This window comes from Stenotrophomonas sp. YJH_SMC_131 (genome assembly GCF_059367975.1).
Map to the genome: position 1 here is coordinate 173014 of NZ_JCAFRJ010000001.1, position 224805 is coordinate 397818.

Here is a 224805-nt window from a genome sequence, read left to right on the forward strand (position 1 = left end):
GCAGGATGCCCTGCGCAGCGGCACGCTGTTCGAACGCTGGAAGGCCAAGCAGCCCGACCCGGATGCGGTGGAACCGCAGTGGGGCGTGACCGACCCGGAGGCCACCGTGACCGGCGAGCAGAAGGACCTGCGCATCAACCTGGTCGCCACCACCCGCATCGACAGTGACGTGTTCAAGCAGCGCCTGCGCCTGCTGGCCGGCAGCCACTGGGAACTGCGCGATGTGCGTTGAGGCACCCGCCCGCCGGGCATGGCCCGGCGCTACCGTGCCCGTGTCGTGATCGAACCGGTGCCGATGACCATGCTCTGGTAGACGCCACCCTTGGTTGGCGCTCCAAAAAAACTGCCAACCAAGGTTGGCAACTACCGACGAACCGCCGGGCATGGCCCGGCGTTTCCCTATCGCTACCAGCCGCCACCGAGCGCGCGGTACAGCTCCACCCGCGCGATCGCGGCGGCGGCCTGGCTGTTGGCCAGCGCGGCCTGGTTGTCCAGCGCGATGCGCTGGGTGGTCAGCACGTCCAGCATGTCGACCACGCCGGCCTGGTACTGCCGGCGCGCCGCCCCCAGTGCCGTCTCGCTCTCATCCACCGCCACGTGCAGCTGCACCGTGCGCTGCTGCTCGGCACTGTAGCCGTCCATGGCGTCGTCCACCTCATGCCAGGCCTGCAACACGGTACGGCGGAACTGCAGGGCCGACTGTTGCTGCTGCAGCCTGCTCAGCGCGAGGTTCGCCTTCAGCCGCCCGCCCTGGAAGATCGGCAGGCTGATCGACGGCCCGATGCTGAAACGGTGCGCGTTCCAGCCATCCAGGTCATCCAGCTGCTTGGCCTGGAAGCCTGCGTCACCATTCAAGGTGATGCGCGGCAGGAAACTCGCCTTGGCCACGCCGATGCCGGCCGTTGCCGCATGCAGTGCCGCCTCGGCACGACGGATGTCCGGGCGACGCTCGGCCAGTTCACTCGGCAGACCCACCGCCACCGCTGGCAACGCCGGCCAGTCACGGCGTGCATCCTGCAGCTGCGCGTCCAGTGCCTGCGGCGGCTGTGCCAGCAGGAACGCCAGCGCATTGCGCAGCTGCGATTCGCGATGCCGCAGCGGCGCGATGCGCGCCTGCAGCGAAGCCACCTGCGCGGCCGCGCTGGACACCTGCAGCGTGCTGGCCACGCCCTGCCGCTGGCGCGCCTCGGTCAGCCGTTTGATGTCATGCGCGATGCTGAGGTTGTCCTCGGTGATCGCCAGCAGCTGCCGCGTCGCACGCAGCTGCAGGTAATCACGCGCGGTTTCCGCCAGCAGCGCGATGCGCACGGCGTGTGCATCCTCCTCGGCCATCTGCACGCGCGCGTCGGCCGCTTCCACCTGGCGCCGCACGCGGCCCCACAGGTCCAGTTCCCAGCCCAGGCCGATACCGGCCTGGAACAGCCCGTAGTCATCACGGCCGCCGTTGCCGGACGGATCATTCAGGCCCACCTCGCTGTTGCGTGCACGCACGCCACTGGTGCTCGCGCTGACGCTGGGCAGGCGATCGGCGGCGGTGATGCCGCGCGCGGTGCGGCTCTGCTGCACGCGGTTGGCGGCCAGCTGCAGGTCCAGGTTGGCCGCCAGCACCTGGTGGGCCAGCTGCCCCAGCAGCGGATCGTCGAAGCCGGCCCACCAGGCCGCGTCCTGATCGATGGCGTTGCCGGCGACAGCCCCACCCTGCCAGTGGCCGGGCAGTTCCGCCTGCGGGCGTACGAAGTCCGGGCCCATCGCGCAGGCAGCCAGGGCCGTGCACAGGCTGGCCGCAACGAAGGTGCGGAAAACGGTAATGGCGCTCATGCGCCCTCCCCGCGCTTGTGGCCCGGTCCGTGCTGCATGCTCTGCGCACGCGCGCGGCTGCCCAGGTCAACGCTGGCTTCCACCGACATGCCGGCACGCAGCTGGTCCAGCAGCGGCTGGCCCGGCTCCAGCACGATCTTCACCGGAATGCGCTGCACCACCTTGGTGAAGTTGCCGGTGGCGTTCTCTGGTGCGACTGCAGCAAAGGTGACGCCGGTGGCTGGTGCAATGCTGTCGATGTGCCCGCGCAGCGGCGTGCCCGGGAATACGTCCACCTTCAGTTCGACCTGCTGGCCGGCCTGCATGCGGGTCATCTGCGTTTCCTGGAAGTTGGCGACCACGAAGGCGCGCTTCAGCGGGACCACCGCAGCCACCGGCGTACCCGGGGTCAGGTAGGCACCGACGCGCACTGCGCGGCGACCGACCATGCCATCGATCGGCGCGCGCAGCACGGTGTGCGACAGATCCAGTTCGGCGCGTGCCTGTGCCGCTTCTGCACGCTGCACCGCCGCCTGTGCAGCCTGCACGCCCGCGCTGAGGATGTCGGTGCGCTGGCGTGCGGTCGACAGTGCGGCCTGGCCCTGCTGCAGATGCGCACTGGCCACGGCCTGCTTCGACTGCGCCTGCTGCGCGTTCTGCACGGTACCGGCGCCATCACGGGCCAGTTCGCGGTAACGCTGCTGGTCGGCACTGGCCAGGGTCAGTTCGGAACGGCTGACATCGACGCTGGCCCTGGCCTGCGCGATCAGCGAGTCCTGCTGGGCCAGTGCGGCCTGCGCATTGGCCAGCTGCGCACGGGCATTGGCAAGGTCGGCACGCGCAGCCTGCAGTGCCACCTGGTAGTCGCGGTCGTCGATGCGGGCAAGCACGTCACCGGCCTTCACCGACTGGTTGTCCTCTACCTCCACGGCACTGACGAAGCCGGCAATCTTCGGCGCTACCAGGGTGTAGTCGGCCACCACGTACGCATTGTTGGTGGTCTGGTGACCGCCATCGCGCAGCAGCAGCCACGCGCCGATGGCCAGGGCCAGCACGCCCAGGCCCAGGCCGGTGTTGAGAGGGGTTCGATTGATCGTCATGAGGGGTTCCTGCGAAAGGTTCAGGCCACGGCGCGTGGCGGATGGATGCGGGTGGGCATCCAGGCAATGAGGGGAATGAAGGCCAACGCCACCAGTGCGACCACCCAGTACAGGTCGGCCGAAGTCAGCGCCTGTACCTGTGCATGCAGGCGCGCGCCCAGCTGCGGGCCATCGGCCAGCCACGGTTGCTCGCCAAGGCGGTCGACCAGCACGGTGGAATGGAAATGACGGCGGCCCTGGGCGATGGCATCCAGTACGCCACCGGCGAGCACCGCAGCGAAGCCCTTGACCGTGTTGAACCAGGCCGAGGCAAACGGGCCATCCTGTGGCGCCAGGCCGCTGGTGGCCAGCATCAGCAGCGGCAGCACCGCCATCGGCTGGGCAAACACCTGCAGCAGCTGCACCCACAGGAAGTTGTCGCGGATCCAGGCCACGTCCAGGTGCGAGCCCAGCCAGCAGGCCAGTGCCAGCATCGCCAGGCCGGTGGCCTGCACCCAGCGGCAGTCCACCGCGCGGATGTTCAACAGGGCCGCCACCAGCGGCAGCGCGATCACCTGTGGCAGTGCCACCCACAGCAGCATCGGTGCGGTCTGCAGCGGCCGGTAGCCCTGCACGCTGGCCAGGAAGCCGGACGGGATCGAGATCACCGCCAGCAGCACGAACAGCACGCCACCCAGCGTGACCAGCGAGTAGCTGAGATTGCGATTGGCCAACAACTGCAGCTTGAAGAACGGCAGCGGGTGGAACCATTCGTTGATCATGAACAGCACCATCAGGCCGGCACCGCCACCGATCATCAGCGTGATCATCGGCGAATCGAACCAGTTCAGCCGCGGGCCCTGCACCAGGCCCAGCACCAGCAGCACCAGCGCCGGCAGGCCGAGCAGCAGCCCAACGCCATCGAACTGGGCGAAGCGTTCCAGCCGCAGCGGGTCCTGTGGCAGGCCCCAGCCGACCATCGCCATGGCGGCCAGGCAGTACGGCACGATCTGCCAGAACGCCCAGTGCCAGCCCACCTGCTCGACCCAGAACGCGGCCAGCGGCGTGCCCATGCTCGGGCCGAACGTCGCCGTCAACGCGTAGCCGGCCAGGCCGTACAGCTTGATGCCAGGCGGCAGGAAGCGCAGCGCCACGCTCATCAGCAACGGCGGCAGTGCACCGCCGCACAGGCCCTGCAATGCACGCAGCAGCAGGAACACCTGCAGGTTCGGGGCGAGCGGGCACAGCACGCCCAGCACCATGAAGCCACCGATCATCGCCAGCGCGAAACGGCGCAGCGAGAAGGTGGCGGCACACCACGGCGCGAAGGCCATCGCGCTGACCGACATCGCGCTGTAGAGGGCGACGATCCAGCTGCCGTCGTCGACGCTGAAACCCATCGCGCCACGGATGTCGGCCAGCGCGACCTTGGTGATGTTCTCGTTGAAGCCGGACACCAGCACCGCCAGCAGCACGCCACACAGGCCGACCAGAATGCGGCGATCGAGCCCGGGGGCGGCGGCAGGACGGGGCGCTGCGGCGGCCGGGACAGCGGCGGCCGGCGCACTCATCGCCAGGCGCCGATCCGTGCAGTGCACGGCATGTTGAGGGTCATTGGAATGCGCTCAGTGAAACTCCGGGGAGCGCAGTCTAGGGAGCCGGTACCCTGTGAAAAATGGCGTCGCCGGCATCCCAGGCGTGCGTCCAGCGCACGCCTGCGGGTCTCAGCGGTGGGCGTCCTCGACGCGCTCGCACATGGTCTTGATCGAACGGCGAAGCCACTGGTGCGCGGCATCGTTGTCCAGCCGCGGATGCCAGGCCTGCACGATGGCCGCGGTACGCACCGGGATCGGCAGCGGGAACAGGCGCAGCGGCAGGCGCATGCTGACGATCCGCTCCAGCATCACGCTTGGCATCTGCGGCAGGATCAGGTCTGATTCGGCCGCCGCGAAGATCGCACCGTGGAAGGTCGGGCTGATCAGCGCCACGCGGCGCTGCAGGCCGAGCGTGGCCAGGTCATCATCGATCGGCCCACGCGGCAGGCCACGGCGCGACACCGCGATGTGGTCACACGCGGCAAAGCGCTCTGCACTGATCTCCTCGTCGAACAGTGGGTGGTCCTCGCGCGCGGCGCCCATGAACGAGGTACTGAACAGGTTCTGCACCTTGGTATCGGGCGCATGCTTGCCGGCGGTGCTGATGTACAGGTCGATCCGGCCCTGCGCCATCGCATCATCGTCGGTATCGCCCTCGGGTACGAAGCGCAGCACCGCGCGCGGTGCCTGCTGGCGGAAGATCTCGCGCAGGCGACCGCCAAATCCACCGATGAAGACATCATTGGCGCGCACGCTGAAGGTTCGCTCGAGCACGCGCATGTCCACTTCACGACCGGCGTTGAAGACGCGGTGGGCCTGCTCGATCACATCGCGGACCTGCTCGCGCAGCTGCAGCGCGCGGGGCGTGGGCGCCAGACCGCGGCCGGCACGCACCAGCACCGGGTCACCCAGCGCAGTGCGGATCCGGCCCAGGGTGCGGCTCATCGCCGGCGCGCTCAGGTTCATCCGGCGCGCGGCGGCGGCCACGCTGCATTCGTCAATCAGCACGTCCAGTGCCAGCAACAGGTTCAGGTCCGGCAGGGGCATGACAGTCTCCAGTAAATCAGATGACTCTACGGCACTTGCAACCACCATGGATTGCGTTCGACGCATTCATTGACTGCCGCGCACGGCATGGGTGCGCGCGGTGACATCGGCGACCATCCCCGTCCTGCCAAGGAGACATCCATGTTCACTACCCTGCTGGTCGCCCTGGATGGAGGCCCCCAGCACGCACGCGTGCTGGACCTGGCCGCCGCCATCGCCGGCCCCCACAGCCGCCTGCACCTGCTGTGCGTGCTCGACCCCGAATTCGCGCTGGCGGCCGATGCCAGCGAAGCCGATCGCACCGAGTATCCGGAAGCCGCCCGCCAGCGCTCCCGCGCCGAGGCAGTATTGGCCGAAGCCCTGGCCGAACTGCGCGAGCGCGGCGTCGATGCCATCGCGCAGATCCCCTCCGGCGATCCCGGCGAAGTCATCAGCGAGCAGGCCCGGCGCCTGGAGTGCGACCTGATCGTCATCGGCCATCGCCACCTGTCCCGGCTGGAACGCCTGTTCGAACCCTCGATCGGGCAATGGACCATCGACCACGCGCCCTGTCCGGTGCTGGTGGAAACCCGCGACCCACAGCCCTAGCTGCCATGGCCTCCCGTTCCCCGTTGTTTCCCACCCGGGTCAACTACCGCGCCTTCGGTCGACAGTTCGGTCGGGGCGAACAGGCGCTGCTGGGCGCGATACGGCAGTTGCGCGACCCCGATCTGCAGGCCGATGGCCTTGCCCAGCTGAGCGGACTCGGGCTTGGCCAGGAGGGCTGCGACGCCTTCATCGGCCTGCTGCCGCTGCTGGCCACCCCCGCCGCTCCGATCGATCTGCTGCCGGCCGGCTCTCCCTTCATTGCCGCCAGTGAACTGGACCTGCTGGTCTGCCTGCTGCGCATCGCACAATGGCGGCATGCGCGGCCCCGCGAAGACGACACGCTGGCACCGTTGCGCCGGCAGCTGGCGCGCTGTGCAATGGCCGTGCAGGCGGCACGCCTGCCGTTGCGGCAGCGCTCATTGTCCCCGGTCGGGCTGAGGCTGCTCGAACCGACCGGCTGGTTGCGGCAGCGATAAGCCGTCGCGCCCCCCGTGTGATCGCATGCAGAGAGCTGCTCAGCAGTCCATCGTTCCGTGCGTGCTGCCCTCGTCATCCAGCACGTGCGCATGCAGGATCACCTGGTTGCGGCCAGCCCGCTTGGCGGCATACAGGCCGGCATCGGCGTCTGCCAGCAACTGATCGGCACTGGCCAGAGCCGGCGGATGCAGGTAACCCACGCCGATGCTGATACTGACCGATCCTTCCGGCAACGGCAGCGCTTCCACCGCCTGGCGCAGGCGCTCGGCCAGCGCCAGAACGCCCGACAGCGCGCTTCCGGGCACGATCACCGCAAATTCCTCGCCGCCATAACGTGCGACGCTGTCACCGGCGCGACCGGCGCTCGCCTTCAGTACCGCTGCCACGGCCTGCAGGCAGCGGTCGCCGGCGGGATGGCCGTGGCGGTCGTTGAAGGCCTTGAAATGATCGATATCCAACAGCAGCAGGCCCAGCTCGGTGCCACTGCGCCGTGCGCGATTCCACTCGGCCAGCAGCAGCGCGTCGAACTCGCGCCGGTTGGCCACGCCTGTCAGGCCATCCTGGCGCGCCAGCTGGTCCAGCGAGGCCTGCCGTTCCATCAGGTCCACCTGCAGCAGGATGCTGCGCAGGCCGAACCCCAGCGTCGCCACCACGAAACCGCTCACGGCCAGGGGCCGGGCATGGTCGACCACCAGGGTGCCCACCACCAGCAGCAGCAGCGGCAGGATCATCGGGCCCGCCGCCTGCACCGTGCGCGCCATCCGCGGATGCGGCGTCAGGACCCGCGCCGGTGCCTGGCTGAGTGCGAGCAGCGCCAGCAGCAGGAACGGCAGATCGATCAGCAGATCGGCATAGGCACCGAACGCATCACCGGAGGTGTAGTGGTTGATGTAATACGCCACCAACAGGTAGGTCGCCGCATACATCGCCAGCGCGCGGAAAAAGGTACGCCGCTCGGGAACGTCGCCGGCCAGCCAGCGCACCACCGCGAACACGGCGATGCACAGGTTCTGGATATCGAACATGCGTTGCATGTTGGACAACGCGTGGTCGTCGATGTCAACGCGGGCGGCGAACGACTGCGCGTGCACGAAGAACAGCACGCCCAGCAGCGCCGCCATGGCCGCATCGATCAGGCTGATGCTGACCCGTTCCCGGCGCGCCCTGGCCAGGATGAACACCAGGGGCACACCGTAGAGCACGTAAAGGAACAGGCTTGCGCGCGGGGTGAAATCGGCACGCCCGGCGCCCAGGGCGTCGATCATGTTGAACGCCATGCCGCCGGCCCACAGCAGCAGCGCCAATGCCGTGGCGCGCCACCCCAGTGCCGCGCGGTCGCGGCGGGCCCGCCACAGGCAGGCGGCCGCCGCCAGCAACGGGGCACCGGTCAGGAAAACGAAGGAGCCTACCCCGGCCGGACCAGGCCACAAGGCCAGCACCAGGCCATGGCACAGCACATACAGCAGCGCCAGCACTACCGGCATGCATCCCCCGATCCGCAAGGCCGTCTACGCGCACGATAGCGCGGGGCGACGCCACGAGGGTGTGATCCATCGCTGAAAAAGGGGACGGAGGGGATTAAGTCGTTTGCGGCACAGCGGCAAATGCGACTTAATCCCCTCCGTCCCCTTTTTCCCGGGGGCTCAGCCCTGCAGGGCGCGGGCGTGGTGGGCGATGTGCTCGCCGATGAAGCTGCCAATGAAGTAGTAGCTGTGGTCGTAGCCGGGCTGCAGGCGCAGGGTCAGCGGATGGCCGGCAGCGGCGCAGGCCTCCTGCAGGCGCTGCGGCTGCAGCTGGGTCTGCAGGAACTCGTCCGCCTCGCCCTGGTCGATCAGCAACGGCAGGCGCTCGCTGGCCGCGGCAATCAATGCGCAGGCGTCCCATTGCGCCCAGTCGGCCGGGTTGTCGCCAAGGTAGGCGTGGAAGGCCTTCTGCCCCCACGGAACATGGCTGGGCGCGACGATCGGCGAGAACGCCGACACGCTGCGGTAGCGCCCCGGATTGCGCAGCGCGATCACCAGCGCACCGTGGCCGCCCATCGAGTGCCCGCTGATGGCGCGTGCGCCGGTCGCCGGGAACTCCGCTTCGATCAGCGCCGGCAACTCGTGCACTACATAGTCATGCATGCGGAAGTGCTTCGCCCAGGGCGCACGGGTGGCGTTGAGGTAGAACCCTGCGCCCTTGCCCAGGTCGTAGCCTTCGGCATCGGCCACGTCATCACCGCGCGGGCTGGTATCAGGCGCGACAATGATCACGCCGTGTTCGGCCGCATAGCGCTGCGCGCCCGCCTTGGTGATGAAATTCTGCTCGGTGCAGGTCAGCCCGCTCAGCCAGTACAGCACCGGCAGCGTCTGCGTTTCCGCCTGCGGCGGCAGGTACACGGCGAACTGCATGTCGCAGCCCAGCGTGGTCGAATGATGGCGGTAGACGTCCTGCCAGCCGCCGAAACAGGCGCGGTGTTCAATGCGTTCCATGGTGCTCTCCTGCGCGGCGCGTCAGCGCACGCGTGCTTCTGGTAGATGCCGACCTTGGTCGGCTTATCCACGCCCGGCGTGGACGCCTTGGTTGATCAGTTCATCCAGCTGTGCCAGCAGGCGCAGCAACGATTCGACGCCAGGCTGGCCGTCCAGGTTGCGGTACGCCGCCACCGCCACGTCGCTGCGCGGTGGCCACTGGCCGTCGGCGCGGGCTTCGTGCAGGCGCGGCAGGAATACCTGTGCCAGCCAGTGCTCGAACGGCATTTCATCAATGCCGAAGGGCGAGTCCACCGCGCGCGGTGGACCCACGTCGCCCTCGACCCAGCCCAGCGCGCGCAGCGCCTGCTCGATCGGGTCGACCAGGGCCGCGCGTGGATCCTCCGCACGCGGCCTGCGCAGGGCGTCGAACCAGCCCACGCCGCGGCTCAGTAGTGGACCACCGAACGGATCGACTTGCCTTCATGCATCAGGTCGAAGGCGTCGTTGATCTTGTCCAGGTCCATGGTGTGGGTGACGAACGGGGCCAGTTCGATATCGCCCTTCATCGCATCCTCGACCATGCCCGGCAGCTGGCTGCGGCCCTTCACGCCACCGAAGGCGGTGCCCATCCACTTGCGGCCGGTCACCAGCTGGAACGGACGGGTGGAGATCTCCTGGCCCGAACCGGCCACGCCGATCACCACGCTCTGGCCCCAGCCACGGTGCGCGCATTCCAGCGCCGCGCGCATCACGTTGACGTTGCCGATGCACTCGAAGCTGTGGTCCACGCCCCAGGTCGTCATCTCGACGATGACCTGCTGGATCGGCTTATCGAAATCCTTCGGGTTGATGCAGTCGGTGGCGCCGAATTCGCGCGCCAGTTCGAACTTGGACGGATTGGTGTCCACCGCGATGATGCGACCGGCCTTGGCCTGGCGCGCGCCCTGGATCACCGCCAGGCCGATGCCGCCGAGGCCGAACACCGCCACGCTGTCGCCTTCCTGCACCTTGGCGGTGTTGTGCACCGCGCCGATGCCGGTGGTGACGCCGCAGCCGAGCAGGCAGACGTGTTCCGGGTTTGCTTCCGGATTGATCTTCGCCAGCGACACTTCGGCCACCACGGTGTACTCGCTGAAGGTCGAGCAACCCATGTAGTGGTACAGCGGCTCACCGTTGTAGCTGAAGCGGCTGGTGCCATCGGGCATCACGCCCTTGCCCTGGGTCGCGCGCACGGCCACGCACAGGTTGGTCTTGCCGCTCTTGCAGAACAGGCACTCGCCGCACTCGGCGGTGTACAGCGGAATCACGTGGTCGCCCGGCTTGACGCTGGTCACGCCCTCGCCCACTTCAACCACGATGCCGGCGCCTTCATGGCCCAGCACCACCGGGAACAGGCCTTCCGGATCATCGCCGGACAGCGTGAACGCATCGGTGTGGCAGACACCGGTGTGGGTGATCTTCACCAGCACTTCGCCCTTCTTCGGCGGGGCGACGTCGATCTCGACGATCTGCAGCGGCTGGCCGGGACCAAAGGCGACGGCGGCACGGGACTTCATGATGGACTCTCCAGAGACAGGCAATGACAGGATGGGCGGCGCCATGTTGCGCCGTCGTTTATTTCAGGTATGAACGGATCAACGCGCTCATGTCGCGCACGCGTTCAGCGCGTTGTTCATCGGAGGCGGCGGGTTGCCCGAACTCCTCGCGCAGATGGGCCTCCATCACCTCGGACATCAGGCCGTTGACCGCGCCACGGATGGCGGCAATCTGCTGCAGCACCGGCCCGCAGTCGGCGCCAGCTTCCAGCGCGCGGTCCAGCGCATCGCACTGGCCACGGATGCGGCGCACGCGGGCCAGGACCTTCTTCTTCTCTTCGGGGGAGTGCGGCATGATCAGGCCACCTCGAAACTATACTGGGGGATAGTATACACGGGCAACCATCCCGCTCAATCGTGCCGGTTCAATCGAACAAGCCCTCACCCGCCAGCCGCGCCAGCTCATCCACCACATAGCGCACCTTCGGCCGCAGGTGCCGGGTCGGTGGCCACAGCGCATGGATGTCGATATGCCGTTGCATGTGCGCATCCAGCACCGAGTGCAGCGCGCCGGATTCCAGATGTCGGCGTACCAGTGAAATGGGCATCTGGCAGATGCCCAGTCCTGCGATGGCCGCATCGATCACTGCGTCACCATCGTTGAGCTGGTAGGCCGCGTTCGGGATGAACGTTCCCTCGGCGTCATCACTGCCAATCCGCCACGCCACCGGTTGCCCATGGCGGAAGCCGACGATGCTGCGATGCTGCGCCAGTTCCTCCACGGTCGCTGGCACGCCATGCGCCTGCAGGTACTCCGGCGATGCGCAGGTGACCAGGCGCTGGCGACCCAGCCGGCGCGCGACCAGGTGCTCGGCCTGGTGCAACCCGCCGAAGCGGATCAGCAGGTCGATGCCCTCTTCGACTGGATCAACGAAGTGATCGGTGAAGGTCATCGTCAGTTGCAGGTCCGGGTACTGCCGGCACAGGCGCAGCAGCACGGGCAGCACCACCAGCCGCCCGAACGAGGACGGCATGTCGATGCGCAGCCGTCCGCTGGGCAGGCCGGCCGACCCCAGGCAGGCCTCGGCGGCGGAGATTTCTTCCAGCGCCGCCGCACACGATGCGTAGTACGCCTCGCCATCGGTGGTCAGCGCGATGCGCCGCGTGGTGCGGTGGAACAGGCGCACGCCCAGCCGCGCTTCCAGCCGGGCGATGGCCTTGCCCACTGCCGAGCGCGAGATGCCCAGCGCGTCGGCAGCCTCGGTGAAGCTGCCTGAGCGGGCCGTGGTAACGAAGGTCACCAGGCCATTCAACGATTCCAGCGGCAGCATCTATCACGCTCCATTGGGGACAAATAGTCCCGCGCCCGGGGAGATCGAAGCGCTTTATGCGTCCGCATGTCAACTCCATCCTGTGTGCATCGCGCCGCTGGCGCCTTCCCCCACACCCAGATGACCGACATGATCGCCGCCCTGTTCCGCCCCTTCGATCTGGCAGGCACCGCCCTGCGCAACCGCATCGCGATGGCCCCGATGACCCGCGCCCGCAACCCCGGTGCGGTCGCCAACGAACTCACCGCGCAGTACTACCGGCAGCGCGCCAGCGCCGGCCTGATCATCAGTGAAGGCACCCCGGTCTCGCCGCAGGGCCAGGGCTACATCGACGTCCCGGGTATCTGGTCGGCCGAGCAGGTGGCCGGGTGGAAGCTCGTCACCGAGGCGGTGCATGCCGCACAGGGCACGATCTTCGCCCAGCTCTGGCACGTCGGCCGCATGTCGCATTCCTCGCTGCAGCCCGACGGTGGGCAACCGGTCAGCGCCGGTACCCGCCCGGTGGCCAGCGCACCGAAGAACACCTCGTTCGTGTACCTGGACGATGGCAGCCGCGGCCACGCCGATCCCACCCCGGCACGTGCACTGGAGACCGCAGAGATCCCCGGCATCGTCGACGACTTCGTGCGCGGCGCAGAGAACGCCATCGCCGCCGGATTCGACGGCATCGAACTGCATGCCGCCAACGGCTACCTGTTCGAACAGTTCCTCAACCCGGTCATCAACCAGCGCGAAGATCACTACGGCGGCTCGCTGCCCAACCGCGCGCGCTTGATCCTGGACACCGTCGATGCGATGGCCCAGCGCATCGGTGCGCAGCGCATCGGCGTGCGCCTGGCACCGAACAATCTCACCTTCGACATGCCGTTCTACCCCGACAACGAGGCCACCTATCTGTACCTGGCCGAGGAACTGGGCAAGCGCGGCCTGGCCTATGTGCATCTCAACGACAACCAGCAGGCGGGCCAGTCGGTGCTGGGCGAGGCCTTCCTGCAGCAGTTCAAGCAGGCCTACGGTGGCACCGTGATCCTGGCCGGCGGCATGACCCGCGAACGCGCCCTGCAGCTGGTCGAGGCCGGCACCATCGACCTTGCCGCGTTCGGCCAGCCGTTCATCGCCAACCCGGATCTGGTCGAACGCCTGCAGCGCAACATCGCGTTGGCCACGCCCGACCGCAGCACCTATTACGGGGGCGGCGAGGCGGGCTATCTCGATTACCCGGCCGCAGGCTGATCCCGCACGGGGCCCGCACGGGGTCGGATCCCCTTCCAACGGAAAGGGCTCTGCCCCCTGTTCGGCGAACAAGGAGTCAGAGCCACGCTGCGCCCGGATCCGACCCCAGCCCTCAGGCGTCCTCGCGCACGTAGGCGAACGACTCGTCCAACCGCTCGAAGCCGATCACTTCAGCGACGATGGCCTGTGCCTCGTCTTCGCTGAAATTCCCTTCTTCAATATCGTCAACGCGGGCGAACAGCCGCTGCAATGCCGCGTACTGGTCGCCGCGCAGGAAGGAATGGTGAGTCTGCAGCCAGCGCTGCAGATTCCCGGCCAGCTCGCCGTGCGACAGCAGTGTGTACGGCCGCTGGTAGTCGGCAACCGCTTCGACCATCTTGCGGAACACGAAATCCTGGTAGCTGGCGGCCAGCACGTCGGCACGGTCGTCGTCATGCCACACCATCACCACCGGCGGTTCGCTGAAACCGGGCGCGTTGCTCCAGAAACAGTAACTGTCACCCGCGCCGGTCCGCGCAAAGGGCAGCAACTGCAGGTCAGTGCGCAGGGGATTGTAATGATCCTCCGCGGTCAGCTCCTGCCACGCCTCGAGCAGTTCATCGTGTTCCAACGGCTCATAGTCCTGGGCGTACAGCAGCACCGGCGGTTCTGCCTGCAGCGCCGGGAATACCACCTCGGACCATTCCGGATGGGGAGCACCCCAGCTCAACCGACCCGCTGCATGCAACTGCTTGAACAGGGGCGGGAAGGTCTGGCCGGTGGCCTGTTCGATGCCGGATAGCGCGCTCATGGATGTCCTTGTCGATCGAGACCGCCCAGCTTGCCCGAATCCGCGCAGGAGATGAACCGGCAGCACCACGCGGCAGGACTAGACTGCGACCACCGGATGCCGCCCATCGCTACCATGAACGCCACTGCCCACAGCTTCATCGTCAACATGGACGTGCCCGACCTGGCCGCCGCCGAAGACTTCTACATCCGGGCCTTCGGCCTGCGCATCGGCCGCCGTCTCGGCCCGGGCGCCGTGGAGCTGCTCGGTGGGCCAACGCCGCTCTACCTGCTGCACAACGAGGCCGGCAGCGCCGCCACGGAAGACGGCGACGTGCGCGACTACGAGCGTCATTGGACGCCGCTGCACCTGGACTGGGTGGTGGATGACATTGAAGCCGCGCTGGCACGTGCAGTTGCGGCCAGGGCGACACTCGAGCAGTCCGTGCGCGAGCGTCGCTGGGGACGCATCGCCGTACTGGCCGATCCGTTCGGGCATGGCTTCTGCCTGATCCAGTTCAGTGGCGAAGGCTACGATGCGCTGGTTGAATGACCGGCGCGCCGTTCACCACGGCAACGGCACTGCTTCGCCGTTGGCGCGCTCGCCGTAGTACAGCGAAGGCAGCAGCCGCGACAGGAAACTGAACTCCGTATAGCAGTGCCTGAGCAGGCCCAGGCCGACCGCGTCGCTGGCATCGCGACGCGGATCGGCGCTGTCCAGGCCGAGCACGAAGCGGCTGCGCAGCACGCAGCCAAACGGCGTATCGCGCGCCACATGCAGCATCTGCCCATCGCAGGGATCGCCCTGTACATCCAGACGCACGTGATCACCGAAGCCGATGCGCGCGGCGATCACCGCCGATACATGGCCTGCATCCTGTGCCGCCTGCAGGCGTTCGGGCACCAGCAAGGTGCGCGGGTCATGGAACTTCAGGCGCGCCGCCACCGGCGGAATGTCAGCGAGCGATTCCACCGCATGGATGCTGGCGCCGTGGTAGCTGCGCCCGCGCTGCCAGGCCGCGTCCCAGCCGCGATGCTCGACATGATCGACCGGATGCCACCAGCGGATGTGCTGGGTGGTCTCGAAGAAGGTGAACCACCAGTCCAGCATGCGGCCCTTGCAGCCGTGCAGATCGGTGCGCACCGCCACCAGCAGCGTGCCGTCTTCGCGGCGCTGGATGCCGGTTTCCAGATGCATCGGCGCCGGGTCCAGCAGATCGTGGTGGTCCAGCCAGGGGCGAGCGTTCACAGCGGTATCCATGGGGGTCTCCTACGGGTTGGGAGACCCGAAAATACGGAAACGCTTTCCGTTTCGCAATTAACCGGATGCGGTAAGATGGGCGCAATGAACAGCACCACCCTGCCCGCGCCCACATCACCGACCCGCCGCCGTGGCCGCCCTGCGCGACCGGAAGCCGAAGTCCGCCACGCGGTGCTGCAGGCGACGCTGGAGCTGCTGCTGGCACAGGGTTACGAGGCCACCACCATTGAAGCGGTGGCGGCGCACGCCGGGGTGGCGAAGAAGACCGTGTACCGCCATGCCAGCAACCGCGAGGAGCTGGTCGGGTTGGCGGTGCGTGAGTGGACCGACGGCTTCGCGCCACAGCTGCAGCGTGATGCGCGCAATGCCCAAGAGGTCGTGCCGTTGCTGCAGGACATCCTGCACGCGGTGTGCACGCAGGCGCTATCGGCGCAGGCGGTGCAGGTGTTCCGCCTGCTGGCCACCGATTTCCCCGGCAAGGACGCGCTGCTGCAGGCCTACCTCGACAACGGCATCGAACGCGGCCGTGCGCTGCTGGCCGACTGGCTGGCACGTCAGCAGCAGCGTGGACTGCTGCGCGAGGGAGATTCCGCATGCATGGCGCGGCTGATCCTGGCGATGGCCGTGGCCGAGCCGCTGCGCGAACGCGTGATCGGCGTGGTGGCCGAGGATGCGCCGGTGGAGATGCATCTGCGTGAGTGCGTGGCGTTGTTGGCGCCGGTGTTGCAAGGGCCGTAGCGTGGTGCCATCCACGCATGGCGTGGATCTACCGGCCGATGTCGATTCGTTGATCGGCAACGCCCTGCCCCGGCAGGTGCCGACCGTTGGTTGGCAATGGCCTGCCCCGGTGGGTGCCGACCGTTGGTCGGCACCACGTCATCCATCGCAACTCACTCGCGCAACATATCCACGAACGCACGCAACGCGCCCGGCATCTGCCGCTGCTTCGGGTAGTACAGCGCGAAGCCGGCAAACGGCTCGCTCCAGTCTTCCAGCACCGCCACCATCTGCCCCGATTCGATGTACGGCCTTGCCGTGTCTTCCAGCACGTACGCCAGGCCGATGCCATCCAGAACGGCGCGCACGATCGTGCCCTGCTCGCACAGGGTCAACCGCCCGGGCACGTCGATCTCCAGCGCCTGCCCATCGCGCTCGAACTGCCACTTGTACAGGTGCCCACTGGCGAAGCGGAAGCGGATGCATTCGTGCGCGGCCAGGTCGCGCGGATGCTGCGGTGCCGGCCGACGCCGCAGGTAGTCCGGCGAGCCGACGATCAGCCCGCGCAGTGGCGGCCCCATCGGCACCGCCACCATGTCCTCCGGCACGAACTCATGCAGGCGCACGCCGGCGTCGTAGCCCTCGGCGACGATGTCGACCAGGCCGTCATTTTCGGTCAGCTCCACCCGCACGTCGGGATGGGCGTGCAGGAAGCGCGCCAGCCTCGGCCCCAACTGGGTCGGTACCGCCGCGCGGGTGGCGTTGATGCGCAGCAGGCCGGCCGGGGCTGCGCGGAAGTGGTTCATTTCTTCCAGTGCGTCGTGCACCTGCCCCAACGCCGGCTGCAGGCGCTCCAGCAGGCGCTGCCCGGCCTCGGTCAGGGCCACGCTGCGGGTGGTGCGATGGAACAGGCCCACCCCCAACCGTTCCTCCAGCGCGCGGATCGCGTAGCTCACCGCCGAGGTCGACAGCGCCAGCTCGGCGCCGGCACGGCGGAAGCTGCGGTGGCGGGCGACCGCGGCGAACGCGGCCAGGTGGGAGAGGTTGTCAGTGGCCACGATTGTGCAGTTTCACTTGATGAATCATGCCGATATCCGCGCTTCTTGCTGCTGGTTGCGGGGCGTATTGTAAAACGCCTTTCGATAAACCCTGCCAAGGATTCCCCATGTCCCTCGCCCGTGGTTACGCCGCCCATTCCCATACCGACCCGCTGGTCCCGTACGAGTTCGAACGCCGCGCGGTCGGCCCGGACGACGTGCGCATCGAGATCCTCTACAGCGGCATCTGCCATTCCGACCTGCACCAGGCCCGCGATGACTGGGGTGGCTCGATCTACCCGATGGTGCCGGGCCACGAGATCATCGGCCGGGTGACCGAAGTCGGCAGCAACGTCACCCGCTTCAAGGTCGGCGACCACGCCGGCGTCGGCTGCATGGTCGACTCGTGCCGCCACTGCGACGCCTGTGAGCACGATCTGGAGCAATATTGCGCCGAAGGCGCGACCTGGACCTACAACGGCCGTGAACGCGAAACCGGCGCGCCGACCTACGGCGGCTATTCCGACCACGTGGTGGTCGAGCAGCGCTTCGTGGTGAAGGTGTCCGACACCCTCGACCTGAAGGCGGCCGCCCCGCTGCTGTGCGCCGGCATCACCACCTGGTCGCCGCTACGCCACTGGAAGGTCGGCCCGGGGCAGAAGGTGGGCGTGATCGGTCTCGGTGGCCTTGGCCACATGGGCGTGAAGTTCGCCAAGGCACTGGGCGCGCACGTCGTGATGATCACCACCACGCCGGAAAAGGGTGCCGATGCCAAGCGCCTGGGCGCCGATGAGGTACTGGTCTCGCGCGATGCCGCGCAGATGAAGGCGCACGCCGGCAGCTTCGACTTCCTGCTCAACACCATCCCGGTCGGCCATGACACCAACCCGTACATGGGCCTGCTCAAGCGCGAGGCCACCATGTGCCTGGTCGGCGTGCTGACCGAACTGGACCCGCCGCTGACCGGCGGCAGCGTGATCTTCGGCCGCAAGCACCTGACCGGCTCGGCAATCGGCGGCATGGCCGAAACCCAGGAAATGATGGACTTCTGTGCCGAGCACGGCATCGTCAGCGACGTCGAGATCATCGACATCAAGAACGTCAACGAAGCCTGGGAACGCATGGCGAAGAACGATGTGCGCTACCGCTTCGTGATCGACATGGCGACGATGCAGAACGCCGCCTGATCCAGGGCAGATGCGAAAAAGAAAAACCCCGGCAATGCCGGGGTTTTTCTTCTGGTAGTGCCGGCCGCTGGCCGGCAACCCCATACATCTGCCGGCCAGCGGCCGGCACTACCGCAATCCACTCAGTACGCGAACTCGCGGAACACCGGATCGACGTCGCCGTGCCAGCGGCCATGGAACAGCGCCAGCTTGCGCTCGGCCGGGGTCAGGCCGGATTCGACGATCTCCTGCAGCACGTCCAGGAACTTGCTCTCGTCCTGGCCGTCGGCATTGCGCGCCGCACGGCGCCTGAGGCCTTCGACGGAAATCTTCACCGCTTCGCGGGCCAGGTCGCGCACCGTGCCATTGCGGAACGGCAGGTTCATCGCATGCTTCGGCACGCCGTCGCGCAGTGCATGGCGCTCGGCCAAGGTGAAATCGCGTACCAGGTCCCAGGCGGCATCCAGTGCGGTGTCGTCATACAACAGGCCCACCCAGAATGCCGGCAGCGCACACAGGCGGCTCCACGGGCCACCATCGGCACCGCGCATTTCCAGGTACTTCTTCAGGCGCACTTCCGGGAACGCGGTGGTCATGTGGTCCGACCAGTCGCGCAGCGTCGGCAGCACACCCGGCAGCACCGGCAGCCTGGCCTGCATGAAATCGCGGAAGCTCTGCCCGCTGGCGTCGTGGTAGATGCCATCGCGGTAGGAGAAATACATCGGCACGTCGAGCAGGTAGTCGACATAGCGCTCGTAACCAAAACCATCCTCGAACACGAAGTCGAGCATGCCGGTGCGGTCGGCGTCGGTGTCGGTCCAGATGTGCGAGCGGTAGCTCAGGTAACCGTTCGGCTTGCCTTCGGTGAACGGCGAATCGGCGAACAGCGCGGTGGCGATCGGCTGCAGCGCCAGCGACACGCGGAACTTCTTCACCATGTCCGCTTCGGTGGCGTAGTCCAGGTTCACCTGCACCGTGCAGGTGCGGGTCATCATGTCCAGGCCCAGCGAACCGACCTTGGGCATGTACGAGCGCATGATCTTGTAGCGCCCCTTCGGCATCCAGGGCATTTCATCGCGCTTCCACTTCGGCTGGAAGCCCATGCCGAGGAAACCCAGCTGCAGTTCGCCGGCCACCTGTGCCACTTCGTTGAGGTGGGTGCCGGTCTCCACGCAGGTCTGGTGGATGGTCTCCAGCGCCGCGCCGGACAGTTCCAGCTGTCCAGCCGGTTCCAGCGTCACCGAGGCACCGTCGCGCAGCAGCGCGATCGTGTTGCCGTTTTCCTGCACCGGCTCCCAGCCGAAGCGGACCAGGCCGTTGAGCAACGCTTCGATGCCGCGCTCGCCCTCGAAGGTCGGCGGGCGCAGGTCATCCAGGCGGAACCCGAACTTCTCGTGCTCGGTGCCGATGCGCCACTGCGCGCGGGGCTTCTCGCCGGAGGCGATCACCTCCACCAGCTGCGAGCGGTCGGTAATGGGGGTATCGGCGACGTGGCTGGGGCTCGACAAGGGGAAGGCTCGCTGGACGGTGGCGGGGGATGTGGGGCTCGCGGCCTTCCATCGCAAGGGCGCACTATAGCGTGGCACCCCGTTGCGTCATGCGACGGTGACGGGTTTCAGCATCCTACCGACGCCCTCTTGACCCTCGTACACTTGGCGTCATGAACCGTCATTCGCGACACCCCGAACTGCACCGCTCCGAGCGCGTCGGCTGGTTGCGTGCCGCCGTGCTGGGGGCCAACGATGGCATCGTCTCGGTGGCCGGCCTGGTGGTCGGCGTGGCGGCCAGCGGCGCCTCCGCCACCACTATCCTTGCCACCGGCGTGGCCGGCACCGTGGCCGGCGCGATGTCGATGGCCGCCGGCGAGTATGTGTCGGTGCAGACCCAGGCCGACACCGAAGCGGCCGACCTGGCAATGGAAAAGCGCGAGCTGCGCGAAGACCCGCACAGCGAACTGGAGGAGCTGGCCGCGATCTACCGCCACCGCGGCCTGGAGCCTGCATTGGCCCGGCAGGTGGCCGAACAGCTTACCGCCCACGATGCACTGGGTGCCCACGCCCGCGATGAGCTGGGCATCACTGACACCCTGCGCGCGCGCCCGCTGCAGGCGGCGCTGGCCTCGGCCGGTGCGTTCACCTGCGGTGCGGCGCTGCCGGTGCTGACCGCCCTGCTCGCGCCGACCGACAAGGTTGCGTTGATGACCACGGCCAGCACCCTGCTCGGCCTGTGCCTGACCGGCGCAGTGGCGGCCCAGGCCGGGGGCGCACCGCCTGTACGCGGCGCGGTCCGGGTGATGTTCTGGGGCGCGCTGGCGATGGCTGCGGCGGCCGGCGTCGGTCGCCTGTTCGGTGCCCAGGTGTCATGACCGGCATGCTGCCAGCGGCCACTGCGTTGCTGGCCGAGATGGCCAGCCTGGCCGGCTGCGGGCGCGCCGAGGGCTATGCCTGCATCACCGCACGCCGCGAGCATGGCGCCAGCTCGGTGGAGGTTCCGCAACCGCAGTTCGCGATCCTGCTGGAAGGCCGCAAGCAGGTACGTACCGCACACCAGTCGCTGACGTTCGTTCCCGGCGACATCCTGCTGCTGACCCAGCGGTGCCGCATCGACGTGGTCAACACCCCCGATCCCTGCAGCGGCCGCTACCTCAGTGCCATCGTGCCGCTCTGCACCGAAGTGCTGGCGGCGGCGCGTACGCTCTGGAATGAAGAGCTTCCCGCCCCCGGCCAGGCGATGGCGCGACTGCCGTTGATCGACCATGGCGCGGTGCTGCGCCAGTGGCGGCAATCGCTGCAGGACGGCCGTTACAGCGACGCGCGGCTGGCCCTGGCCTCGCTGGTGCTGACCCTGTGCCGACAGGGCCACGGCAACCTGCTGCTGCCGCAGGCGCCGAGCCTGGGCGAACAGATCCGCGACCGCATCGCCGCCGAACCGGCTCGCGACTGGCAATCGCGTGATGTGGAAGCGCAGTTCGCGCTGAGCGGCGCGACCCTGCGCCGTCGCCTGGCGGCCGAGGACACCAGCCTGCGCCAGCTGCTCACCGAGGCCCGGCTGGCACATGGCATGCAGCTGCTCTACACCACCGACCTGCCGTTGAAGACCGTGGCCGCGCGCGCGGGCTACCGGTCTGCGGCCAGTTTCAGCAAGCGCTTCGCCGAGCAGTACGGGCTGGCTCCCACAGATATTTGAGGGGGTTCGGCAGGGCTGCTCCCTGCACCCGCTACGAGCCAGGGCAACGGCCGAAGCGACAGCAACAGCAACAGCGGCTATCCGTGGGAGGGCGGGGCGATGTGGGTGGGCAGGACACGCCGTAAACCCATCCATGGGGGCTCGATGGCGCCATCCATGGCGCCAACGGTCCTGCCCACCCACACCGCCCCACCTCTGACAGATCTTCGCGGCTGTTGGTAGGTGTCGACCTTGGTCGACACATCTGTCAGATATCGAATGAAACTGTGGGGTCAGATCCGTTTTCCTGCGGAAAACGGATCTGACCCCGCGAGCTGACAGATCGCGGAAAACTGTCGAAGGCGGGGTGGGTCCGGTTGCGGGAGTGTCCGCGGCATGGATGCCGCGGCCAAGCCCCCATGGGTGAGGGCGCTTTGCTTGCGAAGCACTGCTTCGCAAGCGACCGAACGCCCAGCCGCCAGCGACTGGGCCGGACCGCGGAGCGGGGTTTACGACGTCTCCCGCAACCGGACCCACCCCGCCATCCCAGATAGCCCGCTGTCGCTGTTGCTGTTGCTTCGGCCGTTGCCGTTGCCTCTGCGGGTGCAGGGCGCAGCCCTGCAGCCCCCCCTTCCCTGAGCATTCCGCGCAGTGGTTTGAGCGCCGTGCACACGCCGGCCACGGCACGCTGGGCACAACGGAACCGCCCGTCATCCACCGAGAACCGCCATGATCCTGCGTCCCCTGCCGCTGCGCGGCGCCCTGCTGCTGGCCCTGTCGTCCCTGCCGCTGGCTGCACTGGCCGAAGCCACCTCGCCCGCTCCCACCCAGCAGGTGCCCGGCGTCTACCACCAGCGCGTTGGTGCGCTGCAGGTCACCGCCCTGTTCGACGGCGTGGTCGCGCTGGGCCGGCAGGAAGTGGTCGACGTGCCGCCGACACTGGTCAGCCGCCTGTTGGAAGGCCGCTACGTACCGGAAGACAAGAAGGGCCTGCAGACCGCGATCAACGCCTTCCTGGTGCGCCAGGGCAACCACCTGACCCTGGTCGATACCGGCACCGCGCAGTGCTTCGGCCCCGGCCTGGGCCAGGTGCTGGGCAACCTGCGCGCCTCCGGCGTGGACCCGGCCGAGGTGGACGAGGTGCTGCTGACCCACGCCCACCCGGACCATCTGTGCGGCGTGCTCGACGCGCAGGGCAAGCCGGCCTACCCGAATGCCACGGTGTGGCTGTCCAAGGCCGATGCCGATTACTGGCTCAGCCCGGCCAGCGAGGCCACGGCGCCGAAGGGCGTGCGCTTCGCCTTCCCGCTGGCACGCAACGCGGTCGCGCCCTACCAGGCCAGCGGCCACCTGCGCACGTTCAGCCCCGGCGATGCCCTGCCCGGTGGCGCGGTGGCGATGGACACCCACGGCCATACCCCCGGCCATGTCTCCTACCGGTTCGACAGCCAGGGCCAGTCACTGCTGGTGTGGGGTGATGTGCTGCACTTCCATGCGGTGCAGTTCGCGCACCCGGAAGCGGCATTCGAGGCCGATTCGGACCGCAAGGCGGCCATCGCCAGCCGTCGCGGGCTGCTGCAGCAGGCCACCGCCAACGGTTGGTGGGTGGCCGGTGCGCACCTGCCGTTCCCGGGCCTGGGCCATGTGCGTGGCGAGGGCCAGACCTATGCGTGGGTGCCGGCGGAGTATTCGCCGTTGTGAGGGTGTGCCGACCAAGGTCGGCACCCACCCGATCAGGTAGCGGCCGGCTGCCCGGTAGCGCCCGGCTGCCAGCCGGGCGACCGTAAATGCCTTATTCCAGCCCCAGCCAGCCGCCGATCACGCCGCGGGCTTCGTCCACGCCGGTACGGTCTTCGCCGGAGAACACCTGCACGCTGACGCTGTCACCGTAAGCCGATTGCAGCTCCTTGCGCACCTTCTGCAGGGACTGCATCTGCTGGCTGCGGCTGAGCTTGTCGGCCTTGGTCAGCAACGCGTGCGCCGGCAGGCCACGCTGCACGGCATAGGACAGCATCTGCCGGTCGTAGTCCTTCAGGGGGTGGCGGATGTCCATCACCACCACCAGGCCCTTGAGGGCCTCGCGGGTGCGGAAGTACTTGTCAATGAAGGCCTGCCAGTGCGCCTGCAGGTCCAGCGGCACCTTGGCGTAGCCGTAACCGGGCAGGTCGACCAGATGCGCTTCCGGGGTGACCTGGAAGAACACCAACTGCTGGGTGCGGCCGGGGGTCTTGGAGACACGGGCCAGGGCGTTCTGGCGGGTCAGCGCGTTGAGCGCACTGGACTTGCCGGCGTTGGAGCGGCCGGCGAAGGCCACTTCAGCCCCTTCGTCGGGCGGCAGCTGCCGCACGTTGTGGGCCGAAAGGTGGTAACGGGCGCGTTCGATGAGCAATGACATGTGCCTAGGATCGCATGTTGCGGCGCCGCGCGCCCGTGCCGGCGGCCGCTGCGGCCATTTTGCTGCACTGCTGCGTTGACCGTGCGCGGAAACGCCGTTGATAATCCGGGCGATGCCGGCGGCCACCGTCCGGCCCGGTCCATACGGAGCTTCAGCATGCGCCACGCTCGCGTTCTTGCCGTATCCGCCCTTGCCACTGCTGTAGTCGTTGCCGCTGCTGCGTTCGCGCAGACCACGCTGACCCCGCTGCCCGACAACGGGCCGATCAATACCGCCTCGCTGGAGGTGGACTTCAGCAAGACCCACTGGGGCGATGCCAAGGCCGGCCAGACCAAGGCGACGGCCTGCGCGGCCTGCCATGGTGCCGACGGCAACTCCACGGTGGAGATGTACCCGTCCATTGCCGGCCAGAGCGAGCGCTACGTGGCCCAGCAGATGGCCCTGATCGCCAACGGCCAGCGCAGTTCCGGCGCGGCGGTGGCGATGGTGCCGTTCGTGCAGAACCTCACCCCGCAGGACATGCGCGATATCGGCGCCTACTTCGCCACGCAGAAGGCCAACGCCGGCATCGCCGATGACACGGCAGTGACCGATGGCCCCTACAAGGGCATGAAGTTCTACGAGATCGGCCAGCAGCTGTACCGCGGCGGCGATGCCAAGCGCGGCCTGCCGGCCTGCATGGCCTGCCACGGCCCCAGCGGTGCCGGCAATCCCGGCCCGGCCTATCCGCACCTCGGTGGGCAGCACGCCAGCTATGTCGCGCGCCGCCTGCAGGAGTACCAGGCCGGCCAGACCAACGAGACCGACAAGGCGCACTTCCAGATCATGGCCACGGTCGCGCAGAAGCTCAGCGAGCAGGAGGTGCAGGCGCTGTCGAGCTACCTGCAGGGCCTGCACAACAAGGCCGACGATGTGGCCGCTGCGGCCACGCCGACGCAACCGGCTGCCGCCCCCTGACCACCACTGGTCGGCCCGGGCCGCGACGCCGGCCCACGGCTGCGGTATGTTTCCTTCACGCCGGCGACCGCGCCGGCGTTGCTTTTTTCAACGGAGATGCGTGTCGATGAGGTTGATTTCCCGCCTGCTGTTGTCCGTGCTGGTGCTGCTGCCGCTGGCAGCCTGCGCCGCCACCCCCGCCAATGCCCCGCTGGTCGAGGGCAAAGACTACGAGCGCATCGCCCAGCCAGGCCCGTTCCAGCCGCTGGCCGGCAAGATCGAAGTGGTCGAGGTCTTCGGCTATACCTGCCCGCACTGCGCCCATTTCGAACCGCAGCTGGAAGCCTGGGCGGCCAAGCTGCCGGCCGACGTGCGTTTCACCCCGGTGCCGGCGGCCTTCGGTGGCGCCTGGGATGCCTGGGCACTGGCCTACTACGCCGCCGACGAAGTCGGCGTGGCCAAGCGCAGCCACGCTGCCGTGTTCAAGGCCCTGCACGAGCAGGGATCGCTGCCGATGCAGAACGTCTCGGCCGATGAGCTCGCCACGTTCTACAAGGCCTACGGCGTGACCCCGGACCGCTACCTCCAGGCGCTGCGCGGCGATGCCGTGCAGAAGAAGGTCGAGGCCGCGCGCGCGTTCGCCCAGCGCACCAAGATCCCGGGCACCCCGGCCATCATCATCAACGGCCAGTACCTGGTGCGCGGCGACAGCTTCGACGACCAGCTGCGCATCGCCTCGGCGCTGATCGCGCAGGCCCGCGCCGCCCGCGGCCGCTGAACCAACGCCCACCCTCGACACGGCGCTGTCGCCGCCGCATGTCATCATTTCCCCCTGGCTGGCGCCTGGCGCCGGCCCCCACCTTTCCAGATGCTGGAGACGTTTCCATGAAGATCCGTTACGCCCTCGCCCTCGCAGCGCTGCTGCCGATCCTGGCTGCCTGCAAGGCTGATGACGGCAGCACCAACACCACCGCGGCCCCGGCCGCACCGGCAGCCGCCCCGGCCACCGCCGAACCGGCCGCTGCGCCGGCCACGGGCAGCGAAGGCACCGCTCCGGCTGCCGCCGAAGGCGAAAAGGCCCCGGTCGAAGCCGCCCCCGCCGCGGCGCCGGCCCCGACCACCGCCGCGCTGACCGGCCCGGCCCCGGTGGAAGGCGCCGATTACCAGGTGATCCCGAACGGCCAGCCGTTCCAGCCGGCTGCCGGCAAGATCGAAGTGACCGAGATCTTCGGCTACGTCTGCCCGGCCTGCGCCGCATTCCAGCCGCTGGTCGGCCCGTGGAAGGCCGGCCTGCCCAGCGACGTGAACTTCGTCTACGTGCCGGCCATGTTCGGCGGCACCTGGGATGACTACGCCCGTGCCTTCTACGCCGCGCAGACCCTGGGCGTGCAGGAAAAGACCCACGAAGCGCTGTACGCCGCCATCCACTCGCAGAAGACCCTGAAGGGCGAGCGCGGCCGTGACTCGGTGGAAGACATCGCCAAGTTCTACGCCGCCTATGGCGTGGATCCGAAGCAGTTCGCCGCCACCATGGGCAGCTTCGCGGTGAACGCCAAGACCAACTCGGCCAAGCAGTTCGCCCAGCGCAGCCAGATCAGCGGCACCCCGTCGATCATCGTCAACGGCAAGTACCTGGTGAAGGGCAAGAGCTTCCCGGACATGCTGCGCATCGCCGACCACCTGATCGCCCGCGAACGCGGTGCGGCCCAGGCTCACTGATCCAAGAGAAGCATTTCCCGGCCGTGAATTCCCCCCGTACACGGACCCTGCGCTTGCTGACGGCCAACATCCAGGCCGGCTCAAGTACCCGCCGCTACAGCGACTATGTGACCCGCAGCTGGTCACATGCGCTGCCGGCGGGGCGCAAGCGCAGCAGCCTGGACGCGATCGCCACCCTGGCGCGCGACCATGACATCGTCGGCCTGCAGGAGGCCGACCCGGGCAGCCTGCGCTCGGGCTTCACCAACCAGACCCACTACCTGGCCCAGCGCGCCGGCTTCAACTACTGGAGCCACCAGCCGAACCGGCGCATGGGCGGCGTGGCATCCAGTGCCAATGGCCTGCTGAGCAAGCTGGAACCGGTGGAAGTGCAGGACCATGCCCTGCCCGGCCGCATCGGCGGGCGCGGCGTGCTGCTGGCCAAGTTCGGCGATGGTACCGATGGCCTGGCGGTGGCGGTGGCGCATCTGTCATTGGGCGCGGGCTCGCGGATGTCGCAGCTGGGCTTCATCGCCGAGCTGCTGTCCGACCACCCCAACGCGGTGCTGATGGGCGACTTCAACTGCCTGGCCGAACGCCCGGAAATGCAGGTGCTGTACCAGAAGACCCGGCTGCAGCCCCCGGGCTGCATCGTGCCGACCTTCCCCAGCTGGCGCCCCGACCGCGCCATCGACCACATCCTGGTCAGCAGTGGCCTGCAGACTCGTACCGTGGAAGCCGTACCAGCCGCGTTCTCCGATCACCTCGCCCTGGCGATGCAGATCGACGTCCCGGCCGACGCCCTGCGCTGACCCGCCGTTACGGTAGGTGCGGACCGTTGGTCCGCACGCTCTGCGCCGGGCGCCGCCCGGCGCTCCCCTAAATCGGGGCATAAACGACTTAATCCCCTCCGTCCCCTTTTTTTCAGGCGGTGACGGGTGCCTTCAGGCGCCGCGCGGTCATCGTGCTGCCCACCGAGGCCAGCACCGTGCAGCCGATCGCCAGCCACTGCAGCCCATGCAGGTGCTCGTGCAGCAGCAGCATCGCCCACAGCGCGGCCACCGCCGGTTCCATGCTGATCAGGATGCCGAAGGTCTCCTTCGGCAGGCGCTTGAGCGCCATCATCTCCAGTGACATCGGGATCGCGCTGGACACCAGCGCCACCAGCAGCCCGGCGGCCAGGATCTTCGGGTCGAGCAGCGCGGCACCGGCATGCACCACGCCCACCGGCACCACCACCAGGGATGCCGCCAGCAGCCCCAGCGACACCGAATGCCCGGCATGCAGGTGGCCGGCACGCTTGCCGAACACGATGTACAGGCCCCAGCACGCCGCAGCCCCCATCGCATACAGCACGCCAGCGGGATCCAGCGCCGGACCACCGCCGATCGGCAGCAGCAACAGCAGCCCCACCGCCGCACAGCCCACCCAGAGGAAATCGATCGGCCGTCGCGACGACAGCATGGCCACCGTCAGCGGCCCGGTGAATTCGATGGCCACCGCGATGCCGAAGGGAATGGTGCGCAGGGCCATGTAGAACAGCAGGTTCATCAGGCCCAGGGTGAGGCCGTAGCGCAGGATGGTGATCGCATCCGGGCGGCTGGTCTTCCAGCGCCACGGCCGCCAGAACAGCAGCAACAACAGCGCCGAGAAGCCCACGCGCAGCGCGCTGGTGCCCTGCGCGCCGATCAGCGGGAACAGGTGTTTTGCGTAGGAGGTGCCGATGGCCAGCGAGGTGACCGAGCCGAGCACCGCCAGCGCCGGCAACATCGGCGCGAGTCGTGAGGTCTGCATGGGCAAAGTCTATTGCGCCAGCGCCGAGCACTTGGCTCAATTGGCGGCCCGTTCGTGCAACTTCTGCTCGCCATGGCCACCGCCCCCGTGCTCGACAGCTTCGACCGCGCCATCCTCGACCTGCTGCAGCGGGACAACACCCTGCCGCAGCGCGAAATCGCCGAGGCCGTGCACCTGTCCACGCCGGCCGTGCAGCGCCGCATCAAGCGCCTGCAGGACAGCGGCGTGATCGCGGCCAATGTGGCGGTGATCGCCGCCGCCCAGGTCGGGCGGCCACTGACCATCATCGTCGAAGTGCGCGTGGTCAGCGAGCAACGTGATCACGTGGCGCCGTTCAAGCGCCGCGTGCAGGACGACCCGGCGGTGCAGCAGTGCTACGCGATCACCGGCGATGGCGATTTCCTGCTGCTGCTTTCGGCGGCGTCGATGGAAGAGTACGAGGCCATTACCGAGCGGTTGTTCGGCGGCGATGACAACATCGAACGCTTCAGAACGTCGGTGGCACTGGGGACGTTGAAGCGGAGTTTCGAAGTGCCGCTGCTGCCAGGCCTGTAGAGTCGAGCCATGCTCGACTGCCTCCTGATCGCAACGCAACAGCAGTCGAGCATGGCTCGACTCTACACTTTGAAACCATGAGTACACCGCCCTCCCCCGCCCGTCGCCTGCGCCGCTGGTTGCTGCGCGGCCTGTGGCTGGCCATCGCCCTCATTGCCGCGATGGCGCTGTGGAACAGCCCATGGGCCGCTGCGCCGAAGCTGCTGTGGACACTCTCTCGTATGCCGCCGGCCACGCAACTGGCGGTGCCGGTGGACGGCGTGCGGCCACGCCAGATCGCCGACACCTTCGGCGCACCACGTGGCCGTGACCGCTCCCACGCCGGCATCGACATCTTCGCCAAGCGCGGCACCGCGGTGCGCAGCGTCACTGCCGGCGTCATCGCGGACGTCAGCGAGCGCGGCCTCGGTGGCCGCCAGGTCTGGGTGATCGGGCCCGGGCGCGAACGTTACTACTACGCCCATCTGGACGACTGGGCCGAGGGCCTGGCGCGCGGCCAGGTGGTCCAGGCCGGCGACCTGCTCGGGCATGTAGGCGACAGCGGCAATGCCAAGGGCACGCCGCCCCACCTGCACTGGGGCATCTACGGCGCCGATGGCGCGCGCGATCCGCTGCCGCTGCTGCGCTGAACCCCATGCGCTGCGTCGCGGCCCGCGTGAGTGCCTACCTCGTTCATGATTTGTAAATAGGAATAGTTCGTATTACCATTTCTTTCGTTTCCGGTGGTGCCAGGACGGCCTGCCCGCCCGTTTCCCACCCGTAGCGCCTCGCCTTCTGGATGCCGGCCGAGCGCGCGTGCTCGTCCAGGACCCCCATGACCTGTTCCGCCTTCCGTATCCCGCAGCCGCAGCGGCTGTCCGTTGCCGTACTCGTTGCACTCTGCGCCCTGGCCCCGGCCGCCTTCGCCGACACCGCCGCCGACCCGACCACGCTGGACAAGGTCGTGGTCAAGGGCGAACGCGCCGAAGGCTATTCGGTGCGCCGCACCTCGGCCGGTACCCGCTTCGACCTGGCACCGCGCGAGATCCCGCAGTCGGTCAGCATCATCAGCCACCAGCGCATCGAAGATCAGAAGCTCGACGACATCATCGACGTGCTGGCCAACACCACCGGCGTGACCAGCACCCAGTCCGACAGCGAGCGCACCGAGTTCTACGCGCGTGGGTTCTACATCGATGCCTACCAGTTCGACGGCCTGCCGACGCAGATGGTGCAGAACTGGAGCTACGGTGACTCCGGCCTGGATCTGGCGCTGTACGACCGCGTGGAAGTGGTGCGCGGCGCCACCGGCCTGCTCAGCGGCGCCGGCAACCCGTCCGCTTCGGTGAACCTGATCCGCAAGCATGCCGACAGCGCCGAGCTGACCGGCAGCGTGTCGGTGAACGTCGGCAGCTGGGGCCGCACCCGCACCACGGTGGATGTGGGCAGCGCGCTCAACGCCAGCGGCAGCGTGCGCGGTCGCGTGATCGGCAGCTACCTGGATACCGACGGCCAGATGGACCGCTACAACCAGCGCAAGACGCTGGGCTACGCCGTCATCGATGCCGACCTGACCCCGGACACCCAGCTGAGCGTGGGCTACGACTACCAGCAGAAGCGCGCCAATGGTGCGACCTGGGGCGGCTTCCCGATGTGGTACGCCGATGGCAGCCCGACCAACTACCCGACCTCGTTCAATCCGTCGCCGGACTGGACCTACTGGGACACCACCAGCAAGCGCGCGTTTGCCACCCTGCAGCACGCCTTCAGCAACGGCTGGAAGTTCAGGATCGGCGCCACCCACGACCGCACCAACGCCGACGACAAGCTGTTCTATCCGTCCTACACCGCGTTCGACAAGGCCACCGGCACCGGCGTCACGCCGATGGCCGGCTTCTACAACACCGAGCGCAAGGTCGATGGCATCGATGGCTACATCGACGGCCCGTTCCAGCTGTTCGGCCGCGAGCACCAGTTCATGGCCGGCCTGAGCTACAACAAGCGCGAATTCGCCAACTACGGTGACTTCCAGATGGGTGGCCCCGGCACCGGCTGGAATCCCTTCAGCTCCTATCTCGACTGGACCGGCAACATCGCCCAGCCGAACTGGAACCCGCTGGCGCTGGCCAGCCAGGGCACCATCACCCAAAAGGCCGGCTATGCCGCCACCCGTCTGTCGCTGGCTGATCCGCTGAAGCTGATCCTCGGTGCGCGCTACACCAACTGGAAGAGCGAAGGCGAGAACGACGACCGCGAACACAAGGTGACCACCCCGTACGCCGGCCTGGTGTATGACATCAACGATACCTACTCCGCGTACGCCAGCTACACCGAGATCTTCCAGCCGCAGACCGCACGTGACCGCAACGACCGTTATCTCGACCCGGTCGACGGCAAGAGCTACGAGGTGGGCGTCAAGGGTGCCTGGTTCGATAACCGGCTGAACGCCTCGCTGGCGGTGTTCCGCATCGAGCAGGACAACGTCGCCCAGGTCACCAGCGAGCCGATCATCGGCCGTCCGGGTGAGTTCGCCTCGATCGCCGCACGCGGCACCGTCAGCCGTGGCTTCGAATTCGAAGTGAACGGCGAACTGGCACCGGGCTGGAACGCGACCTTCGGTGCTTCGCGCTATGTGGCCAAGGACATCAACGGTGCCGACATCAACACCAACCTGCCGCAGACCGCATTGAAGCTGTTCACCAGCTACACCCCGCAGTCGCTGCAGGCACTGACCGTCGGTGGCGGTGCCAACTGGCAGAACCGCATCTATTACGCCGCGCCGGTGGTGGGTCGCTTCGAGCAGGAAGGTTACGCACTGGTCAGCGCCTTCGTGCGTTACCGCATCTCGCCGGAGTTCAGCGTGCAGGCCAACCTCAACAACCTGCTGGACAAGAAGTACTACTCGCAGATCACCGGCTACGGTGCGTACGGCGATGGCCGCAATGGCTCGCTGACGTTCACCTGGGCGTTCTGATCAGACGCGGGGTTCGCACGCCCCGCACCTGTAGAGCCGAGCCCATGCTCGGCTCAGAGAATCAGCCGAGCGCGGGCTCGGCTCTACACCCGCAAGGCAGCGCCGGAACTGACCGGCGCTGCCACCGTCACATCAGAAGCGCAGGTCCGCGCGCAGGTACCAGTAACGGCCACGCGGGATGTCGTAGGTCGAAGCGTCGTAGCCGTTCAACGAGCACGACAGGCAGATCGGCGGATCCTTGTCGAACACGTTGTTCAGGCCGGCGGTCAGCTGCAACCCCTTCATCCAGTCGATCTTGTAGCCCACCTGCATGTCGTGGAAGGTGGTGGCCGACAGCGTGTTGGTGCCCGCAGCCTGGTTGCTGCACACCGGGAAGGCCGCCGCATCGCCGCAGTTCTCGGTCAGCTCGGAGATGTGGCGCACCGTCCAGTTGGCGCTCCAGCGATCCATCGTCCAGCCGAGGCTGGCATTGCTGGTCCACTCCGGGATCGAGCTGTCGGCCACTTCCACGCCCGGCTTCTGCGGCTGCTTCTGCCCGGCCGCGCCAGTGGCCTCGTAACGGCCGACGAAGGTGTTCTTCCACCCCAGCTTGAACTGGCCGATGGAGGTCTGCGGCAGCGTCCAGAACAGATCCACGTCCCAACCGTCGGTCTTGATCGAACCCAGGTTGGTCAGGCGGTTGTTGAAGCTGCTGACCGCACCGGTGCTGGCACGGGTGATGCCGTTGCAGTAGATCGGGTCCAGTGTATCCACGCACAGGTCCAGCTGGGTCTGCGCGTTGATGGCCTGGATCGCACCATCGATGGCATGGCGGTAGAAAGTGACTTCCACATCGAAGCGCTCCGACCACGAGGCGTTGTTGCCGAACCACGGGCTCCACACGAAGCCCGCGCTGAAGCTGCGCGAGCGTTCCGGGTCCAGCTCGCGGTTGCCGCCGGTGGTCACCGAGATCTGCGAGTTGGCCTGCTGGAAGCCGGCCGGGACGCCCAGTGCAGCACAGTTGGCCGCGCTGCCACGCGGCGGCGTGCCGCCCAGGCCCACCGAGCACGGATCGAACAGCTGCAGGTCGGCACGTGCGGCAGAGCCGTACAGCTCACCGATGGACGGTGCGCGGAAACCCTCGGCGTACGTGGTGCGCAGCACGAAGTCATCGGTCACCTGCCAGCGCAGGCCGTACTTGGGCGTGAACTCGCCGCCGAAGGTGGAGTAGTCCGAATAGCGGCCGGCCAGGCTCAGGTCCAGCTTCTTGCCGAACGAGGAGTCGGCGAAGATCGGCACGCTCAACTCCAGGTAGGCCTCGTTGACGTCGTAGGAACCGGAGGTCGGTTGCGACGGCACACCGTTGTAGTGGCCGATCACCGTCAGCGGATCGGGCTGGTAGGCGCCCTTGTACTTGCGGTACTCGAAGCCGGTGGCGAAGGACACCGGACCGGCCGGCAGCGAGAACAGCTCGCTGGACAGGTTGGCGGTGAACAGGCTCAGTTCGTTCTGGCTGCGGTCGCGCACCACCGGCTGGATCCACTTCAGCATGTCCGGGGTGATCGAACCGGCGCCACCGAAGATGTTCAACGGCACGCAGCCAGGCGTGGCCGCGCACACCGCGGGATCGCCCAGCGCCATGTTCACCTTGTAGATGTCATAGCTGCCGTAGTTGGTCTGCTCGGCCTTGTTCTTGCTGTACATGCCGTTGACGTCCCAGTACCAGCTGCGGTCGGCGGCATGGAAGTCACCGACCAGGCCGGTGGCGAAGTAGGTGGTGTCCACTTTCTGCTTGAACACGCGCGCACCGCCCTCCACCGGGCGACGACCGATCAGGCTCATGTTGTCGCCGGAGACGAGATCGAAGCCGAACGGGTTGTACGGGTTCAGGCGCGAGACCACGATGTTGTCGGCCAACGGATTGCCGGTGGCGCCATCGGGGCCGAAGAACAGCGGCTCGGGGCCGGCCTGGTTGGTCGACTCGCGGCGGTTGCCCAGCGCCTTGATGTACCACTGCACGTTGTCGGTGATGTCAAAGCGGAACTGGCCGAACAGGCCTTTGCGCTCCGACGGCGTAAGCACCATGTTGTATTCGGCGAAGTTGAAGCGGTCGGCGGTGGTGAAGCAGTGATAGTCATCCGTGCGGCTGCAGCCGGCACTGCCGTCGTACCGCGGATTGCTCACGCCGATATTGGGCACGATGTTCTGCACCGCACCGGTGTTCGGGTCGGTGAACATGAAACGGCCCTGCGGAATACCACCGCTGCCGAACGCCAGGCCGGTACCGGGAATGGGGAAGCGCGACTGCTCGCGATCCTTGGCGAATACCGGGTCCTGCTTGGTCCAGCTGGCGCCCAGGAACAGGCTGAAGCGATCGCCACTCTTGCCCCAGGCCAGATCCACGCCCTTCTGCGTGCCGTCGCCCTTGCTGTACTCGCCGTAGTTCAGCGTCACCTGCCCACCATCGAAATCGCGGCGGGTGATGATGTTGACCACGCCGGCGATGGCATCGGAGCCGTACAGCGACGAAGCACCGTCCTCCAGCACCTCGATGCGCTCGACGATGGCCAGCGGAATGGTGTTGAGGTCGGTGGCCGAGCCCACACCGGACGCCGACGATTCATTGACCCAGCGGATGCCGTCGACCAGCACCAGCACGCGCTTGGCACCCAGGTGGCGCAGATCGACCTGCGCCGAGCCGGCACCCACGCCACTGCCATCGGGCGGGAAACCGAAGTTGCCGGACGAGTTGAACTTGGCGTTGAGCGCAGAGCCGGAACCGGTGAGCTGCTGCAGCACTTCGCCGATCGAGGTCAGGCCGGTGCGTTCGATGTCGCCACGGGTCAGGGTCTGGATCGGGACCTGGCCCTCTACTTCAGCGCGCTTGATGCGGGTACCGGTGACTTCCACCGCGTCGAGGTTGGTGGTGGATTGTGCAGCGGCACCCAGGGGTGCCAAGGCCATCACGCACAGCGTGACGGCAACCGCCAACGGGCGGTGGTGCAGGTGCTTCATTCGCTCTCTCTCCAAAGGAATGTCGGGACATGGACTGCCGCGCTCCCCCCTGCATGGCGGCAGCGTCTCCTTTGTAAACAAGCGGTAAAAATCACGGCGTGATGATCGACACTCTTTCACGCGGAATTGACGCAATTGACAGCCATTTACGTCAGATGAGGACCGTTTAGAACCGGACGGTACTGTTCACCGCCCTCCACTTTGATGCCGGCTGCGTCAGCGCGCGCCGAGATCCGCCACAACTCATCAAGGGGACTTGTCGGTGCAGGCGCTAGTGACCGGGCGCGTCGACGCGCAGCCCATGCTGGCTCACGGCCAGCAGCACGCGTGCCATGTCTTCGTAGTCGGTGTCGTCGGCGGTCGCCAGGTGCACCCAGGGGCCATGCTGCTGCGGCATCTGCTGCGCCTGCACCAGGTGCCGCTGCAACGCGACAGCGTCGAGCGGCTGGCCATTCCAGAACATCGCCCCCGCCGCGTCGACGCGCAGGTGGATCGGCTGGGGTGAGGACGCCGGCCAGGGTGGGCACGAGGTGCGCTGCTGGAGCGCCAGGAGGCCGGTCGCCTGCGCCATCGGCAGCGCGGTGATCACCAGCGCCAGCAACACCAGCAACACATCCACCAGCGGTGCCAGATTGGGGGCGGCCATCAGTGAGGCCGCGTGCTGTGTCCCGTATCGCATGCCACGTTCCCTCGCAGGAAGAGCGGCCTGCCGATGGCAGGCCGCCCGTTGCCGGACTCACCGCACGAAACTCACCGCACGAAGGCAATGCGCTCCATGCCAGTGGCTTCGGCCGCAGCCAATATCCGCGCCATGCCTTCGTACTCGGCCGCCGGATCGGTGGCGATGCGCAGCTCCGGCAGGTTGCCGGCATGCTCGCCGGCCTGCGCCTGCAGGCGCCCCTGCAGATCGCCGATCGCCATCGGCTGGCCATCCCAGCTCAGCTGGTTCGACGCATCCAGTCGCAGCTCGATCGGCGGCGGCGGTTCGGGGCGATCGATCGTGCGATCGGTGGCCTGTGGCAACTGCACGGGAATCGGCCGGGCCACGATCGGCGCGGTTACGATGAAGATGATCAACAGCACCAGCATCACATCCACCAGTGGCGTGACATTGATGTCCGCCAGCGGGCCGCTTCTTCCTGCGCTACTGAACGCCATGTGCCGCTCCCTGCAGCCGGGCCGTTCGCCCAAGGCCGACGTTACGACGCCTGCGCCCGCCTGCGGCAGGGGCCTGTGCGGAGTCATTCAGCTATCGTTGCCCACGCATTGCGTGCACGCAATGCGAAACTGAATTCAGCCACTGCCCGCTATGCTGCATGCCATGACCCGACGCTCTTCGACCGCCCTGTCCCTGCTGCCCTTGGCCACCACGCTGCTGATCGGCTGCGCCAATGCCCAGTCCCTCGATGCCCAGAACGCGCAGTTGAAAGCCGCGATCGCGGCCGCCGAACGCGGCCAGTTCGATCCTGGCCAGGCCGCTGCGCTCAGCCGCCATCCGGCGTATGGCTGGCTGGAGTACGCCAACCTGCGCCGCAACATCGACACCGTCGATACCGCGCAGGCACAGGCCTTCCTCAAGCGCTATGAGGGCCAGGCCGTGGCCAGCACGTTCCGCAGCGTGTGGCTGCCCTCGCTCGCCCGCCGCCAGGACTGGCCGACCCTGCTGGCCAACTGGGCGCCCACCGACAACGCCGGCCTGCGCTGTGCGCAGCTGACCGCGCGCCAGGTGACCGGCAAGGCCGATCCGCAGTGGATCAGCGAAGCACAGGAGCTGTGGCGCAAGAACGGCAAGCCGCTGCCGGACAGCTGCGATGCGGTGTTCACCGTGCTGCAGGCACAAGGCGGCCTGAGCGACGCCCTGCGCTGGGAACGGATCGATGCTGCCGCCGACGCGCAGCAGCCCGCCGTGATGCGCAGCGCGGCCCGCGGCCTGCCTGCCACTGACCTGGCACTGGCCAACACTTACGCCGCCTTCGTCGACAAGCCCAACGCCAGCGCCCTGAACTGGCCCCGCAACGAGCGCAGCCGGCGCATCGCCACCGATGGCCTGGCCAAGCTGGCCAAGGCCGACCCGGCCGCCACCGAACAGCAGCTGCCGCAGTACGCGCAGGCACTGGGGCTGAGTGCCGCCCAGCAGGGCCAGGTGCTGTACCAGATCGCGCTGTGGACGGTGGCGTCCTACCTGCCCGATTCGGCACGCCGCCTCAACGCGGTGCCGGAGTCGGCCTATGACGAACGCCTGCACGAGTGGCGCGTGCGCGAAGCGATGTCCCGCGGCGACTGGACCGCGGCGCTGACCGCCATCCGCAAGATGGGCAGCAAGCAGCGCAGCGACCCGCGCTGGCGCTACTTCGAAGGCCGCATGCTGGAGAAGACCGGCCAGGCCCAGCAGGCGCAGCCGCTGTTCCGCGAGGCCGCGCGTGCATCGACCTTCCACGGCTTCCTCGCCGCCGACAAGCTGCAGCAGGGCTACACGCTGTGCCCGTGGCAGCCCAACGACAGCGCGCAGGCTCAGGCGGTGATCGCGCGCGACCCGGCCATCCAGCGCGCAATGGCGTTGTACCAGATCGATCGCGCTGGCTGGGCCGTGGCCGAATGGAACAGTGCACTGTCGCGCTTCGATGACACCCAGCGTCGCCTCGCCGTGCGCGTGGCGCAGGACAACGGCTGGTTCGACCGCGCCGTGTTCGCGCTCGGCAAGCAGCCGCAGGAGCAGCGCCTGTACGACCTGCGCTTCCCGCTGCACCACGACGCCACCATCCGCCGCGAATCGGCACGCAACGCAATCGACCCGGCCTGGGTGGCGGCGGAGATCCGCGCCGAGAGCACCTTCACCCCGCGTGCGCGCTCGCCTGCCAACGCCATGGGCCTGATGCAGGTGCTGCCAGCCACCGGTGCCGGCGTGGCCAAGTCGATCGGCCTGACCGGCTACGGCGGCGCCGACAGCCTGTACGACCCGGACACCAACATCGCCATCGGCACCGCCTACCTGCGCCAGTTGATGAACAAGTACGACGGCCTGCCCTACGTGACCATCGCCGCGTACAACGCCGGCCCGACCCCGACCGCACGCTGGCAGAGCCAGCGCCCGGGCTTTGATCCGGACCTGTGGATCGAGACCATCAGCTACAAGGAAACCCGCGAGTACGTGGCCCGCGTGCTGGCCTTCAGCGTGATCTACGACTGGCGCCTCAATGGTGATGCGCTGCCGCTGAGCGATCGCCTGATGGGCCGCCTGGTGGACAAGCGCAAGCGCTTCAGCTGCGCCGCCAACGCCGACCAGGGCGGCGATTGATCGCAACACAGTACTGCCGGCCGCTGGCCGGCATTCCCCGGCATCCACTCGCTGGGGAGGGAAACGATGAGCCTGCTGGCCTGGATCGGGCTGGACGCTGTATCGGTAGTGCCGGCCGCTGGCCGGCAGCTTCGGGGTGACTGCGGTTGCCGGCCAGCGGCCGGCACTACCGGTGCGTCTGCGCCGGGCATGCGATGATTCCAGCCATGAAGATCTATCTTGTCGGCGGCGCCGTGCGTGACCGCCTGCTGCAGCGACCTGCCGGCGACCATGACTGGGTGGTGGTCGGCGCCACGCCCGCGCAGATGGAAGCGCAGGGCTTCACCGCCGTCGGCCGCGATTTCCCGGTGTTCCTGCACCCGAAGACCGCTGAGGAATACGCGCTGGCGCGCACCGAGCGCAAATCCGGCCGTGGCTACCGCGGCTTCGTGGTCGATGCCGACCCGGCAGTGACGCTGGAAGAAGACCTGCAGCGCCGCGACTTCACCATCAACGCGATTGCCTGCGACGAAGACACCGGCACGCTGGTCGATCCCTACGGCGGTGTGCGCGATATCGAGCAACGCGTGCTGCGCCATGTCGGCCCCGCGTTCGTGGAAGATCCATTGCGCGTGCTGCGCGCGGCGCGCTTCATGGCGCGCTTCGCACCACTGGGCTTCACCGTCGCCGAAGAGACCATGGCGCTGATGCGCGAGGTCGCCGCCAGCGGCGAGCTGGACGCGCTGGTGCCCGAGCGCGTCTGGCAGGAGCTGCGCAAGGCGCTGGTCAGTGAACGGCCCTCCGCCTTCCTGCGCACGCTGCACGATGCGCAGGCACTGGGCCCGATCCTGCCCGAGCTGGAAGCGCTGTATGGCGTGCCGCAACGTGCTGAGTTCCACCCCGAGGTCGATACCGGCATCCATCAGGAAATGGTCAGCGACACCGCCGCGAAACTGGCGCCGGGCGATGACCTGGTCGGCTTTGCCGCGCTTACCCATGACCTGGGCAAGGGCCTGACCCCGCCGGAGGAGTGGCCGCGCCACATCATGCACGAGCAGCGCGGCATCAAGCCCTTGAAGGCACTGTGTGCGCGGTTGAAGATTCCCGCCGAACACCAGCAGCTGGCCGAAGCGGTGTGTCGCGAGCACTTGAACGTGCACCGCATCGACGAACTGCGCGATGCCACCGTGCTGGAACTGCTGGGCCGCTGTGATGCGCTGCGCCGGCCGGAACGCGTGGCCCGCATCGCACTGTGCTGCGAGGCCGACAAGCGCGGCCGGCTCGGCTTCGAGGACGCCGACTACCCCCAGGGCGAAACGCTCAAGCGCCTGCACCAAGCGGCGCTGTCAGTGCAGGCGCGGGATCTGGATACCACGCATCTGAAGGGCCCGGCCATCGGCGAAGCGCTGGCCAAGGCGCGGGTGAAAGCCATCGCCGCCGCCCGCTGATCCGCAACCGCCGTGGCGGCCGCGCACCGACTCCCATGGGTAGTGCCGGCCGCTGGCCGGCACCCCTATATCACTGGCTTCAGTGCGCCATCCCACGGGTAATCGCCGCCGCACGCTGCTTCAGCTGGGCCACGGCATCGGGAATCATCTCCATGCCCACGTCCAGGCCCGGGTTCAGCACCAGGCCGACGCCGTCGCCGATACCGGCCAGCAGCGCGTGCACCGCGATCGGCATGGCATGGGCAAACTGCGGCAGCTGCTCGTGCCACAAGCCAGCGCGCTCGGGCGCGGTGAACACCGCGAACATCGGCTCGCCGCTCTCGCTGGTCAGCACCAGCGGCGAGATGCTCTCGTCCCAGGCGCCATCCTCACCAATGGCCTTGTCCAGCAGCACGAACGCCGTCGAGGTCAGCAGGCCGTCGAGGAACTGCGCTGCGGTCAGCGTGCCGTCCTGGGCCTGCAGCAGGCGCACCTCGAGGTCGTTGAGGGGTTCGAACGGGGTGTCGTGGTCCATGGTCGGTTCCGGTACGTGGTTGCAGGGCAGACTTTAACAGGCCCGGTCCTCAACCGATGTATCCGTGCCGCCACATCCAACCGGCCACCGCCAGCGCGGCGACCCCCACCAGCATCAACGGCAGGCCGAAGCGGTGCCGCCACGGGATCGGCACCCCGCCCAGCTGCTGGTCCATGGTCTCGGTATCGAGCACCCAGCCGTGCTCGCACCGGGTGCAGGCCAGCTCGTAGCGGCGCTGGTAGGTGAAGCCGAACAGCAGGTCGATGCGCGCCATCTTGTAGCGCAGCTGCGGGGCGAACTCGGTTTCCGTCTGGCAGCGCAGGCAGTGGTGCGCTTCGGTGGGGCCGACGATCAGCACCCGTTCCTGTTGGCCGATCAGGATCATGTCCGGTTGACCTGGCAGGCGGGCTGGGCCAGCAGCCAGGCCTGGGCGGCGGCCACAGTGGCCGCGTCACCCTCGACGCGTTGGTCGGGTTCGATCTTCAGGCCATCGCCACGATCATTGCGGTCCCGCATCACGCTGGTGGTCAGCAGCAGGCGACTGCCATCGGCAAGCGTGTGCACGACATTGCCGGTGGAGACGCCCGCGGTCGGCTGGCCGAAACTCCGCGCCTGCGGGCGGCCACGCCACGCCAGCACCGAGGCCTCGCCCGAACTGCCGGTGCGGGGCCCGAACAGCACCGCCACCGGTGCGCCAGGCTGCCGCACTACATGGCCGGACTGGCCGAAGTCCAGCAGCGGCCTGCCCGCCAGCTGCACCGCAGTCGCCGTCAACGTCCAGCGCTGCGGCCCTTGCGCGGTTTCGAACGCGCCGACGTCCTCATTGTTCACCACCGAGGTGCGCAGCAGCGGTGCCATGCCCAGCAGCATCGGCCACATGGAGCCGCCACCGTTGTCCCGCAGGTCGACGATCCAGCCACAGCGCGCGCCGTCGTCCTTGCTGCGGATGACCTGCTGCCACCGCGCGGCACGCTGGATGTCCTGGCGGAATTTTTCCTGCGGCGTCGCGCCCGGCGAGGAGGCATAGCCCTCGATGACCACCCAGCCGATGCGCGCATCCACCGCATCAGCGGCCTTGGCCCGGTCCACGGCGGCGGCACCGGCCTGCTGCGCACGCGCGAGGGATTCGCGCTGACGCTGGGTCGTGGTCCACGCACCATGGTGGCCGGTGCTGAGCGCAATGGCTTCGCGCAGAACGGCCAGCCGTTGCGCGGGATCCCCCTGCGCCGATTGCAGGCGGATGCGGATGGCGGGCCAGTCCACCCGGTCGCGATACAGCGCCTGGCGTTCAAGCAGGTTGAGGATCTCAGCCTGGGCCTCCGGCGAGGGCATCTCGACCGCGCCTGGCGTATCGGCCATGGCGCCGGTCGCCAGCAACACGAGCATCAGCGCGCCGATGCGACGCACTCCCTTGCGAACCTGCATGCGACGCTTCCTTGTCGTTGAATCAGGACCGCAGCATAACCGGGGCATGATCGCTTGCGCCACGCGCGAACTGTCGTATCCGGCCCGGTCGCGGGTTGCAGCAAGGCGGCTTGCGTGCGGTCACCACATTGCAACTTTGCCCATGCCATCGCGGCGCACAACGCGCCAAGGTGGCCCCGTCGGCGCTTCCTGCGCTGACCGGGATTGGCGTCCTGAATCAAACATCGAAGCGATCGATTTGCCGCATCAACGGCAATCGCGACAATGCACCGGCTTGCCCATGGTGGGCGGTGCGTGGGGATCCTCGTGATCCGTCGGCTTTTTCGCTTTGATTTTGACCGGCACGCCAACCCGCACCGCCCGCCACCTTGCGCTTCGCAGGTGGCCTTGCCTCGTGAGGTTGCCGCCATGAACACGCCCTACCCCGCCTATCCACGCCTGCAGGCACTGCTCGGCGCTGCACTGCCCGGCCTGCAGTTGTCCAACGCCGCAGCCGAAGCGTTGGAAGATGCGCTCACCGAAGTCGACGAACAGGCGCCGCCCTCCGCATTCTTCGCGCGGCTGCGCGGCATCGCTCACAGCCACGCGGCCGACGGCCAGGCGTGGCGCGAACGGCAACTCAGCGAGGCGCGCGGCCGGCACCTGGCCGAGGCGACGCGCTGCCTGGCGGCGGTGTCTGCGTGTGGGGGCATCTTGTTGGCGGCGCAGTCGGCACGCGAGATGGATGATGCGCAGGCGCAGTGTCCGCCGCAGGTGGAGGAAGGCCTGCTGCATGCGGTGGTGGTGCTGGCCGATCATGCCGGGGCGCTGGTGGAACCGGATGCGTGCGCACCGCTGCTGTAGAGCCGAGCCTATGCTCAGCTGCGCGGAGGTCATGGCGCCGGTGGGATTCGTGCCGACCAAGGTCGGCACCTACCAGAGCAGTGTCATGGCGCCGGTGGGATTCGTGCCGACCAAGGTCGGCACCTACCTGAGCAACGTCATGGCGCCGGTGGGATTCGTGCCGACCAAGGTCGGCACCTACCAGAGCAGCGTCATGGCGCCGGTGGGATTCGTGCCGACCAAGGTCGGCACCTACCAGAGCAGCGTCATGGCGCCGGCGGGATTCGTGCCGACCAAGATCGGCACCTACCTGAGCAACGTCATGGCGCCGGTGGGATTCGTGCCGACCAAGGTCGGCACCTACCAGAGCGGGTCGGACATCTGCACCGGGCGCTACCAGTCCGCGCGCAGGCCGATGTTGCCTTCGATGATGCGGCGCTTCTCGTTGCGGTCGCCGCCCAGTTCGCGCGTGTAGTCGGCCACGGCATAGGCGCTGATCGTTCGGTTGAAACGCCCGACCACACCCACGCCGGCTTCCAGCGCGCGTGAGCGCTGCGAATTGATGATCACGTCGTCGTCGAAACGGATGCGGTCTTCACCAGAACGGCCATGCCAGTAATTGAGCTTGAAATACGGCTGCCAGCCGTTGTCGGCCAACTGGTAATCGCCCGCCAAGCGCAGGCCGATGCGGCCGGTCCAGGCGTTGTCGTTGTCGAAGCGCACGCTCGATACTTCATCGCGACGGTCATCCAGCGAAGTGCGCTGCCAGATCACCTGCACCTGCGGTTCCAGCCACCATGCGGACTGCCCGAAGTGCAGCAGCGGCTTGCCCGCCTCCACCGACACGCTGGTACCGTCGCCGCTCAGGCCGATGCCGAGCCCACGCGAGGAACGCACGCGGCCGTCGTAGCGGCTCTGCATCGCCACGGCGTCGATGTAACCCCCACTGCTGTCGGTGAAGGTCCAGTACAGGCCCACGTGCTTGTCATCCAGGCGGTTCTGGCCTACCTGCACGTTCTCCCAGCCCAGTGCCAGACCCGTGGTCTTGCCCTGCGCGCGGGTGCGGCCAACGAATACGCCGATCTGGTTGCGGTGGTTGTCAGACGCCGCAGCCCACACGTCGAGACCGGCCTGCAGGCCCATCACATCGCCATCGAAGCCCGGCTGCGCATCACCCTTCCAGTGGATCTCGCTGCCCTGCCCCACCAACCGGCCCCAGGCGGTGCGGAATATGCCCTGGTTGTACAGCAGGCGCTGTTCGCCCTGCCGCTCGTGGAAGGTACCGAGGCTGGCCAGCGAGGTCTCGCGCAGCAGCGGTGGCACCACGGCGTAGGCGGCGGTCTCCACGCGGTACAGCGGCACCACCGCGCCTTCGGCCGGGCGTGCACCCGGCGTTGGTGGGGTGCCGGTACCGGGCAACGCACCGCCGGCCACCGGCACGTCCGGCACCGCCGGGTCGCTGGGCGGCGCCACCGGCGCCGGTTCCGGTGGCGGCGGTGGCGGCGCGGCCTCGCCGGCGGTCAGGTTCGGATCGGTAGCGCCTTCAGGCGGCGGCGGCGGTGCCGGGGTGATCGCCGGCGGCGGTGCGACCGGCGGCGTCAGGGGCGGTGGCGTGGCAGTGCCGCCGCCGTTGGGTGCCGGCGTTGGTCCGGTCACCAGCGTCGATCGCAGGTACCAGTTCTCGCTGGTGCCGGCGCTGACACCACCCTTGAACAGGAAGTACTCGTAGGCACCGGCTGCAACCGGTGCGAACAGCGAGAACGCGCCCGGCGCAGTGCGGCCACCATTCAAGGCCTGCACCACCAGGATGCCATCGGCCAGCGTGGCGGCGCCGCTGCCGCCGGCATTGAGCACGCCGATGCCGGTGGTACCGGTGGCGGTTCCGCCATCGATCACCAGGCGGTCGCTGCTGGAATTGTCCGCACCCAGCACGGTACGCAGGTACAGGCCACCGCCGTCACCACGGTAGTTGCCACGCACGGTGAACACGTCGCCTGCGCCGGTGCCGGTCAGGTCGATGCGCCCGGCATTGGCCATCTCCACCAGTGCACCATTGTTGAACGGACGGACTGCATGGCCGCCACTGCCCGCGTAGACGGTGCTGGTGTCGTCCACGGTGAGCGTGCCGGTGCCGGTTCCGCTGTCGCCCAGCACCAGGTCGCCATCAAAGGTCAGCTCGGTGCTGTTGGCCAGGCTGATCGCCTCCCAGTTCTGGAAGCGGCCCACGCCGGCAGTCTTGACGTTGTGGAAGTTGAGCTGGTCGATGCCACCGCCACCGTCGAACAGCGGCACCGCCCCCAGGTTGCCCTGGTTGAGGTTGCCGAGGTTGGCGACGTCGTTGTCCGGCCCCATGTCGATCGCGCCGTAGACGATGCCGCCGCCATTCCAGTTGAAGGTGTCGTTGCCGGTACTGAGCAGTACCTGCCCGCGCACGGTGCCGTCGGTGATGGTCACGCTGTCGTTGCCGCCGCTGACGCTGATGTTGCCGCCGATGTAGGCGGTACCCGAGATGATGATGGTGTCGGTGTCGAAGCCGGTCACCACGTTGCCGTCCACGGTGCCGCCGGACTGGTCCCACAGGTTCTTGTCCAGCTTCATGTTGACCCGGCCGATGCGGCCAGCGGTCATCCACGCCTGGTCACCATCCTCGAACGCACCGATGATGCGGCCACCGCTCATGCGGAAGGTATCGATGTTGTCGCCCTGCTGCAGCGCGCCGACCGTGCCGCCACTCATGACGAAATCATCGCGGCCACTGCCCTGCGCCACCACGCCGGTGACGGTGCCGCCGGTGACGGTCATCTGGTCATCGCCACTGCCCTGGTCGACGCTGTCGATCGTACCGTTGTCCAGCAGCAGCGCATCATTGCCATCGCCCTGCAGCACACTGCCGCTGATGCTGCCAGCCTGCATGTCCAGGCGATCATTGCCGGCACCGAACTGCACGCCGGTGCGCCCGCTGATCGTTCCGCGGTTGACCAGCACGCTGTCGCCGGCGCCGACGAACTGCAGGGCGGTGTTGTTGCCGGTGCTGATGCTGCCCGAGTTCTCGACGCGGCTGCCGCCACCGAGCTGGACCGCCACGCCGCCCACCGAACTGATCGTGCCCAGGTTGGACAACAGGTGCCCACCGGCCCCGACAAGCGAAATCGCGCTGCTGCCACCGCTTTGCTGCAGCTGCGCCGTGCTGGCGACAGTGACGGTGATGCCGGCGGCGGCATTGGCGGTGACGGGAACGGTCTGCGGGTTCGGCGCGTTGGCATCGCAGGTGACCGTCTGGCCGGCGAGGGGGGCGGCGCTGTCACAGCCGGCCCAGGCAACGCTGGCGGTCAACAGCATGACGGACGGAACAGCCAGGGCCTGCAGTACGGAGACAGTGAGGCGGCGCGGACGCACGGCGCGCGGGACGGCACGGGACATACAGCACTCCTGGACAGGGGATCAGGAACTGCGGATATGCGGTACTGCGAGCGAAGTCTGCGCCATGGTGAACGGTTTCGACAGGTGAATTTGCGTGCCGATCATCACAGTTCAGATGCGAACCTGATCGGGCATCACCCCACCTCTACGTGCCTGAAATCGTTCATCTTTGCGGGGTCATGCCCATGCCTGGATGAGGTGGCCTCCCGGGTTGGGTCAGAGCCCTCCTGCGGAAAGGGATCCGACCCGGAGCCGTCAGATCTTCAGATAGATCTTCCGCCGGTCCAGCCACCACGCCACGCCCCACCACAGCGCGACGAACGCCAGCGCCTGCAGCATCGACGCCAGCTCGAGCGCGTGCGGCATCGCGGCGGCCAGTTGCTGCCAGATCCAGCCCCACGCGCCGGTCGCCATCAGCGCCACCGACATCACCGACGCGCCAAGATATGCGGTAATTGCGTTGACCCCGAAACGGCGGCCCAGCGGCGGCCATCGCTTCTGGTCGATCAACACGTGGCCCAGCCACAGCGCCAGCGCGGCCAGGCCGCCGGTCCACAGCACATAGCTGGGCGTCCACAGCTGCTTGTTCAACGGCAGCACCGTGGCCAGCAGCAGCCCCAGCACGGCGGTTGCCACACCCAGGCCAGCCAATGCCGCCGCACGACCGTTGCGCAGCAGGCCACCGGCAATCAGGCCGAGCACGGTACTGGCCAGCGCACCCAGCGTGCTCAGCAATCCTTCCGGGTCATGGCCCAGTCCGGTATCGGCGTGCCACTGGTAGATCCACGGTGCGAACAGCGTGGTGTCCAGGCGGCTGGCCGGGTTGGTCCATGGCGCCAGATCACCGATGCCCAGCAGCAGCACGGTGTAGCCCACCAGCAGCGTGACCAGCACGCCAGCCTGCACGCGCGGCCGCGCATACACCGCCAGAACACCCACCAACGCTGCGCATACCGCAATCCGCTGCAGCACGCCCCAGATGCGGAAGTGATGGGTATGCAGCGCCCACCAGATCAACAGGTGCAGCAACGCGCCGGCGAGCAGGATGCGCAGTGCACGCTCCAGCACCCCGCGCGCCAATGCTGGCCGTGCAGCGGCATCCAGCGCGCGCGGTGCCACGCTGAAGGCCATCGACATACCCACCAGGAACAGGAAGAACGGGAACACCAGGTCGGTGGGCGTGCAGCCATGCCATTCCGAGTGACGCAGCGGCGCGAACACCGCACTCCAGTCGCCCGGATTGTTGACCAGCAGCATCGCCGCCACGGTGATGCCGCGCAGGGCATCGATCGAGCCCAGACGGCGTGGCGGCGTACTGTTCATCAGGCGGCCTCGTACTGTCCGGCAATCCAGGTACCACGCACCTGCAGGGCGTCATCCAGCAGCACCAGGTCGGCCTGGTAGCCCTCGGCGATGTGGCCAAGGCGGTCGTCGACGTTGAGGAACTGCGCCGGATAGGTCGACGCCATGCGCGCCGCTTCGGCCAGCGGTTGGCCGAGCAGCTGCACGGTATTGCGCACGGCGGTGGCCATGTCCAGCGCCGAGCCGGCCAACGAACCGGCGGCATTGCGCACCACGCCATCGATGGCGGTGATGGTTTCGCCATACAGCACGTAGCTGGGATCGTCGGCTCCAACCGGCGGCATCGCATCGGTCACCAGCAGCAGGCGACCGCGCGGCTTGGCCGCCAACGCCACGCGCAGGCTGGCCGGGTGCACATGCACGCCATCGACGATGATGCCGATCCAGCTGTCGCGGTCTTCCAGCGCAGCGCCCACCGCGCCGGGCTCACGCCCTTGCAGCGGCGACATTGCGTTGTACAGATGGGTGAAGCCGCGCACGCCGGCATCCAGGCCGGCGCGGATCTCTTCGTAGGTGCCTGCAGTGTGCCCAGCAGCGACGATCACGCCACGCTCGACCAGCGCACGGATGGTCTCCAGCGGCACGCGCTCCGGCGCCAGCGTCAGCAGGGTCACGCCGTTATCCAGCGACGCGGCCAATGCGATCTCTTCTTCATCCGGCACGCGGAACTTGCTGGCATCGTGCGTACCCTTGCGTGCCGGCGCGATGTACGGGCCTTCCAGGTGGATGCCGATCACGCCCGGCACGCCCTGCGTGATGGCCTCGCGCATCGCACCGATGGCTTCGCGCATTACCGCCACGTCATCGCTGATCAGCGTCGGCAGCATCGCGGTGGTACCGAAGCGGCGGTGCGCCTGCGCGATGGTGCGCAGTGCCGCCACGTCCGGCGTGTTGTTGAACAGCGCGCCGCCGCCGCCATTGACCTGCACATCGATGAAGCCGGGCAGCAGCCAGCCGCCCCCCAGGTCCACCTGCTCGGCCGCGTGGCCCAGCTGCGGTGCTGCGTCGGGCAGCAGCGCGCTGATGCGACCGTCCTCGATCACCACCGCCAGGTCGTCGCGGAACTCATCGCCGGCCAGGATGCGGGCATTGCGCAGCACCGTCACCATCACACCGTCTCCGTAACCTTGTTCAGATGCGGCGGCAGGTCCGGGTTGAAGCCACGGCGTAGCGCCAGCGCATTGATGGCGCGATAGAAGCTCTGCACGGTCAATAGCGGTGCGCACAGCGGATGCGGTGCGGCCGCCACCGGCAGGTTGCCGCCAGCACCGGCCAACCATACCTGCGCGCCGCGTGCGGTGAACTCATCGACCACCGCACGGGTACCGGCGCCGGTTTCGTCCGGCTGGGCGAAGGCCAGCACCGGGAAACCACGATCAACCAGCGCCATCGGGCCGTGCTTCACTTCAGCCGAGCTGTAGGCTTCGGCGTGCAGGCTGCAGGTTTCCTTGAACTTCAGCGCCGCTTCCTGCGCCGCACCCAGGCCCAGGCCGCGGCCGAGCACGAACAGGTTGGTGGCCTCGACCAGGCCCTCGGTCACCGCGCTCCAGTCGCACTGCCAGGCTTCACGCATCGCGTCCGGCAGCAGGTCCAGCGCCGCACGCAGGCTGCTGTCCTGCTTCCAGTACGCGGCCAGCTGCAGCAATGCGGCCAGCGAGGCGAGGTAGCTCTTGGTCGCTGCAACGCTCTTCTCGGGGCCGGCATGCAGCGGGATGACCGTGTCGGCCAGCTGCGCCAGCGGTGAATCCTCGACGTTGACCAGCGCGATCACGCGCGCGCCGGCGGCCTTGGCCGCCTCGGCGTTGCGCAGCAGGTCCGGGCTCTTGCCCGACTGCGAAATGACGATGAACAGTGCGCCGCGCAGCTGCAATGGTGCGGCGTAGACCGAGCCCACCGATGGCGAGGCCGACGCGACCACCAGCCCCAGCTGGGTTTCCAGCAGGTACTTGCCATAGGTGGCGGCATGGTCGGAGCTGCCGCGTGCACAGGTAACCACGAACGGCGGCGGCGCGGCACGCAGGCTGGCGGCCAGGGTTTCCAGGGTGGCGTGGTTGCGCGAGAACTGGCGCGCGACCACGTCGGCCGCTTCAGCGGCCTCGGCGAACATCAGGGTAGCGGTGGGGTCTGACAGCGACATGGCAGGCTCAGGCAGGATCGGAAGGAAGGGGGCGTGCGCCGGCCGGGCGCATCGGCGCGGTCGAACCGCGCACCACCAGCTGCGGCACGAAGCCCTGGTTGTGCAGCGGTGCCGGCGCATCGTCGTAGGCGTCGCTGCGCAGCTGCGCGATCAGCAGGCGCGCGGCATGGCGGGCGATGTCTTCGGTGGCCTGCTTGGCGGTGGTCAGCGGCGGCCACGACTGGCGCGAGAACGGGCTGTCCTCGAAACCGGCAATGGACAGGTCGTAGGGCACGTTCATGCCGGCCGACTTGGCGGCAGCCAGCACGCCGGCAGCGATTTCGTCGTTGGAACCGAAGATGGCGGTAGGCGGTTCGCGCAGCGCCAGCAGGCGGCGCGCGCCACGGAAACCGTCGTCGAAGGTGTAGTCGCCCTGCACCACCAGGTGCTTGTCCACGGTCATGCCGTAGTCCTTCAGCGCGGCCTCATAACCGGCATAGCGTTCGCCCGAGGAGCGGTGCGAGCTGCCGCCCCAGAGGAAGCCGATGCGCTGGTGCCCCAGCTGGATCAGGTGTTCGGTGATCTCGTAGGCGGCCTCGCGGTCGTCGACAAACACGCAGGCACCGTCGGCCGGATCTTCGGTGGCTGCAATGATGCGCACCAGCTTGATGCCACGCGCGGTCAGCGCCTGGATCAGGTCGCGGCGCTCGGACATCGGTGCGGTCAGCACCAGCCCGGCCAGGCGCGAACGCTGCACCCAGTCAGCCAGTTCATCGGCCAGCAGCGGCGAACTGGAATCGCAGGGATGGATCTGCAGGCCGAACCCGGTCTCGCGGCAGGCGGCGAGCACGCCGTTCTGCACGCCGATGATGTGGTACGGGTTCGGGTTGTCGTAGACCAGCCCGATCACGAAGGTGGTGCCGCTGCGCAGGTTGCGCGCGGACGGATCGGGTTCGTAATCGAGCTCGGCGATGGCACGCAGCACCCGCGCGCGGGTGGCCTGCATCACCGAGGGCTCGTTGTTGATCACCCGCGATACCGTCTTCAGCGAGACCTTGGCCTTTTCGGCAACGTCCTTGATGGTCGCTCTGCGCATCGGTTTTTCCTGGGGTTGGCTGCCGTCCATCATCGCCGATCAGCTCCGGTCCTGCGGCAGGCCCACGCGGTGGCCCACCACCGAATAGAACAGGATGTACAGGTAGCAGGGCACCATCAGCAGCACGAAGGTCAGCTGGAAATCGATGTGCTGCTTGAGCAGGGCGAACAGCTGCGGAATGATCGCGCCACCGGCGATGCCCATCACCAGCAGGGCCGAACCGGTTTCGGTGAAGCGCCCCAGGCCGCGGATGGCCAGCGGGAAGATGGCCGGCCACATCATGGCGTTGGCAAAGCCCAGCAGGGCCACGAAGGCCACCGACACATAGCCGTGCGTTGCCCACGCGCCCAGGCAGAACACCACGCCCAGCACCGCCGAAATGGTCAGGTAGCGCGACTGCGACACCACCCGCGGAATCACCAGCAGGCCGACCACGTAACCGACCAGCATCGCGCCCAGGGTGAAGGCGGTGAACATCTTGGTCTCGTCCAGCGGCAGGTTGAAGCCATGGCCGTAGGTGCCGATGGCATCACCGGCCATCACTTCCACGCCCACGTACACGAACAGGCACAGCACGCCCAGCCACAGGTGCGGGAACTGGAAGATGCTGCGGCGCTCGACCGCACCGGCGGCCACCGGCGTAGCGTTGGCTTCGGACGATTTGATTTCCGGCAGCGGCGAGAACAGGATCGCCACCGACAACACCACCAGCAGCGCCGCCATGGCCAGGTACGGGGCATGGATCTTGGCGGCGAACTGGTTCAGCAGCACGGCTTTGGTCGCGGCATCGGCCGCCTGCACCTGCACGTCCAGATCGCCAATGCCATGCAGCACCACCGTGCCGATCAGGATCGGCGCCAGGATGCCGGCGATCTTGTTGCAGATGCCCATCAACGCGATGCGCCGCGCCGCCGTTTCGATCGGCCCAAGGATCGAGATGTACGGGTTGATGGCCGTCTGCAGCAGGGCCAGGCCGCTGCCGATCACGAACAGGCCGCCCAGTGCGCCGGGGTACCAGCGCTGGGTGGCGAATTCGCCGAACAATGCCGCGCCACCGGCCATCACCAGCAGGCTCAGGCTCAGGCCCTTCTTCATGCCGGTACGGCGCAGGATCCACGACGAGGGCAGCGCCAGGAAGAAGTAGGACAGGTAGAACACCATCAGCACCAGGAAGGCGCCGACCTCGCTGAGCTCGAAGGCGAGCTTGACGAAGGTGATCAACGGGCCGTTGAGCCAGGTGAAGAAGCCGATCAGGAAGAACAACACGCCGACGATGGCGATGGAGGTGGCCACGTTCGGGCGCGCGCTTGCAGCGGGGACGGCGGACATCAGGAGGGCTCCTGCGGCGACAGCCGCAGAACGCGGCGTCGGAGAGTGGCTGGGAACAACGTTGTCACATTCTTTCGGTGGACAACGGCGGTTTGTCAACTTCCATGCACGCCCCTTCAACCTCGTGCTGCACTGCGCAAGTCGATTGCGGTGCTCCGCGCTGAATGCGCGCCAGACCTAGAGCCCCATGCAGCAACGGTTCCCACGTGAAACCCGCACTCACGCCATGTAAACGTTTACTGCCTGTCGCATTCGTTGCGGCGCAGCAACGAAAGTGTCACGAACTCGTTGACATCGTTGTCAGGGCGGTTACAGACTCCGCCCCAATCGCTGCCCCCGATCCCGGGGCCGGCCCCACCTGCAGCAGGAGCCCGCGTGACCGCCAGCCACCCCGCCCCGTCGCATGTCCTGTCCCGCGTCGCGCCCTCGTTCCTGGCCGCGGACGTCGGTGGCACCCATGTGCGCGTGGCCCGGGTCCAGGCCAGCGGTGACACCGCCCATCCGGTGCAGGTGCTGGAATACCGCAAGTACCGCAACGCCGACCATGCCGGCCTCAGCGCGATCCTGTCCGACTTCCTCGGCGAAGGCCCGCGGCCCACGCATTGCGTGGTTGCCAGCGCCGGCTACGCCCGCGAGGACGGCACGGTGATCACCGCCAACCTGCCGTGGCCACTGTCGGCGCGCCAGGTGGAGGCCGACGTCGGCCTGCAGCGGGTCTACATCGTCAACGACTTCGAAGCGGTGGCCTATGCCGCTGCGCAGGTGGACGCCAGCGGGGTGCTGCACCTGTGCGGGCCGGACACCGGCACGCGTGGCCCGACCCTGGTGGTCGGCCCCGGCACCGGCCTCGGCGCCGCGCTGTGGATCCCCACTGCGCATGGTCCGGTGGTCCTGCCGACCGAAGCCGGCCAGCCGACCCTGGCGGCCAGCACCGAACTGGAAATGGCCATCGTCCGCCACATGCAGCGCGACCGCGCCCACGTGTCGATCGAACATGCGATCTCCGGCCCCGGCCTGATGAACCTGTACCGCGCGGTCTGCGCGCTGCAGGGGCAGGCGCCGACCCTGGCCAGCCCCGATGCGGTCACCGCCGCCGCCATGGCCGACACCGATGCGCATGCGCGCCAGGCGCTGGATGTGTTCTGCGGCCTGCTCGGCAGCACCATCGGCGACATGGCCCTGTTCTATGGTGCCCACGGTGGCGTCTACCTGGCCGGCGGCATCCTGCCGCAGATCCGCGAATACCTGCACGCCAGCACCTTCGTCGAACGCTACCTGCAGAAGGGGCCGATGGGCGAAGCACTGGCACGCATCCCGGTGAAGGTCGTCGAACACGGCCAGCTGGGCGTGGTCGGCGCTGCCAGCTGGTACCTGCAGCAGCAGTCGGCCGCCTGACACCGCAACAGGCTTCAACGCAATCGCAGCACGCAGTACGTGGCACGCCAACGCACGGGACTTCGCCGCCGCCCCGCGCATGTCATCGCAACCGTTATCGAACACCGCCGCCGGCATCCAATCGAGTGATGAGGAGAGACATCATGAATACCCGCAAGACCCTGCTTTCGGCCGCCATCGTCAGCTGCATCGCCTTCAGTGCGCACGCGCAGCAGGCTGCCCCGACCGCCACCGACCTGGACACCGTGACCGTTACCGGCATCCGTGGTTCGATGGAAAAATCGCTGGACACCAAGCGCGAAGCCAATGCGCGCGTGGAAGTGGTCACCGCCGAGGACGTGGGCAAGCTGCCGGCGCACAACGTCGCCGACACCCTGCAGCGCCTGCCGGGCGTCAACATCAGCTCGTCCAGCGCCGATGAAGGCGGTTTCGACGAAGCCGACCGTGTCAGCCTGCGCGGCACCAGCCCGAGCCTGACCCAGACCCTGATCAACGGCCACACCGTCGGTTCGGCCGACTGGTTCGTGCTCAGCCAGGGCAACAACGTCGGCCGCAGCGTCAGCTACTCGCTGCTGCCGTCCGAACTGGTCAGCTCGGTGGAAGTGAACAAGTCCTCGCAGGCCAAGCTGCAGGACGGCGGCACCACCGGTACCGTCAACATCATCACCCGCAAGCCACTGGAATTCTCCAAGCCGTTCACCGCGGAAGGCTCGATCGGCCTGGTGCGCTCGGACCAGGCCAAGTCGAACGACCCGCAATATTCGGCGCTGTTCAACTACAAGAACGACGAAGGCACCTTCGGCGTGATGGTGCAGGGCTTCAGCCAGAAGCGCGAACTGCGCCGTGAAGCGCAGGAAATCCCGGGTGGCTTCTTCAAGATCGGCGCAAACGATCCGGTCGCCAGGACCAATCCGGACCTGATCGGCGTCAACGTTCCGGGCCTGCTGGGTTCGACCCTGTTCGAACAGACCCGCGAGCGCAAGGGCGGCCTGGTCTCGCTGCAGTTCAAGCCGAGCGACAGCCTCACCCTCGGCCTCAATGGTTTCAGCTCCGAGCTGAAGGCGAACAACTACAACCGCAACTTCATGATGTTCGGCAACAGCTTCGCCAAGTCGCAGGCGCCGGATCCGGGCTATGTGGTCAAGGACGGCGTGCTGACCAACGCCAACTACAAGGGCGTGCCCGGCACCGACTATGCGGTGTACGACATGATCTACCGCGAGTCGAAGGCCAAGTCGAGCTATGTCACCTTCGATGCCGACTGGCAGATCAGCGACAGCCTGACCGCCAAGTTCCAGGCCGGCAGCACCAAGGGTACCGGCGAGACGCCGCGCCAGTACATCGCCGAGGTCACCCTGGCCAACGGCGGCGGCGCCAGCTGGGCTACCCACGGCAATGGCTCGCCGATCGACTGGAACGTCGGCGGCGACATCTCGCCCAACGGCGTGACCAGCTTCGGCACCTGGGGCAACCAGCAGGTCACCGCTGAAGACAAGGAGAAGTGGGCCACGCTCGATTTCAACCAGTACTTCAACGATGGCGGCGTGCTGAGCTCGATCGACTTCGGCCTGCGTTTCGCCGACCACAAGCGCGAAGCGCTGTCGCCGGAAGGTGCAACCCCGGGTGACATCTGGAGCGCGCTGAAGAACGGCGCGACGGCCAACTATCCCAGCGGCTTTGCCGGTGACATCGGCGGCACCTTCCCGCGCAACCTCTGGTACTTCACCCCGGGCGCGCTGAAGGACGCGGTGACCAACAACTCCACTTGGCTGGCCGGCAATGATGGCCCGACCGGTCGCCACAACTATGGCGCCGAGTGGAAGGTGAAGGAAAAGAACTTCGCCGGCTACGTGCAGGCCAACTTCCGCGGCGACTGGTGGAGCGGCAACGTCGGCCTGCGCTACGTCAACATCAAGCAGGACATCGACACCTACAACGCCGTCAGCAAGGCCGCCGATGCCGATGTCAGCAGCCTGTTCGGCATGTGGGAGCGCCTGGCCTTCCAGAACAAGCGCAACCGCGTATTGCCCAGCGCCAACATCAAGTTCGACCTGGACGACTCGCTGGTGCTGCGCGTCGCCGCCTCGCAGACCCAGACCCTGCCGGACTACTCGGCACTGGGTGCCTCCTCGTACGGTTCGGACCTGAACCGCACCGGCGGCGGTGGCAATCCGAACCTCAAGCCGACCCTGTCGACCAACCTGGACGCCAACCTGGAGTGGTACTTCATGCCGCGCGGCCTGCTGTCGGTGGGCGCGTACCACATGAACCTGAAGGACTACATCGCCTTCGACGTGGTCTCGCGCCAGCTGTACAGCGAACTGACCAACCAGCTTGAGACCTACCAGATCTCCACCCCGATCAATGCCGACGGCAAGGTCACCGGCGTGGAAGTGGCCTACGAACAGCCGATCGGCGAGTACTTCGGCGTCAATGCCAATTACACCTACGCCAACGGCACCACCTCGCACACCTGGTCGGACGGCTCGCACAATCTGCTGGGCACCTCGAAGAACACCTACAACGTGGGTGCCTACTTCGAGAACGAGCGCTTTGGCGCCCGCGTCAGCTATACCCGCCGTTCCTCGTTCCTGATCAGCCTGTCGGGCACCAATCCGTACTACCAGGATGACTTCGGCACGCTGTCGGCGTCGCTGAGCTACAAGGCCACCGACTGGCTGAGCATCACCCTGGATGGCCTGAACCTCAACAACCCGACCTACAAGTACTACCAGACCGCGGCCATCCCGACCTCGTTCTACAGCAACGGTCGCCAGTACTACCTCAACTTCCGCTTCAAGTACTGATCCAGCGGCGGCAACATCGCCGAGTCGTGCACGCACGCCGGGCCTGGGTCATTCCGGGCCCGGCGTTTTTCATGTATAGCGTTCATCGCACCGTTCCAAGGAGTCGTACCGATGGTCAAGCCTTCCCGCGCCCGGATGCGCAGCGCAGTGCTGCTGGGCAGCCTGCTCGCCCTGTTGCCGGCACTGCCGGCACTTGCCGCCGACCCCATGCCGGCCGCTGAGGCACCCGGCCCGCAGCTGCGTGCCGGCAGCCTGATGCTGATTCCCGCCCCCAGCAATGTGCAGCCTGGCCAGGGCAGCGGCATCACCGTGCGCGCCGATACCGTGCTGCAGGCCGAAGGCGAGGCCGCACAGCGCGTCGCCAGCCAGTTCGCCGACCTGCTGGCGCGCAGTGGCGGCCCGCGCCTGGGGCTGGCCAAGGGCAAGGCGGCGGCCAGGACCGGTGGCATCCGCTTCCAGATCGTGCCCACCTTCCGCGACAGCGGCGAGGGCTACACGCTGGAAAGCACCGCACAGGGCGTAGTGGTACAGGCCGGCAACGAAACCGGCCTGTTCTACGGCGCAACCACCCTCGCCCAGCTCGCCACCGGCGGCAGCAACGGCGTGCTGCCAGCGGTGCAGATCCAGGACGCGCCACGCTTCAGCTGGCGCGGTTTCATGCTCGACTCGGCGCGGCATTTCCAGAGCCTGGACGAGATCAAGCGCGTGCTCGACGCAATGGCCGCGCACAAGCTCAACACCTTCCATTGGCACCTGACCGATGACCAGGGTTGGCGCATGGAGATCAAGCGCTATCCGAAGCTGACCGGAGTGGGCAGCTGCCGCCTGCCGGCCGGCGACGGTGGCACCGATCCGGGCACTGGCAAGGAGCATCCGTATTGCGGCTTCTACACGCAGGACCAGATCCGCGAAGTGATTGCCTATGCCGCGAAGCTGCATATCCAGGTGATTCCGGAAATCGATGTGCCGGGGCACGCGACCGCGGCGATTGCCGCGTACCCGGAACTGGGTTCGATCGATACCCCGCTGAAGCCGATCAGCGAATGGGGCGTGTTCCCGAACCTGTTCAACGTGGAAGACAGTACTGTCACCTTCCTCGAGAACGTACTGGAGGAAGTGATCGAACTGTTCCCGGCCAAGTACGTGCACGTCGGCGGCGACGAGGCGGTCAAGGACCAGTGGGAAGCCTCCAGGCAGGTCCAGCAGCGCATGCGTGCGCTGGGCATCAAGGATGAAATGGCCATGCAGAGCCACATCATCAAGCGCCTGGAGACCTTCCTGGAGGAGCACGACCGGCGCCTGATCGGCTGGGATGAAATCCTTGAAGGCGGGCTGCCGCCGCAGGCCACGGTGATGTCCTGGCAGGGCACCGAAGGTGGCCTGGCCGCGGCCAGTGCTGGCCATGACGTGGTCATGTCGCCCGTGGGCTACCTCTATCTGGATTACCTGCAGACGGCCTCGCCGAACGAACCGCCGGGCCGCCCGGCCCAGGTCAACCTCGGCAAGATGTACAACTTCGAGCCCGTGCCGGCCGAGCTGGCCGCTGACAAGCGCGGGCACATCCTCGGCCTGCAGGCCAACATGTTCACCGAACACACGCGCACCTATGCGCGCCTGCAGCACAACCTGTTCCCGCGCCTGGCCGCGGTGGCCGAGACCGGCTGGAGCACGCCGGAACATCGCGACTTCCGCGATTTCCTCGCGCGCCTGCCCGCGCAGCTGCAACGCTACCGCGCCTGGGGCCTGGCCTACGCGCAGACCCCGTTCGAAGTGGGCGTGGACTACACCGACAACCGCGCCGCCAACACGGTGACCGTGTCGCTGGCCAACCCGCTGGGCTATGAAGTGCGCTACAGCACCGATGGCCAGCCGGTGACGGCGCAGTCGCCGCTGTACCGGCAGCCGCTGACCAGTACGCTGCCGACCACGGTGCAGGCCGCCGCGTTCTACCAGGGCCAGATGCTGGCGGCGAAGCCGACGGTCGCGGACTTCAGTGCGCAATCGCTGCTCAGCCGCCGCAGTGACGAACTGCTCAGCTGCGTAGGCAAGAAGGGGCTGGTGCTGCGCCTGGAAGACGATGGCCCGCGCGAGGGAAACCGCGCAGTGTTCAACGTGGACATCTTCCAGCCATGCTGGCGCTGGCCACAGGCACAGCTGGACGGCATCGGCAGCGTGGAAGTCCGCGCGGGGCGTATTCCGTACTACTTCCAGCTGGCCCACGACGAGCCCAAGCGTCGCTTCGAGAAGGCCAAGCGTGCGCATGGCGAGATGCTGGTGCGTCGCGGCGACTGCAGCGGCAAGGTGCTGGCCGAAGTGCCGCTGCCGGCCACGCCGGATGCCGATGGCTTCGTGACGCTGCGTGCGACGCTGCCGAAGGGCTCCCAGGGCACCGGTGACCTGTGCATCAACTTCACCGGCGACACGCGCCCGGCGATGTGGGTGCTGGATGAGGTCACGCTGGGGAAGTGACCCCAAGCCTGTCCTGGCGCAATCGATCCACGCATGGCGTGGATCTACTGTAGAGCCGAGCCCATGCTCGGCTGCCTTTGGGAGGAAGCCGAGCATGGGTCGGCTCTACAGGAACTTTACCCGCGCCAGCGCAGCAGCAGATCGCGCAGCGGGGTCAGTGCCGTAGCCAGGCCGGCCAGCACGCCGATCATGTTGGCCAGCGCGTCCATCGGATCGGCCATGCGGTCATCGGTCAATGCGCCCTGCGCGAACTCGATGCCGATCCCCATCAGCACCAGGCCCACGCCCACACACAGCAGCGGACGTCCGTGCCGGAACAGCTGTACCGCGCTGCCAGCCAGGATGAAATAGGCGAGGAAGTGCTCACCCTTGTCGCCGTTTTCCGGCAACGGAATCGGTGGCGGTGGGATCAGGCAGACCACGATCACCAGCAGCACCGCGCTGAACCACAGTGCGGCCCACAGCCGCGGCCGCCGCAGCGGCTTGATCAGCGGCAGTGCATCGCTCACAGGCGCCAGCTCAGGTCACCCAGCTCGAAGGCGGGCTCGAAGTCGACGCCGCGCTGCAGGCCGATCGCCTGGAAGCGCTCCCCCATCTCGGTCGGCAGGGTCAGCTTCTTCACCTGGTCGCGCAGCTGGATGCGGCCGACCTCATCAGTGCGCTCCTCGGCCAGCGACAGCACCTGGTCCAGGCCGTTGCCGAGCAGGAAGCTGGCCTGGCTGCAGTAGCCCGCCAGCTCGAAACCGCCGTGCATGCCGGCCTCGGCCATCGCAGTGAAATCCACCGACGCGGTGATGTCCTGCAGCCCCGGCCAGCGGTGCACGTCGTTGTGCACGTGGTGGCGGTAGAACGCGCGTACGGTGCCCTCATCGCGGTCGTGCTGGTAGAACTCGCCACGGTTGTAACCGTAGTCGATGAACAGCATCGCACCGCGCTGCAGGCCGCCCGCCACCGCCTGCAACCAGTACGGCAGCTGCGGCAGCACCTCGGAACGGTAGCCCTCGGCGAAGGGGCGCTCCAGGTAGCGCTCGATGTGGCGCACCGCACCGTTGAGCAGGATGTCGGCCGGCTGCGCACCACGGATGAAGTTGCCTTCGGCGTCCAGTTCCACGGTTTCCTCGTAGACCTCGCCATCCCGGATCAGGAAGCGCGGCGTCGGCAGCGCGTCGATCACTTCGTTGGCAAACACCACGCCCTCCCAGTCCTCTTCGAACGGGCGATCGACCCAGTCCACGCGTGCGGCCAGCTCGGCCGGCAGGTTCTGCTGCAGGCGCTGTTGCTGGCGCTCGCGCAGGTCGGCGCTGGGTTCGAGGATGGCGTAGCGCGACGGCAGCGCGTCCAGCTCGGCCAGGCGCAGCAGCACCGCTTCGGCGAAGGCGCCGGTACCACCGCCCAGTTCCAGCATCCGCGCCTGCGTACCCAGCTGGGCGAACACCGGCGCCAGCGCGTTGGCCACGCTGCCGGCGAACAGGCTGCCGAGCTCGGGCGCGGTGGTGAAGTCGCCACTGCCGCCGAATTTGCTGGCGCCGGCGCTGTAATAGCCCCAGCCGGGGGTGTACAGGCACAGCTCCATGAAGCGGGAGAACGGCATTGCCCCGCCCTGCGCAAGGATTTCGGCGCGCAGGGCAGCGGCCAGCTGGTCGCTGTGGGCCAGGGCATCGGCTTCGGGCAGGGGGAAGGTGGGCTGCATGGCGTCTTCGAATGCGGTGACAATGGTGCACAGGATAGCCGAGCCTTGGAGGACCCTCGATGAGCGATACCCACCCCGTGGTCCTGATCACCGGCAGCGCGCGCCGGATCGGTGCGGCCATCGCCCGCCAGTTCCACGCCTGTGGCTGGTCGGTGGTGCTGCACGCCAACACCTCCAGCGCCGAGCTGCAGCAGGCTGCGTTCGATTTCGACAACGTGCGCCCGGGCAGCGTGCTGGCCCTGCAGGCCGACCTGCGTGACGCCGACGCCCTGGCCGATCTGGTCGAACAGGCCGTCACCCACTTCGGCCGCCTGGACGCGCTGGTCAACAACGCCTCCAACTTCTTCCCCACCCCGCTCGGCCAGGTCACCGCCGAGGCGATGGACGCGCTGTATGCGGTCAATGCACGCGCGCCGCTGCTGCTGTCACAGGCGGCAGCGCCCTACCTGCGCCGCCAGCAGGGCTGCATCGTCAACCTCACCGACCTGCACGGCACCGACCCGATGCGTGACCACATCGCCTACACCATGGCCAAGGCCGCGCTGGAGATGGCAACGCGCGCGCTGGCGCTGGAGCTGGCGCCAAAGGTGCGGGTCAATGCAGTAGCACCGGGTGCGATCCTGTGGCCGGAACAGGGCAAGGATGATTTCGCCCGCGAAGCGCTGCTGGCACGCACGCCTTTGGCGCGGATCGGCACCGTCGAGGAGATCGCCGAGGCGGTGTACTGGCTGGTGGCCGAGGCCAGCTTCGTCACCGGCCACACCCTGCGCGTGGACGGCGGGCGTACGGTCAGCTGAAAGGTTGCCGGGGTCCACAACGGGGTCAGATCCCTTTTCCCGGCGGGAAAAGGGATCTGACCCCGTCACTCCAGATCCACCACCTCGAACGCCTCGCCAAACTGCGGGTGCGCGCGCCACAGCGTGGCCAGGTCCTGGCCGCTGACCGGGTCGATGAAGCCCGCCGCGATGTCGGCCAGCGGCTTCAGCACGAACGCGTGCTTCAGCTCCGGCCGCGGGATGCGCAGGTGCCCCGGGCCTTCCAGCACCAGGTCGCCATAGAACACCACGTCGATGTCCAGGGTCCGGTCGGAGAAGCGCGGCCCGCTGCGGTCGCGACCGTGCGCGTCTTCCAGCGCGTGCAGCCAGTCGTCCAGCTCCTGCAGCGGCAGATCGGTCTCGATCGCCACCGCATTGTTGAGGAAGGCCGGGCCATCGAAGCCGACCGCGGCGGTACGGTAGGCCGGCGATACCTGCAGCGCGCCGAAGCGCTCGCGCAGGGCCGCCACCGCGGCGTGGAGGTAGCGGCGGGGCTGGACATTGCTGCCCAGGCTCAGGAGCACGGTCGTCATGCGGTTCAGGTGGCAGCAATGGGGGCGTGGACATGCCGTCGTCACGGCGGCCTGCCTACAATCCGGGATGCACATGATAGGGCACCGACATGACCTATTGCGTTGGAATCGAGGTGGACGAGGGCCTGGTCTTCGCTGCCGACACCCGGACCAATGCCTCGCTGGACGATGTGCGCGTGCATCGCAAGCTGCACGTGTTCGAGTATCCCGGCCAGGCAGCCTACGTGCTGATGGCGGCTGGCAACCTGGCCACCACCCAGCTGCTGGTGTCGCGTCTGGGCCGCGACGCCGCAGAGCGGCGCGTGCCCAACCTGCGCGACATGCCCCACCTGTTCGAAGCCGCCGAGTACGTCGGCCAGCTGCTGGTGGACAGCCAGGTGCACACCAACCACAGCGAACATGGCCACGATGGGGTCAATACCCAGGCCACGCTGATCTTCGGCGGGCAGATCGCCGGCGAGCGCCCCGGGCTGTACATGATCTATCCGCTCGGCAACGCCATCGCCGCCTCGCCGGAGACGCCCTACCTGCAGATCGGTGAATCCAAGTACGGCAAGCCGATCCTCGACCGCATCCTCAGCCCGGCCACGCGCCTGGAGGATGCCGCACGCACGGCGATCGTCTCGTTGGACTCCACCATCCGTTCCAACCTGTCGGTGGGCCTGCCGATCGACCTGGCGCTGCTGCGCGACGGCGAACTGCGCATCGGCCAGCAGCTGCGGCTGGGTGCGGATTCCACGCTGTATGCGGACATCCACCAGAACTGGTCGCGGCGGCTGGAACAGGCAGTGGACGCCCTGCCGCGCTTCCCCTGGGAAACCAACGGACGGTAGTGCCGGCCGCTGGCCGGCAACCGCGTTGATCCCACCACACAGGGATGCCGGCCAGCGGCCGGCACTACCGCGACATCAGCCCAGCGCTTCGGACACCGCGCGGAACACCTGCTGCATCTGCAGCGGCTTGCGCAGCACGTGCACCTGCACGCCAGCGGGAAATGCATCGGCCGCCACCTCCACCGCTGCGTCTTCCAGCACCAGCGCCGGGCCGCGATAGCCCAGCGTGGCCATCTCGCCCAGCAGCTGGCTGGCCGGCAACAACTTCGAGCCGGCGTCGGCAATCACCAGCGCCGGCATTGCCTCCTGCTGCATCCAGCGCAGCGCCGCCGGGCCATCGGAGGCCAGCTGCAGCTGATATCCCTGGCTTGACAGCGCATTGCCGAGCAACGACAAGCGCGTGGCCTCGCCATCGACCACCAGGATCGACTGGCCACTGCCCAGGGCCACCAGCTGCTCGATCGGCTCACTGCCGTCGCTGGCTTCGTGCATCGGCAAGTGCAGTTCGAAGCAGGTGCCCTGCCCCGGCTGGCTGCTGACATGGATGCTGCCGCCGGCACCTTCGACGATGCGCTTGCAGGAAATCAGGCCCAGGCCGGTGCCGTCGGCCTTGGTGGTGAAGAACGGATTGAACAGGTGCGACAGCGTGTCTGCATCCATGCCGATGCCTTCATCGGCCACGCAGATCCGCATCCAGTCCACGCCATCGCGCTGGCCGGCATGGCTGGCGGTCAGGCTCAGGCGACCGCCGTTGGGCATCGCCTGGATCGCGTTGAGCGCCAGGTTCAACATCACCTGCTGCAGCTCGGTGTAGTTGGCATCGACCACCAGGCCTTCGTCCTGCACCTGCAGTTCCAGGCGCACGGCATCGGGCACGTTGCTGCGCAACAGCAGTGCAACCGCATCGAACAAGCCATCGATCTCGATGCGCTCGCTCGGCTTGCGCGAACCGCGCACGAACGACAGCATCGATTCGGCCATCTCATGGCCACGGCGACCGCACTCGGCGATGACATCGGCCAGGTGGTGCAGCTGCGGATCCTCGGTGCGCGCCTTCAGCAGGTCCGGCATGATCAGCAATGGCTGCAGGATGTTGCGCAGGTCATGGCTGAGGCCGGCAGCAAGCAGCGACAGGCTTTCCAGGCGCTGCGCGCGCATCAGCTCGGTTTCCACCCGTGCACGCTCCACCGCGCTGCGTGCATCGCGGATCGCACGCGCCACCGCCGACGGCAGGCGCGCCGGCAGGTGCTTGATGATGTAGTCATTGGCGCCCTTCTGCAGCGCCGCCACCGCGTTCTCCTCACCCATCGTGCCGGAGACGAAGATGAAGGGCACGTCCGGCGAGGTCTCGCGCACGATGCGCAGCGCGTCATCACCGGAGAACCCCGGCATGCTCAGGTCGGACAGCACGATGTCCGGCTGGAACGCAGCCAGTGCCTGGCGCAGTTCCGCCTCGCTCTCGACACGCTCGAAGCGGGCGTCCAGGCCCGCGTCGAGCATCTGTTCGGACATCAGCTCGGCATCCTCTGGTGAGTCTTCCACCAGCAGGATGCGCAGCGCCCCCAGGGCGGGACCGGTCAGGGGCATGGGTTCACTCGAGTTCCGGTGCCTGGTTGATCAACGCCCAGAACTTGCCCAGGGTCTGCACCGCGCCGAAGAACTGGTCCACGTCCACCGGCTTGACCACGTAGGCGTTCACGCCCATGTCCCAGCTGCGGGCCAGATCGCTTTCCTCGCGCGAGGACGACAGGATCACCACCGGCAGGCGCTTGAGTTCTTCATGCTCGCGGATCTGCCGAAGCACTTCCAGGCCATCCATGCGCGGCATCTTGATGTCCAGCAGCAGCACCGCCGGCAGGCCTTCCTCGCGATTGGCGAAGGCGCCGCGGCGCAGCAGGTAGTCCATCACTTCCACGCCGTCTTCGACGTGCACGATGGGATTGGCCAGACGCGCCTCTTCCAGGGCATCGATCGCCATTTCGGCATCCGCCGGGCTGTCTTCGGCGAGAAGAATGGTGCGCAGAGTGGTCATGCAGAAGGCCCTTGTTTGTCCGCGTCGATCGCGGGAGGCAGGTAGAAGTGGAAGGTGGCGCCGACGTCCGGTTCGGCCTCGGCCCAGATACGGCCGCCATGGCGGGTCAGCACGCGGCGCACGCTGGCCAGGCCGATGCCGGTCCCCGGGTAGTCGCTGGCCTTGTGCAGGCGCTGGAATACACCAAACAGCTTGCCGGCGTAGGCCATGTCAAAGCCTGCACCATTGTCGCTGACCGTGAACTGATGGCCGCCATCGGGCTGCGGCTGGTAGTCCACGCGGATCTTCGCCGGCTCGCGGTTGCCCGAGTACTTCACCGCGTTGCCGAGCAGGTTCAGCCAGACCTGGCGGATCATGTTCTCGTCGCCCACCACGATCGGCAGCGGCGCGATGCTCCACTCCACGTGGTGCGCATGGCCGCTGTTCTCGGCCTCGGCCTGCAGGTTGGCATCGAGCATGGCGCGGGTATCGGCCACCAGCGACTGCATGTCCACCGCCTGCTGGCGCATCGCCGCGCGGCCCAGCCGCGAATAGACCAGCAGGTCGTCGATCAGCGCCGCCATGCGCCGGGCCGAACTGGAGATCACCTCCAGGTAATGCCGGCTCTTGTCATCGGCGGCGTCGCCGAGGTGGCGCGACAGCTTGTCGGAGAATCCGGCCACGTGGCGAAGCGGCGCACGCAGGTCATGCGAAACCGAGTAGCTGAAGGCTTCCAGCTCGCGGTTGACCTCGGACACCTGCGCAACCTTGCCCTCCAGCTGGCGGTTCAGCTCTTCCACGCGCAGCTGCACTGCGCGCTGCATGGTGACGTCGCTGATGGTCAGCAGCACCACTTCGTCATCGGTGTCGGGCAGCGGCATGCGCCGTGCGTTGAGCAGCATGTAGCGCACCATGCCATCGGCGGTACGCTGCTCATGCTCGAAGTCCCACAGTTCGCGGCCACGCGACAGCACATCGGCCAGGCGCTGGCGCACCACCGGATCCCGCCAGGCGCCGTCGCCGATGTTTTCCAGCAGCAGGCCATCGGCGCGCTCGTCCTGCAGGTCATACAGTTCGGCGAACGCCGGGTTGTGCAGCTGCACGCGCAGGTCGCGGTCGAGCAGCACGATCGGTTCGCGCACGGTCTGCAGCACCGACGCCGCGCGTGCGGCCGAGCGCAGCGATTGCCGTTCCGCATGCAGGCGGCGGCCGATCTGCCGCTGCAGCAGCCACAGCACCAGGCCGAGCAGGGCCAGCTGGATCGCCAGCGAACTCCACGACACCAGTTCGGTCTGCTTGCGCTGGCGCGCGGCCTGCTGGGCGCGCAGTGCCAGCAGATTCTGCTCGCTGGCCTGCAGCTCCTCCACCAGGCCACGGATCGGATAACGCGTGCTCAGGTCCTGCACCAGCTCACGCTGGTCGGAGTTCGGTTCGGACCGGGCCAGCTCGCGGGCAAGCGCCATGCGGCCTTCGAGCATCGATTCGATCCGACCAATGCGGATCAGCTGATCGGGATTGTCACGCGTCATCCGGCCCAGTTCGGCCAGGCGCCCGGGGATCTCGTTGGCCTTGGCCATCCGCTCGCGCAGGCCGGGCGCATCCACGCCCTTGGACAGGGTCAGGGCGGCGGATTCGACGTCGCGCACATCGGCCTGCAGCTGTTGCAGCGCCACGCCAACGGACTGGGTATGGTTGACCCAGGCCATCGCCTCTTCGCTGTCCTGCTGCAGTTTGCGCAGGGTCAACCACGGCACCACGATGATCGCGGCAGCCGCCAGCGCCAGGGCCGGCAACCGCCAGCGGTCCCAGATGTCGTCACTGAAAACCAGCGCCATAGTTCCTCGTCAGCACGGCCGCGGAGCGGGACCCGGGACGAGCCCGGCTGCGGCGGAACCGGCAATATAGCGCAGGCGGTCACAACTCTGGAGCCCAAAGCGCGGCAGGCTGAACGGGCCCCGCAGCCGGCCCCATACGCGAGTGGGCGCCCCCTTCGGGGCGCCCACCCTGTTCAACGCGCGGTGGATGCTCAGCGCTTGGCAGCGGCGCTGACCTTAAGCGCGGCGGCATCGACGCGGGTCACGCCCTTGATGCCCTTGGCGGTGTTGACCGCCTTGTCCTTCTCCGCCTGCGTAGCGACGGCACCGCTCAGGCTGACCACGCCGTTCACGGTTTCCACCTTGATCTCGGTGCCCGGAACGTTGCTGCTAGCCAGCAGATCGGCCTTCACCTTGGTGGTGATCCAGGTATCGGTCACCGGCTCATTGGAGTCGTGACGATCAGCATGGGTCGTCGGATGGGTGCTGGTCGGCGGGCTCTTCGCGGCCGGGTCCTTGGCGAATGCGGCCGAGGAGGACAGCGCCAGGCCCAGGGTCAGGGCGGAAGCAATCAGCGTGCGGGTGGTATTGCTCATCGTGTCGTACTCCTTCGGAATGTGCTGCCAGTCTGGACAACCCACCGTAGAGCAGGCGTGGCGTTGCGGTCATGCCGCCGTGAATCGAAACGTTTCCAATGGCAACCGTTCAGTTTTGGACTGCCAGTCCCCGTCGTTTACCCTGCCCTTCCCACTGCCGGAGCCCTGCCATGCGCCCCGACCTGCAACTGGCCCTGATCGGCTACGGCTTCGCCGGCCGCGTCTTCCATGCACCGCTGATCCAGCACAGCCCCGGGCTGGCGCTGCACAGCATCGTCAGTTCACAACGCGACACCCTGCTGCGGACGTTCAGCGATGTGCACGTGCGTGCCACGCCGCAGCAGGTATTCGATGATCCGGCCGTGGATGCCGTAGTGATCGCCACGCCGAACGAACAGCACGCGCCACTGGCCATCGCGGCGCTGGCGGCAGGCAAGCATGTGCTGGTCGACAAGCCGTTCGCGCTGGATGTGGCCGAAGCGGAAACGGTGCTGGCTGCGGCACGCGATGCCGGGCGCATCGCCACCGTGTTCCAGAACCGGCGTTTCGATGCCGACTTCCTCACCCTGCAGTCGCTGCTGGCCGAAGGCAGCTTGGGCGACGTGGCCGAGTGCCACGCGCACTTCGACCGTTACCGTCCGCAGGTACGCGACCGCTGGCGCGAACAGGACGGGCCCGGCAGTGGCCTGTGGTACGACCTCGGTCCGCACCTGCTGGACCAGATGCTGGTGCTGTTCGGCTGGCCCGAGGCAATCGATGCCGACCTGGCCGTGCAGCGCGAAGGTGGCGGCGGCATCGATTACTTCCACGCGATACTGCACTACCCACGGCATCGGGCGATCGTCCACGCCGGTTCCCTGGTGGCAGCGCAGACGCCGCACTTCAGTGTGCATGGCAGCGCCGCCAGCTGGATCAAGCACGGCCTGGACGTGCAGGAGGCGCAGCTGCGCCGCGGCGTGGCGCCGGGCGCACCAGGCTGGGGCCTCGATCCGCGGCATGGCGAGCTGGTGCGCTGCGATACCGAAGACAACGTGCAACGCAGCACCGTCGACAACCTGCCCGGCGACTATCGCCGGTTGTATGCGCAGTTCGCAGCGGCGATGCACGGCGAGGGCGAAGCCACGGTCAGCCCGGTGCAGGCGCTGCAGCTGATGCGGTTGCTGCAGGCCGGCATGGACAGCGCGCGCGAAGGGCGCCGGATCGCGTTGGGGTGATCGGCAGGGCTGCGCCCTGCACCCGCAGAAACGGTAGTGCCGGCCGCTGGCCGGCAACCTCAACAGCAACGGCAAAAAACGGCTACCCGTGAGATGGCGGACCCACCCGCCTTCGACAGTTATCCGCGCCCGACGGTAGGTGTCGACCTTGGTCGACACGTCAACGTGGAAGCGATCGGAGCAGGCTTCTGTAGAGTCGAGCCATGCTCGATTGGCTGCATGGGGTCAGAGCCCGTTCCCGCGGAAAGGGATCCGACCCCGATCTGCCTGGGGCCGGATCCCTTCGGCAACGCCGAAGGGCTCTGACGCCACCGCAGTGCTTACGACTTCTTGATGGCGTGGCCACCGAATTCATTGCGCATCGCCGACAGCAGGCGGTCGGTGAACGAATTCGATTCGCGCGAGCGCAGGCGTTCCAGCAGCGACAGCGTGATCACCGGCGCCGGCACATCCAGCGCGATGGCTTCGGCCACGGTCCAGCGGCCTTCGCCGGAATCCTCCACATACGGGGCAATGCCATCCAGCGAAGGATTGCGCTTGAGGGCTTCCGTGCTCAGGTCCAGCAGCCACGAACGCACCACGCTGCCGTGGCGCCACACCTCGGCCACCTGCGCCAGGTCCAGTTCCATCTCCTGCTTGCGCTCCATCAGCGCGAAGCCTTCGGCATAGGCCTGCATCATTCCGTACTCGATGCCGTTGTGGACCATCTTGGTGAAGTGGCCGGCACCGGACGGGCCGACGCGCCCCCAGCCACGATCTTCGGCCGGGGCCAGCGTGCGCAGCAACGGTGCGATCTGCTCCACCACCGACGCTTCGCCACCGACCATCAGGCTGTAGCCTTCCTGCAGGCCCCACACGCCACCGCTGGTGCCGCAGTCGACGTAGCCCAGATCATCCTCGGCCAGCGCCTTGGCGCGGCGGATCGAGTCCTGGTAGTTGGAGTTGCCGCCGTCGATGACGATGTCACCCTCGGCCAGGTGCGGGGTCAGCTGGCCCAGCGTCTGGTCGACGGTTTCGCCGGCCGGTACCATCAGCCACACCACGCGCGGCACCGGCAGCGCGGCCACGGCGGCGGCCAGCGAATCAACCACCTCCAGGCCGGCCTCGGCGGCGCGCTGGCGGGCGCCTTCGCCCGGGTCGTAGCCGACCACGCGGTGGCCGCCGCGATGCAGGCGCTGGGCCATGTTGGCGCCCATGCGGCCGAGGCCGATCATTGCAATATCCATTGTTTCACCTTCAGTTGGGGTCTAGGGTCAGGCTGCCTGGCCTGCCGGTAGCCGCGCAGTGGCGCAGCTGCGCCTCGCGCCAACGCCGGTAGAGCGTGGTATGCAGATTGTGCACCGCCAGGTCGATTGAAAACGGGGTTCGCGGGTTGCGATCGAGCAGGCGGGCGACGTGGTAGCCGATGGGACGTATACCGCGTGGATGCACATAGATCACGAACTGCTGGTAGAACGGATCGTCCAGCAGCTGGTCCATGCGCGCGAGCGTGTCGTGGTAGCGCGGCGCCAGCCGTGCGCGCAACTGCGGATCGCGCTCGAACAGCAGGCGCTCGAAGTAGCGCTGGCCGATGCGCGGGATGTCCTGCGCCAGTTTCCAGAGTTCGGCATTGCGCTGGTCGTACCAGGCCAGGCCGCCGTGCTGCGCCAGGGCCTGCGCAGCGCCCTCGCCCACAGTGACGACCACGAAGTTCTCGGCCTGGTTGCTCAGGTCATCCAGCGTACCGTTGTCGTACACATGTTCGATGAAGCCGGGCACACCCACGAACGCCTGCCGCCCCATCGCCGAGGTGCGCACCGCCTTGCCATCGGCGAAGAACTCGCCCGCGTGCGCGCCAAGCAGGATGCTGTCGGTGGCGTGCAGCGCGAGGAAGGTGCCGATCGACAGTTCATCCGCTGCGAACTCCGTATCGAACGCAGCATCGCCATACAGCTCGCGCTGGGTGGCCAGCTGCGCGACCTGGCGGCCGACACCGCACTCGGCGCGCACGGCACCGCTGTAGAACGCCTGCAGCGCATGGCTGTTGCCCGCACTGGGCACGAAGCCACGGCCGAAACTGCGCGTACGCTGCCAGCCCTGTGCCGGCGCGCCGCGCAGACCAAAGCCGATCCAGCCCAGTTGCGGGCCGGAGAAACGGAACGTGGCATTGCCCTGCAATGCCGAGGTCGCGCGCCGCGTGGCCGCCCCCAGCTCGAAGGCATAGGCGCAGACCGTGGCAGGGTCTTCCAGCAGCTGCTGCAGCAGTGCCTGTCGTTCGCCTGCAGGCAGATCCGCCGGCCAGCGTACGCGCAGGTCACCCGCTGCCTGTGCCGCGGCGAGCGAGGAACGCGTACACACCGGGCCCTTGTGTACCTGCGGTGCACGCAGCCCGGCATCCTCGAAGCGCCACCCCAACCGCTGCAGCAGGCCCTGCGTACAGTCCGGGGATGGCGCTGCGACGACCCACGCGGGCGCCAGCAGCAGGGCTGCAATCAGCCACCTGCCGCGCACGCTCAGCCCTGGTCCGTGACCGCCGGTGCGGGTGCGGGCTCCGGTGCTGCCGCCGGCGATGGCGACGGCTTGCCCGCCGCGGCCGGCAGGTACTGCTGCAGGCGCTGGAAGAAGCGACGATAGAACTCGGCATCGGTGACCGTGCTGCTGGCCACCTTCACCAGCGAGTCGTCGTTGCTGCCGAAGGGCAGCGATACCGAACCCAGCGCTCCCACACCGACACTGGCCGAGGTCGGGCTCTTCTTCAGCGCGTAGCGATCCTGCACTGCGCTGACGAACACCAGCGTCTGGCCGCCACGCGGGGCGCAGGAGATGCGCAGCACCAGCTGCTCATGGTCATCCTCGCGCGGCTGGAAGTTCTTGTTGCCTTCCACCTGTGCATCGTCGGAACGGGCGATGGCATAGCCCTGGCTGAGCAGCGTGCGGCGCGCCGCTTCGCAGGCTTCGCCCGGGCGCCCATCGACCGTGCGCGAGAAGGTATCGCCGGAATCGAAGGACTCGCGCAACACGGTGCTGTCGGCGGCACGGCCACCGCAGGCCGAGAGGATCAGGGCGCTGGTGAGCGCCACGGCGGCGCTGGAAAGACGGGAGGCCCGCATGGGTACTCCTGCGAGAACGGAAGCACCAAGGGTAGTCCCACCCCCGTGTGCGGCAGGTCGACATACCCTCCCACGTTGCTCCCGGTTCATGCACGAAAAAGGGGACGGAGGGAATTAAGTCGTTTGTGCCACAAACGACTTAATTCCCTCCGTCCCCTTTTACGACGAGGGGCCGGCAATGCCGGCCCCTGAGGTGTCACATGCCGTGGCCGGCTCAGTCCGCCCAGCGCCCCGCGCCGGTGGACTGCGGCAGCACCTGGGCCGACAGCGGGCGGTCATTGGCCAGCAGATTGACCGCGTCAGCGAGGATCGAGGCCGACTCGCGCAGCAGCGGGTCCGGACGCTTTTCAGCGGCCTTCTCACGGGCGGCATCCTTGACGATGTCGCGCTCGTTGCCGGTCAGGCCATCGTCGCTGCTGTCGTCGGCCAGCGGGTCCAGGGCCAGGCCCAGTTCCTTGCGCTGCACCTGGCGCTCCTTGCGCTGGGCGTCCTGGCGCTCGCGCTCGGCACGACGGGTCGCCTCGTTGAGCGAGATGTACTTCTTCGCGGCCTCGGTGCGGAACTGCTCCACGTCCTCGTTCCACCACTGGAATTCCTTGTCAGTGGCGATGCGCGCGTCGTGACGGGTCTCCAGCTTCGGCAGCAGCGGCGCGAAGTTGCCGTACTGGGTGTGCGGCACGGCGGCGATGCGGGTCCACGGCAGGGCGTTGTCGTAGGTGCTTTCGCCGAATTCGGTGGCATCGACGCTGGCCGGGAAGGCCAGGTCCGGCACCACACCCTTGTGCTGGGTGCTGCTGCCGCTGATGCGGAAGAACTGGGCGATGGTCAGCTTGACCTGGCCGAAGCGCTGGGTCTCGCCGCTCGGCCAGCGATCGAGGTCGACGATGTTCTGCACGGTGCCCTTGCCGAAGCTGGTTTCACCGATCACCAGGCCACGGCCGTAGTCCTGGATGGCACCGGCGAAGATCTCCGAGGCCGAGGCCGAACCGCGGTTGATCAGCACCGCCAGCGGGCCATCCCACGCCACGCCCTGGTTGCGGTCGCTGTTGACGGTAACGCGGCCACCGGACTCGCGCACCTGCACCACCGGGCCCTGTTCAATGAACAGGCCGGTCAGTTCGATCGCCTCATCCAGCGAGCCCCCCCCGTTGTTGCGCAGGTCCAGCACCACGCCATCCAGCTTGTCGTTCTTGAAGCCGGCCAGCAGCTTGGCGACGTCGCGGGTGGCCGAGGCGTAGTCAGCGGCATTGCGGCGACGGCCTTCGAAGTCCTGGTAGAAGGTCGGCAGCTTGATCACGCCGATCCTGCGCGCCGGTTCGCCGTTGGCGGCCGGGATGCTCATGGTCTCGCCCTTGGCGGCCTGTTCGGCCAGGCGCACCTTCTGGCGGGTCAGGACCAGCGTGTGGTGCTTGCCGTCCACGCCCTCGGCGGCCGGGATGAATTCCAGCTTGACCTGGGTATCCTTGGCACCGCGGATCTTGGCCACGACGTCGTCGATGCGCCAGCCGATCACATCCTCGACCAGGCCGGACTTGCCCTGGCCAACGCCGACGATGCGGTCCCCCGGCTTCAGGGTGCCGTCCACTGCGGCCGGACCACCGGCGATGATCTCGCGGATCACCACCATGTCGTCCTGCCGCTGCAGCTGCGCACCGATGCCTTCCAGCGACAGCGACATCGCCTGGTTGAAGTTCTCGGCGGTGCGCGGGGTGAAGTAGTCAGTGTGCGGATCAACCGCGCTGGTGTAGGCGTTCATGAAGAACTGGAAGACGTCTTCGCCCTTCAGCTCGTTGACCGACTTCTCCAGCGTCGCGTAGCGCTTGTCCAGCGTCTTGCGGATGTCGTCCGGCTTCTTGCCCGCCAGCTTCAGGCGCAGCCAGTCGTTCTTCACCGACTTGCGCCACAGCTCATCCAGTTCGGCACTGCTGGCCGCCCACGGAACCTTCTTGCGGTCGTATTCGAAGCGCTCGTCGGTGGTGAAGTCCGGCTCCTGCTTGAGCAGCTTGCGCGCATAGGCCACGCGCTCGCCGACGCGCTGCTTGTAGACCGCGAACACCTGGAACGCCGGCTCCAGCTCGCCGCCACGGATGGCCGAAGAGATGTTGGCTTCGAACGGCGCGAAGCGCGCCACGTCGGCCTGGGTGAAGTACTGCTTGCCGCCGTCCAGGGTCTCCAGGTAACGCTTGAACACGTCTTTGGAGGTGGCCTCGTCCAGCGCGCGCGGGCGGTAGGCGTAGCGGCTGTCGGACAACAGGCCGTACACCAGCTTGGAGGTGGTCACCTGATCGGCGGTGGCCGCCGCGGGCAATGCGGGCGAGTCGGCCTTGGCCGCCAGCGCCAGCGGCGCGACCAGCGCCAGGGCCATCAGGAATGCGGGGGCTTTGAATTTCATTGACGTGCTCGAAGGCGCCTTGCCAAGGGGGAGACTGCAGGGTGTTCAGACACCACGACAGTGCCGAAAGTTGCCGGGTTTGTCATCCGGCCGCGCTCGGTGGAAAACCAGCCTAGCCGGGCCGGTGTAGCAAATTGTGAATGCATGCAGAGCCGAGCCCATGCTCGGCTGGCCGGCAGCAAGCAGCCGAGCATGGGCTCGGCTCTGCGGCAGGCAGAGGTATGCGGACCAACGGTCCGCACCCACCTCAAGAGATGCCGGCGCCCTTGGCCTGCACGTCAGCGTGGTACGACGAGCGCACCATCGGGCCGGACGCCACGTGGCTGAAGCCCAGCGCGTAGCCGTAGTCTTCCAGCGCCTTGTAGTCCTCGGGGGTCCAGTACTTCAGTACCGGGTGGTGATGCGCGGTCGGCTGCAGGTACTGGCCGATGGTGATCATGTCCACATCGTGCGCGCGCAGGTCGCGCATCGTGGCCTTGATCTGTTCGAAGTCTTCGCCCAGGCCCAGCATGATGCCGCTCTTGGTCGGCACGTCCGGGTGCTGTGCCTTGAAGTTCTTCAGCAGGTTCAGCGACCACTGGTAGTCCGCACCCGGGCGCACGTTGCGGTACAGGTCCGGCACGGTCTCGATGTTGTGGTTGAACACATCCGGCGGGTTCTGCGCCAGGATCTCCAGCGCGCGCTCCATGCGGCCCTTGCCACGGAAGTCCGGGGTCAGCACTTCGATGCGGGTACCCGGCGACTTTTCGCGGATGGCGGTGATGCAGTCGACGAAGTGCTGGGCACCGCCGTCACGCAGGTCATCGCGGTCGACGCTGGTCACCACCACGTACTTCAGGCCCATGTCGGCCACGGTCTGGCCGAGGCTGGCCGGTTCGTTGGCATCCGGCGGCTTCGGGCGGCCATGGGCCACGTCGCAGAACGAGCAGCGGCGGGTGCAGACCTCGCCGAGGATCATGAAGGTGGCGGTGCCATGGCCGAAGCATTCGTGGATGTTCGGGCAGCTGGCTTCCTCGCACACCGTCACCAGGCGGTTCTCGCGAAGCTTGGCCTTGAGGTTCTGCACGGCGTTGCCCGAGGGAATGCGCACGCGGATCCACGACGGCTTGCGCAGCACCGGCGCGTCGGCGAACTGCACCGGCGAACGGTTGATCTTGTCACCGCCCAGCTGCTTGACCCCGGCCTGCAACGGCGCGGCGGACGGAGAGTCGCCCTGCACGATCTGCAGGGGAATGGAACGGGCGGTGGTTTCAGTCATGGCAGTTCCGGGGGGCGGTCAGGCGGCCGCAGAAAGATCGGGCAGTTCCGGCGTGTGCTGCAGCAGCAGGCCGAACTGGCGGGCCAGGTGGTCCAGCAGCACCGGCTTGACGGCATCCAGCCCGGAGGGGCCGCCCAAGTCTACCACCGAGGTCACCTGCAACCCCTGATAGCCACAGGGGTTGATGCGGTGGAAGGGTTCCAGGTCCATGGCCACGTTGAAGGCCAGGCCATGGAAGGTGCAGCCGCGGCGCACGCGGATGCCAAGCGCAGCGATCTTGGCGCCACCGACGTAGACGCCCGGGGCGCCCTCGCGGCGTTCGGCGCCGATGTTCCACTCGGCCAGGGTATCGATGAGGGCCTGCTCGATGCGGCACACGTAGTCGCGCACACCGATGCCCAGCCGCGGCAGGCGCAACAGCGGGTAGACCACGATCTGGCCGGGCCCGTGATAGGTCACCTGGCCGCCACGGTCCACGTGCAGCACGGGGATGTCACCCGGCGCCAGCACGTGCTCATCCTTGCCGGCCTGGCCCAGGGTGAACACCGGATCGTGCTCGACTACCCACAGTTCGTCGGCGTCGGCGTCGCTGCGCTGGTCGGTGAAGCGCTGCATGGCGCGCCACACCGGCTCGTACGCCTGGCGGCCGAGGTCGCGGACCACCGCAAGACGCGGTGCGCGGTCTTCCGGGGCGGCTTCGGCCGGGCAGCTGTCGGCTACAGCGTCCACTTCACTTCCGGGTGGTCGCGCAGTGCCTGGTGCGCCAGGTCGTACTGCTCGCGGCTCTCGGCCTTGAACACGATGCGGACGGACACGTACTTGCCGTTGGACGAATGCTTCCAGCTGATGCGTTCGTTCACCACATCGATGCCGGCAGCCAGCAGCAGACGGGGAAGCTCATGCTCCAGGCCGCGGTTGGCCGGGCCCATGGCGCTGAGCTCGAACTGGCCGGGGAACTGGAAGCCGTGGTCGGGGTTGTCGGACTTGATTTCCATGGCCCCATTATCGGGCCGCAGGGCAACAAACCCAAGAGTATTCACCAACGTCAAAGACAGCACTGGCGGCCTGCTGCGTTGCAGCTGGCCCAAAAGCGCGGGCGGAGAGCCCAACGGCAGCTGACTGGTTCTTTCGGCCCCTCACTGACCGGGGCATCATGCGCGCGGCCTGCAGTCGCCTTCACGCCAGGCCTGCGGCGCGTGCGCGGGTAACGAATTGTGTCCGCCGGACAATGTTGTTTTCGGAACAGACAAGTGATCCCAACGTGCTCGTTCCGGCGCGCGGGCACGAGTACCGTAGCGTTGCAGAAAACGACAGAAAACCGCCCCCTTCCCCATGAGCATTCCATCCATGCATAGTGTCGCAGCCCTCGGGCTGGCCGGCCTGCTGGCCTCTGCCCTCCCCTTTGCCGCCCAGGCGGCCGAACAATGTGGCCCGGACGCGATGCGCGATCACCCGCCGCAGGTCAATTTCCGCGTCGACAACGACCTGTTCGGCGGCCGCCACCAGGACCAGGGCTATACCAACGGTGCGCTGTTGACCCTGGTCTCGCCCAATCTGGTCGATTACACCGACGACCCGTGCCTTCCACGCATGGCGCGCTGGGTGAACCAGTACCTGGAAGGCCTGCATCCGGGCAGGTTCGAACAGCAGAACATGATCTTCAGCATCGGCCAGGGCATCTTCACCCCGACCGATTTCAGCCGCAGGGACCTGATCGAGGACGACCGCCCTTACGCGGGCGTACTGATCGCAAATTTCGGTTTCAATGCGCGCAGCGGCGACCGCCTGCAGACCACCCAGCTGACGTTGGGCGTAGTTGGCCCGTGGGCACAGGGCAAGCAGGTGCAGAATGCCGTGCACGAAGTGCTGGGCGACGAGAAATTCAAGGGCTGGGACAACCAGCTGCACAACGAGCCGCTGTTCATGCTGACCCATGAGCGCATGCGCCGCTGGCCGGGTGATGCCAGCATCAATGCCGACGGCTGGGGTTGGGACGCGATCAGCCACTACGGCGGCTCGATCGGCAACCTGGAAACCAAGGCCAACCTCGGCGGTGAAGTGCGCTTCGGCTGGAAGCTGCCGGACGACTTCGGCAGCACGCCGTTGCGCCCGGCCGGTGAGAACACGGCACCGACCCGCAGCGGCCGTCCCAATGGCTGGTCCTGGCACCTGTTCGCGACCTCGGACGCGGCCTGGGTGATCCGCGACATTACGCTGGATGGCAACACGTTCCGCAACAGTCACAGCGTGGACAAGCGCCATGTGGTGGCCTACGGCGGCTATGGCGTGGCCGTGATGTACGGACGCTGGAAGTTCGCCGCTGCGCGTTACCACAGCACGCGGGAGTTCAACGGCCAGCGCCAATCGCCGGTGTTCGGCAGCTTCACCATCAGCCGCTCGCTGTAGGCGAGGGGCTGAGGGTGAAGCGGGTAGGTGCCGACCGTTGGTCGGCACACCGGTTACTGCATCGCTCGCTGCATGTGAGGCGCTGCCGGTCGTGCCGGCCGCTGGCCGGCTGCCGGCAGTTCCGGATGAGTTGCTGGGGAGCCGGCCAGCGGCCGGCACGACCCGCATCCGGGTGGGCTCATGCGGAGCCGGCCAGCGGCCGGCACGACCCGCATCCGGATGGGCTCATGCGGAGCCGGCCAGCGGCCGGCTCTACCCCCCGCGTGCGGGGGGAAGCGGCCTTCCGAAACAGAAAAGGCCGGCATTTGCCGACCTTTTCGTTCACCACGCAAAGGCGTGGATCATTCCGATTCCCACCACATCCAGAAGCTGTCCCACAGGCGCTTGAAGAAGCCGGCCTGCTCGACGGCGGCCACGGCCACCAGCGGTGCCTCGGCGATGACCTTGCCATCCAGCGTGACCTTCACGGTGCCGATCTGCTGGCCGGCGGTGAACGGTGCTTCCAGGGTCTTGGGCACGTCGATGCTCGGCTTCAGATCGTTGTAGCGGCCGCGCGGCACGCTCACCAGCATCGGCTGGGCCACGCCCAGCTGTACCTTGTCGGTGGTGCCCTTCCAGACCTTGTGCTCGGCCACGGCCTTGCCCGGTTCGTACAGGCGGTGGGTCTCGAAGAAGCGGAAGCCCCAGTTCAGCAGGGCCAGGCTGTCGTCGGCACGCTGCTTCTCCGACGCACCACCCAGCACTACGGCGATCAGGCGCTGGTCGCCACGCTGGGCCGAGCTCATCAGGCAGTAGCCGGCTTCGGACGTGTGGCCGGTCTTGATGCCATCCACGCTGCCATCGCGCCACAGCAGCAGGTTGCGGTTCGGCTGCTTGATGTTGCCGACCTGGAATTCCTTGATCTTGTTATACGCGTAGGTTTCCGGGTAATCACGCACCATCGCGCGGCCCAGCAGCGCCAGGTCGTAGGCGGTGCTGTGGTGGCCCTGTGCGGTCAGGCCGTGGGCGTTGACGAAGTGCGAGTCCTTCATGCCGATCTTGGCGGCGTAGCTGTTCATCAGCGACGCAAAGGCCTCTTCGCTGCCGGCCACATGCTCGGCCAGGGCGATCGCGGCGTCATTGCCGGACTGGATCGCCATGCCCTTTTCCATGTCTTCCAGGCGTGCGGTCTGGTTGACCGGGAAGCCGCTGTAGCTGCCGTCGGTACCGGCGCCACCTTCGCGCCAGGCGCGCTCGCTCATCATCACCTGGTCATCTGCACGGACCTTGCCGTTCTTGACCTCGGCGGCAACCACGTACGACGTCATCACCTTGGTGATGCTGGCCGGGGCCAGCTGCTCGTGGATGTTCTCGCCGGCCAGCACCTGGCCGGTGGCGTAGTCCATCAGGACCCAGGCCTTGGACACGCTCGGGGCCGGGGCCGGCGGGGTCGCGACGGTGGCCGGGGCGGCGGCGGCGGCGGCAGGCGCCGGCGTGGCCGGGGTCGGCAGCGGCGTCTGGGCGGAAGCCAGGCCCACCACCAGGGTGGCGGCCAGGGCGGTGGCGGCGGAACGGAAATTCATTGGACAGCAGGCTCCAGGGGACGGCCGGGAATGGAGGGTGGAACGTAACGGCCATTGTAAGGCCGGGGGAGCCTGGGCCGGCAGGACCGGCCCGGGCGGATCAATCCTTGACGATCTGCGGCGAACCCAGGCCCAGACCGGCGATGCGGCCGGCAAGTTCCGCGGCACTGGCATGGTCGTTGGCAGGAACGCGCAGACGGAACAGGGTGCGGCCACCGGCGGCGATGTCGCTGATGGTCGCGCCGACGATGCCGGCAGCGTTGAGCTGGCCCATCGCGCGGTTGGCGTTGTCGCGACTGGAGAAGCTGGCGACCTGCACCATCACCGCGCCCACCACCTGCTGCGACAGGCTGGGTGCCGCCGGCGTGGCGGCGACGGTGCGCACGGGTGCCGGCGCGACGGCGCGCGGCGCGGCGCTGGCGACTGCAACCGGCGCCGGTGCGGTGCTGCGCAGCGGTGCACTCGGCGGCAGGCTGCTGACCGCCACCTCCGGCACGGTGCTGGCCACGCCCTGGGTGGTGGCCGGCTGGCCGCGTGCCGGCATGCCATCGCCCGGCAGGCGCTTGACCAGGCGATCGATATCGCTGTCGGCAGTGGCGCGCGCGGTCGCTGCCGGGCGTGCACTGGCCACCGCAGCTGCCGCTTCGGCGGCACGACGCTCGCGGCGGGACGGCTTCTGCGCCAGCAGGTTGCTCTCGCCCGGCTGCAGCGCGCGCACTTCCACGTTGCCGGTACCGCGCTGGGTGATGCCCAGGCGCACGGCGGCGGCATAACTGAGATCGACCACGCGACCATCGTGGAACGGGCCGCGGTCGTTGACGCGCACGATCACCGACTCGCCATTGTCGAGGTTGGTCACGCGGGCGAAGCTGGGCAGCGGCAGCGTCTTGTGCGCGGCGGTGAACTGGTACATGTCGTAGACCTCGCGGTTGGAGGTCAGGCGGCCATGGAACTTGGCGCCGTAGTACGACGCGGTACCGCGCTCGACATAGTCGTGGGTATCGTCGAGCACCTTGTACGACTTCCCCAGCACCACGTACGGCGACTTGTTGCCGATCGCCGAGCGCTCCTCGGCGGTCACTTCCGGCTCGGGAATGCAGGCCACGTTGGGAATGTAATCCGGCGTGCTGTCACGCACGCCCGGCTTGTACAGGCCACCGGCAGTGTAGTTGCCGCGGGTGCTCAGGTCTTCCTTGGCCGCCGCGTACGGTGACCCTTCCGGGCAGTGTGCCGGGCGCGAGCCACGCCCCTGCACCAGCGTGCCGCCGGACTTGCCACCATGGCCGGCCGTGGCCGGCTTCTTCGGCGCGCTGCTGCAGGCAGCCAGCGCGAGGACGATCAAGCCTGGGACCAGCCATCTGATGTTCATGCCGGGGGCAGCTCCTGTCCGGCGATGGCCTGGGACAACTGGAACACGGCCATCGCGTACATCTTCGAGAGGTTGTAGCGGGTGATCGCGTAGTAGTTCTGGAAGCCCAGCCAGTACTGCTTGCCGGTGCTGCCTTCAAGCGTGATCGGCGTGGCGGTGGCGCCCGGCTGCACCGGCGCGCCCGGCTGGTAGCCGCGCTGCGCCAGGTCGGCCATCGTCCAGGTCGGCATCCATTCGGTCGGATTGAACTCCTCGCGGTTCGGCGCCAGCGTGGCCGGCACGGCCACCTGCCCGCCACGCACCCAGCCGCCCTTCTTCACGAAGTAGTTGGCGATGGACGAGAATACGTCGTCGTAGCTGGTGAACAGGTCGCGGCGGCCATCACCGTTTCCGTCCACGGCGTAGTCGAGATAGCTGGACGGCATGAACTGGCCCATGCCCATCGCACCGGCATAACTGCCCTTGAGCGTGGTGATATCCAGTTTCTCTTCGTGGCCCAACTCGAACAGCTTGGCCAGCTCATCGCGGAAGAACAGCTCGCGGCGCACTTCGCGTTCCAGCTTGGCCGGGTCGCCGCTGCGCGGGTAATAGAACGCCAGCGTGTACAGCGCATCGAGCACGCGATGGCTGCCAGCATTCCTGCCGTAGCTGGTTTCCACACCGATGATCGCGACGATCACTTCGGCCGGCACGCCGGTGCGCTGCTGCACGCGATCCAGTTCGGCGCGGTGTTCGGCCAGGAACGCGCGACCGCCATCGATGCGCGCCTTGCTGATGAACATCGGCCGGTACTCATTCCACGGCTTGACCCGTTCGGCCGGGCGCGACATCGCGGCGATGATCGGCTGGCGCACCTGCGCCTGGTCGAGCACGCTGCTGATCTGCTCCGGCTTCAGGCCATAGCGCTTGGCGGTATCGGCAATGAAGCGGGCCCGTGCGACCTCGAACGGCACCGGGGTGAGATCGACCGGCGCCGCGGTGGCGGCGGTGGCTTCAGGCGCGGCCTCGGCCGGGCCATGGGCCTTGGCGGCGGGCTGGCGCGGCGTACTGCTGGCCTGGGGCGAAGACGGTGGGGACTTCGGCTGGGTCGCGCAGGCGACCAGGCCGAGGGTGAGCATGCAGGCCAGAGTGCGTCGAATCATCGTCGCAGGTTAGCAGGTCATGGATGAATTAAAACCCCTAACACCATGAATCACAACGATTTGCCTGCGACCAGCGGGAAATGTGAAGGCATCGTGATCGCCCTTCCCCATTCAGATAGAGGTTGCCGGTTGCGTCCCCATCCCCGCAGACGCAACCGGCGACCGGATCCGGTCGGTACCTGCGCGGCTGCCGCTCCCCAGTGGCAGTGCCCCGCGCTCCCTGTACCCGTTGGATCAGTACTGCTTCCCGCCCGACGCCCCCTCGCGCTGCAACGATTGACGGCGCGCCGTGCCGAACGGGCCGCCATTGTGCAGGCCGATTACGACAAGTCCATTGATCAAGATCAACGCGGTGTAAAAGTGTGAACCAGCTAGCGTTTTTTACGGACTTTGGTCGGTGGGTGTATTGCATCGCATTGTTGTGAGAACGCTTCCACAACAGGCACTGCGCAACGTCAGAGAGTTTCCAGCCAACGGCGCAGCCCCTCGTGGGTGGTGTCTGGGTGGTCGCGTAAAGCAGAAGCCGCGCGTGGGGCCGGTCGGGTTGGGTACGCGGGGGACGCCGTGAATCCGTCCATGGAGGCTTGGCAGCCGCATCCATGCGGCTGACACCCCCGCGTACCCAACCCGACCGTCCTCTGACAGTTTTCGCGCGCGTTCACCCACGGCGAAGAAAAGAAAAGATCAAAAGCAAAAGCGGCTTGGCAGGTCGCTTTCTGTAGAGCCGAGCCCGCGCTCGGCTGCTTTCCGGCCGGCCCGCGAAGCCGAGCATGGGCTCGGCTCTACGCGAGCAAGCGCAGCGCTGCGATCCGCTGTTGATCTTCTTTTTCTTCTCCGTGGGTGGACACGCCCGGAACCTGTCCGTGGCCGGGTAGATGGGCTGCGCAGGGGCGTGAGCCGCATGGATGCGGCGACCGAGCTTACATGGACGTACTTGCAGCGCCCCCTGCGCAGCCCATCTACCCGGCCCCACCCATGAACTGCTTTGCGCCGTCACCCACGAGGGGCTGCGCCGTTGGCTGGAAACCCTATCCCCCGTGCACGGGCCGGTGCCCGCGTACCGCCATCACCAACCCGATGCCGGCCAACAGCGAAACCGCCGATGTGCCGCCGTAGCTGATCAGCGGCATCGGAATGCCCACCACCGGCAGCAGGCCGGAAATCATTCCGCCGTTCACCAGCACGTAGACGAAGAACGCCAGCCCCAGGCTGCCGGCCAGCAACCGTGCATGCGTGTCGCGCGCGTGCACGGCAATCCACAGGCAACGCCCGACCACGAACAGGTACAGCGCGAACAGCGTCGCCACGCCGATCCAGCCGAACTCTTCGGCCAGCACCGAAAACGCGAAGTCGGTGGTGTATTCGGGGAGGAAATCCAGCGTGGCCTGGGTGCCCTGCCCCCAGCCGCGTCCCTGCCATCCCCCGGAGCCGATCGCGATGCGTGACTGCAGGATGTTCCAGCCGGTGCCCAGGGGGTCGGCCGCCGGGTCGAGGAAGGTCAACACACGATCCTTCTGGTACTGACGCAGCAGACCGAACCACGCCAGCGGCGCGGCCACTGCCAGCCCCGCCGCGCCGGTCGCCACCCAGCCCCAGTGCAGGCCCGCCAGCAACAACGCGAACACGCCGCTGGCGGTGACCAGCGTGGCGGTGCCGAGGTTGGGCTGCATCAGGATCAACACCGCCGGCGCGCCGATCAGCACCGCGGCGGTCAGTACCGTGCGCGGCGACGGCGGCAGCGGTTGCCGGTGCAGGTACCAGGCCATCATCAACGGCAGGCTGAGCTTGAGCAGCTCCGACGGTTGCAGGTAGAACACGCCGAGGTTGAGCCAGCGCTGCCCATATTTGCCGGTGCCGATCACATACACCGCCATCAGCGGCAGCATCGACAGCGCGTACAACGCTGGTGTCCACGCGCGCAGGCGCAGCAGCGAAACACGTGACAGCAGCCACATCGCCAGCAGTCCACCCGCAAAGCGCGCCGCCTGCCCGGCCACCGGCCCGGACACACTGTGCAGCACCGCCAGGCCCGCGCCCATCAGGATCAGCAATGCGAGCAGCAACGGCAGATCGATCGTGCGCACTGCCTCACGGCAGCCGCCAAACAGTCGTTTCCATTCCACGCGCAGCACGCTAGCAACGGGCGCTTGCGTGAAGCTGTCAGGGTGCTTCTGATCTCCGTAGCCGGGCTGTGGGGTCAGATCCCTTTTCCCTGTGGAAAAAGGGATCTGACCCCGACGCCGTACTCAGCCGTAGCCGCCGTGCACCGGGTTGTGACTGCGCACCGCCATCACCAATCCGAAGCCGGCCAGCAGTGACACCGCCGAGGTACCGCCGTAGCTGATCAGCGGCATCGGCACGCCCACCACCGGCAGCAGGCCGGAAATCATCCCGCCGTTCACCAGCACATAGACGAAGAACGCCAGGCCGGTGGCGCCGGCCAGCAGGCGCGAATACGAATCGCGCGACTGGCTGGCGATCCACAGGCAGCGCCCGATCACCACCAGGTACAGCGCCAGCACGGTGGCCACGCCGATCCAGCCGAACTCCTCGCTCAGCACCGAGAACGCGAAGTCGGTGGTCTGTTCGGGAATGAAGTTCAGGTGCGACTGCGAGCCCTCGCCCCAGCCCTTGCCATCGAAGCCGCCGGAACCGATCGCGATCTTCGACTGGATGATGTTCCACCCGGCCCCCAGCGCATCCATCTCCGGGTCCAGGAACATCATGATGCGGTCCTTCTGGTACGGCCGCAGCAACCAGAACCAGGCCACCGGCGCGACCGCGGCCACGCCACCCACGCCCAGGCCGACCCACCACCACGGCAGGCCGGCCAACAACAGCACGAACACGCCACTGGCAGCGATCAGCACACCAGTACCGAAGTCCGGCTGCAGCATCACCAGGCCGGTGGGCACGCCGATGATGACCAGGGCCACGAGCACGGTGTTGAAGCGCGGCGGCAGCGGCATCTTGTGCAGGTACCAGGCCACCATCATCGGCAGGCTGACCTTCAGCAGCTCGGCCGGCTGCAGGTAGAAGAACTTCAGGTCCAGCCACTGCCGGCCGTACTTGCCGGTGCCCAGCACGAACACCGCCAGCAACGGGATCATCGAGATCGCGTAGATCATCGGCGTAGCCGAGCGGATGCGCAGGATCGGCACCCGCGAGATGCCCCACAGCGCGGCCATGCCCACGGCGAAGCGCGCGCCCTGGGCCATCACCAGGCTGTCGCCACCGGCGCTCTTCAGGGTGGCCAGGCCGATCACCATCAGCGTCCCCAGGGCCAGGCACAGCACCCAGTCCAGCGTGCTGAAGAAGCGGCGCAGCATGTCGCCGGCCCAGCGCAGGAACACTCTCATCGTACGGGCTCCGCGACGGTCGGGCGTGGCGTGGCGGGCAACACGGCGGCGGCCGGCGTCGCCGGCTGCGGTGCGGGTACAGGTTCCGGCGCCGGCACGCCGACCAGCACCGGATGTTCACCCAGCTGCGCCGCGGCGAGGTCGCCAGCCTGGCGCGCGCCGGCATCTTCGTTGTCGAACGCGGTGGCGCCGATGGCGGTGGTGCCGCGCTCGCTGTCCAGTGGCTGCATGCCTTCGGGCATCTTGCCCAGCAGGTAGGCGTCGAACACCTTGCGTGCGATCGGCGCGGCCGCCGAACCACCATAGCCGCCGCCTTCCACGGCCACCGCGATCGCGATCACCGGGTTTTCCACCGGTGCGAAGCCGACGAACAGCGCGCGATGGCGCAGGTGCATCGGCAGGCTCTTCGGATTCACTGCCGCCGTGCCCTTTCGGCTGATGACCTGCGCGGTACCGGTCTTGCCGGCCATCACGTACGGCGCACCCACCGCCACGCGCCAGCCGCTGCCGCCGGGCCGCATGGTCGCCATCATGCCCTCGCGCACGGCCTGCACGTTGGCGGGGTTGGGGCTGACCGGCTTGCTCTCGCCAGCCGGCATCGCCGACCAGTCGCTGTCGAAACCCTCGCGCTGCTGGATCACCAGGTGCGGGGTGCGCAGCTGGCCATCGGCCAGACCGCTGACGCCGCGCGCCAGCTGCAGCGGGGTGACCTTCCAGTCACCCTGGCCGATGCTGATGTTGACCGTATCACCGGGGTACCAGGCTTCCTTGCGGCTCTTCCGCTTGTAGGCCGGCGACGGCAGGATGCCGCCGATCTCGCCGGTGAGGTCGATGCCGGTCGGCTGGCCGAAGCCGTAGTACTCCATGTAATGGTCGAAGCGCTCGATGCCCAGGTCCAGCGCCAGCTTGTAGTAGTAGGTGTTGACCGATTCGGCGATGGACTTGCGCAGGTCGGTCCAGCCATGGCCGCCACGGTGGGCGTCACCCCAGCCGCGGGAAGTGCCCGGCAGATAGAACATGCCGGTGGACAGCACCTTGTCTTCCGGGCGTCGAACGCCCGAATCCAGGCCGGCCAGGCCGATCAGCGGCTTCAGCGTGGAACCGGGGGCGACGCCACCGAGCACCAGGCGGTTGAACTGCGGCCGCGACGGGTTTTCGTTCAGCGCCTTGAAGTCGGCATGCGAGATGCCGTTGACGAACAGGTTGGGGTCGTAGGACGGCAGGCTGACCATCGCCAGCACTTCGCCGGTGCGCGGGTCCATCGCCACCGCCGAGCCTTCCTGGTCGCCGAAGGCGGCCACCATGGCGCGCTGCAGGTCGGCGTCGATCGACAGCCGCAGGTCGGCGCCGGACTGCGCGGCGACGCGGCCGATGGTGCGGATCGCGCGCCCCTGCACGTTGGTCTCGACCTGCTCGTAGCCGACCTTGCCGCGCAGCTGCTGCTCGTAGTAACGCTCCAGGCCGGACTTGCCGATGTGGGTCAGCGCGGCATTGCCTTCGCCGAGGATCTCCAGATCCTTGTCATCAACGCGGCCAACGTAGCCGATGATGTGCGCGAACAGATCGCCGTAGGGGTAGCGGCGGGTCAGGTAGGGCTCCAGCTCGACGCCGGGGAAGCGCCAGCGGTCGACCGCGAAGCGCGCCATCTCCTCGTCGCTCATGCGCAGCTTCAGCGTGACCGGCAGGAACTTGCGGCGCGCCTTGCGCGACTTGTTGAACGCTTCCAGCTCTTCCGGGCTGATGTTGATGATCTTCGCCAGCCCTTCCAGGGTGGCGTCCATGTCCTTGACCTTGTCCGGGGTCACGTCCAGGCGGAAGGCCGGCACGTTCTCGGCCAGCAGGCGGCCATTGCGGTCGTAGATCATGCCGCGCCCGGGCACCACCGGCCGCGGCTTGATGCGGTTGGCTTCCGAGCGCGTGGCATAGACGTCGTGGTCCAGCACCTGCAGCTTGAAGTACCAGCCGCCCAGGCCCAGCAGGCAGACCAGCACGCCCAGGAAGCCCAGCGCCGCGCGGCGGCGGAACTGTTCGGCTTCGGCGTGCGGGTTCTTGACCTGGCGGCGCGGGATCATGGCTCAGCGCCCGCGCTTGCCGAAGCGCACCGCGTCCAGCAGCACGAACACCAGCGGCCACAGGCCCATGCCCAGCAGCGGTGCCCACCAGTACGACCACGGCAGGGTCGGCTCATCCACCACGATGTGGACCAGCGCGCTGACGATGCGGTCGTTGAACAGCAGGCCGCCGATGGCCAGCATCTGCTGGGACATCGGGAAGAAGCGGATGCGGGCGCGGAAGCGCTGCAGGATGAAGGCCAGCATCACCAGCCGCAGCGCCTGTTCGCCCAGCACGCCGCCGTACAGCAGGTCGGCAACCACGCCGCTGGCGAAGGCGATGCCCAGGCCGACGCGTTCGGGGGCTTCGATGACCCAGTACGCCAGCACCAGCGCCAGCCAGTACGGGCGCAGCGGCTGCAGCAGCGCCGGCAACGGCAGCAGGCCCAGCAGCAGCGCCACCACCAGGCTGGCCGGCAGCACCCACGGGTTGTCGCGCAGGCGGCTCATCGCTGGGCCTCCGGCGTGGTCGGTTGCCGGCCAGCGGCCGGCACTACCGTAGCGCCGGAGGCTGGGGTGGAGCCCCCCTCTTGTTGAGGGGGGCGCGCCGAAGGCGCGGGGGTAAGGGAGGATGCGGGGGCAACAGTCCTCGTTTGCGACGAGGGCTGTTGCCGGCCAGCGGCCGGCACTACCGGGGAGCTGGCCGGAGCCGGCGTCGTTGCCGCTGGCGCGGCTCCCGCAGGCACGCTGGCGCCGGTGGCCGGCCCCCCCGGGGCGGTTTCTTCCAGCTGCAGGCGCAGTTCCGGCGGAATGCGGATCGCCGCGCCCGGGCGCAGCAGCAGCACGTCGCGGCCGCGGTCGAGCTGGGCCGCCGGCTTCAGTTCGCCGACCAGGAAGGCGTGGGTGTCGTCCGGGCGCAGGCCGGTGATGGTGCCGACCGGGAAGCCGGCCGGGAAGCGCCCGCCGAGGCCGGAGGTAACGATCTCATCGCCCACTTCCACGCCGGCGCTGAGCGGAATGTCGCGCAGCTCCAGCGTGTCGCCGCGGCCGTAGACGATCAGGCGCACGCCGTTGCGGGCCACGGTAACGGGCACCGCGTGGTCGGGGTCGGTCAGCAGCAGCACGGTGGAGGTGCCGCCGGTGACGCTGATCACCTGCCCCATCAAGCCGCCGGCATCGATCACCGCCTGGCCGACGTGCACGCCTTCGCGGGTGCCGGCGTCGAGCACCAGGCGCTGCTTCACCGGGTCCAGGTCGATGTCCAGGATCGGCGCCAGCTGCACGTCCAGGCCGCTGCGCTCGGCCACGTTCAGCAGTTCGCGCAGCTGGGCATTGTCCAGCGCGGCGGTCTGCAGGCGGGTCAGGCGCGCGTTGGCCAGCAGCAGCTGGTTGCGCAGTTCGCGATTCTCGGTCACCAGCTGGGTATGGCTGGCGGCGGAATCCTTGACCTGGTTGCCGAGCTTGCCGGGCAGGCCGGCCAGCGCCCATACCGGCTGCACCAGGCTGTTGGCCTGCTCGCGCAGGCGCGCCAGCCAGCCGGCCTGGTCATCGAGCACGATCAGGGTGATGGCCAACGCGAGATAGGCCAGCAACCGCAGGGGGCTGGCGGCATCACCGGATCGGGAGGCAACGGGAGGACCGGCGTAGGGCGGCACGGCAACGATTCAACTGGCAGAAGGCGAAAGGGAAACACGCGGGCGCCCCGCCGGTGCCGGCCCGCCATCACGGCGGGCCGCACCCCGGAAGGGCGCGGCGGGCAGGAACGGCCGGGACGGCTTATTCCGGCGCAAAGAACTCGTTGCCGTGCATGTCCACCAGCTCCAGCGCACGGCCGCCACCGCGGGCCACGCAGGTCAGCGGATCGTCGGCCACCTGCACGTGCAGGCCGGTTTCCTCGGAGATCAGGCGGTCCAGATCGCGCAGCAGGGCGCCACCACCGGTCAGCACGATGCCGCGCTCGGCGACGTCGGCGCACAGTTCCGGCGGGGTCTGCTCCAGCGCCAGCTTGACCGCGCTGACGATGCCCGACAGCGGCTCGTGCAGGGCCTCGAGCACCTCGTTGGAGCTGATCTTGATCATCTTCGGCACGCCCTCGGCGAGGTTGCGGCCGGAGATTTCCATCTCGATCACTTCCGCCTGCGGGTAGGCGCAGCCCAGCTCGACCTTGATGCGCTCGGCGGTGGCTTCACCGATCAGCATGCCGTGGTTGCGGCGCACGTAGTTGGTGATCGACTCGTCGAAGCGGTCGCCGCCGATGCGGACCGAGGCCGAATAGACGATGCCGTTGAGCGAGATCACCGCCACTTCGGTGGTGCCGCCGCCGATGTCGATGACCATCGAGCCACGGGCCTCGGTGACCGGCATGCCGGCGCCGATCGCGGCCGCCATCGGTTCTTCGATCAGGAACACGTCACGGGCACCGGCTTCCTCGGCCGATTCCTTGATCGCGCGGCGCTCGACCTGGGTCGAGCCGGCCGGCACGCAGACCAGCACGCGCGGGCTCGGGCGCAGCACGCGCGATTTGTGCACCTTCTTGATGAAGTGCTTGAGCATCGCCTCGGTGTAGGTGAAGTCGGCGATGACGCCGTCCTTCATCGGGCGGATGGTGGTGATGTGACCCGGGGTACGGCCCAGCATCTGCTTGGCTTCGGCGCCCACGGCTGCCACCGAGCGGGTGCCACCGATGGCACGGTCCTGGCGCACGGCCACGACCGACGGCTCGTTCAGCACGATCCCCTGCCCGCGCACGTAGATGAGGGTGTTGGCCGTGCCCAGGTCGATGGACAGGTCGTTGGAGAACATGCCACGGAGTTTCTTGAACATCTGAGGAAGGAGTCCTGAGGGGTGTCGTGCCCGCCGCGGGATGGCGAAAAAATGGGCAGAAATCGAGGCCGACAAGCCTAGCAACCCGCCTGCCGCCGAGCAAGGAAAAAACTAGCTGAACCCGCGTCTTCACAGGCTTTCGGCCTGATCGGGCATCACCCGGTTCTGGCCCTGAGCGGCACCAGCGGGTAACCTTTGCGCCGTCGGGCGCCCAAGGGCGCCGTTTGCTTGCCCGCTGAACCGGGCTGGCCCACCCCAAAATTCACCGCATAGGCTTACATCGATGTCCGCTCTGATCTGTGGTTCTCTTGCCTTCGACACCATCATGGTGTTTCCGGACCAGTTCAAGAATCACATCCTGCCGGACAAGGTGCACATCCTGAACGTGTCCTTCCTGGTGCCGCGCATGCGCCGCGAGTTCGGCGGCTGCGCCGGCAACATCGCCTACAACCTGCACCTGCTGGGCGGCCAGCCGATCCCGATGGGCACCGTGGGTTCGGACTTCGGCCCGTACCGCGAGTATTTCGAAGGCCTGGGCATCGACCTGTCGCGCGTGCGCGTGATCGATGAGCTGTTCACCCCGCAGGCGTTCATCACCACCGACCACGACAACAACCAGATCACCGCCTTCCACCCGGGCGCGATGATGCGTTCCTACGAGAACCATGTGCGCGGCGTGCCGGGCGTGACCCTGGGCCTGGTCGGCCCGGATGGCCGCGAAGGCATGATCCAGAACGCGCAGGAATTCCACGAGGACGGCATCCCGTTCATCTTCGACCCGGGCCAGGCCATGCCGCTGTTCAACGGCCCCGAGCTGCGCGCCTTCATCGACCAGGCCGACTACGTGGTGGTCAACGACTACGAGTCGAACCTGCTGCAGGAACGCACCGGCTGGGACGAAAAGGAGATCGTCAGCCGGGTCAAGGCCTACATCACCACCCGCGGCCCGAAGGGCGCGGTCATCCACACCCCGGAAAAGAGCTACGACATCCCGCCGGCGCACGAGCGCCGCGTGGTCGACCCGACCGGCTGTGGCGACGCCTTCCGCGCCGGCCTGATCTACGGCATCCAGAAGGGCTACGACTGGCTGACCATCGGCCGCATGGGCAACCTGATGGGCGCACTGAAGGTCGAGCACCCAGGCACGCAGAACCAGCGCTTCACCTTCGACGAGTTCAACGAGCAGTTCAAGCAGCAGTTCGGTTACGCGCTGGGCGCGTAAACCGAACTGCCCGCGCATCGCTCGGTGGGTGTCGACCTGGGTCGACACTGCCGGCCGGCGGCCGGCACTACCGGAACTTCCGACCGACACGTTGCCTGCTCTGTAGAGCCGAGCCCATGCTCGGCTTGCGCGCGCCTGCGCGATCTGACCGCAGGGCAGCCGAGCGTGGGCTCGGCTCTACACGGTCATGCGGCCTGCCAGGCCGCCAACAGCGCGCGGCAATCGGCGAAATGCCAGTCGGCACGGCCGGGCCACGGGTTTTCCGGCAGGTTGACCAGCACGGTATGGGCGCCCGCGGCGCGGCCGCACTCCAGGTCGTAGGCGTGGTCGCCGACCATCACCGCCTCCCTCGCTGCAATGCCCCAGCGCCGCAGGTGCTGCTGCAGGCCATCCGGCGAGGGCTTGGGCACCGCTTCATCACGGCCGACGATGTCGGCATCATCGAACAGTTCCCCGACCCCGATCGCGTCCAGCGTCAGCTTCGCCAGCGCATGATCGTTGCGGGTCAGGATGCCCAGCCGGCAACCGTCGGCTGCCAGCGCACGCAGCAGCGTCACCGCACCCGGCGCCGGCAGCGCCTCCTCGGCCAGCACACGTTCGTGATCCAGCAGCCACTCACGCTTGGCCTGCGCCGGCGCATCCGGCAACGCTGCGATATGGTCCAGGATGTCCTCCTCGGCCGCGATCTGCAGCGCACGGCGGATCGCGGCGAAATCATGCACGGCGACGGTCAGCGTGCCATCCATGTCGAAGACCCAGTGCCGGATCGCGGACAACGCGTGCACTGCGCTGCCCGTCGCGATCATCACTGCCACCACTGCGGCATGCGACTGGCGTCGACACCGCCGGTCTCGAACACGGCCGTACGCGTGCCGCCAGCCTTGACCGGGAACTCGATGCTGATCGACTTGCCCTTGCGCGCCAGCTTCCACAACGCCTTCTGGTCGGTGATGAACAGGGCGATGGCTTCATCGGTCTTCGGGCGCCAGGCCGCCATCGACACCGGCTTGCCATCGTCCACGGTCACCTTCACCGTGCACTGCGGGCAGCGGAAATCGCCGGCCTGCAGCACCAGGTAAGCGTGCCGCTTCCACTCCGGGTGATCGCGGAACACCAGCTGCACCGGCTTGGCGCCGCTGCCATCCACGTCCACCCGTTCCTTGCTGTAGATCTGCGCCGAAACCTGGTTGCCCTTGTTGCCCACCGGGATCTGGTTGTACTGCCACAGCGCCTGCATGCGGCGCAGGTCGCGCGCGGCATCGCCCTTGGCCTTGACCTCGTCGAAGCCCGCGGCGATGCGCTCGGCGGCGGCGGTGTCCTTGTACTGGTCCAGCAGCGAGGCGCCATGCAGGCGCGCGCGTTCCCAGTCCTGCGCGGCCACGGCCATGTCGTACTGCTTGGCCACGTCCTCGGCCTTGGCTTCCTTCTGCGCCTGCACGGCGGCCGCGGCGGCTTCCTGCGCCTTGCGCTCTTCCTCGGGGTTGCTGCAGGCGGCCAGGGCCAGGGTGCAGGCGGTGAGCAGGATCAGTCGTTTCATGGCGGAGGTCCTATGCGAGTGCATCCCGATTCTATCGGCAGCGAAAAGCGGATACAGCAACGGCGGGTTTCCCCGCCGTAGCTGGTGAAGCAGTGACCGGTTGCCGGCCAGCGGCCGGCACCACCGGTTACTTGGCTTCAGCCTTGGCCAGCATGTCCTGGACCGAGGCCGTGGTGATCGGGTGGTAGCCCGGCTTGGCCTTTTCAAAGGCCTGCTTGGCCAGCTCCAGCTCCTTCGGGGTCTTCACCAGTTCGGCGTAGATCGGCAGGATCAGCTTGCGACGGCCGACGCGCTCGATGAACGCGGCAGCACCTTCATTGGCCTGCTCGTAGCCGCTGCGGATCGCCAGCGGGTACCAGCGCATGGCGATCTCGCCATTCGGGGTGCCGGTGAAGTGGAACGCCTTGTCCAGCGTGGCCAGCTTGTCCAGCGGCTGGGTCGCACCCAGGCCGTCGATGAAGCGCACCCATTCCTGCGTGCTCCAGTCGGCGATGACCTGGCTGCTCGGCACGGTGCCGGCGCTGGCGAAGGCAATGCGCGCGGTATCGACGCTGCTGAAGTTGCGCGACTGCGCCTTGGCCGCGAACGCCGGAATGCCCGGCTCGTCCAGCCACGCCTTCAGTTCGGCCTCGGTCACTGCCGAGGGATTCTTCGGCAGCAGGTTCTTCTTCATGTACGCGACGAACTGGTCGGTGTTCGCGCTCTGGAAGGCATGGTCATCGAACCAGCCGCGCAGGAACGGATCGAAGGTCTCGCGGCCGAAGCGCTGCTCCAGGAATTCCAGGAACCACGAACCCTTGACGTAGGCGACCTGGCTGAGGGCTTCGTCGGGGTCACGCTCGTTCAGCGGCGGCAGCGCCAGCGCCTGGTCGGCCGGGCTCATGTCCTTCACTTCGGCCAGCAGGTCGGTCTGGTCGATCTGCTTCTCCATCTCGGCCATCTCCTTGCCGTACAGGGCTTCGGTGATGCGGCCCTGGACGTAGGTGGTGAAGCCTTCATTGAGCCAGATGTCCTTCCAGCTGGCGTTGGTCACCAGGTTGCCCGACCAGCTGTGCGCCAGTTCATGGGCGACCAGCGAGACCAGCGACTTGTCACCGACGATCACGGTCGGGGTGGCGAAGGTCAGGCGCGGATTCTCCATGCCGCCGAACGGGAACGACGGCGGCAGCACCAGCATGTCGTAGCGGCCCCAGCGGTATTCGCCGTAGAGCTTCTCGGCGGCACCGATCATCTTCTCGGTGTCTTCGAATTCCTTGGCGGCCTTGTTGACCATGGTCGGCTCGGCCCAGACGCCGGAGCGGCCGGAGATCGGCTCGAACACCAGGTCGCCGGCGGCGATGGCCAGCAGGTAGGACGGAATCGGCTGCGGCATCTTGAAGGTGTAGTCACCGTCACGCGCGGCCTTCGGATCGTTGTCGGCGCTCATCAGCACCATCACGTCCGGGCGCGAGACCACGTGCGCGCTGTAGGTGAAACGCACGCTCGGGGTGTCCTGCAGCGGCACCCAGGAGCGGGCGTGGATGGCCTGCGACTGGCTGAACATGAAGGGCAGCTTCTTGCCTTCGGTCATCGACGGCGCCAGCCACTGCAGGCCCGAGGCGGTCGGTGCGGTGTGGTAGGTCACTTCCACCTTGGCCGGCTGTTCCGGGGTCTCGATGGTCAGCTTGCTGCCGAACACCTTGTCGACCGGGGCCAGCGCGAACTGCAGCGGGCTGCGCGCGCCATCGGCACCGACGGCCTCGACCTTGGACACGGTCAGCTCGCGGGTGTCGAGCACCAGCTGCCTGGCGTCCTTCTGCTTCCATTCCAGGGTGTAGGTGGCGGTGCCGCCGATCTGCTTCTGGTCGAAGTCCAGCTTCAGATCCAGTGCGATGTCCTTGATGACGACCTTGTCCGGCTCGGCGTACGAGCTTTCGTCGTGGCTGCGGTTCTCGGCGTTCACGGGGGCGGCGGGGGCCTTTGCGGCAGTCGGGGCGGCGGCGGGCGCGGCCGCCTCCTGGGAGCAGCCGGCGGCCAGGGCCACGGCCAGCGGAAGGAGCATCAGCGGATTACGCATGAATCGGGACCGTTACGGGGATCAAACCCTAATGGTACCTCCCTCCGGCCGCGCAGGCGTTGCGCGGTGCGGGGTAATGCAGGCCGGGGCCGTTCCTGCGCCTCCGGCGCATGCCAACCAAGGTTGGCATCTACAGGTAGGTGCCAACCTTGGTTGGCATCTACAGGCAGGTGCCCACCTTGGTTGGCACGGATCCATCAACGCACGCGGCAGGCCCGTGCCGACCAAGGTCGGCACCTACCAGAGCGGATGACCGCAGCGGGCGAGTGCCAACCAAGTTGGCACCCACCAGAGCAGGGCTTACAGCTTGTAGCCGGAGTGGATCGAGACGATGCCGCCGGTCAGGTTCTTGTAGTGGCAGCGCTCGAAGCCGGCCTGCCCCATCATCGCCTTCAGTTCGTCCTGCGGCGGGTGCTTGCGGATGCTCTCGGCCAGGTACTGGTAGCTGTCCGAATCGTTGGCGAACAGCTTGCCCAGCTTGGGCAGGATCTTGAACGAGTGGAAGTCGTAGATCGGCTTGAACCAGTCCGCGGTGACTTCGGAGAATTCCAGTACGCGGGCCTGGCCGCCCACCTTCAGCACGCGGTACATCTCGCGCAGGCCAGCGTCCTTGTCGGTCACGTTGCGCAGGCCGAAGGCAATGGTGACCAGATCGAAGCTGTTGTCCGGGAACGGCAGGGCTTCGGCGTTGCACTGCACGTAGTCCAGGCCGAGCACGAGGCCGCGGTTGGTCAGGCGGTCACGGCCGACCGACAGCATGCCGGCGTTGATGTCGCCCAGCACCACCGAGCCCTCGGCGCCGACGCGCTCCTTCAGCAGGGCGGCGATGTCGCCGGTGCCGCCGGCCAGGTCGAGCACGCGGTCGCCCGGCTTCACCTGCGCGGTGGCCACGTAGTAGCGCTTCCACGCCCGGTGCACGCCCAGGCTCATCAGGTCGTTCATCAGGTCGTAGTTGCGCGCGACCGAGGTGAACACCTGGCCGACCAGCTTCTGCTTGTCCTTGGCGGCGACGTCGCGGAACCCGAAATGGGTGGTACCGGCTTTGTAGGGGGATTCGCTCATGGCCCCGATTATCGCACCGCCGGGGGCCAGCGGCACCCCCTGCCCGTATGATGGCGGGCCACGACTTACCGGAGCCCCGCATGATCACCACGCCCGACTACCAGGCCCTGCTGCAGACCGCCATCGCCGAAGCCCGCCAGGGCCTGGCCGAGGGCGGCGTGCCGATCGGCGCGGCGCTGTACCACAACGACGGCCGCCTGCTCGGCTGCGGCCACAACCGCCGCGTGCAGGAAGGCGACCCGTCGGTACATGGGGAAACCGACGCCTTCCGCAAGGCCGGCCGCCAGCGCCGTTACCAGGACACCATCATGGTCACCACCCTGGCCCCGTGCTGGTACTGCTCGGGCCTGGTGCGCCAGTTCAACATCGGCACCGTGGTGGTGGGCGAATCGCGCACCTTCCAGGGCGGCATCGACTGGCTGCGCGAAAACGGCGTCAACGTGATCGACCTGGACAACCAGGAATGCGTGGACCTGCTGGGCGATTTCATCAGCCGTCATCCCGACATCTGGAACGAGGACATCGGCGAATGAGCCACGCGCGCTCGTCTCTGCAACACATTTAATGAACGCTTCAGCGCCGGTGCGCCCTTGCGCCGGCGGCCTTTGCGGGCATCGGCGTGACCGCGCGCACAGTCAGCCAGGCCACGCGCACACATTGCGGTAACACCCCACGCGGCTGACACGCCTACGGTGGGTTCACCGGGGCATCCTTTCCCCGGCGGAGCCAGCCATGTGCGCGCACGCCGTACGCCCTACGACAGACCCGATCCTCGATCCGATCCGCGAACGCTTGCGGCAGCAATATGCGCTGCACCGGCGCGGCGCGCCGTTCTGGACTGCCTATCAGCACATGCAACTGGAGCTGGTCCGCCGCCACCCGCTCGACCACGAACGCCTGTGCAATGCGATGGCCACTCTGGCCGAAGACCTCGGTGCGGTCGAACATGCGATCGGCCATCCCAACGCAGGCTCCACATCCCGCTGACGCGGCATGCACCGCCATATACGCCACACTCGGATGAACCCCCACTCCCTTTCCACTCAACCGAACTGGATTGTCATGCACGCTGAAGTCCCCACCATTCCTCCGGTCATCAACGTTGACGCCGAGCTTGACCACTGGCGCCGCCAACATGCCGAAGGCGCACTGCCGCACAACTCGTTCGGCTCGTACGTGCCGTGGATCAAGTTCGCCTGTGATTCGCTGATCACCCAGCCGCGCGCCAGCGAGGCCGAACGTGACGAGATGTTCCAGACCCAATACGCCCTGCAGATCATGCCGCGGCTGAGCGAAGCCCAGGCCCGTGAGTTCGTCGACCGTTGCTGGCAGCACGTCTACCAGAGCAGCCCGGTGCGCAGCCTGCAGGCGCCACGACTGCAGCGCATGCGCGCCTGACCGCCGCTGCACAACCCCTGCACGGGCCACTGCCGATCATCCTCGTCACCTGAGTGGGACGACGACGATGAAAGCACGCAACCTGTTCAATACGATCGCCAAGAAGGCCGCGGCCGCCACCGGCTCGCCGTGGACCTTCCTGGCTGCAGTAGCGATCGTGGTGATCTGGGGCATCAGTGGCCCGGTGTTCGGTTTCAACGACACCTGGCAGCTGGTGATCAACACCGGCACCACCATCATCACCTTCCTGATGGTGTTCCTGATCCAGCACACGCAGAACGCGGATACTGCCGCGATGCAGATCAAGCTGGACGAGCTGATCCGGGCGACGGCCGAAGCCAACAACGAACTGTTGGATCTGGAAGAACTGGATGAAGCGCGCCTGGAAGAGATCCGCGCCGAGTACGAGCAGATGGCGCGCGAAGCCGGCGATGCGCTGGCGCGCGTTCGCGCCTGCCATGCGGCGCGGCGCGACGATGAAGCGGTATAGCAGGCCTCCGAATGACAATGCCGGCCAACGGCCGGCACTACCCTCGATCTCCAGGTAGGTGCCAACCTTGGTTGGCACAGGGCCAGCCGCCTGCGCTGACGCATCCGTGCCAACCAAGGTTGGCACCTACCAGAAGCACTGCTTACCCGCGCTCGTGCCAGCCGCCGCCCAGCACCTTGTACAGGGTGATGCGGTTGGCCTGCTGCGCCAGCTGCGCCTGCAGCTGGGTCTGCTGCGCGTTGTAGGCGGTACGCCGCGCGTCAAGCAGGGTGACAAAGCTGTCCAGCCCCGCGTCGTAGCGTGCCTGCGACAGGCGATTGGCCTGTTCGGCCGCTTCCACCAGGCGCTGCTGTGAACTCACCTGCTCATCCAGGCTGACATTCAACGCCAGCGCATCGGCCGTTTCGCGGAATCCCACCTGGATCGACTTCTCGTACTGCGCCAGTGCGATATCACGATCCGCGTTGGCGATGGCCAGGTTGGCGCGCAGCTTGCCGCCCTGGAAGATCGGCAGGGTGATCTTCGGCAGGAAGCTCCACACACGGGTGCCGCTGTCGAACAGGTTGGACAGTTCGCTGGAGCCGCTGCCGATGCTGCCGGTCAGCGAGATGCTCGGGAAGAACGCTGCGCGTGCCGCACCGATGTTGGCATTGGCGGCCAGCAGCTGGTGTTCGGCGGCCATGATGTCCGGGCGCTGCAGCAGCACGTCGCTGGGCAGGCCGGCCGGCGGCGGGGCCAGCGCCAGCAGCTGCGGTTCGATGCTGTCCGGCAACAGTGCCGGATCGAGCTGGCCACCGGCCAGCAGCGCCAGTGCGTTGCGGTCCTGGGCCAGCTGGCCGCGCAGGCGCGCGGCATCGGTGCGTGCGGTCTCGACCAGGGTACGGGTCTGGGTCAGCTCCAGCGCCGAACTGCCGCCGCGTTCGTGGCGGGCCTCGGCCAGGCGCAGCGAATCCTCGTAGGTCTTCAGCGTGGCATCGGCGATCTTCAGCCGCTGCGCATCAGCCCCATAGGTCAGCCACGCGGTGGCGGTCTCGGCCACCAGGCTCAGCTGCGCGTTGCGGCGGTTGGCAGCCACGGCGAAGTACTGCTGCAGCGCCGCCTCGCTGAGGTTGCGCACGCGACCGAACAGGTCCAGCTCGAACTCGGCCACACCCACGCCCGCGCTGAACTGCTCGGTGACACCGGCATCGGTACCACGGCGGTCCATCTGGCCGGTCACGGCCACGCCGGGCACGCGATCGGCGCGCTGCACGCGGTACTGGCCACGCGCGCGCTCGACATTGAGCACGGCCACGCGCAGGTCGCGGTTGTTCTGCAGCGACTGCTCGATCACCTGCTGCAGGCGCGCATCGGTGAAGAAATCGCGCCAGCCGACGGCGGCGACATCGGCCACCTCGCCCTGCGCGGCCTCGGCCGGCCACTGCGCAGGAATCGCCGGAGCGACGGCGGTGTTCTTCGGCGCCAGGGTGGAGCAGCCGGCCAGCGCGAGCGTGGCGGCAATGGAGAGGAACAGGGATGCACTTTTCATGGGGATCACTTCCATCGGTACTGCCGGATGGCAGGAGGCAGTGCCGGCCAGCGGCCGGCACTACCGTTTCGATAACGCCAGCCTGAGGCCGGCATGACCGTTTCAGGTCACGTCGTGGATCTGCGCTTGAACACGCGCTGCACCACCACGAAGAACAGCGGCACGAAGAACACGCCGAGCACGGTGCCGACGATCATGCCGCCGAGCACGCCGGTGCCGATCGCCTGCTTGGCGCCGGAGCCGGCACCGGTGGAGATCGCCAGCGGTACCACGCCCATGCCGAAGGCCAGCGAGGTCATCACGATCGGGCGCAGGCGGTCGCGCACGGCGTGCATGATCGACTCGATCAGGCTGGCGCCCTTTTCCAGGTTTTCCTTGGCGAACTCGACGATCAGGATCGCGTTCTTGCTGGTCAGGCCCACCGTGGTCAGCATCGCCACCTGGAAGTAGATGTCGCGCTCCAGGCCCTTGAAGGTGTTGGCCAGCACCGCGCCGAGGATACCCAGCGGGGCCGCCAGCAGCACCGCGGTCGGCACGCTCCAGCTTTCATACATCGCGGCCAGGCACAGGAACACGATCATCAGCGACAGCGTATACAGCAGCGGCGTCTGCGAGCCGGCCTGGCGTTCCTGGTAGGACATCGCCGTCCATTCGATGCCGAAACCCGCCGGCAGCTGCTTGGCCAGCTGTTCGATCTCGGCCATGGCATCACCGGAGGCGACACCCGGGGCCGGTTCGCCCTGGATTTCCATTGCCGACACACCGTTGTAGCGTTCCAGGCGCGGCGAACCGTAGTCCCAGTGCTTGGTAGCGAAGGCGCTGAACGGCACCATCTCACCCTTGTCGTTCTTCACGGACCAGAGATCGAAGTCCTCCGGCACCATGCGGAACGCCTGGTCGGCCTGCACGAACACACGCTTGACGCGGCCACGATCGACGAAGTCATCGATGTACGAGCTGCCCCACGCGGCTGCCAGCGTGCCGTTGATCTGGTCGATCGACAGTCCCAGCGAGGTCGCCTTGGCCGCGTCGATGTCGATGCGGAACTGCGGCGTGTCTTCCTGGCCGTTCGGGCGTACGTTGGCCAGCTTCTTGCTGCCTGCGGCCAGGCCGAGCAGCTGGTTGCGCGCGGCCACCAGTGCCTCGTGGCCCTGGCCGCTGTTGTCCTTCAGGAAGAAGGTGTAGCCCGAGGCGGTCCCCAGCTCCGGAATGGCCGGCGGCGGGAAGGCGAAGATGAAGGCATCCTTGATCTGGCCCAGGGCCGCCATCGCACGGCCGGTGATCGGCATCACGCCATTGTCGGCGTCACGCTCGCTCCAGTCCTTCAGCTTGACGAACGCCATGCCCGCGTTCTGGCCCATGCCGGCGAAGCTGAATCCCTGCACGGAAAACACCGAGTCCACCGCATCCTTCTCGTTCTGCAGGAAGTGGTTTTCCAGTGCCGCGATCGATTCCAGCGTGCGTTCCTGGGTGGCACCGACCGGCGCCTGCACCAGCGCCATCAGCACGCCCTGGTCTTCGTTGGGCAGGAACGAGCTGGGCAGGCGCACGAACAGCACGCCCATCAGCACGAACAAGGCCGCCACGATGCCCATGAAGCGCCACGGACGGTGGATGATGCCGCGCACGCCGCGCTGGTAGCTTTCGCTGGTGCGATCGAAGCCACGGTTGAAGCCATTGAAGAAGCGACCGGCCAGGCCACGGTGGGCGACGTGGTGCTCACCCTTCTTCAGCGGCTTGAGCATGGTCGCGCACAGTGCCGGGGTCAGCACGATCGCCACCAGCACCGACAACGCCATCGCAGAGACAATCGTGGCCGAGAACTGCCGATAGATCACGCCGGTGGAGCCGCTCATGAAGGCCATCGGCACGAACACCGCCGACAGCACCAGGCCGATACCCACCAGCGCACCGGTGATCTGGCCCATCGACTTGCGGGTCGCTTCGAGCGGCGACAGCCCTTCCTCGGACATGATGCGCTCGACGTTCTCCACCACCACGATGGCATCGTCCACCAGCAGGCCGATCGCCAGCACCATCGCGAACATGGTCAGCATGTTCACCGAGAAGCCCAGCATCGCCAGCACGCCGAAGGTACCCAGCAGCACCACCGGCACGGCGATGGTCGGGATCAGGGTGGCGCGGAAGTTCTGCAGGAACAGGTACATCACCACGAACACCAGCACGATCGCTTCGATCAGGGTCTGCACCACGCCCTTGATCGACACGCGCACGAACGGGGTGGTGTCGTACGGGATCTCGGCCTTCAGGCCGGCCGGGAAGAAGCCCTTCATGTCTTCCAGCGCGGCATCCACACCGGCCGCGGTATCCAGCGCGTTGGCGCCGGTGGCCAGGGTGACCGCCAGGCCACTGGCCGGCTGGCCGTTGTAGCGGGTGACGAAGTCGTAGGACTCGGCACCCAGCTCGACGCGGGCGACATCACCCAGGCGCAGCTCGGCACCGTCCTGCGCACCGCGCACGATGATGTTTCGGAACTGTTCCGGGGTCTGCAGGCGCGACTGCGCGTTGATGGTGGCGTTGAGCTGCTGGCCCTTCACCGACGGCGCACCGCCGAGCTGGCCGATCGCCACCTGGGCGTTCTGCGCCTTGATCGCGGCGGTCACTTCCGGCACCGACAGGCCATAGGTATGCAGCTTGTTCGGGTCCAGCCAGATGCGCATGGCGTACTTGCCACCGAACACCTGGATGTTGCCCACGCCCGGCACGCGGCTCAGGCGGTCGACGACATTGGAACCGACGTAGTCGGCGATGTCGTTGGCGTCCATGCTGCCGTTCTCGGACACGAACGCGATGACGTTCAGGAAGCCCGAGCTGGACTTGGCCACGTTGATGCCCTGCCGCTGCACTTCCTGCGGCAGCAGCGGCATGGCCAGCTGCAGCTTGTTCTGCACCTGCACCTGGGCGATATCCGGGTTGGTGCCGCTCTCGAAGGTCAGGGTGATGGTGGCCTGGCCGTTGGACGAGCTGTTGGAGGAGAAGTAGATCAGGCCATCAAGGCCCTTCATGTTCTGCTCGATGATCTGCGTCACCGAGTCCTCGACCACCTTGGCCGATGCACCCGGGTAGGTGGCACTGATTTCCACCGCCGGCGGTGCGACGTTGGGGTACATCGAGACCGGCAGCTTGAACAGCGCCAGGCCGCCGGCGAGCATGATGATGATGGCGATCACCCACGCAAAGATGGGTCGATCGATGAAAAAGCGTGCCATGGGGTTCTCCGCTTACTTCGCGTCGCCGGCCGGGGCGGCAGGCTGGGCGGCTGCCGCCGGCTTGGCCGGTGCGTCGCCCTTCTCGGTGGCCTTGACCGGCATGCCGGGGCCGATCTTCTGCAGGCCTTCGACGATGACCTTGTCACCGGCCTTCAGGCCGTCCTCGACCAGCCACTTGTCGCCGACCGTGCGGCTGACCTTGACCGGGCGCACTTCGACCTTGTTGTCCTTGCCGACCACCATCGCGGTGGTGTCGCCCTTCGGGTCGCGGGCGATGCCCTGCATCGGCACCAGCACCGCATCGCTGCGCACGCCGCCGCCGATCACCGCACGCACGTACATGCCCGGCATCAGCAGGCCGTCCGGGTTGTCCACCTTCACGCGCAGGCCGAAGCTGCCGGTGGTCGGATCGACGCTGACTTCGGAGAACTCCAGCGTGCCCTTGTGCTCGAAGGTGCTGCCGTCTTCCATCAGGATGCTGACCGGCAGGGTCTGGTTGTCCTGCAGGCGGCCGGCGGCCAGTTCGCGGCGCAGCTGCAGCAGCTCGGCCGAGGACTGGGTCAGGTCGACATAGATCGGGTCCAGCTGCTGCACGGTGGCCAGTGCGTTGGCCTGGCCGGCGCTGACCAGCGCACCCTGGGTGACGCTGGACTTGCCGATGCGGCCGCTGATCGGCGCGGTGATGCGGGCGTAGCCCAGGGTGACGTTGGCCGCATCCAGCGAGGCCTTGGCGGCACCGACGTCGGCCTCGGCCTGCTTCTGCGCGGCGACGGCGTTCTCCAGGTCCTGCTGGCTGACCGCATCGACCTTGGCCAGCTCGGTGATGCGCTTGGCACTCAGGCGCGCGGCATTGGCGGTGGCTTCGGCGCGGGCCAGCTGGGCGCGGGCGTTGTTGGCCTGGGCCCGGTAGCTGGCATCGTCGAGCTGGTACAGCGGCTCGCCGGCCTTGACCATGCCGCCCTCGGTAAACAGGCGCTTGGCCACGATGCCATTGACCTGCGGGCGCACTTCGGCGACCAGGAAGGCATTGGTACGGCCCGGCAGTTCGCGGGTCAAGCCCACGGTCTCGGACTTCAGCGTGACCACGGTGACGTCACCCGGGCCCTGCTCGGGGGCCTGGGGTTGGCCGCCGCAGGCAGCCACGGTCGCGGCGATTGCCAGCGACAGTGCAAAGGGTCGGATTCGGCTCAGCAACATGACGGAAAGGCTCTTGGAGGAAGGAATCTCAGAGGGAGCTGATATCGATGGACGTTCCCCTTCCGGTGAAAGCCCGCAGATCGCGCCCACCCGGGTGGAGTGGGCGCCGGACCGGCCTGCCACGCACACGACGGGAATGATGGGTGCGAAATATACATACATGCTTGTTTGTTTGTAAACCGGTACAATTCAGCCACGTTTCACCCGCACTCGTACCCACACCCATGGCCCGCAAGACCAAAGAGGACACCCAGGCAACCCGGGAAGGCATCCTTGACGCCGCCGAAGCCTGCTTCCATGAACACGGCGTGGCCCGTACCACGCTGGAGATGATCGGTGCCCGCGCCGGCTACACCCGTGGCGCGGTCTACTGGCACTTCAAGAACAAGAGCGAGGTGCTGGCCGCCATCGTCGAGCGCGTGCACCTGCCCTTCATGCAGGAACTGGAGCGCACCTCCACCGACCAGCGCGACACCCCGGTGCACGACCTGCGCGCGGTAATGGTCCACTCGTTCATCGAGCTGTCCGAGGACGAGCGCCTGCGCAAGACCATGGAGATCATGCTGCGCAGCGATGCGTCGGCGGACACCAGGGTGCTGACCGAAATGCAGCAGGCCGGATTCCGCGATGCGCTGGACCGGATGGAGCGTGCCCTGCGCCGCGCCCGCGATCTGGGCCAGCTGCGCGAAGGCGCCGACCCGAAAATCGCCGCGCGCATGCTGCACGCCACCGTGCTGGGCGTGCTGCACGGCGCGATGGTCGAACCGGAACTGATGGACCTCAAGCGCGACGGCATGCTCGCGCTGGACATGACCCTGGCCGCCTACGTGAAGGATGGTGTGTTCGTTCCCGGCACCGTCCCCGAGCCGCTGCCCGAGGCGTGAACGAGGCTGCTCCCATCACTGCGGCCCCCCCTGCAAGGGCAGATCGATGATCCTGGACAACGTGGTGTGGGGCTTCATCGGGTGTGGCAGCGTCACCGAGAAGAAGAGCGGACCGGCCCTGGCCAACACGCCGGGCTCACGGGTGGTGGCGGTCATGCGCCGCAATGCCGCATTGGCCGAAGACTATGCACGCCGCCACGCGATTCCGCGCTGGTACGCGGACGCCGATGCACTCATCGCCGATCCGGAGGTGAACGCGGTCTACGTTGCAACACCGCCCTCCACGCACATGCACTACGCATTGCAGGCGATTGCTGCGGGCAAGCCGGTCTACATCGAAAAGCCGATGGCCATGGACGACGACGAGTGCCAGCGCATCATCGCGGCCAGCGCCCGCAGCGGCGTGCCCGTGTTCGTGGCCTACTACCGCCGTGCCCTGCCCCGCTTCGCACAGGTGAAGCAGCTGCTGGACGACGGCGCGATCGGCACAGTGCGCGCCGTGCGCGCCACCCTGCACCGGCCGCATTCAGTGGATGCCGCATCGCCTGACTTCTGGCGGACCAACCCCGCGATCGCCGGCGGCGGGCTGTTCGTCGACCTGGGCTCGCATACCCTGGACCTGCTCGACCATCTGCTGGGGCCGCTGAGCGATGTGCGTGGCCTGGCCAGCTCGTTGACCGGCGCCTACGCCGCCGAGGACAGCGTCTCGATGTGCTTCCGCACCGGGACGGGGACGCACGGCATCGCGCAATGGAGCTTCTGCGCGTTCCGCCGCCAGGATCAGATCGAGATCACCGGCGACCGTGGCCAGCTGCGCTTTGCCACCTTCGAGGACGTTCCGGTGGAGCTGGAAACCGAAGCGGGCGTGCAGGCCTTCGACATCCCGAACCCGTCGTCGATCCAGCAGCCGTTGATCGCCTCCCTCGTGGACGAACTGCGCGGCAACGGGCACTCGCCCTCGAACGGCATCAGCGCCGCCCGCACCAGTGCAGTGATCGACCAGGTGCTGCGGGACTACCGCACCCGGCAATCGCACTGACCGCACAGCAAAAAGGCCACCTTGCGGCGGCCTTTTCTGCTGCAGTGGGCGGGGTCAGCGCCCTCGCCACGGCGAGGGATCCGACCCCACCGGGCATTACAGGATGTAGCGGCTCAGGTCCGGGTCCTGCACCAGCTCACCCAGGTGCTTGTCCACGTAGGCGCTGTCGATGGCCAGGGTTTCGCCGTCGCGGTCCGGTGCCTCGTAGCTGAGCGAATCCAGCAGGCGCTCCAGCACCGTATGCAGGCGACGCGCGCCGATGTTTTCCTGGCGTTCGTTCACCTGGAAAGCGATCTCGGCCAGACGATCAATGGCATCGGCAGTGAAGCTGACCTTGACGCCTTCGGTGGCCAGCAGTGCTTCGTACTGCTTGGTCAGCGCGGCCTTCGGTTCGGTCAGGATGCGCACGAAATCGTTCTTGCTCAGCGCACCCAGCTCCACGCGGATCGGGAAGCGGCCCTGCAGCTCCGGAATCAGGTCGCTGGGCTTGGCCAGATGGAACGCGCCCGACGCGATGAACAGGATGTGGTCGGTCTTGATCGTGCCGTACTTGGTGGACACGTTGGAGCCTTCCACCAGCGGCAGCAGGTCGCGCTGCACGCCTTCGCGCGACACGTCACCACCACCCACGTTGTCGCCACGCTTGGCGACCTTGTCGATCTCGTCGATGAAGACGATGCCGTGCTGCTCGCAGGCCTCGATCGCGGCGGTGCGGATGTCGTCCTCGTTGACCAGCTTGCCCGCTTCTTCCTCGATCAGCAGCGGGCGCGCGGCCTTGATGGTCAGCGTGCGCTTGTGCGCCTTGGCGCCGCCGCCGAGGTTGGCGAACATCGACTTCAGCTGCTGGCCCATTTCCTCCATGCCCGGCGGGGTCATGATGTCCATGCTGACGTTGGCGGCCAAGTCGAGTTCGATCTCGCGCTCGTCCAGCTCACCGTTGCGCAGCATCTTGCGGAACTTGATGCGGGTCTCGTTGTCCTGCGCCGACGGCTCGTTGCGGGCGACTTCCGGATCGAAGCCGATGCCACCGCTGCGGCGCGGCAGCAGCGCATCCAGGATGCGGTCTTCGGCACGCTCTTCGGCCTGGGTGCGTACGCGCACCTTGGCCTGTTCGCGATAGAGCTTGACCGCGGTATCGGCCAGGTCGCGGATGATCTGCTCGACGTCCTTGCCGACGTAGCCGACTTCGGTGAAGCGGGTGGCTTCGACCTTCACGAACGGCGCGTTGGCCAGCGTGGCCAGGCGACGCGCGATCTCGGTCTTGCCGACGCCGGTCGGGCCGATCATCAGGATGTTCTTCGGCATCACTTCATTGCGCAGCTCGGGCACCAGCTGCATGCGGCGCCAGCGGTTGCGCAGGGCGATGGCCACGGCGCGCTTGGCGTCGTGCTGGCCGACGATGTGCCGGTCCAGTTCCTGCACGATCTCGCGCGGGGTCATGGTGGCGGAGGAAACTTCGATCTTCGACATGGATGTGCTCACGGATTCTTTGTCGGTAGTGCCGGCCGCTGGCCGGCAACCAGGCACGCGTGCGGGGGATCATGAGGTTGCCGGCCAGCGGCCGACGCTACCCTCACAGCTCCTCGACCACCACGTTGCGGTTGGTGTAGATGCAGATGTCGCCGGCGATGCCGATCGCTTCGCTGGCGATGGTGCGCGCATCCAGTTCGGTGTGCGCCATCAAGGCGCGTGCGGCCGACAGTGCATACGAGCCACCCGAGCCGATGGCGATGATGCCGTCCTCCGGCTCGATCACATCGCCGGTGCCGCTGATGATCAGCGAGGTTTCCTTGTCGGCCACCGCCAACAGGGCTTCCAGCTTGCCGAGGCGGCGCTCGGTGCGCCAATCCTTGGCCAGTTCGACCGCAGCACGCTGCAGCTGGCCATGCTTTTCCAGCTTGGCCTCGAACAGCTCGAACAGGGTGAAGGCATCGGCGGCGGCACCGGCGAAGCCGGCCAGCACCTGGCCATCACGACCAAGGCGGCGCACCTTGCGCGCGTTGCCCTTCATCACGGTGTGGCCCAGCGTGACCTGGCCGTCGCCGGCAATGGCCACGTGCTCGCCGCGACGGACGCAGACGATGGTGGTGGCGTGGAAAACGTTGGGGTTCTGACTGGGGTCCATGATGCCTCCGGGGTGACAGAACCAGAGGTGGGGACTGCGCTGCGCCCTTCAAGCCACCCGCGACCGGCTGCCGCAGGGGCAACGTTCAGCTTTCTCCGCTGCCCTCGTTGCTGCGTCGACGCTTCGCGCGCGGATGCGCGGCGTCGTAGACCTTGGCCAGGTGCTGGAAATCGAGGTGGGTATAGATCTGCGTGGTGGCGATGTCGGCGTGGCCCAGCAGCTCCTGCACACCGCGCAGGTCGCCGGACGATTCCAGGATGTGGCTGGCGAAACTGTGCCGCAGCATGTGCGGGTGCACGTGCTTGAACAGGCCCTGGCGCTGCGCCAGCTGGCGGATGCGGATCTGCACTGCACGCTGGCTGATCGGCCCGTTGCGGCCGGGGAACACCGGCGAGGCCGGACCTCCCCCACTTTCCGTGCGCCACGCCTGCAGGGCTTCGCGCGCGGGCCGGCCGAACGGCACCCGGCGCTGGCGGTTGCCCTTGCCCAGCACGTTCACCAACCCGCTGTCGAAATCCAGATCGCGCCAGGTCAGCGCGCAGACTTCGCTCAGGCGCAGGCCAGAGGAATAGAACAGTTCCAGCAACGCGCGGTCACGGCGGCCGAGCTCACCCTCCGGCTCCAGCTCGACCAGCTGCACCGCCTCATCGGCGTCGAGGACCTGTGGCAAGCGGCGCGGTGCGCGCGGTGCCTTCAGCGTCGCTGCCGGGCTGACCTCGATGCGCCCGTGCTTGAGCAGCCAGGCATAGAAGCTTCGGCAGGCCGACAGGCGGCGCTGCAGGCTCTTGGCCGACAGGCCACGCCGGTGCTCGTCGGCAACGAACTGGCGCACGGCCTCGGCATCCAGTGCCTCCACCGCCACGCCACGCGGCTCGGCCCAGGCCGACAGCGCGTCCAGGTCGCGGCGGTAGGCGTCGAGCGTATGCGCCGACATCCGCCGCTCCACCTGCAGGTGCTGCAGGAAGGCCTGTACCGCGCTCATCGTCGTCGCAACCTGCTCAGCCCGGGAAGCGCTTCAGGCCAGTGACCAGCGCGTCGCCCATCATGCGCAGGAACAACGTCCCCATGCCCGGGTAGAAGCGGTTCGGGTCGTGGCTGCCGACCGCGATCAGGCCCACGCCCGGTAGCGGCAGCAGCGCGGTGGTCTGCACTTCCTCGCTGCGCACGCCGTACAGCACGGCATTCTTTTCCGGCTGCAGGCGGCCGCAGATCGGCTCGCCATCGTTCAGGCAATCGCGGAACGGGCCCAGCTGCGGATCATCCGCGGCAATCACCTGCAGCCAGTCGGCCTGTTCCAGCCCGGCCACTGGCGTGTGCACCACCAGCCGCACAAGGTCGCCGGCGAAGTCTTCCTGCAGCGAGGCGGCCATCGCGCGCAGGGTGTCAGCCGCGTTGTCCTGCTTCATCAGCGCCAGGGTCAGCTGGTGCGTGCGCACCGCCAGGCGCTCATTGACCTGGGCGGTCGCGCCCAGATCGGCCAACCGTCGTGCCAGCTCGCGGTTCTTCTCGCGCAGCACTTCCAGCTGGTAGCTGGCCAGCGACGCGGTCGGGCCGTCGTCACGCGGCACCACCAGGGTCAGGGCCAGGTCCGGGAACTGCTTGAGGAAGCCGGGATGACGCCGCAACCAGGCAGCGACTTCATGGGCCCCGAGCTTGTCGACGGTTTCGGTCATGCGATCCACTCCCCTTCGAAGACGAATGCGGTCGGGCCCGCCATCACCACCGGCTGGCCATCGCCCGGCCACTGGATGCGCAGGTCGCCACCGGGCAGGCTGATGCGGGCATCGCGCTGCAGGCGACCGCGCTGCATCAGGGTCACCGCGGCGGCACAGGCACCACTGCCGCAGGCCAGGGTCTCGCCGACACCGCGCTCGAACACGCGCAGGCGGGCGTGGGCCGGGCTCATCACCTGGGCGAAGCCCACGTTCACCGAGCGCGGGAACGACGCATGCTGCTGCAGCAGCGCACCGACGCGCTCGACCGGTGCAGCATCGACCAGGCCCACTTCGATCACCGCATGCGGGTTGCCCATCGACACCGCGGCGAAGCGTACGCTCTCGCCCTGCAGCGGCAGCAGGTATTCCTCGCGCGCGTGCGCAAAGCCCATCAGCGGCACGTTGGCCGGCTCGAAGGCGGGCACGCCCATCGTCACCGCAAACTGCCCTTCGCCCAGCACCTTCACTTCATGGCTGGCCAGCGGGCTGTCGATGACGAATGCACCGCCCTGCGCACTGCCCTCGCGCACCAGCCAGGCGGCGATGCAGCGCGCGCCGTTGCCGCACTGCTCGGAATTGGAGCCGTCGGCATTCCAGATGCGGTACGAGGCCACCGAACCGTCCGCACGCGGTGCCTCGATGGTCAGGATCTGGTCGCAGCCAACGCCGGTGTGGCGGTCGGCCAGGCGCGCGGCCAGCTCGGGCGTGGGCGGTGCGGTGCCGTCACGCAGGTCGATCACTACGAAATCATTGCCCGCGCCATGCATCTTGCTGAAACGCAGGGCCCTGGAACCGGCCTTACTCATTCCCGCTGCCCGCCTTCTTCGCGGGCGTTGGCGCCGGCTGGGTGGCCGGTGCGGCCGGCTCCACGGTCGTGGCCGGGGTGCCGCTGCCCTGGGTCTGCGGCGCGGTCGCCTCGGTGGCGGGCTCGGCAGCGGGTTCGACGGTTTCTTCCACCGGCACCGGCTTCTGCGGCAGTACCAGCGGGCCCTTGTTGCCGCAGGCGGCGAGGAGCAGCAGCGAGGCCGCTGCCAGCGGAATCAGGATGGCGTTTCGATGGGGGATCTTCATGCCCCGAGTATAGCCATTGGCGGCTGAGCGGTTGGTGCAGGGAATCGGGTGGCCGGCCAGCGGCCGGCACTACCGCCGGCGCTCAATCCGCGGGCCGTGGTGGCAGCGGCCGCGTCCACAGCCAGATTGCGACCACGGTCATGCTGCCGATCGAGAACCACTTCACCCAGGCGATCGGCACGCACCACAGCATGATGCCGGCGCATACCGCCATGGTGATCGTGGCCATCCACTTGCCGTAGCGGCTGACCGCCCCGTGTGCCTGCCAGTTGGCGATGGCCGGGCCGAAACGCGGATGCTGCAGCAGCCAGGTATGCAGGCGCTCCGAACCGCGCGAGGCGGCCCAGGCCGAGATCAGGATGAATACGGTGGTCGGCAGCCCCGGAACGAAGATGCCGACGATGCCGGTGCCCAGGCTGACGTACGCCAGCAGCCACCATGCCCAGCGGAAACGCACCACGCGCGGCGGCGTGGCGCTATCGCGGGGTGCAGATGGCTCGGGCTGGCTCATGGCCGCAAGGATACCGGTTCGGGGTGCCAGGCAGCGCCCGGCGCCCCTTCGCCGTTACGGCTGGGCGATGCCCAGCTGCTGCAGCACGAACGCGTACGACTCGGACAGTTCGCGGTAGCGCTGGAAGCGCCCCGACTTGCCGCCGTGGCCAGCTTCCATGTTGGTGCGGAACAGGATCGGGTAGTGGCCGGTGTTGTCATCACGCAGCTTGGCCACCCATTTGGCGGGCTCCCAGTACTGCACCTGCGAATCCCACAGGCCGGTACCCACGTACAGCGCCGGGTACGCCTGCTGCTTCACGTTGTCATAGGGCGAGTAGGACAGCATGTAGTCGTAATACGGCTTCTGCTCCGGGTTGCCCCACTCGTCGTATTCGTTGGTGGTCAACGGAATGGTCGGGTCGAGCATGGTGGTGACCACGTCGACGAACGGCACCTGCGCCACCATCACCCGGTAATCCTGCGGCGCCTGGTTGGCCACCGCGCCCATCAGCAGGCCGCCGGCGCTGCCACCGGACGCGGCCACGCGATCCTTCGCCGCCCAGCCCTGTGCTACCAGGCCACGGGTGACGTCGATGAAGTCGTTGAAGGTGTTCTGCTTGTGCAGCAGCTTGCCGTTCTCGTACCAGTCGCGCCCCATCTCCTGGCCGCCACGGATGTGGGCGATGGCATACACCACGCCACGATCAAGCAGGCTGACCGCGGTCTGGTTGAAGTACGGATCCATCGACATGCCGTAGCTGCCGTAGGCGTACTGGAACAGCGCGCCCTTGCCGTCCTTCCGGTAGCCCTTGCGGTAGACCAGCGACACCGGCACCTTCACGCCATCGCGCGCGGTGATCCAGACGCGGTCGGTCTCGTACTTCGAGGCGTCATAGCCGATCACCGGCTGCACCTTCAGCTGGCGACGCTCGCCGGTGGCGGTGTTCAGCTCGAACACGGTGGTCGGGGTGGTCATCGAGGTGTAGACGTAGCGCAGCCACGGCGTATCGGCCTCGGTGTTGTCGCCCAGGCCCATCGAATAGGCCGGCTCGTCGGCCTTCACGTAGTCGCTGCGCCCGTCCTTGAACAGCAGGCGGATGCGCTCCAGGCCCTCGGAACGTTCGGCGATGGCGGTGTACGTGTCGAACAGTTCGAAGCCTTCGATGAACACCGCATCGTCGTGCGCGATCCAATCCTTCCATTGCGCGCGCGAGGTGGCATCGGTCGGCGCGGTGACCAGCTTGAAGTTCTTCGCACCGTCGTTGGTGCGGATCACCCAGCGGCCGTCATGGTGGTCGGCGTCGTACTCGACATCGCGCTGGCGCGGCGCCAGCACGGTGAAGGTGGTCGGGTCGCTGGCCGGCGCGTAGCGCTCTTCCGAGGACACGGTGCTGTGCACGCCGATGGTGATGAAGCGATCGTCGCGGGTGCGGCCGATGCCCATGTAGAAGCTGTCGTCCTTCTCTTCGTAGACGACGGTGTCGGCGCTGGCCGGGGTGCCCAGCACGTGCTTCTTCACGCGCACGGTCAGCAGCGTTTCCGGATCGTTCTCGACATACAGCACGGTGCGGTTGTCGTCGGCCCAGACCAGGTCGCCGGAGCTGCCGGTGATCACATCGGGCAGCACCGTGCCGGTGGCCAGGTCCTTGAAGCGGATCGTGTACTGGCGGCGGCCGACGTCATCGTCGGCCCAGGCCAGCAGCTGGTTGTCCTGGCTGACTTCCATCGAGCCGACGCTGAAGTAGCCCTTGCCGGCGGCCATTGCGTTGACGTCCAGCAGGATTTCCTCGGCCGCCTCCATGCTGCCCTTGCGGCGCGCGTGGATGGGGTAATCCTGGCCGGTCTCGAAGCGGCTGTAGTACCAGTAGCCGCGCTCGCGCGCCGGCACGCTGGAATCATCCTGCTTGATGCGGCCGACGATCTCCTTGTACAGGGTGTCTTCCAGTGGCTTCAGCGGTGCCAGCAGCTGGTCGGCGTAGGCATTCTCTGCCTGCAGGTAGGCCAGCATGTCCTTGTTCTCGCGCTTGTCGTCGCGCAGCCAGTAATAGTCATCGTTGCGGGTCGCGCCGAACGGCGCCTTGACCACATGCGGATGCTTGGCGGCATCCGGCGGAACGGGCGGCGTGGCGGCGGTAGCAGTCGTGGTCATCAGGCTGGCGAGCAACAGGCAGAGGGTGGACTTCATGAGATAAGGCTCCTGGCGCATCAATGCAATGGTCTTCGACGGGGTCAGATCCCTTTTCCCGAAAAGGGATCTGACCCCAATCTCGGCAATGCGGCAACCCTGCGGAACGTCATGGGTTGCGCCGGCCGGCGTACCATGGGCACATGAGCACCCCGCCCCACACGCCGGGCTACAGCCGGCGCAGCCATGAAATCGCTCCGTTCCACGTGATGTCCCTGCTGGCCCGCGCGCAGGCGCTGGAACAGGCAGGCCACGATGTGATCCACCTGGAAATCGGCGAACCGGACTTCACTACCGCCGAACCCGTCGTGCGTGCCGGCCAGGCCGCACTGGCCGCCGGCCACACCCGCTACACCGCCGCGCGCGGCCTGCCGGCGCTGCGCCAGGCGATCAGCGGTTTCTACCGCAGCCACTATGGGCTGGATGTCGATCCCGAACGCATCCTGGTCACCCCGGGTGGGTCCGGTGCGCTGCTGCTGGCCAGCAGCCTGCTGGTCGATCCCGGCCGCCACTGGCTGCTGGCCGACCCCGGCTACCCCTGCAACCGCCACTTCCTGCGCCTCGTCGAGGGCGGCGCGCAGCTGGTGCCGGTCGGCCCGGACACCGCCTACCAGCTGACCCCTTCGCTGGTGGAACAGCACTGGAATGACGACAGCGTCGGCGCGCTGGTCGCCTCACCGGCCAATCCGACCGGCACCGTGCTGTCCGCCGACGAACTGGCGGCACTGTCGCAGGCCCTGCACGCGCGGGGCGGCCACCTGGTGGTGGACGAGATCTACCACGGCCTGACCTACGGCCTGGATGCGCCCAGCGTGCTGCAGGTGGACGACAGCGCGTTCGTGCTGAACAGTTTTTCCAAGTACTTCGGCATGACCGGCTGGCGGCTGGGCTGGCTGGTGGCACCGCCTGCAGCGGTACCGGACCTGGAAAAGCTGGCGCAGAACCTGTACATCAGCGCCTCCAGCATCGCCCAGCACGCCGCGCTCGCCTGCTTCAGCGAGGAATCAATGGCGATCTTCGAACAGCGCCGTGAAGCGTTCCGCCAACGCCGCGACTTCCTGCTGCCCGCGTTGCGTGAGCTCGGCTTCCGCATTGAAGTCGAACCGCAGGGCGCGTTCTACCTGTACGCCGATGTCAGCGCGTTCACCGACGACGCGCAGGCGTTCTGCGCGCACTTCCTGGAAACCGAGCACGTGGCGTTCACCCCGGGCCTGGATTTCGGCTTCCATCGCGCCAACCAGCATGTGCGGCTGGCGTATACCCAGCAGGTACCGCGTTTGCAGGAGGCGGTGGCGCGGATCGCACGCGGGTTGAAGCGTTGGCAGGGATCACGTTGAGGGTTGTGCCGGCCGCTGGCCGGCAACCCGGGAATGCCTGAATGATGCGGTTGCCGGCCAGCGGCCGGCACTACCGGTAAAGAAAAACGCCGCCCTGGGGCGGCGTTTTCCGTTCTGCTTACTTGCCGCCCAACCGCTCCCACAGGAAGCTGTAGGCCAGCGCGGACATATGCGCGGCCTGTGCATTGTTGGCTGCGCCGCCGTGGCCCCCTTCGATGTTCTCGTAGTAGGTCACGTCCTTGCCGGCGTCGATCATCTTCGCCGCCATCTTGCGGGCGTGGCCCGGGTGCACGCGGTCATCGCGGGTGGAGGTCGTGAACAGCACCGGCGGGTAGTTCTTCTTCGCGTTGAACAGGTGGTACGGCGAGAAGGTCTTGATGAATTCCCAGTCGCTGGTATCCGGGTTGCCGTACTCGGCCATCCACGAGGCGCCGGCCAACAGGTGGCTGTAGCGCTTCATGTCCAGCAGCGGCACCTGCACCACCACCGCACCGAACAGCTCCGGGTACTGGGTCAGCATGTTGCCGGTCAGCAGGCCACCGTTGCTGCCGCCCTGCACGCCCAGGTGCTTGGCGCTGGTGATCTTGCGCTTGACCAGGTCCCGCGCCACCGCGGCCATGTCTTCATAGGCCTTGTGACGGTTCTGCTTCAGCGCCGCCTGGTGCCAGCGCGGGCCGTACTCGCCGCCGCCGCGGATGTTGGCGACCACGTACACGCCGCCCTTCTCCAGCCAGGCGCGGCCCATGCCACCGGAATAGCTCGGGGTCAGCGAGATCTCGAAACCACCGTAGCCATACAGCAGGGTCGGGTTGGAGCCATCGAGCTTCATCGCCCTGTCGTGCACCACGAAATACGGCACGCGGGTGCCGTCCTTGCTGGTGGCGAAGTGCTGCTCGATCACCTTGCCCTTGGCATCGAAGAAGGCCGGCATGGTCTTCAGCGTTTCCGGTGCCTGGCCGATCTCGGCCAGGGCCAGCGTGGTCGGCGTCAGGTAATCGGTGGCGGTCAGCCACACCGCGTCGCTGTCATTGCTGTCCACCGCAGCCACGCCCAGCGTGCCGAAGGCCGGGGCGCCGACGAAGCGGCTGGTCTGCCAGCCGTCGGCGCCCGGGGTCAGCACCGACAGGCGGTTCTTGACGTCGTCCAGCACATTCAGCACCAGATGGCTCTTGGTCCAGCTGGCACTGGCCAGCGAGGTGGTCGCGGTCGGGGTGAACAGCACGTCGAAGTCGCGCTTGCCGGCCAGGAAGTCGTCCAGCTTCGTCGCCAGCAGCGAACCGGACGCGTAGGTCTTGCCGCCCACGGTCCACGGATCGCGCAGTTCCAGGGTCAGCCACTGCTTGTGCAACCCCTTCTCGGCCGAGTTCGGCGCGTCGATCTTGGTCAGCGTGCCGTCATCGCCACGCAGGTAGAGCTCGTTGTTGTAGAACGCCAGGGTGCGGCTGACCAGGTTGCGTTCGAAGCCCGGGGTGTCATCGTGCATCGCCGCGATGTACATGTCCTCCGGCTTGCCTTCGTACACCACGGTGGCCGAGGCCATCGGCGTGCCGCGCTTCCACAGCTTGGCCACGCGCGGGTAGCCGGAGGTGGTCATCGAGCCGGCACCGAAGTCGGTGTAGACGAACACGGTGTCGCGATCGACCCAGTTGAGGCCGCCCTTCGACTCCGGACGGAAGAAGCCGTCCTTGATCCAGGTCTTGTTGGCCAGGTCGAACTCACGGGTGACGTCGGCGTCGGCGCCGCCGCGCGACAGCGCGATCAGGCAGCGGCTGTAATCCGGGCGCAGGCAGTCGGCGCCGTGCCAGACCCAGTTCTCGCCCTCGGCCTTGTTCAGTGCATCCAGGTCGAGCACGGTCTCCCACTGCGGCGAGGCCTTGCGGTACTCGGCCAGGGTGGTGCGGCGCCACAGGCCGCGCTCGTGCTGCTGGTCCTTCCAGAAGTTGTAGTAGTAGTCACCGATCTTCTGCACGCCGGGAATCTTGGCGTCGGAGTCGAGCACCTCGCGGATGCTGGTCTCCATCTGCTTGAAGGCCGGGGTCTGCGCCAGGCGCGCCTCGGACCTGGCATTCTGTTCCTTGACCCAGGACAGTGGCTTGTCGCCGGTGACGTCCTCCAGCCAGGCGTAGCGATCGGTGTCTTCAGCGGCCACGGCGGTCCCCACCGAGGCAGCGGTCATCATGCCGGCCAGCAGGCAGGCGGAAGCGAGTCGTGACATTGCAGCTCCAGGCAGTCATAAGCCGGGGAACGCTAGCACGGAATGTCGCGGCCTCCCCCGTGTCGAAGGTCAGGCCGTGGCCGCCGGACCGCGCCGGCCGCGTGCGGCGGAAGCCGGCCGACGGCGCGCCTGTCCACCGGTACGCCGCGCCCGCCATCGCCATGACGGGTGCGGCAGCGGAAAGCGCAGCAGCGCCCACCAGGCGGCGAGCGGCATGCCCACCAGCCACATCGGCAGCCAGCCCAGCCACGCGCTGCTGCCGCGTGCCGCCGGCCAGACCAGGATCAGCGCCAGCCCGGCCAGCGCCAGTTGCCGCACGCCGCGCAGCAGGCGTGGGTCGGCGCGTTCGATGACGCGTTCAGTTGCAGGGCGACGGACGGAACGAGCGTTCATGGGGGCTTCTCCGGTAGACAATGCAACACAGCTTGGGCAAGCCCCTTCTCACAGGATGCGACACCATTGACGGATCGCGTGCACACAGTCGACCATGCGCGTGCAAGCCCACTGGAGCCCGCTCCCGCATGACTTCGATCCGCCCGTTCTGCGCCGTGCTGCTGGCTCTGTCCCTGGCAGGTCCTGCCATGGCCGCCAGTGAGCCGCCGTCGCCCCGCGCCAGCGCCACCGACGCGGCCGACCCGGGGGCGCCGATCGACCTGAAGCGCTTCATGGGCACCTGGTATGTGATCGGCCGCGTGCCGAACTTCATCGAACGCGGGCATGTCGCCAGCGTCAACGAGTACGAGCTGCGCGACGAGCACAAGGTCGCCATCACCTACCGCTACCGTGATGGTTTCGGCGAACCACTGCAGGAAATTCGCGCACGTGCCAGCGTCGATCCGGACAGCGGCAACCATGGCTGGCGAACCTGGTTCTATCGCGTGGTGCCGACCCACTCGCGGGTACTGGAAGTGGCCCCGGACTATTCATGGGCACTGATCGGTTATCCGGGCCGCGAAATGGCCTGGATCTTCGCGCGCAAGCCGGACATGGACAAAGCCCTGTACAAGGAGCTGGCCGAGCGCCTGCGCGACGAGTACGGCGTGAACACCGACAAGCTCAAGCGCGTGCCTCAGCATCCGGAACAGGTCGGGAAGCTGGGCTACGAAGTACCGAACGCGCGTTGACCGCACGTGGAATTGCCGGCCAGCGGCCGGCACTACCGTTTTTTTCCCGGCAATCGGGTAGAGCCGGCCGCTGGCCGGCTGCCGCCCGGCATTCTGTTACTTGCGGCTGTAATGCGCGACCAGGCGGTCGCCGAGCATCTGCAGCAGCTGCACCAGGACCAGCAACAGGACCACGGTGACCAGCGCCACGTCGGTGTGCGAACGCTGGTAACCATCGCGGAACGCCAGGTCGCCGAGGCCACCGGAACCGATCGCACCGCCCATCGCGGTGAAGCCGATCAGGGCCACGGTGGTGACCGTCGCCCCGGCGATCAGCCCCGGTCGTGCTTCCGGCAGCAGCACCCGGGTGACCAGCTGCCAGGTGGTGGCGCCCATCGCCTGGGTCGCCTCGATCACGCCACGATCCACTTCGCGCAGCGCGGTCTCGACAAGGCGCGCGTAGAACGGCGCCGCGCCGATCACCAGCGGCACGATCGCGCCGCGCACGCCCAGCGAGGTACCCATCAGGAACAGCGTGACCGGGATCAGCACGATCATCAGGATGATGAAAGGCACCGAGCGCAGCAGGTTCACCACCAGAGCCAGCACGCCATAGGCAAACGGCCGGCGCTTCATCTGCGGCGCCCCGAACAGGTACAGCAGCACACCCAGCGGCAGGCCGATGGCCAGAGTCAGCGGCAGCGAACCGAGCAGCATCAGCAGGGTGTCGAGGGTGGCCTGGCCGATGTCGGCCCACTTGCCCGCATCCAGGTGACGGAAGAAACCGCCGGCAGTGGCGATGATCATCGACGCAGCTCCTCGACATGCACGCCGGCAGCCACGAAGGCAGCCTGCGCGGCGGACTGGTCACCGCCCACCAGGGCGACCACCAGCTGGCCATAGGGGGTGTCCTTGATCCGGTCGATACGGCCGGACAGGATGTTGTAGTCGACCCCGGTCTGGCGCGCGACGCTGCCCAGCAGGGGTTCGTAGGTGTCGCCGCCGAGGAAGGTCAGGCGCACGATGCGCCCGCCCACCACGTCGAAATCGCGGTGCAACGCCCCTTCGTCCACGTGCTCCGATTCGCTGACGAACCGCCGCGTGGTCGGGTGCTGCGGATGCAGGAACACCCGGGTAACCGGACCGGTCTCGACCATCTGGCCAGCATCGAGCACGGCCACGCGGTCGCAGACACGGCGGATCACGTCCATCTCGTGGGTGATCAGCACGATGGTCAGGCCCAGCTCGCGGTTGATCTTCGACAACAGCGACAGCACCGAGGCGGTGGTCTGCGGATCCAGCGCGCTGGTGGCCTCGTCGCACAGCAGGATCTGCGGGCGGGTCGCCAGCGCACGGGCGATGCCGACACGCTGCTTCTGGCCGCCGGACAGCTGCGCCGGATACTTCTGCGCATGCGCTTCCAGGCCCACGGTCTGCAGCAGCTCGGCCACGCGCGCGTCGATCTCCGCCTGCGGCGTGCCGGCCAGTTCCAGCGGGAAGGCGACATTGCCAGCCACCGTGCGCGACGACAGCAGGTTGAAGTGCTGGAAGATCATGCCGATGCGCCGGCGCAGCGTGCGCAGGCCGTCCGCGTCCAGTGCGGTGACATCCTCGCCACCGATCAGCAGCCGGCCACCGCTGGGTTCTTCCAGGCGGTTGATCATGCGGATCAGGGTCGACTTGCCGGCGCCGGAATGGCCGATGATGCCGAATACCTCACCGGCCTCGATGGTCAGGTCCAGCGGTTGCAGCGCGCTGACTTCGCGGCCGGCAACGGCATAGGATTTGTGCAGGCGCTGGAACTCGATCACGGGCGTGGCTCACCGGCTGGGTGACGGAAGGGGGCGTGCAGCCTACCAGCGCAGGCGGTCGCGCGCCCGCGCCATGGGCCAGAATGTTATTCCTTTTGGTTCTAAGCCGCCCGCGCCGACGTGTTGGCTGGGGTCAGAGCCCCTGCGGGGATCCGACCCCGGGGTCGGATCCCCGCAGGGGCTCTGACCCCATTCCCAGGCCCAACCGGCTCAGGGATGGTCCAGCGGCTTAGGTGGCTGCACCCGGTTCAGGCGCTCACGATGCAGCAGGTACAGCCCCGAAGCCACGATGATCGCGGCGCCCACCCAGGTATAGCCATCAGGCAGCTGGCCCCAGAAGGCCAGATCCCAACCGATCACCCAGACCAGGCCACTGTATTCCAAGGGCGCGATCATCGAGGCCTCTCCCAGCTGGAACGCCTTGGTCAGGGCGATCTGGCCCAGCGCCCCGGCCAGGCCCATGCCGGCGATCAGCGGCGCATGCGCCAGCTGCAGCGGCACCCAGCCGGGAAGGGACAGCAGGCCGGCACCGATGGCCATGATCACCAGGAACCAGACCACCATCGACTGCGAGGTATCGGTGCGGGTCAGCAGGCTGACCGTGATCGCCGCCACGGCATAGGCGGTGGCCGCAGCCAGCACCATCAGGCCGGGCACCGAGATGAAACCGTCCACGCCCGGCCGCAGCACCACCAGCACGCCGACCAGGCCGATGCCGATGGCGACCCAGCGCCGTGGCCCGACCCGCTCGCCCAGCAGCGGTACCGACAAGGCGGCGATCAGCAGCGGGGCGACGAAATAGATGGTGTAGGCGGTGGACAGCGGCAGGTCGCGCAGGGCGAACACGAAGCAGCCGATCATCGCCATGCCCAGCGCGCCACGCAGCAGGTGCAGGCCCCAGCGACGCGGCACCAGCGAGCGCGGGCCGGCGCTGGCCAACACCCAGACCAGCACGAACGGCAACGAGGCCGCGCCGCGCAGGAAGGTCACTTCCAGGGTCGGATAGCTGGCCGACAGCTGCTTCATGCCAGCGTCCATCAGCGAGAAACAGGCGACCGCAGCGACCATCCAGGCCACCGCACGCGAAGGGGAGCGTTGCACGTTCATGGCCCATTATCGCCCGGTCGTCGCTTTCTGTAGAGCCGAGCCCACGCTCGGCTGCTCTTCACAAAGCCGCCGAGCGTGGGCTCGGCTCTACAGGGGACGGGCATGCGGGCCCTCGCGATAGAATGATCGCCACTGAAACCTGCGGAGCACCGCCCATGCCTTCCTTCGACGTCGTGTCCGAAGTCGACACCCACGAGCTGACCAACGCCATCGACCAGGCCAACCGCGAACTGGCCACCCGCTTCGACTTCAAGGGCGTGGACGCAAAGTTCGAGCGCGACGGCGATGTCATCAACCAGACCGCGCCGACCGAGTTCCAGCTCAAGCAGATGAACGACATCCTGCGTGCTCGCCTGGCCGCACGCGGCATCGACGTGCTCAGCCTGGAGTTCGGCGACATCGAGACCAACCTGGCCCAGGCCCGGCAGAAGATCACCGTCAAGCAGGGCATCGAGCAGAAGATCGCCAAGAAGATCGCGGCGGCGCTGAAGGATGCCAAGCTGAAGGTGGAAAGCCAGATCAACGGCGACAAGCTGCGCGTGCAGGGCAAGAAGCGCGACGACCTGCAGGACGCCATCGCCGTGCTCAAGGCCGGCAAGTTCGAGCTGCCGCTGCAGTTCAACAACTTCCGCGACTGAGGCATCCGCCGGGCATGCCCCGGCGCTGCCAGCGGCAGGCACGACGGCGCGTTGCCAACGACGCGCCTACAATGGCGGCCCCGCCAGCCGACGTGCCCGCCATGACCGATTCCCCCCTGCCCACCGATGACCCGATCGCTGCCACCCGCCTGTGGCTGGAGCGCATCGTCATCGGCCTGAATCTGTGCCCGTTCGCCAAGGCGGTGTATGTGAAGGACCAGGTCCGCATCGTGCTCAGTGATGCGACCACGCCGGAAGCGCTGGTTGAGCAGCTGGCCGAGGAACTGGTGCTGTTGCGCGATACGCCGGCCGAGCAGATCGATACCACGCTGATCGTGCATCCGCAGGTGCTGACGGACTTCCTCGACTACAACGATTTCCTCGACAACGCCGACGCCGCGATCGAGGCACTGGACCTGCAGGGCATCCTGCAGGTGGCCAGCTTCCACCCGGACTACCAGTTCGACGGCGTGGCAGCGGACGACGCCAGCAACTACACCAATCGCGCGCCCTTCCCCACCCTGCACCTGCTGCGCGAAGACAGCGTGGCGCGCGCAGTGGATGTCTATCCGGACCCGGACGTGATCGTCGAGCGCAACATCCAGACCCTGGACCGCATCGGCGTGGACGGCTGGCATCGCCGCCTGCGTGGCGAAGACCTGACGTGAGCACGGTGCCGCCGATTGCCGCATGGCCGGCCGCGCCGCTGTCGGGCAAGGTGGTGCTGGTCACCGGCGGCGCCAACGGCATCGGCCGTGGCATCGCACAGGCCGTGCTCGGTGCCGGCGGACGCGTGCTGATCGGCGACCTGGACGTGGAGGCCGGCGAGGCGTGCCTGGCGGAATGGCAGCGTAGTGGCGAGGCCGCATTCCAGCGCCTGGACATCACCGACGAAGCCAGCGTGCGCGACTTCATCGCCGTGGCCCTGCGGCGTTTCAGCCGTATCGACGGGCTGGTCAACAACGCGGGCATCGCCGGACCGCATGGCACGCAGCTGCAGGACATGGACTGGGACGAGTGGCAGCGCCGCCTGTCCTCGCTGCACGGCGCCTTCCTGTGCAGCAAGCACGCACTACCGGCGCTGACGGCCAGCGCCGCCGGCGCAATCATCAACATCGCCTCGACCCGCGCCTGGCAATCCGAAGCGCACAGCGAGGCCTATGCTGCGGCCAAAGGCGGGCTGGTGGCGTTCACCCATTCGCTGGCGATCAGTGCCGGCCCAACGGTGCGGGTCAACAGCATCAGTCCGGGCTGGATCGGCACCACGGCCTGGCAGGCCCCCTCGCGGCGACACGCACCGGAGTACTCCGCCATCGACCAGGCACAGCACCCGGTCGGCCGGGTCGGCCGCCCCGAGGACATCGGCGCGCTGGCGGTGTACCTGCTGTCGTCGCTGTCCGGCTTCAGCACCGGCCAGGACTTCATCGTCGACGGCGGCATGACCCGGAAGATGATCTACGCCGAATAGAAAAAGGGGACGGAGGGGATTAAGTCGTTTGTGCACAAACGACTTAATCCCCTCCGTCCCCCCTTTTTTTCGCTTACGCCATGCCCGAGTGCCGCAGCAGCGCGTCGATCTGCGGCGCGCGGCCGCGGAAGGCCTTGAAGTTCTCCGCCGCCGGGCGGCTGCCACCACGCGACAGGATCTCATCGCGGAAGCGTGCACCGGTTTCAGCCAGTGCCTGCGGCGCTTCCTCGAACGCGGCGTAGGCATCGGCGCTGAGCACTTCGGCCCACTTGTAGCTGTAGTAACCCGCGGCGTAACCACCAGCGAAGATGTGGCTGAACTGGTGCGGGAAGCGGTTCCAGACCGGCGGGTGGTTCACGGCCACTTCCGCGCGCACTCGGTCCAGCAGTGCCAGCACGCTGTCCTGCGCCGGTTCGAACTGGCTGTGCAGCAGCATGTCGAACAGGCCGAACTCCAGCTGGCGCACCGTGGCCATGCCGCTATGGAAATTGCGCGCCGCCAGCATGCGCTCGTACAGCGCGCGCGGCAGCGGCTCGCCACTGTCCACGTGCGCGGTCATGCCCTGCAGGTGGTCCCATTCCCAGCAGAAGTTCTCCATGAACTGGCTGGGCAGCTCCACCGCGTCCCATTCCACGCCGTTGATGCCGGCCACGCCCAGTTCGCCGATGCGGGTCAGCAGCTGGTGCAGCCCGTGGCCCATCTCATGGAACAGCGTGGTCACTTCATTGTGGCTGAAGGTCGCCGGCCTGCCGTTGGCGCCCCGGCCAAAGTTGCACACCAGGTAGACCAGTGGCGTCTGCACGCTGCCGTCGCCACGCACGCGACGGTTGCGGCAATCGTCCATCCACGCACCGCCGCGCTTGCCCTCGCGTGCGTACAGGTCCAGGTAGAACTGGCCGACCAGCGCGCCCTGCGCATCGACCAGGCGGAAGAAGCGCACGTCTTCGTGCCACACCGGTGCGCTGTCTTCCTGCACATGCAGGCCATACAGCTGCTCGATCACCGAGAACAGGCCGCCCAGTACCTTCGGTTCGGTGAAATACTGCTTCACTTCCTGCTCGGAATAGCTGTAACGCGCCTGCTTCAGGCGGTCGGCGGCGAACGCCAGGTCCCAGGCCTGCAGGGCATCGATGCCCAGCTGCTCGCGTGCGAACTGCTCCAGCTCGGCGCGGTCCTTGGCCGCGAACGGCTTGGCTCGCGCGGCAAGGTCACGCAGGAAACCCAGTACTTCGGCCGGGTCCTGCGCCATCTTGGTCGCCACCGAGTAATGGCCGTACGAATCGAAGCCGAGCAACGCGGCCAGTTCGGCGCGCAGGGCAAGGATACGGTCGATGTTGCCACTGTTGTCCAGCGCGTCATCGCCGAACTCCGATGCACGCTGCGCGCTGGCACGGTACAGGATCTCGCGCAGGTCGCGGTCTTCAGCCCAGGTCTGCACCGGCAGGTAGCACGGCATCTGCAGGGTCAGTTTCCAGCCGGTCCTGCCGTCCTTCTCTGCCGCAGCGCGCGCGGCAGCCTTCACGTCTTCCGGCAGGCCCAGCAGTCGCGCTTCGTCCTCGATGTACAGCGACCATGCATCGGTGGCGTCGAGCACGTTCTGCGAGAACTTCGCCGACAGCGCCGACAGTTCCTCCTTGATCGCCGCAAAGCGCTGCTGCGCCTCAGGTGCCAGCTCGGCACCGCCCAGGCGGAAGTCACGCAGCGTGTTGTCCAGCACCTTGCGCTGGGCTTCATTGAAATGCGCGGCCTCCGGGCTGGCGGCCAGTGCCTGGTACTGGCGATACAGCGCCAGGTTCTGGCCCAGCGCGCTGGCGAAACGGGTCACCCGCGGCAGGTTGCCGTTGTAGGCCTCACGCAGTTCCGGGGTGTTGACCACCCCCTGCAGGTGGCCGACCAGGCCCCAGGCACGCCACAGGCGCTCGGTGGCGTCATCCAGCGGGGTGACGAAGGTGTCCCAACGCACCGGCTGCACCCGCTCGGCTGCGCTGACGGCAGCTTCGGCCTCGGCCAGCAGCACATCCAGCGCCGGCGCGACGTGCTCGGGGCGGATCGCGTCAAAGCGCGGCAGTCCGGAAAAGTCGAGCAGGGGGTTGGCAACGGTCACGGCAGATCTCCAGGGAACGGGCCCGGCGGGCGGGCAGCTTCCCAGATATGGCGCTGACAGGCGCGGCTGACAAGGGGGCATGCGCCGGCGTTCACGTCGGCCTGACGGCCGCGCACCGAAGCTCTGGCTGCGGGGGAGTCCGCAGCGGTACTTACCGAACGAGGCCCTACATGGAAGGTCTGGCTGCAGTGGCATCCATCTCACCGGCGCGCTCGCTGGCGCTGTCCGCCAGCCCGGCAGAACTGGCCTGGATCGCCGCGCTGTGCGATGCCGGCGACGACGCCCCCCGCCATTTGGAGCAGCTGCAGGCGGTATTGCAGCAGGGCGGCACGTTCAACGATGCCCAGGAGTGGTACCCGTTCGAGGTGATCGAGCGCGGCGCCAGCCAGTTGCAGCTGGGCCACGAGCGCGAGTTCGTGATCTGCGTGCTGCTGTGGCTGCAGGCATTGGCCCAGGGACGCGCCAGCATCCTGGACCCCAGCCTGCACCTGGATGACCGCGCGATGGACATCGAGGCGTTGCCTGATGCGCTGCGCGATGCGGTGCTGGATGCGTTCACCGCAGCGGGGTATTGAGACGCCCCGGCGACCGGGTGGAGTCGACTGTGGGTCGACTTTCGCGCGCAGCGCGGGATTCTGGCGACCTGAACGTGGAGCGGTCGACCAACAGTAGACGCTACCCAGCCGATGCACAGCCGGGCGTGCGTTGCCGCGTTACAACGCTTCCAGGCTGCACCACGGCAGTTCGGGCAACCCCTGCCCGGCCACCGCCGCCGCCAGCTGCGCATCGGCGCCGTCGACATCGATCCCCTGCCGCCCATACCACGCCGGGTCGTAATAGCTCTGCGCATAGCGCTCGCCACTGTCGCACAGGATGCTGACGATGCTGCCCTGGTGGCCCGCCTCACGCATCCATTGCGCGGCCTGCAGCACGCCGATGAAGTTGGTGCCGGTGGAGCCACCGACACGGCGGCCGAGCTGGCGGCTGACATGGCGCATCGCGGCCAGGCTCAGCGCATCGGGCACCTTCACCATCGCATCGACACTGGTCGGGATGAAACTCGGCTCCACCCGTGGCCGGCCGATGCCTTCCACGCGCGAGCCACCGCTACAGGTCAGTCCACGCCAGTCCTGTTCACCGGCCACGGCAGCCTTGTAGCCGTCGAAGAACACCGACACTTCCGGGTCCGCGCACAGGATGCGGGTGTCATGCCGGCGGTAGCTGACATAACGGCCCAGCGTGGCGGCGGTACCGCCGGTACCCGGGCTGCACACGATCCATTCCGGAACCGGGCTGGGCTCTTCGGCCATCTGCTTGAAGATGGATTCGGCGATGTTGTTGTTGGCACGCCAGTCGGTCGCCCGCTCGGCATAGGTGAACTGGTCCATGAAGTGGCCGCCGGTTTCGCGGGCCAGCTTTTCCGAATCACAGTTGAGGTCGCAGGCGCGCTCGACCAGGTGGCAGCGGCCCCCGTGGAACTCGATCGCCGCGATCTTTTCCGGCGAGGTGGTGGCCGGGATCACCGCAATGAACGGCAGGCCCAGCAGGCGCGCGAAATAGGCTTCGGACACGGCGGTCGAGCCACTGGAGGCCTCGATCACCGGCCGGCCCTCGCGCAACCAACCGTTGGCCAGCGCGTACAGGAACAGCGAGCGCGCCAGCCGGTGCTTGAGGCTGCCGGTGGGATGGCTCGACTCGTCCTTCAGGTACAGGTCGATGCCCTCGAACCCGGGCAGCGCCAGCGGGATCAGATGGGTATCGGCGGAACGGTTGAAATCGGCTTCGATCTTGCGGATGGCGGCGGCCACCCATTCACGCTGCGACATGGCGGGCAATCGTTATCAGGACGGAACGGTGCGATCCGGCCATTGTACGTCGCGGTGCCGTCAGGTGCGGGCCGGTAGAATGGCGCCATCCGGCCGGCAACGGCCCCGTCTGAAGGACCTCCCCCATGACCATTCCCGCCCTGCGCGATGTCCCCGGCGTCGCCGCCCAGGCCCCGGCCGAAACCAGCGGCTTCGTGTTCAACCACACCATGCTGCGGGTGAAGGACATCACCGCCTCGCTGGACTTCTACACCCGCGTGCTGGGTTACCAGCTGATCGACAAGCGCGACTTCCCGGACGCCCAGTTCAGCCTGTACTTCCTGGCCTACGTGCCGGCCGGCGCAGTGGTGCCAGAAGACGACAGCCAGCGCCGCCTGTGGATGGCCGGCCTGCCGGGCGTGCTGGAACTGACCCACAACCACGGTACCGAAACCCAGGCCGGTGCGGTGTACCACGACGGTAACAGCGACCCGCGCGGCTTCGGCCACATCTGCGTGTCGGTGCCGGACATCGAGGCCGCCTGCCAGCGCTTCGAGGACCTCGGCGTGACCTTCCAGAAACGCCTGACCGACGGCCGCATGAAGAATCTGGCCTTCATCAAGGACCCGGACGGCTACTGGGTCGAAATCATCGCCAACTGACAAAAAGGGGATGGAAGGGATTAAGTCGTATCAGGCACTATTGGCCGGAAGCGACTTAATCCCCTCCGTCCCCTTTTTTGCGAGGTTCGTATGGAAACGATGGAACTGCACCGCGGCCGCCTGATCGACCACATCCAGCTGGTGGTGCGTGACCTGGCGGCCAGCCGCCGCTTCTACCAGGCGGTGTTCGACACCATCGGCATCCCAATCGCCGGCGAAGGCGATGATTACTTCTGGGCCGATGAGCTGTTCATTTCCAGCGCCAGCAGCGAGGCCGCCGCCGGCCAGCTGACCGGCCGGCACCATCTGGCCTTCCAGGCCCGCGACAGCGCCACCGTCGATGCCTTCCATACCGCCGCGATCGCCGCCGGCGGCACCGATAACGGCGCGCCGGGCGAACGCCCCTACCACCCGGGCTACTACGGCGCCTTCGTGCTCGACCCGGACGGCAACAACATCGAAGTGGTCTATCACGGTCCTGCGAACTACAGCGCCGACTCGGTGAAGGTCACGTTCTGATATCACCGAAGCCGTGAACGAAGAAGCCGGGCAATGCCCGGCTTCCCTGCTTCCAGCGCTGCAGCCCTCAGTGGGCGGCCATGTAGATGTCCTGAAGCACGGCCTTTTCCAGTTCCAGCTCGCCCAGCAGGTTCTTCACGATATCGCCCAGGCTGAGGATGCCGACCAGCTGGTTGCCGTCGGTCACCATCAGATGACGGCGCCGCGAGTACGTCATCAACGACATGGCCTGCTTCAGCGTCGCGTCCGGCGCAATGCCTTCCAGGCCGGTGGACGGCAGGCTGGAGATCACCCGGCGGCCGGCCTGCGGGCCGTCGTCGGCCAGGGTACGCACGATGTCCTTCTCGGAAATGATGCCGACCGGGGCATCGTCCTTCATCACCACCAGCGCAGCGATCCTGTTCGCGCTCATCTTGTGGGCGGCGGCACCGATGGTGTCCTCGGCGTCGATGGTGATGACAGCTTCTTTCTTGGATTGCAGAAGTTCGCGGACGTTCATTCTTGTTTCCTGGTGCAGGTCACTGAAGTCAAAAAAGTGTGCTCTTCCGATACGCCCCCTCCCCGGGAACAGACCTTTCAGCGCACGTCTGGCGCACCCGCCCGCCGCGTGGAATGGATCGGCAGGCGATGTGCTGCAACGCGAACGAGGTGGGCTCAACCGCTCAACCCGGACCTCGGTCAAATCGATTCTACGACTGCGACCATCGGTCACTACCGGCATCGATAGGACAGTTCGTCGTGGGAACCAACCGACGATCCAGAGAATGGCACCGCGGCTGAAACCGCCGCTGAATACAGCCGATGCCGCGCATTAAAGAATGATTGCCTGCTGCCGACGGCGGACAGAACACCCGGTGGCTGTCCCACTTGGCATGGCCGACCACGCAAACGAAAGGGGCCACGCGGGCCCCTTTTCGCATGCAGCATTCGACGGATCCGGGAGTGTTACTCCACCGTCACGCTCTTGGCCAGGTTGCGCGGCTTGTCCACGTCGGTGCCGCGTGCCAGCGCGGTGTGGTAGGCCAGCAGCTGCACCGGAATGGTGTGCACGATCGGGCTGAGCACGCCGGCATGGCGCGGCGTGCGGATCACGTGCACGCCTTCGGACTCATTGAAGTTGCTGTCCTGGTCGGCGAACACGAACAGCTCGCCACCACGGGCGCGCACTTCCTGCATGTTCGACTTCACCTTCTCCAGCAGGCTGTCATTGGGGGCGATCACCACCACCGGCATGTCCTCGTCCACCAGCGCCAGCGGGCCATGCTTCAGCTCGCCCGCCGGGTAGGCCTCGGCGTGGATGTAGGAAATCTCCTTGAGCTTGAGCGAGCCTTCCAGCGCGATCGGGTAATGCAGGCCACGGCCCAGGAACAGCGCATTGGACTTGCGCGCGAAGCGTTCGGCCCACGCCGCGATCTGCGGTTCCAGGTTCAGCGCGTGCTGCACGCTGCCCGGCAGGAAGCGCAGCTGTTCCAGGTAATCCGCTTCCTGCGCCGCGTCGATGCGGCCATGCAGCTTGCCCAGCACCACGGTCAACTGGAACAGCGCGGCCAGCTGGGTGGTGAAGGCCTTGGTCGAAGCTACGCCGATCTCCGCGCCCGCGCGGGTGTAGCAGACCAGCTCGCTGGCGCGCGGAATCGCGCTTTCCGGCACGTTGCAGATCGACAGCGTGTGCTTGTGGCCAAGCGCCTTGGCGTACTTCAGCGCCTCCATCGTATCCAGCGTTTCGCCGGACTGGGAGATGGTGACGATCAGGTGCTTCGGGTTGGCATACGCGGCGCGGTAGCGGTACTCGCTGGCAATCTCCACGCTGCACGGCAGGCCGGCGATGGCTTCGATCCAGTAGCGCGCGGTCAGGCCGGCGTAGTAGCTGGTGCCGCAGGCAATGATCTGCACGCCCTCGATGCCCGACAGCACCGCTTCGGCGTTCTTGCCGAACAGCTCGGCCGGGAAACCACCGGCGTCGATCGCCGCCTCGATGGTGTCGCCCAGCGCACGCGGCTGCTCGTGGATTTCCTTCTGCATGAAGTGGCGGTACGGGCCAAGCTCCAGCGATGCCAGCGACACGTCGGACAGGTGCACATCGCGGTCGACCGGCCGGTCATGCTCATCGAAGATGCGCACGCCATCGCGACGGATCTCGGCGGTGTCGCCCTCTTCCAGGAAGATCACCTTGCGGGTGGCCGAGATCACCGCCGAGACGTCGGAGGCGACGAAGTTCTCGCCCTCGCCCAGGCCCACCAGCAGCGGGCAGCCCATGCGCGCGCAGACGAAGCGCTCCGGCTCGGCGCGGCTGACCACGGCCAGCGCGTAGGCGCCGGTCAGCTCCTTCACCGTGTGCTGCAGCGCCACCAGCAGGTCATCGCCGCCCTTCAGGTGATGATGGATCAGGTGCGCGATGACTTCGGTGTCGGTCTGCGACTCGAAGGTGTAGCCCAGCGCGCGCAGCTTCTCGCGCTGCTCTTCGTGGTTCTCGATGATGCCGTTGTGCACCAGCGCCACGCCGTGGCTGATGTGCGGATGCGCGTTGGCCTCGGTGACGCCGCCGTGGGTGGCCCAGCGGGTGTGGCCGATACCCAGCACCGCATTGAACCCTTCGGCCTCGGCCGCCGTGGCCATTTCCGACACGCGACCGGTGCGGCGGACACGACGTACTTCGGGGCGCTCGGCGTGATCGATCACCGCGATGCCCGAGGAGTCGTAACCACGGTACTCAAGCCGCTTCAGGCCTTCGATCAGCACCGGCACCACGTCGCGATCGGCGATTGCACCCACGATTCCACACATGTCACGCGTTTCCTTGAAGACGATCGGCGCATTCTAGCCCGCGTGTCCGGCTTCCCCCTCCTGTCCGCTTAATGAAAGTGTCCGGAAAGGTGTCCGCGGACACCCGGACACTCCAGCGGCCCGCCCAACCTGTTGAACTGAAAGGAAATAAAGTTGGCACGCTACGTGCTTGGTACTGGCTACCACCGTCAGGCACGCACCCGATGATCCGCGACACTTCCGCACAGGACCAGATCGTTTCCTCCGCCCCCGCCGGCGCCACCCGCGTCAACTGGCAGCGCTACCGCTGGCCGGCGCTGGGCGCCATCGTGCTGCTGGCCGGCATCGGCTGGGCCGTGCATGCCTGGTCCAATGCCAGCCGCTCCTTCGACAGCAGCCGGGTGCGCATCGCCGAAGTGAAGCGCGGCGACCTGGTCCGCGACATCGCCGCCGACGGCCGGGTGATCGCCGCCAACAGCCCGATCCTGTACGCCATCTCGGCCGGCACCGTGGACCTGAAAGTGGTCGCCGGTGACGTGGTGAAGAAGGGCCAGGAACTGGCGGTCATCGACAGCCCGGAACTGCGCAGCAAGCTGGCCCAGGAACAGGCCACCCTGGCCGGCCTGGAAGCCGAGGCCAGCCGTGCCGCGCTGGACGCCACCCTGGCCCGCGCCAAGTCGCGCAAGGAAACCGACCAGGCCACCATCGAGCGCCAGGCCGCCGACCGCGACCTGCAGCGCTTCCAGCGCGGCTACGACGGCGGTGCGGTGCCACAGATCGACCTGGCCAAGGCCAAGGACTCGCTGAAGAAGGCCGACATCACCCTGGCCAACGCCACCACCGATGCGCGCCTGCAGAGCCAGGGCGCCGACCTGGATGCCCGCAACAAGCGGCTGCTGGCCGACCGCCAGAAGGCCGTGGTGGCCGAAGTGCAGCGCCAGGTCGACGCACTGACCCTGCGCGCACCGTTTGACGGCCAGGTCGGCCAGGTGCAGGCGGTCCAGTCCACCAACCTGGCTGCCAACGCGCCGGTGCTGGGCGTGGTCGACCTGTCCAAGTTCGAGGTCGAGATCAAGGTGCCGGAGAGCTTCGCCCGCGACCTGGCGATCGGCATGCCGGCGCAGCTGACCGGCGGCAATGGCAAGCCGTTCCCGGGCGAGATCAGCGCGGTGTCGCCGGAAGTGGTCAACGGCGAGGTCAACGCCCGCGTGCGCTTCGCCAGCGCGCAGCCGGAAGGCCTGCGCCAGAGCCAGCGGATGTCGGTGCGCGTGCTGCTCGATACCCGCAAGGACGTGCTGAAGGTCGAGCGCGGCCCGTTCGTCGAACAGGGCAATGGCGTGGCCTACGTGATGGATGGCCGCACCGCGGTGCGGCGTCCGGTGGAACTGGGCGTCAGCAGCCTGGGCGAAGTGGAAATCAAGTCGGGTGTGCAGCCGGGCGACCGCATCGTGGTCTCCGGCAGCGACCTGTTCAAGGACGCCGAACGCGTCTCCGTCAACTGATACCTGATACCTGAATCCTGGAGAGAGGACACCCCATGTACATGCTCGAAATGCGTTCGGTCGCCAAGGTCTTCCGCACCGAACAGGTGGAAACCCACGCGTTGCGCTCGCTGGAACTGCAGGTCAAGGAAGGCGAGTTCGTCGCGGTCACCGGCCCGTCCGGCTCCGGCAAGACCACCTTCCTCAACATCGCCGGCCTGCTGGAAACCTTCACCAGCGGCACCTACCTGCTTGACGGCCAGGACGTGAGCACGCTGGGCGATGACGCCCGCAGCCGCCTGCGCAACCAGAAGATCGGCTTCATCTTCCAGGGCTTCAACCTGATTCCCGACCTGAACCTGTTCGACAACGTCGACGTGCCGCTGCGCTACCGGAAGATGAGTGCCAACGAGCGCCGCGAACGCATCGAGAAGGCGCTCACCCAGGTCGGCCTGGGCTCACGCATGAAGCACTACCCGAACGAACTGTCCGGCGGCCAGCAGCAGCGTGCGGCGATCGCGCGTGCGCTGGCCGGCAGCCCGCGCCTGCTGCTGGCCGACGAACCGACCGGCAACCTGGATACGCAGATGGCCCGCGGCGTGATGGAACTGCTGGAGGAGATCAATGCCGCCGGCACCACCATCGTGATGGTCACCCACGACCCGGAACTGGCCGCGCGCGCGCAGCGCAACGTGCACATCGTCGATGGCCAGGTGACCGACCTGGTGCGCGAACCGGTGCTGGCTACCCCGCCGCGCCACATCGTTGCCGTCAACGAGTGAGGGCACTCCCATGTTCGCCTACTACACCCGATTGGCGGTACGCAGCTTCCGCCGCAACAAGATCCTGACCGCACTGATGGTGGTCGCCATCGCGCTCGGCATCGGTGCCTCGATGACCACGCTGACGGTGTTCCACGTGCTGTCCGGCGACCCGATTCCCGGCAAGAGCGACCAGCTGTTCTACGTGCAGATCGATCCGCGCCCGCGCGGCGGCTATACCCCGGGTGAGGAGCCTGAGGAACAGATGACACGGCGCGACGCCGAGACCCTGCTGCGCGAGAAGCGCGGCATCCGCCAGGCGATGATGAGCGCGGGCGGCGGCACGGTGGAACCGGAGCTCAGCACGCTCAAGCCGTTCTCGGTGGATACGCGCTGGACGTCGGCCGATTTCTTCCCGATGTTCGACGTGCCGATGCAGTACGGGCGTGCCTGGAACAGCAGCGATGATGACAATCGCAGCCGGGTGGTGGTGCTGTCGAAAGCGATCAACGACAAGCTGTTCCAGGGTGCCGACAGCACCGGTCGCGAGATCCGCCTGAGTGGCCATTCACTGCGGGTGATCGGCGTGATGAAGAAGTGGAATCCCGAACCCCACTTCTTCGATCTGACCACCGGCAACTACGGCAAGGATGAAGACCTGCTGGTGCCGTTTTCCACTGCGATGGACCTGGAGTTCGGCAGCAACGGCAACATGAACTGCTTCGGCGAGAATCCGGATGGCAGCAGCAACTCGATCAACGCGCCCTGCAGCTGGATCCAGTACTGGGTGGAGCTGGATCCGGCCAAGGTCGAGGACTACCGCAGCTACCTGGCCAACTACTCGGACCAGCAGCGCGCAGCGGGCCGTTTCGAGCGCCCTACCAACGTGCGCCTGCGCCCGGTGATGGAGTGGTTGACGTTCAAGAATGCCGTGCCCAGCGACGTGCGCCTGCAGATGTGGCTGGCATTGGGCTTTCTCGGCGTCTGCCTGGTCAACACGGTGGGCCTGCTGCTGGCGAAGTTCCTGCGCCGCAGCGGCGAGATCGGCGTGCGCCGCGCCCTCGGTGCCAGCCGTGGGCAGATCTTCCTGCAATGCCTGGTTGAAGCCGGTGCGATCGGCGTTGCCGGCGGCGTGCTCGGCATCGGCCTGGCCCTGCTCGGCCTGTATGCGGTGCGCCAGCAACCCGTGGACTACGCGAGCCTGGCCCACCTGGACGGCAGCATGCTGCTGCTGGCCATTGGCCTGACCCTGTTCGCCAGCCTCGCCGCTGGTTTCCTGCCCGCCTGGCGCGCGATGCAGGTTACCCCGGCCATCCAGCTCAAGTCGCAGTAAGCACGAGTACGAGGACCTCCCATGGATATCCGCCCCATCCTCAGCACCCTGCGCCGGCACAAGACAGCCGCCGCCCTGATCGTGCTGGAAGTCGCCCTGACCTGCGCCATCGTCTGCAATGCCCTGTTCCTGGTCACCCAGCGCGTTGAACGGATCAGCCAGACCAGCGGCCTGGCCGAGAACGAGCTGGTGTTCGTCCGGGTCAGCGGCATCGGCAAGCAGACCAATGGCCAGGCCCGCACCCAGGAGGACCTGTCCGCCCTGCGCGCCGTTCCCGGGGTCACCGCCGCCGCGAAGGTCAACCAGCTGCCGTTCCGCCCGAACTCCTCCAATACCAGCGTTTCGCTGAAGCAGGAACAGGAACGTCCGACCGCCTTCGTCACCATGTACATGTTCGGCGAAGGTGGACTGTCCACGCTTGGACTGCAGCTGACCGCCGGCCGCGACTTCCAGCCCAGTGAATACAGCAACGTCGAGGATGCACAGAAGAACGCCTCCACCAATACCGCCTCCTCGGTGATCATCAGCCGCACGCTCGCCGACAGGCTGTACCCCGGCGAGAACGCACTGGGCAAGACGTTCTACATGGGCAAGCAGCCACTGCACGTGGTGGGTATTGTCGCGTCATTGGCCACGCCCACCGATTACAACAACAACACCACGCTGTCGATGGTGCTGCCTGTGCGGACCGATTTCACCCAGGGCCCGTACGTCCTGCGCACCGCTCCGGAACGGCGCGAGGAAGTACTCAAGGGCGCGATCGCCGCGCTTGAACGCAACGACCCCAACCGGCTGGTGCGCGAGAAGCTGACCTATGAGGCGCAGCGCAATGACTACTTCAAGAACGACAGGGCCATGGTCGGGCTGCTGATCACGGTGTGCATCTCGCTGCTGGTGGTCACCGCACTGGGCATCATCGGCCTGGCCAGCTTCTGGGTGCAGCAGCGCAGCAAGCAGATTGGTATCCGTCGCGCGCTCGGCGCGACGCGTGGGCAGATCCTGCGCTACTTCCAGACCGAGAACTTCCTGCTGGCCACGCTGGGCATCGTGCTGGGCATGCTGGCCGCCTATGCGATCAACCTGGCACTGATGAACATGTACGAGCTGCCGCGCATGCCGCTGCACTACCTGCCGCTGGGCGCACTGCTGCTGTGGGTGCTTGGCCAGATCGCGGTGTTCGGGCCGGCCCGGCGCGCGGCAGCGGTACCGCCTGCGGTTGCCACGCGGGGCGCATGAGATGCGTATCCGCTGGATGCTGATGATGATGCTCCTGCCACTGCCGGCACTGGCCGGCGGTGGCAGCTCGCAGACACTGGAGTGGCGCCAGGACGATGCGCGCCTGGCATTGCGTTCGAGCGAAGGCCAGGTGCGCGTGGAAGCCGCCGGCCCGGAAGCCCGCTTCGGCGTGCGCAGCGGCGATCGCATCCTGCGGGTGGATGACACCACCGTACGCAGGATCGAGCATCTTGCCGAGGCCCTGCGGCGTTCAAGCGCCGCCAGGGCCTATCTCCTGCTGCAGCGCGACAGGCAGGAACTGACGGTCGCGGTGGACGCCGCTGCCTGGCGCAGGGCGCTGGTCGCTCCGCCTCCGCCAGCACCGCCACCGCCGCCGCCCCGACGCTGAGCCCGCCGCCCCGACGGCTACGGGTTTGGCTATGCTTGATGGGTGGCGCCGGGCTCTCCCGGCGTATGGACACGAACACGGCTCCATCGGCGCCGCCCATCCCTTTCTGCAGAACCGCTTGATGCCTTCGATCCTGATCATCGACGACAACGCCAGTGTGGGCACTGCACTGGACGTGCTGTTCTCCCTGCACGACATCGACACCTTGCAGGCGCAGAGCCCGGCCGAGGGGCTGGCCCTGCTCGAGTCGCAGCCGGTCGACCTGGTGATCCAGGACATGAACTTCAGCGAGGACACCACCTCCGGCGAGGAGGGCGAAGCGCTGTTCGCACAGATCCGCGCACGCCATCCGGACCTGCCGGTGATCCTGCTGACGGCCTGGACCCACCTGAGCAGCGCGGTGGACCTGGTCAAGGCCGGCGCCGCCGACTACCTGGCCAAGCCCTGGGACGACCGCAAGCTGCTGACCACGGTCAACAACCTGCTGGAGCTGTCCGAGGCGCGGCGCGAACTGGACCGCCGCCGCAGCCGCGAGCTGCGCCAGCGCAATGCGCTGGAAGAAAAGTACGACCTGTGCGGTGCGGTCTTCGCCGATCCGGCCAGCGAGCGCGTCATCGCCCTGGCCTGCCAGGTCGCGCGCTCCGAGCTGCCGGTGCTGATCACCGGTCCCAATGGTGCCGGCAAGGAGAAGATCGCGCAGATCATCCAGGCCAATTCACTGGTGGCCAAGGGCCCGTTCATCACGGTCAACTGCGGCGCGTTGCCGTCGGAGCTGATCGAGGCCGAACTGTTCGGCGCCGAGGCCGGCGCCTACACCGGCGCCAACAAGGCACGCGAGGGCAAGTTCGAAGCCGCCGACGGAGGCACGCTGTTCCTGGATGAGATCGGCAACCTGTCGCTGGGCGGGCAGATGAAGCTGTTGCGCGTGCTGGAAACCGGCCGCTTCGAGCGCCTGGGTTCCAATCGCGAACGCCAGGTCAAAGTCCGCGTGGTCAGCGCGACCAATGCCGACCTGCCGGCGATGATCCGCGACGGCACGTTCCGCGAAGATCTCTATTACCGCCTCAATACAGTGGAACTGGTACTACCGCCGTTGGCCGAGCGCGCGGGCGACATCGTGCCACTGGCCGAGCGTTTCCTGACGGCCGGCAAGCCGCTGTCCAGTGCCGCCAGTGCCGCCCTGCAACGGCACCCGTGGCCGGGCAACGTGCGCGAACTGCGCAACGTGATCCAGCGTGCCGAACTGCTGGCGACCGGCAACCGCATCGAGGTGGCCGACCTGAACCTGCCGCGCACCGCACCGGCGCCACGCCCCGCACCGAGCGCTGGCAACGATCCCGACCGCGAGCGCATCGAGGACGTGCTGGCACGCAACCACGGCGTCATCGCCCAGGCGGCTGCCGAACTCGGCCTGAGCCGCCAGGCCCTGTACCGGCGCATGGACCGCCACGGCATCCCACGCGAATGAAACGGCGCTCGTTCACCTTCCGCCTGTTCCTGCGCCTGCTGCCGGTGCTGGCGCTGGCCGCTGCGCTGCCGTGGCTGCTGGCGTACTGGATGAACCATGGCTGGGTGGTGACCACGGCGTCGGCCGTGATCCTGCTGGCGTTGATGTGGTGGACCCTGCGCCGTGCCACCGCACCGGTGCGCTCGCTGATGCGTGCACTGTCCGGCACCACCAGCAGCTACCGCGACGGCGAGTACAACTTCGGCGTGTACTGGCCGGGCAACGACGAACTGGGCGACCTGGTGCAGGCGCACCGCGAGCTGGGCGATGTGCTGCGCGAACAGCGGCAGGGCCTGGTGCAGCGCGAACTGCTGCTGGACACCATGGTGCAGAACACGCCGGTGGCCATGCTGCTGATTGCCTCCGGCGGCGATGGCATCGCCCGCGTGGTGTTCTCCAACCTGGCTGCGCGCAAGCTGCTGCATGGCGGCTGGAAGCTGGAAGGCCAGCGTCTGGAAGAGGTGCTGGAACAGGTGCCGGTAGAGCTGCGCGATGCCATTGCCCGTGGCGGCGACAGCCTGTTCGCGGTGCATGCCGAGGGCGAGGACGGCGACGAGGATGACGAGCAGGTCTACCACCTGTCGCGCCGCGCCTTCCAGCTCAACGGCCGTCCGCACGACCTGCTGCTGGTACGCCTGCTCACCGCCGAACTGCGCCGCCAGGAAGTGCAGACGTGGAAGAAGGTGATCCGGGTGATCAGCCACGAGCTCAACAACTCACTGGCACCGATCGCCTCGCTGGCCCACTCCGGTGGCGTGCTGGTGCAGCGCGAACGCTTCGACCGGTTGCCGGAGATCTTCACCACCATCGAGGACCGCGCACGCCACCTGGAAGGCTTCATCCGTGGCTATGCACGCTTCGCAAAGCTGCCGCAGCCGCAACTGCAGACCGTGCACTGGGCGCCGTTCCTGTCCAGCCTGCGCCAGCAGATCCCGTTCACCATGGAACGCGAGCCGGACGAGGACCTCAGCAGCCGCATCGACATCGCGCAGTTCGGGCAGGCATTGCTGAATCTTCTGAAGAACGCGCATGAAGCCTGCGCCGAGGCCGATCCGCCCAACGATGACGTACAGGTGCAACTCACGCGGCTGCCGCAATGGCTGCGCCTGGACGTACTGGATCGCGGCAAGGGCATGAACGAGCAGGTGCTGCAGAACGCCTTGATGCCGTTCTATTCGACCAAGCGCAACGGCACCGGCCTGGGGTTGGCACTGACGCGCGAGATCGTGGAAGCGCACGGTGGCCGCGTGTCGCTGCAGAACCGCGGCGATGGCGGGTTGTGCGTGTCGATCCTGTTGCCGGTGGGTTGAGCGGGCCGATCGGGTAGCTCCACGCCATGCGCGGATGTGCCGACCAGGGCCGGCACCTACCAGGTCCGCCGCATCGCCACCCGCAGGTGCATCGGAAACCCGAGCGCAGCCTCTTCGGCCATGACGGCGCGCAGGCCGTCGTTCCACTCAGCCTCAGGCACTACGTCGAACCCTTCGCTGGCATAGAAGGCTGCATTCCATGGCACATCGCTCAAGGTGGTCAGCACCGCTGCAGCAAAGCCGGTGGCCCTGGCCTGCGCCAAGGCGTGCCGCAGCAATGCACGGCCATGGCCACGACGCGCGTGCGCCGGGTCCACATCCATCTGCAGGACATGGAACTCGCCACCCAGCTCGCCGCCCAGCAGGTAGCCGGCAATGTCGCCGCCGGGGCCATCCACAACCCACAGCTGGCCCCGCTGAAGGCCGTCCTGCAGCGTCGGCAGATCCAGGCCGTGGCCGGCAAATACCGGATGGGCTTCGTGATCCTTCAGCAGTTCGCCGGCACGCTGTTCAATTGCCGGCAGCACGCCGAGCTCGTCGGCATGCGGAATACGTGGCTCAGGACTTCTTGACCGGGCGCTTCCAGCCATCGATGGTTTCCTGTCGTGCGCGGGCCAGTGTCAGCTTGCCGTCCGGGGCGGTGCGGGTGATGACCGAACCGGCAGCGATGGTCGCGCCCTCGCCGATCGTCAGCGGCGCCACCAGCGAACTGTTGGAACCGATGAACGCGTTGTCGCCGATGGTGGTGGTCGACTTGTTCACGCCGTCGTAGTTGCAGGTGATGGTGCCGGCACCGATGTTCACCTTGCTGCCGATCACCGCATCACCCAGATAGGTGAGGTGGTTGGCCTTGCTGCCGACGCCGAGGGTGACCTTCTTGGTTTCGACGAAGTTGCCGACGTGCACGCCATCGGCCAGCACGGTACCTGGGCGGAGGCGCGCGAACGGACCGACCAGCGCCGCGCCTTCGGTGACCACACCCTCCAGATCACAGTGCGCGCGTACTTCGGTACCGGGGCCGAGAGTAACGTCCTTCAGGCGGTTGAACGGACCGATGGTAACGCCGTCGCCGAGCACGATGTTGCCTTCGAGAACGACATCGACATCGATCAGCACGTCACTGCCCACGGTGACGGTGCCACGGATGTCGAGTCGTGCCGGGTCGCGCACGCGTGCACCCTGTGCGCACAGCGCACGCACGGCGCGATGCTGCCAGGCACGCTCCAGCTGCGACAGCTGCCAGGGATCGTTTGCCCCCTCGGCTTCCTGCGCGTCGGCCACCAGCGCCATTTCGGCCGGGGTGTACTCATGCGCGGCAAATGCGAACACGTCGGTCAGGTAGTACTCGCCCTGCGCATTGCGGTTGGACAGCTGCGACAGCCAGCGGCGCAGCGCGGTCGACTCCGCGGCGATGATGCCGGTGTTGATCGTGCGCACGCGCAGCTGGTCGTCGGTCGCGTCCTTCTGCTCGACGATCGCTCCCACCTTGCCTTCGGCATCGCGCAGCACGCGGCCGTAACCGGTCGGGTCATCAACCTCGGCGACCAGCACCGCCAACCGCCCCGGCTGCGCCAGCAGATCGCGCAGGGTCTGCGCGCGGATCAGCGGTACATCGCCGTACAGCACCAGCACCTGCACGGCATCCGGCACCTGCGGCATCGCCTGCGCCACCGCGTGGCCCGTACCCAGCTGCTGCACCTGTTCAGCCCACTGCAGGTCGGGCTGGTCGGCGAACTGTTGCCGCACCGCCTCACCGCCATGGCCGTAGACCACATGGATGGCCGCCGGTTGCAGTTCGCGGGCCGCATCGATCACGTGCGCCAGCATCGGTTGGCCGGCGATCGGCTGCAGCACCTTCGGCAGCACCGACCTCATGCGCTTGCCGGCGCCGGCGGCGAGGATGATGACGTGCAAGGCTTGGGTCATGGGAACGGCAGTCCGTGGTTCGTTGCCGACGATTCTAGAGCGTACGCCGTTAACATGGGCATCCCTCCTCCTTCACCATGCCGATGAGCCTTGTCCGCCAGGGAAGCGCCTACCTCGTGATCGGGCTCGTGCAGCTGCTGGTCGATTGGCTGGTGTTCGTGGTCGCCACCGCGCTTGGCATGCCGGTCGCACCGGCCAACGTCGCCGGGCGCCTGGCCGGCATGCTGCTGGGCTTCTGGCTCAACGGCCGCTACACCTTTGCCGAGGCCGGCACCCACAAGCTGGGCTGGAAGCGCTTTGCACGCTTCTTCGGGCTGTGGCTGCTGCTGACTGCGGCAAGCACGTTGCTGGTGAGCCTGGTCGACCACGCGCTGGGCCTGCAGTACACCTGGCTGGCCAAGCCACTGGTGGAAGGCGGGCTGGCGTGCGTGTCGTTCCTGTTGATGCGCCATGTGGTGTACCGCTGATCGCGGTCAGCGGTCAGCGATCACCGTCACGGCGCAGGCGCGCTCCCAGTCCCTCACGCCACAGCTGCAGCGCGCTGTAGCGCAACCGCACCTGATGCTGCCCGGCCGGCACGCACAACGCATGGAAGAGGCCATTGCCGCGCAGCAGCGGCAGTACCTGGCCATCCTCGAGCTGCGCCTGCCAGCCACGACCGGTGGTTTCGTTGATCACCACCCATGCTGCATGGTCGGCCACCACCGTCAGCTCGATGCGTCCCGGCTGGTAGCGCAGCACCTGTACCGTGGCCTCGCCGGCATCCTGTTCGGCACAGTGGCTGCTGGCGGCTGCCGGCAGCCATAGCTGCCGGTTGAAATCGGTCTGGTTGAACAGCGGCGCAGGCGGTAGACGCTCCTCATGGCGGCGCACCTGCCGCGGATTCAGCACCCGTGGCAGCACGCTGTCACGCCGCGCAAGTTCCACCTGGTCGCCCTGCGCGCTGGAGCCCGGGAACGGCTCCTGGGCCAGCAGCCAACGCACGCCCAGCAGGTCGTACAGGGGAGCAGCGGTGTCTGGCATCCAGGCAGTGGGGACCTTCTGCTGGAAGGTATCCACCGGCTCGCCCGGCATCCCGGTCATCTGCAGATAGTCGCTTGCCAGCAGCGGGTTGTAGCCGTTTGCCAGCGCAATGGCATGCACCGCCGCGCCGTTGGTGAGTCCGCCGATGCCGAAGACCACCGCGCGCTCGGGTATGCCGATATGCCGCTCTGCCGCCAGCAGCGCATAGGCGCGCTGCGCAGGACCCGCACGATCGGCGGTGAGCACCGACTTTGTGCCGCTGCCCGCGTTGAACCTGGTGCCGACGTTGAACAGCAGCAGGTCCAACAGCACCAGCGCCAGCACCCAGCGCGCAGGTGACTGGTGGCGGCGCAGCACCCACACCGCGGCTACGCCCAGCGCGGCGCTGACCGCAAGCCAGGCGAAAGCGAGCGGATGACCATGATCGATCGCCAGCCACGCAGCGCACGCGCCCAGCACTGCGACGACCGCCACGGACACCCGATGCAATCGCAATGGCTGCCGCTGCAGGGCAACCTGCAGGGCACTGGCACCCAGCCACGCCGCCGCAGGCACGGTAAGGAACAGCGCATCGGACGGGCGCCGGAACAGGTCCAGCCCCGGAAGCCAGCCGAACAACCAGGGGAACAGCGGCGTGGCGCCACCCACCGCGACCATGATCGCCAGCGTCAGCGCACACAGCGCGACGCGCGTCGCCGCCGGCTTGCGCCGCAGCACCTCACCGCCCCAGAGCAGCCACAGCGCCAGCGGCACTGCCCCCACATAGAGGTAATCGGCGCTGATATCACCGAAGGCCCAGCTGTCGCCGCGCCCCTGCGAGAACACGTTGCCCGACAGCAGTGTCACCAGTGTCTGCCAGTGGATGGCACCCGGCAGCGCGGCTTCCAGCGTCAGGCCATTGCGATTGGTCTGGTCCAGCCAGGCCAGCGTGGACAGCCACTGCGGCGCACTGACACCACCGGCGAGAATGGCCACCACGCCCAGCTGCCACAGCAGGCGCATGCGCTGCCCCTGTGCCAGCACGACAGCAGCCACGGCGTAGATCACGCACGCGAGGATGATGAAATAGGTGACCTGGGTCAGTTGAAGCGCACACATCCCGCCGGCCACACCGGCCAGCAGGATGTCGCGCATCCGTCCCCGCCGGCGGACCTGCTCCAGGCCCAGCCACAGCCAGGGCAGCAGGCAGTAGCTGATGATCATCGGCGTGTGCTGCAGGCGCGACGCGGCCACGCCACCAAACATCAGCGTGAGCGCGAACAGCAGCTGCGCCGGCGGCGGCATGCCCTGCACGCGGCTCAACCGCAGTGCACCCAGGCCGCCTGCCAGCACATGCAGCAGCACCACCACCGTGAACAGGTGCAGGGAGCCCGGCGCCAGCAGCATCGGCAGCAGCATCGTCGGCTGCAGCGTCATCATCTGCGGATCGGCCACCTGCGGGTAGCCACCGTAGAGATACGGATTCCACCAGGGGGCCTGCAGGTGACGCAACTGCTCGGCACTGAAACTGACCGCCGGGAAGAACTGCTGCACGGCATCAAAGGGAATGGTCTTGATGCCACTGAGCCATGGCAGGCACAGAACGATCCACGCAATCAGGAACACGCCTGCCGGTGTGCGCCACGGCCGCTGCCAGCTGCCGCCTTCAATCGCTGTCGAGTGGTGCTGCATTCCCTGCTCCTGTGGCGAACAAACAAAAACGCCGGCAGCTAGCCGGCGCTTGTGCTTGATGACGCGCGAACCTCAGTGCTTGAGATTCTTGCGCAGGCGCTCCAGCGCCTGCAGCTGGACGACGGCTTCGGCCAGCTTCTGCTGGGCTTCAGCCACTTCCATCGCTTCGCCGCGGTTGGCCAGGATGCGCTCGGCTTCTTCCTTGGCCTTGCGGACCGAGGCTTCGTCGATGTCCTGCGCGCGGATCGCGGTGTCGGCCAGCACGGTCACCACCTGCGGCTGCACTTCCAGGATGCCGCCGGAAATGGCGAAATCCAGCTGCTCGCCGTTCGGCGTGGTCACCACCACCTTGCCCGGCTTCAGGCGGGTGATCAGCGGCGCGTGCTTGGGCGCGATGCCCAGTTCGCCCAGCTCACCGGTGGCCACGACCAGGGTCGCTTCGCCACGGAAGATTTCCTGCTCGGCGCTGACGATGTCGCAACGGATCGTGCTCATGCAAATCTCTTCGCTGTTCGCGGCGGCGCAATGCCGCCGTGGGGGTCCACCGGCGCGGGCGGTTGCCCGGCGCCGGCGTCAGGTCAGGCAGGATCGCTCCCGCCCGTCCCGGATCAGGCCTTCTCGGCCATCTTCTTGGCCTTCTCGACCGCTTCTTCGATGCCGCCGACCATGTAGAACGCCTGCTCCGGCAGGTGGTCGTACTCGCCATCGACGATGGCCTTGAAGCCACGGATGGTGTCCTTCAGCGGCACGTACTTGCCCGGCGAACCGGTGAACACTTCGGCCACGTGGAACGGCTGGCTGAAGAAGCGCTCGATCTTGCGGGCGCGCGACACCGCCTGCTTGTCTTCTTCGGACAGTTCGTCCATGCCCAGGATGGCGATGATGTCCTTCAGTTCCTTGTACTTCTGCAGGGTCTGCTGGACGCGCTGGGCGGTGTCGTAGTGCTCGTGGCCGATGACCAGCGGATCCATCTGGCGGCTGGTGGAGTCCAGCGGATCGACGGCCGGGTAGATACCCAGCGAGGCGATCGAACGCGACAGGGTCACGGTCGAGTCCAGGTGGGCGAAGGTGGTCGCCGGCGACGGGTCGGTCAGGTCGTCCGCGGGAACGTAGACGGCCTGGATCGAGGTGATCGAACCGTTCTTGGTCGAGGTGATGCGCTCCTGCAGGACGCCCATTTCCTCGGCCAGGGTCGGCTGGTAACCCACGGCGGACGGCATGCGGCCCAGCAGTGCCGACACTTCGGTACCGGCCAGGGTGTAACGGTAGATGTTGTCGACGAACAGCAGGACGTCCTTACCCTTGCCGTTTTCGTCCTTCTCGTCGCGGAAGTACTCGGCCATGGTCAGGCCGGTCAAGGCGACGCGCAGACGGTTGCCCGGCGGCTCGTTCATCTGGCCGTACACCATCGCCACCTTGTCCAGGACGTTGGAGTCCTTCATTTCGTGGTAGAAGTCGTTGCCCTCACGGGTACGCTCACCCACGCCGGCGAACACGGACAGACCGCTGTGCGCCTTGGCGATGTTGTTGATCAGTTCCATCATGTTGACGGTCTTGCCGACGCCGGCGCCGCCGAACAGGCCGACCTTGCCGCCCTTGGCGAACGGGCACATCAGGTCGATGACCTTGATGCCGGTTTCCAGCAGCTCGGTGGCCGGGGACTGGTCTTCATACGACGGCGCAGCGCGGTGGATTTCCCAGTTGTCGCTGGCAGCGACCGGGCCGGCTTCGTCGATCGGACGGCCAAGCACGTCCATGATGCGGCCCAGGGTGCCGGCGCCGACCGGCACCGAGATGCCACGGCCGGTGTTGACGGCAACCAGGTTGCGCTTCAGGCCGTCGGTGGAACCGAGGGCGATGGTACGCACCACGCCGTCGCCCAGCTGCTGCTGGACTTCGAGGGTGATCTCGGTGTTTTCCACCTTCAGTGCGTCGTACACCTTCGGCACCGATTCACGCGGGAATTCGACGTCGACGACCGCGCCGATGATCTGAACGATCTTGCCCTGACTCATTGCTGCATCCTCTAATGTGTGCTTTGAACGAACGCGGTCAGACTGCTGCCGCGCCGCCGACGATTTCGGAGATTTCCTGGGTGATCGCTGCCTGGCGCGCCTTGTTGTAGACGAGCTGCAGGGTGCCGATCAGCTTGTTGGCGTTGTCGCTCGCTGCCTTCATCGCAACCATGCGTGCCGCATGCTCGGAGGCGACGTTTTCCAGCAGTGCCTGGTACACCAGCGACTCGATGTAACGCGTCATCACGTGCTCGAGCACGGTCGCGGCATCGGGTTCGTACAGGTAGTCCCAGTCGTGGTGAGCGACCTGCTTCTCAGCCGGCGGCAGCGGCAGCAGCTGATCGAAGCTGGCCTTCTGCACCATGGTGTTCACGAAGCGGTTGTAGACCAGGTACACGCGGTCGATCCTGCCTTCGGTGAAGGCGTCGAGCATGACCTTGATCACACCGATCAGCGAATCCAGCTTCGGCACGTCGCCGATGTGGGTCACGCTGCCGACCATGTTGACCTTCACGCGGCGGAAGAAGGTCGAAGCCTTCTGGCCGATGGTCACCAGGTCCACTTCGGCACCCTTGTCCTGCCATGCCTTGGCTTCGCCCAGCATCTTGCGGAACAGGTTGTTGTTCAGGCCGCCGGCCAGGCCGCGATCGGAGGAGATCACGATGAAACCGACCCGCTTGACCTGCTCGCGCTCGACCAGGAACGGATGCTGGTAGTCGGTGCTGGCCTGGGCCAGATGACCGATCACCTGCTTCATCGCCTGCGCGTACGGACGCGAGGTCTTCATCCGATCCTGCGCCTTGCGGATCTTGGAGGCCGAGACCATTTCCAGGGCGCGCGTCACCTTGCGGGTGTTCTGCACGCTCTTGATCTTGGTTTTGATTTCGCGTCCGCTTGCCATCTCTTGTTTCCCGTGGCGCGGGGCTGATGCCCCGCGTTGTTCAACCGTTTGTCATCTGGTCCAGCGGAGCCAGCGGCTCCGCTCTACAGGACCGCGATTACCAGCTGCCGGTGGTCTTGAACTCGGCGATGCCCTTCTTGAAGGCACCTTCGATGTCGTTGTCCCAACCGCCGGTGGCGTTGACCTTGCTGATCAGCTCGCCCTGGGTGTTGGCGAAGTGGGCGTGCAGGCCTTCTTCGAACGCCAGCAGCTTGTTGACCGGCACGTCGTCGAGGTAACCCTCGTTGACGGCGTAGATCGACAGCGCCTGGTTGGCGATCGACATCGGCGCATACTGCTTCTGCTTCATCAGCTCGGTGACGCGCTGGCCACGCTCCAGCTGCTTGCGGGTCGCTTCGTCCAGGTCCGAGGCGAACTGCGCGAACGCAGCCAGCTCACGGTACTGGGCCAGCGAGATGCGGATGCCGCCCGACAGCTTCTTGATGATCTTGGTCTGGGCCGAGCCACCGACGCGCGACACCGAGATACCGGCGTTCACGGCCGGGCGGATGCCGGCGTTGAACAGGTCGGTTTCCAGGAAGATCTGGCCGTCGGTGATCGAGATCACGTTGGTCGGAACGAAGGCGGACACGTCGCCGGCCTGGGTCTCGATGATCGGCAGCGCGGTCAGCGAACCGGTCTTGCCGGTGACCTTGCCTTCGGTGAACTTCTCGACGTATTCCTCGGACACGCGGGCAGCGCGCTCGAGCAGACGGGAGTGCAGGTAGAACACGTCACCCGGGTAGGCTTCACGGCCCGGCGGACGCTTCAGCAGCAGCGAGATCTGGCGGTAGGCAACGGCCTGCTTGGACAGATCGTCGTACACGATCAGCGCGTCTTCGCCGCGGTCCATGAAGTACTCACCCATGGTGCAGCCCGAGTAGGCGCTGATGTACTGCATGGCAGCCGATTCGGAAGCGGTCGCGGCCACCACGATGGTGTGGGCCAGCGCGCCGTTCTCTTCCAGCTTGCGCACGATGTTGGCGATGGTCGACGCCTTCTGGCCGATCGCAACGTACACGCACTTGATGCCGGTGCCCTTCTGGTTGATCACCGCATCGATCGCCATGGCGGTCTTGCCGGTCTGGCGGTCACCGATGATCAGCTCGCGCTGGCCACGGCCGATCGGGATCATCGAGTCGACCGACTTGTAACCGGTCTGCACCGGCTGGTCGACCGACTTGCGCCAGATCACGCCCGGCGCAACACGCTCCACCGGAGCGGTCAGGTCGGTGCCCAGCGGGCCCTTGCCGTCGATCGGCTCGCCCAGCGCGTTCACGACGCGGCCCAGCAGTTCCGGGCCGACCGGCACTTCCAGGATGCGGCCGGTGGTCTTGGCGACGTCGCCTTCGCGCAGGTGCTCGTAGTCACCCAGGACCACGGCGCCGACCGAGTCGCGCTCCAGGTTCAGGGCCAGGGCGAAGGTGTTGTTCGGCAGTTCGATCATTTCGCCCTGCATCACGTCGGCCAGACCGAAGATGCGCACGATGCCGTCGGACACGCTGGTCACGGTGCCTTCGTTGCGCGATTCCGCGGCCAGCTTGACCTTCTCGATGCGGTTCTTGATCAGTTCGCTGATTTCGGAGGGGTTGAGCGTGGTTGCCATCGTCAAGTCCTAGTGCCGGCAGCGGGGCCGGACGTTAAATGAATTCAGTTAGCGAGCGCGGTCTGCAGACGGGCCAGCTTGCCCTTCAGCGAACCATCGATGACCACGTCGCCGGCGTCGATCACGGCGCCGCCGATCAGCGAAGCATCGACCGCGGTGGTCACGTCGACCTCGCGGTTGAAGCGCTTGCGCAGCGCAGCCTTGATCGCGTCCAGCTCGCCGGCCGACAGCTCGGAAGCCGAGGTCACCGTGGTCTTGACCACGTGCTCGGCTTCGGCGCGCAGGGCGTCGAACATGCCGGAGATTTCCGGCAGCAGCGGCAGACGATGCGATTCGGCCAGGATGGCCAGGAAGCGCGAGTAGGTCTCGCCGTGCGAGACCGGCGCCAGCAGGGCGACGGCGTCGTCACGACCCAGCTCCGGGTTGGCGAGCAGGGCCGCCACGCGCGGGTCGGCGGCGACGTGGGCGGAGAACGCCAGGGCGTCCGACCACGGCGCGAACGCACCTTCGTCGCGCGCGGTCGCGAACGCGGCGCGGGCGTACGGGCGGGCAAGCGTGAGGGCCTGGCTCATCCTTAGATCTCCGAGGCCAGCTCGTCGAGCAGCGCCTTGTGGGCGTTGGCGTCGATTTCGCGCTTGAGCAGCTTTTCGGCACCGGTCACGGCCAGCGCGGACACCTGCTTGCGCAGATCTTCACGGGCACGGTTGGCGGCGGCGTCGATTTCAGCCTGGGCCAGTTCCTTCTGACGGGTGGCTTCGGTGATCGCTTCGTTACGGGCTGCATCAACGATCTGGTTGGCACGCGCGTGGGCCTGATCGATGATCTCGTTGGCCTTGGTGCGGGCTTCCTTCAGCGCTTCGTTGACCTTCTCCTGCGCCTGGGCCAGATCTTTCTGGCTGCGGTCGGCAGCAGCGAGGCCTTCAGCAATCTTCTGCTGGCGCTCTTCGATCGCGTTCATCAGCGGCGGCCAGATCTTGGTCGCGATGATCCAGATCAGACCAGCGAAGGCCAGCGCCTGCGCAAGAAGGGTGAAATTGATATTCATGGTTAGCTCGATCGCTGGTTTCGGGGTGGACGTGCCGCCGAAGCGGCACATCCGGCCTTCATCCGAAACCGGGTGCATCAGCACCCGGTCGTCTCAAACCGCTGTATCAGCCGGCCAGAGCCTTGGTGACGGCGCCAGCAAAGGCAGCCGACAGCGGGTTGGCGAAGGCCAGCAGCAGGCCAACGGCGACCGAGATGATGAACGCGGCGTCGATCAGGCCGGCGGTGATGAACATGCGGACCTGCAGGACCGGGATCAGTTCCGGCTGGCGCGCGGCCGACTCCAGGAACTTACCAGCCATGATGGCCAGACCCAGACCGGCGCCCAGCGCGGCCAGGCCGATCATGATGCCGACGGCAAGGGCGGTGGAGCTCTGAATCTGCGCGAAGTTGGTCAGGACGGCGAAGTACATGGTTATCTCCAGGAACTTAAGTTGCTAAGGGTGATGAAACGGATGAAGGTTGAAACGCGTTGAAGCTTGAAACTCAGTGAGCGTCTTCCGACAGGCTCAGGTACACGATCGACAGCATCATGAAGATGAAGGCCTGCAGCGGGATCACCAGCAGGTGGAACAGCATCCAGCCGAGGCCGAACACACCACCCGCGATGGCGCCGAAGAAACCGGCACCACCCAGCACCCAGATCAGCAGGAACACGATTTCGCCGCCGAACATGTTGCCGAACAGTCGCATCGCCAGCGAGATCGGCTTGCTCAGCCACTCGACGATGTTGAGGATCAGGTTGAACGGCATCATCCACTTGCCGAACGGCGCCGTCAGGAATTCCTTGACGAAGCCGACCAGGCCCTTGGACTTGAGCGCGAAGAACAGCATCAGGAAGAACACGCTGATGGCCATGCCGAGGGTGGCATTGACGTCAGCGGTCGGCACCGGCTTCCAGTAGTGCACGCCCACCCATTCCAGCGGCTTGGCGATGAAATCGGCCGGGATCATCTTCAGCAGATTCATCAACAGGATCCAGAAGAAGATCGTGATGGCGATCGGCGTGACCAGCTTGCTCTTGCCGTGGTAGGTGTCCTTGGCCTGGCGGTCGACGAACTCCAGGCAGATCTCGACGAAGGCCTGCCACTTGCCCGGCACGCCGGCGGTGGCCTTGCGGGTCCCCAGCCAGAACGCGACAACGATCACCAGGCCCATCAGGACGGCGGTGAGGAAGGTATCGACGTGGATATGCCAGAACATACCCTCACCCTTGCCGACCGGTGCGGTCAGGTTGTGCAGGTGATGCTGGATGTAGCTGGTAGGGGTTAGAGCCTCGCCCGCCATGTGTCCGGAACCTTCAGTTAATTGAATTCTGTCAACGCCTGGCCATGGCCAGGACCTGGAACATCAAGCCGACGGCGATACCGGCCAACAGCGCCAATGCAGGCAGCTTGAAGACCAGGAACCCCACCAGCAGGACGCCGAAAACCACGACCCACTTGGCCACGATCGCAATGATCAGGCGAGCCATCGCCGATCCTGCGGCCACCGCACCACCGCCCAGAGCCATCCGTGCCGCAACCCAGCCGCCGGCCGAAATGGCCACACCGGACGCCAGCGCGCCGAGGGCATACTTCGGACCTACCAGCAGGAAGGCCAGGGCCAGGACAGCCACCGCGGCCAGCGGGTAGACCGCGGCGCGCAGCATCAGTCGCCGACCCGCATCAACGGAGTTCAGCACAGGACGTCCCGCGTGGTTGCAAGTGGAGGGCTGAGGCGGCTACAGCAGGGGGGCCTCATCGAGCCGCCAAATTATAGCAATGGGACAATTTGCGAGACAACCGCTGCCTGTTCATCCCTGGAAGCCGCAAGTTGCGGTAACGGTTACATTTTTGCGTGCCACCCGGGGGACAATGACGTCCGCGTGATGCTGCACTGCAGTATTGAACTTTGGTCGCAGGCGCGGAACTTTCGCCGGATGCGCCGGTCCGATCTTTCGACCTGCCTGCAGCAACCTCGTCGACGCTCCGCCCCGCAGGTCCCACGATGGCCCCGAAGCCCGGCTCCGGGGCCATCTTTTTGCGTCGTCGCGACAGGGCTGAACCGTGCACACTCCGTGGACCATACGTTCACGGATGGTGGACGGCGGCGTCCGGCACAGTGGTCTTCATTCTGATGAACCACTGCAAGGACTCTTCGATGCGCCCCGTACCCACCCTGCTCGCCCTTTCCCTGCTCGCTGCCGGCGCCTCGTTCGCCAATGCCGCCCACGCCGCCGAAGGCGACGACCGCTTCGCCATCCGTCTGGGTGCGATGAACATCGATTCGGACAACACGCTGCGTGGCAGCACCACCGTGGCCGGCCAGGACATTTCCCTGGACCAGGACTTCAAGCTGGGTGGCAAGGAATGGGAGCCGCGCATCGACGGCATGTTCCGCATCAGCAACCGTCAGCGCCTGCTGTTCAACTACTTCAAGTACGACAAGGACCGTCGCGAGACGCTTGACCAGGGCATTTCCTTCGGCGGTGAGAGCGTGCCGGCCGGCAGCTTCGTGAAGGGCGAGCTGAAGTACCAGGTGGCCAGCCTGGTCTATGACTACTCGGTCGTCGATACCGACACCTTCGACCTGGGCCTGCAGATCGGTGGCGAGTACGCCAAGGTCAGCACCAAGGGCTACGCGGACCTGGGCACGGTGTATGAAGGCCAGTTCCTCAACGAGAAGGCCGATGGCGTGGCACCGGTGGTGGGTGCGCGCATGACCTTCACTCCGTCCGAGCGCTGGATGATCACGCTGCAGGGCCAGTACCTGAACACGCGCTGGGGCAGTTTCGATGACTACAAGGGTGACCTGAGCCGCGCCAATGCGATCGTCGATTACCGCTTCACCAAGAACTTCGGTGTGTTCGCGGGCTACGACTGGTTCAAGCTGGACGTGGACAAGAAGGGCAGCGACGGCACGGTCGGCCTGAAGCAGGAATTCAAGGGCCCGGTGGCCGGTATCAGCTTCGTGTTCTGATCCCCTGCCCCTTCCACGGCATCTTCTCTCCTGGCGCGGCCTCCGGAACATCGGGGCCGCGTTTTTTGTGGGTTGCTGGCAGAGAGCAGAAGCGGGGTTGGTCGAGCGCTGGAGGGAGCGGGGGCTGCGTGCGAATGTCCCCCGGCGCCGGCCTGCGGCCGACGCCTCCTCCTTTACTTCGCACACAACCCCCGCTCCCTCCGCGTGTCAGGCATCCCGGCGGCCCAGGCACTGGCTCTCGACTATCTGCAAGCCGAGCCGCTGCACGGGTGGCAATTGCCGTAGACGCATGCGTGGTCGAGCGCTGGGGGAAGAGGGGCTTGCGTGCGAATGTCCCCCGGCGCCGGCCTACGGCCGTCACCTCCTCCTTTACTTCGCACACAAGCCCCTCTTCCCCCGCGTGTCAGGCATCCAGGCGGGCCAGGCTGTGGCTCTCGACTATCCGCAAGCCGAGCCGCTGCGCGGGTGGCGGGCATTTCGACAAAGTAAAGGAGGAGGCGACCGCCGCAGGCGGGCGACGGGGGACATTTGTCGAAATGCCTGCCACCCGCGCAGCGGCCCCACCCTTTGCTGCAGCACTGATCGAAGAAAAAAAGCCCCGGCAGATGCCAGGGCTTTTCGTTCGGAACGGCGCGGACGCCTTACTTCTTCTTCGGCATGTACAGATCGGTGATCGTGCCGTCGTAGATTTCCGAGGCCATCGCCACCGACTCGCTCAGCGTCGGATGCGCATGGATGGTGTGGCCGATGTCTTCCGCTTCCGCACCCATCTCGATCGCCAGGCCGATCTCGGCCAGCAGGTCGCCGGCATGCACGCCGACGATCGCGCCACCGATGATGCGGTGGGTCTCTTCGTCGAAGATCAGCTTGGTGAAGCCCTCGGTGCGACCGATGCCGATCGCGCGGCCACTGGCGGCCCACGGGAACTTGGCCACGCCGACCTTCAGGCCCTTGGCCTTGGCTTCGGTCTCGGTCACGCCGACCCAGGCGATTTCCGGGTTGGTGTAGGCCACCGACGGAATCACGCGGGCGACCCACTCCTTCTTGTGGCCGGCTGCCACTTCAGCGGCCAGCTTGCCCTCGTGCGTGGCCTTGTGGGCCAGCATCGGGTTGCCGACGATGTCGCCGATGGCAAAGATGTGCGGCACGTTGGTACGCATCTGCCGATCGACCGGGATGAAGCCGCGGTCGGTGACCTGCACGCCGGCCTTCTCGGCATCGATCTTCTTGCCGTTCGGCGAGCGGCCCACGGCCACCAGCACGCGGTCGAAGGTGCCCTGCGCCAGCGCAGGCGCCTGGCCTTCCTCGGCGGCTTCGAAGGTCACGGTGATGCCCTTGGCATCGGCGGTGACGCCCGAGGCCTTGGTCTTCAGGTGCACGTCGATGCCCTGCTTCTTCAGGCGGTCGGCCAGCGGCTTGACCAGGTCCTTGTCGGCGCCGGGCATCAGCTGGTCCATGAACTCGACCACGGTGACCTTGCTGCCCAGCGCGCTGTACACGGTGGCCATTTCCAGGCCGATGATGCCGCCGCCGACGACCAGCAGCGAGCCCGGCACTTCGGCCAGCTCCAGCGCATCGGTGGAATCCATCACGCGCTTGTCGTCCCACGGGAAGTTCGGCAGCTTCACCGCCTGCGAACCGGCGGCGATGATGCACTTCTGGAAGCGCAGCAGCTGGGTGCTGCCGTCAGCCGCGGTGATTTCCAGCTCGTTGGCCGAAACAAACCTGCCGACGCCCTGCACGTTGCGGACCTTGCGTTGCTTGGCCATGCCGGCCAGGCCCTTGGTCAGCTGGTTGACGACCTTTTCCTTGTACGCGCGCAGCTTGTCCAGGGTGATGGTCGGCTTGCCGAACTCGACGCCGAAATCACCGGCGTGGGCAACCTCGTCGATGACCGCTGCGGCGTGCAGCAGCGCCTTGGACGGAATGCAGCCCACGTTGAGGCAGACGCCGCCGAGGCTGGCGTAACGTTCGACCAGCACCGTATCCAGGCCGACGTCGGCGGCGCGGAACGCAGCCGTGTAGCCGCCCGGGCCCGAGCCCAGCACGACCATTTCGCACTCGATATCGGCCGGCTTGCCACTGGACAGCGCCGGCTTCGGCGCAGCCGGTTCGGCCGGGGCACGGTGCGACGGGGTCACCGGCGGCTTGCTGGCCGGGGCGGCCGCAGCGGGCGCCGGCGCAACGGCCTTGGCCGGGGCTTCGGCGGCACCTTCAGCATCCAGCACCACGACCACGGCGCCTTCGGACAGGGTATCGCCCAGCTTGACCTTGATTTCCTTGACCACACCAGCTGCCGAGGACGGCACTTCCAGGGTGGCCTTGTCCGACTCCAGGGTCACCAGACCCTGATCCTTCTTCACCGTGTCGCCAACGGCGACCAACACTTCGATCACCGGCACATCGCTGTAATCGCCGATGTCGGGAACCTTGACTTCAATCGTGGCCATGGTGGGTTTTCCTCGTGCCCGCCCGGCGGCGCCGGCGGGCTGTCACTGCATCTGTTCACGCGGCCGCGCCAGGGGCTGCGGCCGCACGGTGGGGGCGAAGCGGTGCCTTACAGCAGCACGCGGCGCATGTCGGCCAGTACCTGCGACAGGTACGTGGTGAAGCGTGCGGCCAGTGCGCCGTCGATGACGCGGTGGTCGTAGCTCAGCGACAGCGGCAGCATCAGCTTCGGTGCGAATTCCTTGCCGTTCCAGACCGGCTGGATGGACGACTTGGAGACGCCGAGGATGGCCACTTCCGGTGCGTTGACGATCGGGGTGAACGCGGTGCCGCCGATGCCGCCCAACGAGCTGATCGAGAAGCAGCCGCCGCTCATGTCCGCCGGGCCCAGCTTGCCGTCGCGTGCCTTCTTGGCCAGTTCGCCGGTTTCCTGGGCGATCTGCACCACACCCTTCTTGTCCACGTCGCGGATGACCGGCACGACCAGGCCGTTCGGCGTGTCGGCGGCGAAACCGATGTGGAAGTACTTCTTCAGGGTCAGGTTTTCACCGCTGGCATCGAGCGAGGCGTTGAATTCCGGGAACTTCTTCAGCGCCGCGGCGCTGGCCTTGATCAGGAAGGCGAGCATGGTCAGCTTGATGCCGGCCTTCTCGTTCTCCTTGTTCAACGCCACGCGCAGGCCTTCCAGGTCGGTGATGTCGGCCTGCTCGAACTGGGTGACGTGCGGGATCATGGCCCAGTTGCGGGCCAGGTTCGCACCGGAGATCTTCTTGATGCGCGACAGCGGCTGGACTTCGGTCTCGCCGAACTTGCTGAAGTCGACCTTCGGCCACGGCAGCAGGTTCAGGCCACCACCAGCGGCGACGGCGCCACCGGCAGCGGCCGGCACGCCACCGCTGAGCGCGGCCTTGACGAACTTCTGTACGTCACCCTTGGTGATGCGGCCACCCTTCTCGGTGCCGTTGATCTGCAGCAGGTCCACGCCCAGCTCGCGGGCGAACACGCGCACCGCCGGGGTGGCGTACGGCACCTTGGCCGGCAGCACGCCATCGGCATTGAACTGCACCGGCGGGCTGGACGGGGCACCGGCCGAGGCGATCTCGCGGGCCGCCAGCTTGTCCGGCTGCGCCGGCACAGCAACCGGCTCGACCTTGGTGGCGGTCTCTGCGGCAGCCGGAGCGGCAGCAGCAGCGGCCTTGGTCGGCGCCGGCGCGGCAGCGCCCTCGGCTTCGATGATGGCAACCACGTCGCCTTGCGACAGATTGTCGCCCACCTTGACCTTGATCTCCTTGACCACGCCGGCCACAGACGACGGCACTTCCATGGTGGCCTTGTCGCTTTCCAGCGTGACCAGGCCCTGGTCCTTCTTGACCGTATCGCCCACGGCGACCAGCACTTCGATGACCGGAATGCCGGCGTAGTCGCCGATGTCCGGCACCAGGGCTTCAACCGCACCACCGCTGGCAGCCGGAGCGGCCGGCGCAGCTGCGGCCGGCGCGCTCTGGGTGGCGGCAGCCGGGGCAGCGGCCTTGGCCGGTGCCGGTGCCGGTGCGGCCGGCTTGGCGGCTTCGGCTTCGCCTTCGGCCACTTCGATCAGGGCCACGACCTTGCCTTCGGACAGGCTGTCGCCCACTTTGACCTTGAGCTCCTTGACCACGCCCGCCACCGAGGACGGCACTTCCATGGTCGCCTTGTCGCTTTCCAGCGTCACCAGGCCCTGGTCCTTCTTGACCGTGTCGCCGACGGCGACAAGCACCTCGATTACCGGGATATCGCTGTAGTCACCGATATCGGGGACAAGTGCTTCCTTGATTTCGGCCATGGGGATAACTCCGGCAATCTGGTGTAGGGAAACGTCTATTGTGCGGCCAGCGGGGTCCAGCGCCAACCGTTACAGGTGTTTTCAGTACGCACGCAGCCGGGACAGGCTGTTGCCCATGGGTCGGGTGCGCGACCAGTCGGTAGCGTATTGTCCAGGCGATGTCCGCTTCATGTCGCCCGCGCGTCGGCCACCGGCTGCCAGGCCTGGCGCAGGCGCGGCAACGACCACGCCGCATTGGCAGGGCTGGTCGACGGCAGCGCGACCACCTTCGGCGGGGCCTCCAGCCGCGGCAACACCCAGCGCTGGAATGCCTGCAATGACGCGCCGCCATTGCAGCCGATCAGCGTCAGCTCAGGCAACGTGGCGATCAGTTCCGGCAGTGCATTGGCCACTTCCGTGCCACGCACGATGTCCGCATCCAGGCTGCCGCGCCGCTCGCAGCGCCCGATCACATCCCACAGGCCGATGCCTGCGGCCTTCAACGCCTGCAGCCGTTGCGCATAGGGCAGATCCGCGTCGAAACCGCAGATATCGGCCATCAGCGGCCAGAAGCGGTTGCGAGGATGCGCGTAGTAGCGCTGCTCCTGCAGGGATGCCACGCCTGGCATCGAGCCCAGCAGCAGCACCCGGCATCCCACGTTCACCTGCGCTGGCAGGCCAATGCACAACGTTGCCGTGCTCACATCTTCTCCAACTGCATGAATGTCGGCGAGAGCAGAAAACGCCATGAATAAAGGCATTCCGCACCCGTCGCTGAACAAGGAAAACTATTTTTTAACGTGCGTCGGATTCGATTCATGTTGGGGCGACTACGGTGTGCTCGCCCCGCAACCGGGGGCCCAAAACAAGAAACATTAGGAGATACCCCCATGCGCTCCATCCGTATCCTGAGTCTCGCCCTGCTGACCTCCGCCGCCTTCGCGCCGGCCGCTTTCGCCCAGGACAGCAGCACCACCGATACCGCTTCGGGCAAGCATTTTGCCGTTGTTGGCGGCATCTCGCTGCTGGAGCCGAAGAACGACCCGATCACCGGCGTGAAGAAGACCGACGGTGGCCCGGCGCCGACCGTCAGCTTCAGCTACTACATCAACGACAACTGGGCCGTTGAGCTGTGGGGCGCTGCCGACAAGTTCGACAACAAGTTCAAGGGCCCGAACAACGCCCGCCTGGGTTCGGTCGAGCAGCAGCCGGTCGCGCTGAGCGGCCAGTACCACTTCGGGCAGGCCGACAACGTGTTCCGCCCGTTCGTGGGCGTGGGCTACTACCAGTCGAGCTTCAGCAACGAGAAGCTGGGCAACGGCGCTGACACCGACATCCGCTTCAAGGATGCCAAGGGCGTGATCGGCACCGTCGGCGTCGACATGAACATCAACTCCACCTGGTTCGCCCGCGCTGACGCCCGCTACATGCGCGCCCGCCCGGACATCAAGGTCGGCGGCGAGAAGATCGGCGAAGCCAAGATGGATCCGTGGACCGTCGGCTTCGGCATCGGCGCCCGCTTCTGATCCAGGCAGCACCTGCTTCACTGATGCAACGCGACGGGCCCTTCGGGGCCCGTCGTCGTTTCCGTCACCCGCGTTCCGCGTGTAGAGCCGAGCCCATGCTCGGCTGCTTTTTTGTAGAGTCGAGCCAAGCCCCCTATCCCGAGTCGAGCGGCGGGCTCCGCGCGCATTGCGATGCGTTACGTTCAATGGCGCCCACGGTCAAGGGTGGCGCGGCTCGGCTCTACAGACACAGGACGCGGAGACACGATGGACGACGTCGACCTGCTGGTGATCGGTGGCGGCATCAATGGCGCCGGCATCGCCCGTGACGCCAGCGGTCGCGGCCTGCGCGTGCTGCTGTGCGAACAGCATGACCTGGCCGCGCACACCTCCAGCGCCAGCAGCAAGCTGATCCACGGCGGCCTGCGCTACCTGGAGCAGGGCGAGTTCGGGCTGGTGCGCAAGGCGCTGGGCGAACGCGAGGTGGTGCGCCGGCAGGCGCCCCATCTGGTCCATCCGCTGCGCTTCGTCCTGCCGTGGGAACCGCACCTGCGCCCACGCTGGATGCTGCGCGCGGGGCTGTGGCTGTACGACCATCTGGGCCGGCGCAGCCCCGCCTTCCCCGCGTCACGCGCACTGGAACTGCAGCACGATCCGCTCGGCCAGTGGCTCTCCCCGGCGCTGCGGCAGGCCTTCAGCTACGCCGATGCGCAGGTCGATGACGCGCGGCTGGTACTGCTCAACGCCCTGGATGCCGCGCAGCGGGGCGCACAGGTGCAGGTGCGCAGCCGCTGCATCGACCTGCACCCCGTGCAGGGCCGGTGGCGGGCCGTTCTGGAATCCGCCGATGGCCAGCGGCACCCCGTGAATGCCCGCGCCGTGGTCAATGCGGCGGGCCCGTGGGCCGGGGGCCTGCTGGAACGGATGCAGACGCGCAGCGGCGCCCCTGCGCTGCGCCTGGTGCAGGGCAGCCACATCGTGCTGCGCAGGCCCTGGCCCGATGACAGCGCCTGCCTGCTGCAGCAGCCCGACGGACGGGTGGTGTTCCTGCTGCCTTTCGCCCACGACCACCTGCTGGTGGGCACCACCGATATCGACTATCGCGGTGACCCGGCGCGCTGCAGCGTGCTGCCTTCCGAGGTGATCTACCTGTGCGAAGCGGCCAATCGCTACCTGCGTGACCCCATCGCCCCGGACGAGGTGGTCTGGGCGTTCGCCGGTGTCCGTCCATTGCTGGCCGACCCGGATCCGCGCGCAGCGCAGCTGAGCCGCGACTACCGCCTGCAGGTGCAGGTGGACCCGGCACCGGCGCTGCATGTACTGGGCGGCAAGCTGACCACCTACCGGGTGCTGGCCGAGGAGGCACTGGACCTGCTGCGCCCTGCCCTGCCACAGATGGGACCGGCCTGGACGGCGCGCGGAGACCCGCTGCCGGGCAGCGACTGGGGCGACGCCGCACAGGCGTGCTCGCGCCTGCTGGCGCTGGCACCGTGGTTGCCCGCAGGTATCGCGCGACGCTGGGCCGGGGCCTATGGCAGTCGCAGCGCGGAACTGCTGCAGGGTGTACAGGGCCTGCACGATCTGGGCGAGGACTTCGGCGGTGGCCTGCATGCACGCGAAGTGGACTTCCTGCGCGAACGCGAGTGGGCGTGTGACACCGACGATATCCTGTGGCGCCGGAGCAAGCTGGGGTTGCGGCTGGATGCTGCGCAGGTGGCACGGCTGCAGGCGTGGATGGAGGGTCGGATCCCTTTCCCACGGAAAGGGCTCTGACCCCCGTGATGCCACGTGTGCCAACCCAGGTTGGCAGCTACCAGGGCAGCCGCGCGCGACGCGATCGATGCATTAGGATTTCCCCATCGCCATTGGAGACGCTGCATGACGCCCCGCTACGTGCTGGCCATCGACCAGGGCACCACCAGCTCGCGCGCGATCCTGTTCGACCGCGCCGGCGACATCGTCGGCAGCGCGCAGCGCGAGTTCGCGCAGATCTTCCCGCAGCCCGGCTGGGTCGAGCATGACCCGCGCGAGATCCTTACCAGCGTCTATGCCACATTGACCGAACTGCTCAGCCGCGGGCAGATCGACCCACGCCATATCGCCGCGCTGGGCATCACCAACCAGCGCGAAACCACCGTGGTCTGGGACCGTGCCACCGGCCAGCCGATCCACAACGCCATCGTCTGGCAATCGCGGCAGAGCCACGCCATCTGCGAGCGGCTGAAGTCCGACGGGCATGAAGCACTGATCCGCGAGCGGACCGGGCTGCTGATCGACGCCTATTTCTCCGCGACCAAGGTGCGCTGGATCCTCGACCACGTGGATGGTGCGCAGCAGCGCGCCGAACGTGGTGAGCTGCTGTTCGGCACCATCGACAGCTGGCTGGTGTGGAACCTCAGCGGTGGCCAGGCACATGTGACTGACTACAGCAATGCGGCACGCACGCTGCTGTTCAACATCCACACGCTGGACTGGGATGACGACCTGCTGGCCCTGCTCGACATTCCGCGCGCGATGCTGCCGCAGGTGCGCGACTCCAGCGCGGTGTACGCACACACCCGGCCGCAGTTCTTCTTCGACCACCCGATCCCCATCGCCGGCATCGCCGGTGACCAGCAGGCGGCGCTGTTCGGCCAGGCTTGTTTCCAGCCGGGCATGGTCAAGAACACCTATGGCACCGGTTGCTTCATGTTGATGCACACCGGCGCGCAGGCGGTGCGGTCGCGCAACGGCCTGCTGACCACCATTGCCTGGGGCCTGGACGGGCGCGTGGAGTACGCGCTGGAGGGTTCGATCTTCATCGCCGGCTCGGTGGTGCAGTGGCTGCGCGATGGACTACGCATGATCGAACGCGCCAGCGACAGCCAGGCGCTGGCTGCGCAGGTGCCCGACAGTGGCGGCGCCTACCTGGTGCCGGCGTTCGTCGGCCTCGGCGCGCCCTATTGGCGCAGTGATGTGCGCGGTGCGATGTTCGGCCTGACCCGTGGCACCCGCAAGGCGCACTTCGTGCGCGCCGCGCTGGAAGCGATGGCCTACCAGACCCGCGATGTACTCGATGCGATGCAGTCCGATGCGGGTATCGCGCTGACCGAGCTGCGCGCTGATGGCGGTGCGATCGGCAACGACTTCCTGGCCGGTTTCCAGGCCGACATTCTCGGTGTGCCGCTGCTGCGGCCGCGACTGACCGAGACCACCGCGCTGGGTGCGGCCTATCTGGCCGGCCTGGCAGTGGGGTTCTGGAACAGCCGCGAACAGATCGCCGCGCAATGGGGCCTGGACCGGCGCTTCGAGCCACGGATGGAGGTGGCCCGGCGCGAGAAACTGTATGCGGGATGGCAGCAGGCGGTGGCCGCGACCCTCGCCTTCCACGTCGATTGAAACGGCAATGCCCTGCCCTGCTGCGGCACGTGGAGTGACACTGTAGAGCCGAGCCATGCTCGGCTGCTGCTGGCGGGATACCGCAAAAAGCAGAGCCGAGCATAGGCTCGGCTCTACAGGCGAATGGGCGCTGGCGTCAGAACGCCGGCAGCACCGCGCCCTTGTACTTGGTCTCGATGAACGCCTTCACCTGCGGGCTGGTCAGGGCCTTGGCCAGCTTCTGCACGCGGGCGTCGTCCTTGTTGTCCGGGCGCGCGACCAGGAAATTCACGTACGGCGAGTCCTTGCTCTCGATCGCCAGCGCATCCTGGGTCGGGTTGAGGCCTGCGTCCAGCGCGTAGTTGGTATTGATCAGGGCCAGGTCGACCTGGTCCAGCACGCGCGGCAGCATCGCCGAGTCCAGCTCGCGGAACTTCAGGTTCTTCGGATTGGCGATGATGTCGCGCTGGGTCGCCAGTGCGTTGGTCGGGTCCTTCAGCTCGATCACGCCGGCCTTGTGCAGCAGGATCAGCGCGCGGCTGTTGTTGCTCGGATCGTTCGGGATCACCACGTCGGCGCCTTCGCGCAGCTCGGCCAGCGACTTGACCTTGCGCGAGTACGCACCGAACGGCTCGATGTGCACGCCGATCACCTTCACCAGGTCGGTCTTGCGGTCGCGGTTGTAGGCATCCAGGTAGGGCTCGGTCTGGAAGTAGTTCGCATCCACCTGCTTCTGCACCAGCTGGTCGTTGGGCTGCACGTAGTCATTGAACACCCGCACGTCCAGGTCCACGCCTTCCTGCTTGAGGATCGGCTTGACCACCTCGAGGATCTCGGCATGCGGCACGGCCGTGGCGGCCACCACCAGCTTCTGCGAGGGCTCGCCGGACTTGCCGCAGGCGGTCAGGGCCAGCGCAGCGGCGAGCAGGGGCAGCAACAGGGTCTTTTTCATGGGGGATTGAATTCTCGGGGGAGTGTCAGGAGTTTTCGTAGTTGCTCAGGGCCAGCTCAAGCAACGCCTTGGCCTGCTCGCGCAGCATCATGGGCTCGACGATCTCGGCATCCGAGCCGTAATGCAGCACATCCATCAGCAGCTCGCGCGAGACGCTGTACGGCACCTTCAGCTCATAGCGGCCGTCGGCCAGGAAGCGGCCCTGCTGCTTGGAATGCCAGTGCTCGTCGGCCACCCAGCGCGCGGCCTTGGCGCTGAACAGGATGGTCGCCCAGCCCTTCGGCGCGCCAGAGAAGATGCCGTAGCTGGCGCCGAGCTGCTCGTCCAGCTCGCTGTCGGCGACGTCGCGCGCGGTGCTGTCGACCACCCGCGCCTTGTGGATGCGGTCGACCGCGAAACTGCGCAGGGCGTCGCGGTCATGGTCCCAGGCATCCAGGTACCAGTTGTCGCGATAGTGGGTCAGGCGCTGCGGCGAGACGGTGCGCTTGGTCGGCTCGTCGGTGGAACGGGCACGGTACTCGAACGCCAGCTGGCGGCGCTCCAGCACGGCCGATGCGACGCTGCGGAAGCTGCCTTCGTCAAACTTGCGGCCACGGTGCGGAATCACCCGCACGCGGTCGACCGGCCAGCTGGACACGCCGGCCTGGGCCGCCAGCAGGCTCTCGATGCGTTGCTGCAGCGGTGCCAGCACCGACGACAGCACACCACCGCCGGTCCGCGCCAGCAGGTGCTGCGAGGCCAGCAGGGCATGCAGCTCCTCCGAGCTGAGCCACAGGCCGGGCAGCTCGAAACGGTCGCTCTCGTCAGCCTGGTAGCGGAAGCCCGCCTCGCCGTCGCCCTCGATCGGTGCCATCAGCGCATCGCGCAGGAAGGCCAGGTCGCGGTAGACGGTGGCGCGGGAACAACCGAGCTTGTCCTGCAGGGTCGCCACCGTCACCGGATAGCGCGCGGACTTGAGCAGACGATGCAGGGCGGTGATGCGTTCGTATCGGTCCATACCCCCGATTATGTCCGAGTCGCGGGTCTTGTGTGGGACGTTTGGGCTATCGTGGTCGGCCCCACCCCCATGGAATGCCCGATGCGCCGGTTGCCTGCCCTGTCCCTGCTGGCCTGCCTGCTGCTGGCCGCCTGTGATCGCGCGCCGGCGCCGGCCGGCGCCGAGCCCCCGGTACCCGTCGCCGATCCGACGCAGGCGGTGCTGGGCGCCAGCCAGCGTTTCGCGGCCCTGCGCAGCTTCCACGCCGAACTGGAGGTGCTGGGCGCGCCGCAGCCGGTACGCAGCGGCATGGACTTCGTCGCGCCCGATCGTTTCCGGGTGGAGACGCCGGCGGGGCCGCAGACCATCATCGGCGACACCATGTTCCTGCAGGCCGACGGCGCGATCCGCCAGGTGCCGACCCCGCCCGGCCTGCTCGAGCAGTGGCGCAACCCGCTGCCCGCCGATGCCCTGCCCGCCGATCTGAAGGCCGAAGATCTCGGCAGCCAGTCGCTGGACGGGGTGCAGACCCGGCACTACCGGCTGCGCGGCACCCAGCCCGGGGAACGCCTGGAGTACTGGGTGGATGCCCAGGGCCTGCCACGCCAGATCGTACGCAGCGGCAGCAGCAATGGCCGCAGCTTCCAGCTGCGCCTGCGCTATTCGCGCTTCAACGACCCTGAGGTGCGCGTCGATCTGCCCTGAATAGGCGACCGCGCCAACGTTCGCTGAAGCGCGCATTGGATCGATTCGGACCGCCATCACGCTTCCAGTATCATCACCGGCTGTCAACCGTTCCGGAGAAGCCTCGATGTCCCTGCGCGTGTCCCTGCTGATCCCCCTGCTGCTGTGTGCGCCACTCGCATACGCGCAGGATGCCTCCGAGCTGGCGGCGATGTCCTCGCCGTGGAGCGGCAGCGGCGGCGAGCTCGGCTTTGCCTCGGCACGCGGCAACAGCAGCACCGAGAGCTTCAACGGCCGTCTGCGCCTGCGCTACACCGACGGTGACTGGGTGCACAGCATGGATCTGTTCGGCCTGCGCTCCAGCTCCAAGGTGACCGAAACCAACGACGACGGCACCACCACCCGCCGCAACAACACCACCGCCAACCGCTACACCGGCAGTGCCGGCAGCGCGCTGCAGCTGGGCGAACACCGCCAGCTGACCGCGACGGTGCGTACGGAACGCGACGACTTCGCCACCTACGACCGCCAGAGCTCGTTCGGTCTGGGTTACGGCACCCGCCTGTGGAACACCGAGCGCTTCTCGTTCGACGCGCAGATCGGCCCCGGTGTGCGCCGCACCCACAGCACCGAGGACGACCGCACCCGCACCGGCCTGATCGGCCGTGGCCTGTTCGACATGAAGTATTCGCTGACTGACAACACCGACCTGGTCAACACGCTGCTGGTCGAATCCGGTTCGTACAACACCTTCGGCCAGAACGACTTCGGTGTCTCGGTGAGCATGAACGAGCACCTGGCACTGAAGGCCGGCTGGCAGGCGCGCTACAACAGTGACGTGGCCGAGGACAAGCGCAAGACCGATACGCTGACCACGATGAACGTGGTCTACAAGTTCAAGTAAGCAGAACGGGTGCCAGGGCGCCCGTTCTTCTTCCGGTAGTGCCGGCCGCTGGCCGGCAACTGCGTTCAAGTGGTGGCACGCGGTTGCCGGCCAGCGGCCGGCACTACCGGCGGTAGCTCAGACGTTCAGCAGTTCGCCGGCACCGGCTTCCAGCAGCATCTTCGCCACGCGCTGGCCCAGCGCCTCCGGATCCCGGGCCGGGCCCACCGCCTCGGCGCGCACCGCACGACCATCGCTGGCACTGCCGACCAGGCCCTGCAGGTGCAGGTCGTCGCCCTGCCACTGCGCGATGGCCGCCACCGGCACGTGGCAGCTGCCATGCAACGCGCGGTTCATCGCCCGCTCGGCTTCCACGCAGGCGCGCGTAGCGGCGTCATCAAGCGTGGCGAACAGCGCCATCAGGCGCGTATTGCCACCGTCGCACTCCACCGCCACCGCGCCCTGCGCCGGTGCCGGCAGCCACTGCGGCGGCTGCAGGCGCGCGACGATGCGCCCGCCCAGGCCCAGGCGCTCCAGGCCGGCCACGGCCAGCACGATGGCGTCGTAGCCACCATTGTCGAGCTTGGCCAGGCGGGTGTTGACGTTGCCGCGCAGGTCCAGCAATTCCAGATCCGGGCGCAGCGCGCGCAGCTGGGCCTGGCGGCGCAGCGATGAGGTGCCGACCCGCGCACCGATCGGCAGCGCGTCCAGCGAGGCGTACAGGTTGGAGACGAAACCATCGGCTGGATCGTGGCGGGTCAGCATCGCCGGCAGCGCGAAGGGTTCGTCCAGTTCCATCGGCACATCCTTCAGCGAGTGCACGGCGCAGTCGGCCTCACCGCGCAGCATGGCCAGCTCCAGCTCCTTCAGGAACAGGCCCTTGCCACCGATGGCGGCCAGCGAGCGGTCGAGCACCTCGTCACCGCGGGTGCTCATCGGCACCAGTTCCACATGCAGCCCGGGATGGGCCTGGCGCAGGCGGTTGGCGACGTGTTCGCTTTGCCAGAGGGCGAGCGGGCTCTTGCGGGTGGCGATGCGGACGGTTTCCATCCGGTCATTATCGCGCCTTCGGCGCGGATACGGCCAACGGCGGAGCCCCTCGTGGCTGGTGCTATCAAAGCAGAAGCCGTGCTTGGCCGGGGCGGTGGGGTCATGCGGGGACGCCGTGAACCCATCCCTGGGGGCTTGGCCGCGGCATCCATGCCGCGGACACCCCGCATGACCCCACCGCCCCGGCCCCTGACAGTTTCCGTGTGCGCCAGCCACGGAAGATCAAAAAAAAGAGTGCAGAAGCAAAGGCAACAGCCGACGGCTTCCGGGGTCACGGCTTCCGGGGTCAGATCCCTTTTCCGCAGGAAAAGGGATCTGACCCCTCTTCCCCCACCCGATAACAACAATGCCTTTGCCGTCCGACGCGGGAAAAACGAGAGGGTTGAGCCGGGGTGGGGTGGCGGGACCGTTGGCGCCATGGATGGCGCCATCGAGCCCCCAGGGATGGGTCTACGGCGTGTCCCGCCACCCCACCCCGGCCCGACCCAGCACGTAAGAACAACGAGCCGGCCAACCTGCTGTTGATCTTGATGTTGATGTTGATCTGTAAGCAGTCGCGGCCGCAGGCCGCGCGGGACCACTCACAGATGCCGCAGTTCCTGCTTCAGCGTCGCCACACAGCGGCGGCTGACTTCCAGCGGCTGCCTGCCATGCCGCAGCACCGCCTGCACCTGCCCGCCGGAGCCGCGGCGCAGCTCCACCAGCTCGTGCCGCGCCACCAGGCAGTTGCGATGGATACGGATGAAACGGCTGGCGAACTCTTCCTCCAGCGACTTCAGCGATTCCTCGATCAGGTCCTCGCCGCGCGCGTGGTGCACCACCACGTACTTCTCTTCGGCCTGCAGGTAGTGGATGTCGTCCAGCGGAATCAGCCGCAGGCTGCCGCGCAGGCGTGCGCACAGTACGCTGCGTGCCTGCTGCCCGCTGTGCGCCTGCGGCTGGCCATCGCGACCGGCCAGGAACGTGCGTGCCCGTGCAATCGCCGCTGCCAGGCGTTCGGCGCGCACCGGCTTCATCAGGTAATCGATGGCTGCCGCTTCGAAGGCCGACAGCGCATGCGCATCGTAGGCAGTGCAGAACACCACCGCCGGCCGCGGTTCGAAGCTGGCCAGGTGGCGGGCTGCTTCCAGGCCGTCCAGCCCAGGCATTGCGATGTCCAGCAGGACCAGGTCCGGCTGCAGCTCCGCGCACGCGTGCAGGGCCTGCTCGCCGTTGCCGGCCTCGGCCACCACGTCCACGCCGTCCTGTGCGGCCAACAGGCTGCGCAGGCGCTCACGCGCCAGTGGTTCGTCATCGGCGATGACTACCCTCACGATCGTCCCCTCACTGGATCGGCACTGTCACCTGGCAGGCATAGTAGCCCTCGCTCCAGCCAGCCGTCATCCGCGCGGCACTGCCAAAGCGCCAGGCCAGCCGATGGCCGATGCTGTGCTGGGCATGGCCAGCCCCCCGCGCCAGGGCCAGCCCGGGCGCCTGCGGATCAGGCGCGGGATTGCGCACGCGGATCTGCAGATCGTTGCCCTCGCGCAGCAGCTGCAGCTCGATGGTGCCGCCCTCGGGCAGGCGCGAAATGCCATGCAGCACGGCGTTTTCCACCAGCGGCTGCAGTACCAGCCTTGGCAGTGGCAGGTCCCACGGCAGCGGCTCGTCACGCTGCCAGCGCACCTGCAGGCGTTCGCCCAGGCGCAGCGATTCGATCGACAGGTAGCGCTCGGCCAGTTCGCATTCGTCGCGCAGGGTGGAATCGCCCTCGCCTGCACCGAGCGCAGCACGGAACAGATCGGACAGGTCGAGCACGGCACGCTCGGCCACCGCCGGGTCCCGATGCAGCAGGCTGGCGATGAGGTTCATGCTGTTGAACAGGAAATGCGGGCGGATGCGCGCCTGCAGCGCATCGGCCTGCGCGCGCGCATTGGCCTGCACCTGGGCCGCCCAGCGGTCGCTGACATAGAAGTAGCGCAGCGCCAGCGCGCTGATCAGCGCGGTGGTGGCGGCGCTGCCGAGGGTGAAGCGCCAGAAGCTGATGCCGTTGGCGAAACTGTCACCCAGCACCGCGTACAGCGCGTGCACGATGCCGGCGCAGACCACCGCGATCAGGGCCGCCAGTGCGATGGCAGCGACCGCCCCCATCACCTGCGGCAGCCTGGACAGCGCCTGCCGCAGCAGGCACAGGCTGGCGGTCACGGCCAGCGCCAGCCACAGCGCGAAGCCGCTGGCCGACAGCAGCTCGCCAACGGTCCAGTGGCGGCTGCCATCCGGGGCCAGGGCCAGCACCACCACCACCAGCTCGGCCAGGCCCAGCATCGCCGCCAGCCGCGGCAGGCGGCACAGTTCCGGCATCCACGGCGATGGGCTGGCCAGGGGCATGGCTCAGGCCGCGCCCAGCCGTTCCTGCAGCCAGTCACCCAGTGCCTGGATTTCCTCGGCACAGACCTGGTGGGCCATCGGGTAGCTGTGCCACGCCACGTCCAGGCCCAGCGTACGCAGCGCCTGTGCGCTGTGGGCGGCGACGGCCTGCGGGATCACCGGGTCGCCACTGCCATGGGCCATGAACACCGGCACCTGCACGGCACCTTCAGCACGACGGGCACTGTCGGCCTCGGGCAGATAGGTGGACAGGGCGATCAGGCCGGCCAGTGGCGCGGTGCGCGCCAGCGCGGCGGTCAGGATGATCGCCCCGCCCTGCGAGAAGCCGGCCAGGAAGATCTTCTCCGCCGCGACGCCACGCTCGATCTCGCGCGCGATCAGCGCGTCCAGCTGCACCACCGATTCCTGCACGCCGGCCATGTCGGCACGCGACCGGAAGTCCATGCCGACGATGTCGTACCAGCCGCGCATGGGCACGCCGTTGTTGATCGTGATCGGCCGCACCGGTGCGTGCGGGAACACGAAGCGCAGCGCCGGCCAGTGCGGCCGCACCAGCTCCGGCACGATCGGCGCGAAATCATGGCCATCGGCGCCGAGGCCGTGGAGCCAGATCACCGACCACCGCGGCGAGGCGCCGGTTTCCTGTTCCACCGTTTGCAGCATGATGCGGCTCCTTCAAGTTCGAGCCGCATTATGCCGCTGGCGTGGGGCAATCAGTACAGCGGCGGTTGCTCGGCCGCTTCGCGCCGCAGCTGCGCGGCGCGGACCAGTACCGGTGGCGGGATGTTCTCTTCGGGAATGTCCAGCAGGCCCAGGCGATGCAGGAAGGCGCCCGGACCACGCGAGGAGGTCAGCGCCACCACCGGAATGGCCAACACCATGCCGATCACCACCGGCGCCATCCACGCCGCCAGCGACGGCGACACGGCCCAGGCCAGCACGCCCATGAAGGCGCCGAACACACCCAGGCCACCGTAGCCGCGGATCAGTGCCAGCCACGAGATGCCGCCGTCGTCACGCTGCTGCGCATCCCAGCCGGAATCGCGGCCGGACAACACTTCGGCCACGCCCCGCGACTGCACGTACATCACCACCGGCGCCATCAGCGCGGCCAGCACGGTTTCCACCAGCATCGACACGAAGGCACGGATCGCACCGCCGCAGCCACGGCGGTCGACCGGGTCCAGCAGCATCGCCAGGTAACCGAGCACCTTGGGCAGCAGCAGTACCGCCATCGTGGCGGCGAACAGGCGCACCACCTGCTCTTCGTCCTGTGCGCGCCAGTACACGCTGGGCGACAGGTGCAGCAGGGCATTGAAGTCGATGCCCTCCTGGAACAGCGGGATGGCGATGCCGATCAGCATCAGCATTGCCCACATCGGTGCGGTGAAATAGTGGCCGATGCCGATCAGCATGTGCGTGCGGCTGATCCAGTGCAGGCCGCGGCTGCCCACGACCTTGCCGTGCTGCAGGTTGCCCTGGCACCAGCGGCGGTCGCGTACCAGCAGATCGGTCAGCGTCGGCGGGCCCTCTTCATAGCTGCCACCGAGGTAGGGCACCATGTGCGCGGCCCAGCCGCCACGACGCATCAACGCTGCTTCGACGAAGTCATGGCTGAGCACGTGGCCGCCGAACGGCTTGCGCCCCGGCAGCGCCGGCAGGCCGGCGTGGTCGGCGAAGGCGCGGGTACGGATGATGGCGTTGTGGCCCCAGTAGTTGCTCTCGGCGCCATGCCACCAGGCCACGCCACGGGCGATCACCGGCCCGTACACGCGGCCACCGAACTGCTGCATGCGTGCGAACAGGGTGCGGCCGCCGATCACCGACGGCAGGGTCTGGATCAGGCCGACGTCGGCGTTGTGCTCCATGCCGGCCACCAGGCGCACGATGCTGTCGCCGGTCATCAGGCTGTCGGCGTCGAGGATCAGCATCTGCGGGTAGGCACCGCCGAAGCGACGGACCCAGTCGGCGATGTTGCCGGCCTTGCGCCCGCTGTTGTCACCACGGCGGCGGTAGAACAGGCGGATCTGCCCGTCCGGCACCCGCTCGCGCAGCTCGCCGAACACCCGCTCCTCGGCAGCGGCGATGTCCTCGCGACGGGTATCGCTGAGCACGAAGAAATCGAATCGGCCGAGCTGGCCGGTGGCCGCCACCGACTCGTAGATCGCCTGCAGGCCCGCCAGCAGGCGGCGCGGGTCTTCGTTGTAGGTCGGCATCAGCAGCGCGGTGCGGCTGTGCACGGTCGGCAGCGGCTTGTCCGGGTCGATGCCGAGGCGATAGCCACGGTCGAACACGGCGGTCAGGAAGCCGGCCAGGGCGCTGGCGAAAGACAGCGCGATCCAGGCAAACAGGCCAACGAACAGCACCAGCAGGCAGGCTTCGAGCACGCTGATGCCATTGGCCGACAGCACCCGCCACATCATCCGCGTGGCCACGGCGGTCATGCCGAGCGTGCCACCGAAGATGTACAGCCGGCGCAGGCCGATCAGGCGCGGCGACGTGCGATGCCGCCGGACCTTCAGTGCACCTTCGCGCAGAGTCTGTTCGGGCATCTGCAACGGCGATTCAGCGGGCAGCAGCGCCCAGCCGGCGTCGAGCCGGGGCGTTTCTGCTTCCGCATGGATGGTCTGCACCCCCATCGCCGCCTACTCCGCGCCGTCGGCACGGCCGGCCATCCCGGCCGGGCTGCATGCACCAAGGTTCCCGGCGCGCTTTCCCGGCGCCCGCACTTGTCCAGACTGTGTCGGCTTCAGGCCGCACAGTCGATGTCTGTCACTACCGGAACCCACACGATCTCCAACGGGGCGGAATCGAAAATGCGGCCCAGTCTAGGGCGCTGAATGTAAGCCGGGTGCGAAGGCCTACGCCGGGATTTATCCCCATTCAGCAAATAGCAGGCGATCACGTCGGGGGATGGCCAGATGTCATTGCATCGCCCCGGGTACTGGATCGTATCAAACGCGAACGGTTATCATTTCATTAACCAGGCAGGTCACCGTCTTCCCGCACGGCCGCGACCCACCCAGCTGCGCCGGTCCACACCGCGCGCACCGACGACCCACGGAAGGGTGGCTGCCTGCTGTCTGCCTGCGCCTGCTGCTTCCACCGGGTCACCCCACCTCCCATGGAAGCCGCCATGTCCCCATCGTCCCGTTCCCGTTCCGCGCGCCTGCCGCGCACCCGCCTGGCCCCTGCCCTGGCCTCCGCCTGCCTGCTGGCCCTGCCAGGCCTGGCCGCTGCAGAGGCCGGCGCCGATGCCTCCACCAAGGATCTGGATACCGTGGTGGTCACCGCCTCGGGCAGCCAGCAATGGATCAAGGATGCCCCGGCCAGCATCAGCGTGATCAGCCGTGAGGACATCGAACGCCAGCCGGTTCCCGACCTGGCCACCCTGCTCAGCCGCGTGCCGGGCGTGACCGGCGGCCTCAGCGCCGTCGGCGAACAGTCCAAGATCAAGCTGCGCGGCATGCCGTCCAACTACACGCTGGTGCTGGTGGACGGCAAGCGCATGGGCAGCTCGGCCGCGACCAACTACCGCCCCGACCTCGGCCGCCAGGACCTGAACTGGATCTCGCCCGACCAGATCGAACGCATCGAAGTGGTGCGTGGGCCGATGTCCTCGCTGTACGGCTCCGACGCCATGGGCGGGGTGATCAACATCATCACCCGGCGCATCGGCGACGAATGGAACGGCAGCGCCACCCACAGCTACACCCGTCCCGGTGATGGCAAGCGCGGCGATACCCAGCAGATCGGCGCGACCTTCTCCGGCCCGCTGGGCGAACGCTTCGGCCTGCGCATCGGTGCCAACAGCATGCGCCGTGATTCGGACCAGTCCAACCACGGTGTCTACGGCAATGCCTACGCCGGCGAGAAGGACCGCACTGTCGATGCGCTGCTGCAGTGGAAGCTGAGCGACGCACAGGAACTGTCGCTGGAAGCCGGCCATGGCGTGCAGCAGGCCTTCATCGATGCGTCGCTGGAAAAGCAGGACGAAGGCGCCTGGGGAGCCAGTGAGCTCAAGCGCAGCTCGCTGGCGCTCAACCACGATGGCACGTGGAGCTTCGGCACCTCCAGGCTCAGCGCGTACTGGACCGAATACAAGAACGACATCGGCGCCACCGGCCGCTCAGAGGCCACCGACACGATCATCGAAGGCAGCCTGACCACGCCGTTCACTCTGGGCGTTGAACACCAGTTTGCCGTGGGTGGGCAGTGGAAGCGCCAGGAACTGACCAACACCGATACCATCGGCCGCGCGCCGATCGACTACGCCGGCAACGCCGTCAGCGGCTCCAGCCTGGAAGTGGATACCTGGGCGCTGTTTGTCGAAGACGAACTGAAGCTGCACCGCACCCTGGCCCTGACCGTGGGCGCGCGCCTGGACCACCATGAGAAGTTCGGCGGCCACGTCAGCCCGCGTGCGTACCTGGTCTGGCATCCGGCCGAACAGTGGACCATCCGCGGTGGCGTCTCCAAGGGGTTCCGTGCGCCCAGCCTGACCGAGAATTCGGCCACCGCTGCCACCCAGTCCGGCGGCCGTGGCTGCACCTCGCTGATCCCGCTGGGGTATACCCGCGGCGGGTGCTACATGGCCGGCAACCCGGACCTGGATCCGGAAACCAGCACCAACCGCGAGATCGGCATCAGCTTCGACAATGACCTGATCGATGTTGGCGTGACCTACTTCCACACCGACTTCCGGAACAAGATCGAATACGCACCGCTGGGCCGCTTCAACGGCATCTGGTGGACGCGCATGAGCAACGTGCAGCGCGCGCGCACCAGCGGCATGGAAGGCAACTTCAACGTCCGCTTCGGCGAGCAGTGGCGCTGGCGCACCTCGGCGACCTGGATGAAGGAAGCCAGGAACCTGACCACCGGCCGCAACCTGATCGATACGCCGGAATTCTCCGGCTACTCGTCGCTGGACTGGACGCCGGATACGGTGTTCTCCGGCAGCCTGTCGGCGCAGTACACCGGCAAGCAGACCGGCACCGCCACGACCTTCCTCAAGGCCTACACCCTGTATGACCTGACCGTGGCATGGAACGTCAACGAGGTGCTGACCCTGCGCGGTGGCGTCAGCAACCTGGCCGACAAGAAGCTGTATGCGGAAGGCTCCACCGACTACTTCGTCGCCGGGCGCAGCTACTTCCTCAGCATGACCGCGCGCTTCTGACCGGCGGCACGCGCCGTGATCGCGCTGGCGACATGCCAGCGCGATCGACGGTATTGCGGGTTACTCGCTTTCCAGCGCGGCCGGTGCCGCGTCCCGCGTGGCGGCCGTGCGCGCACGGTCCATCGCCACCGCCAGTTGCTGGCGTGCGAGCAGTTGTTGTGCCTGCACCACTTCAGGTGTCGGCAGGAGCACCGGTCCCGGTGCGTTTTCCGGTGTAGCAGGTGTGGTCATGCAACCTCCATGGACATCCCGCCGCCGCACGGGTCCAACCGGGGCGGCAGCGGAACTGCGCACCCTATCCTAAAAACAAGGCGGGCGGGTGACGGTGCGGCACCCGGCCGCAGCACGTGGAACACGGCACGCGTCACATTTTTGACGGCAGCCCTTGGATCCTGAATAGGACTTGCCTTATCATGAAAACGTTTTCTCACAGGGATGTTTCCCCCAAATGAATACCACTGACCTGTCTCAGTTCAGCCCGAAGTGGCAGTTCCGCTTCAACTTCTTCCGCCAGCATGGCGCGCCCAAGAATCCCGGTTTCAAGCAGGCCTGGAAGGCGCTGTCGTTCGGTGACCGCCTGAAGATCAACCTGAACTTCTTCGCGTTGTTCTTCGGTGCGATCTACCTGTTGATCCTGGGCATGTGGCGCAAGGCGCTGGTGGTCATCGGCATCAACATCGCGCTGGCCATCGTCAGCATGTTCCTTCCCGACGTCGTCGGGCGCATGCTGTTCATCGCGATGAATCTGCTGGTCGCCTCCAGCACCAACTACAGCTACTACCTGGAGAAGGTGGAAGGTCGCGCCAGCTGGAACCCGTTTGAAGGAATGTTCTAAGCCATCAGACCGGCGCAGGGATGCGCGGCAAGGACGCAACCGACGCCCGGCCCCCGCCGGGCGTCTTCATTTGCGCGATCAGGCCGCGCGGCGTGCCACGGCCGCCGGCTCGGCCTGCAGGCGGAAGCGCGACACCGCCACTGCCAGCTGCTCGGCCTGCTCCTCCATCGCGCGCGCGGCGGCACTGGCTTCCTCCACCAGCGCGGCGTTCTGCTGGGTGGTTTCGTCCATCTGCACCACAGTCTGGTTGACCTGCTCGATGCCGGCCGATTGTTCGCGCGACGCGGCCGAGATCTCGGCCATGATCTCGTTGACCCGACCGACCTGACCGACGATGTCCTGCATGGTGCGCCCCGCGCCGTGCACCAGCTGCGCACCGGCACCGACCTGGGCCACCGAGGCGTCGATCAGCTCCTTGATCTCCTTCGCAGCACCCGCCGAACGCTGCGCCAACGCGCGCACTTCACTGGCAACCACGGCGAAGCCACGGCCCTGCTCACCGGCGCGCGCCGCTTCCACTGCTGCGTTCAACGCCAGGATGTTGGTCTGGAACGCAATGCCATCGATCACCGAGATGATCTCGGCGATGCGCTGCGAAGACGCCTCGATCTGCTCCATGGTGTGCACCACCTGGCTGACCACCTGGCCGCCTTCGCTGGCCACGCCCGCCGCGGAACCGGCCAGCGCGTTGGCCTGCAGCGCGTGGTCGGCGTTCTGGCGCACGGTGGAGGTCAGTTCTTCCATCGACGCGGCGGTTTCTTCCAGGTTGGCAGCCTGCTGTTCGGTACGGCGCGACAGGTCGCTGTTGCCGGCAGCGATCTCACCGGCGGCCAGGCGGATGCTGGCTGCCGACTGCTGGATCTGGCCGACGATCTGGGTCAGGTGCTGCACGGTGCTGTTGGCATCGTCGCGCATCACCGCAAACACCCCATGGAAGTCACCCTGCATGCGGGTACTGAGGTCACCGCCGGCGATCGCGCGCAGCAGCGTCGACAGTGCGGCCAGGTTGTGGTCGCTGACTTCCATCATGGTGTTGAGGGTCTCCACCATGCGGCGGAAATCGTGGTCGAAGCGCAGTGCATCACCGCGCACGGCGAAGTCACCGGCGGCGGCCGCAGCGGCAAGCTGCTGGATCTGCTCGTTGATCGCGGCCAGGTTGCGCTTGGTGGTCGCCATCGCAGCGGTGAACACCGCCTTCTCGCCCGGCAGTGCTTCCATGTCCACGCTGAGGTCGCCGACGGCATAGCGCTGCATCACTTCAACCAGGCGCTGGGTGACCGCGTTGCTGGAGGCCACCAGCTGGTTGCTGTCGGCCACCATGCGGCCGTACTCGCCCGGGAACGCCGCGGCATCCATGCGGTAGCTGAGTTCACCGGCATCGTGGCGGCGCGCCATTTCGGCCTGCGCAGCCATCACCGCCTGCAGCTGGCCGCGCATGCCCTGCATCGCGTCCAGCAGGCGCCCCACTTCGTCGTTGCTGCGCGCCGGCAGGGTGCTGTCCAGCTTGCCGGCGGCGACGTCACCGGCCACGCGCACCGCTTCGGCCAGCGGGCGGATCGCCAGGCGGCGCAGCAGTATGTAGACACCGGCGCTGAGGGTCAGCGCGGCGATCACGCCGACCAGCAGGGTCAGCCACAGCAGCTGGCGCGCTTCGGCCACGATCACCGCATGCGGCATCACCACGCCCAGCGCGAAGCGCTGCGGGGCATCGCCCACGCGCAGCGGCACATACACGCGCACGTTGCCGGCCGCATCGGGGCTGAAGGCCTCGAAGGGGCGGTCGGCGGCGATCTCGGCCAGCATGCTGCGGGTCAGTGCGTCGTTGCGAGGCTTGCCGATTTCGGCGGCATTGGCCGAGGCCAGCACCACGCCCTTCGGCGACAGCAGTTCGACGCGGCCGGCCCCCATCGGCTTCAGCGTGGCCAGGTGCTTCTGCAACGCTGCCAGCGAGAAGTCGACGGTGAAGACACCGAGGAACCTGTCGTTCTCGATGATCGGCGTGCTCAGCGTACTCATCAGCACCTGCTGCCCGGCGATGTCATAGGCATACGGTTCGCTCACTTTCGGCAGCTTGTCGCGGCTGGGCACCATGTACCAGTCACCGGAACCGCTGGCGGTCTCGGTGTAATCGGTCATCACCGACTGCTGCGGCTTGCCCTCCTGCCAGGCCCAGTAGCTCATGTAGCGGCCGGTGGCATCGTGCGCCTCGGTGTTGACGAACTCGGCATCCTTGCCGTCGAAGGCATCGGGCTCCCACATGGTGCTCTTGCCCAGCCATTCGGGATGGGCGCGCAGCTGCTCGCCCAGCACCGCCGCCAGGCTGGCGCGGTCGGGCACGTCACCACGGGCGCGCTGGGCCAGCACGCCTTCAACCATGGCATCGTTGCTGGCAAAGGCGGTGCCCAGATCGGCCGCCACCTGGCGCGCCTCAGCGGTCGCCTCGCTGGTCATGGTCTGGCGCGAGGCGCTGATAAGGCTGGCGCTGGCCTGTCGGTAGATCAGGAACGCGGTCAGGCCGAAGCACAGCAGCGCGATCGCAGCGGTGCCCAGCATCAGCTTGTGGGCGATGCTGCCCGGGCGGCGGGCAGCGGCGGAACGGGAAGAAGGCATGGGAGGGTCCGCAAGGCAGTTCAGGACGACCGGCACCACGAAGGCACCGCGCAGGCGCGCGATCCGTCGCGCAGGCCACCGGCCGCCGGGCGGGCCCGGCGCTGGAAGCGCACCGGGTTAGCGGCCGCCCGCCAACGAGGTTGAGGCGACCGGCCTGCACATTCCTGAATCTGCTCAGGGTCGGGTCAGCCACCCGTCCGTCGCGATGGCCTCACTCGGCCACGCGGTCCTTGATCCACTGCGCGCGCGGCAGTACCTCGATGCTGCCGACGGCATACTGCTGCAGCACGTCGTCCGGCCCGAAGCACGGTTGCCAGCCCAGCTCACTGCGCAGGCGGGCACTGTCGTAGACACGGTCGATGCTCAATGGCAGCGGCCAGCCACGGCGTTCGAACTCGGCCAGCAGCTGCGGCGCGCGACGGGCCAGCACGCTGCGCGGGTGGGTGGCCAGTTCCAGGCAGTCCTCGCGCCGGAACGGCGTCGGTGCGCAGGCGAGATAGCGGGCGAATCGGGCGCCTTCGTCGAGCAGCAGTGCAGCGTGTGCGCTGGCCACATCGCGGGCGTCGATGCCGCGATGCAGGCGGAACATCGCCATGCGCTCGGGCGGTTCCGGGAAGCACCGGCCCATGCGCAGCACGCGAACGCTGAAGCCCGGCGTGGCGGCAGCTTCAGCCAGGGTCTCGGCCTGCAGCTTGGTGCGATGGTAGATCGTGCGCGGCAGTGGCTCGGTGTCTTCGTCGATCCAACGGCAGCCACCGGCTACCACGGCATGGCCGTACAGCGCGGTGGTGCTGGTCAGCACGAAACGCCGTGCGCCGGCTTCGCGTGCGGCCTGCAGCAGGTGCGCGGTTGCCTCCACGTTGATCTGCTGGAATACCGCGTCCGGCACCAGGCCGACATGCGGAGCATGCAGGGCCGCGGTATGGATGACCGCGTCCACGCCCTGCACCGCACGCGTGACCGCCTGGCGATCGGTGACATCGGCAATGATGCGCGTGGTGGCGAACGGGCTGCGGTCCAGCCCCACCACTTCGTGGGCGGCCGCCAACGCACCGAAGATCGCGCGCCCGATGCGCCCGGAACTGCCGGTCAACAGAATCTTCATTGAGTCCATTCACTCGAAGCGCCCGGGAACTACCGGGATGCTTCGATTCTAGGCATGCATTCGCGCATCTGCGATAGGACAGCCATGCAATCGTGCGTTCATCTTGACGACTTCTCAGGCGCCAGCAGTTGCCGCGCGATGAACAGCGGATCGTCGCCGCCGGCCACATCAGGCCTCACGCCGGTGCCTTCCCAGTTGCCGCCGGTGCGCAGATTGATCGGTTGCCGGTCGGGAATGCTGATCTGATAGCCATCGGGCAGCAGCACAGGATCACCAAACATATGCGCGGCACCGCCACTGCGCGTGCCGACAATGCGCGCGCGGCCCAGGGCCTGCAGCGAATAGGCGACGAACTCGGCCGCCGAACCGGTACGCCGGTCGATCAGCACCACCAGCGGCTTCAGGTACACAGGCAGGCTGGCAGGCGGCAGCGGTACCGGCGTGCGCCGGCCACGCTGGTCCAGCTGCTGCACCGCGCCGATCTTCGCGTCCAGCAGCGTGCGCACCAGCAGGTCGGCACTTGCATCGTCGCCTCCCCCGTTCTGGCGCAGATCCAGCACCAGGCCATCGGTGTCGGCCAGCAGCGTGAAGGCCGCAGCGAACTTCGGCCGCGCCAGATCCAGCGGGTAAAAAGTACTCAACCGCAGGTAGCCAATGTTGCCTTCCAGCACCCGCACCTCGCGCACACCGGCACCATTGCTGCGGGCATCGGCACGCCAGGCCATCAACCAGTCGTCCTGGCCGGCAGCTGCGTCCACGCGCTCAACGTGGAAGTGGCCATCGAACATGTCCAGGTCCTGGTTCAGGCGTGCGCTGAACGCAGCAGGATCCGAACAGCTGCCCGCATACCGCTGCTGCGCCGACCAGCTGCGCAGGGCATCGGCGATGCGGGCGGCCTCCGCCTCGTCCAGGTACTGCGCCTGCACGGCGCTGGCGGCCGCCTGCAGCACCGCATCCTGCGCCGGGCAGGCCGTCGCCAGCAGCGCGCCGAGCATCCAGGAGACCGCCATCATCCACCCCGCATTGAGGATATATAAGCGCTTATATATCATCCCACTCATGGATCTCCAACACGCCACGCTGGGTACCCTGCTGCGCGCACTGCTGGACCAGCTGGACCCGGCCGTCGAGCAGGCCTACCGGCACCTGCAACTGGACTACCGGCCGCGCTACACGCCGGTGCTGCGCACGCTGATGGCGCAGGGCCCCTGCCGGATCAAGGACCTCGCGCTGGCCTGCGGGCTCAGCCATTCGGCGCTCAGCCAGACCGTGGCGGCGATGGTGCGCGATGGTTGGCTGCACACTGCCAATGGTGACGACGGGCGCGAACGCATCCTGCAGTTGAGCCCGCGCGCGCAGCGCGCGATGCCCGTGCTGCATGCGCAATGGCAGGCCACCGCAGTGGCGGCACGCAGCCTCGATGCCGATCTGGGGCAGTCGTTGGAGCAGGTGCTGCGCAAAGCACTGGTGGCGCTCGAACAACGGCCCTTCGCACAGCGCCTGCAGGACGCCCGCCGGCGCTGAGGCGTTACTGCTCTGCAGCCATCTCGATCTCGCTGAGGAAGGTCCAGCGGCCGTTGGCCACGCGCAGCTCCAGCGTGCGGCATTGCGCAGCCAGGGGGGCTGCATTGCCGAGCACGTACTCCTCTTCGGTCGAGCCCATCACGCCGGACTGGGTGAAGGGTGCCGACAGCGTGCCGATCGTTACGGCGGCAGTTCCGGGCTCGGCGCACATCACCTCCACCGACATCGGCGTGACGATGCCCCAGGCCGGGCGGGTCATCGTGTGCAGGCCGATCCAGTCCACCCGTCGGCGCTGGCCCAGGTCGATGGTGATGCTGACGTTGCCGTGCACGCCTACCCAACCCGCGTCCATCGGATTGCGCGGGTCGCCTACACGGCGGTCGAACAGCTCATGGCCGCTGCCGTCGGGATAGCTGGTCGCCGGCGCCACGCTGTAGTGATAGGTGGTCTGCACCGGATCGACGATGTACGAGGCACCCAACCCGTACAACCCGCGATAGGTGTTCATCATCCGCGGCGCCTCGCCGTAGCCCTGGCCGGGGCCGACCACTTCGGACATGTGGTACTGGTTGAGCCAGGCAACGCGCTTGCCAGCCGAACGCGCGCTCCACAACTGCTGGTTGATGCGCTGCACCGACGCCGACCGGTATGCACCGGACAGGCCGTTACCGGTATCAAGGAACAGCGGGCTGCCATGGTTGAACAGCTCGATGTCGGCCCACACAGCGCTGGCGCCCAGCTGCGCCGACAACGCCTGGTAGTACTGCTCGGTGGAATAGCCCGGTCGATCCCACTGGAACAGTTTCGCGTGCGACGCCGCGCCGATGCCGTCCTGCCAGATCTGCACGTCGACCCCCGTGGCAGAGCGAAACCGTAGCGCAGCACTGGCCACGCTGGCCGGGTCGACGCTGGAGGATGCCAGATAGGGCGCCACCATCACCGGCCTGGATGGCGTCGCCGCTTTCAGTGTGGAAACGATTGAACGATAGAACGACGCACGCTCGGCCGGTACCTGCGCGGGCTCATCGGTGATGTACCAGCCGGCGAATGCCGGATGCATCGCGTACTGCTGGGCCAGCTGCGCCATCGACTGCGCTGCGTCCTGCGCCACCGCTGCAGCGTTAGAGCCCTGCCAGAATGCCGCACACTGGCCCGAACTGTAGGTGGTGCCGACCACGACCTTCATCCCACGCGCTGCGGCCGCGTCCAGCACCGTGCCCAGCTTGGCCGGGAAGCCGGCGATCCATTCGAAATCCTGCGCGCTGCTGGCGCAGCCCACGCCGGCACGGGTGGCGCGGGTCTGGCCGATGATGAGCGTGTCGTTGCCCAGGTCCCGCAGTTCGTTGAGGAACAGCGGCAGCTGCGCCGCTGGCAGCTGCTCATCGGTGGACGAGTAACCGAAGTGAACGAAACTGCCGCTCAGCAGCGCAGTGTCCGCATGGGCCGGTGCAGCGCAGGCCAGCAGTACAAGCCATCCGAATCTGTCCATGGCGTCCTTTCCTGTCTGGGCGGTCATCCGCCATGCCGGTCTATCCTAGCCAAGCGGCGCTCATCGCGCAGCGGCGTAGTTGCGCCGTGAAAGCCGGTGCGGCGTGGCGTGAGGGCAGCACCGCCGGTGCGGACACTGCCTTAGCCGGGCACACGCAAGGATGAGCTCCCCTTCCATGCACCGGGAGCCTTCACATGGCTGACCAGCATCACGGCACCTCCCATCGCGGCTTCGCTTCGATGGACCGGGACAAGCAGCGCGCGATTGCCGCAAAGGGTGGACGCGCCGCGCATGCGTCCGGCAATGCACATGAGTTCAGCCCGGCCGAGGCACGCGTGGCGGGCCGCAAGGGCGGCGAGGCGATCAGCCGCAATCGCCAGCACATGGCAGCGATCGGCCGCGAAGGCGGGCACGCGCGCCACGCCAATGCACGGCAACAGCGGCAGCACGCGGCCGAACCCGCGCCGACGAAGGAAGGGCCGCAACGCCAGCAGGGCTGACCGCAGCGTGCTCAGGCGCGCCTGCACTGGCGGTACAGGGCGAGCGCCGCCAACAGGGCCAGCACGCCGGCGACAGCCATCGCCCAGCCGAAACCGCTGGCCATCGCGCCGCGGTACCAGGCCAGTATCTGCGTCCCCGGCAGCAGTGACGACGGCTGCAGGATCAGCGTGCGCGCCTGTGCGGCCACTGCGGGCTGCCCTGCCGCCTGCGCGGTCGCAGTGAACTGGCGTACCGCGCGCAGGCCCATCAGGCTGCCCAGCAGCGCGATGCCAAGGCTCATGCCCGCCTGGCGCAGCGCGTTCATCGTGGCCGACGCAATGCCGGCACGCTCGGCCGGTACGCATGACATCACTGCCATGCCGGTCGCAGGTACCGCCAGTCCCATGCCAGTGCCGAGCAGCATCAGCAGTGCGCTGGCCTGGCCGTGCGCTGTAGTCGGCTCGAACGTGGCAATCGCACACAGCGCCATGCCTGTCATTGCATAGCCCGTCACCAGCGCGGCATGCAGCCCGAACCACGCCGCCAGACGGCCGAACAGCAGCGACACCACCGCCATCAGCACGAACTGCGGTACCAGCTGCGCACCGGCCTGCGCAGCCCCATGTCCCTGCGCCTGCTGGAAGAACAGCGACAGGAAGAACAGGCTCGCATAAGCGGTGAATCCAAGCACGAACGAGGCCAGGTTGAGCATGCCGAAACCCGGCTTCGCCAACAGGTCCAGCGGCAGCAGCGGCCGCGCCACGCGGCGCTCGACCCACGCAAACAGCGCCAGGCCGGATGCTGCGATGCCGAGCGCCAGCAGGGTCGAAGGTGCCAGCAGGCCGTGCTCGCCGATCGCGATCAGGCCGTAACTGAGTGCACCCAGCGCGACGATGCTGAGCAGCTGCCCGGCCGGGTCCAGCGCGGCGTGCTGCGGATGCCGTCGCTCAGGAATGCCCCAGGCCCCCAGCGCGAGTGCAAGCAGGCCCAGCGGCAGGTTGATCAGGAAGATGCTGGGCCAACCTGCGCGCTGCACCAGTTCGCCTCCCAGCAGCGGCCCCAGCACCAGCGCCAGCGCGCTGAACGCCGACCAGCCCCCGATCGCGCGTGCACGCTGGCGCGGATCAGGGAATGCATGGCTGAGGATCGGCATCGCACTCGGGATCAGCAGGGCGCCGGCCACCCCCTGCACCGCCCGCCCCGCCACCAGTGCGGAAAGACTGCCTGCGCAGGCACACAGCAGCGAGCCCACGGTGAAGGTCGCCGCGCTGAGCAGCCACATGCGGCGGTGGCCATAGCGGTCACCCAGCGGCCCCGCCGACAGCATCACTGCGGACAGGGCGATGGCATAGGCGTTGATCACCCACTGCAGCCCGGCCATGTCGGTGTGCAGTGCCTGCTGCAGCGTCGGCAGCGCGACGTTGACGATGCTGATGTCCAGCGAGGCGAGGAAGGTGCCCAGGTAGGCCGCCAGCACCAGGGCCGGCCGTCGGAAGCGTTGCATGTGCGGATGCCGGGAGGGAGCGTGCGCGCATCGTAGTTTGCTGACTGACCGTCAGTCAATGACCGGCGGTCAGTCATTGCCGGAGGAAGCTAGAATGGCGACCGTCGCACCCGGACCCCGCCCCATGCAGATTCCCGCCGTCGCCAGGCCCCGCACCAAACCCGCTGAAACCCGCCAGGAAGAGCTGATGGACGCCGCGCTGGCGCTGTTCCTGTCACAGGGCGTGGAAGCGACCACCATCAGTGACATCGTGGCCGCCGCCGACGTGGCCAAGGGCACGTTCTATACCTACTTCGCCTCGCGCACCGAGATCCTGCAGGCGCTGGCGCAGCGCTACACGCTGCAGTTCATGGCCGAGGTCGACCATGCCGTTCAGCAGCAGCCTGCCCACGATGGCGTGGCGCGACTGTGCGCCTGGATCCGCGCCAACATCGAGACCTATGTGCGCACGCACGCACTGCACGACGTCGTCTACGCCAACCATCACCACCACCAGCGCGGCAATGCCGAGCGCAACGCCATCCAGCAGCAGCTGCTCGACATCCTCGAGGCGGGCACCCGTGCAGGCCTGTGGCAGCTGCCGGCACCGCAGATCACGGCCTCGCTGATCTATGCCGGCGTACATGGCGCCACCGATGACCTGATCGCTGCGCCCACGCAGGACGCCGACACCTTCATTGCGGCGGTGGTGGCCGATTGCCTGCGCATGGTCGGCGTGTCGCCGGCGCCGAAGCGTGGCGGCACCCGTCGCTGAAGCGCCCACCGTCGCTCAGGCGTGGGCGAGGATGTTCAACAGCCGGCCGAACGGGTCACGGACGAAGAAGCGCCGCACGCCCCAGGGCTCGTCGGCCGGCCCATAGTCCAGCGCGATGCCAGCCGCGTGCATGCGTTCCAGCACCTCCTGCAGGTTGTCCACTTCGATAGACAGGTCCGGCACCGGTGCGCCGGAACCCCCTTCGCTGGCGAAGCTGACCTGCGCCAGCGCACTGCCCTGCCCGCCATGGGTGACGATCCAGCCATGGTCCATCACCACCGGCATGCCGAGCAGCTCGCCATAGAATGCAGCGGCGCGGGCGGGATCAGACGTGGCGATGTTGGCGACGACACGCATGACGGCCATGTTCCACTCCACCAGGAAGAATGCGCCGAGAGTGCCCGACCCTGCGCACAAACAGAAGAGCCCCGTCATGGACGGGGCCCGTCATCAGCCGATCATGGCTGGGCTTACACCGCGCCGCAGCGCTCCATGACGCATCGATCGTATTCGTACTGGCATTCCATGGCATCACCCCCACCGGCTACACACGCCTGGTAGGCCTTCCAGCAGGGAAAATCGCAGGGCTGGACCGGTCCGGCCACGGCCACCGACCCACTGCAGGCCAACGCGAACACAGCACCGGCGATCACTTTCCTGAAAGTACGCATCGACATCACTCCTTGATAAGCCTGGTGAGCCCAGGCCGGGCCACCTTAGCGCTGCACCCGGGACGTTGGGTGAAGGCGGATGCGGCTGGACTCAGTGTTGCAGCATTCCCAGGACACGCAGTTGCCCGGCCAGCTCATCACTGTTGCGCCACGGCAGGATCGGCGAATTGCCGCGCTCGTCCGGCGGGGTGTCCGGCAGCGCGTCGGACCCGCCACCTGCCCCTGCAAGCGGCAGCAGCGGCCGCTTGTGCAGCCAAACCTCCGAGATCGTGCAGGCGCGCCCACCGCTGACGATGCAGGCATCACCGGCAAGGGCCATGATCAGGTTGCGCGCATCCCCCATGCCACAGGGCACCACCACCGTGGCCGGCCAGTCGGCCGGCGGCATGCTGCCTTCCGGGATGACGCTGGGCACCTGGCCACCAGCTGCGCGCTCGAACGCGTCGCTGCCAGGATCGGCACCGCCCAATATCGCCAACGGTGGTTTACGGAATGCGGTACGCATGGGCGGTTCCGAAGCCTCGGAAGGAAGGGTCACGGTGCCCTGCCCGCTGGAGCCGCACCATGCACCGATCACAAAACATTAACACGTTCATAAAATTCCCTTCACATTACTGGGGGATATCGCCATGCCTTGGCGTTAACGGCCTTGTTGTCCGTCAACCAAGGAAGTTGTCCGATGAATCACCCGCTGTACGGCCGTTCGTCCCGCTCCCTGTCGCATCGCCCGCTGGCGCTTGCCGTCGCCAGCTCGCTGCTGCTGGCCACCGCACTGCCAGCCATGGCCAGCGAATCACTCGAGGCCTGGCAGCAGCAGCGCCAGCTGCAGGCCGCGTGGGCGCAGCCCGCTGCCAGCACCGCACCTGCAACCACGGCCACGGCAGCTGCCGCCAGCAGCACCGCCGTTCTTGGCAATCCCGGCGATCCGGCCAGCTGGCGCAGCGACGAATTCAACGCCGATTGGGGCCTGGGCGCGATGGGCGCGGACTACGCCTATGCGCGCGGCCTGACCGGCAAGGGCGTACGCCTGGCGCTGTTCGACTCGGGCTCCGCACTGGCGCATCCGGAGTTTGCAGGACGCAATACCTCCAGCATCACCATCGGTGCCGACTGTGCGACGCCGGGCGTGGTCGCAGGGGCCGGCGCCTGCGGGCAGACCCGCGGCGAACAGCCCGGCTACAACTACTACGGACTGGGCGCCGGCGTTCCGGCCTCACTGGCGGCACGCCTGATCGCCGCCGGCCAGCCCTATGGCTTCAGCTACGCCGATCACGGCACGCATGTGCTTGGCACCATCGGCGCCAACCGCAATGGCACCGGCATGCATGGCGTGGCCTTTGGTGCGGATCTCACTGCCGCCCGCGTGTTCGGTGACACCTACTACGAGTGGCGCCTGGACCCGGACAGGTTCTATCGTCCGCGCGCGGTGTACCGCACCGATCCGGATGATGCCGCCACGCTGGACATGTATGCGCAGATCCAGGCGCAGGGTGTACGCGCCATCAATCACAGCTGGGGCATTTCCACGCGCAACATGACCGCCGCCGCGCTGGACCAGCAGTACGCCAGCATTGGTGCCGACTACGGCGTGTACGGCAGCATCTACGCCAACAACGGCAATGCCCCAGGCTCCACTCTCATCCAGGTGTGGTCGGCTGGCAACGGCAGCGGTGCGGTTGCCGGCATCACCGCCTCGATGCCGCGCTGGAAGCCCGAACTGGAACCGTACTGGCTGGCGGTCGCCAATGTCCGCCGGCCCGACGCCGCCGCAGGTGAAACCGACTACGTGATCGATGGCAGTTCCAGCATCTGCGGGGTTGCCGCCAACTGGTGCATCTCGGCCCCCGGTACCGATATCGTCAGCACCATCGTCTCCGGCGATATCCAGGGCCGCATCGAGAACACCTCCGCCTACGTGCGGCTGATCATCGACAGCGAGAACACCAGCTACGTCTACGGCACCAAGACCGGCACGTCGATGGCCGCCCCCCATATCACCGGCGCCCTCGGCCTGCTGATGGAGCGCTTCCCGTACCTGGACAACGCCCAGGTCCGCGACGTGCTGTTGACCACCGCACGCGATCTCGGCGCGCCAGGCATCGATGCAATCTACGGCTGGGGCATAGTCGACCTGCGCAAGGCCATCGAGGGCTATGGCTCGCTGCGCGTGGACACCAACGTGGTGATGAACCAGAGGGCCGGCGGCCTGAAGGTCTGGGAAGGCGATGCGTGGGACAACTGGACCAACGACATCGGCGGCCCCGGCAAGCTGACCAAATCCGGTATCGGTTGGCTGCGCCTGAGCGGCAACAACAGCTTCAACGGCGCCGTGGTGCAGGACGGCATGCTGGAGTTGAACGGCGCCAACACGCTCACCTCGGCGGTCGAGGTCCAGGGTGGCCGGCTGCTGCTCAACGGCAGGCTGGTCTCCACCGCCCTGACCACCACCGGTGGCGTCAGCACGGTCAGCACCAGCGGCGTGCTGGATAACAGCAACCTGGTAGTCAACGGCGGCGTGGTGTCCTTCAACGGCACGCAGACCGGTGGCACCACCACCGTCGGCGCCAATGGCCTGCTGAAGGGCGTCGGCACGCTCGGCAACACCCGCGTGGACGGCATCATCGCGCCGGGCAACTCGATCGGCACGCTGACCATCAACGGCAACTACGTGCAGGGCGCCACCGGCGTGTATGCGGCGGAGCTGGCACCGGGTAGTCGCAGTGACCAGCTGCACGTGACCGGCACCGCGACCCTCGGCGGCACCCTGGTCGCCCTGCCGGAACCGGGCGTGTATTACCTCGGCGAACAGTTCAACGTCCTGCGTGCCGACGGTGGCATCAGCGGCCAGTTCGCCAAGACCGACTTCAGTGCGTTCTCGCCTTTCCTGCAGTTCAGCCTGGCCTACGGTGCCAATGGCACGCGCATCGACGTTGCCCGTGGCGCTTCGCTGGCCACGGCTGCCAACACGCCCAACCAGCGTGCGGTGGCGGCCGCCGCCGACCTGCTGCCGATCGCCCAGGGCCTGCCCAAGCCGCTGACCCAGCTGTTCCCGCAGCAGGTCGGTGGCGTGCTCGATGGCCTCAGCGGCGAGCTGCATCCGGCCACGGCCATCGCCCTGGTCGAGGGCAGCCGCTACGTGCGCGATGCCGCGTTGTCACGCCGTGCCGGCGCCACCGCGCCCGGCAGCGACGTGGGTGATGCGACGGGTGCATGGGTGCAGGCCATCGGTGGCAACAGCAGGCTGGACGGTGACGTCAACACCGCCCGCACCGAGGCCAACAGCAACGGCCTGCTGGTCGGCATCGACCGCGAGTTCTCCGGCTGGCAGGTCGGCGTGCTGGCCGGTACCGGCCGTACCGACGTCAAGCAGCAGGACCGCCGCGCCAAGTCGAAGATCGACAACACGCACTTCGGTGCCTATGCCAGCCACACCTGGGGCGGCTTCGGCCTGCGCGGTGGTGTGGCGTGGAGCAAGCACGAGGTGAAGAGCACGCGTGAAGTCGCCTTCGCAGGTTTCAGTGACAGCCTGAGCGCGCGTTACGACGCCCGCACCCGCCAGGCCTTCATCGAAGCTGGTTATCGCTTCGGTGGCCCCGAAGCCGGGCTGGAGCCGTACCTGCAGGTGGCGCGCGTGGAAGTGGACCTCAAGCGCATCAGCGAACGCGGTGGAGCAGCGGCGCTGCAGGGCAAGGTGGACGACACCGGAACCACGATCGCCACCGCCGGCGTGCGCTTCGACAAGGGGCTGAAGGCTTCGTTCCAGCAGGACAGCTGGCTGCACCTGCGCGGGGGCGTCGGCTATCGTCGTGCCTCGGGGGATCGCAGCCAGGTCGCCAACCTTGCGTTTGCCAATGGCAGCTCCACGTTCGCGGTCAACGGCGCGCCGATCGCCGACAACGCGGTGGTGGCCGAACTGGGCCTGTCGGCGTGGCTCACCTCGCGCCAGCAGCTGGAGCTGGGCTACAGCGGCCAGTTCGGCAGCGAGAGCCGTGACCATGGTGCGAATGCACGCTGGTCCGTGCGTTTCTGATCTGTGCCTGCAATGCGATGAAAACAGGAGGGGCGGCCGATCGGCCGCCCCTTCTGCTTGCGGATGACGCTCTTTCAGCTCAGGCGCACAGCGCCTGCATGGCCTGCGCTGTGACCTCGACGATCTGCCCATCCACGATGTGGACGCTGCGACCCGCGCACGCCGCCAGCTCCTTGTCATGCGTCACCATGATGATGGTCATGCCGCCCTGGTTGAGCTCACGCAGAATCTCCATGACCCCTTGCGACATCTGCGAGTCCAGGTTTCCGGTCGGCTCGTCAGCCAGCAGCAGGGCCGGCGTACCCGCGATGGCGCGGGCGATCGCCACGCGCTGCTGCTGCCCGCCCGACAGTTCGCCGGGATAGTGCGACATGCGGCTGCCCAGTCCGACCTGGGCCAGTGCCGAGACCACACGCTGCCTGCATTCGGCTGCCGCCATGCCACGGTAGCGCAGGGGCACCTCCACATTGGCCTGGATGGTCAGATCCGGAATCAGGTTGAACGCCTGGAACACGAAGCCGATCTTCTCGTTGCGCAGCGCGCTGAGCGCCGCGTCGCGCATGCCGCCAACATCCACGCCACCGATCGCGTAGTGGCCGCCGGAAAAGCCCTCGAGCAGACCGAGGATGTTCAGCAGTGTGGACTTGCCGGAGCCGGAAGGGCCGGTAATCGAGAGGAAATCGCCCTCCTGCACCGACAGGTCGATGGAGCGCAATGCATGGGTCATGACTTCACCCACCTGGAACACTTTGCTGACGCCTTGCATCCTGAGCATGGGAATTCTCGCTTGCAGATGGAAGCAGCGACCGGCCAAGGCCGCTGCGGGACTCACAACGAACGGATGGCCGACACCGGCGCGATGGCCGCGGCACGCAGCGCCGGCAGCAGTACCACCGCCTGGCCCAGCAGCAGCAGGATCACCGCACTCACCGGCAGGTACAGCAGTGGCAGGCGCGGCAGTTCGTAGAAGCGCATCAGGGTCAGGTTCATCGCGTAGGCCAGCAGAGCCCCGGCCGCGATGCCGATGGAGACAATCAGCAGGTTCTCGATCTGGAAATAGCGCATCACATCGGTGCGCGTGGCCCCCAGCGCGCGGCGGATGCCGATCTGCTTGCGACGTTGCTCCACCCAGTAACTGGCCAGTCCGACAATGCCCAGGGCAGTGGCAGCCAGCAGTGCGATGATGACACCGCCCAGCAGCCCCATCATGACCCGGTCACCTTCGAAATGCCGCTCGCGCAGTTCGGAGATCCGCCGGCTGCCCTCGACATCGAACACCACGTCCGGCGCGACACGGCGGATTGCCTGCTGCGCATCGCGCATTACGCGGTTCATGTCGCCGGCCTCGGCGCGCACCAGATAGCGGCCGGTCAGGCGCGGCCCCTGCGATGCGGGCACGATCACCGACCAGTCCGAGCCCTTGGCTTCACCGCGGCCGGGGCGGGATACGGCCATGTGCTCGACCACGCCGATCACCCGCAGCCGGGTATCCATCGCCCACAGGCTCTTGCCCACGGCGTTTTCACCGGGCCAGTAACGTTGGGCCAGCTCCTGGGTGACCAGCGCCGGGGGATTGGCCGGCACCAGTTCATCGGTCGGTGCGAACTCGTCCGCACCGGGCATGCGCCCCCCCACCAGGTGCAACTGCAGCGCGTCCAGGGCCACGGCATCGGCCAGGTAGAAATCCAGAACACCGCCGGGCACCTGCTGGTCCTCGTCCAGGTTGACGCCGGCGCGTATGCCCGGGCTGCCGAACGGCATGGCACTGACCAGCCCGGCCGCCGTCACGCCGCTCAGCCCCCGCAATGCACCAACGACCCGCGCGTTGACATCGTTGGCGCGCTCGGCATCGATGCCGTCGAGCTGGATCACCCCCAGCCGTGACTCGTCCAGGCCACTGACCAGCTGCATTGCAGCGTTCCGCTCGATCATCAGGAAGATCGCGTTGCACAGCACGGCGCAGGCCAATGCGATCTCCATCGCGATGAGGAAGGTCGCCAGGCGGTGCCGGCGCAGGGCCGAAAGTACGATGCCGATCTGCATGGTGGTTCCTCTACAGAAGCTTCAGTTGGGCGATGGGCTGGACCGCACTGGCACGGATCGCGGGAATCAGGCTCGCCAGCAGGCTGGCCAGCACCGACAGCGCCAGGGTGAACAGCAGCATGGTGGTATCAAGCCGCGCCAGGTCCGCATAGGCCACCGGCTGGCTGCGCACCGCGCTCAGGCCGAGCCAGGTCAGCAACAGGCCCAGCGTGCCACCCAGTGCCCCCACCAGCGCGGCCTCGACCACGCACTGCAGGAAGATCGCCGCGCGGCTTGCGCCCAGTGCGCGACGCAAGCCGATCTCGCCGCTGTAGCGCAGGAACTTCGCCAGCAGCAGACCGACCACATTGGCAATGCAGATCCCGAGGAAGGCGAAGGCCAGGATGGCCTGCAGCTTCACGTCGCTGGGTACCACCTGGTTGAAGTCGAGCCACTGCATCAATGAGCGCAGCCGCGTGTTGTCGGCGTGGCTGATCCGGCCCAGGGCCTTCTGCTCAGCGGCATAGTTCTGCAGGAACCGCTGATAGGCGGCCACCTTGGCGGCGCTGTCCAGCTTGACCCACAGGTGTACCCAGACACACGGCGCGGTCTGCAGCCGGCCGCGCTCCTCCGGCGTGGACCAGCAGGTGAACGGCACGAAGTCGCCGTCATTGATCTCCAGGCTGGAGGTCAGCGGCATGAACAGATCATCGGCCGAGGCGAAGAAGCCCGACGTGTTGCCGCCGCTGAAGCGGCCGCCCCGCACCTTGTAGAACAGCGGCGAGGGTCGCCAGGGCGCGAGCACGCCCACGATGCGCATCGCGGTGTCCTTGACCCGCAGTGTCTGCCCCACACTGTCGCCCCCACCGAACATCTGCTCGTTGAGCTCCGACGAGATCACCACCACACGTGCGCGCGCGTCATCCTCCTCGCGCGACCACCAGCGTCCATGCGCCAGCGGCACCGCGAACATCGTCGCGAAGTCGGTGGTGGTGGAGATCGATGAGCGGATGACCGGTGGCGCGCTGCCCTGATCGGGCCGCAGCTTGACCGGATTGGCAACCACCAGTGTCTGCTGGTCCGCGCGCCCGGACGACCACAGGTCGAAGGCCGAGCGATAGTCCAGCACGTCGTACGGCTCGCGGCCCTTCGAGTTCGGATTGGCATCCAGCTGGGGGTAGTAGAGGTCACCGCTGCGCCCGGGCAAGGGATCGCCGGACAGCAGGTAGACCACGGTCAAGGTGGTCATGCTGGCTCCAATTCCCACCGCGATGGCCAGCACCATCAGGGCGGTGATGGCCTTGCTCCGCAGTGTATTGTGCAGCGCCACCTGCGCGCAGTAGACCAGTCTGCGCATGCCCGCACCCTTTTCTGCACCCTGTATCGACTTCATGTCATGCCTCTCCCCGGACGTGCACGGGCGTGACCCGTGCCGGTTGCCACATGGACCTGCCAAGTTCGTGTACGTGATCGAATCGGGCGCGGTAGGCCTCGGCGCCGTGCATGATCATCACCAGCATGCGGCCATGGCTGCGTGCGAAGATCGCGTCCATCGCAATCTCGCGGCTGGCCCTATCGAGGTTGGCGACCGGCTCATCAAGAATGTAGAGGTCGGCGTCCTCGCCCAGCACCATCGCCAGGGCGATCTTCTGCTGCTGCCCTGCCGACAGGGTTTCCGGCAGGCTGTCGGCGATCCCGTCGCCGTCCATCCCCAGTCGCGCCAGCAGCACCGGATCGGCGCCGAGGTCGCGCACCTTCAGCGGAGGGAACTGCAGAGGAAGCGTGATGGCGCGGATACGCGCCGGTTGCAGCAGCTGGCCGGCGACGGGCTGGAAGTACCCGGCCAGGACGTTGGCCAGGGTCGTCTTGCCGCTGCCATTGTCGCCAATCACCAGTGCACGTTCACCGGGTGAAAGGGCCAGGGTGAAATCCGAAAACACGGGAGTGGCGCCGTACCCGTAGCCGATCGACGTCGCCAGCAGACCACCCTCGATGTGCGTGGCCGACGCCGCGGCTGCCGGCGCGGTCATGAACTCCGCCACCCGCACCACCACCACACCGTGGCTGTGCATCTCGGCAATGTTCTTGAAGATGCCGATGAGCGTCGTGGCTGAGCGCCAGAAGGCGTTCATGAAGGCGATGAACGAACCCAGTGTCATCTGTTGGCGGAACACGAACAGTGCGCCGACGAAGATCGAGCAGACATCCGAGATCACCATCGTCAGGTCGCTCGCACCCTGCAGGGTCCTCACCACCCTGAAGCGCTGGTAGGTCGAATCCAGCACCTCGCGCAGGCTGCGGTCATGGGCCTGCACCGTCCTGGGGCCCAGGCCGAACGTACAGACCATCTTGAAGGCAGACACGGCCCGGGTCAGCAAAGAAACCAGTTCGGCCTCGCGGTCACGCTCCACCACGGTCAGCTCGCGGATGCGTCGGCCAACCAGCACGCTGACCGTGGTGGCGATGGGAATGATGGCCATCAGCACCAGGAACGCACGCCAGGAGATGATCAGCAGGGCTGCGATCAAGGCGACGAATGTCACCGCCTGGGTCAGGGTGGTGCGTGCGACCGACAGCATCGGCACCACGCCATCCTTCACGTCCGAGCGGATCCGCGCCACATAGTAGCCAGCCCCCTTCTGCACCACCTCGTCATAACTGCGGCCATAGTAGGCGGTCAGCAACGAGGTCCCGATCCGCTCCACGATGCGGTTATCCACGCGCTGCTGCCACAGCGCGCAGCTGTAGTTGCCCAGGTTGGTCACCAGGCACAGCAGCAGATATGCACCGGTAAGCAGCAGGAAGCGATTGAAATCCTGCCGGCTGGCGGCCTCGTCGAAGATCGCGCGGATCAGCAGCGGATGCAGCAGCCCGCCCAGTCCGCCGAACATCGCGGTGGTGGCGGCCACCGCAAGGTAGCGCCCGCGGAGGGGGCCGAGCAGGATCGCGAAGCTGGCGAGGATGGCGCGCACACTGTGCCGCTGCGCGGTCTGCTCGCGCTGAAGTGGCTGTCCGGCCGGGTGCGGGCGCGCATTCATGCAACCGCCGCCTGCCCCACCCCGGCTCCGTCCACTTCCCGTACCACCGCGCCATGCACATCGAGTGCATCCAGGAAGAACTCATCCGGCGCCAGCGTGTCGTACCGATGCAGGGCGCGGATCACTCCGGCGATGCCGGTACCGTGGTCGAAGGAAATGCGGAACAGATTCTCGCCCGGCACCGCCGCCATTCCCTCCTCCTCCTCGAACAGATACAGATCGACGATGCCCTGGTACGGTCGCTCCGCCATCTGCAGGTACCTAGGGTCACCGGAGTAGAGATGGGCGTCGACAAACACATCCAGCATGCCCGACAGGCCATACAACAGGCCGCAGAAGCCGGAATACTTGCGATGGAAGTCATCCACCAGCCGATTCACGTCCTGCCACAGGCCGTAACGGATCGCGACCTTGGCGATGCCCGCAGTCCCCTGCTCCAGATAGGGTTCATAGGTGTTGACCTCTTCCGGTGAGCTGGGGAAGGTGGTCACTCCGGTCTCCAGCTCGAAGCCGTAGGAGAGATCGTGTCGCAGTGCCTGCTCGCCAAGCACGCGCCATGCCGGATCACCACTGAGCTGCGACAGCCTCAGCAGGAACAGCGCCACGCCGGCCTGGCCGTAACCCATGCCGATGCGGACGCCACCTTCGTCCTGCCAGTAGGCACCCCGCTCTCCGTGGTGGACGGTGTCTGCAAGCCGCCGCGCCAGCGACAGCGCCCTGTCGAGATGCCCGGGCAGGCCGGTCGCGTGATGCATGGCCAGGTGCGCCATTCCGATACCCGCCATGCCGTGATAGAGCGAGTGATGCGCATGCAACAGGTCACTGCCGTCAGCGCTGTCGAGCAGGCTGCGGGCCAGTTCCACCTCGCCACGCAGCAGCGCCGACCAGGCGATGCCGGCAAGGCCGGTGAGGAACCCCGGCGGTAGCGATGTGCGATCCAGGGCCTGCAGCTCCTGCGCATAGCGCTCCATCACCGCCGGCGACGGCTGATGACCCACCCCATGGAAGGCGTGGATCACACCGGTCGCCCCCAGACCAAGGCTCATCGTGTTGGTGGAGTGCGAGAACGGATCAAGTGGGAACAGCGTCCGCTCCGGCTGCAGCCGGCTGTGTGCATCCATGAACGCGAGCAGCCGCCGGATACACTGGCGCGGCGCCGGCAACGGGCGCTGCGGCGACGAGAACGGCGCCTGCAGGGTCGCCGGCTGCTGCAGCAGCTGTGCGGCCTCTTCCAGGCCGATACGGTCGTCCACCAGCGCCTGGATGACCTCGGCCACTGGCGTGTGCTGCCAGCCGATATCCTCCATCATCACCGGCAGCACCTTCTGGAACAGGTCGGTACGGATGTAGGCCATGGCCATCAGCGGGAACAGGCAGTAGAACATCACCACCGCGGTCGCATAGCGGTCATCCCTGAAACAGCTGGCGCGCTTGCGACCCTTCATGATCCGGCGGAATCCGGGCGTGTGGATGTCATCCCACTCATCGCTGCCGTCCAGGAACGCGGCCTCCAGATCGATCAGGCGCACACGCATGTTGCTGCGGTCGACCATGATGTTGGACGGCGAGATGTCACCGATCACCACTCCCACCTTGTGTGCGCGGTCGACCGCGCGAAGCAGACCGGTGAAGATGGTCACGCACATCCCGTAGTAGTCACTACCATCGCGTGCGCTGGGACGGGCCTTCATCAGCGGCGAATGCTTGAGCATCAGCTCGCGAAGATCGAATGCATCCAGGCGCTCTTCCACCAGATAGCTGTTTTCCCAATCGGTGAATGCATCCAGGCAGCGCGGCGAGGCGCCCACCGGGCCCAGCAGTTCCAGATTGCGTCGTTCGCGTGCCAGGCGGCTGGTGGCGTCGAGCCCTTCCCCGTGCATTTCCACATGGGGCCGCGCCTCCTTGATGACCACTTCCTCCCCGGTGACCTGATCCAATGCCAGGTAGACCCCGCCCGTGTTGGAGAACCCAAGCGCGGCCTGCACCTGATAGCGGCCCTCCTTCAACGTCATCTCGCCGGGATCATCCTCGCTGGGGAACGGGTCGGTTTCCCAGGCAGGCACCTCGAAATAGGGATTGCGCAGGTCGGGAACATGGCTGCCGTCGGGCGCGACCAGCATCGGCACCTTCTGGCCGATGAAATCAAGCCGGTACACCTGGCGCATGCCGCCATAGCGGTAATACAGGCAGCGGCAGTCCTTGTAGCGTCGATCGGACAGGATGTACGAGCCATCTTCGTCCTTCAGCGCCCCATGCAGCTGCTCGATGAAGCGCGTGAAGACCGCAAGGTCCAGCGGATAGAGCGTGATGAACTTGCCCGAGCCACCGCGTGGCCAACGCTTGGAGCTCATCATGCGCATCGTGTTCATGTCATTGGCGAACTTGAACTTCACGCGCTCGGCCAGGGCCATCCGGGTGACGGTGCGCAGCAACCGCTGGCAGTTCTCCTGCGTGGCTGAAACGTGGATCTTCCAGCCTTGCGGCGGCAGGTTGCCGGCGACCGGGTCGCCATGCGTCGCCAGGTGCGACCAGACTCCGATGCGATGGATCGTCCACGCCCTGCCGGCCGCCTCGATCTCCGCTTCAACGATACTGCGGAAATCTTCGCTGGGCCGGTACTGGTTGTAGCTCAATTCGTAGAACCGCTCGTCGCCCCCCACATAGGCGGCCTTGTCCATGTGGCGTGCTTCACGCAGTGATCGTTGACGCGCTGACATCGTCTCTCCCTGGTCGGTTCCACGGCTCGTTTGCCCGGTGCACACATCCGCGAACGCCTCGCAAATGCGCGATGGATGCATTGCGGGCGCTCCAGCCTGCAGGCATCGCAAAATGCGGAATGCGGATTCCCTGCCTGCTTCATTCGTAAGCACGGCGTGAAATCCGCCGGCTATCGCTGCAATGCAGCCGCCCGGAATGTCCCTGCAGATCGATGATTGCCACCGTACCTTGCCGCTACATTGCGCAGGCGATTCTCATTCCACAATTGACTTGACTCATTCCAATCGGCAATGCCATTTTCCATCCGCCACGTATAGACCGGGGTTCTTCAGCAACTGCAACAGGGCTTTGAGATTGCGTGGTGCAATCGCGCAGTGAATCATTTCATTGCGCAACGCGTGGGAGGCACGCATGCCTCCCGATCCCATGTACGACTAAGGAGAGTTGATATGAATCGCGTCCTGAATCTGCAGCGCCTGATGATCGAAAACCAGCAGGAAAACCTGGGCAACAGCTGCAGCAGCTCCGACAGCAACTGCTGCAACGGCTAAGCCTCTCCGGCTTGCCTGAGGTGGTGGTGCGCGCCCACCACCTCGATATCTGCCACAGCGTGATGCACCGCCACGTGGCAGGTCTCCATACGACGTAGAGATCGCTTGGCAGGCAGCCGTCCGCTGCCCGCGCTGCGCGTCCTGCATCTGCCAATGCCAGGACAGGCATCCCGGGGGGGGATGATCAGCCAGCTGCAGCACGTGCTGCAGCCGTGACCATTGCTCGGCCCCGCTGCGACCTCACCACCATGACGGACGCTACGCAGTGCGCCTGCACGCCCGCCGGATCCAGCAATCAGGAAAAGACGCAGCATGCGCATCCTCGTGGCCATGGACGACGCCGAACTTGCACAGGCGCTTCGCAACGTATTGCAGAGCCGCAACATGCTGGTGGACCTCGTGGCAACCTGGTCACTGGCCAAGGCCGCGGTACAGGCCGTGGAGTACCGCGCCCTCATTCTCGACCGCTGGCTGCCCGAAGGCGATTCACTGAAGCTGGTGCAGATCGTGCGCGGCTTGCGTACCTGGCTGCCCATTCTGCTGTTGGGGCGCCACAACCACGCTGCCGACTGCATCGCTTGCCTGGATGCCGGTGCCGATGACTACCTGCCCACGCCGTTCGAGTTCGACGAACTGGCCGCGCGGCTGCGCGCGATTACCCGGCGCCTCGACGCTGATGCCGGCCACATTCTGAGAATCGGCAATTTCACGTTCGATTTTTCCAACCGCATGGCATTGGTAGGCGGTGCGCCCCTGAGCCTGCCGCGCAGCCAGCTGCTGCTGCTGGAAGCGCTTTGCGCCCGCCAGGGCCGGATCGTCCGCCATGAAGTGCTGAGTGCTGCCGTGCACCTGGCCGGCGCCGACGGCGGTACCACCGTGTTGGATCCGCACGTATCACGCCTGCGCCGTGCCCTGCGCTCGGCCAGTGTCAGCATCGAGTCCAAGCGTGGGCTGGGCTACATGCTGAACGACGACGCGGCCTGATCAAAGGCCATCGGCGCGGGCCGCAAATGCAACAGCCGGGGCGGTAAACCGCCCCGGCTGCCAGTCCCGCTGATTGGGCCGACCGCTACGGTCAGGCGGCCTTCATTGCGTGCTTTCGCGCACGCATGACGTTGTGGCACTCCTGCACTTCCGGAAGCAGCTGGGTCACTTCCTGGCGCACGGCCGGCGGCAGCTCGTTGTCCTGCAGCACATCCTTGAACGCGCCCAGCAGGCGGTCCTCGGATTCTTCAAGTTCAGCCACGTAGCCATAGTTGGTGTCACCGAAAGCGGCTCGAACCTTGCCGTAGAACTGCTGCATCGAACCGACCACGGTGCCATGTTCGGCCGGCTTGCCACCGCTGGCGGCCACTGAGCCGCTCAACGCCGCCACGATGCGGCCCTTGACGCCAGCGATGCGGGTGAACAGTGCCGACAGCTCGGCATCCTTGACCTTGGTGGCCGCTTCTTCATAGAACGACTTGCCATCGCGGGCGATTTCGATCAGGTCGTTGAGGCGATGTTCGATGGTGGACTGGGTGCTCATGGCGTCGCTCCTGTGTGCTCGAAAGTCAGTGGAGAATGGCAGTGCATCTGCATTGCCTTCGACCCCACTGTGTGCAATCGCGTGTGCCAACCAGGTGAGCACGAATTGATGCACGCATCACCATGCGAAACACCTGCTGACTTCGTCATTTCAAGCATCGTCGGCTTTCACGGAATCTGAGCGCGTTGCACGCGTTACCACGGTGCGGTGACGATGATCAGAGTGACCAGCAGCGCGATTGCCAGGATCACCAGCAGCACGTGCCATTGCTTCCAGGTGGGTCTCGGCTTTCCAGGCGTATTCATCGATGGGCTCCTGCGCGGGCGGGGAATGGGGTTGCCAGACTGAAGCGCAACGGCATCGCACAACGTCGACGTGAGGTGCACGTTTCGTGCAGACCTTGCTGGAATATCGGGCCGCATCGGCCTTCCGCACCCGTGCCTGGCGGCATATTCAGCAAGTACCACACCCGACACCGCCAGCAGGCTGCCACCCAGCACCCCATCCGCTGAGTGACTCACCCAGCAGCAGCACCGCCAGTGCGGTGGTCACGATCGGCACCAGGCTGAAGAATCCCGAAACGCGCGCCGCGCCCAACCGCGAAAGACCGGTCATCCAGCTGAGGGGCGCAAGGATCGATGCACACACCGCAGCGAAACCGAAACAGCCCACCGCGGTCAGGTTGTTCACTCCGGCAGCTGCACCGGCAGCAGGATCAGCGACGTCGCCGTGGCCTGCAGGAACAGTGACTCCAGCACCGTCAGCGGAATCTTCCGGCGCTGCATCAGCACGATGCAGGCGGCAAATGCACGGCCGAATCCGTGGCCGAGATCGCGCAGCGGCCTCACATGAGCGTGCGCACGCTGGAGCGCATGGCGCGCAGTGAACTGGGCATGTCACTCGGCGGCCGGCGTGGGCGTGTGAAGTTCGTGCGCGCCACCGAGGCGCTGTGCACACGCAAGCCGATCAGCCGCATCGCCGGGGAGCTGGGCTATTCAGGCGTCAGCGCGTTTGCCGAAATGTTCAAGCGGCACGCGCAGTGCACGCCCGATCAGTATCGGAAGCAGCATCGGACCGGGTGTAGGCCCGCATCGAGGGCTGTCGATTTCCCGCCCCGTCGCTCGTCGGAACAGGAAAGGCAGGCCCATCGGCCTGCAGGAGCGCTCCAATGCCACCGATCCTCACCGCCTTCGCCACCTCCCCCGACCGCGGCCAGGGCCTGGCCCGTGACATGCGCGTGCGCTGGGCGCTGGAGGAACTGGCCGTGGCCTATGACGTACAACTGCTCAGCTTCGCCGAGCTGAAGCAGCCCGCGCACCTGGCACGGAATCCGTTCGGGCAGATTCCCACGTGGCAGGAGGGCGACCGGACCCTGTTCGAATCCGGCGCCATCGCCCTGCACCTGGCCGAACAGCACCCCGGCCTGCTGCCGCGCGATCCGGACGCCCGCATGCGCGCGATCATGTGGGTGTTCGCTGCGCTGAACACGGTGGAGCCCCCCATCGTCGAGCGCTCCATGGCCTGGGTGCTTGAGCGCGAGCAACCCTGGTACGCGCAACGGCTGCCAATGCTCGATGAGCGGGTCCGGACGCGGCTGGCCCAACTATCGACGTGGTTGGCCAGGACAACGTGGCTGGACGGCGAATTCAGCGTGGGCGACCTGATGATGGTCTCGGTGCTGCTGCGCCTGAAGAGCAGCGGCCTGCTCGACGAGTACCCACAGGTCGCCACCTATGTGGCCCGGGCCACGCAGCGGCCCGCCTACCAGCGTGCGTTTGCTGCGCAGCTGGCGGTTTTCCAGGACGCCTAGCGCTGCGCCTCCTCCCAGGTAACAAGGGGCCAGCAGTCACGCAGGCCCCATGCGTTACTTCAATCGACGCGATCTCCAGTCCAGGTAACCCCGCCAGCCAAAGGGAGCACTAAAAAGCGCAACCGCACCGCACGCCAGCAGGCCGTTGAACATCCAAGGGGTCAGCTCCGGGGAACCTGCCGACATGGATGGAAACACGAACCCGCATAGCAGTGCTCCCACAAAGGAAGTACCGAATATGACCGTGGAACCCAGGCCTGGTGAAACTCGCATCGATCTATTCCTCATCAGTTCCGGTTGCAGGTCACCTTGACCTCGGTCAGCCTGATCGTGCTGGTGCAGGTGACAGACTGATTGCCCGCCCCCGTCACCGGGACACCGATGTTGTTGAGCGCATTGACGAAGCTTCCCATATCGGTGGCATTCCCATTCGGGAATTCGAAGCGATGCGTAACGCCGCCTCGCCCCTCGCTCAACTGTGTAACGCTAAGCGGAATGGAGTTACCGAACCTGTCCTTGTAAAGGAGGGCGTTGGGCTCCCAGCGACGGTTGATCATGCTGTAGTTGTAGGAAGCGGTAGACCCGTCAGCATAGCGGATCTTCTGCGGCGCCCAGACATCGATGCCAAGCGAGTACGCGCCGGAAGCCAGGTAGATGTAAGTCTCGAAACGCTGCCCCAGATGCTGGCTGACCGCATCCCTTCTCTGCGGATTCTGGATGTCATCGTACACATTGGTCGGGTAGCCGGGCTCAGACAGGCTGATCACCGATTGAGCGACTATGCGCTTGAACTGAAGATAGTTGATCGCCGGTTGCTCGACCGGGAGCTCGTCGATGATGACGAAGGGTTCGCAATCCATCGCGCCGGGTTCCATTTTGTCGCAACGGATGCCGCCTTCACGATCACGCATGACGCTGAACTTTCGTGCCATGTTGCCCGATGGATTCAGTATGTAGAGGATCCTGTGCGACGGCATACTTCATGAGCATCGCGCGCCACACGCGATGTCACTACCACTTTGAAGGATTGAGAGCGCTTGCCATACCCGGCACTTCTCCCGCAGCGACGACACTGTCAGTGCAACCTGCGCCGGCAGGCGGCCTGCACCAGCATCAGCTGCGCCACCAGGACCAGCATCGCGCAGCCCGACAGCAGCCACGGATCGATGTACCACTGTTCGTTGAAACTGAAGTCGCCGGCGGAAATGCGCTTCCAACCGTTGAAGTGCTGCATCGCCGCCACCACGAACGCGAAGGCGCCCGCGCTGTACGACAGCCAGGGCACCACGATGCCGCCCGGGCGCGCGAACAGCGTCAGCAGGCCCAACACGCCGATGACCGTGCGTTGCACGCGGCAATATGGGCAGACATAGGCCATCCCGCTCCATTCCACCGCCCAGGCCAGCAGGCTGACCAGCACGGCCGCGGCCGCGGCGGTATACAGCATCGTGGGCGTGATCGTCCTGCCTGCATCGTGTGCCATCCCGCGCTCCTTCGTTCAAAGACCCCGGCAGGGTAGCAGCGTGGCAGGTTCAATCCTTCTTGAAGACCGTGCGCTTGCCGATCGGGCTGCCCTTGCGCGCCGTCGGTCGCGCCAACCCGGGAATCAGGAAGTCGGTGACCTTGTGGCCCTTCTGGATCCTGGAAGCGAGCCAACGCGGCATGCGCCCGCGGCCGGACCAGGTCAGCCGCTTGTATTCCGGGTCTCGGTATTTGGCGGCCACTTTCCCGGTTCTGCGCCGTGCCGGTTTCCGGCTGGGTGCGGCCGCTTCGATGGCTTCATCGCCAAAGAGTTCTTCGAGGGTATATCCCGCTTCCGCTGCGGCGGCTTTCAGCATGCGCCGCACCGCGCTGGCAGGACGGCGGTTGGAAATCAGCTGCTTCCGCTGTTCAGCGGCAACCACCAAGGCGCCCAGCTCCCGCAGGCTGAGCGATTCAATATCGATCGTCATGCTGGAAAGGTCTACTGCCGCGCGGCGCCTGTCAAGGCGGCTTGCCCCCGCGTAGACACGGGCTTCACTGCGGGTGGGCTCCGATCGCCTTCGTCGGCCATCCCCGAGGACATCCCTGTGAGCACCTCATCGCATTCGCTTGCCTACCTGCTTGCGCGCATCCTGCTGATGGCGCTGTTCCTGGTCTCCGGGCTGGGCAAGCTCGGCGATCTCAGCGGCACCCAGGCCTATATGGAAGCCATGGGCGTGCCCGGCATCCTGCTGTGGCCAACGGTCGCCTTCGAGATCGGCAGTGGCCTGTGCATCCTGCTTGGCTTCCAGACCCGGCTGGTGTCGATCGTGCTGGTGGGCTTCAGCCTGGTCACCGCTTTCATCTTCCACCACAACTTCGCCGACCAGACCCAGCAGATCATGTTCCTGAAGAACCTGGGGCTGGCCGGTGGGTTCCTGCTGCTGGCCTGCACCGGGGCTGGGCGCTACAGCATCGACGGGCGCGGTCGGCGCGGGTAAGCCTCGATTCGAGGTGTGCACGCGCTAGCGGCGAAGTTCGGCCTCTGGCGCCAGCGTGTGGATCACCTTGCCCTGTGCATCCAGGAACTCGATGGCACCGTAACCCTCGGCCGTGAGGGTCCGGCCACGTTGAAGGCGCGCTTGTACTGCAGGCCATCGATGATCGGCGCCGGCGTCTTGACCTGGGTGATTCGCCAGCGTCGGACGCGAATGCCCGAACGCATTGCGATGCAGCCAGAACGAAGAACGCACAAGCACTGCGCATCATGCGATCTCCTGTCGGGATCGGAATCAACATCCGCACGCCCAGCATGCCTGTGGTCGACAACCCCGTGCGGTGACAGGGGCATGCTGGCGACGGATCGACACCATCCCGTCAACCACGCCCCCCGAGGTCGGCCTTCCCCCTGTGCACGCCGCCGGATACGGAAATGATCCCGGCATGCGGACGGGGACGTGCCGACAATGCTCTGGAACACCTTGCGGAAGGCGCTCACGTCGTCGTATCCAACTCTCACTCGCGCGGCGTTGGATTACCTGTCCCGCTGCGAGTCCGCACCGTCACTCGAATTCTTAACTCTTCAGAATTCGACCAAGCCACCTTTGTCCCAGATGGCCCACAAAACAGCATGATGGCGCCCTACGGATTCAGGGATTTCGTTCATCTTCATGCGTGACATCGGACAGTTCTACGTAATCAGCGTCGAGGGAGTGACGCGGGCAGACGGCACCCTGCTGCAGGTCACCCGAATCGATTGCTCCTGCATCAAGTGTTCCTGGCAGTTCAGGGCCATTCCCAACCATGGCCTTGTCGATCTCGACGGTGCGGCTGCCCTCAGTTGCCCAACCTGCGGCAATCACCAGTCAGTCAGCCGCGCACGGCTTGAAGAGCTCAATCGACGCAGCGACGAATAGCCTGCACTTCAACCATCCATCAACACAGCACCGACACGACCGATACCCGGTGGGCCCTATCGTTCGTCAACAAGCACCCCCCGGCATTCCCATGAGTCATACCGGCATTTTTCAGATCACCGATCTCACCTACAAGGCTGGGGAGCAGGGCGACCTGGCCCGCGCACTGCAGATCGTCGCCACCTGCACCGCCTGCGGATCGACGAGCGTGTGGGACGAGCATGAGATGGAACACGTTGCCGGTGGAACCGTGCTGTCATGCCGTGGCTGTGGTGTCCGCCAGGCCATCAGCAACGCGCGCCTTTCTGGCTGCGCTTCCGACATCCGCCATCCGCGCCGCTGAGCGGCGCGCAGTTCGTACTGCGTAGCCGCCGGCTGGGGCAGTCGTTCACTCGGCTTTTACAACGCTGCGACGTTTCAAGCGACAACGCGCACTGATGCATCTGCCTGCATCCAAGGGCCGCGCCAGCGCGTATGTAGGATGCCCGCGCCTTGCGGGCATCCTATAGAGGAACGCGCCGTGAAAGCCCTTCAGCGGATAGCCGCCACAGTCAGCTTCGCCGTACTCGTCTCAGCCACTTCAATGAGCTTCGCCGCCAGTACCGTGATGGTCGGCGGAGCGGAGATGTATCCCACCAGGACCATCGTCCAGAACGCCATCAACTCCAAGGACCACACGACCCTGGTCGCTGCGGTCAAGGCAGCGGGCCTGGTCGATACCCTCAATGGCGTCGGCCCCTTCACCGTCTTCGCGCCCACCAATGCAGCCTTCAGCAAGCTGCCCGCAGGTACGGTCGATACGCTGGTGAAACCTGAAAACAAGGCACAACTGACCAAGATCCTGACCTACCACGTGGTGCCAGGCAATTACAGTTCAGCGCAGCTGATGGCCGATGCCAGGAAGCACGGCGGCAAGGCCACGCTGAAGACCGTTGAAGGTGAATCCCTCACCGTCGCACTGCATGACGGCAAGCTGTGGGTCATCGATGCCAAGGGCGGCAAGGCGGGGATCAGCATCGCCGACGTCGGCCAGTCCAATGGCGTGATCCACGTGATCGACACCGTGTTGATGCCGAAGTAGTTGCAAGCAGCAGGACGTCCACATGAGCGGCAGCCGCATTGCGGCTGCCGCCGTCTCCTCCCATGAATCAGCATCGCGGCTGCGGGGCGATGACGCGCTACCTCATGTATCAGGAGCGTGCAGCGGCGTTGGGGCCTTGGTATCCCTGTCAGTCAGAAGGGGGCCTTGGATTCCAGGTGATTGCCTGACGTCGTAGATCTCGCATTCGGTTGGGTCCATCGGTTCCCAATGCTGGCTCGCCAGCTCAAAGAAGGCAGCGGGTACCTCCATGGGGAACGTTGCGCCTTTCTCGCGACTGCGCTGGCGGACGCGATCACGACGAATGTCATGCGGGGTATCCAGGAGATGCACCACCAGATTGTGGGCCGCCCCCCTGACCTGCGCGTCGAAGAGGGTCTTCGTACCAACTCGAGAACCCACAGGCCGTAATACTCCAGTGGTCAACTTAGAAGCCAGCCAAATTGACCATGAGGGAAGCAGCCATGCAACTGGAAGACATCGAGCGCATAGGCGACTACGTCATGCCGGAGCGCCCTGCAGTACGCTCAGATCTCGCACTGATCTTCGGAACTCGGCACGGAGTGGAGGATTTCTGCCAGGCAGTAGTCACCCTGTGGCACAAGAGAATGTTCCGGAAGGCAGTCGTTTCCGGTGGCATGACCGCAGGTCTTCACGATTCAGAAGCCGAAACCATGGCTACCCGCCTCATGGAGTTGGGAATTCCAGAGCATGTGCTCATCATCGAGCCGTTCGCCATGAACACTGGTGAGAACGTATGGCGCTCGCGCGAGCTTGCCGAGCGCATGCTGCCTCTCGAAGAGAGACGGAGCGTCATTGCCATCGGAAAAATCTGTTCCGCGCGTCGATATCTGATGACACTGGCCCGTCATTGGCCAGGGCCAATCGTTACCGCGCAGTGGGTCAACTATTTCGCGGTGGACAAGAGTGACTGGCACCTGGATCCGGAGTTCGCCGAACGCGTCAGGGCCGAGTACGTGAAGATCCCGCACTACATAAGGAGGGGATTCCTGATCGAGCTTCCAGAAAGCTGATCCAGGTGCTGCCAAGGCACGCTGCACGCATCACGCCACGACGCCGTGTGCTGTTCAGGGCTACCGAGCGGCAACACCGGGCCTGACCAGCCCGAAGTCTCTCAGCGCAACGTAAGGATCCCAGTACTCCCTGTAGGCCATTATCTTGCCGCTTTCGAGCGTTACCATGGAGATATGGTCCTGGCGATAGAGCCAGCCGGCGTGGCCGCCTCCGTGTACTCTCCGCGCACCTGCCGGCGAGGACCAACCAATTCGTTTCTTGCTGCCTTCCTTGTCATGGCAACAAGTGTCCATTGCCTGTCGATGCGCAGTAAATCCCGTGGAACCCTATCGGCGTCCGAGAATTATTTCCAATGTTCTTTCCGCCGACGCGGTAGAGGCATCGGGCCCGACGCCCAAGCACCTGCTTCTTATGGTGGGCCCACCAGGATTCGAACCTGGAACCAAGGGATTATGAGTCCCCTGCTCTAACCGTTGAGCTATAGGCCCTGTAAGGGTTTCAGGCGGTTTTGCGCGGTCGCCGTTGTAATTTCGGTGTAATCGCGTCGCCGGAAAGCTGTTTCTGTAGGGCCGCCATAGCGTCCTGCATCGAAGCCGCGTGAGTGTACCTTTCGGCCATAGCTCTTGTCTTCCAGCCGCCCATTGCTTGGATGGTGGCCGCATCGAGCCCAGCATGCGCAGCGTTGGTCGCGGCGGTGTGCCGCATCGTGTGCGGGGTCACATGCTTGGCGATGCCCGCGCGCTGCACGCACCGACCGAATATGGCATTCATCTGATAGGCCCGGCCACTGCCCGCGCGCTGCGATGGGAATAGGTAAGCCTCAGCCTCCATTCCTTTGATGACCTTGCCAAGGTACTGCGCCAGCACTTGCGGCATGGGCTGCTCGCGCCGGCCAGCCTTGTCCTTGCCGATCCACAGAATCCTGCGCTGCACGTCCACGTCGCCAGCCCGCAGGTTGAGCGCTGCGCTGTGCCGCAGGCCGGTGTAAAGCGTCACCATCACAAACCGATGCGCTAATGGCGACACGTCCTCCTGCGCGGCCAGCAGCAGCCGCTGCGACTCTTCCGGCGTCAGGTACACCAGCTTTCCCTGCGGCTCGCGCTGGCGGGCCAGCAGCGGCGCAGCGTTGAGGATCTTCCGGCGCCGCATCGTGTTGAGCATGTGCAGCAGCGCAGAGCGCTCACGGTTGATCGTGCCCGGGCTGGCGCCCTCGCCCTTCCGGGTAGCCACGTAGGCGAGCCAGTCATCATCGGTCAGCCTGGCCACCGGCCGGCGCCCAAGGTGTGGCTTGATGTGATCGCGGAACCGTCGTTCCTTGGTGTCGATATCCTTGCCGTCATGCCGGCGGAGATAGTCCAGGTAATCGTCAGCCGCCTGCGCGACCGTCTGCGAGGCGTTGCCCTTGCTCCCCTGCACCCCGTGGGACGCGCTGCGCTTGGCAGCCTTGAGCGTGGCCACCACGTCCTCCGCTTGCGTGCGGGTGTACCCCTCCGACTCCAAGCCCACCACCTGGTGATGCCGACGCCTGGCCACCATCACGTTGACCGACCATCGCCCATCGCCATTCGCGGTGCGGGTGTAGGTGATCCCGTGTTCGCTGATCGACTGGCCGGGCTTCAGCGCGCGCTGCGCCGACCTGGTGAGCTTCAAGAAGGCGGCCAAGGACTCGATTCCATCGCGCGGAGGTGGGTCAGCTTCCCCTGCAGGCCGTTCGCAAGCACAGAAATGTCGCCGTTGACCCGCGAAAGGTAATCAACAAGTCGAGCGCGCTCCGCCTTGATCAGATGCTGCTCAGTGATGATCTCAGCCACGTTGGCCGCCATGTCGTCTGCAATCCCATGCGCCTCGGCGTCGACGGGATCAATAGTGGAGTGGTCCTCTATCTCCCGACGCAGCTGCGCCAACTTGTGATCACAGCGTGCGATCTCGTCTGCAAGCGCTTGGCGCTCGGCCGTGCGCGCCTGCAGCAGCGAAGCCTCAAGCACCGATTCAAAGCTGGCTTCCAGGCGCAAGACCAGTTCAGCGGTAAAGCTGCGCCCGGCGTCCTGTGCAGCCTTGGTGATTCGCTCCTTCAATTCGGTCGGGAGGCGGACGTTTGTTTGCTGATCGTCTTTTTTGGCCATGCCGAACGATAGCACGTAGCAAAAGTGCTTGCATATTCCAAAACCGGGGAGTAGCGTTTGCTACGTAGCACTTTTGCTACGTACCCTCGGAAGGAACATGACCAACCCTCAGCCCACGACAGCGCCGGCCGAACGGCTCAGCACGACGGCTGCCGCAGACTGGCTCGGTTTGAGCAAGAGCACGCTGGACAAGATGCGATGTGAGGGGCGCGGCCCCCGATACCTGCGGGTGGGCAAGCGCTGCTTCTACCGGCCGGTGGACCTGGACGCCTACTTGGAGGCCGCGGTTGTGGAGACGGCGGACAGCCGTGCGCTGCCCCGCTGAAAGAGAAACGGCCCACCCGGTTGCCGCCGGAGTGAGCCGTGAAAGCCACGTCCGAACCGACCAAGGAACGAACTGACCATGACGCCCATCGTACACCAACCCCTGCCGGCCGCAATCGGGCATTTCCCCGATGCGCTGCCGGACTTTTCTGACACCGCGCGCTGGGCCCAGGTGCTGGTACAGGACAACCTCAACGCCCCGCGCTATGAGCCGGGCGACCTCCTGCATGTGGACCTGCACCGCAACCACTTCGCCGGCGACGCCTGCTATGCGGTGGAGATTGCTGGGCAGCAGTCGATTCGATTCATCCAAGCCCGCCCCGGTGGCTTGCACGTCTACACGCGCAGTAATCCCGGCGCTGCCTACCCGATCCCTCCCGACCTGCTGGTGATCCTCGGGATGGTCATGTACGCCACCACAACGCGGAGGGTCGGATGAGCGCAACCATCATCCCCTTCCCTGCACACCGCATCGTACGGACTCCGCCGCTTCCCGCGCTGTCTGAGGCTCGCCTACAGGCACTCGCCGAGCGCCTGGCAGCTGCCATCGATCGCGCCCCACCACGCCGACAGGAGCGCGCGCCATGAGCCGCCGTCCTGCGGTTGAACCCATCGCATGCGACTCCTGCGGCAAGCCGCTGCTGCCGGTGTTCGGCACGTTCCATCGGGTGGAGCGGGAGTTCGGCTGGGCATCCCTGCCCTACGTGCTGTGCGGTGACTGCGCTCTGCAACACCGGGGGAACCCTGCCGAGGCCCGCGTGCATGAGTGGATACAGCGCCGTGCAGATCGTGCTGGCGCTGATTGGGGCCGCAGTGTCGGCCAGCTGTTGCAGAGCGCCGCCCGGGTGGTGGCCGCACGGGAGCGCATGCGATGAATCGTGAGTTCTACGTTCAGCTGACGCAGGAAGAGCTGCGATCAACCAGCTTCCGATCATTGGGGCCAGTTGCGTGTGCGCTCCTGATCCAGCTGCGCGCGCTGGAAGCCGGCACAGGGAGCTCCTTGGTATCCCTCAGCGTTCGAGAGGCCCGCAAGCACCTCAACGTTTCGCAGCGCCCAGTGGAGAGGGCATTCAAGGCGCTGGAGGCGCACGGGTGGATTGAAGAGGCGGCAGCAGCACCAAGTCGTCGGCGCCACTACCTGCTCAAGAGCCCGGCCAAGGCATCCCATGGCTAGGCGCAAGAAGGAGAACCGCTGGGAGGATATCGACGGGGGGATGGCCTTCGTCATCCCTTACACGTTACTGCGGCATCCGAACTACACGCGGCTCAGCCCATTCGCGCACAAGCTGGTGCAGGACCTTGCACGACAGTACACCGGCTTCAACAACGGATACCTGTGCGCATCCTGGGCACTGATGCAGGACGCGCATTGGAACTCCGAGAACACCGTCAGGAAGGCCGCAGCGGAGCTTGAGCACTATCGGATCATCGAACGCACCAAGCAGGGCGGCCGGAACGCGGCGACGCTCTACGCATTCACCTGGCGCCGCATCGACTGGAAGAAGGACAGGCCGCTCGACGTGTCGGCCACCGCAAAGCCTTCCGATAGCTGGAAGCACGAGCGTCCTGACTACGTCCGCAGTGCAGGCAAGCGCAAGGGAGCGCGCGCTGGAAAAACGGAATTAGTACAGCGCCCCGTGCTGCAACGTGAAGAAGCTGAGGCGGTATGAAAAACGCAAACAGTGCAGCGCCCCGTGCTGCACCCTACAGCGCCCCGTGCTGTAGTCGCGGACCACGTACAGCGCCCCGTGCGGTAAGAATCCCTGACTACAGCGCCCCGTGCTGTAGTCAGCCCCACTTTGAGGCTGTTCGTACAGCGCCCGGTGCTGTCCTTATAAGTATTACCAGGCGGAGCCCGTTTTCTTTTGTTCCGCTCCACCGCTTTGGCGCTGTTGCTCCCGGCTGTTGCTGTACGTCTTTTCAGGCCTCAGGCCCGAACGGCGCGAACTGCACGGGGCGCACCCCATGCACCCGCTGCACCGGATGCACCACGTTCACCAGTGCACGACGTTCACCACCAGGAGAGCGGCCGATGCCACACAGCAGTAGGGGGCGGCCAAAAGTTGAAGCGACTTCCAGCCCGACACGCGCGCCCCCCTTTCTTCGCGCTTCCGCAGAATTTGAATTTCGGTGCGAGGTCTGTGGTGGACCGCTCCGCGACCAGGCGACCGGCCGACCACGGCGCTACTGCACCGATGCGTGCAGACAGAAGGCACATCGAATTCGGCGCGCGCTGAAGCCCGCGTAACGAAACAGGCATCGCCAAGCAACAACAGCGATAAACTGAGCGCGTCCAAGACAGACTGCCCCACGGGCAAACCTGACACTGGGCCGACACTGCGGCAGAGGCAACGCCAAAGCGCGCTCTGAGACCACTTCACCATGGTCCGGGCGCGCTTGTGCGTTTCTGGACCCCAAATAGGGACCACCCAATGCCTCACCACAACGATTTCCAGCAGATGCGCGACCGCCACGCCAACCGCAAAGCCGCATTCTCGGCACGCGCGGAGCTCGGCAAACTCGGCGTCACCATCGAAGAACCGACTACCGACAAGCCGCTGGACCAGTTGCCGCGCGCTGAAGCACTGGCCTATCGCAACAGCTTGCGCCGTGCGTCCAATGCGCTAACGACCCACGCCAGGGAGAAGGACGAAAACCTCACCGACGGCGTGATGGACGCGTTGGAGTACATCAACAACGCGATCAGCTTGATCAGCGCGGGCATGGATCATCAGGAACAGATGGACCTGACCGCAGCCAACGCGCTGGGCACCATGAGCGAGGGCGAGCGCCTGCGCGACACCGAAGGCCGCCAGATCGGCACGCTGCTCACCGCATCTGACCTGCAGAACCAGGCAACCATCGCGCGGCGCCTGAATGCGATGCGCCCGGACGGCGGCGGCTTCAACAATGGCGATGACCAGGTGAGCCTGTCGGACTTCATCCGCGGCGTTGCCAACATGCGCACCAGCGACGGTGTACGCGCTGCTCTGAGCGAAGGCACGAACACCGCAGGCGGCTACACCGTGCCGACCGTGCTGATGCCGGGCATCCTCAACGCCCTGGTGCCCGCCTCGTCCGTTCTCAGCGCAGGCGCCAACGTCGCCGTGCTGGATACCTCGGCCAGCTCCTTCAGCATCGCGGCAGTGGACACCATCCCCACCCCAGCCTGGCGCCAGGAACACGGCCAAGTGGCTGAGAGCGAGCCGGCGTTCCGCGCGGTCAAGGTGACCCCGCGCAGCCTGGCGTTCCGCTTCAAGATCTCTCGCGAGCTGCTGGCCGATTCGCTGGGCGGCCTGGACGCCGCGCTCCGCACAGCCATTGCCCAAGCGTTCGCCAAGGAGATCGACCGCGCGTCCCTGATGGGCAGCGGCACCGAGCCGGAGATCCGCGGCCTGCGCAACATCCCGGGCATCAACAAGCTGCCGATGGGCACCAACGGGGCGCCGATCACCGACTGGCGCCAGTTCATCCGCGCCCGTCGCCTCATCACCGAGGCCAACGCCCCGGTGCCGGACGTGGCCATCCTGTCGCCGCGCGAAGACGAAACCATGAGCCTGCTGGTGGACACCACTGGCCAGCCGCTGCGCCGGCCGGAAGCCCTGAGCAGCTGGAAGTTCCTCACCACCAGCCAGATCCCGACCAACGAGGATGTGGGCACCGCCACCAATGCGGCCGCCATCTACGTGGGTGGCTTCCAGATGTTCACCATCTACATGCGCGAGTCCGTGTCGATCCAGCTGCTGAAGGAGCTGTATGCCGAGACTGGCGAGGTTGGTTTCATCTGCCATACCCGTCTGGACGTGGCATCGGCCTACCCCAAGGCGTTCACCGTCATCGAAGGCGTGACGGACACCGAGTAAAGGGCGGGGCCAGCCGGCGGTGCCCCTGACAACACCGGCAGCCTGGGCGGCGCCAGCGCGGGCAGCGTCCTCAGCGTCGTGACCAGGCAACGGGAGGGGGGAGGTCGAAACTTGAAGGGCCTCCCCCCTCGACACGCGCGCCCCCTTTTCTTCGCGCTTCCACAGAATATAAATTTCAGGCCGGTACAAGAATCGTTCCGAGCCGTCCAATCCCGACCCATCGCCCCCCCCCTGCAAGGGCATGACCGCCGCACAGGCACGGGTCTGGAAGGAGTGCGCCGCCAACATGCCTTGGCTCAAGGCTGCTCACCGCCTGCTGTTGCGCCAGGTGTGCATCCTGGCCGCTCGCATGGAGACAGGCTAGGATCTCAGCGTGTCATCCACGCACGCGCTCAGCGCGATGCTCTCCAAGCTGGGCGCCACTCCTGTCGATGAGTCGAAGTTCAACCACGATCCGGGCGACGAAGAAGGCGGGAGCGAGTTCTTAGGCGGACCGCCTGGCAGCCGCCTCAACTGAGGAATCAAATGTCCACATCACCCATTTCCTCCGCCCTGCTCGCAGCTGCCGCCTCCTTCGGGGAAGCAAGTCAGCCCCTGCGCAACTTGTTGGTCAACCACTTAGTGGAGACCAGTCCCGAGGCTGTCGAACGGATGGCCGAAGCTTCGCTGGCGGGCCACCGGCTGATGCTCGCGACCGACGCCGACACGCCGGATCCCCAGGTGCGGCTGCTCGTGGTCGATTCAGAGCAGCGCGTCACGCAGATCGCCGCAATCGGCCTATTCCCCCCTTCCGATCTGAGGAACTGACGATGACCGAGCGTCTACGCACAATCCGCCTGTACGGCCGTCTCGGCGCGCGGTTCGGGCGCAAGTTCCAGCTGGCAGTGAACAGCCCCGCCGAGGCCATCTTCGCGCTCAGCATCCTGCTACCCGGCTTCCGGCAGTTCCTGACCGGCTGCAAGGACCAGGGCATCGAGTTCGCGGCGTTCATTGCCGACAGAACCTGTCCAAAGAACAGCTGAAGGACCCGCCAGGTGCGGACGATATCCGCATTGCGCCGGTGCTGGTCGGCTCCAAGCGCGGCGGCGTGCTGCAGACCGTCGTCGGCGTGGTCCTCATCGTGGTGGCAGCAATCGCCGGCCGCCCAGGGGCAGCCGCCGGTGCCGCAAAGTTCTGGGGCGCGGTCGGCCGGCTGGAGCCTGGCCATCGGCGGTGTGGCGCAGATGCTGTCGCCCCAGCCGCGCGGGCTGGGAGCGAAAGAGAGCGCCGAGAACGCGCCGAATTACAGCATGAACGGACCCGTGAACGTGCAGGCCCAGGGCAACCCCGTGCCCGTCGCCTACGCTGGCCACGACACCAAGGGGATGGTGGTAGGGTCCGTGGTGATCAGCGGCGGCATCTACGCAGAGGACCAGCAGTAAGCGTGCTTGGGGCGCGCGCCGACAGGGGACTACAAGCGGCTGAGGCCCAAACAAAAGCCCACCACATGGTGGCGTGCAGCAAGATGGAGGGGATGCCCAGGCCAAAGCCTTGACAAATTCGAGCTAATGCGGCATAGGATATGGATGGCGAATAGGATATGCACAGCGCCGGAATTGAGCGATAATTTCTCGGTTTAACCATCCCTAACGACCTTGCTGGAGGCTCCTATGCTAGAACGCCAGTGGGCCGAGCACCTGATTCAACAGCACTGGGCCCCTCGTCCTACCCCTGTCGACCCCGTCGCCATTGCCCGCGCAATGGGCGTAGAGGTTCGCTTTTGCTCTCCGTTTGAGGATGACTTTGCCTTTGGCGCGAGCGGCACGTTCGAATACGAGGGAAATCGCCCCGTGATCAGAGTTAACGCTGGTGACTCTCCGAATCGCCAGCGGTTCACCATCGCTCACGAGCTTGGTCATCACATCCTGGGGCATGCCGTCGGCGGCAAGCGTTTCCGTGATACGTCGGCGACTTTGAGCGGCGGCAGCTACGATCCGGTTGAGGTTTCCGCCAATCGTTTTGCAGCCGAACTTGTGATGCCCGCTTATTCCGTCAAGGTAATGGTTGAGGACCGTCGCGTTTCGTCGATCGCCGAATTGGCTTCAGCAATGGGCGTGTCAGAGATCGCCATGCAGATTCGACTCAAAAACTTGGGTTACATCAGCTAAAAAACATGATCTCAAAAGACTCGTTTGGCACGCATATGAAGCGCGCATTTGCCAGCTTGTTTCGACAAAGCGGCGACGCGCGTCCTCCGGCGCAAAGCGCGTTGCAAGACGCTGCCCTAACGGCACCTCAACCCATTACACCACCGCCCGCCGCACCTGCGACAACTGACAATGTAGCCCCTCCGGCTGCGGCTGACATCGACAGGCAACTGAAAGACTTCCGCGACGCCCGGCTACAGCGGTGGATTCTCTATGTGTTCTTGATGGGGTTTAGTGCCGCATTTTTATGGCTCTTCCTTCACATCGTGTGTACTGCGTGGGATCAGAAGACCCAACCCGTAATGATCGAGTTCGCGAAGCTTGGCCCGAGCGCCACCACCCTTCTTGGCGCCCTCGTGGTAGCCATCGTCGCAATCCCACTTTCGCTCTGCCTAACCCTGGCCAAGATGGTTTCGGCGCCCAAGCAATCGGGCACCCCTGATGACTCACAGAAGTTCACGAGCGCCCTGTTTGAGCTGGGGAAGGCATTCGCGCAGGGGTTCAAGTCCCTACGCGGGGAATAGGCATTAGCGGCAAATCATCGGGAATTCTGCAAAAACCCCCACTGGCGCGAGCGCCGGCGGGGGTTATTTTGCCTAGAGATTATTCTTGAGCCACGTCACGCCAGACTCTTTGACGCCATAAGTCGCCCACTCCCCGCGAGTGAGCAGCACTACCAAGAGCTCATCGTCCGCATCAAGAAATGGCTTTAGAGCATCCCGGATTGCTACGCAGTTGCCAGGGTGGCTAATCAGCCAGGTCGAATCCAGGTGATGCCACCAGTTTCCAGCACTTATGCCCTTGATCTTCTCGATAAGGCCGTCGTAGTTCTTGCCCGTCTTATTGAGGTCGTAACCAATGAGGTAGACAGCCACAGCCACTCCTTAATGCATGTCTATGCGCGTCATTGCGCGACCTATTCATACAAAAACGTGATGACTGCCGCAACTCGGTGTAATTCCAGTGTAACCGTGGCGGAAAAACCGGCATATGCGATGCAATCGGCTGAAACGGCGATGCACCGGAAACGCCTGAAAAAAGGCCGACTTCTGAGGGGAAAGGCGAAATCCGGCGATGCTGAGAAACGGGGTGGGGATGGATTATGAGTCCCCTGCTCTAACCGTTGAGCTATAGGCCCGGCGCAGCGTCACAGTGTAGTGGAGGCCGCGCTCGATCGGCTACCCGGCGGCGGCAAACGCCTCCGAAATACGCCCCAGCCGCCTCTCCGCCGCTTCCGCGAGCCATACCTGCCGCCTCAGGCATGCCTGGAACAACGCAACCATCCTTCTGATCTGCTCCAGTCCCTGTTGGTTGTCGCCGCTGAAGCCGGCAAGCAATCCGGCCTCCGACAGCGTCAGCAGCGCATACGTCGTACGGCGTGCAAATCCCAATCGATCCTCGCACTCATCCCGCATCACCTCATCCCAGTCCAGCAGCGGCGGGAAATCGGTTTGCACGGGCTCGGGAACATCGTGCTCCACATCCTTCATGGCGTGACTCCAGATGCATGACGAATCAATGCCGCAGGCCGTATGAGTTGCACGTGACCTGCCGCGCGCTTGCATCGGCGCCGGTGATGACCGGCCCGCCTACGGGATGTGTTGAGCATCTGCGCGATCAGCGTGCGACCGTCGCAGGAAAAATTCAAACGGCAGATGCGTCATCGGCAAGCCCCGTCGGGCATGTCCAGGCACCCCAAAAAGAAAAACCCCGCACCAGGCGGGGTTTCTCTCAACGCTTCACCAGCCGCTGGAAATCAATCGATATCCAGGAAGCTGCGCAGCTGCTCCGAGCGGCTCGGGTGACGCAGCTTGCGCAGCGCCTTCGCTTCGATCTGGCGGATGCGCTCGCGGGTCACGTCGAACTGCTTGCCGACTTCTTCCAGCGTGTGGTCGGTGTTCATGTCGATGCCGAAGCGCATGCGCAGCACCTTGGCTTCCCTCGGGGTGAGGCCGGCCAGCACGTCGCGCACGGTTTCAGACAGGTTGATGTTGGTGGTGTTCTCGATCGGGGACTCCACGTTGGTGTCCTCGATGAAGTCGCCCAGATGGGAATCCTCGTCGTCGCCGATCGGGGTTTCCATCGAGATCGGCTCCTTGGCGATCTTCATCACCTTGCGGATCTTGTCTTCCGGCATGTCCATTTCCTTGGCCAGCTCCTCCGGCGTAGCCTCGCGGCCGTACTGCTGGAGCATCTGGCGGGAAATGCGGTTCAACTTGTTGATCGTCTCGATCATGTGCACCGGAATACGGATGGTGCGCGCCTGGTCGGCAATCGAGCGGGTGATCGCCTGGCGGATCCACCAGGTGGCGTAGGTCGAGAACTTGTAACCGCGGCGGTACTCGAACTTGTCCACGGCCTTCATCAGGCCGATGTTGCCTTCCTGGATCAGGTCGAGGAACTGCAGGCCACGGTTGGTGTACTTCTTGGCGATCGAGATCACCAGGCGCAGGTTGGCCTCGACCATTTCCTTCTTGGCCTTGCGCGCCTTGGCTTCACCGTAGGCCATGGCACGGCTGATTTCCTTCAGCTCTTCCAGGTCCAGCTGGGTCAGCTTCTCGATGTCGATCGTCGCCTGCTGTTCGGCGATGATCTGGTCCTTCACTTCGCGCAGGGCCGACGACCACTTCTGCTTGCGCTTCAGTGCGTCTTCCACCCACTCCAGGTTGGTCTGGTTGCCTTCCCAGGAGCGGATGAAGTCCTTGCGCGGCATGCGCGCGGTGACGGTGGCCAGGTTCAGCACGCGTCGCTCATGGGCCTTGATCGACGCCATGGTGTCGCGCAGCTGCTTGGTCAGCACGTCGGTCAGCGGCAGCGGCAGCTTCAGGGTGACGAACACCGCCGACATCTCTTCGCGCAGGCGCGGCAGGTTCTTCTTGTCGCCCTTGGTCGCCGCCTTCTTGAAGGCATTGAAAGCATCGCTCAGCGCCTGCATGCGCGCAGCGACTTCCTCCGGATCCGGACCGGTCGGTGCGGCTTCTTCCTCGCCACCCTCGACGTCATCGTCCTCGTCCTCGTCGCCTTCTGCGTCGGCATCGCTGCTGTCATCGGCAGCGACCGCCGGCGGCGCCGGCTCTTCGTCGGCCAGGTCGTTGAAGCCGACGATCACTTCGGCCAGGCGCTTCTTGCCTTCCTTGTGGGCCTCGTAGTCGGTCAGCAGCGATTCGACCGAAACCGGGAACTGGCCCAGGGCGGCCTGGACCTGCGAAAGGCCTTCCTCGATGCGCTTGGCGATGGCGATTTCGCCTTCGCGGGTCAGCAGCTCGACCGTGCCCATTTCGCGCATGTACATGCGCACCGGGTCGGTGGTACGGCCACCTTCGGTGTCGAGCGCGCTCAGCGCGGCGGCAGCTTCTTCGGCCGCGGTGTCATCGACTTCGCGGTTACCGGTGTTGCCGTCGTTGAGAAGCAGGGTTTCCACATCCGGCGCAACTTCATGGACATCGATGCCCATGCCGTTGATCATGCCGATGATGTCTTCGATCTGTTCCGGGTCGACCATGTCGTCCGGCAGATGGTCATTGACTTCGGCGTAGGTCAGGTAGCCCTGTTCCAGGCCCTTGCTGATCAGTTGCTTGATTTCGGATTGGGCAGGACGTTCGTTGGCCATGTAGTGCTCGCGCCACCGGCTAGGGAGAAATAGGGAACGTAGCATTATACCAGCCCGGGGCCCTGCCTGCCGGGCGGTGGTCCCGGCGGCCTAGGGCCTGAGAAGGAAGGTCACGGGACCGTCGTTGACCAGGCTGACGACCATATGGGCACCAAACCGGCCCGTTTCCACCCCTGGCGCATGATTTTCACGGCAGATGTCGACAAATCGATTGAACCCGCGTTCAGCCTCGTCCGGCGGTGCGGCGCTGGTGAAACTCGGCCGCATGCCCGAACGGGTATCGGCCGCCAGGGTGAACTGGCTGACCAGCAGCAGGCCGCCACCGGTGTCGCGCAGCGACCGGTTCATCTTCCCGGCCTCGTCGGCGAACACCCGGTAACCCAGCAGGCGTTCGGCCATCCGCCGCAGCTGGGCCTCGCTATCCCCCGGTTCCATGCCGACCAGGGCCAGCAAGCCGGGGCCGATCTGCCCCACCACCTCCTCGTCGACATGGACGGCGGCCTGGCTGACACGCTGGATCAGGACGAGCATCGTGGGCTTCCAATGAACGGGGCCGGCCACGATAGCAGCGCCCTTGGCTAAACTGGCGCCGATGAATCCGCAACGCAAAGCCCGGCTGGTCTACCGCGCCACCACCCTGTTCGCCCGCCTGCCCTGGCCGCTGCTGCGGGGGTTCGCACACGCCCTGGCGTGGACGTGGGTTCGTGTCAATGCCCGTGAGAGCCGCGTTACCCGGCGCAACCTCGAACTGGCCTACCCGGAGCTGGACGGTCCTGCACGCGACCGCCTGCACCGCGACCTGCTGCGCTCCACTGCGCTGCAGGCCATCGAGACCCTGCGTTTGTGGAGCCGGCAGCCGGCCGACAACCTGCGGCTGCACCTGAAGCAGCGCCACGGCGAAGCCCTGTACGACGCGGCCCTGGCCAGCGGCAAGGGCGTGATCGTGGCCGCACCGCACTTCGGCAACTGGGAGCTGCTGAACCAGTGGCTGGCCTCGCGCGGGCAGATCGCCATCGTCTACAAGCCGCCGGAAGACGAGGCCAGCGACGCCTTCCTGCAGCTGGTGCGCGGCGGCCAGAACGTGCAGCAGGTACGCGCCGAGGGCCCGGCCGTGCGCCAGCTGTTCAAGGTGCTCAAGGACGGCGGCGCCACCGGCATCCTGCCCGACCAGCAGCCCAAGGCCGGCGATGGCGTGTTCGTGCCGTTCTTCGGCGTGCAGGCGCTGACCATGACCCTGGTCAACCGGCTGGCCGAGCGCACCGGCGCCACCGTGCTGTATGGCTGGTGCGAGCGCATCGGGCCGGACATGGAATTCGCCCTGCACATCGAGCCGACCGACCCGGCCGTGGCCGATCCGGACCCGCAGGTGGCCGCCACCGCGCTCAATGCCGGCATCGAGCGCATCGCCCGCCGCGACCCGTCGCAGTACCAGTGGACCTACAAGCGCTATACGCTGCGGCCACCGGGCAGCGGCGAGGAAGATCCGTATGCGACCGAAGAGCATCCGCACTGACGGCCCCCACGCCCAGGCCCATCCGGCCCCTGCGACCGGCGGCCGCACCACGTTGAATACGACGCCGGCGCCCCCATAGAGACTGCGATGTCCGCCTCCCCCGGTCCCGCCATGCCTGCTGCCTCTTCCCTGTTCGGCGACCCCGCCGCGATCCGCTGCGAACGCGCGGTGGCCGAACTGCGTGCCGGTCGCCCGGTACTGCTCCACGATGGGCAGGGCCAGCGGCTGGCGGTGATTGCACTGGACAGCGCCACTGCCAGCAGCTTCGCTGCCTTCGCCGCTGCCGCACGCGAGCGCCATTACCTGTTCCTGACCGCCACCCGCGCCCGCGTGCTCGGCGTGGAGGCACCGGCAGGCGCACGCCTGCCGCTGGCGGGGGTTGCCTTCGATGCCCTGCCCTCGCTGGGCTACCTCCGCGAGCCCGGCCCGATGCCGGACGACTGGACGGCCGGCGACGCCTTCGATGCCGGCGCGGTGGAGCTGGCCCGCCTGGGCCTGCTGCTGCCGGCCATGGTGGCCGTGCGCCTGGACGCAGCTGACCGCACCTTCGAGGGTGCTGCTGAAGTGGCGCTTTGCGATCTGGCCGAAGGCGCGGCACACGCCGCCCACGATTACGAACTGGTCGCCCGTTCGCCGGTACCGCTGCGCGACGTCGGCATGACCACCTTCGCGGTGTTCCGCGGCGGCGTGGCCCAGCGCGACCAGGTCGCGATCATCGTCGGCGAACCGGACCTGTCGGCGGTGGTGCCGGTACGCGTGCACTCCTCGTGCCTGACCGGCGACCTGTTCGGCTCACTCAAGTGCGACTGCGGCGACCAGCTGCGGCGCGGCCTGCGCAAGCTGAAGGAACTGGGCGGCGGCGTGCTGCTGTACCTGGACCAGGAAGGCCGCGGCACCGGCATCGCCGCCAAGATGCGCGCCTACGGCTACCAGCACGACGGCCTGGACACCATCGATGCCGATGCACAGCTGGGCTTCGGTGCCGACGAGCGCCGCTACGGCAGTGCGGTGGCGATGCTGCATGGCCTGGGCATTTCGCGCGTGGCCCTGCTCAGCAACAACCCGACCAAGGCACAGCGTCTGCGCAACGCCGGCATCGAGGTGCTGGACTGCATTCCGGTCACCGGCGAGATCACTGCCGAGAACGAACACTACCTGCGCACCAAGGCCGATCGTGCCGGCCACATGCTGGATGTGGACGCGCTGATCCAGGCTGCCCAGTAGCGCGGTCGACCTGCTACCGTCTGCGCGGTGCGGCCCTGCCGCCACCGCCCGCCCTGCCACCTGACGGAGCCTGCGTGATCGACGTTCCCCTGACCTCCCCGCCTGCCGATGCCTGGCAGTCGCTGCCGCAGCGCGCCGCCCGCCTGGCCGCACTGGAAGGCGCCTTCGGCGGACTGTTCGTGCCGGGCCTGCCGCTGGCCGCGGCCGCGTGGTTCTTCGAGCTGCCCGGCGGCCTGTGGACGGCCGCCCTTGGGCTGCTGATCGGCATCGTCTTCGGCGCGTGGCTTGGCCACCGGCGCTTGACCCGCACCCGCTGGCGGCTGGATACCCAAGGGCTGGGCCTGCGCCGCGACCTGATGTGGCAGCTGGAAACGCGCATCCCCATTTCGCGCGTGCAGCACCTGGACCTGCGCCGCGGCCCGCTGGAACGCCGTGCCGGCCTGGCCACGCTGATCGTGCACACCGCCGGGACCCGCATGAGCGCAGTGACCGTGAGCGGCCTGGACGAGGCCGACGCCGAGCGCCTGCGTGACACCCTGTCCCATCAGCTCGACCAGGACGCCGACGCCCTGTGAGCCTGCCGCCGCCCCTGCCCGCATCGCTGCCTGCCGGTGGCGAGGACCATCGCCTGCACCCGTGGTCGTGGCTGTTCGTGCTGCTGATGCAGCTGCGCCACTACTTCCTGCCGCTGGTGGCGCTGCTGGTGTTCGGCCAGCGCGGTGACCGCGACCCGATGTGGGCGCAGCTGATTCCGCTGTCGGCGATTGCCGCGCTGGTGCTGGTCTCGGTGCTGCAGTACCTCAGCTACCGCTACCGCATCGGCAGCGACGCGATCACCGTGCGCAGCGGACTGCTGGCGCGCAACCGCCGCGAGATCCCGTTCGCCCGCATCCACAACGTGGAAGTGCGGCAGAACCCGCTGCACCGCCTGTTCGGCGTGGCCGAGCTGCGCCTGGAATCGGCCGGTGGCGTGCGTCCGGAAGCCGAAATGCGCGTGCTGAAGCTGGACCAGGCGCTGGCGCTGGAACGACTGGTGCGCCAGCGTGGGCAGGCACCGCAGGCCGCCGACGTCGTGGCCGCCCCCTCGATCACCGACGCCGACACCGAACAGGTGCTGCTGCGCCTGTCGAGCTGGGACGTGGTGCGCATGGGCCTGCTGTCCAACCGCGGCTGGGCATTGGCGATCGCCGCCTTCGGCGTGCTGTTCCAGACCGTGCCGCGGCCGGTGATGGACGCGGCCATCCAGCGTGGCGGCCGGGAAGCCTTCGGCTACGCAAGCCACCTGCATCCCGGCGTGGCCGGCGCCTTCCTGCTGCTGGCCGCAGCCTTGCTGCTGGGCTGGCTGGCGCTGCGTGCGCTGTCGGTGGTGCTGACCCTGCTGCGCTATCACGGCTTCACCCTCAGCGAGCAGGACCGCCGCCTGACCGTCTCGGCCGGCCTGCTCAGCCGCACACGCAGCAGTGTCGCGCGTCGCCGCATCCAGGCCTGGACGCTGCGCGAAACCACCCTGCATCGCTGGTTCGGCCTGCGCCAGCTGCGCATCGACAGCGCTGCCGGCGGGCCCTCGCGCGACGAGGACCGCGCCCTGCGCGAGCTGGCACCGCTGGCACCGGCAATGCGCTGCGACCAGCTGGTGCAGCACCTGTTGCCTCAACTGCAGTGGCCGCCAGCGCAATGGCAGTCCATTCCGCAGCGTGGCTGGTGGCGGCTGTGCCTGGGCGCGCTGCTGCTGGTGCCGTTGCTGGCAGCGGCCGCGTACTGGCGCTGGGGATCATGGGGCCTGATCGTGCTGGCCTGGCTGCCGGTGGCGCTGCTGGTGGCACATCGGCAGATGGCGCGCATGGGCTGGTATCTGGATGCCCATTACGTGTCCGTGCGCGGCGGCTGGTGGAAGCGCTGGTGGCGCTGGGCCGAGCTGGACAAGGTGCAGGGCCTGCGCCTGCAGCGTTCACCGCTGGACAAGCTGCTCGGCACCAGCAGCCTGCAGCTGGATACGGCCGGTGCGCACGGTGATGTGGCGTTGACCCTGCGCCACCTGCCGCAGGCACAGGCGCAACACGTGATGGAGCAGCTGGCCGCGGCGCTGGCGCGGCGCAAGTTGCGCTGGTAAGCAACACCGGTAGTGCCGGCCGCTGGCCGGCAACCGCAGACATTCCCGAGGTTGCCGGCCAGCGGCCGGCACTACCGCGAGCGGGGTCGGCGAGGCATCAGCGCTGCGGCGGCCCCCAATATCCCAGGTCCTTGCGGATCTGCAGGTCGCGCACCCAGCTGCCGAAGGGCTTGCGCCGCAGCACGCCCATTTCACCGGACAGGAAATCCTCGGTGGCGGCGATCACCCGCTCGCTGGACAGGCCATCGCGGTACGGATGGATGGCGTCGGCGTAGCGCACGATCTCCGCCTGCAGCGCGGCGTCGGGATGCAGCGCGCGCTGCAGCATCGCCGGCAGCTGCGCCGGGTCGTCGAAGTCGATCATGTGCGGCTTGGGCACGCGGTTGCGGAAGGTCACCACCGGCTTGTGCTGGACGATGAACTCCGAAACGATCGACGAGGTGTCCGACACCAGCACATCGGCGGCGCGCTGCGCGGCCATCACCTGCTCCGGCTCGATGAAGCGGGCATGGGCACCGGCCAGCGCGCGGTAGCGCTCGAACAGTTCCGGTGGGCACTTCGGGTGCAGGGTCAGCAGCCAGTAGCGCTCACCGCCAGCGATATCGGCGGCGATCTGCGCATGCAGGTGGGGCGCTGCGCTCAGGCGCTCGGTGAAGGTCGAACCGAACAGGATCACCGGGCGCCCGCCCGCCGCTGCGCGCAGCGCGGCGCTCTCGCCACCGTCGTCGCGGAACAGCGGGTCGAGCTTCGGCCAGCCGGTCTCGGCTACGGCGAAGTGGCCCTGCAGGGCGGCGATCTCACGGAACGGAGCGGTGGTGGCCGGCCCCTGCGTGCAGTACAGGTCGAACATGCCGCGCACCCGGAAGTGGCCGCGCGCACTGTCGCGCTTCTCCACGTTGAAGCCATGGAACAGCTGTACCTTGGCGCCGGACAGGAAGGTCGGCACCCAGTTGGCGGCGCTGAACACGGCACGCGGCCGCATCGCCAGGGCCTGTTTCAGTCCGATGTTGGGCACGCCCGGCAGGCTGCTGGCGGCAGCGCCGTCCTCGAACCAGGCCGCCACCTCCTGCCCGGAGGCGTGCAAGGCCTGCGCCAACGGGGCGAGAATAGGCAGCGCATAGCGCTCCGTCGCAAACAACAGGTACCCGGCCATCATGTCCTCCACGACCGCTCCCATCGAACGGCCTCGCATCTCGGCCTGCATTATCGCGTTCAACGAGGCCGGCCGCATCGGCGACTGCCTGGCCTCGCTGGCCTTCTGCGACGAAATCATCGTCGTGGACTCGTACTCCACCGATGCCACCCTGGCCATCGCCGAGGCCGCAGGCGCCCGCGTGCTGCAGCGCGCGTTCGATGGCTTCCGTAGCCAGAAGGCCTACTGCGTCGAGCAGGCAAGCCACGACTGGGTGCTGTGCCTGGACGCCGATGAGCGGATCAGCCCGGAACTGCGCGCAGCCATCGAACGGGCCCGCGACGGTGGCTTCGCCGGCCATGCCGGCTATCGCTTCGCGCGCCTGTCGGAGTACTTCGGCAGGTTCCTGCGCCATGGCAACGCCTACCCGGACCGGGTGATGCGCCTGTTCGACCGCCGCCGCGGCGGCTGGCGCGGCAAGCGCGAGATCCACGAGGCGGCCAGCGTCGACGGCAGCGTCGGCACCCTGCGCGGCGACCTGATCCATTACCCGTACCGCTCCCTGCAGCAGCAGCTGGCCAAGACCGAGAAGTACGCGCGGATGATGGCCGAGCACGAGTTCGCACGCGGCAAGCGGGCCACGCTGGGCAAGCTGGTACTGGCGCCGGCCTGGCGGTTCTGGCGCGGCTTCGTGTTCCGTGGCGGCTTCCGCGACGGCTGGCACGGCCTGGTCTACGCCTACGTGCGCGCCAACTACGTGCGGCAGAAGACCATCATGCTGTGGATGCTGGGCAACGGCCAGCCCGTGGCCGACCCGCCGAACCCCTGATCGCCGGGGCCCGCCCGGCGCGCCGACGCATCACGAGCCGCCGGTGATCGCCCGGTGGCGCGCGCCTTCGACGATCGACAGGCCGGTCAGCAGCCCGACCAGGGTCACGTAGAAACTGGCCGTCATCTGGTGCGCGAACATCGACTGGGTCAGCCCGCACAACGCGTAGGTGATCACCAGCATGACGCCGGCAGCGGCCGGCCCGCGGAAGGTCGCCCGTCCGCTGCGGCGATGCAGGCGCACGAACAACCACAGCGGGATGCCATACACCGCCAGCAACAGCAGCAGGCCCGGTACACCCTGGGTCGCCGCCCATTCGGCCACGTCGTTGTGGGCATGCCCCAGGTGGCAGCGCAACTCTTCCGGGTTCTCCCGGCAGACCGGCACGCGCTGCATCGCGCTGTCGAAATGACCGATGCCAACACCCACCAGCGGATGATCGAGGAAGGTCTGCCAGGCTACCTGCAGGCGCTCGACGCGGGCACCGGCGGAAGAATCACTGTCGCCCAGCTCCATCCGCTGCACGTCGCTGTGCAGCTCGCTCAGGCGGACCTGGTGGCGCAGCTCCGGCACCGACAGCAGCAGCGTCGCACCGATCGCCAGCATCCCGGCCAGCACCGACAGGCGCGCCGCACCGGTACGCCAGCGCAGGCTCAGCGCCAGCACCACCAGCAGCGCCAGCAAGGCGGCGAACACACCGCGGCTGCCGGTCAGCACGATGGTGCCGCAACCGGCGGCCATGCCGAGGATCACCAGCGACCAGCGCCGCGACGGCCGGCAGAACACCAGCAGCACCATCAACACCATCACGATGTCGGCCAGCACGATGGCGTTGGTGAACAGCTCCGCGCGCGGGGCGCCGCCCAGCACCTGCCACAGCGACATCACGAAGGTGGCGAGCAGGCCGGTCAACGAGCCGTACCAGAGCCACCGCAGGCTGGGACGCAGCGCGCAGATCCACAGCGCGATCCATGGGATCACCACGAATCGCGAACGGTTGTCGACGTCACGCAGGCCCTGTTCGAACAGCACCACCGACAGTACGCCGAGCGCCAGCACCGCCAGCATCAGCCAGACCAGCACTTTCACCGGCTGGCCGGCCATGCCCCGCGCGCGCCACAGCAGCTCCGGCGCCAGCAGGGTGCTGAGCAGCAGCAGGAGACCATACGGCAACAGGTTGATCGGCACGGTCAGCACCAGTGCCGGCAGGCAGAACAGCCCCAGCTGGGCCAGCCCGTGTGCAACCCCGTGACGCCCACCGACGGGAACGCCCAGCGGGTCGCCGGCCATGAGGTTCAGGTTGTCCGGTGAAGCTGGCACGTCGGGAAGTATCGCTGCAATCTGCTGGAAGAATGGGACGGGCCAACGCGGGCCGTCCCAGCCTGCTGTTTTACTGCCTTTGGACCCGCTTGGGCAGACTGGACAAGCGGAAATCGTGCTGGCTAGTCATGTTCCTGCAAACGCCGTTCACGTTCCCGCTCCTCGGCAGTGACCACGCACGGCACCGTCACCGCCGCTGCCGGCACCAGC

General features: G+C 66.9%; 214 protein-coding genes, 1 tRNA gene and 1 pseudogene (2 of these 216 cut by a window edge). 90 read left to right on the top strand and 126 right to left on the bottom strand.

Going from position 1 to position 224805, the window contains the following annotated elements; translation table 11 throughout:
• Positions 1-232, top strand: the 3' portion of a protein-coding gene (locus tag AC5P56_RS00710) for a hypothetical protein (RefSeq protein WP_005410998.1). It extends 107 nt beyond the left edge of the window; 232 of the gene's 339 nt are visible here — the last part of the coding sequence; its start codon lies beyond the left edge, outside the window; its stop codon occupies positions 230-232.
• Between the two features lie 173 nt (positions 233-405).
• On the opposite strand, the gene AC5P56_RS00715 is transcribed toward AC5P56_RS00710, so the two are convergent.
• From AC5P56_RS00715 to AC5P56_RS00730, 4 genes are all read right to left on the bottom strand, one after another.
• Positions 406-1818 carry an efflux transporter outer membrane subunit gene (locus tag AC5P56_RS00715; RefSeq protein WP_495231390.1) on the bottom strand — a complete coding sequence of 471 codons (1413 nt, stop codon included), beginning with the start codon at positions 1816-1818 and terminating at the stop codon, positions 406-408.
• The gene (locus tag AC5P56_RS00720) at positions 1815-2897 is read right to left on the bottom strand and encodes an HlyD family secretion protein (protein WP_014648379.1); all 1083 of its coding nucleotides are present in this window, start codon (positions 2895-2897) and stop codon (positions 1815-1817) included. Before AC5P56_RS00720 ends, AC5P56_RS00715 begins: the two co-directional genes overlap by 4 nt.
• A 20-nt stretch (positions 2898-2917) precedes the next feature.
• Positions 2918-4447, bottom strand: a complete 1530-nt coding sequence (locus AC5P56_RS00725; RefSeq protein WP_495231391.1) for an MFS transporter — start codon at positions 4445-4447, stop codon at positions 2918-2920.
• Between the two features lie 153 nt (positions 4448-4600).
• Positions 4601-5518: a LysR family transcriptional regulator gene (locus AC5P56_RS00730; RefSeq protein WP_014648381.1), complete on the bottom strand. Its 918-nt coding sequence runs from the start codon at positions 5516-5518 to the stop codon at positions 4601-4603.
• Positions 5519-5659: 141 nt separating this feature from the next.
• Here AC5P56_RS00730 and AC5P56_RS00735 point away from each other — a divergent pair, with 141 nt between their 5' ends.
• Complete coding sequence (locus tag AC5P56_RS00735; protein WP_046432504.1) at positions 5660-6106, top strand: universal stress protein; 447 nt, start codon at positions 5660-5662, stop codon at positions 6104-6106.
• Positions 6107-6111: 5 nt separating this feature from the next.
• Positions 6112-6582 carry a hypothetical protein gene (locus AC5P56_RS00740; RefSeq protein WP_262224743.1) on the top strand — a complete coding sequence of 157 codons (471 nt, stop codon included), beginning with the start codon at positions 6112-6114 and terminating at the stop codon, positions 6580-6582.
• A gap of 39 nt (positions 6583-6621) precedes the next feature.
• Here the strand turns inward: AC5P56_RS00740 and AC5P56_RS00745 are convergent, their stop codons facing one another.
• The 6 genes from AC5P56_RS00745 to AC5P56_RS00770 form a co-directional block, all read right to left on the bottom strand.
• A complete protein-coding gene (locus AC5P56_RS00745; RefSeq protein ID WP_049408786.1) occupies positions 6622-8067 on the bottom strand; it encodes a GGDEF domain-containing protein in 1446 nt (481 codons plus the stop codon).
• Between the two features lie 159 nt (positions 8068-8226).
• Entirely contained in the window at positions 8227-9057 is an 831-nt protein-coding gene (gene fghA / locus AC5P56_RS00750; RefSeq protein ID WP_197574884.1) for an S-formylglutathione hydrolase, read from the bottom strand.
• A gap of 63 nt (positions 9058-9120) precedes the next feature.
• Positions 9121-9477, bottom strand: a complete 357-nt coding sequence (locus AC5P56_RS00755) for a YqcC family protein (RefSeq protein ID WP_164166482.1) — start codon at positions 9475-9477, stop codon at positions 9121-9123.
• An 8-nt stretch (positions 9478-9485) separates the two neighbouring features.
• A complete protein-coding gene (locus AC5P56_RS00760) occupies positions 9486-10595 on the bottom strand; it encodes an S-(hydroxymethyl)glutathione dehydrogenase/class III alcohol dehydrogenase (RefSeq protein WP_032960685.1) in 1110 nt (369 codons plus the stop codon).
• 58 nt (positions 10596-10653) lie between these two features.
• A complete protein-coding gene (gene frmR, locus AC5P56_RS00765) occupies positions 10654-10929 on the bottom strand; it encodes a formaldehyde-responsive transcriptional repressor FrmR (protein WP_005411009.1) in 276 nt (91 codons plus the stop codon).
• Positions 10930-10999: 70 nt separating this feature from the next.
• On the bottom strand, positions 11000-11905 hold the full coding sequence (locus AC5P56_RS00770) for a LysR family transcriptional regulator (protein WP_046432481.1): 906 nt from the start codon (positions 11903-11905) through the stop codon (positions 11000-11002).
• A 129-nt stretch (positions 11906-12034) separates the two neighbouring features.
• On the opposite strand from AC5P56_RS00770, the gene AC5P56_RS00775 reads away from it, so the two are divergent.
• Positions 12035-13138 (top strand): alkene reductase, encoded by a 1104-nt coding sequence (locus AC5P56_RS00775; RefSeq protein WP_049408792.1) that lies wholly within the window; start codon positions 12035-12037, stop codon positions 13136-13138.
• 112 nt (positions 13139-13250) lie between these two features.
• On the opposite strand, the gene AC5P56_RS00780 is transcribed toward AC5P56_RS00775, so the two are convergent.
• On the bottom strand, positions 13251-13928 hold the full coding sequence (locus AC5P56_RS00780) for an SMI1/KNR4 family protein (protein ID WP_075076355.1): 678 nt from the start codon (positions 13926-13928) through the stop codon (positions 13251-13253).
• Between the two features lie 114 nt (positions 13929-14042).
• On the opposite strand from AC5P56_RS00780, the gene AC5P56_RS00785 reads away from it, so the two are divergent.
• The gene (locus AC5P56_RS00785) at positions 14043-14459 is read left to right on the top strand and encodes a VOC family protein (RefSeq protein ID WP_495231392.1); all 417 of its coding nucleotides are present in this window, start codon (positions 14043-14045) and stop codon (positions 14457-14459) included.
• A gap of 12 nt (positions 14460-14471) precedes the next feature.
• Here the strand turns inward: AC5P56_RS00785 and AC5P56_RS00790 are convergent, their stop codons facing one another.
• On the bottom strand, positions 14472-15167 hold the full coding sequence (locus AC5P56_RS00790; RefSeq protein ID WP_495231393.1) for a DAPG hydrolase family protein: 696 nt from the start codon (positions 15165-15167) through the stop codon (positions 14472-14474).
• Positions 15168-15242: 75 nt separating this feature from the next.
• Here AC5P56_RS00790 and AC5P56_RS00795 point away from each other — a divergent pair, with 75 nt between their 5' ends.
• Positions 15243-15905, top strand: a complete 663-nt coding sequence (locus AC5P56_RS00795; RefSeq protein WP_049440662.1) for a TetR/AcrR family transcriptional regulator — start codon at positions 15243-15245, stop codon at positions 15903-15905.
• 152 nt (positions 15906-16057) lie between these two features.
• On the opposite strand, the gene AC5P56_RS00800 is transcribed toward AC5P56_RS00795, so the two are convergent.
• The gene (locus AC5P56_RS00800; protein WP_014648394.1) at positions 16058-16942 is read right to left on the bottom strand and encodes a LysR family transcriptional regulator; all 885 of its coding nucleotides are present in this window, start codon (positions 16940-16942) and stop codon (positions 16058-16060) included.
• Positions 16943-17049: 107 nt separating this feature from the next.
• Between AC5P56_RS00800 and AC5P56_RS00805 the strand changes: the two genes are divergently transcribed.
• Positions 17050-18108 carry an NAD(P)-dependent alcohol dehydrogenase gene (locus tag AC5P56_RS00805; protein ID WP_014648395.1) on the top strand — a complete coding sequence of 353 codons (1059 nt, stop codon included), beginning with the start codon at positions 17050-17052 and terminating at the stop codon, positions 18106-18108.
• Between the two features lie 122 nt (positions 18109-18230).
• Here AC5P56_RS00805 and AC5P56_RS00810 read toward each other — a convergent pair whose 3' ends face one another.
• Positions 18231-19595: a glutamate--cysteine ligase gene (locus tag AC5P56_RS00810; RefSeq protein WP_111205457.1), complete on the bottom strand. Its 1365-nt coding sequence runs from the start codon at positions 19593-19595 to the stop codon at positions 18231-18233.
• A gap of 152 nt (positions 19596-19747) precedes the next feature.
• Here AC5P56_RS00810 and AC5P56_RS00815 point away from each other — a divergent pair, with 152 nt between their 5' ends.
• The 3 genes from AC5P56_RS00815 to AC5P56_RS00825 all read left to right on the top strand — a co-directional run bounded on the left by AC5P56_RS00815 (position 19748) and on the right by AC5P56_RS00825 (position 22953).
• Positions 19748-20452, top strand: a complete 705-nt coding sequence (locus AC5P56_RS00815; RefSeq protein WP_014648397.1) for a VIT1/CCC1 transporter family protein — start codon at positions 19748-19750, stop codon at positions 20450-20452.
• Positions 20449-21273: a helix-turn-helix transcriptional regulator gene (locus AC5P56_RS00820; RefSeq protein ID WP_032960690.1), complete on the top strand. Its 825-nt coding sequence runs from the start codon at positions 20449-20451 to the stop codon at positions 21271-21273. The genes AC5P56_RS00815 and AC5P56_RS00820 overlap by 4 nt, the downstream gene beginning before the upstream one ends.
• 708 nt (positions 21274-21981) lie before the next feature.
• On the top strand, positions 21982-22953 hold the full coding sequence (locus AC5P56_RS00825; RefSeq protein WP_134809286.1) for an MBL fold metallo-hydrolase: 972 nt from the start codon (positions 21982-21984) through the stop codon (positions 22951-22953).
• A gap of 91 nt (positions 22954-23044) precedes the next feature.
• Here AC5P56_RS00825 and yihA read toward each other — a convergent pair whose 3' ends face one another.
• Positions 23045-23647, bottom strand: coding sequence for a ribosome biogenesis GTP-binding protein YihA/YsxC (gene yihA / locus AC5P56_RS00830; RefSeq protein ID WP_005411022.1), 603 nt, complete (start codon positions 23645-23647; stop codon positions 23045-23047).
• A gap of 156 nt (positions 23648-23803) precedes the next feature.
• On the opposite strand from yihA, the gene AC5P56_RS00835 reads away from it, so the two are divergent.
• From AC5P56_RS00835 to AC5P56_RS00850, 4 genes are all read left to right on the top strand, one after another.
• Positions 23804-24604 carry a c-type cytochrome gene (locus tag AC5P56_RS00835; protein ID WP_014648400.1) on the top strand — a complete coding sequence of 267 codons (801 nt, stop codon included), beginning with the start codon at positions 23804-23806 and terminating at the stop codon, positions 24602-24604.
• A 106-nt stretch (positions 24605-24710) separates the two neighbouring features.
• A complete protein-coding gene (locus tag AC5P56_RS00840) occupies positions 24711-25361 on the top strand; it encodes a thiol:disulfide interchange protein DsbA/DsbL (RefSeq protein WP_053496329.1) in 651 nt (216 codons plus the stop codon).
• A gap of 107 nt (positions 25362-25468) precedes the next feature.
• A complete protein-coding gene (locus AC5P56_RS00845) occupies positions 25469-26302 on the top strand; it encodes a thiol:disulfide interchange protein DsbA/DsbL (protein ID WP_227864584.1) in 834 nt (277 codons plus the stop codon).
• Between the two features lie 53 nt (positions 26303-26355).
• Complete coding sequence (locus AC5P56_RS00850) at positions 26356-27093, top strand: endonuclease/exonuclease/phosphatase family protein (RefSeq protein WP_021202520.1); 738 nt, start codon at positions 26356-26358, stop codon at positions 27091-27093.
• A gap of 112 nt (positions 27094-27205) precedes the next feature.
• Here the strand turns inward: AC5P56_RS00850 and AC5P56_RS00855 are convergent, their stop codons facing one another.
• Positions 27206-28075: an EamA family transporter gene (locus AC5P56_RS00855; RefSeq protein ID WP_100438132.1), complete on the bottom strand. Its 870-nt coding sequence runs from the start codon at positions 28073-28075 to the stop codon at positions 27206-27208.
• 72 nt (positions 28076-28147) lie between these two features.
• Here AC5P56_RS00855 and AC5P56_RS00860 point away from each other — a divergent pair, with 72 nt between their 5' ends.
• The 3 genes from AC5P56_RS00860 to fhuE all read left to right on the top strand — a co-directional run bounded on the left by AC5P56_RS00860 (position 28148) and on the right by fhuE (position 31583).
• Positions 28148-28630 (top strand): Lrp/AsnC family transcriptional regulator, encoded by a 483-nt coding sequence (locus AC5P56_RS00860; protein ID WP_134809288.1) that lies wholly within the window; start codon positions 28148-28150, stop codon positions 28628-28630.
• Positions 28631-28707: 77 nt separating this feature from the next.
• Positions 28708-29259, top strand: coding sequence for a M23 family metallopeptidase (locus AC5P56_RS00865; protein ID WP_053495113.1), 552 nt, complete (start codon positions 28708-28710; stop codon positions 29257-29259).
• Between the two features lie 185 nt (positions 29260-29444).
• Complete coding sequence (gene fhuE, locus AC5P56_RS00870; protein WP_227864583.1) at positions 29445-31583, top strand: ferric-rhodotorulic acid/ferric-coprogen receptor FhuE; 2139 nt, start codon at positions 29445-29447, stop codon at positions 31581-31583.
• A gap of 132 nt (positions 31584-31715) precedes the next feature.
• On the opposite strand, the gene AC5P56_RS00875 is transcribed toward fhuE, so the two are convergent.
• The 3 genes from AC5P56_RS00875 to AC5P56_RS00885 all read right to left on the bottom strand — a co-directional run bounded on the left by AC5P56_RS00875 (position 31716) and on the right by AC5P56_RS00885 (position 35735).
• Positions 31716-34577 carry a TonB-dependent receptor plug domain-containing protein gene (locus AC5P56_RS00875; RefSeq protein ID WP_134809292.1) on the bottom strand — a complete coding sequence of 954 codons (2862 nt, stop codon included), beginning with the start codon at positions 34575-34577 and terminating at the stop codon, positions 31716-31718.
• Positions 34578-34848: 271 nt separating this feature from the next.
• Positions 34849-35223 carry an ExbD/TolR family protein gene (locus AC5P56_RS00880; protein WP_134809291.1) on the bottom strand — a complete coding sequence of 125 codons (375 nt, stop codon included), beginning with the start codon at positions 35221-35223 and terminating at the stop codon, positions 34849-34851.
• A gap of 104 nt (positions 35224-35327) precedes the next feature.
• A complete protein-coding gene (locus tag AC5P56_RS00885; protein WP_014648410.1) occupies positions 35328-35735 on the bottom strand; it encodes an ExbD/TolR family protein in 408 nt (135 codons plus the stop codon).
• A gap of 151 nt (positions 35736-35886) precedes the next feature.
• On the opposite strand from AC5P56_RS00885, the gene AC5P56_RS00890 reads away from it, so the two are divergent.
• Both AC5P56_RS00890 and AC5P56_RS00895 read left to right on the top strand, forming a co-directional pair.
• Positions 35887-37872, top strand: coding sequence for a transglycosylase SLT domain-containing protein (locus tag AC5P56_RS00890; protein WP_126411364.1), 1986 nt, complete (start codon positions 35887-35889; stop codon positions 37870-37872).
• Between the two features lie 206 nt (positions 37873-38078).
• Positions 38079-39299: a multifunctional CCA addition/repair protein gene (locus AC5P56_RS00895; protein ID WP_053495110.1), complete on the top strand. Its 1221-nt coding sequence runs from the start codon at positions 38079-38081 to the stop codon at positions 39297-39299.
• Between the two features lie 79 nt (positions 39300-39378).
• Here AC5P56_RS00895 and AC5P56_RS00900 read toward each other — a convergent pair whose 3' ends face one another.
• Genes AC5P56_RS00900 through AC5P56_RS00910 form a run of 3 tightly spaced genes read right to left on the bottom strand, consistent with a single transcriptional unit; the run spans position 39379 to position 41238 of the window.
• Complete coding sequence (locus AC5P56_RS00900; protein ID WP_005419309.1) at positions 39379-39813, bottom strand: SseB family protein; 435 nt, start codon at positions 39811-39813, stop codon at positions 39379-39381.
• Between the two features lie 49 nt (positions 39814-39862).
• A complete protein-coding gene (locus AC5P56_RS00905) occupies positions 39863-40198 on the bottom strand; it encodes a hypothetical protein (RefSeq protein ID WP_014648413.1) in 336 nt (111 codons plus the stop codon).
• A complete protein-coding gene (locus AC5P56_RS00910; protein ID WP_262216800.1) occupies positions 40195-41238 on the bottom strand; it encodes a S41 family peptidase in 1044 nt (347 codons plus the stop codon). Before AC5P56_RS00910 ends, AC5P56_RS00905 begins: the two co-directional genes overlap by 4 nt.
• A gap of 408 nt (positions 41239-41646) precedes the next feature.
• Here AC5P56_RS00910 and AC5P56_RS00915 point away from each other — a divergent pair, with 408 nt between their 5' ends.
• Complete coding sequence (locus AC5P56_RS00915) at positions 41647-42081, top strand: hypothetical protein (RefSeq protein ID WP_164077488.1); 435 nt, start codon at positions 41647-41649, stop codon at positions 42079-42081.
• Between the two features lie 31 nt (positions 42082-42112).
• Positions 42113-42535 (top strand): hypothetical protein, encoded by a 423-nt coding sequence (locus tag AC5P56_RS00920; RefSeq protein WP_197574727.1) that lies wholly within the window; start codon positions 42113-42115, stop codon positions 42533-42535.
• Here AC5P56_RS00920 and AC5P56_RS00925 read toward each other — a convergent pair.
• The 6 genes from AC5P56_RS00925 to AC5P56_RS00950 form a co-directional block, all read right to left on the bottom strand.
• Complete coding sequence (locus AC5P56_RS00925; protein ID WP_495231394.1) at positions 42454-45480, bottom strand: autotransporter family protein; 3027 nt, start codon at positions 45478-45480, stop codon at positions 42454-42456. The genes AC5P56_RS00920 and AC5P56_RS00925 overlap by 82 nt on opposite strands.
• 255 nt (positions 45481-45735) lie before the next feature.
• Positions 45736-46803 carry an acyltransferase family protein gene (locus AC5P56_RS00930; RefSeq protein ID WP_111205670.1) on the bottom strand — a complete coding sequence of 356 codons (1068 nt, stop codon included), beginning with the start codon at positions 46801-46803 and terminating at the stop codon, positions 45736-45738.
• The gene (gene nagA / locus AC5P56_RS00935) at positions 46803-47951 is read right to left on the bottom strand and encodes an N-acetylglucosamine-6-phosphate deacetylase (protein WP_049439947.1); all 1149 of its coding nucleotides are present in this window, start codon (positions 47949-47951) and stop codon (positions 46803-46805) included. The genes AC5P56_RS00930 and nagA overlap by 1 nt, the downstream gene beginning before the upstream one ends.
• Positions 47951-48979 carry an SIS domain-containing protein gene (locus AC5P56_RS00940; RefSeq protein ID WP_049439950.1) on the bottom strand — a complete coding sequence of 343 codons (1029 nt, stop codon included), beginning with the start codon at positions 48977-48979 and terminating at the stop codon, positions 47951-47953. The genes nagA and AC5P56_RS00940 overlap by 1 nt, the downstream gene beginning before the upstream one ends.
• Positions 48980-48986: 7 nt before the next feature.
• A complete protein-coding gene (locus AC5P56_RS00945) occupies positions 48987-50054 on the bottom strand; it encodes a LacI family DNA-binding transcriptional regulator (RefSeq protein WP_005411045.1) in 1068 nt (355 codons plus the stop codon).
• A 39-nt stretch (positions 50055-50093) separates the two neighbouring features.
• A complete protein-coding gene (locus AC5P56_RS00950) occupies positions 50094-51383 on the bottom strand; it encodes a sugar MFS transporter (protein ID WP_495231395.1) in 1290 nt (429 codons plus the stop codon).
• A 375-nt stretch (positions 51384-51758) separates the two neighbouring features.
• On the opposite strand from AC5P56_RS00950, the gene AC5P56_RS00955 reads away from it, so the two are divergent.
• The 3 genes from AC5P56_RS00955 (at position 51759) to AC5P56_RS00965 (ending at position 58054) form a co-directional block, all read left to right on the top strand.
• Positions 51759-52778, top strand: a complete 1020-nt coding sequence (locus AC5P56_RS00955; protein ID WP_111205667.1) for a glucokinase family protein — start codon at positions 51759-51761, stop codon at positions 52776-52778.
• Positions 52779-52921: 143 nt separating this feature from the next.
• Positions 52922-55585 (top strand): TonB-dependent receptor, encoded by a 2664-nt coding sequence (locus tag AC5P56_RS00960; protein ID WP_046432541.1) that lies wholly within the window; start codon positions 52922-52924, stop codon positions 55583-55585.
• Between the two features lie 111 nt (positions 55586-55696).
• A complete protein-coding gene (locus tag AC5P56_RS00965) occupies positions 55697-58054 on the top strand; it encodes a beta-N-acetylhexosaminidase (protein WP_495231396.1) in 2358 nt (785 codons plus the stop codon).
• 116 nt (positions 58055-58170) lie between these two features.
• Here AC5P56_RS00965 and AC5P56_RS00970 read toward each other — a convergent pair whose 3' ends face one another.
• Together AC5P56_RS00970 and AC5P56_RS00975 are read right to left on the bottom strand one after the other, a co-directional pair.
• The gene (locus AC5P56_RS00970) at positions 58171-58563 is read right to left on the bottom strand and encodes a VanZ family protein (protein ID WP_049439957.1); all 393 of its coding nucleotides are present in this window, start codon (positions 58561-58563) and stop codon (positions 58171-58173) included.
• Positions 58560-59744, bottom strand: a complete 1185-nt coding sequence (locus AC5P56_RS00975) for a class I SAM-dependent methyltransferase (protein WP_014648426.1) — start codon at positions 59742-59744, stop codon at positions 58560-58562. The genes AC5P56_RS00970 and AC5P56_RS00975 overlap by 4 nt, the downstream gene beginning before the upstream one ends.
• 59 nt (positions 59745-59803) lie before the next feature.
• Here AC5P56_RS00975 and AC5P56_RS00980 point away from each other — a divergent pair, with 59 nt between their 5' ends.
• On the top strand, positions 59804-60541 hold the full coding sequence (locus tag AC5P56_RS00980) for a pteridine reductase (RefSeq protein ID WP_014648427.1): 738 nt from the start codon (positions 59804-59806) through the stop codon (positions 60539-60541).
• Between the two features lie 65 nt (positions 60542-60606).
• Here the strand turns inward: AC5P56_RS00980 and folK are convergent, their stop codons facing one another.
• Positions 60607-61092: a 2-amino-4-hydroxy-6-hydroxymethyldihydropteridine diphosphokinase gene (folK, locus tag AC5P56_RS00985; protein WP_495231397.1), complete on the bottom strand. Its 486-nt coding sequence runs from the start codon at positions 61090-61092 to the stop codon at positions 60607-60609.
• A gap of 89 nt (positions 61093-61181) precedes the next feature.
• Here folK and AC5P56_RS00990 point away from each other — a divergent pair, with 89 nt between their 5' ends.
• The gene (locus AC5P56_RS00990; protein ID WP_046432549.1) at positions 61182-61925 is read left to right on the top strand and encodes a proteasome-type protease; all 744 of its coding nucleotides are present in this window, start codon (positions 61182-61184) and stop codon (positions 61923-61925) included.
• Positions 61926-62000: 75 nt separating this feature from the next.
• On the opposite strand, the gene AC5P56_RS00995 is transcribed toward AC5P56_RS00990, so the two are convergent.
• The 4 genes from AC5P56_RS00995 to AC5P56_RS01010 form a co-directional block, all read right to left on the bottom strand.
• Positions 62001-63512: an ATP-binding response regulator gene (locus tag AC5P56_RS00995; protein ID WP_046432552.1), complete on the bottom strand. Its 1512-nt coding sequence runs from the start codon at positions 63510-63512 to the stop codon at positions 62001-62003.
• A gap of 4 nt (positions 63513-63516) precedes the next feature.
• A complete protein-coding gene (locus tag AC5P56_RS01000; RefSeq protein WP_005411057.1) occupies positions 63517-63957 on the bottom strand; it encodes a response regulator in 441 nt (146 codons plus the stop codon).
• Positions 63954-65771 (bottom strand): sensor histidine kinase, encoded by a 1818-nt coding sequence (locus tag AC5P56_RS01005; protein ID WP_046432554.1) that lies wholly within the window; start codon positions 65769-65771, stop codon positions 63954-63956. The genes AC5P56_RS01000 and AC5P56_RS01005 overlap by 4 nt, the downstream gene beginning before the upstream one ends.
• Before the next feature lie 191 nt (positions 65772-65962).
• Positions 65963-66346: a BON domain-containing protein gene (locus AC5P56_RS01010; protein ID WP_014648433.1), complete on the bottom strand. Its 384-nt coding sequence runs from the start codon at positions 66344-66346 to the stop codon at positions 65963-65965.
• Positions 66347-66516: 170 nt separating this feature from the next.
• On the opposite strand from AC5P56_RS01010, the gene AC5P56_RS01015 reads away from it, so the two are divergent.
• Positions 66517-67560 carry an oxidoreductase gene (locus AC5P56_RS01015; RefSeq protein WP_197606161.1) on the top strand — a complete coding sequence of 348 codons (1044 nt, stop codon included), beginning with the start codon at positions 66517-66519 and terminating at the stop codon, positions 67558-67560.
• A gap of 320 nt (positions 67561-67880) precedes the next feature.
• Here the strand turns inward: AC5P56_RS01015 and gnd are convergent, their stop codons facing one another.
• The 7 genes from gnd to AC5P56_RS01050 all read right to left on the bottom strand — a co-directional run bounded on the left by gnd (position 67881) and on the right by AC5P56_RS01050 (position 75294).
• The gene (gene gnd, locus AC5P56_RS01020) at positions 67881-68786 is read right to left on the bottom strand and encodes a phosphogluconate dehydrogenase (NAD(+)-dependent, decarboxylating) (protein ID WP_014648435.1); all 906 of its coding nucleotides are present in this window, start codon (positions 68784-68786) and stop codon (positions 67881-67883) included.
• 10 nt (positions 68787-68796) lie between these two features.
• Entirely contained in the window at positions 68797-70050 is a 1254-nt protein-coding gene (locus tag AC5P56_RS01025) for a hypothetical protein (RefSeq protein WP_142235161.1), read from the bottom strand.
• Between the two features lie 2 nt (positions 70051-70052).
• On the bottom strand, positions 70053-70649 hold the full coding sequence (locus AC5P56_RS01030; RefSeq protein WP_032960208.1) for a DUF2242 domain-containing protein: 597 nt from the start codon (positions 70647-70649) through the stop codon (positions 70053-70055).
• A 214-nt stretch (positions 70650-70863) separates the two neighbouring features.
• On the bottom strand, positions 70864-73041 hold the full coding sequence (locus tag AC5P56_RS01035; protein WP_014648438.1) for a carboxy terminal-processing peptidase: 2178 nt from the start codon (positions 73039-73041) through the stop codon (positions 70864-70866).
• 247 nt (positions 73042-73288) lie between these two features.
• Positions 73289-74299 (bottom strand): lipoyl synthase, encoded by a 1011-nt coding sequence (lipA, locus tag AC5P56_RS01040; protein WP_032960206.1) that lies wholly within the window; start codon positions 74297-74299, stop codon positions 73289-73291.
• An 18-nt stretch (positions 74300-74317) separates the two neighbouring features.
• Positions 74318-75028: a lipoyl(octanoyl) transferase LipB gene (lipB, locus tag AC5P56_RS01045; protein ID WP_049439965.1), complete on the bottom strand. Its 711-nt coding sequence runs from the start codon at positions 75026-75028 to the stop codon at positions 74318-74320.
• Entirely contained in the window at positions 75016-75294 is a 279-nt protein-coding gene (locus AC5P56_RS01050) for a YbeD family protein (RefSeq protein WP_005411067.1), read from the bottom strand. Before AC5P56_RS01050 ends, lipB begins: the two co-directional genes overlap by 13 nt.
• A gap of 352 nt (positions 75295-75646) precedes the next feature.
• Between AC5P56_RS01050 and AC5P56_RS01055 the strand changes: the two genes are divergently transcribed.
• A complete protein-coding gene (locus tag AC5P56_RS01055) occupies positions 75647-76705 on the top strand; it encodes a lipid A deacylase LpxR family protein (protein WP_168708239.1) in 1059 nt (352 codons plus the stop codon).
• Positions 76706-77046: 341 nt separating this feature from the next.
• Here the strand turns inward: AC5P56_RS01055 and AC5P56_RS01060 are convergent, their stop codons facing one another.
• The 3 genes from AC5P56_RS01060 to mltB form a co-directional block, all read right to left on the bottom strand.
• Positions 77047-78267 carry a D-alanyl-D-alanine carboxypeptidase family protein gene (locus AC5P56_RS01060; protein WP_014648443.1) on the bottom strand — a complete coding sequence of 407 codons (1221 nt, stop codon included), beginning with the start codon at positions 78265-78267 and terminating at the stop codon, positions 77047-77049.
• A gap of 100 nt (positions 78268-78367) precedes the next feature.
• Complete coding sequence (locus tag AC5P56_RS01065) at positions 78368-79636, bottom strand: septal ring lytic transglycosylase RlpA family protein (RefSeq protein WP_288496784.1); 1269 nt, start codon at positions 79634-79636, stop codon at positions 78368-78370.
• The gene (gene mltB / locus AC5P56_RS01070) at positions 79633-80778 is read right to left on the bottom strand and encodes a lytic murein transglycosylase B (protein ID WP_241887118.1); all 1146 of its coding nucleotides are present in this window, start codon (positions 80776-80778) and stop codon (positions 79633-79635) included. Before mltB ends, AC5P56_RS01065 begins: the two co-directional genes overlap by 4 nt.
• A gap of 45 nt (positions 80779-80823) precedes the next feature.
• Between mltB and AC5P56_RS01075 the strand changes: the two genes are divergently transcribed.
• On the top strand, positions 80824-81144 hold the full coding sequence (locus tag AC5P56_RS01075) for a DUF8588 domain-containing protein (RefSeq protein ID WP_369334251.1): 321 nt from the start codon (positions 80824-80826) through the stop codon (positions 81142-81144).
• A gap of 662 nt (positions 81145-81806) precedes the next feature.
• Here AC5P56_RS01075 and rodA (AC5P56_RS01080) read toward each other — a convergent pair.
• From rodA (AC5P56_RS01080) to AC5P56_RS01105, 6 genes are all read right to left on the bottom strand, one after another.
• The gene (rodA, locus tag AC5P56_RS01080) at positions 81807-82901 is read right to left on the bottom strand and encodes a rod shape-determining protein RodA (RefSeq protein WP_241887119.1); all 1095 of its coding nucleotides are present in this window, start codon (positions 82899-82901) and stop codon (positions 81807-81809) included.
• A gap of 123 nt (positions 82902-83024) precedes the next feature.
• Positions 83025-84137 (bottom strand): rod shape-determining protein RodA, encoded by a 1113-nt coding sequence (gene rodA / locus AC5P56_RS01085; protein ID WP_014648447.1) that lies wholly within the window; start codon positions 84135-84137, stop codon positions 83025-83027.
• Positions 84134-86209, bottom strand: coding sequence for a penicillin-binding protein 2 (gene mrdA, locus AC5P56_RS01090; RefSeq protein WP_075076653.1), 2076 nt, complete (start codon positions 86207-86209; stop codon positions 84134-84136). Before mrdA ends, rodA (AC5P56_RS01085) begins: the two co-directional genes overlap by 4 nt.
• 3 nt (positions 86210-86212) lie before the next feature.
• On the bottom strand, positions 86213-86698 hold the full coding sequence (mreD, locus tag AC5P56_RS01095; RefSeq protein ID WP_005419400.1) for a rod shape-determining protein MreD: 486 nt from the start codon (positions 86696-86698) through the stop codon (positions 86213-86215).
• On the bottom strand, positions 86695-87843 hold the full coding sequence (gene mreC / locus AC5P56_RS01100) for a rod shape-determining protein MreC (protein ID WP_111205658.1): 1149 nt from the start codon (positions 87841-87843) through the stop codon (positions 86695-86697). Before mreC ends, mreD begins: the two co-directional genes overlap by 4 nt.
• A 121-nt stretch (positions 87844-87964) precedes the next feature.
• Positions 87965-89011, bottom strand: coding sequence for a rod shape-determining protein (locus AC5P56_RS01105; protein ID WP_005419402.1), 1047 nt, complete (start codon positions 89009-89011; stop codon positions 87965-87967).
• A 283-nt stretch (positions 89012-89294) separates the two neighbouring features.
• On the opposite strand from AC5P56_RS01105, the gene AC5P56_RS01110 reads away from it, so the two are divergent.
• Positions 89295-90233 carry a carbohydrate kinase family protein gene (locus AC5P56_RS01110; RefSeq protein ID WP_005411078.1) on the top strand — a complete coding sequence of 313 codons (939 nt, stop codon included), beginning with the start codon at positions 89295-89297 and terminating at the stop codon, positions 90231-90233.
• Positions 90234-90418: 185 nt separating this feature from the next.
• Here the strand turns inward: AC5P56_RS01110 and AC5P56_RS01115 are convergent, their stop codons facing one another.
• The 4 genes from AC5P56_RS01115 to ubiE all read right to left on the bottom strand — a co-directional run bounded on the left by AC5P56_RS01115 (position 90419) and on the right by ubiE (position 94888).
• Positions 90419-91039: an HAD family hydrolase gene (locus AC5P56_RS01115; RefSeq protein WP_049406055.1), complete on the bottom strand. Its 621-nt coding sequence runs from the start codon at positions 91037-91039 to the stop codon at positions 90419-90421.
• The gene (locus tag AC5P56_RS01120; RefSeq protein WP_008265071.1) at positions 91039-91770 is read right to left on the bottom strand and encodes a hypothetical protein; all 732 of its coding nucleotides are present in this window, start codon (positions 91768-91770) and stop codon (positions 91039-91041) included. Before AC5P56_RS01120 ends, AC5P56_RS01115 begins: the two co-directional genes overlap by 1 nt.
• Positions 91771-91897: 127 nt before the next feature.
• Complete coding sequence (locus AC5P56_RS01125) at positions 91898-93826, bottom strand: M1 family metallopeptidase (RefSeq protein ID WP_495231398.1); 1929 nt, start codon at positions 93824-93826, stop codon at positions 91898-91900.
• A 300-nt stretch (positions 93827-94126) separates the two neighbouring features.
• Positions 94127-94888, bottom strand: a complete 762-nt coding sequence (ubiE, locus tag AC5P56_RS01130) for a bifunctional demethylmenaquinone methyltransferase/2-methoxy-6-polyprenyl-1,4-benzoquinol methylase UbiE (protein ID WP_005411082.1) — start codon at positions 94886-94888, stop codon at positions 94127-94129.
• Positions 94889-94968: 80 nt separating this feature from the next.
• On the opposite strand from ubiE, the gene AC5P56_RS01135 reads away from it, so the two are divergent.
• The 4 genes from AC5P56_RS01135 (at position 94969) to AC5P56_RS01150 (ending at position 96776) form a co-directional block, all read left to right on the top strand.
• A complete protein-coding gene (locus AC5P56_RS01135) occupies positions 94969-95421 on the top strand; it encodes a nucleoside deaminase (protein WP_005419409.1) in 453 nt (150 codons plus the stop codon).
• Positions 95422-95620: 199 nt separating this feature from the next.
• Positions 95621-95875, top strand: coding sequence for a hypothetical protein (locus tag AC5P56_RS01140; protein WP_495231399.1), 255 nt, complete (start codon positions 95621-95623; stop codon positions 95873-95875).
• 75 nt (positions 95876-95950) lie between these two features.
• Entirely contained in the window at positions 95951-96286 is a 336-nt protein-coding gene (locus AC5P56_RS01145; protein ID WP_005411085.1) for a hypothetical protein, read from the top strand.
• A 67-nt stretch (positions 96287-96353) separates the two neighbouring features.
• The gene (locus tag AC5P56_RS01150) at positions 96354-96776 is read left to right on the top strand and encodes a low affinity iron permease family protein (RefSeq protein ID WP_032961193.1); all 423 of its coding nucleotides are present in this window, start codon (positions 96354-96356) and stop codon (positions 96774-96776) included.
• Positions 96777-96918: 142 nt separating this feature from the next.
• Here the strand turns inward: AC5P56_RS01150 and smeF are convergent, their stop codons facing one another.
• The 3 genes from smeF to smeD form a co-directional block, all read right to left on the bottom strand.
• Entirely contained in the window at positions 96919-98319 is a 1401-nt protein-coding gene (smeF, locus tag AC5P56_RS01155) for a multidrug efflux RND transporter outer membrane subunit SmeF (protein ID WP_115444190.1), read from the bottom strand.
• 92 nt (positions 98320-98411) lie between these two features.
• Positions 98412-101534: a multidrug efflux RND transporter permease subunit SmeE gene (gene smeE, locus AC5P56_RS01160; RefSeq protein WP_014648457.1), complete on the bottom strand. Its 3123-nt coding sequence runs from the start codon at positions 101532-101534 to the stop codon at positions 98412-98414.
• Positions 101535-101546: 12 nt separating this feature from the next.
• A complete protein-coding gene (gene smeD / locus AC5P56_RS01165; RefSeq protein ID WP_014648458.1) occupies positions 101547-102731 on the bottom strand; it encodes a multidrug efflux RND transporter periplasmic adaptor subunit SmeD in 1185 nt (394 codons plus the stop codon).
• A 224-nt stretch (positions 102732-102955) separates the two neighbouring features.
• Here smeD and smeT point away from each other — a divergent pair, with 224 nt between their 5' ends.
• Both smeT and AC5P56_RS01175 read left to right on the top strand, forming a co-directional pair.
• Positions 102956-103615: an efflux transporter SmeDEF transcriptional repressor SmeT gene (gene smeT / locus AC5P56_RS01170; RefSeq protein ID WP_049439981.1), complete on the top strand. Its 660-nt coding sequence runs from the start codon at positions 102956-102958 to the stop codon at positions 103613-103615.
• A gap of 46 nt (positions 103616-103661) precedes the next feature.
• Positions 103662-104654, top strand: a complete 993-nt coding sequence (locus AC5P56_RS01175) for a Gfo/Idh/MocA family protein (protein ID WP_495231400.1) — start codon at positions 103662-103664, stop codon at positions 104652-104654.
• A gap of 96 nt (positions 104655-104750) precedes the next feature.
• Here the strand turns inward: AC5P56_RS01175 and hslU are convergent, their stop codons facing one another.
• The 8 genes from hslU to AC5P56_RS01215 all read right to left on the bottom strand — a co-directional run bounded on the left by hslU (position 104751) and on the right by AC5P56_RS01215 (position 112242).
• The gene (gene hslU, locus AC5P56_RS01180; protein WP_014648461.1) at positions 104751-106124 is read right to left on the bottom strand and encodes an ATP-dependent protease ATPase subunit HslU; all 1374 of its coding nucleotides are present in this window, start codon (positions 106122-106124) and stop codon (positions 104751-104753) included.
• A gap of 103 nt (positions 106125-106227) precedes the next feature.
• On the bottom strand, positions 106228-106779 hold the full coding sequence (gene hslV / locus AC5P56_RS01185) for an ATP-dependent protease subunit HslV (RefSeq protein ID WP_005411093.1): 552 nt from the start codon (positions 106777-106779) through the stop codon (positions 106228-106230).
• Positions 106780-106864: 85 nt separating this feature from the next.
• Positions 106865-107761, bottom strand: a complete 897-nt coding sequence (xerC, locus tag AC5P56_RS01190) for a tyrosine recombinase XerC (RefSeq protein WP_046432594.1) — start codon at positions 107759-107761, stop codon at positions 106865-106867.
• Positions 107762-107777: 16 nt separating this feature from the next.
• A complete protein-coding gene (locus AC5P56_RS01195) occupies positions 107778-108452 on the bottom strand; it encodes a DUF484 family protein (protein WP_014648463.1) in 675 nt (224 codons plus the stop codon).
• Positions 108449-109300, bottom strand: a complete 852-nt coding sequence (gene dapF, locus AC5P56_RS01200) for a diaminopimelate epimerase (protein ID WP_049439987.1) — start codon at positions 109298-109300, stop codon at positions 108449-108451. The genes AC5P56_RS01195 and dapF overlap by 4 nt, the downstream gene beginning before the upstream one ends.
• Entirely contained in the window at positions 109293-109565 is a 273-nt protein-coding gene (gene lptM, locus AC5P56_RS01205) for an LPS translocon maturation chaperone LptM (protein WP_014648465.1), read from the bottom strand. The genes dapF and lptM overlap by 8 nt, the downstream gene beginning before the upstream one ends.
• Positions 109566-109647: 82 nt before the next feature.
• Complete coding sequence (locus AC5P56_RS01210; protein ID WP_134809316.1) at positions 109648-110076, bottom strand: YbaN family protein; 429 nt, start codon at positions 110074-110076, stop codon at positions 109648-109650.
• A 54-nt stretch (positions 110077-110130) separates the two neighbouring features.
• Positions 110131-112242: a S9 family peptidase gene (locus AC5P56_RS01215; RefSeq protein WP_164077332.1), complete on the bottom strand. Its 2112-nt coding sequence runs from the start codon at positions 112240-112242 to the stop codon at positions 110131-110133.
• Positions 112243-112385: 143 nt separating this feature from the next.
• On the opposite strand from AC5P56_RS01215, the gene AC5P56_RS01220 reads away from it, so the two are divergent.
• A complete protein-coding gene (locus tag AC5P56_RS01220; RefSeq protein ID WP_049406038.1) occupies positions 112386-113579 on the top strand; it encodes a pyridoxal phosphate-dependent aminotransferase in 1194 nt (397 codons plus the stop codon).
• Positions 113580-113697: 118 nt separating this feature from the next.
• On the opposite strand, the gene AC5P56_RS01225 is transcribed toward AC5P56_RS01220, so the two are convergent.
• Together AC5P56_RS01225 and AC5P56_RS01230 are read right to left on the bottom strand one after the other, a co-directional pair.
• A complete protein-coding gene (locus AC5P56_RS01225; protein ID WP_014648469.1) occupies positions 113698-115794 on the bottom strand; it encodes a prolyl oligopeptidase family serine peptidase in 2097 nt (698 codons plus the stop codon).
• 69 nt (positions 115795-115863) lie between these two features.
• On the bottom strand, positions 115864-116187 hold the full coding sequence (locus AC5P56_RS01230; protein WP_032961212.1) for a hypothetical protein: 324 nt from the start codon (positions 116185-116187) through the stop codon (positions 115864-115866).
• 128 nt (positions 116188-116315) lie between these two features.
• On the opposite strand from AC5P56_RS01230, the gene AC5P56_RS01235 reads away from it, so the two are divergent.
• Positions 116316-116918: a lipocalin family protein gene (locus AC5P56_RS01235; protein WP_014648471.1), complete on the top strand. Its 603-nt coding sequence runs from the start codon at positions 116316-116318 to the stop codon at positions 116916-116918.
• Between the two features lie 96 nt (positions 116919-117014).
• On the opposite strand, the gene AC5P56_RS01240 is transcribed toward AC5P56_RS01235, so the two are convergent.
• The 3 genes from AC5P56_RS01240 to AC5P56_RS01250 all read right to left on the bottom strand — a co-directional run bounded on the left by AC5P56_RS01240 (position 117015) and on the right by AC5P56_RS01250 (position 119815).
• Entirely contained in the window at positions 117015-117704 is a 690-nt protein-coding gene (locus AC5P56_RS01240; protein ID WP_134809318.1) for a methionine ABC transporter permease, read from the bottom strand.
• Positions 117701-118708: a methionine ABC transporter ATP-binding protein gene (locus AC5P56_RS01245; RefSeq protein ID WP_014648473.1), complete on the bottom strand. Its 1008-nt coding sequence runs from the start codon at positions 118706-118708 to the stop codon at positions 117701-117703. The genes AC5P56_RS01240 and AC5P56_RS01245 overlap by 4 nt, the downstream gene beginning before the upstream one ends.
• 210 nt (positions 118709-118918) lie before the next feature.
• Entirely contained in the window at positions 118919-119815 is an 897-nt protein-coding gene (locus AC5P56_RS01250; protein ID WP_014648474.1) for a DMT family transporter, read from the bottom strand.
• A 155-nt stretch (positions 119816-119970) separates the two neighbouring features.
• On the opposite strand from AC5P56_RS01250, the gene AC5P56_RS01255 reads away from it, so the two are divergent.
• From AC5P56_RS01255 to AC5P56_RS01265, 3 genes are all read left to right on the top strand, one after another.
• The gene (locus tag AC5P56_RS01255; protein ID WP_006471121.1) at positions 119971-120453 is read left to right on the top strand and encodes a YajQ family cyclic di-GMP-binding protein; all 483 of its coding nucleotides are present in this window, start codon (positions 119971-119973) and stop codon (positions 120451-120453) included.
• Between the two features lie 101 nt (positions 120454-120554).
• Positions 120555-121121: a DUF1415 domain-containing protein gene (locus tag AC5P56_RS01260; protein ID WP_049406028.1), complete on the top strand. Its 567-nt coding sequence runs from the start codon at positions 120555-120557 to the stop codon at positions 121119-121121.
• Positions 121118-121921 carry an SDR family oxidoreductase gene (locus tag AC5P56_RS01265; RefSeq protein WP_053496504.1) on the top strand — a complete coding sequence of 268 codons (804 nt, stop codon included), beginning with the start codon at positions 121118-121120 and terminating at the stop codon, positions 121919-121921. Before AC5P56_RS01260 ends, AC5P56_RS01265 begins: the two co-directional genes overlap by 4 nt.
• A gap of 73 nt (positions 121922-121994) precedes the next feature.
• Here AC5P56_RS01265 and AC5P56_RS01270 read toward each other — a convergent pair whose 3' ends face one another.
• The gene (locus tag AC5P56_RS01270) at positions 121995-124025 is read right to left on the bottom strand and encodes a M3 family metallopeptidase (RefSeq protein WP_049440000.1); all 2031 of its coding nucleotides are present in this window, start codon (positions 124023-124025) and stop codon (positions 121995-121997) included.
• 170 nt (positions 124026-124195) lie between these two features.
• On the opposite strand from AC5P56_RS01270, the gene AC5P56_RS01275 reads away from it, so the two are divergent.
• Entirely contained in the window at positions 124196-124600 is a 405-nt protein-coding gene (locus tag AC5P56_RS01275; protein ID WP_014648478.1) for a hypothetical protein, read from the top strand.
• 138 nt (positions 124601-124738) lie between these two features.
• Here AC5P56_RS01275 and AC5P56_RS01280 read toward each other — a convergent pair whose 3' ends face one another.
• Positions 124739-125851 carry a PLP-dependent cysteine synthase family protein gene (locus tag AC5P56_RS01280; RefSeq protein ID WP_014038552.1) on the bottom strand — a complete coding sequence of 371 codons (1113 nt, stop codon included), beginning with the start codon at positions 125849-125851 and terminating at the stop codon, positions 124739-124741.
• 125 nt (positions 125852-125976) lie between these two features.
• On the opposite strand from AC5P56_RS01280, the gene gloA reads away from it, so the two are divergent.
• Both gloA and AC5P56_RS01290 read left to right on the top strand, forming a co-directional pair.
• Positions 125977-126492: a lactoylglutathione lyase gene (gene gloA / locus AC5P56_RS01285; RefSeq protein WP_014648479.1), complete on the top strand. Its 516-nt coding sequence runs from the start codon at positions 125977-125979 to the stop codon at positions 126490-126492.
• Between the two features lie 90 nt (positions 126493-126582).
• On the top strand, positions 126583-127011 hold the full coding sequence (locus tag AC5P56_RS01290) for a VOC family protein (RefSeq protein WP_049404183.1): 429 nt from the start codon (positions 126583-126585) through the stop codon (positions 127009-127011).
• A gap of 67 nt (positions 127012-127078) precedes the next feature.
• On the opposite strand, the gene AC5P56_RS01295 is transcribed toward AC5P56_RS01290, so the two are convergent.
• Together AC5P56_RS01295 and glmS are read right to left on the bottom strand one after the other, a co-directional pair.
• Positions 127079-127510, bottom strand: a complete 432-nt coding sequence (locus tag AC5P56_RS01295; RefSeq protein WP_014648481.1) for a CBS domain-containing protein — start codon at positions 127508-127510, stop codon at positions 127079-127081.
• A gap of 446 nt (positions 127511-127956) precedes the next feature.
• Positions 127957-129795 (bottom strand): glutamine--fructose-6-phosphate transaminase (isomerizing), encoded by a 1839-nt coding sequence (gene glmS, locus AC5P56_RS01300; protein WP_495231401.1) that lies wholly within the window; start codon positions 129793-129795, stop codon positions 127957-127959.
• A 203-nt stretch (positions 129796-129998) separates the two neighbouring features.
• On the opposite strand from glmS, the gene AC5P56_RS01305 reads away from it, so the two are divergent.
• The 7 genes from AC5P56_RS01305 (at position 129999) to AC5P56_RS01335 (ending at position 137790) form a co-directional block, all read left to right on the top strand.
• Positions 129999-131276 carry an efflux RND transporter periplasmic adaptor subunit gene (locus tag AC5P56_RS01305; protein ID WP_032961233.1) on the top strand — a complete coding sequence of 426 codons (1278 nt, stop codon included), beginning with the start codon at positions 129999-130001 and terminating at the stop codon, positions 131274-131276.
• 35 nt (positions 131277-131311) lie between these two features.
• Positions 131312-132037 (top strand): ABC transporter ATP-binding protein, encoded by a 726-nt coding sequence (locus tag AC5P56_RS01310; protein ID WP_014648484.1) that lies wholly within the window; start codon positions 131312-131314, stop codon positions 132035-132037.
• A gap of 10 nt (positions 132038-132047) precedes the next feature.
• Complete coding sequence (locus tag AC5P56_RS01315; RefSeq protein WP_046432623.1) at positions 132048-133349, top strand: ABC transporter permease; 1302 nt, start codon at positions 132048-132050, stop codon at positions 133347-133349.
• 21 nt (positions 133350-133370) lie between these two features.
• Positions 133371-134585 carry an ABC transporter permease gene (locus AC5P56_RS01320; RefSeq protein ID WP_014648486.1) on the top strand — a complete coding sequence of 405 codons (1215 nt, stop codon included), beginning with the start codon at positions 133371-133373 and terminating at the stop codon, positions 134583-134585.
• Between the two features lie 16 nt (positions 134586-134601).
• Entirely contained in the window at positions 134602-134973 is a 372-nt protein-coding gene (locus tag AC5P56_RS01325; protein ID WP_014648487.1) for a PDZ domain-containing protein, read from the top strand.
• Between the two features lie 121 nt (positions 134974-135094).
• Entirely contained in the window at positions 135095-136441 is a 1347-nt protein-coding gene (locus tag AC5P56_RS01330; RefSeq protein WP_014648488.1) for a sigma-54-dependent transcriptional regulator, read from the top strand.
• Positions 136438-137790, top strand: coding sequence for a sensor histidine kinase (locus tag AC5P56_RS01335; RefSeq protein ID WP_014648489.1), 1353 nt, complete (start codon positions 136438-136440; stop codon positions 137788-137790). Before AC5P56_RS01330 ends, AC5P56_RS01335 begins: the two co-directional genes overlap by 4 nt.
• A gap of 56 nt (positions 137791-137846) precedes the next feature.
• Here the strand turns inward: AC5P56_RS01335 and AC5P56_RS01340 are convergent, their stop codons facing one another.
• Entirely contained in the window at positions 137847-138380 is a 534-nt protein-coding gene (locus AC5P56_RS01340) for a GNAT family N-acetyltransferase (RefSeq protein ID WP_041863844.1), read from the bottom strand.
• On the bottom strand, positions 138349-139716 hold the full coding sequence (glmU, locus tag AC5P56_RS01345; protein WP_495231402.1) for a bifunctional UDP-N-acetylglucosamine diphosphorylase/glucosamine-1-phosphate N-acetyltransferase GlmU: 1368 nt from the start codon (positions 139714-139716) through the stop codon (positions 138349-138351). Before glmU ends, AC5P56_RS01340 begins: the two co-directional genes overlap by 32 nt.
• A gap of 83 nt (positions 139717-139799) precedes the next feature.
• Here glmU and AC5P56_RS01350 point away from each other — a divergent pair, with 83 nt between their 5' ends.
• Positions 139800-140183 (top strand): GtrA family protein, encoded by a 384-nt coding sequence (locus tag AC5P56_RS01350; RefSeq protein WP_049440007.1) that lies wholly within the window; start codon positions 139800-139802, stop codon positions 140181-140183.
• A 13-nt stretch (positions 140184-140196) separates the two neighbouring features.
• Here AC5P56_RS01350 and AC5P56_RS01355 read toward each other — a convergent pair whose 3' ends face one another.
• From AC5P56_RS01355 to AC5P56_RS01400, 10 genes are all read right to left on the bottom strand, one after another.
• Complete coding sequence (locus AC5P56_RS01355) at positions 140197-142410, bottom strand: putative glycosyltransferase family protein (protein WP_049440009.1); 2214 nt, start codon at positions 142408-142410, stop codon at positions 140197-140199.
• Between the two features lie 72 nt (positions 142411-142482).
• The gene (locus AC5P56_RS01360; RefSeq protein WP_005419509.1) at positions 142483-142905 is read right to left on the bottom strand and encodes a F0F1 ATP synthase subunit epsilon; all 423 of its coding nucleotides are present in this window, start codon (positions 142903-142905) and stop codon (positions 142483-142485) included.
• Positions 142906-143018: 113 nt separating this feature from the next.
• The gene (gene atpD, locus AC5P56_RS01365) at positions 143019-144425 is read right to left on the bottom strand and encodes a F0F1 ATP synthase subunit beta (protein ID WP_005419510.1); all 1407 of its coding nucleotides are present in this window, start codon (positions 144423-144425) and stop codon (positions 143019-143021) included.
• A 37-nt stretch (positions 144426-144462) separates the two neighbouring features.
• Complete coding sequence (gene atpG, locus AC5P56_RS01370) at positions 144463-145326, bottom strand: F0F1 ATP synthase subunit gamma (protein ID WP_495231403.1); 864 nt, start codon at positions 145324-145326, stop codon at positions 144463-144465.
• 97 nt (positions 145327-145423) lie between these two features.
• Positions 145424-146971, bottom strand: coding sequence for a F0F1 ATP synthase subunit alpha (atpA, locus tag AC5P56_RS01375; RefSeq protein WP_005419511.1), 1548 nt, complete (start codon positions 146969-146971; stop codon positions 145424-145426).
• 44 nt (positions 146972-147015) lie between these two features.
• Positions 147016-147543, bottom strand: coding sequence for a F0F1 ATP synthase subunit delta (locus AC5P56_RS01380; protein ID WP_495231404.1), 528 nt, complete (start codon positions 147541-147543; stop codon positions 147016-147018).
• Positions 147544-147545: 2 nt separating this feature from the next.
• Complete coding sequence (locus AC5P56_RS01385; RefSeq protein ID WP_005419512.1) at positions 147546-148016, bottom strand: F0F1 ATP synthase subunit B; 471 nt, start codon at positions 148014-148016, stop codon at positions 147546-147548.
• Positions 148017-148122: 106 nt separating this feature from the next.
• Positions 148123-148428 (bottom strand): F0F1 ATP synthase subunit C, encoded by a 306-nt coding sequence (atpE, locus tag AC5P56_RS01390; RefSeq protein WP_005411133.1) that lies wholly within the window; start codon positions 148426-148428, stop codon positions 148123-148125.
• A gap of 73 nt (positions 148429-148501) precedes the next feature.
• Positions 148502-149302: a F0F1 ATP synthase subunit A gene (gene atpB, locus AC5P56_RS01395; protein WP_014038569.1), complete on the bottom strand. Its 801-nt coding sequence runs from the start codon at positions 149300-149302 to the stop codon at positions 148502-148504.
• Between the two features lie 31 nt (positions 149303-149333).
• Positions 149334-149699: a hypothetical protein gene (locus tag AC5P56_RS01400; protein WP_014648497.1), complete on the bottom strand. Its 366-nt coding sequence runs from the start codon at positions 149697-149699 to the stop codon at positions 149334-149336.
• Between the two features lie 458 nt (positions 149700-150157).
• On the opposite strand from AC5P56_RS01400, the gene AC5P56_RS01405 reads away from it, so the two are divergent.
• Complete coding sequence (locus AC5P56_RS01405) at positions 150158-150976, top strand: hypothetical protein (protein WP_046432636.1); 819 nt, start codon at positions 150158-150160, stop codon at positions 150974-150976.
• 641 nt (positions 150977-151617) lie between these two features.
• Here the strand turns inward: AC5P56_RS01405 and lpdA are convergent.
• The 3 genes from lpdA to AC5P56_RS01420 form a co-directional block, all read right to left on the bottom strand.
• Entirely contained in the window at positions 151618-153426 is a 1809-nt protein-coding gene (lpdA, locus tag AC5P56_RS01410) for a dihydrolipoyl dehydrogenase (protein WP_346601687.1), read from the bottom strand.
• A 107-nt stretch (positions 153427-153533) separates the two neighbouring features.
• Complete coding sequence (aceF, locus tag AC5P56_RS01415) at positions 153534-155246, bottom strand: dihydrolipoyllysine-residue acetyltransferase (RefSeq protein ID WP_495231405.1); 1713 nt, start codon at positions 155244-155246, stop codon at positions 153534-153536.
• 167 nt (positions 155247-155413) lie between these two features.
• Complete coding sequence (locus AC5P56_RS01420) at positions 155414-155929, bottom strand: DNA-deoxyinosine glycosylase (protein ID WP_049440016.1); 516 nt, start codon at positions 155927-155929, stop codon at positions 155414-155416.
• 186 nt (positions 155930-156115) lie between these two features.
• Between AC5P56_RS01420 and AC5P56_RS01425 the strand changes: the two genes are divergently transcribed.
• The 3 genes from AC5P56_RS01425 (at position 156116) to glpK (ending at position 160108) form a co-directional block, all read left to right on the top strand.
• Positions 156116-156751 (top strand): OmpW/AlkL family protein, encoded by a 636-nt coding sequence (locus AC5P56_RS01425; RefSeq protein ID WP_014648503.1) that lies wholly within the window; start codon positions 156116-156118, stop codon positions 156749-156751.
• Between the two features lie 246 nt (positions 156752-156997).
• Complete coding sequence (gene glpD / locus AC5P56_RS01430) at positions 156998-158503, top strand: glycerol-3-phosphate dehydrogenase (protein WP_495231406.1); 1506 nt, start codon at positions 156998-157000, stop codon at positions 158501-158503.
• A 105-nt stretch (positions 158504-158608) separates the two neighbouring features.
• The gene (glpK, locus tag AC5P56_RS01435; RefSeq protein ID WP_046432650.1) at positions 158609-160108 is read left to right on the top strand and encodes a glycerol kinase GlpK; all 1500 of its coding nucleotides are present in this window, start codon (positions 158609-158611) and stop codon (positions 160106-160108) included.
• Positions 160109-160244: 136 nt separating this feature from the next.
• Here glpK and AC5P56_RS01440 read toward each other — a convergent pair whose 3' ends face one another.
• Entirely contained in the window at positions 160245-161039 is a 795-nt protein-coding gene (locus AC5P56_RS01440; RefSeq protein ID WP_014648506.1) for a MetQ/NlpA family ABC transporter substrate-binding protein, read from the bottom strand.
• Between the two features lie 25 nt (positions 161040-161064).
• Complete coding sequence (locus AC5P56_RS01445; RefSeq protein WP_014648507.1) at positions 161065-162036, bottom strand: helix-turn-helix transcriptional regulator; 972 nt, start codon at positions 162034-162036, stop codon at positions 161065-161067.
• 81 nt (positions 162037-162117) lie between these two features.
• Between AC5P56_RS01445 and AC5P56_RS01450 the strand changes: the two genes are divergently transcribed.
• Together AC5P56_RS01450 and AC5P56_RS01455 are read left to right on the top strand one after the other, a co-directional pair.
• A complete protein-coding gene (locus AC5P56_RS01450) occupies positions 162118-162720 on the top strand; it encodes a LolA-like protein (RefSeq protein ID WP_111206398.1) in 603 nt (200 codons plus the stop codon).
• 106 nt (positions 162721-162826) lie between these two features.
• Positions 162827-163603, top strand: a complete 777-nt coding sequence (locus tag AC5P56_RS01455; RefSeq protein ID WP_032961276.1) for a DUF481 domain-containing protein — start codon at positions 162827-162829, stop codon at positions 163601-163603.
• 117 nt (positions 163604-163720) lie between these two features.
• Here the strand turns inward: AC5P56_RS01455 and hemC are convergent, their stop codons facing one another.
• The 5 genes from hemC to mdoH form a co-directional block, all read right to left on the bottom strand.
• Positions 163721-164632, bottom strand: a complete 912-nt coding sequence (gene hemC, locus AC5P56_RS01460; RefSeq protein WP_014648510.1) for a hydroxymethylbilane synthase — start codon at positions 164630-164632, stop codon at positions 163721-163723.
• 581 nt (positions 164633-165213) lie between these two features.
• Complete coding sequence (locus AC5P56_RS01465) at positions 165214-165945, bottom strand: LytR/AlgR family response regulator transcription factor (protein WP_014648511.1); 732 nt, start codon at positions 165943-165945, stop codon at positions 165214-165216.
• A 10-nt stretch (positions 165946-165955) separates the two neighbouring features.
• Entirely contained in the window at positions 165956-166999 is a 1044-nt protein-coding gene (locus AC5P56_RS01470; protein WP_014648512.1) for a sensor histidine kinase, read from the bottom strand.
• Positions 167000-167002: 3 nt separating this feature from the next.
• Positions 167003-167662, bottom strand: coding sequence for an alpha/beta hydrolase (locus AC5P56_RS01475; protein WP_227864671.1), 660 nt, complete (start codon positions 167660-167662; stop codon positions 167003-167005).
• Positions 167663-167712: 50 nt separating this feature from the next.
• A complete protein-coding gene (mdoH, locus tag AC5P56_RS01480) occupies positions 167713-169638 on the bottom strand; it encodes a glucans biosynthesis glucosyltransferase MdoH (protein WP_041863849.1) in 1926 nt (641 codons plus the stop codon).
• Positions 169639-170135: 497 nt separating this feature from the next.
• Here mdoH and AC5P56_RS01485 point away from each other — a divergent pair, with 497 nt between their 5' ends.
• A complete protein-coding gene (locus AC5P56_RS01485) occupies positions 170136-172181 on the top strand; it encodes a TonB-dependent receptor domain-containing protein (protein ID WP_495231407.1) in 2046 nt (681 codons plus the stop codon).
• A 60-nt stretch (positions 172182-172241) separates the two neighbouring features.
• Here AC5P56_RS01485 and AC5P56_RS01490 read toward each other — a convergent pair whose 3' ends face one another.
• Complete coding sequence (locus tag AC5P56_RS01490) at positions 172242-172412, bottom strand: hypothetical protein (RefSeq protein ID WP_005419553.1); 171 nt, start codon at positions 172410-172412, stop codon at positions 172242-172244.
• A 217-nt stretch (positions 172413-172629) separates the two neighbouring features.
• Here AC5P56_RS01490 and AC5P56_RS01495 point away from each other — a divergent pair, with 217 nt between their 5' ends.
• Entirely contained in the window at positions 172630-173016 is a 387-nt protein-coding gene (locus AC5P56_RS01495; protein ID WP_014648516.1) for a DUF2628 domain-containing protein, read from the top strand.
• Positions 173017-173094: 78 nt separating this feature from the next.
• Here the strand turns inward: AC5P56_RS01495 and AC5P56_RS01500 are convergent, their stop codons facing one another.
• The 3 genes from AC5P56_RS01500 to AC5P56_RS01510 form a co-directional block, all read right to left on the bottom strand.
• Complete coding sequence (locus AC5P56_RS01500) at positions 173095-175626, bottom strand: methyl-accepting chemotaxis protein (protein WP_049404757.1); 2532 nt, start codon at positions 175624-175626, stop codon at positions 173095-173097.
• 211 nt (positions 175627-175837) lie between these two features.
• Positions 175838-176731: an NAD-dependent epimerase/dehydratase family protein gene (locus tag AC5P56_RS01505; protein WP_014648518.1), complete on the bottom strand. Its 894-nt coding sequence runs from the start codon at positions 176729-176731 to the stop codon at positions 175838-175840.
• Positions 176732-176829: 98 nt separating this feature from the next.
• Positions 176830-177741: a S41 family peptidase gene (locus tag AC5P56_RS01510; RefSeq protein ID WP_495227214.1), complete on the bottom strand. Its 912-nt coding sequence runs from the start codon at positions 177739-177741 to the stop codon at positions 176830-176832.
• A gap of 49 nt (positions 177742-177790) precedes the next feature.
• Between AC5P56_RS01510 and AC5P56_RS01515 the strand changes: the two genes are divergently transcribed.
• Positions 177791-178255, top strand: coding sequence for a MarR family winged helix-turn-helix transcriptional regulator (locus AC5P56_RS01515; RefSeq protein ID WP_495227088.1), 465 nt, complete (start codon positions 177791-177793; stop codon positions 178253-178255).
• A gap of 4 nt (positions 178256-178259) precedes the next feature.
• Here AC5P56_RS01515 and AC5P56_RS01520 read toward each other — a convergent pair whose 3' ends face one another.
• Entirely contained in the window at positions 178260-179744 is a 1485-nt protein-coding gene (locus AC5P56_RS01520) for a DUF4434 domain-containing protein (RefSeq protein WP_495231408.1), read from the bottom strand.
• Positions 179745-179938: 194 nt separating this feature from the next.
• On the opposite strand from AC5P56_RS01520, the gene AC5P56_RS01525 reads away from it, so the two are divergent.
• A complete protein-coding gene (locus AC5P56_RS01525; protein ID WP_046432675.1) occupies positions 179939-180244 on the top strand; it encodes a KGG domain-containing protein in 306 nt (101 codons plus the stop codon).
• A gap of 11 nt (positions 180245-180255) precedes the next feature.
• Here the strand turns inward: AC5P56_RS01525 and AC5P56_RS01530 are convergent, their stop codons facing one another.
• A complete protein-coding gene (locus AC5P56_RS01530) occupies positions 180256-181728 on the bottom strand; it encodes an MFS transporter (protein WP_495231409.1) in 1473 nt (490 codons plus the stop codon).
• A gap of 124 nt (positions 181729-181852) precedes the next feature.
• Here AC5P56_RS01530 and AC5P56_RS01535 point away from each other — a divergent pair, with 124 nt between their 5' ends.
• Entirely contained in the window at positions 181853-182482 is a 630-nt protein-coding gene (locus tag AC5P56_RS01535) for a TetR/AcrR family transcriptional regulator (RefSeq protein ID WP_126411391.1), read from the top strand.
• Positions 182483-182497: 15 nt separating this feature from the next.
• On the opposite strand, the gene AC5P56_RS01540 is transcribed toward AC5P56_RS01535, so the two are convergent.
• The 3 genes from AC5P56_RS01540 to AC5P56_RS01550 all read right to left on the bottom strand — a co-directional run bounded on the left by AC5P56_RS01540 (position 182498) and on the right by AC5P56_RS01550 (position 183658).
• The gene (locus AC5P56_RS01540; protein WP_032958352.1) at positions 182498-182848 is read right to left on the bottom strand and encodes a VOC family protein; all 351 of its coding nucleotides are present in this window, start codon (positions 182846-182848) and stop codon (positions 182498-182500) included.
• A 104-nt stretch (positions 182849-182952) separates the two neighbouring features.
• Positions 182953-183153: a hypothetical protein gene (locus AC5P56_RS01545; RefSeq protein ID WP_032958391.1), complete on the bottom strand. Its 201-nt coding sequence runs from the start codon at positions 183151-183153 to the stop codon at positions 182953-182955.
• Between the two features lie 91 nt (positions 183154-183244).
• A complete protein-coding gene (locus AC5P56_RS01550) occupies positions 183245-183658 on the bottom strand; it encodes an SLOG cluster 4 domain-containing protein (protein WP_049439235.1) in 414 nt (137 codons plus the stop codon).
• Between the two features lie 174 nt (positions 183659-183832).
• Here AC5P56_RS01550 and AC5P56_RS01555 point away from each other — a divergent pair, with 174 nt between their 5' ends.
• Positions 183833-187183 carry an autotransporter domain-containing protein gene (locus tag AC5P56_RS01555; RefSeq protein WP_495231410.1) on the top strand — a complete coding sequence of 1117 codons (3351 nt, stop codon included), beginning with the start codon at positions 183833-183835 and terminating at the stop codon, positions 187181-187183.
• 79 nt (positions 187184-187262) lie between these two features.
• Here AC5P56_RS01555 and AC5P56_RS01560 read toward each other — a convergent pair whose 3' ends face one another.
• Genes AC5P56_RS01560 through lanKC form a run of 5 tightly spaced genes read right to left on the bottom strand, consistent with a single transcriptional unit; the run spans position 187263 to position 194960 of the window.
• Positions 187263-187958: an ABC transporter ATP-binding protein gene (locus tag AC5P56_RS01560; protein WP_032958346.1), complete on the bottom strand. Its 696-nt coding sequence runs from the start codon at positions 187956-187958 to the stop codon at positions 187263-187265.
• A 53-nt stretch (positions 187959-188011) separates the two neighbouring features.
• Positions 188012-189226: an ABC transporter permease gene (locus tag AC5P56_RS01565; protein WP_495231411.1), complete on the bottom strand. Its 1215-nt coding sequence runs from the start codon at positions 189224-189226 to the stop codon at positions 188012-188014.
• Positions 189227-189236: 10 nt separating this feature from the next.
• Positions 189237-190562 (bottom strand): ABC transporter permease, encoded by a 1326-nt coding sequence (locus AC5P56_RS01570; protein WP_049439340.1) that lies wholly within the window; start codon positions 190560-190562, stop codon positions 189237-189239.
• A 37-nt stretch (positions 190563-190599) separates the two neighbouring features.
• Positions 190600-192243 carry an ABC transporter transmembrane domain-containing protein gene (locus tag AC5P56_RS01575; protein ID WP_495231412.1) on the bottom strand — a complete coding sequence of 548 codons (1644 nt, stop codon included), beginning with the start codon at positions 192241-192243 and terminating at the stop codon, positions 190600-190602.
• A complete protein-coding gene (gene lanKC / locus AC5P56_RS01580) occupies positions 192240-194960 on the bottom strand; it encodes a class III lanthionine synthetase LanKC (protein ID WP_241887592.1) in 2721 nt (906 codons plus the stop codon). The genes AC5P56_RS01575 and lanKC overlap by 4 nt, the downstream gene beginning before the upstream one ends.
• 450 nt (positions 194961-195410) lie before the next feature.
• On the opposite strand from lanKC, the gene AC5P56_RS01585 reads away from it, so the two are divergent.
• Both AC5P56_RS01585 and AC5P56_RS01590 read left to right on the top strand, forming a co-directional pair.
• On the top strand, positions 195411-195512 hold the full coding sequence (locus AC5P56_RS01585; RefSeq protein WP_014038605.1) for a class III lanthipeptide: 102 nt from the start codon (positions 195411-195413) through the stop codon (positions 195510-195512).
• A 312-nt stretch (positions 195513-195824) separates the two neighbouring features.
• The gene (locus AC5P56_RS01590; protein WP_032958333.1) at positions 195825-196496 is read left to right on the top strand and encodes a response regulator transcription factor; all 672 of its coding nucleotides are present in this window, start codon (positions 195825-195827) and stop codon (positions 196494-196496) included.
• 91 nt (positions 196497-196587) lie between these two features.
• Here AC5P56_RS01590 and AC5P56_RS01595 read toward each other — a convergent pair whose 3' ends face one another.
• Positions 196588-197040, bottom strand: a complete 453-nt coding sequence (locus AC5P56_RS01595) for a PA2169 family four-helix-bundle protein (RefSeq protein ID WP_014648535.1) — start codon at positions 197038-197040, stop codon at positions 196588-196590.
• A 453-nt stretch (positions 197041-197493) separates the two neighbouring features.
• Positions 197494-197730 carry an EamA family transporter gene (locus AC5P56_RS01600; protein ID WP_232017591.1) on the bottom strand — a complete coding sequence of 79 codons (237 nt, stop codon included), beginning with the start codon at positions 197728-197730 and terminating at the stop codon, positions 197494-197496.
• A gap of 122 nt (positions 197731-197852) precedes the next feature.
• Here AC5P56_RS01600 and AC5P56_RS01605 point away from each other — a divergent pair.
• Positions 197853-198119 (top strand): annotated as a pseudogene (locus AC5P56_RS01605) (helix-turn-helix domain-containing protein); the annotation flags it as partial.
• A gap of 89 nt (positions 198120-198208) precedes the next feature.
• Complete coding sequence (locus AC5P56_RS01610; RefSeq protein WP_049439245.1) at positions 198209-198850, top strand: glutathione S-transferase family protein; 642 nt, start codon at positions 198209-198211, stop codon at positions 198848-198850.
• 287 nt (positions 198851-199137) lie between these two features.
• Here AC5P56_RS01610 and AC5P56_RS01615 read toward each other — a convergent pair whose 3' ends face one another.
• From AC5P56_RS01615 to AC5P56_RS01625, 3 genes are all read right to left on the bottom strand, one after another.
• The gene (locus tag AC5P56_RS01615; protein ID WP_227864596.1) at positions 199138-199761 is read right to left on the bottom strand and encodes a hypothetical protein; all 624 of its coding nucleotides are present in this window, start codon (positions 199759-199761) and stop codon (positions 199138-199140) included.
• A 164-nt stretch (positions 199762-199925) separates the two neighbouring features.
• Positions 199926-200333 (bottom strand): hypothetical protein, encoded by a 408-nt coding sequence (locus AC5P56_RS01620; RefSeq protein ID WP_014648538.1) that lies wholly within the window; start codon positions 200331-200333, stop codon positions 199926-199928.
• Positions 200334-200382: 49 nt separating this feature from the next.
• On the bottom strand, positions 200383-200802 hold the full coding sequence (locus AC5P56_RS01625; protein ID WP_032958325.1) for an H-NS histone family protein: 420 nt from the start codon (positions 200800-200802) through the stop codon (positions 200383-200385).
• 117 nt (positions 200803-200919) lie between these two features.
• Here AC5P56_RS01625 and AC5P56_RS01630 point away from each other — a divergent pair, with 117 nt between their 5' ends.
• The 5 genes from AC5P56_RS01630 to AC5P56_RS01650 all read left to right on the top strand — a co-directional run bounded on the left by AC5P56_RS01630 (position 200920) and on the right by AC5P56_RS01650 (position 204360).
• Positions 200920-201312 (top strand): DoxX family protein, encoded by a 393-nt coding sequence (locus AC5P56_RS01630; protein WP_032958324.1) that lies wholly within the window; start codon positions 200920-200922, stop codon positions 201310-201312.
• Between the two features lie 669 nt (positions 201313-201981).
• A complete protein-coding gene (locus AC5P56_RS01635) occupies positions 201982-202227 on the top strand; it encodes a hypothetical protein (RefSeq protein ID WP_014648541.1) in 246 nt (81 codons plus the stop codon).
• Between the two features lie 91 nt (positions 202228-202318).
• The gene (locus tag AC5P56_RS01640; RefSeq protein WP_014648542.1) at positions 202319-202570 is read left to right on the top strand and encodes a hypothetical protein; all 252 of its coding nucleotides are present in this window, start codon (positions 202319-202321) and stop codon (positions 202568-202570) included.
• A 177-nt stretch (positions 202571-202747) separates the two neighbouring features.
• Positions 202748-203308 (top strand): fasciclin domain-containing protein, encoded by a 561-nt coding sequence (locus AC5P56_RS01645; RefSeq protein WP_046432710.1) that lies wholly within the window; start codon positions 202748-202750, stop codon positions 203306-203308.
• 482 nt (positions 203309-203790) lie between these two features.
• Complete coding sequence (locus tag AC5P56_RS01650) at positions 203791-204360, top strand: YdcF family protein (RefSeq protein WP_046432713.1); 570 nt, start codon at positions 203791-203793, stop codon at positions 204358-204360.
• 413 nt (positions 204361-204773) lie between these two features.
• Here AC5P56_RS01650 and AC5P56_RS01655 read toward each other — a convergent pair.
• From AC5P56_RS01655 to AC5P56_RS01665, 3 genes are all read right to left on the bottom strand, one after another.
• A tRNA-Ile gene (locus AC5P56_RS01655) sits at positions 204774-204849 on the bottom strand.
• Between the two features lie 10 nt (positions 204850-204859).
• Complete coding sequence (locus tag AC5P56_RS01660) at positions 204860-206023, bottom strand: tyrosine-type recombinase/integrase (protein WP_495231413.1); 1164 nt, start codon at positions 206021-206023, stop codon at positions 204860-204862.
• On the bottom strand, positions 206008-206499 hold the full coding sequence (locus tag AC5P56_RS01665) for an Arc family DNA-binding protein (RefSeq protein WP_495231414.1): 492 nt from the start codon (positions 206497-206499) through the stop codon (positions 206008-206010). Before AC5P56_RS01665 ends, AC5P56_RS01660 begins: the two co-directional genes overlap by 16 nt.
• 82 nt (positions 206500-206581) lie before the next feature.
• Between AC5P56_RS01665 and AC5P56_RS01670 the strand changes: the two genes are divergently transcribed.
• The 12 genes from AC5P56_RS01670 to AC5P56_RS01725 all read left to right on the top strand — a co-directional run bounded on the left by AC5P56_RS01670 (position 206582) and on the right by AC5P56_RS01725 (position 213381).
• Complete coding sequence (locus AC5P56_RS01670; protein WP_495231415.1) at positions 206582-206809, top strand: helix-turn-helix transcriptional regulator; 228 nt, start codon at positions 206582-206584, stop codon at positions 206807-206809.
• Positions 206810-206887: 78 nt separating this feature from the next.
• Positions 206888-207247, top strand: a complete 360-nt coding sequence (locus AC5P56_RS01675; RefSeq protein ID WP_495231416.1) for a hypothetical protein — start codon at positions 206888-206890, stop codon at positions 207245-207247.
• Positions 207248-207392: 145 nt separating this feature from the next.
• A complete protein-coding gene (locus tag AC5P56_RS01680; RefSeq protein ID WP_495231417.1) occupies positions 207393-207683 on the top strand; it encodes a hypothetical protein in 291 nt (96 codons plus the stop codon).
• A complete protein-coding gene (locus AC5P56_RS01685) occupies positions 207680-207982 on the top strand; it encodes a hypothetical protein (protein ID WP_495231418.1) in 303 nt (100 codons plus the stop codon). The genes AC5P56_RS01680 and AC5P56_RS01685 overlap by 4 nt, the downstream gene beginning before the upstream one ends.
• The gene (locus AC5P56_RS01690; RefSeq protein WP_495231419.1) at positions 207975-208478 is read left to right on the top strand and encodes a hypothetical protein; all 504 of its coding nucleotides are present in this window, start codon (positions 207975-207977) and stop codon (positions 208476-208478) included. The genes AC5P56_RS01685 and AC5P56_RS01690 overlap by 8 nt, the downstream gene beginning before the upstream one ends.
• A 762-nt stretch (positions 208479-209240) precedes the next feature.
• Entirely contained in the window at positions 209241-210671 is a 1431-nt protein-coding gene (locus tag AC5P56_RS01695) for a phage major capsid protein (protein ID WP_495231420.1), read from the top strand.
• 373 nt (positions 210672-211044) lie between these two features.
• Positions 211045-211188 (top strand): hypothetical protein, encoded by a 144-nt coding sequence (locus tag AC5P56_RS01700; protein ID WP_495231421.1) that lies wholly within the window; start codon positions 211045-211047, stop codon positions 211186-211188.
• Positions 211189-211196: 8 nt separating this feature from the next.
• Complete coding sequence (locus AC5P56_RS01705; RefSeq protein WP_495231422.1) at positions 211197-211478, top strand: hypothetical protein; 282 nt, start codon at positions 211197-211199, stop codon at positions 211476-211478.
• A gap of 2 nt (positions 211479-211480) precedes the next feature.
• Complete coding sequence (locus AC5P56_RS01710) at positions 211481-211693, top strand: hypothetical protein (RefSeq protein ID WP_495231423.1); 213 nt, start codon at positions 211481-211483, stop codon at positions 211691-211693.
• Between the two features lie 267 nt (positions 211694-211960).
• Positions 211961-212092: a hypothetical protein gene (locus AC5P56_RS01715; protein ID WP_495231425.1), complete on the top strand. Its 132-nt coding sequence runs from the start codon at positions 211961-211963 to the stop codon at positions 212090-212092.
• Between the two features lie 228 nt (positions 212093-212320).
• Positions 212321-212818 carry an ImmA/IrrE family metallo-endopeptidase gene (locus tag AC5P56_RS01720; protein WP_495231426.1) on the top strand — a complete coding sequence of 166 codons (498 nt, stop codon included), beginning with the start codon at positions 212321-212323 and terminating at the stop codon, positions 212816-212818.
• A 5-nt stretch (positions 212819-212823) separates the two neighbouring features.
• Complete coding sequence (locus AC5P56_RS01725; protein WP_495231428.1) at positions 212824-213381, top strand: hypothetical protein; 558 nt, start codon at positions 212824-212826, stop codon at positions 213379-213381.
• A gap of 72 nt (positions 213382-213453) precedes the next feature.
• On the opposite strand, the gene AC5P56_RS01730 is transcribed toward AC5P56_RS01725, so the two are convergent.
• The 4 genes from AC5P56_RS01730 to dtd all read right to left on the bottom strand — a co-directional run bounded on the left by AC5P56_RS01730 (position 213454) and on the right by dtd (position 216998).
• Positions 213454-213732, bottom strand: coding sequence for a hypothetical protein (locus tag AC5P56_RS01730; RefSeq protein ID WP_495231429.1), 279 nt, complete (start codon positions 213730-213732; stop codon positions 213454-213456).
• A gap of 303 nt (positions 213733-214035) precedes the next feature.
• The gene (locus AC5P56_RS01735) at positions 214036-214347 is read right to left on the bottom strand and encodes a hypothetical protein (protein ID WP_046432715.1); all 312 of its coding nucleotides are present in this window, start codon (positions 214345-214347) and stop codon (positions 214036-214038) included.
• A 266-nt stretch (positions 214348-214613) separates the two neighbouring features.
• Positions 214614-216467 (bottom strand): RNA polymerase sigma factor RpoD, encoded by a 1854-nt coding sequence (gene rpoD / locus AC5P56_RS01740; RefSeq protein ID WP_014648552.1) that lies wholly within the window; start codon positions 216465-216467, stop codon positions 214614-214616.
• Positions 216468-216557: 90 nt separating this feature from the next.
• Positions 216558-216998, bottom strand: coding sequence for a D-aminoacyl-tRNA deacylase (dtd, locus tag AC5P56_RS01745; RefSeq protein WP_014648553.1), 441 nt, complete (start codon positions 216996-216998; stop codon positions 216558-216560).
• Positions 216999-217059: 61 nt separating this feature from the next.
• Between dtd and AC5P56_RS01750 the strand changes: the two genes are divergently transcribed.
• The 4 genes from AC5P56_RS01750 to AC5P56_RS01765 all read left to right on the top strand — a co-directional run bounded on the left by AC5P56_RS01750 (position 217060) and on the right by AC5P56_RS01765 (position 221314).
• Complete coding sequence (locus tag AC5P56_RS01750; protein ID WP_049439254.1) at positions 217060-217980, top strand: lauroyl acyltransferase; 921 nt, start codon at positions 217060-217062, stop codon at positions 217978-217980.
• A gap of 87 nt (positions 217981-218067) precedes the next feature.
• Positions 218068-219204 carry a GTP cyclohydrolase II RibA gene (gene ribA / locus AC5P56_RS01755; RefSeq protein WP_041863895.1) on the top strand — a complete coding sequence of 379 codons (1137 nt, stop codon included), beginning with the start codon at positions 218068-218070 and terminating at the stop codon, positions 219202-219204.
• A gap of 74 nt (positions 219205-219278) precedes the next feature.
• On the top strand, positions 219279-219779 hold the full coding sequence (locus AC5P56_RS01760) for a PH domain-containing protein (protein ID WP_014648556.1): 501 nt from the start codon (positions 219279-219281) through the stop codon (positions 219777-219779).
• Positions 219776-221314, top strand: coding sequence for a PH domain-containing protein (locus tag AC5P56_RS01765; RefSeq protein ID WP_495231430.1), 1539 nt, complete (start codon positions 219776-219778; stop codon positions 221312-221314). The genes AC5P56_RS01760 and AC5P56_RS01765 overlap by 4 nt, the downstream gene beginning before the upstream one ends.
• 97 nt (positions 221315-221411) lie before the next feature.
• Here AC5P56_RS01765 and AC5P56_RS01770 read toward each other — a convergent pair whose 3' ends face one another.
• On the bottom strand, positions 221412-222470 hold the full coding sequence (locus tag AC5P56_RS01770; protein WP_346601340.1) for a CDP-glycerol glycerophosphotransferase family protein: 1059 nt from the start codon (positions 222468-222470) through the stop codon (positions 221412-221414).
• Between AC5P56_RS01770 and AC5P56_RS01775 the strand changes: the two genes are divergently transcribed.
• Positions 222469-223275, top strand: a complete 807-nt coding sequence (locus AC5P56_RS01775) for a glycosyltransferase family 2 protein (protein ID WP_046432729.1) — start codon at positions 222469-222471, stop codon at positions 223273-223275. The genes AC5P56_RS01770 and AC5P56_RS01775 overlap by 2 nt on opposite strands.
• A 30-nt stretch (positions 223276-223305) precedes the next feature.
• Here AC5P56_RS01775 and AC5P56_RS01780 read toward each other — a convergent pair whose 3' ends face one another.
• Both AC5P56_RS01780 and AC5P56_RS01785 read right to left on the bottom strand, forming a co-directional pair.
• Positions 223306-224565 (bottom strand): O-antigen ligase family protein, encoded by a 1260-nt coding sequence (locus tag AC5P56_RS01780; RefSeq protein WP_046432731.1) that lies wholly within the window; start codon positions 224563-224565, stop codon positions 223306-223308.
• Between the two features lie 152 nt (positions 224566-224717).
• A protein-coding gene (locus AC5P56_RS01785) for an ArnT family glycosyltransferase (protein ID WP_049439261.1) crosses the window boundary here: on the bottom strand, positions 224718-224805 show its final stretch. Its footprint extends 1622 nt past the window's final position; only the last 88 of its 1710 coding nucleotides appear in the window; its start codon lies beyond the right edge, outside the window — the gene reads right to left on this strand; the stop codon is at positions 224718-224720.

Coding starts and splice junctions, on each gene's coding strand:
- AC5P56_RS00715 (WP_495231390.1), bottom strand. CDS start 1,818: ATGAGCGCCATTACCGTTTTCCGCACCTTCGTTGCGGCCAGCCTGTGC.
- AC5P56_RS00720 (WP_014648379.1), bottom strand. CDS start 2,897: ATGACGATCAATCGAACCCCTCTCAACACCGGCCTGGGCCTGGGCGTG.
- AC5P56_RS00725 (WP_495231391.1), bottom strand. CDS start 4,447: ATGAGTGCGCCGGCCGCCGCTGTCCCGGCCGCCGCAGCGCCCCGTCCT.
- AC5P56_RS00730 (WP_014648381.1), bottom strand. CDS start 5,518: ATGCCCCTGCCGGACCTGAACCTGTTGCTGGCACTGGACGTGCTGATT.
- AC5P56_RS00735 (WP_046432504.1), top strand. CDS start 5,660: ATGTTCACTACCCTGCTGGTCGCCCTGGATGGAGGCCCCCAGCACGCA.
- AC5P56_RS00740 (WP_262224743.1), top strand. CDS start 6,112: ATGGCCTCCCGTTCCCCGTTGTTTCCCACCCGGGTCAACTACCGCGCC.
- AC5P56_RS00745 (WP_049408786.1), bottom strand. CDS start 8,067: ATGCCGGTAGTGCTGGCGCTGCTGTATGTGCTGTGCCATGGCCTGGTG.
- fghA (WP_197574884.1), bottom strand. CDS start 9,057: ATGGAACGCATTGAACACCGCGCCTGTTTCGGCGGCTGGCAGGACGTC.
- AC5P56_RS00760 (WP_032960685.1), bottom strand. CDS start 10,595: ATGAAGTCCCGTGCCGCCGTCGCCTTTGGTCCCGGCCAGCCGCTGCAG.
- frmR (WP_005411009.1), bottom strand. CDS start 10,929: ATGCCGCACTCCCCCGAAGAGAAGAAGAAGGTCCTGGCCCGCGTGCGC.
- AC5P56_RS00770 (WP_046432481.1), bottom strand. CDS start 11,905: ATGCTGCCGCTGGAATCGTTGAATGGCCTGGTGACCTTCGTTACCACG.
- AC5P56_RS00775 (WP_049408792.1), top strand. CDS start 12,035: ATGATCGCCGCCCTGTTCCGCCCCTTCGATCTGGCAGGCACCGCCCTG.
- AC5P56_RS00780 (WP_075076355.1), bottom strand. CDS start 13,928: ATGAGCGCGCTATCCGGCATCGAACAGGCCACCGGCCAGACCTTCCCG.
- AC5P56_RS00785 (WP_495231392.1), top strand. CDS start 14,043: ATGAACGCCACTGCCCACAGCTTCATCGTCAACATGGACGTGCCCGAC.
- AC5P56_RS00790 (WP_495231393.1), bottom strand. CDS start 15,167: ATGGATACCGCTGTGAACGCTCGCCCCTGGCTGGACCACCACGATCTG.
- AC5P56_RS00795 (WP_049440662.1), top strand. CDS start 15,243: ATGGGCGCAATGAACAGCACCACCCTGCCCGCGCCCACATCACCGACC.
- AC5P56_RS00805 (WP_014648395.1), top strand. CDS start 17,050: ATGTCCCTCGCCCGTGGTTACGCCGCCCATTCCCATACCGACCCGCTG.
- AC5P56_RS00815 (WP_014648397.1), top strand. CDS start 19,748: ATGAACCGTCATTCGCGACACCCCGAACTGCACCGCTCCGAGCGCGTC.
- AC5P56_RS00820 (WP_032960690.1), top strand. CDS start 20,449: ATGACCGGCATGCTGCCAGCGGCCACTGCGTTGCTGGCCGAGATGGCC.
- AC5P56_RS00825 (WP_134809286.1), top strand. CDS start 21,982: ATGATCCTGCGTCCCCTGCCGCTGCGCGGCGCCCTGCTGCTGGCCCTG.
- yihA (WP_005411022.1), bottom strand. CDS start 23,647: ATGTCATTGCTCATCGAACGCGCCCGTTACCACCTTTCGGCCCACAAC.
- AC5P56_RS00835 (WP_014648400.1), top strand. CDS start 23,804: ATGCGCCACGCTCGCGTTCTTGCCGTATCCGCCCTTGCCACTGCTGTA.
- AC5P56_RS00840 (WP_053496329.1), top strand. CDS start 24,711: ATGAGGTTGATTTCCCGCCTGCTGTTGTCCGTGCTGGTGCTGCTGCCG.
- AC5P56_RS00845 (WP_227864584.1), top strand. CDS start 25,469: ATGAAGATCCGTTACGCCCTCGCCCTCGCAGCGCTGCTGCCGATCCTG.
- AC5P56_RS00855 (WP_100438132.1), bottom strand. CDS start 28,075: ATGCAGACCTCACGACTCGCGCCGATGTTGCCGGCGCTGGCGGTGCTC.
- AC5P56_RS00860 (WP_134809288.1), top strand. CDS start 28,148: ATGGCCACCGCCCCCGTGCTCGACAGCTTCGACCGCGCCATCCTCGAC.
- AC5P56_RS00865 (WP_053495113.1), top strand. CDS start 28,708: ATGAGTACACCGCCCTCCCCCGCCCGTCGCCTGCGCCGCTGGTTGCTG.
- fhuE (WP_227864583.1), top strand. CDS start 29,445: ATGACCTGTTCCGCCTTCCGTATCCCGCAGCCGCAGCGGCTGTCCGTT.
- AC5P56_RS00875 (WP_134809292.1), bottom strand. CDS start 34,577: ATGAAGCACCTGCACCACCGCCCGTTGGCGGTTGCCGTCACGCTGTGC.
- AC5P56_RS00880 (WP_134809291.1), bottom strand. CDS start 35,223: ATGGCCGCCCCCAATCTGGCACCGCTGGTGGATGTGTTGCTGGTGTTG.
- AC5P56_RS00885 (WP_014648410.1), bottom strand. CDS start 35,735: ATGGCGTTCAGTAGCGCAGGAAGAAGCGGCCCGCTGGCGGACATCAAT.
- AC5P56_RS00890 (WP_126411364.1), top strand. CDS start 35,887: ATGCTGCATGCCATGACCCGACGCTCTTCGACCGCCCTGTCCCTGCTG.
- AC5P56_RS00895 (WP_053495110.1), top strand. CDS start 38,079: ATGAAGATCTATCTTGTCGGCGGCGCCGTGCGTGACCGCCTGCTGCAG.
- AC5P56_RS00900 (WP_005419309.1), bottom strand. CDS start 39,813: ATGGACCACGACACCCCGTTCGAACCCCTCAACGACCTCGAGGTGCGC.
- AC5P56_RS00905 (WP_014648413.1), bottom strand. CDS start 40,198: ATGATCCTGATCGGCCAACAGGAACGGGTGCTGATCGTCGGCCCCACC.
- AC5P56_RS00910 (WP_262216800.1), bottom strand. CDS start 41,238: ATGCAGGTTCGCAAGGGAGTGCGTCGCATCGGCGCGCTGATGCTCGTG.
- AC5P56_RS00915 (WP_164077488.1), top strand. CDS start 41,647: ATGAACACGCCCTACCCCGCCTATCCACGCCTGCAGGCACTGCTCGGC.
- AC5P56_RS00920 (WP_197574727.1), top strand. CDS start 42,113: ATGGCGCCGGTGGGATTCGTGCCGACCAAGGTCGGCACCTACCAGAGC.
- AC5P56_RS00925 (WP_495231394.1), bottom strand. CDS start 45,480: ATGTCCCGTGCCGTCCCGCGCGCCGTGCGTCCGCGCCGCCTCACTGTC.
- AC5P56_RS00930 (WP_111205670.1), bottom strand. CDS start 46,803: ATGAACAGTACGCCGCCACGCCGTCTGGGCTCGATCGATGCCCTGCGC.
- nagA (WP_049439947.1), bottom strand. CDS start 47,951: ATGGTGACGGTGCTGCGCAATGCCCGCATCCTGGCCGGCGATGAGTTC.
- AC5P56_RS00940 (WP_049439950.1), bottom strand. CDS start 48,979: ATGTCGCTGTCAGACCCCACCGCTACCCTGATGTTCGCCGAGGCCGCT.
- AC5P56_RS00945 (WP_005411045.1), bottom strand. CDS start 50,054: ATGCGCAGAGCGACCATCAAGGACGTTGCCGAAAAGGCCAAGGTCTCG.
- AC5P56_RS00950 (WP_495231395.1), bottom strand. CDS start 51,383: ATGTCCGCCGTCCCCGCTGCAAGCGCGCGCCCGAACGTGGCCACCTCC.
- AC5P56_RS00960 (WP_046432541.1), top strand. CDS start 52,922: ATGAATACCCGCAAGACCCTGCTTTCGGCCGCCATCGTCAGCTGCATC.
- AC5P56_RS00965 (WP_495231396.1), top strand. CDS start 55,697: ATGGTCAAGCCTTCCCGCGCCCGGATGCGCAGCGCAGTGCTGCTGGGC.
- AC5P56_RS00975 (WP_014648426.1), bottom strand. CDS start 59,744: ATGCAGCCCACCTTCCCCCTGCCCGAAGCCGATGCCCTGGCCCACAGC.
- AC5P56_RS00980 (WP_014648427.1), top strand. CDS start 59,804: ATGAGCGATACCCACCCCGTGGTCCTGATCACCGGCAGCGCGCGCCGG.
- folK (WP_495231397.1), bottom strand. CDS start 61,092: ATGACGACCGTGCTCCTGAGCCTGGGCAGCAATGTCCAGCCCCGCCGC.
- AC5P56_RS00990 (WP_046432549.1), top strand. CDS start 61,182: ATGACCTATTGCGTTGGAATCGAGGTGGACGAGGGCCTGGTCTTCGCT.
- AC5P56_RS00995 (WP_046432552.1), bottom strand. CDS start 63,512: ATGCCCCTGACCGGTCCCGCCCTGGGGGCGCTGCGCATCCTGCTGGTG.
- AC5P56_RS01000 (WP_005411057.1), bottom strand. CDS start 63,957: ATGACCACTCTGCGCACCATTCTTCTCGCCGAAGACAGCCCGGCGGAT.
- AC5P56_RS01005 (WP_046432554.1), bottom strand. CDS start 65,771: ATGGCGCTGGTTTTCAGTGACGACATCTGGGACCGCTGGCGGTTGCCG.
- AC5P56_RS01010 (WP_014648433.1), bottom strand. CDS start 66,346: ATGAGCAATACCACCCGCACGCTGATTGCTTCCGCCCTGACCCTGGGC.
- AC5P56_RS01015 (WP_197606161.1), top strand. CDS start 66,517: ATGCGCCCCGACCTGCAACTGGCCCTGATCGGCTACGGCTTCGCCGGC.
- gnd (WP_014648435.1), bottom strand. CDS start 68,786: ATGGATATTGCAATGATCGGCCTCGGCCGCATGGGCGCCAACATGGCC.
- AC5P56_RS01030 (WP_032960208.1), bottom strand. CDS start 70,649: ATGCGGGCCTCCCGTCTTTCCAGCGCCGCCGTGGCGCTCACCAGCGCC.
- AC5P56_RS01035 (WP_014648438.1), bottom strand. CDS start 73,041: ATGAAATTCAAAGCCCCCGCATTCCTGATGGCCCTGGCGCTGGTCGCG.
- lipA (WP_032960206.1), bottom strand. CDS start 74,299: ATGACTGAAACCACCGCCCGTTCCATTCCCCTGCAGATCGTGCAGGGC.
- AC5P56_RS01050 (WP_005411067.1), bottom strand. CDS start 75,294: ATGGAAATCAAGTCCGACAACCCCGACCACGGCTTCCAGTTCCCCGGC.
- AC5P56_RS01055 (WP_168708239.1), top strand. CDS start 75,647: ATGCATAGTGTCGCAGCCCTCGGGCTGGCCGGCCTGCTGGCCTCTGCC.
- AC5P56_RS01060 (WP_014648443.1), bottom strand. CDS start 78,267: ATGAATTTCCGTTCCGCCGCCACCGCCCTGGCCGCCACCCTGGTGGTG.
- AC5P56_RS01065 (WP_288496784.1), bottom strand. CDS start 79,636: ATGAACATCAGATGGCTGGTCCCAGGCTTGATCGTCCTCGCGCTGGCT.
- mltB (WP_241887118.1), bottom strand. CDS start 80,778: ATGATTCGACGCACTCTGGCCTGCATGCTCACCCTCGGCCTGGTCGCC.
- AC5P56_RS01075 (WP_369334251.1), top strand. CDS start 80,824: ATGAATCACAACGATTTGCCTGCGACCAGCGGGAAATGTGAAGGCATC.
- rodA (WP_014648447.1), bottom strand. CDS start 84,137: ATGAGAGTGTTCCTGCGCTGGGCCGGCGACATGCTGCGCCGCTTCTTC.
- mrdA (WP_075076653.1), bottom strand. CDS start 86,209: ATGATCCCGCGCCGCCAGGTCAAGAACCCGCACGCCGAAGCCGAACAG.
- mreD (WP_005419400.1), bottom strand. CDS start 86,698: ATGAGCCGCCTGCGCGACAACCCGTGGGTGCTGCCGGCCAGCCTGGTG.
- AC5P56_RS01105 (WP_005419402.1), bottom strand. CDS start 89,011: ATGTTCAAGAAACTCCGTGGCATGTTCTCCAACGACCTGTCCATCGAC.
- AC5P56_RS01110 (WP_005411078.1), top strand. CDS start 89,295: ATGTCCGCTCTGATCTGTGGTTCTCTTGCCTTCGACACCATCATGGTG.
- AC5P56_RS01115 (WP_049406055.1), bottom strand. CDS start 91,039: ATGATCGCGACGGGCAGCGCAGTGCACGCGTTGTCCGCGATCCGGCAC.
- AC5P56_RS01120 (WP_008265071.1), bottom strand. CDS start 91,770: ATGAAACGACTGATCCTGCTCACCGCCTGCACCCTGGCCCTGGCCGCC.
- AC5P56_RS01125 (WP_495231398.1), bottom strand. CDS start 93,826: ATGCGTAATCCGCTGATGCTCCTTCCGCTGGCCGTGGCCCTGGCCGCC.
- ubiE (WP_005411082.1), bottom strand. CDS start 94,888: ATGAGCGAATCCCCCTACAAAGCCGGTACCACCCATTTCGGGTTCCGC.
- AC5P56_RS01135 (WP_005419409.1), top strand. CDS start 94,969: ATGATCACCACGCCCGACTACCAGGCCCTGCTGCAGACCGCCATCGCC.
- AC5P56_RS01140 (WP_495231399.1), top strand. CDS start 95,621: ATGTGCGCGCACGCCGTACGCCCTACGACAGACCCGATCCTCGATCCG.
- AC5P56_RS01145 (WP_005411085.1), top strand. CDS start 95,951: ATGCACGCTGAAGTCCCCACCATTCCTCCGGTCATCAACGTTGACGCC.
- AC5P56_RS01150 (WP_032961193.1), top strand. CDS start 96,354: ATGAAAGCACGCAACCTGTTCAATACGATCGCCAAGAAGGCCGCGGCC.
- smeF (WP_115444190.1), bottom strand. CDS start 98,319: ATGGAAGTGATCCCCATGAAAAGTGCATCCCTGTTCCTCTCCATTGCC.
- smeE (WP_014648457.1), bottom strand. CDS start 101,534: ATGGCACGCTTTTTCATCGATCGACCCATCTTTGCGTGGGTGATCGCC.
- smeD (WP_014648458.1), bottom strand. CDS start 102,731: ATGTTGCTGAGCCGAATCCGACCCTTTGCACTGTCGCTGGCAATCGCC.
- smeT (WP_049439981.1), top strand. CDS start 102,956: ATGGCCCGCAAGACCAAAGAGGACACCCAGGCAACCCGGGAAGGCATC.
- AC5P56_RS01175 (WP_495231400.1), top strand. CDS start 103,662: ATGATCCTGGACAACGTGGTGTGGGGCTTCATCGGGTGTGGCAGCGTC.
- hslU (WP_014648461.1), bottom strand. CDS start 106,124: ATGTCGAAGATCGAAGTTTCCTCCGCCACCATGACCCCGCGCGAGATC.
- hslV (WP_005411093.1), bottom strand. CDS start 106,779: ATGGACCCCAGTCAGAACCCCAACGTTTTCCACGCCACCACCATCGTC.
- xerC (WP_046432594.1), bottom strand. CDS start 107,761: ATGAGCGCGGTACAGGCCTTCCTGCAGCACCTGCAGGTGGAGCGGCGG.
- AC5P56_RS01195 (WP_014648463.1), bottom strand. CDS start 108,452: ATGACCGAAACCGTCGACAAGCTCGGGGCCCATGAAGTCGCTGCCTGG.
- dapF (WP_049439987.1), bottom strand. CDS start 109,300: ATGAGTAAGGCCGGTTCCAGGGCCCTGCGTTTCAGCAAGATGCATGGC.
- lptM (WP_014648465.1), bottom strand. CDS start 109,565: ATGAAGATCCCCCATCGAAACGCCATCCTGATTCCGCTGGCAGCGGCC.
- AC5P56_RS01210 (WP_134809316.1), bottom strand. CDS start 110,076: ATGAGCCAGCCCGAGCCATCTGCACCCCGCGATAGCGCCACGCCGCCG.
- AC5P56_RS01215 (WP_164077332.1), bottom strand. CDS start 112,242: ATGAAGTCCACCCTCTGCCTGTTGCTCGCCAGCCTGATGACCACGACT.
- AC5P56_RS01220 (WP_049406038.1), top strand. CDS start 112,386: ATGAGCACCCCGCCCCACACGCCGGGCTACAGCCGGCGCAGCCATGAA.
- AC5P56_RS01225 (WP_014648469.1), bottom strand. CDS start 115,794: ATGTCACGACTCGCTTCCGCCTGCCTGCTGGCCGGCATGATGACCGCT.
- AC5P56_RS01230 (WP_032961212.1), bottom strand. CDS start 116,187: ATGAACGCTCGTTCCGTCCGTCGCCCTGCAACTGAACGCGTCATCGAA.
- AC5P56_RS01235 (WP_014648471.1), top strand. CDS start 116,316: ATGACTTCGATCCGCCCGTTCTGCGCCGTGCTGCTGGCTCTGTCCCTG.
- AC5P56_RS01240 (WP_134809318.1), bottom strand. CDS start 117,704: ATGATCATCGCCACTGCCGGCGGTTTCTTCCGTCACCTGGATGCGGGC.
- AC5P56_RS01250 (WP_014648474.1), bottom strand. CDS start 119,815: ATGAACGTGCAACGCTCCCCTTCGCGTGCGGTGGCCTGGATGGTCGCT.
- AC5P56_RS01255 (WP_006471121.1), top strand. CDS start 119,971: ATGCCTTCCTTCGACGTCGTGTCCGAAGTCGACACCCACGAGCTGACC.
- AC5P56_RS01260 (WP_049406028.1), top strand. CDS start 120,555: ATGACCGATTCCCCCCTGCCCACCGATGACCCGATCGCTGCCACCCGC.
- AC5P56_RS01275 (WP_014648478.1), top strand. CDS start 124,196: ATGGAAGGTCTGGCTGCAGTGGCATCCATCTCACCGGCGCGCTCGCTG.
- AC5P56_RS01280 (WP_014038552.1), bottom strand. CDS start 125,851: ATGTCGCAGCGTGAATGGGTGGCCGCCGCCATCCGCAAGATCGAAGCC.
- gloA (WP_014648479.1), top strand. CDS start 125,977: ATGACCATTCCCGCCCTGCGCGATGTCCCCGGCGTCGCCGCCCAGGCC.
- AC5P56_RS01290 (WP_049404183.1), top strand. CDS start 126,583: ATGGAAACGATGGAACTGCACCGCGGCCGCCTGATCGACCACATCCAG.
- AC5P56_RS01295 (WP_014648481.1), bottom strand. CDS start 127,510: ATGAACGTCCGCGAACTTCTGCAATCCAAGAAAGAAGCTGTCATCACC.
- glmS (WP_495231401.1), bottom strand. CDS start 129,795: ATGTGTGGAATCGTGGGTGCAATCGCCGATCGCGACGTGGTGCCGGTG.
- AC5P56_RS01305 (WP_032961233.1), top strand. CDS start 129,999: ATGATCCGCGACACTTCCGCACAGGACCAGATCGTTTCCTCCGCCCCC.
- AC5P56_RS01310 (WP_014648484.1), top strand. CDS start 131,312: ATGTACATGCTCGAAATGCGTTCGGTCGCCAAGGTCTTCCGCACCGAA.
- AC5P56_RS01315 (WP_046432623.1), top strand. CDS start 132,048: ATGTTCGCCTACTACACCCGATTGGCGGTACGCAGCTTCCGCCGCAAC.
- AC5P56_RS01320 (WP_014648486.1), top strand. CDS start 133,371: ATGGATATCCGCCCCATCCTCAGCACCCTGCGCCGGCACAAGACAGCC.
- AC5P56_RS01325 (WP_014648487.1), top strand. CDS start 134,602: ATGCTGATGATGATGCTCCTGCCACTGCCGGCACTGGCCGGCGGTGGC.
- AC5P56_RS01330 (WP_014648488.1), top strand. CDS start 135,095: ATGCCTTCGATCCTGATCATCGACGACAACGCCAGTGTGGGCACTGCA.
- AC5P56_RS01335 (WP_014648489.1), top strand. CDS start 136,438: ATGAAACGGCGCTCGTTCACCTTCCGCCTGTTCCTGCGCCTGCTGCCG.
- AC5P56_RS01340 (WP_041863844.1), bottom strand. CDS start 138,380: ATGGCTGGAAGCGCCCGGTCAAGAAGTCCTGAGCCACGTATTCCGCAT.
- glmU (WP_495231402.1), bottom strand. CDS start 139,716: ATGACCCAAGCCTTGCACGTCATCATCCTCGCCGCCGGCGCCGGCAAG.
- AC5P56_RS01350 (WP_049440007.1), top strand. CDS start 139,800: ATGAGCCTTGTCCGCCAGGGAAGCGCCTACCTCGTGATCGGGCTCGTG.
- AC5P56_RS01355 (WP_049440009.1), bottom strand. CDS start 142,410: ATGCAGCACCACTCGACAGCGATTGAAGGCGGCAGCTGGCAGCGGCCG.
- AC5P56_RS01360 (WP_005419509.1), bottom strand. CDS start 142,905: ATGAGCACGATCCGTTGCGACATCGTCAGCGCCGAGCAGGAAATCTTC.
- atpD (WP_005419510.1), bottom strand. CDS start 144,425: ATGAGTCAGGGCAAGATCGTTCAGATCATCGGCGCGGTCGTCGACGTC.
- atpG (WP_495231403.1), bottom strand. CDS start 145,326: ATGGCAAGCGGACGCGAAATCAAAACCAAGATCAAGAGCGTGCAGAAC.
- atpA (WP_005419511.1), bottom strand. CDS start 146,971: ATGGCAACCACGCTCAACCCCTCCGAAATCAGCGAACTGATCAAGAAC.
- AC5P56_RS01380 (WP_495231404.1), bottom strand. CDS start 147,543: ATGAGCCAGGCCCTCACGCTTGCCCGCCCGTACGCCCGCGCCGCGTTC.
- AC5P56_RS01385 (WP_005419512.1), bottom strand. CDS start 148,016: ATGAATATCAATTTCACCCTTCTTGCGCAGGCGCTGGCCTTCGCTGGT.
- atpE (WP_005411133.1), bottom strand. CDS start 148,428: ATGTACTTCGCCGTCCTGACCAACTTCGCGCAGATTCAGAGCTCCACC.
- atpB (WP_014038569.1), bottom strand. CDS start 149,302: ATGGCGGGCGAGGCTCTAACCCCTACCAGCTACATCCAGCATCACCTG.
- AC5P56_RS01405 (WP_046432636.1), top strand. CDS start 150,158: ATGCGCCCCGTACCCACCCTGCTCGCCCTTTCCCTGCTCGCTGCCGGC.
- lpdA (WP_346601687.1), bottom strand. CDS start 153,426: ATGGCCACGATTGAAGTCAAGGTTCCCGACATCGGCGATTACAGCGAT.
- aceF (WP_495231405.1), bottom strand. CDS start 155,246: ATGGCCGAAATCAAGGAAGCACTTGTCCCCGATATCGGTGACTACAGC.
- AC5P56_RS01425 (WP_014648503.1), top strand. CDS start 156,116: ATGCGCTCCATCCGTATCCTGAGTCTCGCCCTGCTGACCTCCGCCGCC.
- glpD (WP_495231406.1), top strand. CDS start 156,998: ATGGACGACGTCGACCTGCTGGTGATCGGTGGCGGCATCAATGGCGCC.
- glpK (WP_046432650.1), top strand. CDS start 158,609: ATGACGCCCCGCTACGTGCTGGCCATCGACCAGGGCACCACCAGCTCG.
- AC5P56_RS01440 (WP_014648506.1), bottom strand. CDS start 161,039: ATGAAAAAGACCCTGTTGCTGCCCCTGCTCGCCGCTGCGCTGGCCCTG.
- AC5P56_RS01445 (WP_014648507.1), bottom strand. CDS start 162,036: ATGGACCGATACGAACGCATCACCGCCCTGCATCGTCTGCTCAAGTCC.
- AC5P56_RS01450 (WP_111206398.1), top strand. CDS start 162,118: ATGCGCCGGTTGCCTGCCCTGTCCCTGCTGGCCTGCCTGCTGCTGGCC.
- AC5P56_RS01455 (WP_032961276.1), top strand. CDS start 162,827: ATGTCCCTGCGCGTGTCCCTGCTGATCCCCCTGCTGCTGTGTGCGCCA.
- hemC (WP_014648510.1), bottom strand. CDS start 164,632: ATGGAAACCGTCCGCATCGCCACCCGCAAGAGCCCGCTCGCCCTCTGG.
- AC5P56_RS01470 (WP_014648512.1), bottom strand. CDS start 166,999: ATGCCCCTGGCCAGCCCATCGCCGTGGATGCCGGAACTGTGCCGCCTG.
- AC5P56_RS01475 (WP_227864671.1), bottom strand. CDS start 167,662: ATGCTGCAAACGGTGGAACAGGAAACCGGCGCCTCGCCGCGGTGGTCG.
- mdoH (WP_041863849.1), bottom strand. CDS start 169,638: ATGGGGGTGCAGACCATCCATGCGGAAGCAGAAACGCCCCGGCTCGAC.
- AC5P56_RS01485 (WP_495231407.1), top strand. CDS start 170,136: ATGTCCCCATCGTCCCGTTCCCGTTCCGCGCGCCTGCCGCGCACCCGC.
- AC5P56_RS01490 (WP_005419553.1), bottom strand. CDS start 172,412: ATGACCACACCTGCTACACCGGAAAACGCACCGGGACCGGTGCTCCTG.
- AC5P56_RS01495 (WP_014648516.1), top strand. CDS start 172,630: ATGAATACCACTGACCTGTCTCAGTTCAGCCCGAAGTGGCAGTTCCGC.
- AC5P56_RS01500 (WP_049404757.1), bottom strand. CDS start 175,626: ATGCCTTCTTCCCGTTCCGCCGCTGCCCGCCGCCCGGGCAGCATCGCC.
- AC5P56_RS01505 (WP_014648518.1), bottom strand. CDS start 176,731: ATGAAGATTCTGTTGACCGGCAGTTCCGGGCGCATCGGGCGCGCGATC.
- AC5P56_RS01510 (WP_495227214.1), bottom strand. CDS start 177,741: ATGGCGGTCTCCTGGATGCTCGGCGCGCTGCTGGCGACGGCCTGCCCG.
- AC5P56_RS01515 (WP_495227088.1), top strand. CDS start 177,791: ATGGATCTCCAACACGCCACGCTGGGTACCCTGCTGCGCGCACTGCTG.
- AC5P56_RS01520 (WP_495231408.1), bottom strand. CDS start 179,744: ATGGACAGATTCGGATGGCTTGTACTGCTGGCCTGCGCTGCACCGGCC.
- AC5P56_RS01525 (WP_046432675.1), top strand. CDS start 179,939: ATGGCTGACCAGCATCACGGCACCTCCCATCGCGGCTTCGCTTCGATG.
- AC5P56_RS01530 (WP_495231409.1), bottom strand. CDS start 181,728: ATGCAACGCTTCCGACGGCCGGCCCTGGTGCTGGCGGCCTACCTGGGC.
- AC5P56_RS01535 (WP_126411391.1), top strand. CDS start 181,853: ATGCAGATTCCCGCCGTCGCCAGGCCCCGCACCAAACCCGCTGAAACC.
- AC5P56_RS01540 (WP_032958352.1), bottom strand. CDS start 182,848: ATGGCCGTCATGCGTGTCGTCGCCAACATCGCCACGTCTGATCCCGCC.
- AC5P56_RS01545 (WP_032958391.1), bottom strand. CDS start 183,153: ATGCGTACTTTCAGGAAAGTGATCGCCGGTGCTGTGTTCGCGTTGGCC.
- AC5P56_RS01550 (WP_049439235.1), bottom strand. CDS start 183,658: ATGCGTACCGCATTCCGTAAACCACCGTTGGCGATATTGGGCGGTGCC.
- AC5P56_RS01555 (WP_495231410.1), top strand. CDS start 183,833: ATGAATCACCCGCTGTACGGCCGTTCGTCCCGCTCCCTGTCGCATCGC.
- AC5P56_RS01560 (WP_032958346.1), bottom strand. CDS start 187,958: ATGCTCAGGATGCAAGGCGTCAGCAAAGTGTTCCAGGTGGGTGAAGTC.
- AC5P56_RS01565 (WP_495231411.1), bottom strand. CDS start 189,226: ATGCAGATCGGCATCGTACTTTCGGCCCTGCGCCGGCACCGCCTGGCG.
- AC5P56_RS01570 (WP_049439340.1), bottom strand. CDS start 190,562: ATGCGCAGACTGGTCTACTGCGCGCAGGTGGCGCTGCACAATACACTG.
- AC5P56_RS01575 (WP_495231412.1), bottom strand. CDS start 192,243: ATGAATGCGCGCCCGCACCCGGCCGGACAGCCACTTCAGCGCGAGCAG.
- lanKC (WP_241887592.1), bottom strand. CDS start 194,960: ATGTCAGCGCGTCAACGATCACTGCGTGAAGCACGCCACATGGACAAG.
- AC5P56_RS01585 (WP_014038605.1), top strand. CDS start 195,411: ATGAATCGCGTCCTGAATCTGCAGCGCCTGATGATCGAAAACCAGCAG.
- AC5P56_RS01590 (WP_032958333.1), top strand. CDS start 195,825: ATGCGCATCCTCGTGGCCATGGACGACGCCGAACTTGCACAGGCGCTT.
- AC5P56_RS01595 (WP_014648535.1), bottom strand. CDS start 197,040: ATGAGCACCCAGTCCACCATCGAACATCGCCTCAACGACCTGATCGAA.
- AC5P56_RS01610 (WP_049439245.1), top strand. CDS start 198,209: ATGCCACCGATCCTCACCGCCTTCGCCACCTCCCCCGACCGCGGCCAG.
- AC5P56_RS01615 (WP_227864596.1), bottom strand. CDS start 199,761: ATGCGTGATCGTGAAGGCGGCATCCGTTGCGACAAAATGGAACCCGGC.
- AC5P56_RS01620 (WP_014648538.1), bottom strand. CDS start 200,333: ATGGCACACGATGCAGGCAGGACGATCACGCCCACGATGCTGTATACC.
- AC5P56_RS01625 (WP_032958325.1), bottom strand. CDS start 200,802: ATGACGATCGATATTGAATCGCTCAGCCTGCGGGAGCTGGGCGCCTTG.
- AC5P56_RS01635 (WP_014648541.1), top strand. CDS start 201,982: ATGCGTGACATCGGACAGTTCTACGTAATCAGCGTCGAGGGAGTGACG.
- AC5P56_RS01640 (WP_014648542.1), top strand. CDS start 202,319: ATGAGTCATACCGGCATTTTTCAGATCACCGATCTCACCTACAAGGCT.
- AC5P56_RS01650 (WP_046432713.1), top strand. CDS start 203,791: ATGCAACTGGAAGACATCGAGCGCATAGGCGACTACGTCATGCCGGAG.
- AC5P56_RS01670 (WP_495231415.1), top strand. CDS start 206,582: ATGACCAACCCTCAGCCCACGACAGCGCCGGCCGAACGGCTCAGCACG.
- AC5P56_RS01675 (WP_495231416.1), top strand. CDS start 206,888: ATGACGCCCATCGTACACCAACCCCTGCCGGCCGCAATCGGGCATTTC.
- AC5P56_RS01680 (WP_495231417.1), top strand. CDS start 207,393: ATGAGCCGCCGTCCTGCGGTTGAACCCATCGCATGCGACTCCTGCGGC.
- AC5P56_RS01685 (WP_495231418.1), top strand. CDS start 207,680: ATGAATCGTGAGTTCTACGTTCAGCTGACGCAGGAAGAGCTGCGATCA.
- AC5P56_RS01690 (WP_495231419.1), top strand. CDS start 207,975: ATGGCTAGGCGCAAGAAGGAGAACCGCTGGGAGGATATCGACGGGGGG.
- AC5P56_RS01695 (WP_495231420.1), top strand. CDS start 209,241: ATGCCTCACCACAACGATTTCCAGCAGATGCGCGACCGCCACGCCAAC.
- AC5P56_RS01705 (WP_495231422.1), top strand. CDS start 211,197: ATGTCCACATCACCCATTTCCTCCGCCCTGCTCGCAGCTGCCGCCTCC.
- AC5P56_RS01710 (WP_495231423.1), top strand. CDS start 211,481: ATGACCGAGCGTCTACGCACAATCCGCCTGTACGGCCGTCTCGGCGCG.
- AC5P56_RS01715 (WP_495231425.1), top strand. CDS start 211,961: ATGAACGGACCCGTGAACGTGCAGGCCCAGGGCAACCCCGTGCCCGTC.
- AC5P56_RS01720 (WP_495231426.1), top strand. CDS start 212,321: ATGCTAGAACGCCAGTGGGCCGAGCACCTGATTCAACAGCACTGGGCC.
- AC5P56_RS01725 (WP_495231428.1), top strand. CDS start 212,824: ATGATCTCAAAAGACTCGTTTGGCACGCATATGAAGCGCGCATTTGCC.
- AC5P56_RS01735 (WP_046432715.1), bottom strand. CDS start 214,347: ATGAAGGATGTGGAGCACGATGTTCCCGAGCCCGTGCAAACCGATTTC.
- rpoD (WP_014648552.1), bottom strand. CDS start 216,467: ATGGCCAACGAACGTCCTGCCCAATCCGAAATCAAGCAACTGATCAGC.
- dtd (WP_014648553.1), bottom strand. CDS start 216,998: ATGCTCGTCCTGATCCAGCGTGTCAGCCAGGCCGCCGTCCATGTCGAC.
- AC5P56_RS01750 (WP_049439254.1), top strand. CDS start 217,060: ATGAATCCGCAACGCAAAGCCCGGCTGGTCTACCGCGCCACCACCCTG.
- ribA (WP_041863895.1), top strand. CDS start 218,068: ATGTCCGCCTCCCCCGGTCCCGCCATGCCTGCTGCCTCTTCCCTGTTC.
- AC5P56_RS01775 (WP_046432729.1), top strand. CDS start 222,469: ATGTCCTCCACGACCGCTCCCATCGAACGGCCTCGCATCTCGGCCTGC.
- AC5P56_RS01770 (WP_346601340.1), bottom strand. CDS start 222,470: ATGATGGCCGGGTACCTGTTGTTTGCGACGGAGCGCTATGCGCTGCCT.
- AC5P56_RS01780 (WP_046432731.1), bottom strand. CDS start 224,565: ATGGCCGGCGACCCGCTGGGCGTTCCCGTCGGTGGGCGTCACGGGGTT.